This is a genomic window from Streptomyces sediminimaris, from assembly GCF_047049295.1.
Taxonomy (GTDB): domain Bacteria; phylum Actinomycetota; class Actinomycetes; order Streptomycetales; family Streptomycetaceae; genus Streptomyces; species Streptomyces sediminimaris.
In genome coordinates this window covers 7,376,727-7,598,581 of record NZ_JBJWOT010000001.1, presented here as the reverse complement: position 1 = coordinate 7,598,581, position 221,855 = coordinate 7,376,727, and the positions used below count along the sequence as shown (strand labels likewise).

Annotated in this window: 201 protein-coding genes and 2 pseudogenes (2 of these 203 cut by a window edge); 99 read left to right on the top strand and 104 right to left on the bottom strand. The window is 72.8% G+C overall.

Translation table 11 applies throughout. The annotated features are described in order from the left end of the window. Window positions 1–303 carry the beginning of a cytochrome P450 gene (locus ACJ9NR_RS34820; protein ID WP_412490684.1) on the bottom strand. It extends 897 nt beyond the left edge of the window, so only the first 303 of its 1,200 coding nucleotides appear in the window; it begins with the start codon at window positions 301–303; its stop codon lies beyond the left edge, outside the window. A 710-nt stretch (window positions 304–1,013) separates the two neighbouring features. Here ACJ9NR_RS34820 and ACJ9NR_RS34815 point away from each other — a divergent pair. After that, window positions 1,014–1,457 (top strand): nitroreductase family deazaflavin-dependent oxidoreductase, encoded by a 444-nt coding sequence (locus ACJ9NR_RS34815; RefSeq protein ID WP_412490685.1) that lies wholly within the window; start codon window positions 1,014–1,016, stop codon window positions 1,455–1,457. 68 nt (window positions 1,458–1,525) lie between these two features. On the opposite strand, the gene ACJ9NR_RS34810 is transcribed toward ACJ9NR_RS34815, so the two are convergent. After that, window positions 1,526–2,494, bottom strand: a complete 969-nt coding sequence (locus ACJ9NR_RS34810; protein WP_412490686.1) for a cation diffusion facilitator family transporter — start codon at window positions 2,492–2,494, stop codon at window positions 1,526–1,528. Between the two features lie 97 nt (window positions 2,495–2,591). On the opposite strand from ACJ9NR_RS34810, the gene ACJ9NR_RS34805 reads away from it, so the two are divergent. Together ACJ9NR_RS34805 and ACJ9NR_RS34800 are read left to right on the top strand one after the other, a co-directional pair. Beyond that, on the top strand, window positions 2,592–3,605 hold the full coding sequence (locus ACJ9NR_RS34805) for a glutathione S-transferase family protein (protein ID WP_412490687.1): 1,014 nt from the start codon (window positions 2,592–2,594) through the stop codon (window positions 3,603–3,605). A 39-nt stretch (window positions 3,606–3,644) separates the two neighbouring features. Further along, entirely contained in the window at window positions 3,645–3,929 is a 285-nt protein-coding gene (locus tag ACJ9NR_RS34800; RefSeq protein WP_412512775.1) for a DUF4235 domain-containing protein, read from the top strand. A 15-nt stretch (window positions 3,930–3,944) separates the two neighbouring features. On the opposite strand, the gene ACJ9NR_RS34795 is transcribed toward ACJ9NR_RS34800, so the two are convergent. Beyond that, complete coding sequence (locus ACJ9NR_RS34795; RefSeq protein ID WP_412490689.1) at window positions 3,945–4,337, bottom strand: VOC family protein; 393 nt, start codon at window positions 4,335–4,337, stop codon at window positions 3,945–3,947. Window positions 4,338–4,665: 328 nt separating this feature from the next. Here ACJ9NR_RS34795 and ACJ9NR_RS34790 point away from each other — a divergent pair, with 328 nt between their 5' ends. Next, window positions 4,666–5,700, top strand: a complete 1,035-nt coding sequence (locus ACJ9NR_RS34790) for a 7-epi-alpha-eudesmol synthase (protein ID WP_412490690.1) — start codon at window positions 4,666–4,668, stop codon at window positions 5,698–5,700. Window positions 5,701–6,405: 705 nt separating this feature from the next. On the opposite strand, the gene ACJ9NR_RS34785 is transcribed toward ACJ9NR_RS34790, so the two are convergent. The 6 genes from ACJ9NR_RS34785 to ACJ9NR_RS34760 form a co-directional block, all read right to left on the bottom strand. Then, window positions 6,406–7,653, bottom strand: coding sequence for a cytochrome P450 (locus ACJ9NR_RS34785; RefSeq protein ID WP_412490691.1), 1,248 nt, complete (start codon window positions 7,651–7,653; stop codon window positions 6,406–6,408). Next, a complete protein-coding gene (locus ACJ9NR_RS34780; protein ID WP_412490692.1) occupies window positions 7,650–8,255 on the bottom strand; it encodes a GTP-binding protein in 606 nt (201 codons plus the stop codon). Before ACJ9NR_RS34780 ends, ACJ9NR_RS34785 begins: the two co-directional genes overlap by 4 nt. Continuing rightward, the gene (locus tag ACJ9NR_RS34775) at window positions 8,236–8,607 is read right to left on the bottom strand and encodes a DUF742 domain-containing protein (RefSeq protein ID WP_384267462.1); all 372 of its coding nucleotides are present in this window, start codon (window positions 8,605–8,607) and stop codon (window positions 8,236–8,238) included. The genes ACJ9NR_RS34780 and ACJ9NR_RS34775 overlap by 20 nt, the downstream gene beginning before the upstream one ends. After that, window positions 8,604–9,014, bottom strand: a complete 411-nt coding sequence (locus ACJ9NR_RS34770; RefSeq protein WP_356357887.1) for a roadblock/LC7 domain-containing protein — start codon at window positions 9,012–9,014, stop codon at window positions 8,604–8,606. Before ACJ9NR_RS34770 ends, ACJ9NR_RS34775 begins: the two co-directional genes overlap by 4 nt. Next, window positions 9,011–10,786 (bottom strand): ATP-binding protein, encoded by a 1,776-nt coding sequence (locus tag ACJ9NR_RS34765; protein WP_412490693.1) that lies wholly within the window; start codon window positions 10,784–10,786, stop codon window positions 9,011–9,013. Before ACJ9NR_RS34765 ends, ACJ9NR_RS34770 begins: the two co-directional genes overlap by 4 nt. 370 nt (window positions 10,787–11,156) lie before the next feature. Beyond that, window positions 11,157–12,134 (bottom strand): GlxA family transcriptional regulator, encoded by a 978-nt coding sequence (locus ACJ9NR_RS34760; protein WP_412490694.1) that lies wholly within the window; start codon window positions 12,132–12,134, stop codon window positions 11,157–11,159. A gap of 71 nt (window positions 12,135–12,205) precedes the next feature. Between ACJ9NR_RS34760 and ACJ9NR_RS34755 the strand changes: the two genes are divergently transcribed. After that, window positions 12,206–13,156, top strand: a complete 951-nt coding sequence (locus ACJ9NR_RS34755) for an NADP-dependent oxidoreductase (RefSeq protein ID WP_412490695.1) — start codon at window positions 12,206–12,208, stop codon at window positions 13,154–13,156. Window positions 13,157–13,166: 10 nt separating this feature from the next. Here ACJ9NR_RS34755 and ACJ9NR_RS34750 read toward each other — a convergent pair whose 3' ends face one another. Beyond that, window positions 13,167–14,273 carry an NAD(P)-dependent alcohol dehydrogenase gene (locus ACJ9NR_RS34750; RefSeq protein WP_412490696.1) on the bottom strand — a complete coding sequence of 369 codons (1,107 nt, stop codon included), beginning with the start codon at window positions 14,271–14,273 and terminating at the stop codon, window positions 13,167–13,169. A gap of 91 nt (window positions 14,274–14,364) precedes the next feature. After that, complete coding sequence (locus ACJ9NR_RS34745; protein ID WP_412490697.1) at window positions 14,365–15,819, bottom strand: aldehyde dehydrogenase family protein; 1,455 nt, start codon at window positions 15,817–15,819, stop codon at window positions 14,365–14,367. A gap of 115 nt (window positions 15,820–15,934) precedes the next feature. On the opposite strand from ACJ9NR_RS34745, the gene ACJ9NR_RS34740 reads away from it, so the two are divergent. Together ACJ9NR_RS34740 and ACJ9NR_RS34735 are read left to right on the top strand one after the other, a co-directional pair. Then, the gene (locus ACJ9NR_RS34740; protein ID WP_412490698.1) at window positions 15,935–16,372 is read left to right on the top strand and encodes a MarR family winged helix-turn-helix transcriptional regulator; all 438 of its coding nucleotides are present in this window, start codon (window positions 15,935–15,937) and stop codon (window positions 16,370–16,372) included. A gap of 206 nt (window positions 16,373–16,578) precedes the next feature. After that, entirely contained in the window at window positions 16,579–16,959 is a 381-nt protein-coding gene (locus ACJ9NR_RS34735) for an anti-sigma factor antagonist (protein ID WP_412490699.1), read from the top strand. 24 nt (window positions 16,960–16,983) lie between these two features. Here ACJ9NR_RS34735 and tuf read toward each other — a convergent pair whose 3' ends face one another. After that, window positions 16,984–18,177 carry an elongation factor Tu gene (tuf, locus tag ACJ9NR_RS34730; protein WP_412490700.1) on the bottom strand — a complete coding sequence of 398 codons (1,194 nt, stop codon included), beginning with the start codon at window positions 18,175–18,177 and terminating at the stop codon, window positions 16,984–16,986. 68 nt (window positions 18,178–18,245) lie between these two features. Beyond that, the gene (locus tag ACJ9NR_RS34725) at window positions 18,246–19,199 is read right to left on the bottom strand and encodes a ribose-phosphate diphosphokinase (RefSeq protein ID WP_412490701.1); all 954 of its coding nucleotides are present in this window, start codon (window positions 19,197–19,199) and stop codon (window positions 18,246–18,248) included. Between the two features lie 342 nt (window positions 19,200–19,541). Here ACJ9NR_RS34725 and ACJ9NR_RS34720 point away from each other — a divergent pair, with 342 nt between their 5' ends. Continuing rightward, window positions 19,542–20,204 carry a DUF4230 domain-containing protein gene (locus ACJ9NR_RS34720; protein ID WP_412490702.1) on the top strand — a complete coding sequence of 221 codons (663 nt, stop codon included), beginning with the start codon at window positions 19,542–19,544 and terminating at the stop codon, window positions 20,202–20,204. 383 nt (window positions 20,205–20,587) lie between these two features. Beyond that, entirely contained in the window at window positions 20,588–21,199 is a 612-nt protein-coding gene (locus ACJ9NR_RS34715; protein WP_412491826.1) for a VanZ family protein, read from the top strand. A 127-nt stretch (window positions 21,200–21,326) separates the two neighbouring features. Here the strand turns inward: ACJ9NR_RS34715 and ACJ9NR_RS34710 are convergent, their stop codons facing one another. Beyond that, on the bottom strand, window positions 21,327–21,563 hold the full coding sequence (locus tag ACJ9NR_RS34710; RefSeq protein ID WP_412490703.1) for a hypothetical protein: 237 nt from the start codon (window positions 21,561–21,563) through the stop codon (window positions 21,327–21,329). A gap of 109 nt (window positions 21,564–21,672) precedes the next feature. On the opposite strand from ACJ9NR_RS34710, the gene ACJ9NR_RS34705 reads away from it, so the two are divergent. From ACJ9NR_RS34705 to ACJ9NR_RS34695, 3 genes are all read left to right on the top strand, one after another. After that, complete coding sequence (locus ACJ9NR_RS34705) at window positions 21,673–22,710, top strand: PHP domain-containing protein (protein ID WP_412491827.1); 1,038 nt, start codon at window positions 21,673–21,675, stop codon at window positions 22,708–22,710. A 37-nt stretch (window positions 22,711–22,747) separates the two neighbouring features. Beyond that, window positions 22,748–23,410 (top strand): HAD family hydrolase, encoded by a 663-nt coding sequence (locus ACJ9NR_RS34700; RefSeq protein ID WP_412490704.1) that lies wholly within the window; start codon window positions 22,748–22,750, stop codon window positions 23,408–23,410. Between the two features lie 298 nt (window positions 23,411–23,708). Then, on the top strand, window positions 23,709–24,674 hold the full coding sequence (locus ACJ9NR_RS34695; RefSeq protein WP_412490705.1) for an SDR family NAD(P)-dependent oxidoreductase: 966 nt from the start codon (window positions 23,709–23,711) through the stop codon (window positions 24,672–24,674). A 99-nt stretch (window positions 24,675–24,773) separates the two neighbouring features. On the opposite strand, the gene ACJ9NR_RS34690 is transcribed toward ACJ9NR_RS34695, so the two are convergent. Continuing rightward, window positions 24,774–25,430: a M15 family metallopeptidase gene (locus ACJ9NR_RS34690; RefSeq protein WP_412490706.1), complete on the bottom strand. Its 657-nt coding sequence runs from the start codon at window positions 25,428–25,430 to the stop codon at window positions 24,774–24,776. Between the two features lie 124 nt (window positions 25,431–25,554). On the opposite strand from ACJ9NR_RS34690, the gene ACJ9NR_RS34685 reads away from it, so the two are divergent. Beyond that, window positions 25,555–26,583, top strand: a complete 1,029-nt coding sequence (locus ACJ9NR_RS34685; protein ID WP_412490707.1) for an SDR family oxidoreductase — start codon at window positions 25,555–25,557, stop codon at window positions 26,581–26,583. Between the two features lie 42 nt (window positions 26,584–26,625). Here ACJ9NR_RS34685 and ACJ9NR_RS34680 read toward each other — a convergent pair whose 3' ends face one another. The 4 genes from ACJ9NR_RS34680 to ACJ9NR_RS34665 form a co-directional block, all read right to left on the bottom strand. Further along, window positions 26,626–26,859 (bottom strand): hypothetical protein, encoded by a 234-nt coding sequence (locus tag ACJ9NR_RS34680; RefSeq protein ID WP_412490708.1) that lies wholly within the window; start codon window positions 26,857–26,859, stop codon window positions 26,626–26,628. A gap of 319 nt (window positions 26,860–27,178) precedes the next feature. Beyond that, the gene (locus ACJ9NR_RS34675; RefSeq protein WP_412490709.1) at window positions 27,179–28,471 is read right to left on the bottom strand and encodes an ROK family transcriptional regulator; all 1,293 of its coding nucleotides are present in this window, start codon (window positions 28,469–28,471) and stop codon (window positions 27,179–27,181) included. Between the two features lie 179 nt (window positions 28,472–28,650). After that, entirely contained in the window at window positions 28,651–29,628 is a 978-nt protein-coding gene (locus ACJ9NR_RS34670) for a phosphotransferase family protein (RefSeq protein ID WP_412490710.1), read from the bottom strand. A gap of 144 nt (window positions 29,629–29,772) precedes the next feature. Continuing rightward, entirely contained in the window at window positions 29,773–30,867 is a 1,095-nt protein-coding gene (locus ACJ9NR_RS34665; RefSeq protein ID WP_412490711.1) for a LacI family DNA-binding transcriptional regulator, read from the bottom strand. Window positions 30,868–31,172: 305 nt separating this feature from the next. Between ACJ9NR_RS34665 and ACJ9NR_RS34660 the strand changes: the two genes are divergently transcribed. Then, a complete protein-coding gene (locus ACJ9NR_RS34660; protein ID WP_412490712.1) occupies window positions 31,173–32,819 on the top strand; it encodes a glycoside hydrolase family 13 protein in 1,647 nt (548 codons plus the stop codon). Between the two features lie 364 nt (window positions 32,820–33,183). Next, a complete protein-coding gene (locus ACJ9NR_RS34655) occupies window positions 33,184–34,455 on the top strand; it encodes an FUSC family protein (RefSeq protein WP_412490713.1) in 1,272 nt (423 codons plus the stop codon). A 166-nt stretch (window positions 34,456–34,621) separates the two neighbouring features. Here the strand turns inward: ACJ9NR_RS34655 and ACJ9NR_RS34650 are convergent. Both ACJ9NR_RS34650 and ACJ9NR_RS34645 read right to left on the bottom strand, forming a co-directional pair. Beyond that, a pseudogene (locus tag ACJ9NR_RS34650) lies at window positions 34,622–34,786 on the bottom strand (DUF2470 domain-containing protein); the annotation flags it as partial. Beyond that, window positions 34,785–35,396, bottom strand: a complete 612-nt coding sequence (locus tag ACJ9NR_RS34645) for a TetR/AcrR family transcriptional regulator (RefSeq protein ID WP_412490714.1) — start codon at window positions 35,394–35,396, stop codon at window positions 34,785–34,787. The pseudogene ACJ9NR_RS34650 and the gene ACJ9NR_RS34645, both read right to left, overlap by 2 nt. Before the next feature lie 117 nt (window positions 35,397–35,513). On the opposite strand from ACJ9NR_RS34645, the gene ACJ9NR_RS34640 reads away from it, so the two are divergent. Continuing rightward, window positions 35,514–37,058 carry a cytochrome P450 gene (locus ACJ9NR_RS34640; RefSeq protein WP_412490715.1) on the top strand — a complete coding sequence of 515 codons (1,545 nt, stop codon included), beginning with the start codon at window positions 35,514–35,516 and terminating at the stop codon, window positions 37,056–37,058. On the opposite strand, the gene ACJ9NR_RS34635 is transcribed toward ACJ9NR_RS34640, so the two are convergent. The 12 genes from ACJ9NR_RS34635 to ACJ9NR_RS34580 form a co-directional block, all read right to left on the bottom strand. Continuing rightward, window positions 37,020–37,850 carry a pentapeptide repeat-containing protein gene (locus ACJ9NR_RS34635; RefSeq protein WP_412490716.1) on the bottom strand — a complete coding sequence of 277 codons (831 nt, stop codon included), beginning with the start codon at window positions 37,848–37,850 and terminating at the stop codon, window positions 37,020–37,022. The genes ACJ9NR_RS34640 and ACJ9NR_RS34635 overlap by 39 nt on opposite strands. Before the next feature lie 42 nt (window positions 37,851–37,892). Next, the gene (locus ACJ9NR_RS34630; RefSeq protein ID WP_412490717.1) at window positions 37,893–38,420 is read right to left on the bottom strand and encodes a GIY-YIG nuclease family protein; all 528 of its coding nucleotides are present in this window, start codon (window positions 38,418–38,420) and stop codon (window positions 37,893–37,895) included. Window positions 38,421–38,599: 179 nt separating this feature from the next. Further along, entirely contained in the window at window positions 38,600–39,226 is a 627-nt protein-coding gene (locus tag ACJ9NR_RS34625; RefSeq protein WP_412490718.1) for an FxLYD domain-containing protein, read from the bottom strand. Between the two features lie 120 nt (window positions 39,227–39,346). Continuing rightward, window positions 39,347–40,090: a PIG-L deacetylase family protein gene (locus ACJ9NR_RS34620; protein WP_412490719.1), complete on the bottom strand. Its 744-nt coding sequence runs from the start codon at window positions 40,088–40,090 to the stop codon at window positions 39,347–39,349. Window positions 40,091–40,140: 50 nt separating this feature from the next. Beyond that, window positions 40,141–41,442, bottom strand: coding sequence for an alpha/beta fold hydrolase (locus ACJ9NR_RS34615; protein WP_412490720.1), 1,302 nt, complete (start codon window positions 41,440–41,442; stop codon window positions 40,141–40,143). Between the two features lie 101 nt (window positions 41,443–41,543). After that, a complete protein-coding gene (locus ACJ9NR_RS34610) occupies window positions 41,544–42,569 on the bottom strand; it encodes a LacI family DNA-binding transcriptional regulator (protein WP_412490721.1) in 1,026 nt (341 codons plus the stop codon). A gap of 79 nt (window positions 42,570–42,648) precedes the next feature. Then, window positions 42,649–44,010, bottom strand: coding sequence for a BNR repeat-containing protein (locus ACJ9NR_RS34605; RefSeq protein ID WP_412490722.1), 1,362 nt, complete (start codon window positions 44,008–44,010; stop codon window positions 42,649–42,651). Continuing rightward, window positions 44,007–44,327 carry an L-rhamnose mutarotase gene (locus ACJ9NR_RS34600; RefSeq protein WP_412490723.1) on the bottom strand — a complete coding sequence of 107 codons (321 nt, stop codon included), beginning with the start codon at window positions 44,325–44,327 and terminating at the stop codon, window positions 44,007–44,009. The genes ACJ9NR_RS34605 and ACJ9NR_RS34600 overlap by 4 nt, the downstream gene beginning before the upstream one ends. 40 nt (window positions 44,328–44,367) lie before the next feature. Further along, entirely contained in the window at window positions 44,368–45,447 is a 1,080-nt protein-coding gene (gene rhaS / locus ACJ9NR_RS34595; RefSeq protein ID WP_412490724.1) for a rhamnose ABC transporter substrate-binding protein, read from the bottom strand. Window positions 45,448–45,572: 125 nt separating this feature from the next. Next, a complete protein-coding gene (locus tag ACJ9NR_RS34590; protein ID WP_412490725.1) occupies window positions 45,573–46,547 on the bottom strand; it encodes an ABC transporter permease in 975 nt (324 codons plus the stop codon). Continuing rightward, window positions 46,540–47,580: an ABC transporter permease gene (locus ACJ9NR_RS34585; protein WP_412490726.1), complete on the bottom strand. Its 1,041-nt coding sequence runs from the start codon at window positions 47,578–47,580 to the stop codon at window positions 46,540–46,542. The genes ACJ9NR_RS34590 and ACJ9NR_RS34585 overlap by 8 nt, the downstream gene beginning before the upstream one ends. After that, window positions 47,577–49,094: a sugar ABC transporter ATP-binding protein gene (locus tag ACJ9NR_RS34580; RefSeq protein ID WP_412490727.1), complete on the bottom strand. Its 1,518-nt coding sequence runs from the start codon at window positions 49,092–49,094 to the stop codon at window positions 47,577–47,579. Before ACJ9NR_RS34580 ends, ACJ9NR_RS34585 begins: the two co-directional genes overlap by 4 nt. 271 nt (window positions 49,095–49,365) lie before the next feature. Here ACJ9NR_RS34580 and rhaI point away from each other — a divergent pair, with 271 nt between their 5' ends. From rhaI to ACJ9NR_RS34550, 6 genes are all read left to right on the top strand, one after another. Then, window positions 49,366–50,526, top strand: coding sequence for an L-rhamnose isomerase (gene rhaI / locus ACJ9NR_RS34575; protein ID WP_412490728.1), 1,161 nt, complete (start codon window positions 49,366–49,368; stop codon window positions 50,524–50,526). Between the two features lie 132 nt (window positions 50,527–50,658). Further along, window positions 50,659–52,698, top strand: a complete 2,040-nt coding sequence (locus ACJ9NR_RS34570) for a bifunctional aldolase/short-chain dehydrogenase (RefSeq protein ID WP_412490729.1) — start codon at window positions 50,659–50,661, stop codon at window positions 52,696–52,698. Continuing rightward, entirely contained in the window at window positions 52,695–54,143 is a 1,449-nt protein-coding gene (locus tag ACJ9NR_RS34565; protein WP_412490730.1) for a rhamnulokinase, read from the top strand. The genes ACJ9NR_RS34570 and ACJ9NR_RS34565 overlap by 4 nt, the downstream gene beginning before the upstream one ends. A gap of 72 nt (window positions 54,144–54,215) precedes the next feature. Next, window positions 54,216–54,971, top strand: coding sequence for a (Fe-S)-binding protein (locus ACJ9NR_RS34560; RefSeq protein WP_412490731.1), 756 nt, complete (start codon window positions 54,216–54,218; stop codon window positions 54,969–54,971). After that, on the top strand, window positions 54,968–56,470 hold the full coding sequence (locus ACJ9NR_RS34555) for a LutB/LldF family L-lactate oxidation iron-sulfur protein (RefSeq protein ID WP_412490732.1): 1,503 nt from the start codon (window positions 54,968–54,970) through the stop codon (window positions 56,468–56,470). The genes ACJ9NR_RS34560 and ACJ9NR_RS34555 overlap by 4 nt, the downstream gene beginning before the upstream one ends. After that, window positions 56,467–57,135: a LutC/YkgG family protein gene (locus ACJ9NR_RS34550; RefSeq protein WP_412490733.1), complete on the top strand. Its 669-nt coding sequence runs from the start codon at window positions 56,467–56,469 to the stop codon at window positions 57,133–57,135. The genes ACJ9NR_RS34555 and ACJ9NR_RS34550 overlap by 4 nt, the downstream gene beginning before the upstream one ends. Before the next feature lie 247 nt (window positions 57,136–57,382). Here ACJ9NR_RS34550 and ACJ9NR_RS34545 read toward each other — a convergent pair whose 3' ends face one another. Beyond that, window positions 57,383–57,955, bottom strand: coding sequence for a TetR/AcrR family transcriptional regulator (locus ACJ9NR_RS34545; protein ID WP_412490734.1), 573 nt, complete (start codon window positions 57,953–57,955; stop codon window positions 57,383–57,385). Window positions 57,956–58,096: 141 nt separating this feature from the next. Between ACJ9NR_RS34545 and ACJ9NR_RS34540 the strand changes: the two genes are divergently transcribed. Together ACJ9NR_RS34540 and ACJ9NR_RS34535 are read left to right on the top strand one after the other, a co-directional pair. Continuing rightward, entirely contained in the window at window positions 58,097–58,954 is an 858-nt protein-coding gene (locus ACJ9NR_RS34540; protein ID WP_412491828.1) for an AAA family ATPase, read from the top strand. Then, complete coding sequence (locus ACJ9NR_RS34535) at window positions 58,951–60,306, top strand: VWA domain-containing protein (RefSeq protein ID WP_491074827.1); 1,356 nt, start codon at window positions 58,951–58,953, stop codon at window positions 60,304–60,306. The genes ACJ9NR_RS34540 and ACJ9NR_RS34535 overlap by 4 nt, the downstream gene beginning before the upstream one ends. 9 nt (window positions 60,307–60,315) lie before the next feature. Here the strand turns inward: ACJ9NR_RS34535 and ACJ9NR_RS34530 are convergent, their stop codons facing one another. From ACJ9NR_RS34530 to ACJ9NR_RS34510, 5 genes are all read right to left on the bottom strand, one after another. Further along, the gene (locus tag ACJ9NR_RS34530) at window positions 60,316–60,672 is read right to left on the bottom strand and encodes a cupin domain-containing protein (RefSeq protein ID WP_412490735.1); all 357 of its coding nucleotides are present in this window, start codon (window positions 60,670–60,672) and stop codon (window positions 60,316–60,318) included. A 112-nt stretch (window positions 60,673–60,784) separates the two neighbouring features. Continuing rightward, complete coding sequence (locus ACJ9NR_RS34525) at window positions 60,785–61,768, bottom strand: threo-3-hydroxy-L-aspartate ammonia-lyase (RefSeq protein ID WP_412490736.1); 984 nt, start codon at window positions 61,766–61,768, stop codon at window positions 60,785–60,787. After that, complete coding sequence (locus ACJ9NR_RS34520) at window positions 61,765–62,454, bottom strand: helix-turn-helix transcriptional regulator (protein ID WP_412490737.1); 690 nt, start codon at window positions 62,452–62,454, stop codon at window positions 61,765–61,767. The genes ACJ9NR_RS34525 and ACJ9NR_RS34520 overlap by 4 nt, the downstream gene beginning before the upstream one ends. 164 nt (window positions 62,455–62,618) lie before the next feature. Further along, window positions 62,619–63,932, bottom strand: coding sequence for a competence protein CoiA family protein (locus ACJ9NR_RS34515; protein ID WP_412490738.1), 1,314 nt, complete (start codon window positions 63,930–63,932; stop codon window positions 62,619–62,621). Window positions 63,933–64,094: 162 nt separating this feature from the next. Then, window positions 64,095–65,060, bottom strand: coding sequence for a pirin family protein (locus tag ACJ9NR_RS34510; RefSeq protein ID WP_412490739.1), 966 nt, complete (start codon window positions 65,058–65,060; stop codon window positions 64,095–64,097). Window positions 65,061–65,168: 108 nt separating this feature from the next. On the opposite strand from ACJ9NR_RS34510, the pseudogene ACJ9NR_RS34505 reads away from it, so the two are divergent. From ACJ9NR_RS34505 to ACJ9NR_RS34490, 4 genes and pseudogenes are all read left to right on the top strand, one after another. Continuing rightward, window positions 65,169–65,624 (top strand): annotated as a pseudogene (locus ACJ9NR_RS34505) (MarR family winged helix-turn-helix transcriptional regulator); the annotation flags it as partial. 167 nt (window positions 65,625–65,791) lie between these two features. Continuing rightward, on the top strand, window positions 65,792–66,253 hold the full coding sequence (locus ACJ9NR_RS34500) for a MarR family transcriptional regulator (RefSeq protein WP_412490740.1): 462 nt from the start codon (window positions 65,792–65,794) through the stop codon (window positions 66,251–66,253). A 70-nt stretch (window positions 66,254–66,323) separates the two neighbouring features. Further along, window positions 66,324–66,671: a tetratricopeptide repeat protein gene (locus ACJ9NR_RS34495; RefSeq protein WP_412490741.1), complete on the top strand. Its 348-nt coding sequence runs from the start codon at window positions 66,324–66,326 to the stop codon at window positions 66,669–66,671. A 262-nt stretch (window positions 66,672–66,933) separates the two neighbouring features. Next, window positions 66,934–67,578, top strand: a complete 645-nt coding sequence (locus ACJ9NR_RS34490; protein WP_412490742.1) for a peptide deformylase — start codon at window positions 66,934–66,936, stop codon at window positions 67,576–67,578. A gap of 71 nt (window positions 67,579–67,649) precedes the next feature. Here ACJ9NR_RS34490 and ACJ9NR_RS34485 read toward each other — a convergent pair whose 3' ends face one another. Beyond that, window positions 67,650–69,083, bottom strand: a complete 1,434-nt coding sequence (locus tag ACJ9NR_RS34485) for a dihydrolipoyl dehydrogenase family protein (protein WP_412490743.1) — start codon at window positions 69,081–69,083, stop codon at window positions 67,650–67,652. Window positions 69,084–69,203: 120 nt separating this feature from the next. Between ACJ9NR_RS34485 and trxA the strand changes: the two genes are divergently transcribed. Then, window positions 69,204–69,590: a thioredoxin gene (gene trxA, locus ACJ9NR_RS34480; protein WP_412490744.1), complete on the top strand. Its 387-nt coding sequence runs from the start codon at window positions 69,204–69,206 to the stop codon at window positions 69,588–69,590. A 57-nt stretch (window positions 69,591–69,647) separates the two neighbouring features. Here the strand turns inward: trxA and ACJ9NR_RS34475 are convergent, their stop codons facing one another. From ACJ9NR_RS34475 to ACJ9NR_RS34465, 3 genes are read right to left on the bottom strand one after another with little or no spacing between them, the layout of a single operon-like run. After that, complete coding sequence (locus ACJ9NR_RS34475) at window positions 69,648–71,084, bottom strand: aldehyde dehydrogenase family protein (protein ID WP_412491830.1); 1,437 nt, start codon at window positions 71,082–71,084, stop codon at window positions 69,648–69,650. A 27-nt stretch (window positions 71,085–71,111) separates the two neighbouring features. Further along, complete coding sequence (locus ACJ9NR_RS34470; protein WP_412490745.1) at window positions 71,112–72,290, bottom strand: 4-hydroxybenzoate 3-monooxygenase; 1,179 nt, start codon at window positions 72,288–72,290, stop codon at window positions 71,112–71,114. A gap of 15 nt (window positions 72,291–72,305) precedes the next feature. Then, complete coding sequence (locus ACJ9NR_RS34465) at window positions 72,306–73,355, bottom strand: LacI family DNA-binding transcriptional regulator (RefSeq protein ID WP_412490746.1); 1,050 nt, start codon at window positions 73,353–73,355, stop codon at window positions 72,306–72,308. A gap of 95 nt (window positions 73,356–73,450) precedes the next feature. Here ACJ9NR_RS34465 and ACJ9NR_RS34460 point away from each other — a divergent pair, with 95 nt between their 5' ends. Together ACJ9NR_RS34460 and ACJ9NR_RS34455 are read left to right on the top strand one after the other, a co-directional pair. Then, the gene (locus ACJ9NR_RS34460; RefSeq protein ID WP_412490747.1) at window positions 73,451–74,128 is read left to right on the top strand and encodes a TetR/AcrR family transcriptional regulator; all 678 of its coding nucleotides are present in this window, start codon (window positions 73,451–73,453) and stop codon (window positions 74,126–74,128) included. A 16-nt stretch (window positions 74,129–74,144) separates the two neighbouring features. Continuing rightward, window positions 74,145–75,278 (top strand): FAD-dependent oxidoreductase, encoded by a 1,134-nt coding sequence (locus ACJ9NR_RS34455; RefSeq protein WP_412490748.1) that lies wholly within the window; start codon window positions 74,145–74,147, stop codon window positions 75,276–75,278. 46 nt (window positions 75,279–75,324) lie between these two features. Here ACJ9NR_RS34455 and ACJ9NR_RS34450 read toward each other — a convergent pair whose 3' ends face one another. Continuing rightward, the gene (locus tag ACJ9NR_RS34450; protein WP_412490749.1) at window positions 75,325–76,002 is read right to left on the bottom strand and encodes a TetR/AcrR family transcriptional regulator; all 678 of its coding nucleotides are present in this window, start codon (window positions 76,000–76,002) and stop codon (window positions 75,325–75,327) included. A 117-nt stretch (window positions 76,003–76,119) separates the two neighbouring features. Between ACJ9NR_RS34450 and ACJ9NR_RS34445 the strand changes: the two genes are divergently transcribed. Beyond that, window positions 76,120–76,683, top strand: a complete 564-nt coding sequence (locus ACJ9NR_RS34445; protein ID WP_412490750.1) for an NAD(P)H-dependent oxidoreductase — start codon at window positions 76,120–76,122, stop codon at window positions 76,681–76,683. A gap of 118 nt (window positions 76,684–76,801) precedes the next feature. Here the strand turns inward: ACJ9NR_RS34445 and ACJ9NR_RS34440 are convergent, their stop codons facing one another. Beyond that, window positions 76,802–77,701: a LysR family transcriptional regulator gene (locus ACJ9NR_RS34440; RefSeq protein ID WP_412490751.1), complete on the bottom strand. Its 900-nt coding sequence runs from the start codon at window positions 77,699–77,701 to the stop codon at window positions 76,802–76,804. Window positions 77,702–77,815: 114 nt separating this feature from the next. On the opposite strand from ACJ9NR_RS34440, the gene ACJ9NR_RS34435 reads away from it, so the two are divergent. Further along, window positions 77,816–78,031, top strand: coding sequence for a hypothetical protein (locus ACJ9NR_RS34435; protein WP_412490752.1), 216 nt, complete (start codon window positions 77,816–77,818; stop codon window positions 78,029–78,031). A 375-nt stretch (window positions 78,032–78,406) separates the two neighbouring features. Here ACJ9NR_RS34435 and ACJ9NR_RS34430 read toward each other — a convergent pair whose 3' ends face one another. Further along, on the bottom strand, window positions 78,407–78,940 hold the full coding sequence (locus tag ACJ9NR_RS34430; RefSeq protein WP_412490753.1) for a 2'-5' RNA ligase family protein: 534 nt from the start codon (window positions 78,938–78,940) through the stop codon (window positions 78,407–78,409). A 136-nt stretch (window positions 78,941–79,076) separates the two neighbouring features. Between ACJ9NR_RS34430 and ACJ9NR_RS34425 the strand changes: the two genes are divergently transcribed. Next, a complete protein-coding gene (locus tag ACJ9NR_RS34425) occupies window positions 79,077–79,535 on the top strand; it encodes a MarR family winged helix-turn-helix transcriptional regulator (RefSeq protein ID WP_412490754.1) in 459 nt (152 codons plus the stop codon). Between the two features lie 181 nt (window positions 79,536–79,716). Beyond that, window positions 79,717–80,928, top strand: a complete 1,212-nt coding sequence (locus ACJ9NR_RS34420; RefSeq protein ID WP_412490755.1) for an MFS transporter — start codon at window positions 79,717–79,719, stop codon at window positions 80,926–80,928. A gap of 195 nt (window positions 80,929–81,123) precedes the next feature. Here the strand turns inward: ACJ9NR_RS34420 and ACJ9NR_RS34415 are convergent, their stop codons facing one another. Beyond that, window positions 81,124–82,044, bottom strand: coding sequence for a LysR family transcriptional regulator (locus tag ACJ9NR_RS34415; protein WP_412490756.1), 921 nt, complete (start codon window positions 82,042–82,044; stop codon window positions 81,124–81,126). A gap of 165 nt (window positions 82,045–82,209) precedes the next feature. Here ACJ9NR_RS34415 and ACJ9NR_RS34410 point away from each other — a divergent pair, with 165 nt between their 5' ends. The 4 genes from ACJ9NR_RS34410 to ACJ9NR_RS34395 all read left to right on the top strand — a co-directional run bounded on the left by ACJ9NR_RS34410 (window position 82,210) and on the right by ACJ9NR_RS34395 (window position 86,537). Next, a complete protein-coding gene (locus tag ACJ9NR_RS34410) occupies window positions 82,210–83,451 on the top strand; it encodes an MFS transporter (protein ID WP_412490758.1) in 1,242 nt (413 codons plus the stop codon). Window positions 83,452–83,692: 241 nt separating this feature from the next. Next, a complete protein-coding gene (locus ACJ9NR_RS34405; RefSeq protein ID WP_412490759.1) occupies window positions 83,693–84,016 on the top strand; it encodes a hypothetical protein in 324 nt (107 codons plus the stop codon). A 161-nt stretch (window positions 84,017–84,177) separates the two neighbouring features. Further along, a complete protein-coding gene (locus tag ACJ9NR_RS34400) occupies window positions 84,178–85,368 on the top strand; it encodes a CaiB/BaiF CoA transferase family protein (protein ID WP_412491831.1) in 1,191 nt (396 codons plus the stop codon). Between the two features lie 269 nt (window positions 85,369–85,637). Next, window positions 85,638–86,537: an aldo/keto reductase gene (locus ACJ9NR_RS34395; protein ID WP_412490760.1), complete on the top strand. Its 900-nt coding sequence runs from the start codon at window positions 85,638–85,640 to the stop codon at window positions 86,535–86,537. 41 nt (window positions 86,538–86,578) lie between these two features. Here the strand turns inward: ACJ9NR_RS34395 and ACJ9NR_RS34390 are convergent, their stop codons facing one another. Beyond that, window positions 86,579–87,286 carry an SDR family oxidoreductase gene (locus ACJ9NR_RS34390; protein ID WP_412490761.1) on the bottom strand — a complete coding sequence of 236 codons (708 nt, stop codon included), beginning with the start codon at window positions 87,284–87,286 and terminating at the stop codon, window positions 86,579–86,581. Between the two features lie 102 nt (window positions 87,287–87,388). Between ACJ9NR_RS34390 and ACJ9NR_RS34385 the strand changes: the two genes are divergently transcribed. Next, complete coding sequence (locus ACJ9NR_RS34385; protein WP_412490762.1) at window positions 87,389–88,234, top strand: helix-turn-helix transcriptional regulator; 846 nt, start codon at window positions 87,389–87,391, stop codon at window positions 88,232–88,234. Window positions 88,235–88,264: 30 nt separating this feature from the next. Here the strand turns inward: ACJ9NR_RS34385 and ACJ9NR_RS34380 are convergent, their stop codons facing one another. Together ACJ9NR_RS34380 and ACJ9NR_RS34375 are read right to left on the bottom strand one after the other, a co-directional pair. Further along, window positions 88,265–89,194, bottom strand: coding sequence for a class I SAM-dependent methyltransferase (locus ACJ9NR_RS34380; RefSeq protein ID WP_412490763.1), 930 nt, complete (start codon window positions 89,192–89,194; stop codon window positions 88,265–88,267). A 298-nt stretch (window positions 89,195–89,492) separates the two neighbouring features. Further along, entirely contained in the window at window positions 89,493–90,515 is a 1,023-nt protein-coding gene (locus ACJ9NR_RS34375; protein ID WP_412490764.1) for a LacI family DNA-binding transcriptional regulator, read from the bottom strand. A gap of 300 nt (window positions 90,516–90,815) precedes the next feature. On the opposite strand from ACJ9NR_RS34375, the gene ACJ9NR_RS34370 reads away from it, so the two are divergent. The 5 genes from ACJ9NR_RS34370 to ACJ9NR_RS34350 all read left to right on the top strand — a co-directional run bounded on the left by ACJ9NR_RS34370 (window position 90,816) and on the right by ACJ9NR_RS34350 (window position 97,757). Further along, entirely contained in the window at window positions 90,816–92,810 is a 1,995-nt protein-coding gene (locus ACJ9NR_RS34370) for a glycoside hydrolase family 127 protein (protein ID WP_412490765.1), read from the top strand. Between the two features lie 38 nt (window positions 92,811–92,848). Beyond that, the gene (locus ACJ9NR_RS34365; protein ID WP_412490766.1) at window positions 92,849–94,096 is read left to right on the top strand and encodes a sugar ABC transporter substrate-binding protein; all 1,248 of its coding nucleotides are present in this window, start codon (window positions 92,849–92,851) and stop codon (window positions 94,094–94,096) included. 8 nt (window positions 94,097–94,104) lie between these two features. Then, complete coding sequence (locus ACJ9NR_RS34360) at window positions 94,105–95,073, top strand: carbohydrate ABC transporter permease (protein WP_412490767.1); 969 nt, start codon at window positions 94,105–94,107, stop codon at window positions 95,071–95,073. After that, window positions 95,070–95,891, top strand: a complete 822-nt coding sequence (locus ACJ9NR_RS34355; protein WP_412490768.1) for a carbohydrate ABC transporter permease — start codon at window positions 95,070–95,072, stop codon at window positions 95,889–95,891. The genes ACJ9NR_RS34360 and ACJ9NR_RS34355 overlap by 4 nt, the downstream gene beginning before the upstream one ends. Window positions 95,892–96,014: 123 nt before the next feature. Beyond that, the gene (locus tag ACJ9NR_RS34350; RefSeq protein ID WP_412490769.1) at window positions 96,015–97,757 is read left to right on the top strand and encodes an RICIN domain-containing protein; all 1,743 of its coding nucleotides are present in this window, start codon (window positions 96,015–96,017) and stop codon (window positions 97,755–97,757) included. A 236-nt stretch (window positions 97,758–97,993) separates the two neighbouring features. Here the strand turns inward: ACJ9NR_RS34350 and ACJ9NR_RS34345 are convergent, their stop codons facing one another. Further along, window positions 97,994–98,815 (bottom strand): fructosamine kinase family protein, encoded by an 822-nt coding sequence (locus ACJ9NR_RS34345; RefSeq protein WP_412491832.1) that lies wholly within the window; start codon window positions 98,813–98,815, stop codon window positions 97,994–97,996. Window positions 98,816–99,047: 232 nt separating this feature from the next. Then, window positions 99,048–100,181 carry a hypothetical protein gene (locus tag ACJ9NR_RS34340; protein ID WP_412490770.1) on the bottom strand — a complete coding sequence of 378 codons (1,134 nt, stop codon included), beginning with the start codon at window positions 100,179–100,181 and terminating at the stop codon, window positions 99,048–99,050. A 177-nt stretch (window positions 100,182–100,358) separates the two neighbouring features. Between ACJ9NR_RS34340 and argG the strand changes: the two genes are divergently transcribed. Beyond that, window positions 100,359–101,813, top strand: a complete 1,455-nt coding sequence (gene argG, locus ACJ9NR_RS34335) for an argininosuccinate synthase (protein WP_412490771.1) — start codon at window positions 100,359–100,361, stop codon at window positions 101,811–101,813. A gap of 120 nt (window positions 101,814–101,933) precedes the next feature. Here argG and ACJ9NR_RS34330 read toward each other — a convergent pair whose 3' ends face one another. Then, a complete protein-coding gene (locus tag ACJ9NR_RS34330) occupies window positions 101,934–102,584 on the bottom strand; it encodes a phosphoribosyltransferase (RefSeq protein ID WP_412490772.1) in 651 nt (216 codons plus the stop codon). A 656-nt stretch (window positions 102,585–103,240) separates the two neighbouring features. On the opposite strand from ACJ9NR_RS34330, the gene ACJ9NR_RS34325 reads away from it, so the two are divergent. Next, window positions 103,241–103,690: an ATP-binding protein gene (locus ACJ9NR_RS34325; RefSeq protein ID WP_412490773.1), complete on the top strand. Its 450-nt coding sequence runs from the start codon at window positions 103,241–103,243 to the stop codon at window positions 103,688–103,690. Window positions 103,691–103,880: 190 nt separating this feature from the next. Here the strand turns inward: ACJ9NR_RS34325 and ACJ9NR_RS34320 are convergent, their stop codons facing one another. From ACJ9NR_RS34320 to ACJ9NR_RS34295, 6 genes are all read right to left on the bottom strand, one after another. Next, window positions 103,881–104,582 carry an SDR family oxidoreductase gene (locus ACJ9NR_RS34320; RefSeq protein WP_412490774.1) on the bottom strand — a complete coding sequence of 234 codons (702 nt, stop codon included), beginning with the start codon at window positions 104,580–104,582 and terminating at the stop codon, window positions 103,881–103,883. A gap of 95 nt (window positions 104,583–104,677) precedes the next feature. Further along, window positions 104,678–105,268, bottom strand: coding sequence for a PadR family transcriptional regulator (locus tag ACJ9NR_RS34315; RefSeq protein ID WP_412490775.1), 591 nt, complete (start codon window positions 105,266–105,268; stop codon window positions 104,678–104,680). A gap of 50 nt (window positions 105,269–105,318) precedes the next feature. After that, complete coding sequence (locus tag ACJ9NR_RS34310) at window positions 105,319–106,116, bottom strand: SGNH/GDSL hydrolase family protein (RefSeq protein WP_412490776.1); 798 nt, start codon at window positions 106,114–106,116, stop codon at window positions 105,319–105,321. A gap of 176 nt (window positions 106,117–106,292) precedes the next feature. Continuing rightward, window positions 106,293–107,072: an SDR family NAD(P)-dependent oxidoreductase gene (locus tag ACJ9NR_RS34305; RefSeq protein WP_412490777.1), complete on the bottom strand. Its 780-nt coding sequence runs from the start codon at window positions 107,070–107,072 to the stop codon at window positions 106,293–106,295. A 60-nt stretch (window positions 107,073–107,132) separates the two neighbouring features. Continuing rightward, on the bottom strand, window positions 107,133–108,239 hold the full coding sequence (locus ACJ9NR_RS34300) for an NAD(P)/FAD-dependent oxidoreductase (RefSeq protein ID WP_412490778.1): 1,107 nt from the start codon (window positions 108,237–108,239) through the stop codon (window positions 107,133–107,135). A 173-nt stretch (window positions 108,240–108,412) separates the two neighbouring features. Then, window positions 108,413–109,327 (bottom strand): LysR family transcriptional regulator, encoded by a 915-nt coding sequence (locus ACJ9NR_RS34295; protein WP_412491833.1) that lies wholly within the window; start codon window positions 109,325–109,327, stop codon window positions 108,413–108,415. Window positions 109,328–109,524: 197 nt separating this feature from the next. Between ACJ9NR_RS34295 and ACJ9NR_RS34290 the strand changes: the two genes are divergently transcribed. Continuing rightward, complete coding sequence (locus tag ACJ9NR_RS34290) at window positions 109,525–111,828, top strand: FdhF/YdeP family oxidoreductase (RefSeq protein ID WP_412490779.1); 2,304 nt, start codon at window positions 109,525–109,527, stop codon at window positions 111,826–111,828. 273 nt (window positions 111,829–112,101) lie between these two features. Here ACJ9NR_RS34290 and ACJ9NR_RS34285 read toward each other — a convergent pair whose 3' ends face one another. Then, a complete protein-coding gene (locus ACJ9NR_RS34285; RefSeq protein WP_412490780.1) occupies window positions 112,102–112,767 on the bottom strand; it encodes an SDR family NAD(P)-dependent oxidoreductase in 666 nt (221 codons plus the stop codon). A gap of 339 nt (window positions 112,768–113,106) precedes the next feature. On the opposite strand from ACJ9NR_RS34285, the gene ACJ9NR_RS34280 reads away from it, so the two are divergent. Beyond that, window positions 113,107–113,583, top strand: a complete 477-nt coding sequence (locus tag ACJ9NR_RS34280) for a signal peptide protein (protein ID WP_412490781.1) — start codon at window positions 113,107–113,109, stop codon at window positions 113,581–113,583. A 154-nt stretch (window positions 113,584–113,737) separates the two neighbouring features. Here ACJ9NR_RS34280 and ACJ9NR_RS34275 read toward each other — a convergent pair whose 3' ends face one another. Together ACJ9NR_RS34275 and ACJ9NR_RS34270 are read right to left on the bottom strand one after the other, a co-directional pair. After that, window positions 113,738–114,283: a YciI family protein gene (locus ACJ9NR_RS34275; protein ID WP_412490782.1), complete on the bottom strand. Its 546-nt coding sequence runs from the start codon at window positions 114,281–114,283 to the stop codon at window positions 113,738–113,740. Between the two features lie 48 nt (window positions 114,284–114,331). Continuing rightward, window positions 114,332–115,318, bottom strand: coding sequence for an alpha/beta fold hydrolase (locus ACJ9NR_RS34270; RefSeq protein ID WP_412490783.1), 987 nt, complete (start codon window positions 115,316–115,318; stop codon window positions 114,332–114,334). A 385-nt stretch (window positions 115,319–115,703) separates the two neighbouring features. Here ACJ9NR_RS34270 and ACJ9NR_RS34265 point away from each other — a divergent pair, with 385 nt between their 5' ends. Next, window positions 115,704–116,915, top strand: a complete 1,212-nt coding sequence (locus ACJ9NR_RS34265) for an ANTAR domain-containing protein (protein ID WP_412490784.1) — start codon at window positions 115,704–115,706, stop codon at window positions 116,913–116,915. Window positions 116,916–117,484: 569 nt separating this feature from the next. Here the strand turns inward: ACJ9NR_RS34265 and ACJ9NR_RS34260 are convergent. Both ACJ9NR_RS34260 and ACJ9NR_RS34255 read right to left on the bottom strand, forming a co-directional pair. Further along, window positions 117,485–118,366, bottom strand: a complete 882-nt coding sequence (locus ACJ9NR_RS34260; RefSeq protein ID WP_412490785.1) for an LLM class flavin-dependent oxidoreductase — start codon at window positions 118,364–118,366, stop codon at window positions 117,485–117,487. A gap of 79 nt (window positions 118,367–118,445) precedes the next feature. Beyond that, window positions 118,446–119,465 carry an aldo/keto reductase gene (locus ACJ9NR_RS34255; protein WP_412490786.1) on the bottom strand — a complete coding sequence of 340 codons (1,020 nt, stop codon included), beginning with the start codon at window positions 119,463–119,465 and terminating at the stop codon, window positions 118,446–118,448. Between the two features lie 139 nt (window positions 119,466–119,604). Here ACJ9NR_RS34255 and ACJ9NR_RS34250 point away from each other — a divergent pair, with 139 nt between their 5' ends. Then, window positions 119,605–120,195, top strand: coding sequence for a TetR/AcrR family transcriptional regulator (locus ACJ9NR_RS34250; RefSeq protein ID WP_412490787.1), 591 nt, complete (start codon window positions 119,605–119,607; stop codon window positions 120,193–120,195). Between the two features lie 278 nt (window positions 120,196–120,473). Further along, entirely contained in the window at window positions 120,474–122,651 is a 2,178-nt protein-coding gene (gene helR, locus ACJ9NR_RS34245) for an RNA polymerase recycling motor ATPase HelR (RefSeq protein ID WP_412490788.1), read from the top strand. Window positions 122,652–122,955: 304 nt separating this feature from the next. Here the strand turns inward: helR and ACJ9NR_RS34240 are convergent, their stop codons facing one another. After that, entirely contained in the window at window positions 122,956–123,531 is a 576-nt protein-coding gene (locus ACJ9NR_RS34240; RefSeq protein WP_412490789.1) for a TetR/AcrR family transcriptional regulator, read from the bottom strand. An 86-nt stretch (window positions 123,532–123,617) separates the two neighbouring features. On the opposite strand from ACJ9NR_RS34240, the gene ACJ9NR_RS34235 reads away from it, so the two are divergent. From ACJ9NR_RS34235 to ACJ9NR_RS34225, 3 genes are all read left to right on the top strand, one after another. Beyond that, window positions 123,618–124,529 carry an SDR family oxidoreductase gene (locus ACJ9NR_RS34235; RefSeq protein ID WP_412490790.1) on the top strand — a complete coding sequence of 304 codons (912 nt, stop codon included), beginning with the start codon at window positions 123,618–123,620 and terminating at the stop codon, window positions 124,527–124,529. Between the two features lie 420 nt (window positions 124,530–124,949). Beyond that, a complete protein-coding gene (locus ACJ9NR_RS34230) occupies window positions 124,950–125,945 on the top strand; it encodes an esterase/lipase family protein (RefSeq protein ID WP_412490791.1) in 996 nt (331 codons plus the stop codon). Window positions 125,946–126,156: 211 nt separating this feature from the next. Next, entirely contained in the window at window positions 126,157–127,296 is a 1,140-nt protein-coding gene (locus ACJ9NR_RS34225; protein WP_412490792.1) for a ferritin-like domain-containing protein, read from the top strand. Between the two features lie 78 nt (window positions 127,297–127,374). On the opposite strand, the gene ACJ9NR_RS34220 is transcribed toward ACJ9NR_RS34225, so the two are convergent. Next, window positions 127,375–128,016, bottom strand: coding sequence for a methyltransferase family protein (locus ACJ9NR_RS34220; protein ID WP_412490793.1), 642 nt, complete (start codon window positions 128,014–128,016; stop codon window positions 127,375–127,377). 492 nt (window positions 128,017–128,508) lie between these two features. Between ACJ9NR_RS34220 and ACJ9NR_RS34215 the strand changes: the two genes are divergently transcribed. The 4 genes from ACJ9NR_RS34215 to ACJ9NR_RS34200 all read left to right on the top strand — a co-directional run bounded on the left by ACJ9NR_RS34215 (window position 128,509) and on the right by ACJ9NR_RS34200 (window position 133,251). After that, window positions 128,509–129,699, top strand: coding sequence for an alpha/beta hydrolase family protein (locus tag ACJ9NR_RS34215; protein ID WP_412512774.1), 1,191 nt, complete (start codon window positions 128,509–128,511; stop codon window positions 129,697–129,699). A gap of 212 nt (window positions 129,700–129,911) precedes the next feature. Further along, window positions 129,912–130,115 carry a cold-shock protein gene (locus tag ACJ9NR_RS34210; protein WP_190139285.1) on the top strand — a complete coding sequence of 68 codons (204 nt, stop codon included), beginning with the start codon at window positions 129,912–129,914 and terminating at the stop codon, window positions 130,113–130,115. Window positions 130,116–130,202: 87 nt separating this feature from the next. Next, on the top strand, window positions 130,203–131,930 hold the full coding sequence (locus ACJ9NR_RS34205; protein WP_412490795.1) for a DEAD/DEAH box helicase: 1,728 nt from the start codon (window positions 130,203–130,205) through the stop codon (window positions 131,928–131,930). A gap of 496 nt (window positions 131,931–132,426) precedes the next feature. Next, the gene (locus ACJ9NR_RS34200; RefSeq protein ID WP_412490796.1) at window positions 132,427–133,251 is read left to right on the top strand and encodes an SAM-dependent methyltransferase; all 825 of its coding nucleotides are present in this window, start codon (window positions 132,427–132,429) and stop codon (window positions 133,249–133,251) included. A 26-nt stretch (window positions 133,252–133,277) separates the two neighbouring features. Here ACJ9NR_RS34200 and gap read toward each other — a convergent pair whose 3' ends face one another. The 4 genes from gap to ACJ9NR_RS34180 all read right to left on the bottom strand — a co-directional run bounded on the left by gap (window position 133,278) and on the right by ACJ9NR_RS34180 (window position 137,498). Next, on the bottom strand, window positions 133,278–134,276 hold the full coding sequence (gap, locus tag ACJ9NR_RS34195) for a type I glyceraldehyde-3-phosphate dehydrogenase (protein ID WP_412490797.1): 999 nt from the start codon (window positions 134,274–134,276) through the stop codon (window positions 133,278–133,280). A 128-nt stretch (window positions 134,277–134,404) separates the two neighbouring features. Further along, complete coding sequence (locus ACJ9NR_RS34190) at window positions 134,405–135,361, bottom strand: GlxA family transcriptional regulator (RefSeq protein ID WP_412490798.1); 957 nt, start codon at window positions 135,359–135,361, stop codon at window positions 134,405–134,407. 276 nt (window positions 135,362–135,637) lie between these two features. Beyond that, window positions 135,638–137,059, bottom strand: coding sequence for an MFS transporter (locus ACJ9NR_RS34185; protein ID WP_412490799.1), 1,422 nt, complete (start codon window positions 137,057–137,059; stop codon window positions 135,638–135,640). Continuing rightward, entirely contained in the window at window positions 137,052–137,498 is a 447-nt protein-coding gene (locus ACJ9NR_RS34180) for a MarR family winged helix-turn-helix transcriptional regulator (RefSeq protein WP_412490800.1), read from the bottom strand. Before ACJ9NR_RS34180 ends, ACJ9NR_RS34185 begins: the two co-directional genes overlap by 8 nt. Window positions 137,499–137,691: 193 nt before the next feature. Between ACJ9NR_RS34180 and ACJ9NR_RS34175 the strand changes: the two genes are divergently transcribed. After that, window positions 137,692–139,446: a hypothetical protein gene (locus ACJ9NR_RS34175; RefSeq protein ID WP_412490801.1), complete on the top strand. Its 1,755-nt coding sequence runs from the start codon at window positions 137,692–137,694 to the stop codon at window positions 139,444–139,446. Window positions 139,447–139,647: 201 nt separating this feature from the next. Here ACJ9NR_RS34175 and ACJ9NR_RS34170 read toward each other — a convergent pair whose 3' ends face one another. From ACJ9NR_RS34170 to ACJ9NR_RS34155, 4 genes are all read right to left on the bottom strand, one after another. After that, a complete protein-coding gene (locus tag ACJ9NR_RS34170) occupies window positions 139,648–140,316 on the bottom strand; it encodes a response regulator (protein ID WP_412490802.1) in 669 nt (222 codons plus the stop codon). Then, window positions 140,313–141,590, bottom strand: coding sequence for a sensor histidine kinase (locus ACJ9NR_RS34165; protein WP_412490803.1), 1,278 nt, complete (start codon window positions 141,588–141,590; stop codon window positions 140,313–140,315). Before ACJ9NR_RS34165 ends, ACJ9NR_RS34170 begins: the two co-directional genes overlap by 4 nt. 321 nt (window positions 141,591–141,911) lie before the next feature. Then, window positions 141,912–142,751 carry an ABC transporter permease gene (locus ACJ9NR_RS34160; RefSeq protein WP_412490804.1) on the bottom strand — a complete coding sequence of 280 codons (840 nt, stop codon included), beginning with the start codon at window positions 142,749–142,751 and terminating at the stop codon, window positions 141,912–141,914. After that, entirely contained in the window at window positions 142,748–143,686 is a 939-nt protein-coding gene (locus ACJ9NR_RS34155; protein ID WP_412490805.1) for an ABC transporter ATP-binding protein, read from the bottom strand. The genes ACJ9NR_RS34160 and ACJ9NR_RS34155 overlap by 4 nt, the downstream gene beginning before the upstream one ends. 786 nt (window positions 143,687–144,472) lie before the next feature. Between ACJ9NR_RS34155 and ACJ9NR_RS34150 the strand changes: the two genes are divergently transcribed. From ACJ9NR_RS34150 to ACJ9NR_RS34130, 5 genes are all read left to right on the top strand, one after another. Next, window positions 144,473–146,293: a phosphatidylglycerol lysyltransferase domain-containing protein gene (locus tag ACJ9NR_RS34150; RefSeq protein ID WP_412490806.1), complete on the top strand. Its 1,821-nt coding sequence runs from the start codon at window positions 144,473–144,475 to the stop codon at window positions 146,291–146,293. A gap of 9 nt (window positions 146,294–146,302) precedes the next feature. Further along, window positions 146,303–146,683 (top strand): BlaI/MecI/CopY family transcriptional regulator, encoded by a 381-nt coding sequence (locus ACJ9NR_RS34145; protein ID WP_412490807.1) that lies wholly within the window; start codon window positions 146,303–146,305, stop codon window positions 146,681–146,683. A 208-nt stretch (window positions 146,684–146,891) separates the two neighbouring features. Continuing rightward, window positions 146,892–147,197 carry a hypothetical protein gene (locus ACJ9NR_RS34140; protein WP_412490808.1) on the top strand — a complete coding sequence of 102 codons (306 nt, stop codon included), beginning with the start codon at window positions 146,892–146,894 and terminating at the stop codon, window positions 147,195–147,197. Continuing rightward, the gene (locus tag ACJ9NR_RS34135) at window positions 147,172–147,729 is read left to right on the top strand and encodes a GtrA family protein (protein WP_412490809.1); all 558 of its coding nucleotides are present in this window, start codon (window positions 147,172–147,174) and stop codon (window positions 147,727–147,729) included. Before ACJ9NR_RS34140 ends, ACJ9NR_RS34135 begins: the two co-directional genes overlap by 26 nt. Before the next feature lie 118 nt (window positions 147,730–147,847). Continuing rightward, on the top strand, window positions 147,848–148,744 hold the full coding sequence (locus ACJ9NR_RS34130) for an RNA polymerase sigma-70 factor (RefSeq protein WP_412490810.1): 897 nt from the start codon (window positions 147,848–147,850) through the stop codon (window positions 148,742–148,744). Window positions 148,745–148,845: 101 nt separating this feature from the next. On the opposite strand, the gene ACJ9NR_RS34125 is transcribed toward ACJ9NR_RS34130, so the two are convergent. After that, on the bottom strand, window positions 148,846–149,490 hold the full coding sequence (locus ACJ9NR_RS34125; RefSeq protein WP_412490811.1) for a chemotaxis protein CheB: 645 nt from the start codon (window positions 149,488–149,490) through the stop codon (window positions 148,846–148,848). A gap of 280 nt (window positions 149,491–149,770) precedes the next feature. On the opposite strand from ACJ9NR_RS34125, the gene ACJ9NR_RS34120 reads away from it, so the two are divergent. From ACJ9NR_RS34120 to ACJ9NR_RS34105, 4 genes are all read left to right on the top strand, one after another. Further along, window positions 149,771–150,517 (top strand): SDR family oxidoreductase, encoded by a 747-nt coding sequence (locus tag ACJ9NR_RS34120; protein ID WP_412490812.1) that lies wholly within the window; start codon window positions 149,771–149,773, stop codon window positions 150,515–150,517. Window positions 150,518–150,913: 396 nt separating this feature from the next. Continuing rightward, window positions 150,914–151,408: an ATP-binding protein gene (locus tag ACJ9NR_RS34115; RefSeq protein WP_412490813.1), complete on the top strand. Its 495-nt coding sequence runs from the start codon at window positions 150,914–150,916 to the stop codon at window positions 151,406–151,408. Further along, window positions 151,405–152,001 carry a DUF6624 domain-containing protein gene (locus tag ACJ9NR_RS34110; RefSeq protein WP_412490814.1) on the top strand — a complete coding sequence of 199 codons (597 nt, stop codon included), beginning with the start codon at window positions 151,405–151,407 and terminating at the stop codon, window positions 151,999–152,001. Before ACJ9NR_RS34115 ends, ACJ9NR_RS34110 begins: the two co-directional genes overlap by 4 nt. 93 nt (window positions 152,002–152,094) lie before the next feature. Next, entirely contained in the window at window positions 152,095–152,592 is a 498-nt protein-coding gene (locus ACJ9NR_RS34105) for a peptidylprolyl isomerase (protein ID WP_412490815.1), read from the top strand. A 139-nt stretch (window positions 152,593–152,731) separates the two neighbouring features. On the opposite strand, the gene treS is transcribed toward ACJ9NR_RS34105, so the two are convergent. Both treS and ACJ9NR_RS34095 read right to left on the bottom strand, forming a co-directional pair. Continuing rightward, window positions 152,732–154,945 carry a maltose alpha-D-glucosyltransferase gene (gene treS, locus ACJ9NR_RS34100; RefSeq protein ID WP_412490816.1) on the bottom strand — a complete coding sequence of 738 codons (2,214 nt, stop codon included), beginning with the start codon at window positions 154,943–154,945 and terminating at the stop codon, window positions 152,732–152,734. A 212-nt stretch (window positions 154,946–155,157) separates the two neighbouring features. Then, window positions 155,158–155,886 carry a GbsR/MarR family transcriptional regulator gene (locus ACJ9NR_RS34095; protein WP_412490817.1) on the bottom strand — a complete coding sequence of 243 codons (729 nt, stop codon included), beginning with the start codon at window positions 155,884–155,886 and terminating at the stop codon, window positions 155,158–155,160. 247 nt (window positions 155,887–156,133) lie between these two features. Here ACJ9NR_RS34095 and ACJ9NR_RS34090 point away from each other — a divergent pair, with 247 nt between their 5' ends. The 3 genes from ACJ9NR_RS34090 (at window position 156,134) to ACJ9NR_RS34080 (ending at window position 158,076) form a co-directional block, all read left to right on the top strand. Beyond that, window positions 156,134–156,799, top strand: coding sequence for a DUF4097 family beta strand repeat-containing protein (locus ACJ9NR_RS34090; protein WP_412490818.1), 666 nt, complete (start codon window positions 156,134–156,136; stop codon window positions 156,797–156,799). A gap of 77 nt (window positions 156,800–156,876) precedes the next feature. Beyond that, window positions 156,877–157,722: an alpha/beta fold hydrolase gene (locus ACJ9NR_RS34085; protein WP_412490819.1), complete on the top strand. Its 846-nt coding sequence runs from the start codon at window positions 156,877–156,879 to the stop codon at window positions 157,720–157,722. A 78-nt stretch (window positions 157,723–157,800) separates the two neighbouring features. Next, window positions 157,801–158,076: a hypothetical protein gene (locus ACJ9NR_RS34080; RefSeq protein ID WP_412490820.1), complete on the top strand. Its 276-nt coding sequence runs from the start codon at window positions 157,801–157,803 to the stop codon at window positions 158,074–158,076. A 112-nt stretch (window positions 158,077–158,188) separates the two neighbouring features. Here the strand turns inward: ACJ9NR_RS34080 and ACJ9NR_RS34075 are convergent, their stop codons facing one another. Then, the gene (locus ACJ9NR_RS34075) at window positions 158,189–158,521 is read right to left on the bottom strand and encodes an ANTAR domain-containing protein (RefSeq protein WP_412490821.1); all 333 of its coding nucleotides are present in this window, start codon (window positions 158,519–158,521) and stop codon (window positions 158,189–158,191) included. 817 nt (window positions 158,522–159,338) lie between these two features. On the opposite strand from ACJ9NR_RS34075, the gene ACJ9NR_RS34070 reads away from it, so the two are divergent. Further along, the gene (locus tag ACJ9NR_RS34070) at window positions 159,339–160,763 is read left to right on the top strand and encodes a serine/threonine-protein kinase (protein WP_412490822.1); all 1,425 of its coding nucleotides are present in this window, start codon (window positions 159,339–159,341) and stop codon (window positions 160,761–160,763) included. A gap of 188 nt (window positions 160,764–160,951) precedes the next feature. Then, complete coding sequence (locus ACJ9NR_RS34065) at window positions 160,952–162,034, top strand: DNA polymerase III subunit beta family protein (RefSeq protein ID WP_412490823.1); 1,083 nt, start codon at window positions 160,952–160,954, stop codon at window positions 162,032–162,034. 109 nt (window positions 162,035–162,143) lie between these two features. Here the strand turns inward: ACJ9NR_RS34065 and ACJ9NR_RS34060 are convergent, their stop codons facing one another. Together ACJ9NR_RS34060 and ACJ9NR_RS34055 are read right to left on the bottom strand one after the other, a co-directional pair. Next, a complete protein-coding gene (locus tag ACJ9NR_RS34060; protein ID WP_412490824.1) occupies window positions 162,144–162,854 on the bottom strand; it encodes a ZIP family metal transporter in 711 nt (236 codons plus the stop codon). Window positions 162,855–163,043: 189 nt separating this feature from the next. Continuing rightward, the gene (locus tag ACJ9NR_RS34055; RefSeq protein ID WP_412490825.1) at window positions 163,044–163,862 is read right to left on the bottom strand and encodes an SDR family NAD(P)-dependent oxidoreductase; all 819 of its coding nucleotides are present in this window, start codon (window positions 163,860–163,862) and stop codon (window positions 163,044–163,046) included. Window positions 163,863–164,006: 144 nt separating this feature from the next. Between ACJ9NR_RS34055 and ACJ9NR_RS34050 the strand changes: the two genes are divergently transcribed. Together ACJ9NR_RS34050 and ACJ9NR_RS34045 are read left to right on the top strand one after the other, a co-directional pair. Next, window positions 164,007–164,525 (top strand): hypothetical protein, encoded by a 519-nt coding sequence (locus tag ACJ9NR_RS34050; RefSeq protein ID WP_412490826.1) that lies wholly within the window; start codon window positions 164,007–164,009, stop codon window positions 164,523–164,525. A 132-nt stretch (window positions 164,526–164,657) separates the two neighbouring features. Further along, the gene (locus ACJ9NR_RS34045; RefSeq protein ID WP_412490827.1) at window positions 164,658–166,460 is read left to right on the top strand and encodes a copper resistance CopC/CopD family protein; all 1,803 of its coding nucleotides are present in this window, start codon (window positions 164,658–164,660) and stop codon (window positions 166,458–166,460) included. Window positions 166,461–166,497: 37 nt separating this feature from the next. Here ACJ9NR_RS34045 and ACJ9NR_RS34040 read toward each other — a convergent pair whose 3' ends face one another. Both ACJ9NR_RS34040 and ACJ9NR_RS34035 read right to left on the bottom strand, forming a co-directional pair. Further along, on the bottom strand, window positions 166,498–166,926 hold the full coding sequence (locus tag ACJ9NR_RS34040) for a nuclear transport factor 2 family protein (protein WP_412490828.1): 429 nt from the start codon (window positions 166,924–166,926) through the stop codon (window positions 166,498–166,500). Between the two features lie 87 nt (window positions 166,927–167,013). Beyond that, entirely contained in the window at window positions 167,014–168,210 is a 1,197-nt protein-coding gene (locus tag ACJ9NR_RS34035) for an FAD-dependent monooxygenase (protein WP_412490829.1), read from the bottom strand. 438 nt (window positions 168,211–168,648) lie between these two features. Between ACJ9NR_RS34035 and ACJ9NR_RS34030 the strand changes: the two genes are divergently transcribed. The 3 genes from ACJ9NR_RS34030 (at window position 168,649) to ACJ9NR_RS34020 (ending at window position 171,692) form a co-directional block, all read left to right on the top strand. After that, entirely contained in the window at window positions 168,649–170,328 is a 1,680-nt protein-coding gene (locus ACJ9NR_RS34030) for a chloride channel protein (protein ID WP_412491834.1), read from the top strand. Between the two features lie 97 nt (window positions 170,329–170,425). Further along, window positions 170,426–170,677 carry a hypothetical protein gene (locus ACJ9NR_RS34025; RefSeq protein WP_412490830.1) on the top strand — a complete coding sequence of 84 codons (252 nt, stop codon included), beginning with the start codon at window positions 170,426–170,428 and terminating at the stop codon, window positions 170,675–170,677. Between the two features lie 226 nt (window positions 170,678–170,903). Further along, window positions 170,904–171,692 carry a DUF4142 domain-containing protein gene (locus ACJ9NR_RS34020; RefSeq protein ID WP_412490831.1) on the top strand — a complete coding sequence of 263 codons (789 nt, stop codon included), beginning with the start codon at window positions 170,904–170,906 and terminating at the stop codon, window positions 171,690–171,692. A 96-nt stretch (window positions 171,693–171,788) separates the two neighbouring features. Here the strand turns inward: ACJ9NR_RS34020 and ACJ9NR_RS34015 are convergent, their stop codons facing one another. From ACJ9NR_RS34015 to ACJ9NR_RS34005, 3 genes are all read right to left on the bottom strand, one after another. After that, the gene (locus ACJ9NR_RS34015; RefSeq protein ID WP_412490832.1) at window positions 171,789–172,514 is read right to left on the bottom strand and encodes a hypothetical protein; all 726 of its coding nucleotides are present in this window, start codon (window positions 172,512–172,514) and stop codon (window positions 171,789–171,791) included. Window positions 172,515–172,698: 184 nt separating this feature from the next. Continuing rightward, window positions 172,699–173,235: a MarR family winged helix-turn-helix transcriptional regulator gene (locus tag ACJ9NR_RS34010; RefSeq protein WP_412490833.1), complete on the bottom strand. Its 537-nt coding sequence runs from the start codon at window positions 173,233–173,235 to the stop codon at window positions 172,699–172,701. A gap of 34 nt (window positions 173,236–173,269) precedes the next feature. Next, window positions 173,270–174,358, bottom strand: coding sequence for a PP2C family protein-serine/threonine phosphatase (locus tag ACJ9NR_RS34005; protein WP_412490834.1), 1,089 nt, complete (start codon window positions 174,356–174,358; stop codon window positions 173,270–173,272). 168 nt (window positions 174,359–174,526) lie between these two features. On the opposite strand from ACJ9NR_RS34005, the gene ACJ9NR_RS34000 reads away from it, so the two are divergent. Both ACJ9NR_RS34000 and ACJ9NR_RS33995 read left to right on the top strand, forming a co-directional pair. Then, window positions 174,527–175,033, top strand: coding sequence for a nitroreductase family deazaflavin-dependent oxidoreductase (locus ACJ9NR_RS34000; protein ID WP_412491835.1), 507 nt, complete (start codon window positions 174,527–174,529; stop codon window positions 175,031–175,033). 297 nt (window positions 175,034–175,330) lie between these two features. Continuing rightward, the gene (locus tag ACJ9NR_RS33995; RefSeq protein WP_412490835.1) at window positions 175,331–175,867 is read left to right on the top strand and encodes a hypothetical protein; all 537 of its coding nucleotides are present in this window, start codon (window positions 175,331–175,333) and stop codon (window positions 175,865–175,867) included. 84 nt (window positions 175,868–175,951) lie between these two features. On the opposite strand, the gene glxA is transcribed toward ACJ9NR_RS33995, so the two are convergent. Beyond that, window positions 175,952–177,904: a radical copper oxidase GlxA gene (gene glxA, locus ACJ9NR_RS33990; RefSeq protein WP_412490836.1), complete on the bottom strand. Its 1,953-nt coding sequence runs from the start codon at window positions 177,902–177,904 to the stop codon at window positions 175,952–175,954. A 258-nt stretch (window positions 177,905–178,162) separates the two neighbouring features. Between glxA and ACJ9NR_RS33985 the strand changes: the two genes are divergently transcribed. Next, entirely contained in the window at window positions 178,163–178,531 is a 369-nt protein-coding gene (locus ACJ9NR_RS33985; RefSeq protein ID WP_412490837.1) for a hypothetical protein, read from the top strand. Window positions 178,532–178,567: 36 nt separating this feature from the next. Here the strand turns inward: ACJ9NR_RS33985 and ACJ9NR_RS33980 are convergent, their stop codons facing one another. Together ACJ9NR_RS33980 and ACJ9NR_RS33975 are read right to left on the bottom strand one after the other, a co-directional pair. Further along, window positions 178,568–180,226, bottom strand: a complete 1,659-nt coding sequence (locus ACJ9NR_RS33980; RefSeq protein WP_412490838.1) for a penicillin-binding transpeptidase domain-containing protein — start codon at window positions 180,224–180,226, stop codon at window positions 178,568–178,570. A gap of 187 nt (window positions 180,227–180,413) precedes the next feature. Continuing rightward, window positions 180,414–180,638, bottom strand: a complete 225-nt coding sequence (locus ACJ9NR_RS33975; RefSeq protein ID WP_412490839.1) for a hypothetical protein — start codon at window positions 180,636–180,638, stop codon at window positions 180,414–180,416. Between the two features lie 173 nt (window positions 180,639–180,811). Here ACJ9NR_RS33975 and ACJ9NR_RS33970 point away from each other — a divergent pair, with 173 nt between their 5' ends. The 3 genes from ACJ9NR_RS33970 (at window position 180,812) to ACJ9NR_RS33960 (ending at window position 183,566) form a co-directional block, all read left to right on the top strand. Next, window positions 180,812–181,507, top strand: coding sequence for a response regulator transcription factor (locus tag ACJ9NR_RS33970; RefSeq protein ID WP_412490840.1), 696 nt, complete (start codon window positions 180,812–180,814; stop codon window positions 181,505–181,507). Then, window positions 181,497–183,110 (top strand): sensor histidine kinase, encoded by a 1,614-nt coding sequence (locus ACJ9NR_RS33965; protein ID WP_412490841.1) that lies wholly within the window; start codon window positions 181,497–181,499, stop codon window positions 183,108–183,110. Before ACJ9NR_RS33970 ends, ACJ9NR_RS33965 begins: the two co-directional genes overlap by 11 nt. A 165-nt stretch (window positions 183,111–183,275) precedes the next feature. Next, a complete protein-coding gene (locus tag ACJ9NR_RS33960; RefSeq protein WP_412490842.1) occupies window positions 183,276–183,566 on the top strand; it encodes a hypothetical protein in 291 nt (96 codons plus the stop codon). 57 nt (window positions 183,567–183,623) lie between these two features. Here ACJ9NR_RS33960 and ACJ9NR_RS33955 read toward each other — a convergent pair whose 3' ends face one another. From ACJ9NR_RS33955 to ACJ9NR_RS33925, 7 genes are all read right to left on the bottom strand, one after another. After that, window positions 183,624–184,262, bottom strand: a complete 639-nt coding sequence (locus ACJ9NR_RS33955) for a nucleotidyltransferase domain-containing protein (RefSeq protein ID WP_412490843.1) — start codon at window positions 184,260–184,262, stop codon at window positions 183,624–183,626. An 88-nt stretch (window positions 184,263–184,350) separates the two neighbouring features. Continuing rightward, window positions 184,351–187,647, bottom strand: a complete 3,297-nt coding sequence (locus ACJ9NR_RS33950) for a TIM-barrel domain-containing protein (protein WP_412512749.1) — start codon at window positions 187,645–187,647, stop codon at window positions 184,351–184,353. After that, window positions 187,644–188,675, bottom strand: a complete 1,032-nt coding sequence (locus ACJ9NR_RS33945; RefSeq protein WP_412490844.1) for an ABC transporter permease — start codon at window positions 188,673–188,675, stop codon at window positions 187,644–187,646. Before ACJ9NR_RS33945 ends, ACJ9NR_RS33950 begins: the two co-directional genes overlap by 4 nt. Further along, complete coding sequence (locus ACJ9NR_RS33940; RefSeq protein ID WP_412490845.1) at window positions 188,672–189,634, bottom strand: ABC transporter permease; 963 nt, start codon at window positions 189,632–189,634, stop codon at window positions 188,672–188,674. The genes ACJ9NR_RS33945 and ACJ9NR_RS33940 overlap by 4 nt, the downstream gene beginning before the upstream one ends. Continuing rightward, entirely contained in the window at window positions 189,627–191,144 is a 1,518-nt protein-coding gene (locus ACJ9NR_RS33935; protein WP_412490846.1) for a sugar ABC transporter ATP-binding protein, read from the bottom strand. Before ACJ9NR_RS33935 ends, ACJ9NR_RS33940 begins: the two co-directional genes overlap by 8 nt. Window position 191,145: 1 nt before the next feature. Then, on the bottom strand, window positions 191,146–192,243 hold the full coding sequence (locus tag ACJ9NR_RS33930; protein ID WP_412490847.1) for an ABC transporter substrate-binding protein: 1,098 nt from the start codon (window positions 192,241–192,243) through the stop codon (window positions 191,146–191,148). 143 nt (window positions 192,244–192,386) lie between these two features. Next, a complete protein-coding gene (locus ACJ9NR_RS33925; RefSeq protein ID WP_412490848.1) occupies window positions 192,387–193,400 on the bottom strand; it encodes a LacI family DNA-binding transcriptional regulator in 1,014 nt (337 codons plus the stop codon). A 156-nt stretch (window positions 193,401–193,556) separates the two neighbouring features. Between ACJ9NR_RS33925 and ACJ9NR_RS33920 the strand changes: the two genes are divergently transcribed. The 3 genes from ACJ9NR_RS33920 (at window position 193,557) to ACJ9NR_RS33910 (ending at window position 197,923) form a co-directional block, all read left to right on the top strand. Then, window positions 193,557–196,160, top strand: coding sequence for a PA14 domain-containing protein (locus tag ACJ9NR_RS33920; protein WP_412490849.1), 2,604 nt, complete (start codon window positions 193,557–193,559; stop codon window positions 196,158–196,160). A gap of 325 nt (window positions 196,161–196,485) precedes the next feature. Then, window positions 196,486–197,154 carry a GntR family transcriptional regulator gene (locus ACJ9NR_RS33915; protein ID WP_412490850.1) on the top strand — a complete coding sequence of 223 codons (669 nt, stop codon included), beginning with the start codon at window positions 196,486–196,488 and terminating at the stop codon, window positions 197,152–197,154. Between the two features lie 61 nt (window positions 197,155–197,215). After that, on the top strand, window positions 197,216–197,923 hold the full coding sequence (locus tag ACJ9NR_RS33910; protein WP_412490851.1) for an HpcH/HpaI aldolase family protein: 708 nt from the start codon (window positions 197,216–197,218) through the stop codon (window positions 197,921–197,923). Window positions 197,924–198,196: 273 nt separating this feature from the next. Here the strand turns inward: ACJ9NR_RS33910 and ACJ9NR_RS33905 are convergent, their stop codons facing one another. Further along, a complete protein-coding gene (locus ACJ9NR_RS33905) occupies window positions 198,197–199,147 on the bottom strand; it encodes a GNAT family N-acetyltransferase (protein ID WP_412490852.1) in 951 nt (316 codons plus the stop codon). Window positions 199,148–199,467: 320 nt separating this feature from the next. On the opposite strand from ACJ9NR_RS33905, the gene ACJ9NR_RS33900 reads away from it, so the two are divergent. The 9 genes from ACJ9NR_RS33900 to ACJ9NR_RS33860 all read left to right on the top strand — a co-directional run bounded on the left by ACJ9NR_RS33900 (window position 199,468) and on the right by ACJ9NR_RS33860 (window position 209,079). Next, window positions 199,468–200,085 carry an acyltransferase gene (locus ACJ9NR_RS33900; protein WP_412490853.1) on the top strand — a complete coding sequence of 206 codons (618 nt, stop codon included), beginning with the start codon at window positions 199,468–199,470 and terminating at the stop codon, window positions 200,083–200,085. A gap of 278 nt (window positions 200,086–200,363) precedes the next feature. Next, complete coding sequence (locus ACJ9NR_RS33895; RefSeq protein WP_412490854.1) at window positions 200,364–201,530, top strand: hypothetical protein; 1,167 nt, start codon at window positions 200,364–200,366, stop codon at window positions 201,528–201,530. Continuing rightward, a complete protein-coding gene (locus ACJ9NR_RS33890; RefSeq protein WP_412490855.1) occupies window positions 201,527–202,297 on the top strand; it encodes a WecB/TagA/CpsF family glycosyltransferase in 771 nt (256 codons plus the stop codon). Before ACJ9NR_RS33895 ends, ACJ9NR_RS33890 begins: the two co-directional genes overlap by 4 nt. Continuing rightward, window positions 202,297–203,556 (top strand): nucleotide sugar dehydrogenase, encoded by a 1,260-nt coding sequence (locus ACJ9NR_RS33885; protein WP_412490856.1) that lies wholly within the window; start codon window positions 202,297–202,299, stop codon window positions 203,554–203,556. The genes ACJ9NR_RS33890 and ACJ9NR_RS33885 overlap by 1 nt, the downstream gene beginning before the upstream one ends. Window positions 203,557–203,560: 4 nt before the next feature. Next, window positions 203,561–204,790, top strand: a complete 1,230-nt coding sequence (wecB, locus tag ACJ9NR_RS33880; RefSeq protein ID WP_412490857.1) for a non-hydrolyzing UDP-N-acetylglucosamine 2-epimerase — start codon at window positions 203,561–203,563, stop codon at window positions 204,788–204,790. A 51-nt stretch (window positions 204,791–204,841) separates the two neighbouring features. Then, on the top strand, window positions 204,842–205,702 hold the full coding sequence (locus ACJ9NR_RS33875; protein WP_412490858.1) for a YveK family protein: 861 nt from the start codon (window positions 204,842–204,844) through the stop codon (window positions 205,700–205,702). Beyond that, on the top strand, window positions 205,665–207,239 hold the full coding sequence (locus ACJ9NR_RS33870; protein ID WP_412490859.1) for an oligosaccharide flippase family protein: 1,575 nt from the start codon (window positions 205,665–205,667) through the stop codon (window positions 207,237–207,239). The genes ACJ9NR_RS33875 and ACJ9NR_RS33870 overlap by 38 nt, the downstream gene beginning before the upstream one ends. Beyond that, window positions 207,236–208,282: a hypothetical protein gene (locus ACJ9NR_RS33865; protein WP_412490860.1), complete on the top strand. Its 1,047-nt coding sequence runs from the start codon at window positions 207,236–207,238 to the stop codon at window positions 208,280–208,282. The genes ACJ9NR_RS33870 and ACJ9NR_RS33865 overlap by 4 nt, the downstream gene beginning before the upstream one ends. Before the next feature lie 11 nt (window positions 208,283–208,293). After that, the gene (locus ACJ9NR_RS33860; RefSeq protein WP_412490861.1) at window positions 208,294–209,079 is read left to right on the top strand and encodes a glycosyltransferase family 2 protein; all 786 of its coding nucleotides are present in this window, start codon (window positions 208,294–208,296) and stop codon (window positions 209,077–209,079) included. A 279-nt stretch (window positions 209,080–209,358) separates the two neighbouring features. On the opposite strand, the gene ACJ9NR_RS33855 is transcribed toward ACJ9NR_RS33860, so the two are convergent. Continuing rightward, complete coding sequence (locus ACJ9NR_RS33855) at window positions 209,359–210,585, bottom strand: ANTAR domain-containing protein (RefSeq protein ID WP_412490862.1); 1,227 nt, start codon at window positions 210,583–210,585, stop codon at window positions 209,359–209,361. 511 nt (window positions 210,586–211,096) lie between these two features. After that, window positions 211,097–211,498: an STAS domain-containing protein gene (locus ACJ9NR_RS33850; protein WP_412490863.1), complete on the bottom strand. Its 402-nt coding sequence runs from the start codon at window positions 211,496–211,498 to the stop codon at window positions 211,097–211,099. A 106-nt stretch (window positions 211,499–211,604) separates the two neighbouring features. Here ACJ9NR_RS33850 and ACJ9NR_RS33845 point away from each other — a divergent pair, with 106 nt between their 5' ends. Further along, window positions 211,605–211,973 (top strand): helix-turn-helix transcriptional regulator, encoded by a 369-nt coding sequence (locus ACJ9NR_RS33845; RefSeq protein WP_412490864.1) that lies wholly within the window; start codon window positions 211,605–211,607, stop codon window positions 211,971–211,973. Here the strand turns inward: ACJ9NR_RS33845 and ACJ9NR_RS33840 are convergent. Next, window positions 211,957–212,859 (bottom strand): glycosyltransferase family 2 protein, encoded by a 903-nt coding sequence (locus tag ACJ9NR_RS33840; protein WP_412490865.1) that lies wholly within the window; start codon window positions 212,857–212,859, stop codon window positions 211,957–211,959. The genes ACJ9NR_RS33845 and ACJ9NR_RS33840 overlap by 17 nt on opposite strands. After that, window positions 212,856–214,820, bottom strand: a complete 1,965-nt coding sequence (locus tag ACJ9NR_RS33835; protein WP_412490866.1) for an O-antigen ligase family protein — start codon at window positions 214,818–214,820, stop codon at window positions 212,856–212,858. The genes ACJ9NR_RS33840 and ACJ9NR_RS33835 overlap by 4 nt, the downstream gene beginning before the upstream one ends. Before the next feature lie 119 nt (window positions 214,821–214,939). Between ACJ9NR_RS33835 and ACJ9NR_RS33830 the strand changes: the two genes are divergently transcribed. Then, entirely contained in the window at window positions 214,940–215,602 is a 663-nt protein-coding gene (locus ACJ9NR_RS33830; RefSeq protein ID WP_412490867.1) for a hypothetical protein, read from the top strand. Window positions 215,603–215,631: 29 nt separating this feature from the next. On the opposite strand, the gene ACJ9NR_RS33825 is transcribed toward ACJ9NR_RS33830, so the two are convergent. The 4 genes from ACJ9NR_RS33825 to ACJ9NR_RS33810 form a co-directional block, all read right to left on the bottom strand. Then, window positions 215,632–216,678 carry a glycosyltransferase gene (locus ACJ9NR_RS33825; RefSeq protein WP_412490868.1) on the bottom strand — a complete coding sequence of 349 codons (1,047 nt, stop codon included), beginning with the start codon at window positions 216,676–216,678 and terminating at the stop codon, window positions 215,632–215,634. A gap of 67 nt (window positions 216,679–216,745) precedes the next feature. Further along, a complete protein-coding gene (locus tag ACJ9NR_RS33820; protein WP_412490869.1) occupies window positions 216,746–220,279 on the bottom strand; it encodes a DUF4082 domain-containing protein in 3,534 nt (1,177 codons plus the stop codon). A 138-nt stretch (window positions 220,280–220,417) separates the two neighbouring features. Then, window positions 220,418–221,536, bottom strand: coding sequence for a DegT/DnrJ/EryC1/StrS family aminotransferase (locus ACJ9NR_RS33815; protein ID WP_412490870.1), 1,119 nt, complete (start codon window positions 221,534–221,536; stop codon window positions 220,418–220,420). Next, a protein-coding gene (locus tag ACJ9NR_RS33810; protein WP_412490871.1) for a NeuD/PglB/VioB family sugar acetyltransferase crosses the window boundary here: on the bottom strand, window positions 221,533–221,855 show its final stretch. 391 nt of this gene lie beyond the right edge of the window; only the last 323 of its 714 coding nucleotides appear in the window; its start codon lies off the right edge, out of view; the stop codon is at window positions 221,533–221,535. The genes ACJ9NR_RS33815 and ACJ9NR_RS33810 overlap by 4 nt, the downstream gene beginning before the upstream one ends.

The following is a 221,855-nucleotide window of genomic DNA, read 5'->3' as shown; positions in this document are numbered from 1 at the left end:
CATCCGCCGCTGGACGCGGTGCTTGGGATCGTCGACGCCGAGCAGCGCCAGCCTGCGCCGCTTGACCGCGGCGAACCGCTCGGTGGGCGCGGGGAATTCGGGATGGGTGCGGTCGGTCGACAGCCGCTGATCGGCGAGCAGGTCGCGGGCGAGCGCGTGCCCCGTCACCAACCAGGCAGGACGTCCGTCGTAGAGCGTGACCCGGCTCAGCGGGCGGTCGGCACGCAGAGGCTCGTATGCGGTGGGGGGGTGGTAGGGGCAGGACCGGTCCTGGGGGAAGGCCACAGGTTCCGTTTCCGGCATGGAAGACCTCGCAGACGAAGAGTGCGTCGTGCAGATCTTCATTAGATGCCCCAGGCATCTATGGGGCGACGTGAAGTTCGGCCAGATCGGGGGTGGGCGCTTTCTGGCCGGGGATGCTCGCTCAGACATCGCATTCCGGTCATGGCGGCCGGCGGTCGCCTCCCCGCCGGTCCGGGCACGGGCCGCGGCGCTCCCTTGCCCGCCGGCCGGCCGCGGCACGCCTCGCCCCGCCGTCCCCCGTCCCGCCGGCGCCCGCACGCCCCCGTGGGTCCGCGACCGCGCCGCGCCGGGCACGCCGCCACCGCCGACGCTCGCGCTCACCGCGCCCGGTCCGCCGTACGCGGCGGGTCCGGGCACGGCACGGCTGCGCGCCCCGCCCGGCCCGCAGGCGCCACCGCCCGCGCCCCGCGCGAGGCCTCCCCACGCACCGCGGGCCCGCCCCGGCCCGCTCGGCGAGCCGCCCCACGCGCCACAGCCCGGCCTCCCCGCTCACCGCGCCCCCGGCCGGCTGCCTCCGCCGCGTCCGCGGGCCGGCCGGCGACGCTCGCGGAGCGGGGCCGGTCCCGCTCCCGAGTGGCGTGATCACGGCGCCGGCCCTACAGATGGTGGTGGCCCGATCAGGACCACCGGCGCGGATGAATCGCGGCCGCACCGGTGTTGAACGACGATGTCAGTCAGCGAGAACTCGACGATACGACGGGACGGAAGCCATGCCTTTGGAGGGCGAGTACGAACCCAGCCCGGAGCAGTGGGTACGCGACCAGGTGGCGCTGTACGAGAGCTCCGGCGGCACGGAGGGCACGACGCTGATGGACACCGGCCTGCCGGTGATCGTGCTCACCAGCCGCGGCGCCCGGAGCGGCAAGATCCGCAAGACCCCGCTGATGCGCGTCGAGCACGAGGGGCGCTACGCCGTGGTCGCCTCCCAGGGCGGCGCGCCCAAGCATCCCGTCTGGTACCACAACCTCAAGGCGGACCCCCGTGCGGAGCTCCAGGACGGGCCGTCGAAGTGGGACATGACGGCCCGCGAGGTCACCGGTGCGGAGCGGGACGAGTGGTGGGAGCGCGCGGTGGCGGCGTATCCGCCGTATGCCGACTACCAGAAGCAGACCGACCGCCGGATCCCGGTGTTCGTCCTCGAACGGGCCGGGTAGCCGGAGCGGTCCGGGAAAAAATCTTCGTTCGCGTGCGCATGAAGCCGATGGCCCGGGGCACGCGTGCGTCAGGCCCCGCCGCGTTCCCCCGTCGCGGCGGGGCTTTCCCGTGCCTCAGCGGCCGGACGGTCGGTGATGTCCAGGAAGATCTGGTCAGCCTGGGAGACGTGCTCGGCCAGGGACCGCTTGATCCGTACGGCGACCTCCTCGACCCGTTCGCTGTCCAGTCCGGGCACCAGGTCGACACGGGCGGCGACCAGGGCGGTGTCCAGGCCCGTCTTCATCGTGAACAGCGCCTCCACGCTGTCGATCTCGGGCTGGTCGGCCAGCAGGGAGCGGATCCGGTCCGCGGTCTCGGGGTCGGTGGACTCCCCGATCAGCTGGTCGCGTGCCTCCCGGCCCAGGTGGTAGGCGACGAAGATGAGCAGACCGCCGATCGCGAACGACGCCGACGCCTCGTACGCCACCTGCCCGGTGACCATGTGCAGCACCATGCCGACGGCGGCCAGCGTCACGCCGAGCACCGCCGTGCCGTCCTCGGCGACCACCGTACGCAGCGCGGGGTCGCGCAGGCTGCTGCGGCCGCCCTGGCGGCGCGCCTGGTGCACGGCACGCAGCAACGAGGCGCCCTCCGCGAGGAAGGCGACACCGAGCACGATCAGGCCCGCCACATAGCCGCTGAGCTTTTCGTCGGCGCCGTTCTTCAGGGCCTGGGCGCCCTCGAAGACCGAGAAGCAGCCACCCATGACGAAGATCCCGACGGCCGCGAGGAGCGACCAGAAGAACCGCTCCTTGCCGTAGCCGAAGGGATGCCGCTTGTCGGCCGGGCGCCGGCTGCGGCGCAGCGACGCCAGCAGGAAGACTTCGTTGAGGCTGTCCGCCACGGAGTGCGCCGCCTCCGACAGCAGGGCGGGCGAGGCGGCCAGCAGGCCGCCGACGGCCTTGGCCGCGGCGATCAGCAGGTTGGCGGTGAGCGCCACCAGCACGGTGACGCGCGTCCTGCGGTCCGGCTTGGAGTTCGAGGATGTCCCACTCACCTTCGCCGGATGCCCCTGTCCTGCGGGATCACACCGTGCGGGAGGCGCAAATCGGGGAACGCGTAGCTCACGGGGTCATGCGACGCAGGGAGGAATCATGGGAGGCGGGGGCAACAGTTCCTACGGCCACGAGTCGTTCAGGCGGTCCCGGAGCCACTTCACGGACCGGGTCACGGCGGACGGCCGGGACGGGTGGCCGGTGGAGCCGGGCCGTTACCGGCTGGTGGTCAGCCGCGCCTGTCCGTGGGCGAGCCGGGCACTGGTCTCGCGCCGTCTGCTCGGTCTGGAGGACGCCCTGTCCCTCGCCGTCGCCGACCCGGTCCAGGACGACCGCAGCTGGCGCTTCACCCTGGATGCCGGCGGCCGCGACCCGGTCCTCGGCATCCGTTTCCTCAGCGAGGCCTACGACCGGCGGGAGACCGGCTGTCCCGGGGGTGTGAGCGTGCCCGCGCTCGTCGACGTCCCCAGCGGGAAACTGGTCACCAACGACTACCAGCAGCTCACCCTCGACCTCGCCACCGAATGGACCGCCCTGCACCGCGAGGGGGCGCCCGACCTGTACCCCCGAGACCGGCGCGAGGAGATCGACGCGGTGATGGCGGAGGTCTACGAGGACGTCAACAACGGCGTCTACCGGGCCGGTTTCGCCACCGGCCAGAAGGAGTACGAGGACGCCTGCACGCGTGTCTTCCGGCGGCTCGAACTGCTGACGCGACGGCTGGAGGAACAGCGCTACCTCGTGGGCGACACGATCACCGAGGCGGACATCCGGCTGTTCACCACCCTCGTCCGCTTCGACGCGGTCTACCACGGCCACTTCAAGTGCAACCGCTGGAAACTGACGGAGAACCCGATCCTGTGGGCGTACGTCCGCGATCTCTACCAGACGCCCGGCTTCGGTGACACCGTCGACTTCGATCACATCAAACAGCACTACTACCAGGTCCACAGCGGCATCAACCCGACCGGGATCGTCCCTGTCGGACCGGAGCTGTCCGGCTGGCTCGCGCCCCACTTCCGGGAGGAGCTGGGCGGGCGTCCGTTCGGCGACGGGACCGCGCCGGGGCCCGTGCCCGCGGGCGAGGAGATCGGGGCCGTGGGACGGCCCTGACCGATGAAGGAGAAAGACGTGGCGAAGACGAAGAAGAAGATGAAGCTGCCGCTGGCCTACAAGCCACTCGGCTTCGTCCTCGGCTGGACCAGCGGAGCCCTCGCCGGGGTGGTCTTCCGCAAGACGTGGATGGCGCTGCGGCACGAGGAGGACGCGCCCGACGCCCTGGACCAGGACCGCGGCTGGGGCGAGATACTGCTCGCGGCGGCGGTCCAGGGTGCGCTGTTCGCGGTGGTGCGCAGTGCGGTGGACCGCACGGGCGCGAAGGCCATCGAGCGCTCGACCGGCGTGTGGCCGGCCACCGACCAGGGTGGCCGGGACTGACACCGGTGTGAGGTCTCAGCCCTGCTTGGGCGCCCTCGGCGTGGCGCGGCGCAGGGAGAAGGAGTGGCCGGCCGGGTCGGAGTACCCGCGGGTCTCGAACGGCCCGGCCGCGTCCTTCGTCTCCAGCGGGCGCCCGCCGAGTTCCACCACCCTGCGCTCGGCCGCGTCCAAGTCCTGCACGACGAAGTCCAGGTGGACCTGGAGGGAGTTCTCGGGCCGCGGCCAGCTCGGCGGGGTCGCGTTCATGTCGCGGCGGAAGGCCAGCCGGGTGCCGTCGGCGCCCCTGATCTCCACACGGTTGGCGGCCGAGTCCGTCTCCTCGCCCTCCAGCAGCTCCTTGTAGAACAACGCGAGCTTCTCGGGCTCGGCGCAGTCGAGCACCACGAAACCCGCTTCCACCAGTGGCATGTCTCCTCCGTACGGTTCGGGCGCGGGGCGTCGTGCTCCGCCGCTCAGTACCTTGGCGGATATCCCGGTCCGGCCGTTTCAGTCGCCGCCGGCCCTTCCCGGCCGCTGTGTGGAAGGGGAGGCAGTGTACGCGGCTCCTGAGGCGTGAGCAGTAACGGATATCACGGCCAGGTCACGGTGTAGATCATTTACGCTCTGGGCAGCCTCGTAGCGCTTCTCGGGTCAACTTTCGGCCATAGAAGCTGAGTTCGAGTGTCAGGACGGTCACCGCGACCGGCCGTTCGCAGGGCGGGGGGACTCTGCAGCTCCGTCTCCCGGAAGGAAGCGCATGCCTCAGGACGTCAGGTTCGACCTCCCCTTCGACACCCCCGTCAGCGACCATCTCGAGCACGCCCGCGCCCGTCACCTGCGCTGGATCTGGGACATGGGGCTGGTGCGCAGCCAGGCCGGTTTCGAGGAGTACACGTCCTGGGACCTGCCCCAGGCCGCCGCGCGCACGTATCCGCACGCCTCGGCCGACGACATGGTCGTCCTGATGAACTGGTTCTCCCTCGCCTTTCTCTTCGACGACCAGTTCGACGCGAGCCGGCCCGACCGCGCCGACCGGATCGCCGAGGTCGCGCGTGAGCTGATCGTGACGCCGCTGCGGCCGGCGGGCAGCCGGCCGCGGGTGGTCTGTCCCATCACGCTGGCCTGGGCCGAGGTCTGGAATCACCTTTCGGCTGGCATGTCCCTGACCTGGCAGACGCGGTTCGCCGCGTCCTGGGGGCGGTTCCTCGTCGCGCACTGCGAGGAGGTCGACCTGGCCGCCCGGGGCCTCGCGGGCACGCTGGGACTCGAGGAGTACGCGCTGTTCCGCCGCCGTACGGTCGGCATCCACCACAGCATCGACGCCGGTGAGCGCAGCCGCGGCTTCGAGGTGCCGGCGCAGGCGATGGCGCATCCGCTGATGGAACGGATGCGCGATCTGGCCGCCGACACCATAGGGTTCATGAACGACATCCACTCCTTCGAGCGCGAGAAACGGCGTGGCGACGGCCACAACCTGATAGCCGTGCTGCACCGCGAGCGCCGGGACTGCTCGTGGGAGGAGGCGGCGGAGGAGGCGTACCGCATGACGTCGGACTGCCTCGACGAGTACCTGGAGCTGGAGGCCGGCGTCCCGCGCATGTGCGAGGAGCTCCGCCTCGACGAGGACGAGCGCGACCGCGTCCGGATGGGCGTCGAGGCCATCCAGCACTGGATCAACGGCAACTACGAGTGGGCCCTGGTCACCGGCCGCTACTCCGCCGCCAAGGACGGCCCGGTCGCCACGGCCGAACTGGCCGGCCGGGGTTCGGTGGACGACCTGCTGGCCGTGTGACGCGACGCCGCTGCCCGGCCGGGGGGTCGGCCGGGCAGTGAGGGTTCTCGCTCGGGTGGTCCGGGACGGGACCGGCCGGAACGGGTCCGGTGGACGGTACGGGACGGAACCGGCGGTCCGGGACGAGACCGGCCGACGGGACGAGAGGGAACCGGCGGTCCGAGAGCAGACCGGCCAGAGACACGGGACCGGCCGACGGCGCGAGACGGGACCGGCCGTCCGAGACGGGACCGGCCGACGCTTACGGGACCGGCCGACGCTACGCACCGGCCGACCGACCGGAACCAGACCGGTCAGCGGTAGAGGACGGAACCGGCGCTCCGAGACCAGACCGGCCGACGCTACGCACCGGCCGACCGACCGGAACCAGACCGGTCAGCGGTAGAGGACGGAACCGGCGCTCCGAGACCAGACCGGCCGACGCTACGCACCGGCCGACCGCCCGGAACCAGACCGGTCAGCGGTAGAGGACGGAACCGGCGCTCCGAGACCAGACCGGCCGACGCTACGCACCGGCCGACCGCCCGGAACCAGACCGGTCAGCGGTGCAGGACGGACCGGCGCTCCGAGACCAGACCGGTCGGCGCTACGGACCGGCCGGCGGTGCGGCGAGGCGTCGTCGTTCACTCCGATCGGGGTCCGGTCGGTGGGCCCGTCCGCTGACGGCGCCGCCCGGCCGGGGTGCGGCCGGGCGGTGGTGACGGGTCAGACCGGGAACTCGACCGGCAGCGCGTCCAGTCGGGACTCCCACGTGGAGGCCGTGTCCGTGAGTTCTTCCGGTGGCACGGCCAGGCGCAGGCCCGGCAGCCGGTGCAGCAGCACGTCCACCGCGACCTCGATGATGGAGTGGCCGGTGTTCTGGCCGGGGCACTCGTGCGGCCCGGCGCTGAAGGCCAGGTGGGACTGGTTGCCCTGGACGGAGACCCCGGCGTCCGGCCGGATCTCCGGGTCGGCGTTGCCGGCCGCCAGACCCAGTACCAGCAGGTCGCCCTCCTTGATCTGGCAGCCGCCCAGCTCCAGGTCGGCGGTGGCGAAACGACCCGGCAGCACGATCAGCGGTGGCGTGTTCCACATGACCTCCTCCACGACCGCGGAGATGTTCAGCTGGCCGCTGACGAGGCCGGAGAGCCGGGACTCGTCGGTGAGAACCACCTGCAGCACCCGCGCGAGCAGGTTGCTGGTCATGTTGTGGGCGGTGATCAGCACCAGACGGAGATGACTGACGATCTCGTCCATGTCGAGGCCCGCGCGGTGGTCGATGAGCCCGGAGGTGAAGTCCGAGCCCGGCTCCGCGCGCTTGCGGGCGGCGAGTTCGGCGAGGATGGCCATCACCCGCTCGTTGTGTTCGAGGGCTTCCTCGCCACCGTTGAGGACCAGCTTGCAGGACTCCGCCAGGTTGCGGCTCTCCTGCTCGGCCAGCCCGAAGACCCGGCACAGCACCAGCATCGACAGGTACTCCGCGAAGTCGGCCACCAGGTCGGCCCGGCCCTCGTCGGCGAACGCGTCGATCAACTTGTTGGCGTAGTGCGCGACATGGCGCCGGATGCCGCGGCCGGTCATGGCCTGCAGGTTGTCCGTCACCGCCGCCCGCAGCCTGCGGTGCGGCTCGCCGTCCTGCGAGACGGCGTCCGGGCGCCAGCCCAGGACCTGGATCAGCGGCGAGGTCTCGTCGACCCGGCCCTCGTTCCAGTCCCGCCAGATCCGCGAATCCCGGGCGAACTGCAGGGGGTTGTCCAGCACCCGCCGGTTCTCCCGGTAACCGAGCACCAGCCAGGCGGCGACGTCTCCGTCGAGCAGGACCGGTGCCACCGCTCCGTACTCCTTGCGCAGCCTGGCGTAGACACCGTGCGGGTCGGTCGCCGCACCGGGCCCGTACAGCCGGGTGAAGCCCTCGCCGTGGGCGACGGGGCAGCCGCCCGGGGTGTCGGGTCCGTTTAAGGGCTGGGCGTTCATCGGGACTCCAGTGCGACGGCCGATCGGTCCTTCAGGTGGTGGATCAGCGCGACGAGTACGTCACGGCTGGAGGCCCGGTCGCGGGCGTCGCAGGCCACGACCGGGATGTGTTCGGGGATGTCGAGGGCGTCGCGGATCTCCTCGACCGGATAGTCCTTGGAGTCGGGGAAGACGTTCAGCGCGACGACGAACGGCACGTTCTGCCGCTCCATCTCCTCGATCGCCCGGAAACTGGAGGCCAGGCGCCGGGTGTCGACGAGGACCACCGCGCCGAGCGCGCCCTTGAACAGGCCGTTCCACAGGAACCAGAAGCGTTCCTGGCCCGGTGTCCCGAACAGGTACAGCATCAGGGTGTCGTTGAGGCTGATCTTGCCGAAGTCCAGGCTGACGGTGGTCTCCGTCTTGTCCGCGACGCCGATGAGATGGTCGACGTCGGCGCTGGCCTGGGTGAGCGTCTCCTCGGTGGTCAGCGGCTTGATGTCGCTGACCGAGCGGACCATGGTGGTCTTCCCCGTGCCGAAGCCGCCGGCGATCATCACCTTCACCGAGCGGGTTCCCCCGGCGGCCGGGCGGCCGGGATGGTCAAAGCCGTTCAAGTCCACTGAGTACCTCCTCAAGGAGCGCGAGGTCGGGCCCGCGACCGGCGTCGTGCGCCGGGATGGGATCACGGGCTTCGACGCGGCCTGCCTCGAGCAGATCCGCCAGCAGCACCGCGAGAATGTTGAAGGGCAATCCGAGGTGGGCGCCGAGTTCGGCCACCGACAGCGGATCGCGGCAGCGCCGGACTATCTCCTCGTGCTCGTGCTGCATGCCCGGCGCGGGGGCGGTCGCGGAGACGATGAGGGTCGCGACGTCGAGGCTCGACGCCGAACCGCCCGGTCCGCTGCGTCCGCCCGTGAGGACGTAGTACCGCTCGAGACCGGACGGGTCCGTGGGCCGGCGGGGAGCACTCATCCAGAGTGCTCCTCCAGGCGCGGAGTGGTGCCGAGGAGCTCACCCATCCTGCGGGCCAGATCCCTCATCTGGTGTCCGAGCAGCCCCTGGTCGAGGCCTTCCCGGGCGAGGACGCCGAGATAGGTCTCCACACCGGCGCGTACGACGAAGAGGTGGCCGCCGTCGACCTCGATCATGGCCAGCCTGAGCTGCCCCGCGTACTTGGGGAACTGCTCGGCCACCGGCTGGGCCAGGGCCTGCAGTCCCGCCACCACGGCCGCGAACCGGTCCACGTCGTCCGGGTCCTCGGCGCCGAAGGAGGTGATGGCCTTGCCGTCACTGGAGGCCACGAGTGCGAAGAGGATCTCGGGGATGGACTCGACCAGATCGCGGAGCGCCCAGCTCACGTCGGTTCCCTGTTGCGTCATGAGGACTCGTCGCTCTCTTCAGTGCGGTGCTCGGTGGACTCGGGCCCGGCGGGCGCCTCCTCCTCCGTGATGGTCTCCGTGGCGGCTTCGGTGCCGGCCTCCGCGCCGGGCCTACGGCCGGCGGTGGCGAAGGCGGCGAGGCCGGTGAACGAGGCGTCCGGCGGGACGGCGGAGACGGCGGTCTCCCCGGTCGCTCCGGTGGCTCCGGTCGCTCCGGAGCGCTCGGCCGGCTGGTGCCGCGCCGGTTCGTTCCGCCTGCTGCGGCGCCGGGGCAGTCCGCCCGGCGTGGTCTCCACCGATTCGGAGGCTTCGGTCACCGGCTCGGCGGCAGCCGCCGTGACCACCGGCACGGCCGCGGCGGGCTGGGCCGCCGGGGTCGCCGCGGTGGCCGGAGCGGCCGCGGGCAGCGGGCTGAAGTACTTGTGCGGGACCACGATCACCACCGAGGTGCCGAGCCAGGGCGAGTCGGCGAACGTGACACGGATGCCGTAGCGGCGAGCGAGTGCGCCGACGACGCGCAGGCCGATGTTGGCGTCCTCGGAGATGCCACCGATACCCGGCCCGGCGGCGCTGCCGGTGAGGGCCTCCTCGGCCTCACGCTTCTTCTCCTCGCTCAGCCCCTTGCCGGAGTCCTGGATCTCGATGCCGACGCCGTTGGGCACCTCCTTGCCGGAGACGAGCACCGGCTCGCTGGGCGGCGAGTAGCGGGCCGCGTTGTCCAGCAGCTGCGCGAAGATCAGTGTCAGGTGGTCCACCAGGCCGCCGTCGACGCCGAGTTCGGGCAGGTGGCGTACCTCGATGCGGTGGAAGTCCTTGATCCGGCCGATGCCGCCGCGGACCACGCTCAGCAGGCGCTGCGGCTCCTGCCACTGCCGTCCCGGCCGGTCGGAGCCGCCGAGCACGCCGATGCTCGCGGCGAGCGAGTCGGCGGGGCCGAGCTCCTGGTCGAGCTCCATCAGGCCCTGCGCGACGGCCGGCAGCCGGCCGTGCTCGCCCTGCATCTCGTGCAGCCGGCCGCGAAGCTTGCTGGTCAGGACGTGGATGCGGTTGCCGATGCTGATGACGGCCTGTTCGGCGGAGGTCGAGCGGTTGAACTCCTCCTCCACACCGATCAGGGCGGTGCGCAGCACCTTGCGCAGGTCGGCCTGCAGGTCGGCACCGACCTTGGCGCACTGGTCGGGGGCGGGCAGCAGGTCGTCGACGGCGTCACCGGCGCGCAGCCGCTTCAGCGCCTCGGGCAGCTGCTCGTCGGCGAGGCGGGTCACGGCCTCCCGCTGGTGGGTCAGTTGCTGCTGCCAGTCCTCGGCCCGCTGGGCCAGCTGCGCCTCGTGGGACCGGGCCTGCTCCGCGAGCCGCTCCTCGAACGTCCTTCCCTGCTCCGCGAGTTGAGCCTCGTACGACGAGGTGTGCTCGGCGAGGCGGGCCTCGTAGGCGTCGGACTGCTCGGTGAGCTGGGCCTCCAGGGAGCCGCGCTCGGCGGTGAACTTCCGTTCCAGGGTGGCGACATGCTGCTGCCACTGCTGGGCGTGCTCGGCCTGGGTGGAGCGGAAGGAGCCCTCGGCTCGGCCGAGCTGGGTTCGGGTGCGGATCAGCAGCCGTACGCACACGGCGCTCGCGGCGGTGGCCGCGACGCCCGCGACGCCGGCGGTTATTCGCTCGGAGCTCATGAACGTCGCGGCAACCGTCCCGCCTCCTAAGGCCAGTGGCATCAACCACCAGCTGTACCAGGCGACAGGGGCCCGCGCCGCCGGCGGCGGAGTGGCGAGTTCCATCTGCATCCTTACAAGCGACACGTTCGAACAAGGTGGGTGTGCGAGGGGGGAAGCGCACAGGACGCGTGCGCACGGCGAGACGAGGGATCACGGTCGCGTCAACTCGCAGCGCCGAAGGGGAGCTTATCGGGTTTGACGTCGAAAGGATCAACCTCGGGCATGGTGCGGAAGTGAGGGTTCCGTCACTCTCGGCCAACGGCCCGCACATCGACAAATGCCTTTGCTGACCCGAGGGACCTGTCGCCGGATGACAGGAACCGCATCCATGCCTGTCCGCCGCCGAAGGACTCTGACGGAGAAGTGACCGGTTCCGTCGCCCGCGGCACGCCCGCCCGCCCGGACCGCCTGGCTCACGGCCGCGCCGTACCGTTCAGCGTGCGGCCGCCTGGAACGTGCGCCGGTACGCCTGCGGTGTCACACCGATGGCGGCGTGCAGGTGCTGACGCAGCGAGGCGCCGGTCGCGAAGCCGACCTGGCCGGCGATCTGGTCGACGGACAGGTCGCTGGACTCCAGCAGGTGGCGGGCCCGGGCGACACGCTGCTGGACGAGCCAGCGGCCGGGACTGAGGCCGACCTCCTCGTTGAAGCGGCGGGCGAAGGTGCGCAGGCTCATCCGGGCGTGGCCGGCCAGTTCGGCCAGCGAGAGCGGCTGGTCCAGGCGCTCCAGGGCCCAGGCCCGGGTGGCGGCCGTGCTCGCCGCCCCGCTCTGCGGGACCGGCTGCTCGATGTACTGCGCCTGGCCGCCGTCCCGGAAGGGGGGTACGACGCAGCGGCGGGCCACCGAGTTGGCCAGCTCGCTGCCGTGGTCGGTGCGCACGATGTGCAGGCAGACGTCGACGCCGGAGGCCGCACCGGCCGAGGTGAGGATCCGGCCGTCCTGGACGAAGAGGACGTCGGGGTCGACGTCGACGTGCGGATGGAGGCGCCGGAACCAGTCCGTCACCTGCCAGTGGGTGGTGGCCCTGCGGCCCTCCAGCAGGCCCGCCGCCGCGAGGACGAAGGCTGCCGTGCAGATGGACACGATCCGGGCGTCCGGCCGGATCCGGGCCAGCGCGGCGGCGACCTCGGCGGGCAGTTCGGCGGGGATGCACGAGGGCGTCATGGAGGCGACCACCACCGTGTCGGCCGTGTCCAGGATCTCGGGGCCGTGCTCGACCCCGATCGTGAAGTCGGCGCAGCTGCGCACCGGTCGGCCGTCCACGGAGCAGGTCAGCACCTCGTAGCGGTCGTCGGCTGCACCGAAGATCCTGCTGGGGATGCCGAGCTCGAAGGGGTAGACGCCGTCCAGGGCCAGCACGACGACCCGCTCCATCCGCCGTGCGCCTTCCACCTGCCGTTCACCACACATGGCACGATCTTATCGAAGGTTGGCAATCGTGCCATTTCCTTGGCGGGCGCGCCCCGGCAGGCTGGTCCACCATGAGCACTGTGAACACGATGCGAGCCATCAGCCAGGACGTCCTCGGCGGTCCCGAGGTCCTCAGGGAAGTGGAGCTGCCCCGCCCCGAGCCGCGCACCAACGAGGTACTGGTCCGGATCCGCGCCGCCGGCGTCAACCCGACCGACTGGAAGCACCGCGCGACCGGCGGCTTCCTGGGCGAGCCGCCCTTCGTGCTGGGCTGGGACGTCTCGGGCGTGGTCGAGGCGGTCGGCATCGGCGTCGCCCGCTTCCGGCCCGGTGACGAGGTCTACGGCATGCTGTCGTACCCCTTCGGCCACGGTTCGCACGCCGAGTACGTCGCCGCCCCGGCGCGCTGGTTCGCGCACAAGCCGGCCTCGCTCGACCACACCCGTGCCGGCGCCCTGCCGCTGGTCTCGCTGACCGCCTGGCAGGCCCTGGTCGAGTACGCCGATGTGCGGCCGGGACAGCGGGTGCTGGTGCACGCGGCGGCGGGCGGCGTCGGCCATGTGGCCGTACAGATCGCCAAGGCGCGGGGCGCTCACGTGATCGGCACCGCGAGCGCGGGCAAGCACGAGTTCCTGCGCGGGATCGGCGTGGACGAGGCGGTCGACTACCGGGAGACGGACTTCGCCGAGACCGTCAAGGACGTCGACGTGGTCCTGGACACGATCGGCGGCGACACCGGCCTGCGCTCGCTGCGGGTGCTGCGTCCGGGCGGGATCGTCGTCTCGATCATCCCCATGGGCTCCGACGACTTCCCCGAGGAGGCGGGGCGGCTCGGCGTCCGGGCCCTGCGCATGCTGGTCGACGCCTCGCACAGCGACCTGGAGGCGATCACGGAGCTGGTGGAGACCGGGAAGCTGCGCCCCGAGATCGCTGGTACCTTCCCGCTGGCCGAGGCCGCCGAGGCGCACCGGCTCGGCGAGACCGGCCGCACCGCCGGGAAGCTGGTCCTGCGGATGGACTGAGTCGGCGCGCTCAGAACGTGAGCACGGGCTTGATCGCCTTGCCCGCGCTCATGTCCCGCACCGCCCGGCCGATCTCCGCGAACGGATAGGTGCTGATCAGGCGGTGCAGCGGCAGCCGTCCGTCCCTCACCAGGCGCACCAGGGCCGGGACGAGGGTCTGTGTCTCGGCGTCGCCGAGGGTGAGGCCGACGATCCGCTTGCCGCCCAGCAGGCCGTTGACGTCCAGGGCGACCTCGGTGCCGAAGGGCGGGGCGCCGACGACGACCAGTGTGCCGCGCGCGGCGAGCGCGTCGACGCCCTGGCGCAGTACGGCGGGGCTGCCGGTCGTCTCCACGACACCGTCGGCGCCCTGCCCGCCGGTGATCTCCGCGAGCGCCTCACCGAGGTCGGCGCCTGCCGTGCTGACGGTGTGGGTGGCGCCCAGCTCCTCGGCCAGGGACAGCCGTTCTGCCACCCGGTCGACGGCGACGACACGTGTCGCCGGGGTCAGGGCGGCGGCCATCACGGCGGACAGGCCGACCGCGCCGGCGCCGAGGACGACGACGGTGCTGCCCGCGGCCGGCCTCAGCACGTTCCAGAGGGCGCCCACTCCGGTCTGCACCCCGCAGCCGAGCGGGGCGACCGTCTCCAGCGGCACGTCCGCGTCGACCTTGACGAGGCTGCGCTCGTCCACCAGCGCCCGCTCGGCGAAGGAGGACTGGCCGAAGAAGTGGCCGCCGAGCGGGGCGCCGTCCCGGCGCAGGGTGCTGCTGCCGTCGGCGCGGCGGCCGCCGATGAGGTTCAGCGGGAGCCAGGTCGCGCAGTAGGCGGGGTGGCCGGCGCGGCAGTTGCGGCACTCCCCGCAGGAGGTGAAGGAGAGCACGACGTGGTCGCCCGGGGCGACGCCGGACACCGCCGGGCCGACGGCCTCCACCACACCGGCGCCCTCATGGCCGAGCACACCCGGCAGCGGGAAGGGGAGCCCGCCGCCGGCGACGGTGAGGTCGGTGTGGCACAGCCCGGCGGCCACCATGCGGACCACGGCCTCGTGGGGTCCGGGCGCGTCGAGTTCGACGTCGGCGAGGGTGAAGGGCGCCCCGCCGGACTCGACGACCGCGGCGCGGGTGATGGGTGACATGGTACGAACTCCCTTGTTTCTACGGCGGGTTCCGCGTTCTCGGTGCTGTCGGTGCTCTAGGTGCTGGGTGCTCTCGGTGCTTCGGCCGGGCTCAGGCGAGCGAGACGACGACGGACTTGACCCTGGTGTACGCGGCGAGCGCCTCGGGTCCGTACTCGCGGCCGAAGCCGGAGTCCTTGACGCCGCCGAAGGGCACCGCCGGGTCGAGCAGCGCCCAGTCGTTGATCCAGACGATGCCTGCCCGAAGGCGTTCGGCGACGCGGTGGGCGCGGGCGAGGTTCTGGGTCTGGAGGCCCGAAGCCAGGCCGTACGGCGTGGAGTTGGCGAGCTCGACCGCCTCGTCCTCGGTGTCGAAGGGCTGCACGGTCAGGACGGGGCCGAAGATCTCCTCCTGGACGACGCGGGAGTCGTTCGGCAGGCCGGCGACGACCGTGGGCCGGTAGTAGTAGCCGCCGTCGAGGTCGAGCCGTTCGCCGCCGCAGACGATACGGCCGCCCTCCTCGCGGGCGAGGGCGACGTACTCCTCGACCTTCTCCAGGTGCCGCAGGCCAGCCATCGGCCCGACGACGGTCTCGGGCCGCCGCGGGTCACCGACCGGGACGCCGGGCACCGCGTCGGCGAGGATGCCGAGCAGGGTGTCGTGGACCGGGCGGGCGACGAGCAGCCGCGGGCCGCCCATGCAGAACTGGCCGGTGTTGAAGACGAAGGCCTTGATGACCGCGCCGACGGCCTTCTCCAGGTCGGCGTCCTCGAAGACGATGTGGGCGGCGTTGCCGCCCAGTTCCATGGTGACTGGCTTCAGCGCCTCCCCGGCCACGCTCGCCACGTGGCGGCCGGTCGCGGTGGAGCCGGTGAAGGCGACCTTGTCGATGCCGCGGTGGCGCAGCAGCGCCTCGCCGGTCACCGGGCCGCTCCCGGTGACCACGTTGACGACCCCGTCCGGGACGCCCGCCTGCTGCAGCAGCCGGGCCATGCGCAGGGCGCTGAGCGGCGTCTCGTCGGCCGGCTTGTGCACCACGGTGTTGCCGGCGGCGAGCGCGGGCCCGATCTTCGAGCCGGCGAGGATCAACGGGAAGTTGAAGGGGGTGATCGCGGCGACCACGCCGAGCGGTTCGCGCCTGGTGTACGCGAGGGCGTTCATGGGCGTGTCGCGGACGGAGCCGTCGAGGGAGTGGGCGAGGGCGGCGAAGTGCTCGTAGTCCTCGGCCGCGTTGGCCACGTCGACGGCCCGGCACAGCGAGAGGGGCTTGCCGACGTCCAGGCTCTCCAGGCGGGCGAGTTCGTCGGCGTTCTCGCGGATCAGCTCGGCGATCCGGTGCAGGACGCGGCCGCGCTCACGGCCGCTCAGGCCGGACCAGGCACCGCCGTCGAAGGCCGCGCGTGCGGCACGCACGGCCGCGTCCACGTCGGCGGCGCCGGCCTCGGCGACGGTGGTGACGACCACGCCCCGGGACGGATCGACCACCTCGGTACGCGCTCCGTCGGCGGCCTCGCGCCACTGTCCTGCGACGAAGAGCCGCCCTGGTTCGGTCTCGAAGCTGGTCATCGCCGCTCCTCAGCGTCGTAGCAAAGCTTTCAAGTAACAGGATTCCTGTTGGTTCGGACTCTGCTGTGCAGTCTCGATACGGACAGGATTCCTGTCAATGCTCTAGGCTGAAGTCATGCTCGAAGCACAGGCGGCCAAGACGTCCCCGTCCCTGCTCTACATGGTCAAGCAGGTGGAGCTGGTGGTGCGCGCCCATCTGGACGACCTGGTCAGGCCGTCCGGGATCACCGCGCTGCAGTACACCGCGCTCACGGTCCTGGAGCGGCACGACGGCCTCTCCGCGGCGCAGCTCGCCCGCGACTCGTTCGTCACGGCCCAGTCCATCGCCGATCTCGTGCGCTCCCTGGAGAACCGCGGACTGGTGCGCCGGGAGCGCAACCCGCACAACCGCCGCGAGTTGCTGATCCTGCTGACCGACGCCGGGCGGCGGCTCCTGGCGCGCTACGCGGGGCCGGTCCGGCAGCTCGAGGAGCGGATGGTGCGCAATCTCACGGCGCGTCAGACCGAGCAGTTCCGCCAGGCACTTTCCAAGGCCTGGCACGCACTGTCGTAAGGGTTCCGCGCAATTCGCAGACATATGTCAACCGAACATGCTCAAATTCACTCCAACGAGGGTAACTTGCTGGGCGGAAAACAAATTTGCGCTCGCTGGGGGCCCGGGGGCTCGCCCACGCTCGTTACGCTCGCCGCACGATGTCACCCCGGCCCCCGGTGACCCGCAACAGCGCAGCAACGGGCCAGGTTGGAGGCGATGTCGTAGTGCACCAGGAGCCTGCGCCGCTCCCCCGGCATCTGCGTGTCCATCAGGACCGGGGGCATACGGTGCTCGAACTCCGCGGCGAGATCGACATCGCCGCCGCCCTGGAGATCGCCCCCCACCTGGACCGGGTGACGGCGCGGCCGGGTGTCCGTCTGGTGCTGGACCTGACCCGGGTCGACTTCTTCGACTGCTCCGGGCTGCGCCTGGTCTACCGGGCGCGCACCCGCCTCCTCGACCAGGACGGTGAGCTGCGGCTGGTCTGCACCCATCCGCTGACCCTGCGCATCATGCGGGTGACGGGGCTGTCCCGGCTGCTGCCGGCGCACGCGACCCTGGACGCTGCCCTGGGCCAGCCCGAGGCCACGTCCGGATCGCTGTGACCGCCACCGGCCCCCGGCCGGCGGCTACTTGAGGATCTTCGTCACCTGTCCCGCGCCGACCGTACGGCCGCCCTCGCGGATGGCGAACTTCAGGCCCTCCTCCATGGCGATGGGCTGGATCAGCTGCACGTGCATGCTGGTGTTGTCGCCCGGCATGACCATCTCGGTGCCCTTGGGGAGCGTCACCACACCGGTCACGTCCGTGGTGCGGAAGTAGAACTGCGGCCGGTAGTTCTCGAAGAACGGCGTGTGCCGGCCGCCCTCGTCCTTGGACAGGATGTACGCCTGCCCCTCGAACTCCGTGTGCGGCGTGACCGTCCCGGGCTTGATGACGACCTGCCCGCGCTCCACCTCCTCACGCTTGACGCCGCGCAGCAGCAGTCCGACGTTCTCGCCCGCCCGGCCCTCGTCGAGCAGCTTGCGGAACATCTCGATGCCGGTGACGGTCGTCCTCGTCTTCTGCTCGTGGATGCCGATGATCTCGACCTCGTGGTTGACGTGCAGCACACCGCGCTCGATCCGGCCGGTGACGACGGTTCCGCGGCCGGTGATGGTGAAGACGTCCTCGATCGGCATGAGGAACGGCTTGTCCACGTCGCGCTGCGGCTCCGGGACCGCCGAGTCGACGGCGTCCAGCAGGTCGATGATCGACTGGGTCCACTGCGGATCACCGTCGAGCGCCTTGAGTGCGGAGACCCTGACGACCGGCACGTCGTCGCCGGGGAACTCGTACTCCGTGAGCAGCTCGCGCACCTCCAGCTCGACGAGTTCCAGGATCTCCTCGTCGTCGACCATGTCGGTCTTGTTGAGGGCGACGACGATGTACGGCACGCCCACCTGCCGGGCCAGCAGCACATGCTCCTTGGTCTGCGGCATCGGTCCGTCCGTGGCCGCGACGACCAGGATCGCGCCGTCCATCTGCGCCGCGCCCGTGATCATGTTCTTGATGTAGTCCGCGTGTCCGGGACAGTCGACGTGCGCGTAGTGCCGGTGCTCGGTCTGGTACTCGACATGGGCGATCGAGATCGTGATACCGCGCTGGCGCTCCTCGGGCGCCTTGTCGATCTGGTCGAACGGCGTGAACGGGTTGAGGTCGGGGAACCTGTCGTGCAGCACCTTCGTGATGGCCGCCGTGAGCGTCGTCTTGCCGTGGTCGATGTGACCGATGGTGCCGATGTTCACGTGCGGCTTGGTCCGCTCGAACTTCGCCTTCGCCACTGCAAGCCCTCCTGGTCACCTGAGTGAGGCGTCACGGGGAACGCCTCAGCCCTGCTCCTCCCTCATGTCTATTCGTTTCGCGACGCGTCGAACAGGGCACTGACGGACTCGCCGTTGTGGATGCGGCGGACCGCCTCGGCGAGGGCGGGGGCGATGGACAGCACCCGCAGCTTCTCGGTGCGCTCCTCCGCGGGGACCGGCACGGTGTTGGTGCACACGATCTCCAGTATGTCCGGCTGCTCGCCGATCCGCTTGAGCGCACCGGCCGCGAACAGTCCGTGGGTGCACGCGACCCGGATGGAACGGGGCCCCAACTCCCGCAGTCGATCGAGCAGTTCGAGCACGGTGCTGCCCTTGGCGATCTCGTCGTCCAGCACGATGACGTCCCGGTCGGTGACCTCGCCGATCACCGAGCCGATGGCGACCCGGTCGTCGGCGAACCGCTGCTTGGCGCCGGCGGCCACCTGCGCGCCGATCATCCGGGCGAAGGCGGCCGCCTCCTTGGCGTTGCCGAGGTCCGGCGAGACGACGGTCGTACGGGAGAGGTCGTACTGCCGGAAGTGCGCGGCCAGTTCGCGCCGGGCGTGCAGATGGTCGACCGGCACCGAGAAGAAGCCGTGCACCTGCGGCGCGTGCAGGGTCATGGTCAGCACCCGGCCGGCGCCCGCCGCCACCATCAGGTCCGCGACCAGCCGGCCGCCGAGCGAGATGCGGGGCGCGTCCTTCTTGTCGGACCGGGCGTAGGAGTAGTGCGGCATGACCACGGTGATCCGCGCCGCCGAGGCACCGCGGGCCGCGTCGCACATCAGCAGCAGCTCGACGAGGTGCTCCTGGACGGGCCGGACCAGCGGCTGGATCAGGAAGACGTCGCGCTCGCGGCAGTTGGACTGGAGCTGCACCTCCAGGCAGTCGTTGGCGAACCGGCTGAGCCGGGTGGGGCTGAGCGGCACACCGAGGTGGGCGCAGACCTCCGCGGCGAGACCGGGGTGGGCGCTGCCGCTGAAGACGGAGATGTCTCGCACGATCCGCTCCTCGCATGATCATGTCGGGGACCCCATGCTACTGACCGCGGGAAACCCGGTTGCGCTCCGGTGCCGCCGCCCGCACGCCGTCGCGGGGCCGCAGACGTTCCTCACCCCAGAAGACCCCGTGCGCCGGCTCCGGACTCCACCGGCTCCCCCACCGGCCCACCGTTCACATGGACCGGCTTCGGCGTGCGGGCCGCGCCCCGGGACGGAGACTGCCTCGAGTTCTTCGCGCCAGCGCGCCCCGTGTGCCCCCGTCGAGGCCACCGTTCGGCCAACAGCGCGGTCTGACAAGGACTTTGGCGGGCATCCGGAACAGTAGGAAGGAGGGCCGTCGCCATGACGACTCCCATCAGGCGCGTGTCCAGGCGCATGCCCGGCTGGGCGAAGGCGGTGAGCGCCGTCGTACTGGTGCTCGTGGTGTTCTTCGCCGGGATCCGGCTCAGTGTGCTGCCCGGCCTCAAAGACCTGTTCGGCACCCACACGCACGACCGCTCGGGACCCGCACTCCTGCAGTCGATCCAGGACATGAGCCGTTACGACGCCGCCTCCGGCAACTTCCAGGTCGTCGTGGACCTGGAAAAGGACACCAAGTTCCTGCCCGACGCGATCCGCGGCTCCCGCACGCTCTACATCGGGGCGGGCACCGTCGACGCCTATGTCGACCTGGGCAAGGTCGGCAAGGACGACGTGACGGTCAACGGCGACCGTACGTCCGCCACACTCCGGCTGCCGCACGCGGCACTCGGCAAGCCCGCTCTCGATCCCGACCGCTCCTACGCCGTCTCCAAGCAGCGCGGTCTCCTGGACCGCCTCGGCGACCTGTTCTCGGACAACCCCAACAGCGAACAGGCCGTACAGAAGCTCGCGGTGAAGCACATCGGTGAAGCCGCCAAGGACAGCGGCCTCACCCGCCGCGCCGAGACCAACACCACCGACATGCTCCAGGGCCTGCTCCGCTCCCTCGGCTTCAAGGAGGTGCACGTCACGTACGGCGGCTGACCGTCTGCGGCAGCCTCGGGCGGGCCCGGCGGCACGGGGAACACCGGCCGCCGGGAACCGCCGCGGCGATCCCGGCGCCGGGGAGCCCCGCAGCAGCAGGAGACACCGCGGCGACATCCGGCCAGAGCTGTATGGCGGACCGCATTCTCGTCCGCCGAGCGGGTAACCGCGTTGCAACGCTGGGAAGTTGAAGACTGGAGGACCAGATGGCCCGGGCAGCCGCGGGACCACGTTCGGCATCACGTCTGCGCATGACCAAGTCCGACAGGACCGCTGAACCCGGCAGGACCGCGAAACCCGGCAGGTCCGGCAGGGCGGGCAGGGCGGCCGGGGCGGGAAAGGCCGCCGGGACACCCGGGACCGGCGGGACCCGCAGGACGGGCCTGTTCGGCGCGTTCGGGAAATCGAGCAAGGCCGCAGGCGGGGCGAGGGCGGGCCGGACGAGCAAGGCGGCAGGCAGGGCCGGTAAGGCGAGCAGGGCGGGAAGGTCCGGCAGGGCGGGCGGGAGCGGGCCGGAACCCGCCCCGCGCGAACGGCATGTCCTGGCCTTCCCGATCCGTCTGCTCGCGATGACGTGCGCCTTCGGGTTCATGGTGGCGTTCGCCGTGGTGCTGGCCCGGCTGACACTCGAGCCCTCCCCCGCGTCGGCGGCGCTCGCCCACACCAATCTGCATCCGGGCCGCTCGCTGCGCGCGTATCTGGATCAGCCGGCGCTGCGGGACGCCGTCAAGCAGATCGGCGGGAACATCCTGCTGGGCGTCCCGTTCGGGATCCTCGTCCCGGTCGTCGCCCCGCGCGCCCGCGGAGTGCTGCGGGTGCTGCTGCTGACCGCCCTGGTGATGCTGCTGGTGGAGTTCGCGCAGGGTGCGCTGATCACCGGGCGCGCCTTCGACATCGACGACGTCATCCTCAACACCACCGGCGCGCTGATCGGCTACGTGCTGCTGGGCCGCCGGATGAGCCGTGCGGTGCACGCGCGGGAACGCCGGGACTGAGGACCCGCCGCCGCCGTGCAACCTCTGCGGCGGGCTGACGCGTCCAGCGCACACCCGGCGGCACGCGGTCGGTGCCGCCCGGCCCCGGCGGCACACCCGCGGCGCCCGGTGACGCGCCCGCCGGCTCTCAGTGCCGCGTCCAGGTGAACTTGTCCCCGCCCACCCAGCGCACCACGTCAGGGTCGTCCAGGTCGTGGACCGTGATGCCGAACGCGGCAGCCACCGAGAGGACGTCGGTGACGGACCTGGCCTCGCCGACCACTTCGCCGTCGATCTCGACGATCCGGAACGGCGGCGTACAGGGCTGGACCCCCAGCACCAAGATGCGCGGTCTGGAGACATGCGGGCCCAAAATGTCACTCATGCAAGAGAGCGTAGGCCGCATTCCGGTCGAAAGCCTCGCGGCCGGCCGATCGATCGGCCACGCGGTGCGCCCCGCCCGCCGCTGGGGAACCCTGGTGGTGGAGGTCACCATGGATCCCCTCGAGGCACTGGACCGGATCGCCTTCCTGCTGGAGCGGTCCCTGGCGCCGGGCTACCGCGTCCGCGCCTTCCGCACGGCGTCCCGCGTGCTGGCCTCGCTGCCCGCCGGCGCGGTGCGCGGGCGGGCGGCCGACGGGTCGCTGGAGTCGCTCAAGGGTGTCGGCCCGAAGACCGCGCAGGTGGTGCGGGAGGCGCTGGCCGGACAGACGCCCGGCTATCTTCGGAAACTGGAGGACGAGGCCGCCGAGCCGTACACCGGGGCCGGTGCGCGGCTGCGCGCGCTGCTGCGCGGGGACTGCCATCTGCACTCGGACTGGTCGGACGGGGGCAGCCCCGTCGAGGAGATGGGCCGGGCCGCGGCGGCACTCGGGCACGAGTGGGCGGTGCTGACCGACCACTCCCCGCGGCTGACGGTCGCACGCGGTCTGTCGCCCGAGCGGCTGCGCGAGCAGCTGGAGGTGGTGGCGGAGCTGAACGCGGCATGGGCGCCGTTCCGGCTGCTGACCGGCATCGAGTGCGACATCCTCGACGACGGCTCGCTCGACCAGGAACCCGGGCTGCTGGAGCGGCTGGACGTCGTGGTGGTGTCCGTGCACTCCAAGCTGCGCATGGACGCCCGCTCGATGACCCGCCGCATGGTGGCCGCCGTACGCAGTCCGCACTCCGACGTCCTCGGTCACTGCACCGGACGGCTGGTGACCGGGCGGGGACGGCCGGAGTCGGAGTTCGACGCCGACGAGGTCTTCGCCGCCTGCGCCGAGACCGGCACGGCCCTGGAGATCAACAGCCGTCCCGAACGGCTCGACCCGCCGCGGCGGCTGCTGCGCCGTGCGGTGGACGCCGGGGTGCTGTTCTCGATCGACACGGACGCGCACGCGCCCGGCCAGCTGGACTGGCAGATCAACGGCTGTGCCCGGGCGGAGGAGTGCGGGGTGCCCGCCGAGCGCGTGGTGACCACGTGGTCCCTGGACGACCTGCTCGCCTGGACCCGCGAACGCCGCACTCCCGCGGGCGTGGCACGCCCCTGACGTGGTACCCGGGCGAGGAGCGAGCGAAGGAGCGTGCATGGAACGGGCGGCCGTCTTCGATGTCGACGGGACTCTCGTCGACACCAATCACCTGCACGTGGTGACCTGGTGGGAGGCCTTCCGCCAGGCGGGCCACACGGTACCGATGCACTCCATCCACCGGGCCGTCGGACTCGGCTCCGAGGACCTCGTCGCCCGGCTGCTCGGCGAGGGGCGCAAGAAGGAGCAGGACGCCGAACTCAGCGCCGCGCACAAGACGTTGTACGGCCAGTACTTCGACCGACTGCCCGCGCTCCGGGACGCCGGACGGCTGCTGCGGCGCCTGGACCACGAGGGCTGGACGGTGGTCCTCGCGACCTCCGCGAGCGGTCCCGAGCTCTCCGCCCTGCGCCGCGCCATCTCCGCCGAGGACGCCATCACCGCCACCGCGAGCGCCGAGGACGTCCAGCAGGGCAAGCCGGCACCGGAGCCCGTCGAGCAGGCCCTGGAGCTGGCCGGGGTGCCGCCTGAGCGCGCGGTCCTCGTCGGGGACACCGTGTGGGACATGAAGGCGGGCAGCCGGGCGGGGGTGCGCTGCGTGGGGGTGCTGTGCGGCGGGATCCCGCGGGCGGACCTGGAGGAGGCGGGAGCCACGGCCGTGTACGACGACCCGGCCCATCTCCTCGCGTGCCTGGCGGACAGTCCCTTCGGGACGCGGTGACGCACATCACCCCGGGAAGCGGCGCGGGAAGGAACACCTCGGAGAGGTTGCCCGTTGAACGACACGTGGGTGCGGATGGGACAGTGTCCCCGGGCCTCACCATTCGCCCACAGGGACGATCGTTCGGCTGAAGCCCTGTGGAGCCTTTCGCCGAGAGGCGACCGCCATCCGTGCCCGCCCTCGAACGGCCCCGACCGGCCTCCCCCGTCCGGTCGGGGCTTTCGTCTGGGAGTCGGGTCCCCGGCGCCCGCGGGTCGCGCTTGACTTCGAGAGCACTCGAATTCGTAGCGTTCCCGGCATGAGCACTGCACAGCACAAGATCGGATCCGGCTTCGGCGCCACCAGCACCGCCGACGACGTCCTGGCGGGCATCGGCCTCAGCGGCAAGCTCGCGATCGTCACCGGCGGCTACTCGGGTCTCGGCCTGGAGACCACCCGTGCGCTCACCGGGGCGGGCGCCCGCGTGGTGGTGCCGGCCCGCCGCCGCGCCACCGCCGAGGAGGCGCTGGCCGACGTGAGCGGCGTCGAGGTCGACGAGATGGACCTCGGCGACCAGGAGAGCGTGCGCGGCTTCGCCGAGCGGTTCCTCGCCTCCGGGCGGACCGTCGACATCATGATCGACAGCGCCGGGATCATGGCCTGCCCCGAGACACGGGTGGGGCCCGGCTGGGAGGCCCAGTTCGCCACCAACCACCTCGGCCACTTCGCCCTGGTCAACCGCCTGTGGCCGGCCATCGCGCCGGGCGGCGCCCGGATCGTCTCCGTCTCCTCCCGCGCCCACCACTTCTCGGGCATGCGCTGGGACGACGTCCAGTGGACGCGGGACTACGACAAGTGGGGGGCCTACGGTCAGGCCAAGACCGCGAACGTCCTGTTCGCCGTCCACCTCGACAAACTCGGCCGCGACGCCGGCGTGCGCGCCTTCTCCCTCCACCCCGGCGGCATCCTCACGCCGCTCCAGCGGCACATCCCCAGGGAGGAGATGATCGAGCGCGGCTGGATCGACGAGGCCGGCAACGTGCTCAACCCCCAGGGCTTCAAGACGCCGGAGCAGGGCGCCGCCACCCAGGTGTGGGCGGCCACCTCGCCCCAGCTGGACGGCCTCGGCGGCGTCTACCTCGAGGACTGCGACATCGCCGAGCCGGCGGTGGACGGCGACCAGAGCTCCGGCGTCAAGGCCTGGGCGACCGACCCCGAGCAGGCGGCCCGCCTGTGGGAGCTGTCGGCGGAACTCACCGGCGTCAACGCCTTCGGCGCCGCCTGAGCCCTCCGCCTCCGGCGCCGCGGCACGCCGGCCCCGGCACCGCCGTGGCCGTTCGCCCGACTGCCCCACTCCCCGAGCGCGCTGCCCTGCCCGACCCGCTCAGTGCTTGTCCGGCTCCGCGGGCCCGTACAGGGCGGCCGCCGCGCCCGTCATGAGGGCCCAGTAACGGTCGCCGTACGACCAGTGCCACCACTCGGTCGGGTAGTTGACGAGACCGGCCGCGCCGAGCGCCCGTCCCAGCAGCCCGCGACGGGCGCGGGCCTCGGCGGAGATGTTCGCCGCGCCCGTGCAGCAGGCCCCGTCACTCTGCTCGGGGTCGGCGTTCATCGGAGTGCCCAGGTCGAGCTCGCGGCCGTCGGAGTCGGCGAGGGTGAGGTCGACGGCAGCGCCGGCGCTGTGCGGCGCGATCTCGGGCGGAGAGACATAGCGGCTGGCTGCGGCACGGATGCGGTCCGCCGGCCACCGCGGGTGCCCGGCGCGCAGCTTCGCGGCGTACTTCTCGAAGTACGAGCGCTGCAGGGCCGGTGGCCGGTACCCCTCGACGAACAGCAGGCGCAGGCCGTCCGGCAGGTGCGCCTGCGCGGTGACGAGGCGGTCCAGGACACCCTGGCGCAGGTAGACCCCCGCCCCTTGGGAGTCCTCGTGCTTGCGGTCGTCGACCAGCAGCGCCTCTCGTACGTCGACCAGGCGCTCACCGCTCTCCCGCACCGGTATCGCGGCCACGCGGGCGTCGGACATCAGGATGATCTCGCTCATGGCCCGATGATCTCGCGCCCGCCGCCGAGCGGTCCGCGTGTCTCCCCTCCGGCCGGGTACTCGGTCGGCTCGCTTCCGGCGGGAGGGCCGGAGCGTGGAACCGGGCGGCCGGAAGGAGCCGAAGGTGAGCAGTACGACGGGCAGCAGGATCGTGGTCACGGGCGCCACCGGCAATGTGGGCACCAGCGTGGTGCGGCAGCTATCCGAGGATCCCCGGGTCGGGTCGGTGCTGGGCCTGGCGCGGCGGATTCCCGACTGGTCGCCCGCGAAGACGGAGTGGTCCGCGGTGGACCTGGCGTCCGAGCGGTCGGACCTGGCCGACATGTTCGCGGGCGCCGACGCGGTCGTCCATCTGGCGTGGGCGTTCCAGCCGACGCACGACCCGGCGACGACCTGGCGCACGAACGTGCTCGGGAGCATCCGGGTGTTCGAGGCGGTGGCGGCGGCGCGGGTGCCGGCACTGGTGCACGCCTCGTCGGTCGGCGCGTACTCGCCGGGGCCGAAGGACCACGCGGTGGACGAGTCCTGGCCCACGCACGGCTGGCCGGACGCCGCGTACTGCCGGGAGAAGGCCTATCTGGAGCGTGCTCTCGACACGTTCGAACGTGAGCACTCCGAGGTGCGGGTGGTCCGGATGCGGCCCGCCTTCCTCTTCAAGCGGGAGTCGGCGAGCGAGCAGCGCCGGATCTTCGGCGGCCGTTTCCTGCCGGGCCCGCTGGCCCGCCCGGAGCTGCTTCCCTTCCTCCCCGACATCCCCGGTCTGCGCGTCCAGGCGCTGCACACCGACGACGCGGCCAAGGCGTACGTCCTCGCGGTGGGCTCCGAGGCGCGCGGCGCCTTCAACCTGGCGGCCGAACCTCCCGTGGACGTGGAACTGCTCGGCGAGATGCTGGGCACGCGCCCGGTACGGCTGCCCCGCGCCGCGGCCCGCTCGGCGATCGCCGCGGCTTGGGGCCTGCACCTGCTGCCCGCCTCACCGCACCTGTTCGACGCGGTGCTGCGGCTGCCCCTGATGGACTGCACGCGCGCACGCGTCGAGCTGGGCTGGCGCCCGGAGCGCTCGGCGACCGAGGTGCTGGAGGAGTTCCTGCAGGGCCTGCAGCGGGGCGAGGGAGCCCCTACGGAGCCGATGAAGGGCCGCAAGGTGGGCTGACCCGCGACCGCCGGGGTCCGGCGGCGGGGCCTGCCGCCGGGGTCAGGCGGGGGACTCGTCCGGGGAGGGGTGCTCGGGATGGACCGTGGCCGAACGCGGCCCGTCCTGACGCCCCGCTCCGGCCTCGTCGGTGTCGGGCACCTCCCCGCCCGCCTCGTCCTCCTCCCCGGGCGGCAGCGGGATGTCCAGCGGGTCCTCGCCCTCGCGAACCTGCTGATCGGGCAGGTCCCGCGGCACGGGCTCGCCGTCCCGGCCAAGGTCGCGCCTGTCGGCCACGGCGTTCTCCCTTCATGTGGTGGAGGGCATCTTCATGTGGTGGAGGGCATCGCGAGTACCTCCGCCGCCCTGACCGAAACGTGCCGCCGTCCGCCTGCCGCCGTCCGCGAGCCGCGGCCACCGCGGCACCCCCGAGGGCCCGCGGGAAACCGCACGACCGGCCGGGGGCGCACGCACACCGCCGACCAGCCAGGGCGCACCAGCACCGCCGACCGGCTGATGACGCACCCACCCCCGCCGACCGGCTGATGACGCACTCGCCCCCGCCGGGCGGCGCACACGGCGCCCGCCGGGCGCCCAGCTGCTCGAAGCCCAGCGCCTAGTGCGGTGCCCGCTCCTGCAGCGCCGTCCGCCACGCCGGCGCCGGGCCCTCGGGCGGGGGCTCCGGCCGGCGCCCGCCCCGGGCGAAGAAGCCGGCCAGGGGCAGAATCGCCGCGCCGACCGTCACCGCGTCGGGCCCCAGCCGCCCGAGCTCGACGGTCACCTTCTCCGCCGGATGCCGCAGGGCGTAGGACGCCGCGTACCGCCGCACCGCCGGCAGGAACCGCGCCCCCAGCTGAAGCCCGGCCCACCCGCCGATGAGGATGCGCTCGGGCTGGAAGAGGTTGATCAGATCGGACAGGCCGGCACCGAGGTACTCCGCGGTCTCCTCCAGTACCGCCAGGGCGACCGGGTCCGCCTCCGCACCCGCCGGGGGGTACGCCGCGGCCAGCATCGCGGTCAGCGCCGTCTCCTCGTCGACCCCCTCGGGCGGCCGTCCGCCCTCCTCCCGCCAGCGCTCCAGCAGGGACTCCGCGCCCGCGTACGCCTCCAGGCAGCCGAGGGCGCCGCACCGGCAGCGGCGCCCCCTGACCCGTACGGTCAGATGCCCCCACTCGACCGCCCGGCCGTGCTCCACCTCGGGGGTGACGAGACAGGCGCCCACGCCGGAGCCGAACAGCACGACGACCGCGTTGCGCGCGCCGCGCCCGCCGCCGAACCACATCTCGGCCTGGCCGAGGGTCTTGGCGCCGTTGTCGATGAAGTACGGGACCGCGTCGGGCAGTTGCGAGGTGGAGCGCAGCAGGTGCTCCAGCGGGACCGCGTCCCAGCCGATGGTCTGGCCATGGACGACGGCACCGCGGTCGGGGGTGCGCTCCACGATGCCCGGGACGCCGATGCCGACGCCGAGCAGCCGCTCGGGGGCGATGCCGGCCTCGGCGAGCACCTCGGCGACGCCGTCGCGGATGTGGCCGACGATGACCTCGACCTCGTAGCGCTGCTGCTCCAGGGGCCGCTCGGCGCGGGCGAGTTCGGTGAGGGTCAGGTCGAACAGCTCGATCCGCACCCGGGTCTCGCCGACGTCGACGCCGATCATGTGGCCGCTGGCGGGTGCCACGCGCAGCAGCGTGCGCGGACGGCCGCCGTCGGAGTCGACGCTGCCGGCCTCCTCCACCAGTCCGTCCGCCACCAGGTCCGCGACGACGTTGCTGACCGAGCCGGAGCTGAGTCCGGTCGCCGGGCCGAGCTCGAAGCGGCTGAGGGGCCCGTCGAAGTAGAGCCGCTGCAGCACGACCGTGCGGTTGGCCCGCCTGAGGTCGCGTACCGTGCGTCCGTTCCGCCCCGCAGCCATGTGGCTCCCTTCGCACCCTGTTCGACCTGCAACATACCTCCGGGTGCGGGCGCGGCGCGACTTCCTCCTACCCTTAGTTCATGCTGTGAGCTAAGACGGGGCCGCGACGCGCCCGCTTCGGACACGGCCGGTTCCTCCTCCGGACGGGTCCGGTGCGTCGTCCGGAGGCGGCCGGTGCCTCATCCGGACGCGGCCAGTGCCTCGATCTCGTCGAGGGCCGCCACGAGTTCGGGAGCCACCAGCTTCTGGACCCAGCGGTCGTGCTCGGCGCCGGCCTCCCGCGGGACCGTCTCGGTGAGCATGATCAGGTAGAGGTAGACGCGGTAGAGCGCGAGGCGCAGAAGCGCCGGGATGTCGAACTCGGCCCGTCCGCCGGCCTCCCGGTATCCCGCGAGGAACGCCTCGTCCTTCCTGATGTCCCCCAGCAGCGCCAGCGAGACGAAGTCGGCCAGCGGGTCACCCCAGAACATGCGCTCGCCGTCGATGAGTCCGCCGATCCGGGGCTCGCCCGCCGAGCGGTCGACGAGGATGTTGCCCGGCCACAGGTCGAAGTGGACGAGGCTCGGTGTCGTGACCTCCTCGAGCGCGGGATACGCGGCGCGAGCGGTACGGGCCACCTCGTCGGCGGAGCGGGGCAGCCGGGCCCGGTAGTGGCGGGCGTCGTCGAGGACGGCGTCCAGCATGCCGGTGAAGGCGCTGCGCCAGTGGCGCGACAGGGGGCCGAGCGCACCGGACGGGTAGCCGAAGGCCGGTCCGGTGACCCGGTGCAGCCGGGCCACCTGCCTCCCCAACTCCGCGCGAAGCACGGCCTGCTGGGCATCGGTGAGCCAGGATCCCCAGGCCTCGCCCGGACACGCCGTCATCAGCAGGTGACGTCCGGCGGCGTCGCCCCCGAGGGACATCAGGCGCGGCGCCGGCACGCCGGTGGCGGCGGCGCAGCGGTAGAACTCGGCCTCGGAGACCAGCAGTCGCTTCTCGTAACTCAGCCCGGGGGTGTCCGGCGCGAGCTTCAGTACGTAGCGGCTGCCGTCGGTGAGCCGGAGCTCCTCGACCGTGTTGTAGGTGCCGCCGTCGAGGGGGCGCACGTGGACGAGGCGGTCGGGAGGGATCTTCGAGCCCTCCAGAATGCGCCGGGCGCGTTCCCAGGAGTCCACCACCGTCCGCCCACCCCTCCCCTGCGCTCGGCGGGCCGCGTCCGCGTCCTCGCCGTACCGCCGTCCGGGGCCGGCGTGTCCGGCCGCTCACCGGCGGCCGCGGCGTCCCGGTCCGGCACGCGGTCCGGCACGCGGTCCCGGTACAGCCTACGGAACGCGTCCCGCGTTCCGGGCGGCATTCGCTTCACCCCGCCCCGGGCTCGCGCCGTCCGCGCCGGGCCCGGGGGCCGGGGCGGTGGTGGCGCGCGGGATCAGACGGGTCGGCAGGACCACGTGCCGTCTGGGGTCGGCGTCCGGGTCGTCGAGCAGTGCCAGGACCAGGTCGCCGGCCACCCGGCCCATGTCGGAGGGCGACTGGGCCACGGTGGACAGGTCGAACCACTCGGCCACCGGCTGGTCGTCGAAGCCGAGGACGGACATCCGCTCGGGCACCTCGATCCTGGACCGGCGCAGGGTGCGGACGAGTGAGGCGGCGAGCTCGTCCTGTTCGGCGAAGACGGCGGTGGGCGGCTCGCGCAGGCTCAGCAGCCGGCCGATCGCCTCCACGACGGCCCGCTTGTCCTCGGGCGGCGCGGCCACGACGAGCGAGTCGTCCCGGGGGACGCCCGCCTCGGCCAGCGCCTGCCGGTAGCCGAGCAGCCGCCCGTGCGAGCTGAAGGAGAAGCCGGTGGCGCCCTGGGCCTGCACGAAGGCGATCCGGCGGTGTCCCAGGTTGAGCAGGTGCCGGGTGCCGTCACGGGCCCCGGCCACGTCGTCGACGTAGACACTGGGCCGGCCGCCGGCGTGCTGGCTGACGTAGACCACCGGCATGCCCAGGTCGTCGAGCCGGGCGCACTCCTCGTCGGTGAGGTCGAAGCAGAAGACCAGCAGTGCGTCGGCGTTGCGGCGGGCCGGGAGCCGCTCGAAGAACGAGGCGCGCTCGGCCAGGTCGGGTATGACGTAGACGGCGAGCTCCAGGTCCGCCGCCCGCAGCATCGGGCCGAGGCTGGAGAGGGCCGAGCCCATGAACCACGAGTTGAGCGTGGGCACGAGCACCGCCACGACGCCGGTCCTGCCGGTCACCAGGCTCGAGGCGTGCCGGGACACCGCGAAGTTCAGCTCCCGCGCGGCCGCCTCGACGCGGGCCCGGACGCCCGGCGACACGTTCGACAGCCCGCGCAGGGTGCGCGACACGGTCGATGCGGAGACCCCGGCGCGTTCGGCGACATCGGTCATCGTGGGGTGCCGTTGAGCTGCTGGCATGGGCGGACGTTAGCACAAACGTGCACGTACCCACAGGCCCGGATGACAGCGCTGCCAGCCACTTACCGGCGCGTAACGCATTGACGCGCCGCCCGCTGCTCTCCTAGCGTGCAAACGTTGTCCCACAAAGGTCATGGATGTCCTGGACGGACACGAAGACGCAAGGGAACACCGACCCTCGGACGCCGCCGACCTGTACGAACACTCCTGCCGCGGTCGTGACAGCGCAGCCACCGCACCTCCGGGCGGCCGGTGCCGCCGAGTGACCCCGCCGTCCCGCTGATCCACGAGGAGAGCGCCCCGACATGCCGACCAGCACCGAGCCCTGGTGGCGCGACGCCGTCATCTACCAGGTCTACGTCCGCAGTTTCGCCGACGGCAACGGTGACGGCGTCGGCGACATCGCCGGCATCCGCTCCCGGCTGCCGTATCTCAGCCGGCTCGGCGTGGACGCGATCTGGATCAACCCCTGGTACAAGTCCCCGATGGCCGACCACGGTTACGACGTCGCCGACTTCCGGGAGATCGACCCGCTGTTCGGCACGGTCGCCGAGGCGGAGCAGCTCATCGAGGAGGCGCACCGCCACGGGATCCGGGTCATCCCCGACATCGTGCCCAACCACACCTCCGACCGGCACGCCTGGTTCCGGGCCGCGCTTGCGGCCGGGCCGGGCAGCCCCGAGCGGGAGCGCTACGTCTTCCGGTCCGGCCGGGGGCCCGGCGGCGCCGAGCCGCCCAACGACTGGATGTCGTGCTTCGGCGGCCCGGCCTGGACCCGGCTGCCCGACGGCGAGTGGTACCTGCACCTCTTCGCCCCCGAGCAGCCGGACCTCAACTGGGAGAACCCGGAAGTGCGGGCGGAGTTCGAGTCGATCCTGCGCTTCTGGTTCGGCAAGGGCGTGGACGGCTTCCGCATCGACGTCGCGCACGGGCTGATCAAGCATCCGGAACTGCCCGACCTGCCGCCCCGGCCGCAGGCACCGGCCGAGGGCGGCAGGCCCGGGCACTTCGACCATCCGCACTGGGACCGCGACGAGGTGCACGACATCTACCGCGCCTGGCGGCGGGTGGCCGACGAGTTCCCGGGTGACCGCTCGTTCGTCGCCGAGGCCTGGGCGGACACCCCGGAGCGGCTCGCCGCGTACGTCCGCCGGGACGGACTGCACACGGCGTTCAACTTCGACTTCCTGATGTCGAGCTGGGACGCCAAGGAACTGCGGGCCGTCATCGACGACTCGCTCGCGATGCTCGGCGCGGTGGGCGCGCCGGCCACCTGGGTGCTCTCCAACCACGACGTCGTGCGCCACCCCAGCCGCTACGGCCGCAGGGTCGTCAAACGGTGGGTGGCCAACGAGACCTACCGGCCCGAGGGCCCGCTGGACCTCGAACTGGGCACCCGGCGGGCCCGCGCGGCCGCCCTGCTGATGCTGGCGCTGCCCGGTGGCGCCTACGTCTACCAGGGGGAGGAGCTCGGGCTGCCGGAGGTCGAGGACCTGCCGGAGAGCGTCCTGCAGGACCCGGTCTGGGAGCGGTCCGGACACACCGACCGGGGGCGTGACGGCTGCCGGGTGCCGATCCCGTGGTCGGGGCGCAGCGCGCCGTACGGCTTCAGTCCGCAGGACGCCTCGGCCGAACCCTGGCTGCCGCAGCCGGAGTTGTGGGGGGACCTCAGCGTGGCCGCGCAGAGCGGTGACGAGCACTCGATGCTGGAGCTGTACCGCGGCGCCCTGCGTCTGCGCCGCGAGCACCCCGCCCTCGGCGACGGGTCGCTCACCTGGCTGGACGCGCCGGCCGGCGTCCTCTTCTTCCGCCGCGACCCGGGCTTCCGGTGCGTGGTGAACCTCTCCCCCGGGCCGTACCGGCTGCCCGGGGACGGCTCGGTCCTGCTGGCGAGCGGACCGGTGCGCGACGGCATGCTCGCACCCGACCACGCGGCCTGGCTGTCGGCGTGAGCACACCGCGGTGAACCCGCCGCGGGCGGGCCCGCCCACCGGGCCTCCCGCCCGGGGTCGCCCGACGAGCCGCGGCGCCGTCGGCCGGGCCCCCGCGCGCCGGGACAGCGGCCGGTCCCGCCCCGCCACGACCGCCACGCCCGGGGCGCGCATGCCCGCGTCCGCCCGCCGGCGCGGCGAGCGGCGGGGAGGCGAGTCCCCGGGCCGGCGGGTCGCCCGCGCAGGCGTCCGCCGGTGATCGCGACACCCGCGCCTCCTTCGACGCGATGGCCGTGCGCGGGCGTGAGAACCTCGAGACGGCTGGTGCCCTGGGTACTCGCCCGGTGCGATGTGCCCATGGATACGGAAGGAGCACGGCCCGAGGATGCGACAAGTACGTGAGTGGACCGCGTCCCTCGTCCGGTTCGTGAGGCGCCGCCGGGACCCCGTGGTCGTGCAGACGCTGCGTTCGGCGGCCGCCGCGACCATCGCGTACGTCGTCGCGCTGCGGCTCAGCCCCGAGCCGGCGCCCCTGACCGCCCCGCTGACCGCGCTGCTGGTCGTCCAGGTGACCCTCTACGCCACGCTCACCAACGGCGTCCGCCGGGTGAACTCGGTGGTGACCGGGGTCCTGGTCGCCATCGCCTTCAGCCTGCTGGTCGGTCTGACCTGGTGGAGCCTGGCCCTGCTGATCGTGGCCTCGCTGGCGGTCGGGCATCTGGTACGGGTCGACGAGTACGTGCCCGAAGTGGCGATCAGCGCGATGCTGGTCCTCGGCGTCACGACCGTGGGGGACACGGCCTGGGCACGGGTGGTGGAGACGCTGATCGGCGCGGTCGTCGGGCTCGGCTGCAACCTCCTGCTCCCACCGCCCGTATGGGTGGACGCGGCGGGCGAGTCGGTCGAAGGGCTGGCCCGCCGGGTGCGGCAGCTGATGCTGCGCATGGGCGAGGAGGCCGCGGGCCGCACCCCCGTCGAGCGGGCGACGCAGCGGCTGTACGAGGCGCGCCGGCTCGATCACGACATCGTCGAGGTGGACGCGGCCCTGCGGCAGGCCGAGGACAGCCTGCGGCTCAACCCGCGCGTGCGGGAGGGGCTGCTGCACCGGGTGGTGCTGCGGACCGGGCTGGACACGCTGGAGATCTGCACGGTCGTGCTGCGGGTGCTGGCGCGCACCTTCACCGACCTGACCAAGGAACGCGAGCCCGAGCCGCTGTTCGCGCCCGCGACGGGCGCCGCCGTGGAGCAGTTGCTGTCGGAGATCGCCGACGCGGTGGTGAGCTTCGCGGTGCTGGTGACCAGCCACGTCAGCGCGAGTGCCGAGTCCGCGGAGTCCCGGCTGGCCGCCGAGCTGCGGCAGGCGGCGACCACCCGCGACAAGCTGGCCCAGCTGCTTCTCGAGGAGGTCCAGCGCGACGCCCGTTCCTGGCAGCTCTACGGCGCCGTGCTGACCGAGGTGAACCGCATCATCGACGAGATGGACACCGAGCACCGCTCGCGCCGGCTCTTCGAGGAGCTGGACCGCAACGCCCGTGACCAGCGCGAGCGGATGCCGCGGCTGACCAGGCTGCGGGAGAGCCTGCACGACTCGGAGCTGCTGCGGGTACCGGAGGTGCTGCGGCGCAACCGTCCCGGCACCGCCCGCCGCGCCAGGTGACACCGGCGTCCCCTCCCGCCTTGGGCGCCGGAGGCACGCACCGGTCCGGTGGGCCGCCATGGCCCTGCGCGCGACCCGGGTCCCCGGTGTTGCGGGCAGTCCGCCGCTCGTCTTCCACGTGGTCGGCGGCAGCGGTGCGCTGCGGCTCGCGGGCGAGCCGTTCGCCTCACCCGTCGCCGTCTGCGCGCTGCCGCTGCAGGGCGCGCGGGCAGGATGCGGCGCCGGCCTGTGCGAGCTGGACGCGCAGGCGCTCCGTGAGCTGCGCTCCTTCGCGCGCCCGTGGTGGGCGCACGCCCCGGGCGCGGCCGAGTCGGGTGAGCCTTGTCCGGTCACGGAGGTGCGATGACTCCCAGCAGCGCCCGGGCGCACAGGTCCCGCACCTGCTCCCGGGTCAGGTCCGAGCGCCGTAGCCACTCCAGGCAGACGGCCGTGGTGAAGGCCAGCCAGCCGCGGACGGCCAGCCGGAGGTCGGGGCGCCGCCGGGCCTCCTCGCCCAGTTCCGGGTCGGCGGCGATGGTCGCCAGGATCTGCCGCTCCTGCGCGGCGAGCGCCCGCTGGTAGATCCGGCGGATGGTCCGGTCCCCCGCGGCGTCCGCGCGGTGGAAGGCGCGGAAGCCGTGCGCGTGGGCGTGGGCGTACTCCAGGAACGTGTCGAGTCCGGCGGCCAGTTGCTCGCGCGCCGGCACCCCGGGCACGGCCGCCGTCATGCGCAGCATCCGCTCGCTCTCGCGCTCGACGACCGCCGCGAAGAAGTCACGCTTGGTCGGGAAGTAGTGGTAGAGCAGCCCGCGCGAGACGCCCGCGATCTCGGCGACCTGCTCGATCCAGACCTCGTCGTACGGGCTCTCCGAGAACAGCCGCGCCCCCACCGAGAGCAGCTGCTCCCTGCGCTCCTCGGTGCTGAGCCGGCGGCGGGTGCGCCCGCCCTGGTTCGCGGCCATGCCCGCACCTTACTTGACGCCGGTTCAACGGCAGGACCAGACTGAGCCCCGTTATTGAACTCACGTACAACGACGCACGACAGCTCGACCTGCCGCTGATTCAAGGGAGATCGCGTCATGGCGGAGACGACGACGGAAGCCGGACCGCAGGAACGTGCCCCGCTGCCGAAGGGCTTCAGGAGCGCCGAACAGGGCTGGCCCGAACTCCACCGCATCCCGCGTCCCCCGCGCCGCGTCCCCCTGCTCGGCGACATCATCGGCGCCGACCGGCGCACCCCCGTCCAGGACTCGATGCGCTACGGCCGGCAGCTGGGGCCGATCTTCCGGCGCAAGGCGTTCGGCAAGGAGTTCGTGTTCGTGTGGGGAGCCGCCCTGGCGGCCGACCTGGCGGACGAGGCGCGCTTCGCCAAGCACGTGGGTCTCGGGGTCGCCAACCTGCGGCCGGTCGTCGGGGACGCGCTCTTCACGGCGTACAACCACGAGCCGAACTGGCAGCTGGCGCACGACGTCCTGGCACCGGGCTTCAACCGGGAGGCCATGCAGGGCTACCACCCGATGATGCTGGCGGTGGCCGAGCAGCTCACCGGCCACTGGGACCGCGAGCTGGCGGCGGGCCGGGCGGTGGACGTGCCGGGTGACATGACCAAGCTGACGCTGGAGACGATAGCCCGCACCGGCTTCGGGCACGACTTCGGCTCCTTCGGGCGCTCCCGCCCGCATCCCTTCGTGTCCGCGATGGTCGGCACGCTGTCCTACGCCCAGCGGCTGAACACCGTTCCCGCGCCGCTGGCCCCGTATCTGCTGCGCCGGGCCTCGCGGCGCAACGAGGCGGACATGGCCCACCTCAACCGCACGGTCGACGACCTGGTCCGGGCCCGGCGGGCGGGGGACGGCGGCGGCAGCGGGGACCTGCTGGACCGGATGCTGGAGACGGCCCACCCGCGGACCGGGGAACGGCTGTCCGCCGAGAACGTCCGCCGCCAGGTCATCACCTTCCTGGTGGCCGGCCACGAGACGACGTCGGGCGCGCTCTCCTTCGCCCTGCACCACCTCTCCCGCCATCCCGAGGTCGCCGCCCGCGCCAGGGCCGAGGTGGACGCCGTGTGGGGCGACGCCGAGCTGCCCGGCTACGACCAGGTGGCCAGGCTGCGGTACGTGCGCCGGGTGCTGGACGAGTCGCTGCGGCTGTGGCCGACGGCGCCCGCCTTCGCGCGGGAGGCCCGCGAGGACACGCTGCTGGCCGGCGAGCATCCGATGCGGCGCGGCGCCTGGGCGCTGGTGCTGACCATGATGCTGCACCGCGACCCCGCGGTGTGGGGCGCCGACGCGGAGCGGTTCGACCCCGACCGGTTCGACCCCGGGGCCGTACGGGCCCGCGCCCCGCACACCTTCAAACCGTTCGGGACGGGGGCGCGGGCGTGCATCGGGCGGCAGTTCGCGCTGCACGAGGCCACGCTGGTGCTCGGCCTGCTGCTGCGCCGCTACGACCTGCGCCCCGATCCCGGCTACCGGCTGCGGGTCACCGAGCGGCTGACGCTGATGCCGGAAGGGCTCCGGCTGCACCTGGAGCGGCGCCCGGCGAGGGCCGGGGCGGCCGCTGCCCCGGCCCTCGGCGAGGCGCCGTCAGACGCCCGCTGTCCAGTGCGCGGGGCGGGTGACTGAGGCCGGCAGCCGCGTGCCGGCGCTGCCGCGGGCCGCGTCCACCTGCGGCTGGGTGAGGAAGAAGGCGCCGGTCAGATCGGCGTCGGTGAGGTCGGCGTCGCGCAGATCGGCGCCGAGCAGGTCCGCGCCCCGCAGGTCGGCCCGGGTCAGGTCGGCGGCGATGAGACAGGCGCCGCGCAGGTGCGCACCGCGCAGACCGGCGCCCCTGAGCCGGGCTCCCATCAGGTCGGCCCCCCGGCGGTCCTTCCCCCGGCCGCCCGTGCCTGCCCGCACCGACTCGCTCACCTTCAGCAGGAGGTGGCCGACCTCCTGCCGGTGCGCGGCCACGTCCAGCGCGGCCAGCTGCTCGGGGGTCCGGCGGGTGAGCTCCTCGGTCGCCGTGAGCACGCGCCGCAGCTCGTCCCCGAGCGGTCGCGCCGCCGGCAGGGTCAGCGCCTCGTTCAGGTACCAGAGCAGCTCATGCAACTGCCGCACCACGGGGAACACTTCGAACATGCGCCGCGCCCGCTCGGCCGGCCCGGCACGCCAGTCCTGCCCGCCGAAGGTCACCTGCGAGACCTTCTGCCCCGCGCCGAAGCAGTCGTAGACGGTGCAGCCGCTGAACCCCTCGTCCCGCAGCCGCGTGTGAATGCCGCACCGGTGGTCCTCCCGCAGGTTCGGACACGCCTGGCCGGCCCGCTTGTCGATCGCGAAGTCGGCGGAGGCGGCGAAGGGCAGGGCGACACAGCACAGCCCGAAACAGCGCGCGCAGTCACCACGCAGGTCGCCCCGGCCGGCCATCTGATCTGACATACCGCCAAGGATATCCGGGGTGGGGCGGTGACCTGCGCCTTCCTACGAGTCGTGCCGCCGCGGACCGGAGCGGCCGGCCCCGGCGGCCCGGGCGGCGGCCTCCGCCTCCCCGATCGCCTGGACCAGTTCGGCGATCTTCGCCTTCTTCGACCGGATGCCGCGCTCCAGGAGGCGCAGGTGGGCCGACGACTCGGGGACCGCGGACTCGAACTCCGCCAGACGGCGGCGCTCCACGGTCAGTTCGGTTCTGAGGCGGGACGCGGGGTCGGGGGGCGGGGGCGGGTCCGAGCCGTTGAAGACGACGTTGTGTCTGGGGCGTTCGGTGAAGACGGCTTCCCTTTCGGCGGCCTCGGCGTCCGCCGGGTAGTCGATCCGTACGCCGATGACGCCGGGTCCCCAGGGCTGCTCCCGCAGGTGGGTGCGCACCCGTGTGAGCGGACAGACCGATATGCCCACGTAGAGCAGGCCCTCGAGGCCGTACAGGCGGTACAGCGCCGTCCTGCCGCCGCCGTGCAGGCTGCCCTCCTCGTCGAACAGGCCGCGCAGGAACCGCGCGTCGACCTCGCTCATGCCGCCGTCCCCCTTCCCTCCCGCTTCCCTCCCGTCTGTCCTCACGGTCGCACGGGGGTCTGACATCGGCCGCGGCGCGAGCGGACCTCACCGATGACTTCCGGGCCCGGACGACGGGGGACTGCTCCCGGGCGCCGACGGGCCCCCCGGAGGGGCGCTTCCCCGAACGCTCCCACGCCTCAGTACCGTTGCGCCTTGACCAGTTTCGGGGTCAACACCGGCTGGGGCGGCTTGCGGCTGACGGCGACCGGCTGGGCCTTCTCGCCGGGGGCCAGGTCCTCGGCGCCGACATAGCGGGTCTCCACGGCCTTGCCGGAGGAGTCGAGGAAGTCGACCTGGACGGCGTAGGACGCCTTCTTGCCGGACTTGTTGGTGATCGTCACCACCACGGCGAGCAGCCCGCCGGTCTGTGCGCGCGGTTTGCCGGTCATGGTGACCTCGGACATCGCGTTGCCCGGCGCCTTGACGTCCTTCAGTTCGCTCTGGGCTGCCCTGTTGGCGCGCTCGGTCTCGGCCGACACGGACGCCTCGAAGGAGGAGGCGGCCGCTGAGGCGGACGCCGCCCTCGAGGAGGCCGCGGCGCGCGCCGATGCCTCCGCCGAGGACATGGCGGAGGGCGGTGTGCCGGAGAAGGAGGCGGTGTCCGGCGCGGTGGGCCGTTCGGTGGACGGCGTGCTCGGACCGCCGCCGCCGTTGTCCGAGCCGCACGACACCAGGGTCATGGTGCAAGCGGCGACCAGGGCCAGCGTGCCGGCCACCGGCCGGGACCGGCCCGCTCGCGCCCGGGGGGAAGCCCCTGCCCTCATCCTCGACGTCCTCTCCCGCGACCATGGAAATACGGCGAGATGAACCTTATGCCGGAATATGTCGCGGGGCATGTCGTCGGGCGGGCCCCGGCCGGTCATCGCGGCCGGAGTCCGGCCCGGTCACCGGCTGAACAGCTCGAAGGCCACGGCCGGCCTGCCGCCGAACCGGTCCGCCATCCGCTCGGCGTTGCCGGTGAGGAATCCGCGGACGTACGTCTCCGGGTCCTCGTCGGTCAGCACCTCGATGTAGGTGCGGTGCTCCAGCAGTGAGCGCACCGCCCGTTCGAGTCCGGGCGAGGCGTCCACCGCGTGCGTGGGAGAGGCGGTGCCGGCGACGGCCACCCACCGCACGCCGTTCCAGGGCTCCAGGCCCTGCTCGGCCAGTTCGGGGAAGATCCAGCGGTTGCCGGCGTCGCCCGCCGCGTCGAGCGCGGCCCGGCCGACGGCGACGTGGTCCGGGGTGTTCCAAGCGACGCCGCCCCAGGTGTCCCGGTGGTTGAGGGTGATCACCAGCTCGGGCCGGTGCCGGCGGATCGCGGCGGCGAGGTCGCGGCGCAGGGCCGTGCCGTACTCGATCACCCCGTCCCTGTGGTCGAGGAACTCCACCCGCGACACCCCGACGACGGCCGCGCTCGCCCGCTGCTCACGCTCGCGCAGCGGGCCGCACTCGGCGGGGTCGAGGGTGTCGATGCCCGCCTCTCCCCGGCTCGCCAGCACATAGGCGACCTCACGGCCCTCGTCGGTCCAGGCCGCGACGGCGGCCGAGCACCCGTACTCGAGGTCGTCCGGGTGCGCCACGACCGCGAGGGCGCGCTGCCAGTCGGCGGGCATGGGCTTCAGCTGGGCGGGCTGCGGCTCGGTCATGCTCCGCAGACTAGTACCGCGACAGGCCCCGTCCGCCCGTGGCGGCGCCGTCAGGCCTCGTCACGGGTGAGGGCGAGCAGCCGGTCCAGGACCCGGGGGCCGCCGGCCCGTACGCCGTCGTGCTCGAACTCGTCGGTCACCCAGGTGCGCAGACCCCGGATCGTGCGGGCGGTCCGCAGGGCGTGGCCGGTGTCGACGTACATGTCGTCGTGGTAGACGGCGGCCGCGGCGGGGACCTCGTTGGCGGTGAGGCGGGCGGTGTCGTAGAGCGGCTGCCAGTCGGTGCGGGCGGCGAGGAGTCCGGCCGTCTCGCGCAGCGGGCGCAGCGCCGGGTCGCACTCGAACATCCACGGGTGGACCGACTCGCCGGTGAACAGCAGCGGTCCGTCGCCGGCCAGCGTCTTGGCCGCGTCGAACTGCGGGAACTCGGCGCGGACCCGTTCGGCCGACCAGGCGGTGGGGCGCTCGTCCTGTCCGTAGATGGCCTCGTGCACCAGGGCGTACAGCGGGTGGCTCGCGTACGACAGCAGGGACTGGGCCGCCTCCTGGAACGCGTCGGAGAGCTCGGGGCCGCGCGGTGTGCGGACGAAGGCGTCCTCCAGGAGGTAGTGCAGGCGGTGGCTGCCCTCGCTGCCGCCGAGCATGATGCCGAGGGACTGGAACGCCTCGACGGTGAGGCGGTAGCCGTTCGGCAGGCTCACGTCGTGGGTGAGGAGGTGGTCGGCGATGCGGCGGGCGCGTTCGACGTCCTGGGGGTAACGGGCGTAGTGCGCGGCGACCTTGCGCTCGATGCGGGGGTAGGCGGCGCGGTAGACGTCGTCGGCGTGCGCGTCGAGGGAGGGCAGACCCCCTGTGATCAGGGCGGCGGCGAGGCCCTCGGGCGCACTGGAGAGGTAGTGCACGGTGCAGAACCCGCCGAAGCTCTGGCCGAGGACGCTCCAGCGGGCGCCGCCGGTGACCTGGCCGCGGATCGCCTCGCAGTCGCGGACGATGGCGTCGGCCCGGAAGTGGGCGAGGTAGTCGGCCTGTTCGGCGGGGCCGCCGCGCAGCGCGAGGGTCTGGCGGTTGGCGGGGGTGGAGTGCCCGGTGCCGCGCTGGTCGAGGAGCAGCACCCGGTGGTCCTTCAGGGCGCGGCCGAGCCAGGACTGGCGGCCGACGAAACGGTTCGCCCCGAAGCCGGGGCCGCCCTGCAGGTAGACCAGCCACGGCAGGTCCGCCTGTGCCCTGTCGCTCGCGACGACCTCGCGGGCGTAGAGCTCGATGGTCTCGCCCGCCGGGTCGTCGTGGTCGAGGGGCACGGTGAAGCGGCGGTCGGTGAGGACGACGCCGGGCTGACGGTACGAGGCGGTCAACGGGTCTCCAGGGACGGACGGATGTCGGGCCGCGTCCCACTTCATCACATCTCCGTCCGGCGGCCGAGCCCTGGGATCATGAAAAGCTACTGAACTGGTGGTCAGCGGACGGCCAGACTCGAACGCCGTACGACCAGCTCCGGCTGGAGCACGACGCGCCGGTGCTCGTGACGCCTGGCGCCGGTCTCGGCCTCCGTCTCCTCCAGCAGCAGTCCGGCGGCGAGGGCGCCCATGGTGACGGCGGGCTGGCGGACGGAGGTGAGCGGGACGGCCGCCGCGGCGGCGAACTCGATGTCGTCGTAGCCGACGATGGCCAGGTCGTCGGGGACGCGCACGCCGGCCGCGTACATGGCCTGCAGCACGCCGAGGGCGAGCAGGTCGTTGGCGCAGAAGACGGCGGTGGGACGGTCGGCGAGGCCGAGCAGGCGGGCGCCGGCGTCGCGGCCCGCGGCCACGTCGAGGCGCTCGGTGGGCAGTTCGCGCAGGCTCCCGGGGCCGAGGCCCGCCTCGGCGAGCGCGCTCAGGGCGCCGGTGCGGCGGTCGCGCACCTGGTTCAGGCCGGGGGGACCGCTGACGTACGCGATGCTCCGGTGCCCGGCGTCCACGAGGTGCCGCACGGCGAGCGCACCGCCCGCCACGTCGTCGACGGAGACGGAGCACTCGGTGGTGGAGTCGCCGACCCGGTCGACCAGCACGAAGGGGATGTTGTGCCGCCGGAACGTCTCGATGTTGCGGCCGGAGGCGTCGGTCGGGGTGAGCAGGACACCGCGTACCCGCTGCTCGGCGAAGAGCGAGAGGTACTCGGCCTCCTCGCCCGCGCTCTGGGCGCTGTTGCAGACCATGACGCCGAGGCCGGCGTCGCGGGCGGCGCGTTCGGCACCGCGGGCGACGTCGACGAAGAACGGATTGCCCATGTCCAGGACGAGCAGGCCCATGATCCGGCTGCGGCCGGCACGCAGCTGGCGCGCCGACTCGCTGCGCACGTAGCCGAGCCGGTCTATGGCGGACTGCACCCGGGCCCGGGTCTCCGAGGCGACCGTGTCCGGACGGTTGATCACGTTCGACACCGTGCCGACCGAGACTCCGGCGGCGCGGGCGACGTCCTTGATACCCACCGACTGGGACATCAGGCAGGGACCTCCTGGGGGACGCGGGACGGCCGGAAGGCCATCACATTACCGTCATGGACCGGCGTGTCCTGGCCGGTCACGCGGGCAGTCCGAAGTCGACGACGTGGAGCGGGGAGGGCGTCGTACCGCTCGACTTCTCCTGGTACATGAACGACAGGACGTTGCCCTCGCGCACCCGCGTCTCGTCGATGACGACCTCGCCGAAGGCGTCGAGCCCGGCGCCGTCGTACAGCAGCGTCCAGTCGGTGTACCCGGAGGCCCTGGAGGCGCCGGCGATCCGGCCGTGGGGGAGGACCGCGTAGGCGTTGTCGTACCGGTCCAGGACCAGCTTGGTGCGCTGGCTGGAACCGAGGGCGACCGGGATCTCGGTCTTGTGCCAGCCGCCGGAGGCGGTCTTGCGCAGGTGGAAGGCGCGGCCGTGGGCGGTGCGGTCGGCCACGTAATCGGTGGTGCACCGGCGGAAGCGGCCGGGGACGTAGCTGACGACCGCGTGCGGCAGGCCGGCGGAATCGGTCCACTGGCTCTCCTGGTTCATCAGCGAGTGGTCCGGGCCGAGGGGGTCGACGACCAGTCCGCCGCCGGTGACGGCCACGGTGTCCGGACCGCCGGTGGTGGCCACGACGGCGCCGGCGTCGTTGCGCCAGGTGCGGCCGCGGTCGGTCGAGTACACATAGCCGGTGTCGTGGTTGGCGATGCCGCCGCTGTCGCACATCACGGCCGCGTTCTGCTCGCGCCAGGTGAAGAAGGCGTGCAGCCGGCCGCTCGTGTCGTAGTCGATGCCGTGCAGATACATGTTGCGGGCGGTCGAGGAGCCGTGGGCGGTGGTGTACGTGCCCGTCGAGCTGGTCCACTCCCCCAGTGCCGTCCACGTCGAACCGTCGTACTCGGCCAGGGCGTTGCGGCCGTCGCCGGAGACCCCGACGCGGTAGGCGAGCTGCAGCCGGCCCTCGGGGGTGGCGATGAACTGCGGATAGGTGAACTCGCCGGTGAGGGCCAGGCCGTCGAGCGTGGTCAGCACCGGACCGAAGGCGGACGGGGTCCACGGCGTGGCCGCCGGATCGTCGAGGAGCCCAGCGACCGACCTGACGTAGAAGAAGCCGTCGCTGTGCGAGTCCAGGTTGAGGTGGAGACGGCCGTCGGCCCTGGAGAAGCCCATGCAGACGACGTTGTGCGAGTCGTCGCTCTTGAGCCGGTGCGCAAGGGTCACCGCCGACCAGGTCCGCCCCGCCTGCTCCCGGCGGGCGACCACGGCCTCACGGGAGGCCGTGTACCAGGCGGCGTACTGGTGGCCGCGGTAGGTGAACAGCCCGTGCTTCTGGAACGCGTTGTTGTTGACGAGGCCGTCGTAGGAGACGAAGTAGAGCGCTCCGGCGTCGAGTCGGGTGCGGTCGAGGAGGGTGACCTCGGGGGCGGGGAGCCCGCTTGTGGCGGCGGTCATGCGAGGTGGAACACCTCCGTCAGGGGTTTCATGGCCTCGTCGGGGCGGGCGCCGTCCAGCGACTCGAAGAACGGCGCCATCTCCGCCTGCCAGCGGGCGTTGACCTCGGTGGCCTCCATGCCGGCCTGCGCGGCCTGGAAGTCCTCGGTCTCCAGGTAGCCGACGAGCAGGCCGTCGTCGCGCAGGAAGAGCGAGTAGTTGTGCCAGCCGGTGGCCGAGAGAGCGTCGAGCATCTCCGGCCACACGGCGGCATGGCGTTCGCGGTACTCGGCGAGCCGGTCCTCGCGGACCTTGAGGAGGAAACAGACGCGCTGCATGAGGTACCGCTCCTGGGTCGGAAGGTGAACCGGCCGGTGATCAGAAGTTGAACTGGTCGATGTTCTGGGCGTTGAACACGGTGGGCTTGCCGAGGTTGATCACTCCGTCCTTGCCGATCGTGTACGTCGTCGAGCCGGCCTTGAAGGTCTCGCCCTCCTTGCCGGTGATCTGCCCGGAGGACAGGGCGACGGCGGTGCGGGCGGCGAGGTCGCCGAGCTTGGCCGGGTCCCACAGCTCGAAGGCCTCGACCGTGCCGTTCTTGACGTACTTGCGCATGTCGTTGGGGGTGCCCAGGCCGGTCAGCCTGACCTTGCCCTTGTACTTGGAACCGGACAGGTACTGGGCGGCCGCCTTGATGCCGACGGTGGTCGGGGAGATGATCCCCTTCAGGTCCGGGTACTGCTGGAGCAGGCCCTGGGTCTGCTGGAAGGAGGCCTGCGCGTCGTCGTTGCCGTAGGCGATCTTGACCAGCTTGACGTTCTTGTACTTCGGGTCCTTCAGCTCGTCCTTCATGAACCCGATCCAGGTGTTCTGGTTCGTGGCGGTCTGGGCGGCGGACAGGATCGCGATCTGGCCCTTGTAGCCGATCTGCTTCGCCAGCAGCTGCACCTCGGTGCGGCCGAGGTCCTCGGCGGACGCCTGGGAGACGAAGGCGTTGCGGCAGTCGGTCTTGGTGTCGGAGTCGTAGGTGACGACCTTGATGCCGTTCTTCATGGCCTGCTTCAGCGCCGTGCACAGTGCGCCCGGGTCCTGCGCGGAGACGGCCATCGCGTCGACCTGCTGCTGGGTGAGGGTGTTGACGTAACTCACCTGGCCCGCGGTGTCGGTGGCACTGGAGGGGCCGACCTCCTTGTACTTGCTGCCCAGTTCGGTCAGCGCCTTCTCGCCGCCCTTGTCCGCCGAGGTGAAGTAGGGGTTGTTGACCTGCTTGGGCAGGAAGCCGACGGTCAGGCCCTTCTTCAGGGCGGCGTTCGGGTCGGCCTTGGCGGTCGATGCGGCCGCGGCCCCGTCGCTCTTGGAGTTGTTCTTGGTCGTGCCGCCGCAGGCGGTCGCGGCGAGAGCGAGCGAGGTGACGGCGGCGAGGGCCGCGCAGGTACGGCGGACGGATGACTTGCGCATGGTGTGCGGTCCTTTGTTACGGGGGTGGGCGAGACGCCTTCGAGGGGCGCGGGGCTGGGTGTGGTGCTGCGGCTGCCGCGGCGTGGGCGCGAGCCGCCGCGGCGGGCCGAGGGCCGGCCGACGGCCTAACCGGCCGAGCGTGCCGCCCTGGCGACGGCGATCTGGCGTGCGACCCGGGGGCCGAGTACGGAGATGACGAGCAGGACGCCGGTGACGACGATCTGCGACTGGGCGGAGACGTTGAGCAGGCTCATCACGTTGTGCAGCGCCCCGAGCAGGAACACGCCGGCGATCGCGCCGCCGAGTGTGCCCCTGCCGCCGTCGAAGTCGATGCCGCCGAGCAGCACGGCCGCGACGACGGACAGTTCGAGGCCGGTGGCGTTGTCGTAGCGGGCGCTGGCGTAGTGCAGTGCCCAGAAGACGCCGGTCAGCGCCGACATCAGGCCGGTCACCGTGAACAGGATCAGCTTGTGGCGCTTGACGCGCACGCCGGCGAACCGGGCGGCCTCCTCGTTCGCGCCGATCGCGAAGAGCGAGCGTCCGAACGGGGTGGCGTGCAGGACGACGGCGGCGATCGCGAGCAGGACCAGGAAGGGCAGGAAGGCCTGCGGCAGGAAGGTGTCGCCGACGCGCCCGGCGGCGAAGTCCAGGTACTGGCCGGGGAAGTCGGTCACCGCGTTCGAGCCGAGCACGATCTGTGCGATGCCCCGGTAGGCGGCGAGGGTGCCGATGGTGACGGCGAGGGAGGGCAGTCCGAGGCGGGTGACGAGCAGGCCGTTGACCAGTCCGCACACCACCCCGAGCAGCAGGCACAGCGGGATGATCGTCTCGATTGCCATGCCCTGGTTCCAGAGCTTGCCCATCACCGCGCCCGACAGGCCGGCCGTGGAGGCGACGGACAGGTCGATCTCGCCGGAGACGACCAGGAGGGTCATCGGCAGCGCGATCAGGGCGATGGGCAGGGTGTTGCCGATCAGGAAGGACAGGTTGAGGGCGTTGCCGAAGCCGTCGACCGTGGCGAACGACAGCAGCAACAGCACGACCAGGAGCGCTCCGACGACCGTGTCCCAGCGGACGGCGCGCGTCAGGGAGTCAGGCATGGCGGGCGTTCCTCTTCTTCAGGGCGGTCGCCACCCGCAGCGCGACGATCCGGTCGACCGCGATGGCGAGGATGAGCAGGATGCCGTTGATGGCGAGCACCCAGACGGAGCTGACACCGAGGGCGGGCAGCACGCTGTTGATCGACGTCAGCAGCAGGGCGCCGAGGGCGGCGCCGTAGACGCTGCCGGAGCCGCCGGTGAAGACGACACCGCCGACCACCACCGCGCTGACGACGGTGAGTTCGTAGCCGGTGCCGGTGCCGGAGTCGACGTTGCCGAAGCGCGCGAGGTACATGGCGCCCGCGAGGCCCGCAAGGCCGCCGCAGAAGGTGTACGCGGCCAGGATCCGCTTGCGGACCGGGATGCCGGCCAGGCGGGCGGCCTCCGGGTTGGAGCCGAGCGCGTACAGCTCGCGCCCGCTGCCGAAGTGCTTGAGGTAGTACGCCGTGGCCACCAGCACCGCCAGCGCGATCAGTGCCAGCCAGGGCACCGCCCAGATGCCGCCGGAGCCGAAGTCCACGAATCCGCCGGGCAGGTCGGCCGCGGTGATCTGCCGGGAGCCGACCCAGATGGAGTCGATGCCGCGGATGATGTACAGGGTGCCGAGGGTGACGACCAGCGCGGGCACCTGGCCGAGGCTGACGAGCAGGCCGTTGAGCAGCCCGAAGCCGATGCCCAGGAGCACCGCCAGGAGGATGGCGACCACCGGGTCGCCGCCGCCGTGCAGATAGTCGCCGGCTGCGAAGGCGCAGATGCCGAGGGTGGAGCCGACCGAGAGGTCGACGTTCCTGGTGATCACCACCAGGGACTGGCCGGTGGCGACCAGGACCAGGATGGTGGCGTTCAGGAGCAGGTCCTTGATGCCCTGCTGGGACAGGAACTCGCTGTTGCCCGCCTGGGTGACGGCGATCATCACCAGGAAGACGATCAGGATGGCGAGTTCGCGCATCTTGAAGACGCGGTCGACGAGGCGGGTGCCGCCGGACCTGGGCACCTCGGCGACGGGGGTCTCGTCGGAAGCGGTCACCGTCATGCGGCGGCCCTCCCGGTTGCTGCGGCCATCACGGTTTCCTCGGTGGCTTCGGCGCGGGGGATCTCGGCGGTCAGCCGGCCCTCGTGCATGACGAGCACGCGGTCGGCCATGCCGAGGATCTCGGGCAGGTCGGAGGAGATCATCAGGACGGCCACGCCGTCCGCGGCCAGTTCGCTGAGCAGCCGGTGCACCTCGGCCTTGGTGCCGACGTCGATGCCGCGGGTCGGCTCGTCGACGATCAGCACCTTGGGGCCGGTGGCGAGCCACTTGGCGAGCACGACCTTCTGCTGGTTGCCGCCGGACAGGGTGGAGACGGCGTCGGCGATCCGGGCGTACTTGACGTGGAGTCTGACGGCCCAGTCGAGGGAGCGGCTGCGTTCCGCGCCGCGGTCCATCAGTCCGGCGCGCACCGTCGTGCGCAGTCCGGTCAGGCCGATGTTGCGCTCGATGGACATGCCCATCACCAGGCCCTGGGCCCGGCGGTCCTCGGGGACGAGGGCGAGGCCGGCGGACATGGCGGTGGAGGGCGCGCCGTTGGTGAGCCTGCGGCCCTCGACCTCGACCTCGCCGGCGTCCCAGCGGTCGATGCCGAAGACGGCCCGCGCGACCTCGGTGCGGCCGGCGCCCACGAGTCCGGCGAGACCGACGATCTCGCCGTGCCGCACCTCGAAGGAGACGTCGGTGAAGACGCCCTCGCGGGTCAACCGCCTGACGCGCAGGGCGACTTCGCCCGCCTGGACGTCCTGCTTGGGATACAGCTCGTCGAGGTCGCGGCCGACCATGCGCCGCACGAGGTCGTCCTCCGTCATGCCCTCGACCGGCTCGCTGGCGATCCAGGCGCCGTCGCGCAGGGTGGTGACCCGCCGGCAGATCTCGAAGATCTCCTCCAGCCGGTGGGAGATGAACAGCACCGCGGCGCCCTGTTCGCGCAGGGCCCGTACGACGCCGAAGAGCCGGGCCACCTCGCTGCCGGTGAGGGCGGCGGTCGGCTCGTCCATGATCAGGACGCGCGCCTCGAAGGACAGGGCCTTGGCGATCTCGACGATCTGCTGGTCGGCGATGGACAGGCCGCGGGCCGGGCGGTCGGGGTCGAGCTCGACGCCGAGCCGCCGCATCAGGGCCAGGGTCGCGGCGTGGGTGGCCTTGTGGTCGATGCGGCCGAGGGCGCGCCGCGGCTGGCGGCCCATGAAGATGTTCTCGGCGATCGACAGGTCGGGGAAGAGCGTGGGCTCCTGGTAGATGACGGCGATACCGGCGTCACGGGCGTCACCGGGGCCGTGGAAGACGACGGGCTCACCGTCGAGCAGCACCCGGCCGGCGTCCGGCCGGTGCACACCGGCGAGCGTCTTGATCAGGGTCGACTTGCCCGCGCCGTTCTCGCCGGCGAGTGCGTGCACCTCACCGGGGAACAGCTCCAGGGAGACGTCCCGCAGGGCGCGCACCGCGCCGAAGGACTTCGAGATGTCCTCGAGCGCCAGCACCGGGGCCGGGCCCGTGTCGGACGGGTGGGTCATGAAGGGCTCCTCGACGACGTCGACCAGTGGCTCAGGACGTCGTGAAAGGTTTCAACTTGGTTGCCGGGACGTTAGGCGCGCTCCGCATGTCCCGTCAATGGGTCCGTGTCGAAAAAGTTCCGAGAGCCCTCCCTGAGCCGAAGGTCACGGTCGGGCAACGGGCAACAAGGAGTGCGGGAACGCTTGACACCCCTGCTGACGCGCCTAAGCTTCACGTTCTGAATCGATTCATACGGAAGCCGTTCCGGCCCGACGTCACAGGAGCCCTGAAGTGACCGAGCTCGCCGCGGTGAAGACCGCGCTGAAGACCCAGGCAGTCGAGACGCCGTCATGGGCGTACGGGAACTCGGGGACCCGGTTCAAGGTGTTCGCCCAGCGAGGCGTCCCCCGCACCCCGCAGGAGAAGCTGGCCGACGCCGCCCAGGTGCACGCGTTCACCGGCGTGGCCCCGACCGTCGCCCTGCACATCCCGTGGGACAAGGTCGACGACTACGGCGCGCTGGCGAAGTACGCCGAGGACCACGGCCTGAAGCTGGGGGCGATCAACTCCAACACCTTCCAGGACGACGACTACCGGCTCGGCAGCGTCTGCCACCCGGACGCGGCCGTACGCCGCAAGGCCGTCGACCATCTCCTCGAATGCGTCGACATCATGGACGCCACGGGATCCAGGGACCTGAAGCTGTGGTTCGCCGACGGCACCAACTACCCCGGCCAGGACGACATCCGCGCACGCCAGGACCGGCTCGCGGAAAGCCTCGCCGAGGTCTACCGGCGGCTCGGCGACGAGCAGCGCATGCTGCTGGAGTACAAGTTCTTCGAACCCGCCTTCTACACCACCGACGTGCCCGACTGGGGCACCGCCTACGCCCACTGCCTCAAACTGGGCGAGAAGGCCCAGGTCGTCGTCGACACCGGACACCACGCACCCGGCACCAACATCGAGTTCATCGTCGCGACGCTGCTGCGGGAGGGAAAGCTCGGCGGGTTCGACTTCAACTCCCGCTTCTACGCCGACGACGACCTCATGGTGGGCGCGGCGGACCCCTTCCAGTTGTTCCGCATCATGTACGAGGTCGTCCGCGGCGGCGGACTCACCTCGGACGTGGCTTTCATGCTCGACCAGTGCCACAACATCGAGGCCAAGATCCCCGCCATCATCCGATCCGTGATGAACGTGCAGGAAGCCACCGCGAAAGCGTTGCTGGTCGACCGGGACGCGCTCGCCACCGCCCAGCGCGAGGGCGACGTGCTCGGTGCGAACGCCGTCCTCATGGACGCCTACAACACCGACGTACGGCCGCTCCTCGCCGAGGTGCGCGAGGAGTCGGGGCTGGACGCCGACCCGGTCGCCGCCTACCGCCGCTCGGGGTGGCAGGAGCGCATCACCGCCGAACGCGTCGGCGGCACCCAGGCCGGCTGGGGCGCCTGACCCTCCGCCGCCCGGCACCGCCGCCGCCCTGGCACCGGCCGTCCTCGCACCCGCAGTCGCCGCACCCGCCGTCGCCGCACCCGCCGTCCTCGCACCCGCACTGTCCCTACGCAGCAAGGAAGAGACCCGATCATGGCACCGCATCCCGAAGCCGCCGCTCTTCTCGCCCGTTCGCACCGGCTCGGTTCGGACCCGCGCAACACCAACTACGCCGGCGGGAACGCCTCGGCGAAGGGCACCGCCACCGACCCCGTCACCGGCGGCGACGTCGAGCTGATGTGGGTCAAGGGCTCCGGCGGCGACCTCGGCACGCTCACCGAGAACGGACTCGCCGTGCTCCGGCTGGACCGGATGCGGGCGCTGGCCGACGTCTACCCGGGTGTCGAGCGGGAGGACGAGATGGTCGCCGCCTTCGACTACTGCCTGCACGGCAGGGGCGGCGCGGCGCCCTCCATCGACACGGCCATGCACGGGCTCGTCGGGGCCCCGCATGTCGACCATCTGCATCCCGACTCCGGGATCGCGCTGGCGTGTGCCGCCGACGGGGAGAAGCTGACCGCCGAGTGCTTCGGCGACTCGGTGGTGTGGGTGCCCTGGCGGCGCCCCGGCTTCCAGCTCGGGCTGGACATCGCGGCGGTCAAGGAGGCCAACCCCCAGGCCGTCGGCTGCGTCCTGGGCGGGCACGGGATCACGGCGTGGGGTGCCACCTCCGAGGAGTGCGAGCGCAACTCGCTGCACATCATCCGCACCGCGGAGGCGTTCCTGACGGAGAAGGGCAGGCCGGAGCCGTTCGGACCCGTTCTGGAGGGATACGCGCCTCTGGAAGCCGCGGAGCGGCGTGAACGGGCGGCTGCCCTCGTCCCGTACGTCCGGGCCCTCGCCTCCCAGGACAAGCCGCAGGTCGGGCACTTCACCGACGCCGACGTGGTGCTCGACTTCCTGGCCCGCGCCGAGCACCCGAGGCTCGCCGCGCTGGGCACCTCCTGCCCCGACCACTTCCTGCGCACCAAGGTCCGCCCGCTCGTCCTGGACCTGCCGCCGACCGCTCCGCCGGAGGAGGCGATCGCCCGGCTGAAGGAGCTGCACACCGCCTACCGCGAGGAGTACGCCGGCTACTACCGGCGGCACGCGGCTCCCGACTCCCCCGCGATGCGCGGCGCCGACCCGGCGATCGTACTCGTCCCGGGCGTCGGCATGTTCTCCTTCGGCAAGGACAAGCAGACCGCGCGCGTGGCCGGGGAGTTCTACGTCAACGCCATCAACGTGATGCGCGGCGCCGAGGCCGTCTCCACGTACGCGCCCATCGAGGAGTCGGAGAAGTTCCGCATCGAGTACTGGGCGCTGGAGGAGGCCAAGCTCCGGCGCATGCCCAGGCCCAAGCCGCTGGCCACCCGGGTGGCACTGGTGACCGGGGCGGGCAGCGGGATCGGCAGGGCCATCGCGCGGCGGCTGGCCGGTGAGGGCGCCTGTGTCGTCGTCGCCGACCTGGACGCGGACAACGCGGTCGCCGTCGCCGAGGAGCTGGGCGGGCCGGACACGGCCGTCGCGGTGACCGTGGACGTCACCTCGGAGGAGCAGATCGCGGCGGCGTTCAAGGCGGCCGTGCTCGCCTTCGGCGGGGTCGACCTGGTCGTGAACAACGCCGGCATCTCCGTCTCCAAGCCGCTGCTGGAGACGTCGGCGCGCGACTGGGACCTCCAGCACGACATCATGGCCCGCGGTTCCTTCCTCGTCTCGCGGGAGGCGGCCCGGGTGATGACCGCGCAGGGCCTGGGCGGCGACATCGTCTACATCGCCTCCAAGAACGCCGTCTTCGCCGGGCCCAACAACATCGCCTACTCCGCCACCAAGGCCGACCAGGCCCATCAGGTGCGGCTGCTGGCGGCCGAGCTGGGTGAGCACGGCATCCGCGTCAACGGCGTCAACCCGGACGGCGTGGTGCGCGGCTCCGGGATCTTCGCCGGGGGCTGGGGTGCCCAGCGGGCGGCCGTGTACGGCGTGCCGGAGGAGAAGCTGGGCGAGTTCTACGCCCAGCGCACCATCCTGAAGCGGGAGGTGCTGCCGGAGCACGTCGCGAACGCCGTCTTCGCGCTCACCGGCGGGGAGCTGACGCACACCACCGGGCTGCACATCCCGGTCGACGCCGGCGTCGCGGCCGCCTTCCTTCGATGAGCGCAACCGTGAAGGCGTACGCCGCGGTCGACCTGGGCGCCTCCAGCGGGCGCGTCATGGTCGGCCGGGTGGGCCCCGGCAGCCTGGAGCTGACCGAGGCGCACCGGTTCGCGAACCGGCCGGTGCGTGTGCCGGAGGGACTGCGCTGGGACGTCCTCGCGCTGTACGGGGGTGTCCTGGACGGGCTGCGGGCCGCCGGCCGGGTGGACTCCGTCGGTATCGACAGCTGGGCCGTGGACTACGGCCTGCTGGACCGCGACGGGGCGCTGCTCGGCAACCCCGTGCACTACCGGGACCCCCGCACCGAGGGCGTCGCGGAGAAGGTGTGGGCGACGCTGCCGGCCGAACGGCTGTACGCGGCGACCGGGCTGCAGTACGCGCCCTTCAACACGCTGTACCAGCTGGTGGCGGCCCGGGGCTCGGCGCAACTGGCCGCCGCCGGGCGGCTGTTGCTCATTCCGGATCTGCTGTCCTACTGGCTGACCGGTGAACAGGGCACCGAGCTGACCAACGCCTCGACGACCCAGCTGATCGACCCCCGCACCCGGGACTGGTCCCACGACGTCGCCTCCCGGCTCGGGGTGGACCTCGGCCTGTTCGCGCCGCTGCGCCGGCCGGGCGATCCGGCGGGTGCGCTGCGGCCGGAGGTGCTGGCGGAGACCGGGCTGCGCGGTCCGGTGCCGGTGACCACGGTCGGCTCGCACGACACGGCGTCGGCCGTGGTCGCCGTGCCGGCCGGCGGCGAGCGGTTCGCCTACATCTGCACCGGGACCTGGTCGCTGGCCGGTCTGGAGCTGGGCGCGCCCGTGCTGACCGAGGCGAGCCGGGCCGCGAACTTCACCAATGAGCTGGGGCTGGACGGCACCGTCCGCTACCTGCGCAACATCATGGGGCTGTGGCTGCTCCAGGAGTGCCTGCGGGCCTGGGGCGAGCCGGAGCTGGGCGGCCTGCTGCGCGCGGCGGCCGAGGTGCCGGCGCTGCGGTCGGTGGTGGACGCGGGGGACGCGGCGTTCCTGGCGCCGGGCCGGATGCCGGAGCGGATCGCCGAGGCGTGCCGCGCCTCGGGGCAACCGGTGCCCGCCTCGCCCGCCGGGACCACCCGGTGCATCCTCGACTCGCTCGCCCTCGCCCACCGCAGGGCCGTCGAGGACGCCCAGCGGCTGGCGGACCATCCGGTGGACGTGGTGCACGTCGTCGGCGGCGGTACCCGCAACGGCCTGCTGTGCCAGCTGACCGCCGACGCCTGCGGGCTGCCCGTGGTGGCCGGCCCGACGGAGGCCGCCGCGCTGGGCAACGTGCTGGTGCAGGCCCGGGCCCACGGGCTCGTCGGCGACCTGGCGGGCGGGCGGCGCCTGCTCACCCGCTCCCAGCCGCTCACCCGTTACGAGCCGCGGGGCGACACCGCGCGCTGGCGTGCGGCACAGGCCCGGCTCGCCGGGGGGTGAGCGGGGTCTCCCCCGCACCCCCGTGCCCGGACTACCCTGCACTCATCCGATGATCGACATCAAGGAGCCGCGATGCGTGTCGCCCTGTTCCTGACCTGCGTCAACGACACGCTCTATCCGGACACCGGGCGCGCCGTGGTGAAACTGCTGACCAGGCTGGGCGTCGAGGTCGACTTCCCGATGGCCCAGACGTGCTGCGGGCAGGCGCACTACAACACCGGGTACCGTCATGAGGCCGAGCCGCTCGCCCGGCATTTCTCCGACGTCTTCGCGGAGTACGAGGCGATCGTCACGCCGTCCGGGTCGTGCGGGGCGATGGTGCGGGAGCTGTATCCGCGGATGGGCGAGCGGGCCCGGGCCGAGGGACGCGGGGACACCCTCGCGGTGACGCTGGAGCGGGTGGCTCCGAAGACGTACGAACTCACGGAGTTCCTGGTGGACGTGCTGGGGGTGACCGACGTCGGTGCCTGGTACCCGCACCGGGTGACCTACCATCCGACCTGCCACGGGCTGCGCGGCCTCGGACTGGGGGACCGGCCGCGGCGCCTCCTGGAGGCCGTGCGGGGTCTGGAACTGGTCGACCTGCCGGGGGCGGAGGAGTGCTGCGGCTTCGGCGGCACCTTCGCCGTGAAGAACGCCGACGTCTCGGCGGCGATGGGCACGGACAAGGTGCGGGGCGCCGAGTCGACGGGCGCGCAGGTGCTGTGCGCGGCCGACAACTCCTGCCTGATGCACATCGGCGGCACCATGGCGCGGCTGGACAGCCGTCTGCGGCCGGTGCACATCGCGGAGATCCTGGCGAGCACCGAGGAGGAGCCGGCCGTATGAGCGGGACGTATCTGGGGATGCCGGCCTTTCCCGAGGCCGCGCACGCGGCGGTGCGCGACGAGACGCTGCGGGGCAACCTGCGGCACGCGACGCACACCATCCGCGCCAAGCGGGCCAAGGCCGTCGCGGAGGTGTCCGACTGGGCGGCGCTGCGGGAGGCCGGCAAGCGGATCAAGGACCATACGCTGCGCCATCTCGACCGGTACCTGGAGCAGTTGGAGGAGTCGGTCACGGCGGCCGGCGGCACCGTGCACTGGGCCGCCGACGCCGACGAGGCCAACCGGATCGTGGCGGACCTGGTCAAGGCGACCGGGGAGTCGGAGGTCGTCAAGGTCAAGTCGATGGCGACGCAGGAGATCGGCCTCAACGAGGCACTGGAGGCGGAGGGCATCCGCGCCTACGAGACCGATCTCGCCGAGCTGATCGTGCAGCTGGGCAGGGACCGGCCCTCGCACATCCTGGTCCCCGCCATCCACCGCAACCGCGGTGAGATCCGGGACATCTTCCGCGCCGAGATGGGCGGGTGGGGCCGGCCGGCACCCGAGGGCCTGACCGACACCCCGGCCGAACTGGCCGAGGCCGCCCGCCTGCACCTGCGCGAGAAGTTCCTGCGTGCCAAGGTCGGCATCTCCGGTGCCAACTTCATGGTCGCCGACACCGGCACGCTGGTGGTCGTGGAGTCCGAGGGCAACGGGCGGATGTGCCTGACCCTGCCCGAGACCCTGATCTCGGTCGTCGGCATCGAGAAGATCGTGCCCACCTGGCGGGACCTGGAGGTGTTCCTGCAGACCCTGCCCCGCTCCTCGACCGCCGAGCGGATGAATCCCTACACCTCGATGTGGACCGGCACCGGGGGCGGCCGCGCCGGGGAGGACGACGGGCCGCGAGCCTTCCACCTGGTGCTGCTGGACAACGGCCGTACGGACACCCTCGCCGACGAGGTCGGCCGCCAGGCCCTGCGCTGCATCCGCTGCTCGGCCTGCCTCAACGTCTGCCCGGTGTACGAGCGGGCCGGCGGCCACGCCTACGGCTCGGTCTATCCCGGCCCGATCGGTGCCATCCTCAGTCCCCAGCTGCGCGGCACGCAGAGCGAGATCGACGCCTCCCTGCCCTTCGCCTCCTCGCTGTGCGGGGCGTGCTACGAGGTCTGTCCGGTCGCGATCGACATTCCCGAAGTCCTCGTCCACCTGCGCGAGCGGGTCGTCGAGGGCGGGCAGGTGATCCGTGGGGGCAACAAGGTGACCTTGCGGCCCGCCAGGGGACACGCCGCCGAACGTGCCGCGATGCGGGCCGCCCGCTGGGCCTTCGCCCACCCCGGCGCCCTGCGCGCCGGCCAGCGCCTCGCCTCCCGCACCCGCCGCCTCCACCCGCGGACGCTGCCGGGACCGGGCCGGGCGTGGAGCGGCAGCCGGGACCTGCCGGCCGTACCCCCGGAACCGTTCCGTGACTGGTGGCAGCGCACGCACGGCGAGGACGGCGGCAAGGGGGCGGCGAAGTGAGCAGCAGGGAACGGATCCTGGGCCGGGTGCGGCGTGCGCTCGCCGACGTGCCGAGCGACGACCCGCCGTACGAACAGGCGGTGCGGCGCGAGTATCTGCGCGAGCACGGCAACCGCGATGTCGCGCGGACGGTGGAACTGCTCGCCGAGAACCTGGCCGACTACCGGGCCGTCGTGCACCGCTGCGAGGCGGGCGAGCTGGCCTCGCTGATCGGCCGGTTGCTGGCCGAGCGGGGCTCGCGGACGGTCCTGGTACCCCCCGGCCTGGACGAGGCGTGGCTCGACGGCACGGACGCCGAGCGGATCCCGGACCGTGCCGGGAGCACCCCGCACGAACTGGACCGGGTCGACAGCGTGGTCACCGGCTGCGCGGTGGCGATCGCCGAGACCGGCACGATCGTGCTGGACGGCGGCCCCGACCAGGGCCGCCGTCGCATCACGCTCGTCCCCGACCACCACGTCTGCGTCGTCCGGGTCCCCGAACAGGTCGTCTCCGCCGTTCCCCAGGCCCTCGAACGGCTCGACCCCGCCCACCCGTTGACGTGGATCTCCGGTCCGTCGGCGACCAGCGACATCGAGCTGGACCGGGTCGAGGGGGTGCACGGTCCGCGCACCCTGGAAGTGGTGCTGATGAGCGGCCGCCCGAGCACCGGGACCTCGTCGTAGGACCGTCCGCAGGGGGCAGGCTGCTCGGGCGGCGGGCGGCTCGGGCGAAGCCCCCGCGGCCCGGCAGCGCCCTGCAGCGGCGCGGGGAACCGCGACCGGCCACGACGGCGCGGCAGGCGCCGGACGCCGAGGCACGACAGCCCGACCGCCCGACAGCCCGACAGCAGAGGGCACGCGGCACATCGCGGCGGCACCGGTGGGGCGCTACCGGTGGGATGTTCCGCGTCGCCGTGCGCCGCCCCTTCCGCTACGCCACGCCCGCCGCGTCCAGCAGCGTCGTCACCGTGGCCGTGGTCAGGCCGGCCAGCGTCTCGATCCGGGCGCCGGCCCGGGCGCTCGCGCCGTCGAAGACGAGCATCAGCTGGCGGGCGAGGAGCTGCGGGTCCCGCGCGCCGCCCAGCTCCGCCTGCGCTCGGAATCCCTCCTGCAGCCGCTCCTTGGCCCGGCGGGCCACCACGCTCGCCGGGTGCTCGGGGTCCTTCAGCTCGACCAGCGCGGCGAGGAAGGGGCAGCCCTGGTAGCCGGGGTCGGCCGAGAGCTTCTCCGCCTGCTCGAAGACGTAGAGGATGCGTTCGCGCGGTGTGAGGGTGCCCTCATCGCGCGGCGTGAGCCGCGCCGCGTATCCGGGGGCGCGGCGCTCCAGGCTCGCCGCGAGGACCTCGTCCTTGCCGGCGAAGAGCTGGTACATCGAACGCTTGGAGACACCGGCCGTCCTGCACAATGCCTCGACGCCGATGGAGACGCCGTCGCGGTAGAAGAGTTCGGCCGCCGCGTCCAGCAGCCGTTCCTTCGTGGACGCCTTGTCCGTCGTCGTGGTCATACGGCGAGGTTACCTCCGCCGCGCACAGCAAGGAAACCGATCGGTCTACCGGCGCCTCCGGGGTCGCGACCCCGTGACACAGGGGGTGAACAAGCGCTTAGATAGTAGCTTCCGACCCGTGCCGCGCTGGAGGCCCCGTTGCTGTTCACATCCGTCGACGACGTCTCCGCGCGCCTGGCCGCCACCGGGTACCTCGCCTCGCCCGCGGTCGCCACGACCGTCTTCCTCGCCGACCGGCTGGGCAAGCCGCTGCTGGTCGAGGGTCCCGCCGGGGTCGGCAAGACGGAACTCGCCAAGGCCGTGGCCGAGGTGGCCCGGGCGCGGCTGGTCCGGCTGCAGTGCTACGAGGGCGTCGACGAGTCCCGCGCGCTGTACGAGTGGAACCACGCCAAGCAGCTGCTGCGCATCAGCGCGGGCCGCGACGAGACGTGGGACGAGACCCGCACGGACATCTTCAGCGAGGAGTACCTGCTCACCCGCCCCCTGCTCACCGCGATCCGCGGCGACGACGCCAAGGTGCTGCTGATCGACGAGACCGACAAGGCGGACGTCGAGGTGGAGGGCCTGCTCCTGGAGGTGCTCAGCGACTTCCAGGTCACCGTCCCGGAGCTGGGCACGATCACCGCGACGCGCCGCCCCTTCGTCGTCCTCACCTCGAACGCGAGCCGTGAACTGTCCGAGGCCCTGCGCCGCCGCTGCCTGTTCCTGCACATCGGCTTCCCCGACGAGGAACTGGAGCGCCGCATCGTCCGGCTGAAGGTGCCCGGCCTGGACGAGGCGCTGGCCTCCTCTGTGGTCCGCGTGGTCGGGGCGCTGCGCGCCATGGACCTGCGCAAGGTGCCCTCGGTCGCCGAGACCATCGACTGGGCGCGCACCCTGCTCGCGCTCGGGGCCGGCACCCTGGACGAGACCGTCGTACGCGACAGTCTGGGCGTCCTGCTCAAGCACCAGGACGACGTGCTGAAGGCGGCGGCCAAGCTCGACCTGGACGCCGTGTGACCGCCCCCGGGGTGGCCGAGCGCCTGACGTCCCTCGTCGGGGCCTTGCGGGCGCACGGCATGCGGATCGGCACCGGCGAGACCGTGGACGCCGCGCGGGCGGTGGCGGCGCTGGGCCTCACCGACCGTGAGCTGCTGCGGGAGGGACTGGCCTCGGCACTGCTGCACGACACGGTCCAGCGCCGGGTGTTCGACCCGGTCTTCGACCTGTACTTCCCGCGCGGCGTCGGCGCGCCCGACGGCGGGTCCGCGGACCGGGACGATCTGCGCGACCGGCTCGCGCGGGCGCTGGCGGCGGGCGACGAGGCGCTGACGGCGCGGCTGGCGGCCGAGGCGGTGGACGGCTTCGGCGGATACGGCTCCTCCGCCGCCGCGGACGGCTGGTCCGCGCAGCAGACCCTCGACCGGATCCGCCCGCAGACGCTGTTGGCCCGCGTCCGCGACACCCTCCGGGCACAGGACGGCACGTCCGGCTTCACCGACCGGCTGCTGGAGGACGAGATACGGCGGCGGATCGAGGTCTTCCGCCGGCAGGTGGCCGCGGAGGCACGGCGCCGGGTCGCCGAGCGGCGCGACCGCGACGAACTCGCCCGGCGCGCGGTGGCCACGACGCCCGACCGGGTCGACTTCCTCTACGCCGGCAAGCTCCAGCTGGCCGAGCTGCGCCGGACGGTGCAGCCGCTGGCCCGCAGGCTCGCCACCCGGCTCGCGGCCCGCCGGCGCCGCGCCGCCCGCGGCGGCATCGACCTGCGCCGCACCCTGCGCGGGTCGCTGTCGACGGGCGGTGTGCCGGTGAAGCCGGTGCTGCGCAGGCGCCGTCCGGTGCGGCCGGAACTGGTGCTGCTGTGCGATGTGTCGGGGTCGGTGTCCGGGTTCTCGGACTTCACGATGCTGCTGGTGCAGGCGCTGCACGACCAGTTCAGCAAGGTGCGGGTGTTCGCCTTCGTCAACCGGCTCGACGAGGTGACCCCGCTCCTCGAGCACGGCGCGGCCGACCCGCAGGGGCTGGGCGCCCGCATCCGGGCGGAGGCGACGCTCACCGGCTGGCACGGCAGCAGCGACTACGGCGTCGCACTCGGCGAGTTCGCCGAGCGCTACGGCGACGCGGTCGGGCCGCGCACGACGGTGTTCGTACTCGGCGACGCCCGTACGAACATGAGCGACCCGAACCTGGCGGCGGTCCGGCACATCGGTGAACGGGCCCGCCGCGTCCACTGGCTCAACCCCGAGCCGCGCGCCCTGTGGGGCACGGGCGACTCGGCCGCGCCCGAGTACGCCGAGCTGGTGGAGATGCGTGAATGCCGCAACGCCCGCCAGCTCGGCGCCCTGATCACCCGCCTGCTTCTGGTGTGACTCCCTCTCTCACGCCTTGGCGTAGTCGGTCGCCATGGTGCCCGCGAAGTCGTACACCACGCAGGGTTCGTCGCCGACGACCCAGGCGTCGTGTCCGGGGCTGATGACGAAGACGTCGCCCGGTCCGACCTCGCGTTCACCGCCGCCGTCCATGCGGATCTGCATGCGCCCCGAGACGCAGTACCCGTTGTGGTGGACCTGGCAGCTCGGTGTCCCGGCGATCGGTGCCACGCACTCCGACCAGCGCCAGCCCGGCTCGAACGTGCCCACGGCGAAGTCGAGTCCGGTCAGATGGACGGCCTCGAGATGGCCGCGCGGGAAATCGCGCCGCTCGTCGGGTTTGTCGACGGCCTTGACCTCGATCATGACGGCTCCCTCCAGCTCCGTTTCGGGTCCCGCCCACCACACCATCGTCCGCCTGTCCAGTCGGCGCCGCCATTCAGGAGCCCGCACCGGGACGGCTGGACAGGCGGTCCGCTCACGAACGCGTCGCCCGGCCGCACAGCTGGGCGAACCGCTCCGCGTCCACGTTGCCGCCGGAGATGACGACACCGACCCGCGGCGGCAGCGCGTCCACCCGCCCGGCGAGCAGCGCGGCCAGCGGGGTGGCCCCGCTCGGCTCGATGACGATCTTCAGCCGCTCGAACGCGAACCGCATGGCGTCCCGGATCTCGTCGTCGGAGACGAGCGCGATGCCGTCGACGAGCCTGCGGTTGACCGAGAAGGTCAGCTCACCGGGTGTCTCGGCCGCCTGCCCGTCGGCGATGGTGCGCGGCACGGGGATGGTGACGCGCCGCCCCGCCTCCAGGGACCGCCTGGTGTCGTCCCCGGCCTCCGGCTCGACGCCGAGCACCCGGATCCCGGGGTGCAGTCCCTTGGCGGCCGTGGCGGTGCCCGCGATCAGTCCCCCGCCGCCGACGGGCACCACCAGCGCGTCCAGCTCGCCGGTCTCCTCGAGGAGTTCCAGGGCCGCGGTGCCCTGTCCCGCCAGTACGTGCGGGTGCTCGTACGGCGGGATGAGGGCGAGGCCGCGCTCGGCGGCCAGGGCCTCGCCGACCGCGACGCGGTCCTCGGTGTAGCGGTCGTAGGTGACGACCTCGGCGCCGTAGCCGAGGGTGGCCTCGCGCTTGGATCGCGGGGTGTCCTCGGGCATGACGATGACCGCGGTGGTGCCGAGTTCACGGGCGGACAGGGCGACGGCCTGGGCGTGGTTGCCGGAGGAGTAGGCAGCGATGCCCCGGGACAGCTGCTCGGGGCTGAGCCGGGAGGCGGCGTTGTAGGCGCCGCGGAACTTGAAGGCACCCACGCGCTGGAAGTTCTCGCACTTGAGGAAGACCTTAGCGCCGACGAGCGCGTCGAGGGTCCGCGAGTGCAGCACCGGGGTGCGGTGTGCGATGCCCTTGAGCCTGGCGGCGGCGTCGCGGACGGAGTCGAGGGTGACCGGTGAGGTGGTGGTCGTCACGCGTGTCCTTCGTTGGTGGTCGGGTCGGTGGCGGCGCGGGCCTGGGAGAGATAGCTGTAGGCGGAGGCACGGGAGATGCCGAGCCGGGCGGCGACCTGCTCGACCGCGCGGCGCACGGCGAACACGCCGTGCTCGTCGAGGCTGCGGAACAGCTCCAGGCGCTCGGTGCGGCCGAGTCCGGCCCAGGTCTGGGTCTGCCCGAGCCGGTGGGCGTCGAGGATGGCGTCCACGACGGAGTCGATGTCGTTGCCGAAGGCGGTGACCGGCGGTTCGGCGGAGGCGGGCGGAGGGCCGGCCAGCGCGCCGAGCAGTGCCTCGGCCTGGTTCACCGCGGTGACGTCGACGTTGACGCACAGAGCGCCGAAGACCGCCCCGGCGGAGTCGCGCAGCACCATCGTGGACGACTTGACCAGCTGTCCGGACCCGGTGCGGGTGACGTAGTTCAGGTCGTCGGCGGCTTCGTCGCCGCGGGCGAGGACGCGCATGCCGATCTCGCTCATCGCCCCGCCCACGGCCCGCCCCGTCACCGAACCGGCCACGGCGACCACCGACTTCTCCGGCCGCCGGTAGTCGTGCAGGACGACCTCGCACATCGCCCCGAACGTCGCCACGATCCCGTCGACGACAGGGCGCAGCGCGGACAGGATCGCGTCGCGCTCGGTGTCCTGGGATCGCTCGGCAGCCATGCCGCTCAGACTACACGTCCAGCCTCTGGACACATGGTCCAGATCGAAAGCCCGGACGGCCCGGAAACCCGCACGGCCCGAAAGTCCGGACGGACAGCGAGACGAGAGCCCGGACGGACACCGAAAGCCGGGAGGACCCCATGGCCCGGTCGGTACGTCCGGGCCTAGAAGGCGGAGTCACGGGCCTGGAAGGCGGAGTCATGACTGGCCGCGTACGTCAGCGCCTCCCGTGCCGCGTGCCGGTCACCGACCGTCTCCCACCAGGGGTGGGTGTGCATCTCCTCGGCCAGCCGCCGGCAGCGCTCGCGCGCGTCCGCCAGGCGCTCCCGCTGCTCGCCGGAGATCTCGGTGCGGCCCGCCGCGATGTCGGCGCCGCTGGGCAGGCGGGCGGCGATGTCCTCGCAGTGCTCCAGTGCCCGCGTGAAGGTCCGCCGCGCCGCCACGAGGTCTCCCGGGATGACGAACTCCCCCACCGTGAAGGGCCGGGAGAACGCCGAGGGGCCCGGCTCGGTGTGCCACAGCGAGGCGTCGATGGGCCGCTCGTCGTCGCGCGCCCGGGTGAGCTCGGTCCGCACGCCCGCCGCCGGGCCGTCCGGGCCGGGCCCGGGCGCCGTCGACCCGCCCGGCACGGGTTCGGGGCGGCCCCCGAGGAACTCCGCCTTGTCCGCCGGGGTGACCCACATGTGCCAGCCGCGGCGGCCCGCCGGGCGGGGCAGGTAGAGGGAGACGAGCTCGCCGGTGGCCGTACGGCGGATGACGTCGTCGTAGTACAGCCCCCGCACCGGCTCCCACAGCGCGTGCCTGCCGCCGCAGCGGCCGGCGCCCTGCTGCGGGCACGGGACCGGGTTGCCCCAGTCGCAGCGGGACATGTGCAGGTGCTTGACCCCGCCGCGCACCGGGAGGGCCGCCCGGTCGGTGACGTCGCGCCAGCTCTGCACGTTCAGCCGGGCCCAGGGCGCCCGGTCGATGGGAATCGCGTTCTCGTTGTTGACGAGCCACAGCGGGGTGAGTCCCGCGCGGCGGGCGGTGCGGGTGCGCTCGTCCACGGAGCCGCCGGCTATCGCCGCGAGCTGTATTTCATAAGCGAGCCGCTGTTCGTCGGCGCCTTCCACCGTCACGTCCGTGCGCCGTTTTCCATGTTCGCCCTCCTCCGTCCGCGTCACACGGAAACCCTCTCCCGAGGCGACCTCGGCGGTGTAATCCCGCAGCGCCTTGTGGAGATCGCTCTCGGCCTTTGTCTCGGGCCGTTCCCCTTTTGCCACATGCATCGCGTGCGGCCTTCCGTTGACCTTGCGGATGGCCATGAAGCCGGGGCAGACGAGCCCTTCGTCCTCATGGGCCTCGAGGCAGTAGAGAAGGTCGGGCTGGTAATTGCCGTAGATCTCGTCGAGCAGCCGCGGGTATTCGGGGTGCCCGAGATCCGCCTCGGTCAGATCGAGCGTGATGCCGAGGCCCCTGTGCCAGACGCTGTAGGTCATATGGCGAGAGTAGGACGCACCACTGACAATCGGCGTTTCCTTGATCGCCGAAGTGCGTTCCGGACCGCATTTCCGCGATCACGAACGGCTCGTGGACTCCCGTGGACGAAGACCGCTCACGAACAGCGCGCGGAAAGAAAGACCGTTGGATTCACGCGGGCGTCAACGCACCCTTCCCCGCGGCCGCAACGGCACCGGCGGCAGTTCCGGCGCCGGCAGCGGAGCGCCGTCGTAGCCCTTCACCTCGCCGAAGCGGGTGCCCGTCATCCAGTCCGTGCGCGCCTGCTCGATCTCCTGCTGGGTGCGGCCGATCCAGTTCCAGAACATGATCAGTTCCTCCTCGAACGGCTCACCGCCCAGGAGCATCAGCGCGGCGTCCGACTCGGCGCGCAGCGGGAGTCCGGTGCGGCCGCAGCCGAGGTAGAGCATCGAGCCCGGCAGCATCGGCACGCCGTCGACGTGGGCCTCGCCGGACATCGACAGCACGGCGTACTCGAAGTCCCGCTCCAGCGGCAGCCGTACGTCCGCCCCGCTCGCCAGGGCCAGGTCGGCGCCGACGATCGGGGTGTAGGCGGTGCCGGGCGACCGCGCGCCGTCCAGGTCGCCGAGGATCAGCGTGCCCGCGAGGCCGGGGGCCGTGATGACTGGCAGTTCGGCGTGGTGCTCGAAGTGCGGGTCGGTGTGCCGGTGGCCGTCCGGGAGGGCGACCCAGAGCTGGGCGCCGTGCAGGAAGCGGGCGTGCGGCCGGGGGCTCTCCTCGGAGTGGCTGATGGCCCGGCCGGAGGTCATGAGGCCCAGCTCGCGGGGGCGGATGGTCTGCAGGCTGCCGGTGGAGTCGCGGTGCAGCACCTCGCCCTCGTGCAGCCAGCTCACCGTCTGCAGGCCCATGTGCGGGTGCGGCGGCACCTGCATGCCGGGCTCGTCGGCGATGTCGTCGGGACCGTAGTGATCGACGAAGCACCAGGCACCGACCATGCGGCGGCCCAGGTTGGGCAGCAGCCTGCGGACTTCGGTGGACTCGCCGAGCTTGACGCGGCGAGGGCTGAGGAGTTCACGCACGGGCTCCGCCACCACGAACCCGCGGCCTCCGCACAGGGCGGGAACCGCCTCGCGATCAAGATTGCTCATGGCGCCAACCTAGCCCCGCCAGGGGGGTCGCGTCAGTCCGTCGCACGGGCGGTGTCCTCCGCCGAAAAACAGTAGCCATGACTATCATAGCCATGTACTGTATCCGTCATGAGTCAAGGGCCCGAGAAGGCGACACCCGGCTTCCTGGTGTGGCGGCTGTCGATGAAGTGGCGGGTGGCCGTCGACCGGGCGGTGGCCCCGCTCGGCCTCACGCACGCGCAGTACTCGCTGCTGGCCTCGCTGTACGGCATGCGGCGCACCGGTGAGCGCCCCAGTCAGCGCCGCCTCGCCGACCACACCGGCCTCGAACCGCTCTACGTCTCCAAACTGGCCCGCGCCCTGGAGACGGCCGGCCTGCTGGAGCGCGCCCGGGACCCCCGGGACCCCCGCGCCGTGCAGCTGGCCCTCACCGAGCGGGGACACGAGGTCACCGGGCGCGCCATCGAGATCGTCCAGGGCCTGCTGCGGCAGCTGCTCGCGCCCCTCGGCGGCCCGGACAGCGCGCGGGCACAGGACTTCACCCGCGACCTGGCGGCCCTGCTCGAGGCACCGCTCGACCCCTCCGGCACCGGCGCGGCACCGGATCCGCCCGGCCACCGCGGCCCGGACGGCAACCACGACCCGGACGGCAGCCGTGGCCCGGACGGCAGCCGTGGCCCGGGCGGCAACCACGACCCGGACGACCGGGAAGACCCGGATCACCCGGACGACCCGGACGACAAGGAGCAGTCATGAGCAGCACCGCACCCGCCGCCGACGCCCGCGCGCTCGGCCTGGCCCACTACGCCGCCCGGGCGGCCCTGGAGAGCGTCCTGGCCCGGCACGGCGTCACCTTCCAGCAGCAGATCACCCTCCGGCTCGTCGCCGTCGCCGAGGCGCCGTTGGAGCGCGAGGCACTCGTCGAGCAGGTCACCGGCTCGCTCAAGGCCGACCCGGCCGAGGTGCGGGGCGTCGTGGCGGAACTGATCTCCAAGGGGCTCCTCACGGCCGGGGGATCCGGGGGATGCGAGGCATCCGAGGTCCGGATCACGGACGCCGGCCGGGAGTTCCACACCGCGGTGAGCGGCGAGAGCGCGGAGATCTCGGCCCGGATCTGGGGCGGGATCCCGGCCGAGGACCTGGCGGCCACCGGCCGCGTGCTGGCCCTGGTGACCGAGCGGGCCAACGCCGAACTGGCCGCGAAGGCCGCCTGACCCTCCCCTCCCGCATTTGGTGGAATGTTCAACCACTGCTCATGGTTGCAGACACCGAAGGAGGTCACGAGTGGACACGACGTACTACGACCACGGGACACCGGCGGAGCGCTGGGAGCGCGCGCGGATGTTCTTCGACGCCAAGGACTACGCCGCCGCGGCGCGCGTGCTGAGCGGGCTGGTCGAGGAGGTGCCGGAGCGGACAGGACCGCGGCTGCTGCTGGCGCGCGCCTACTACCACTCGGCCCAACTGCGCCGAGCGGAGAGCGAGTTGCGCGTGATCGTGGAGCGTGACCCGGTGGAGCACTACGCCCGGCTGATGCTCGGCCGCACCCTCGAGCGGCAGGGGCGGCAGGAGGAGGCCGATTCGCACCTGCGCGTCGCCTCGGCGCTCGCGGGTGACTTCGCGCAGGGCTGAGCGACGTCCGCAGACGTCCGGACGAGCCCCGGCGGCAGCGTACGGCGACACGGCCGGGCCCGGTTCCACCACGGAACCCGGGCCCGGCCCCGGTCGTACCGCCGAGGCCCCGGCCGGCCGCCTGCCCGGCCCGGCAGCACTCCGTAACTCCCTACCTCCGTACCTCCCCGCCGCCCCGCCGGAAGGCGCCGCCTACCCGGCCGCTTGCGGCCCGTGTCGTACGGTGCGACGCCCGTCCGGGAGGCCGTGGCATCCTGGGCCGATGGCAACTCCCCGTGACCGAGCGCCCCTTGCCGAGCGGATCGAGGAACTCCTCGCCGTCGACGGCCCGCTGCCCATCGTCGCCGCGGGCCACCCGGTGCTGCGGCAGGGCACCGAGCGCTTCGACGGCCAGCTCGACGCGGCGCTGCTGGCCCGCTTCGTCGACGCCCTGCGCGTCACCATGCGCGCCGCTCCCGGCGTGGGTCTCGCCGCGCCACAGGTCGGTGTGGAGCTGCGGATCGCGGTGATCGAGGACCCGGCGCCGGTGCCGGAGGAGGTACGGCTGGCCCGCGGCCGGGTGCCGCAGCCGTTCCGGGTGCTGGTCAACCCGTCGTACGAGCCCGTCGGCGCGCGGCGGGCGGCCTTCTTCGAGGGCTGCCTGAGCGTGCCGGGCTGGCAGGCGGTGGTGGCCCGGCCCGCCGAGGTGCGGCTGACCGGCCAGGACGAGCACGGCCGCGCGCTGGACGAGGTGTTCGCCGGCTGGCCCGCGCGGATCGTCCAGCACGAGACGGACCACCTCGACGGGACGCTGTACCTGGACCGTGCGGAGCCGCGCTCGCTGGCCTCGAACGAGGCGGTGGCCGAGCGGTGGACGCAGCCGACGCCGCGGGAGGCGGCGCGGGCGCTCGGGTTCCCGCTGCCCTGAGCGGCCCGGGGCGGGCGCACCCCGGCACGGTCGCCCGTGCCGGGGTGCGCTGAACTCCCCTGACAGGTAGGTCAGTTGTCGCGGTAGGACTCCAGCAGCCGCAGCCACACCTCACTGATCGTCGGGAACGACGGGACCGCGTGCCACAGCCGGCTGATCGGGACCTGGCCGGCGACCGCGACGGTCGCGGAGTGGATGAGCTCCCCGACGCCCGGGCCGACGAAGGTGACGCCGCGCAGGATCTCCTCGTTCAGGTCCACGATCATGCGGGCGCGGCCGCGGTAGCCGTCGGCGTACAGGCCCGCGCCGGACGCGGAGGTCATGTCGACGTCCACGGCGCGCACCCGGTGGCCGGCCTGTTCCGCCTCCGCGAGGGAGAGGCCCACGGCCGCCGCCTCCGGGTCGGTGAAGACGACCTGGGGGACGGCGTGGTGGTCGGCGGTGGCCGCGTGGGCGCCCCAGGGGTCCGACTCCAGGATCGGCACGCCGGAGGCCCGGGCGGCGATGGCGGCGCCGGCGATACGGGCCTGGTACTTGCCCTGGTGGGTCAGGAGCGCGCGGTGGTTGACGTCACCGCACGCGTACAGCCAGTCCTCGCCGCTCACCCGGAGGCTGTCGTCGACCGCGAGCCAGCTGCCCGGTTCCAGGCCGACGGTGTCCAGGCCGATGTCGCCGGTGCGCGGCTTGCGGCCGGTGGCGAAGAGGATCTCGTCGGCCTCGATGCGCTCGCCCTGGTCGGTGACGACCACGACGGTGCCGTTCTCGCGGGTGACCGACTCCACCGACGTGCCGGTGCGCACGTCCGCGCCGGCCTCGGTGAGCGCCTCGGCGACCAGTTCTCCGGCGAACGGCTCCATGCGGTTCAGCAGGCCCTTGCCGCGGACCAGGACGGTGACCTGCGAACCGAGGGCCTGCCAGGCGGTGGCCATCTCGGTGGCGACCACTCCCCCGCCGACCACCACGAGACGGCCGGGCACCTCCTGCGCGCTGGTGGCGTCCCGGCTGGTCCACGGCTTGACGTCGGCGAGGCCCGGCAGGTCGGGCAGCACGGCGTCGGTGCCGGTGCACACGGCGACCGCGTGCCGCGCGGTGAGCACCTTGCGGCCGCCGTCCCGGCCGGTGACGGTCACGGTGCGGGCGCCGTCCAGTCGGCCGTGGCCGCGGTACAGGTCGGCGCCGATGCCGTCCAGCCACCCGGCCGCGCCCTCGTCGTGCCAGTCGGATGTGTAGTAGTTGCGGTGGGCGAGGACCGCGGCGGCGTCGAGGGGGCCCTGTACCGACTGGCGCAGGCCGGGTACCCGCCTGGCGTCCGCTCGGGCGATGACCGGGCGCAGCAGGGCTTTGCTGGGGATGCAGGCCCAGTACGAGCACTCGCCGCCGACCAGTTCGCTCTCCACGACCGCGGTGGACAGGCCGGCCGCACGGGTGCGGTCGGCCACGTTCTCCCCCACGGGCCCGGCCCCGAGCACCACGACGTCGTACGCGAAGGTTTCCGTTTCCGTCATGGGGTCAGTCTGGTGGGTGGTGTGCGCTCAGGCCACACGGGTAGGGGCGCGGAATACGTGACAGGTCGGCCGCGTTGTGCCGACGGCTTCGCCCCGACAGCAGGAAGAGGGAATCGCGCAATGAGCAGCACCGTGGAGCTCACCAAGGAGAACTTCGACCAGACGGTCACGGACAACGAGTTCGTCCTGATCGACTTCTGGGCGTCCTGGTGCGGGCCGTGCCGCCAGTTCGCGCCGGTGTACGAGAAGGCGGCCGAGGAGAACCCCGACCTGGTGTTCGGAAAGATCGACACCGAGGCGCAGCCGGAGCTGGCCGCGGCCTTCGGTATCCAATCGATCCCGACGCTGATGATCGTCCGTGACCAGGTCGCCGTGTTCGCGCAGCCGGGCGCGCTGCCCGAGGCCGCCCTGGCGGACGTCATCGGGCAGGCCCGCAAGCTGGACATGGACGAGGTCCGCAAGGCCGTGGCGGACCAGCAGGCCCAGGCCGAGCAGAACGGCCAGTGACCCCGGAGGGAACCGGGTGACTCCCGGAAAGGGACCCGGCCCGGAAGGGGACGGGACCTAGAAGGGGTACTGCGCCACGTCCCCGCGCACCGTCGTCCAGCGCACGTCGGTGAAGGCCTCCAGGTTGGCCTCACCGCCGAAGCGGGCGCCGGTGCCCGACGCCGCGACGCCGCCGAAGGGAGCCACGGCCTCGTCGTTGACCGTCTGGTCGTTGATGTGGACGATGCCGGTCGGGATGCGCTCGGCGAGGTCGAGTCCGCGGGCCGTGTCACGGGTGACGATGCCGAGCGAGAGGCCGTACTCGCCGTGTGCCGCCAGGGCCGCCGCCTCGTCCGCGGTGCCGAAGGGACGGACGGGCGCGACCGGGCCGAAGACCTCCTCGGCGTAGGCGGGGCTGGAGTCGTCGGCGCCGGCGACGACCGTGGGCCGGTAGAACAGCTTGTCGTGGGTGCCGCCCGCGGCCACCCGGGCGCCGTGGGACGCGCTGGCCCGTACCAGACCGTCGATCTTGGTGAGCTGGGCCTCGTCGATGATGGGGCCCAGGTGGACCTGTTCGCGGTGCGGGTCGCCCACCGCGAGCGAGTCGGCCTTGGCCGCGAGGCGCTCGACGTACTCCTCGTAGATCGACCGGTGGACCAGGTGGCGGCCGGTCGTCATGCAGATCTGGCCCTGGTGGAAGAACGAGCCCCAGGCGGCCGTCGAGATCACCGCGTCGAGGTCGGCGTCCTCCAGGACCACGAGGGCGGAGTTGCCGCCGAGTTCCAGGTGGACGCGCTTGAGGTGGCGGCCGCCCGCCTCGCCGACCGCGCGGCCCGCGGCGGTGGAACCGGTGAAGGAGATGACGGGCACCCGCGGGTCGGCGACCAGCGCCTGCCCGACGTCCGCGCCGCCGGGCAGCACCCGCAGCAGGTCCTCGGGCAGGCCGGCCTCGGCGAAGACCGCGGCGAGGGAGAGTCCGCCGCAGACCGCGGTGCGCGGGTCCGGCTTGAGGACGACGGCGTTGCCGAGGGCGAGGGCCGGGGCGACCGAGCGGATCGAGAGGATCAGCGGGGCGTTGAACGGGGCGATGACGCCCACCACGCCCACCGGGACCCTGCGGGTGTACGACAGCCTCGGCGCCTCGGTGGGCAGGACCTGACCGGCCGGGCGGGAGGCGAGGGCGGCGGCCTCGTAGCACTCCTGGGCGGCGACGTGCAGTTCGAAGTCGGCCTTGCCCGGGATGGAGCCCGACTCGCGCACGATCCACTCCCGCAGTTCGCCGGCGTGTGCCGCGAACAGGTCGCCGGCCTTGCGCAGGACCCCGGCGCGGACGAAGTGCGGCACGCGCGCCCACTCGGACTGGGCGGCGCCGGCGGCCTCGGCCGCGGTGCCGACGTCCTCGGCGGAGGCGAGGCCGACGGTGGCGAGCGTGTCCCCGGTGGCGGGCTCGGTGACGGCGTACTCGGGCCCCGACAGGGGACGGGGTTGCCAGGTCTTCGGGTCGAGCAGCGGCATGACGGCTCTCCGTTTCGTCACCGGGACTCACACCATGAGCGGAAGTCCCGTGTAGTTCGCGGCCAGTTCGGCGGCCGCGTGGCGGGACGCGGCGATCCGGCGCAGGCGTGCGAGCTGCAGACGGTCCTCGAACGCGTCCCCATCTGGTTGAGCATGCAACATCTTAGTCATGTCGTAGGAGAAGCGGGTCGCCTGCCACACGCGCGCCAGGCAGATGTCCGAGTAGGCGTCCAGGAGCCGCTCCGACCCGGTGCGGTGCAGTTCGGCGAAGGCGCGGGCGAGGACGCGGACGTCGGAGACGGCGAGGTTGAGGCCCTTCGCGCCGGTCGGCGGCACGATGTGGGCCGCGTCGCCGGCCAGCAGCAGCCGGCCGTGGCGCATCGGTTCGTGGACGAAACTGCGCATCGGGGTCACGGACTTGGCGGTGATCGGGCCGCGGCGCAGGGTCCAGTCGGCGTCGATGGCGAAGCGGGCGGCGAGCTCGTCCCAGATGCGGTCCTCGCTCCAGTCGTCGGCGTCGGTGCCGTTGGGGACCTGCAGATAGAGGCGGGAGACGTGCGGGGAGCGCATGCTGTGCAGGGCGAAGCCGCCCTCCCCGCGCGCGTAGATCAGTTCCTCGCCGGAGGGCGCCACGTCGGCGAGCACGCCGAGCCAGGAGTAGGGGTAGTCGCGTTCGTACGTCCGGCCGAGGCGTTCGGGGAAGGTGTCGCGGGCGATCCCGTGGAAGCCGTCGCAGCCCACCACCCAGTCGCAGGCGAGGGCCTGCTCGCGGCCCTCGTGCCGGAAGCGGACGACGGGTGAGCCGCGGTCCGGCTTCTCGACCGCCATGGCCTCGGCCTCGAACAACAGCGGTGGCCCGTCGGCCAGTTGGAGCGCGACGAGGTCCTTCACGATCTCGGTCTGGGCGTAGACGGTGACGGTACGGCCGCCGGTGAGGGCGGGAAAGTCGATGTGGTGGCGTTCCCGGTCGAAGCGCAGCTCGATGCCCTGGTGGACCAGGCCCTCGGCGGTCAGCCGCTCGGCGGCGCCGGCCTCGTGCAGGGCGTCGACCGTGCCCTGTTCGAGCATTCCGGCGCGCTGGCGCCGCTCGACGTACTCCCGGGTCCGGGCCTCCAGCACCACGCAGTCCATGCCGGTACGGTGCAGCAGCCGCGCCAGGAGCAGCCCGGCGGGGCCGCCTCCGATGATGGCGACCGTCGTGCGCATGCGCGCCTCCTCGGTTCAGCTGGAGTCGCGGTGGATCACCGTGGCTCCCAGCACCTTGTGCGTCTCCGGCGCGGCGCCGGGGTCGCGCACCGCGCGGTCGACCAGTTCGGCGAGGTCGCGGCCGGACGGCAGCTCGATGTGGACCGTGCTCAGCCGGGGCCGCAGCAGCCGGCCGAGCATGAGGTCGTCGGCGCCGATGAGGGCCACGTCCTCCGGGATGCGTACGCCGGCGTCCTGCAGCGCCCGCATCAGCAGCATCGCGTACTCGTCGTTGTACGCGAACACGGCGTCCAGGTCGAGGGCGGGCCAGCGGGCGGCGAGCCGTGCGGCGGACTCCTCCTCGTAGGCCAGGGGCAGTTCGGTGACGGTGGCGTCGGTGCCCCGCAGGGCCCGGCGCACGCCTTCCAGGCGGGGCAGGGCGAAGGACTCCAGGCCGTTCTCCCGGGGCGCGACGGCCCCGATGCGGCGCCGGCCACGGTCGAAGAGGTGCCCGGCGGCGCAGTGGCCGACGGTCTCGTGGTCCATGAGCAGGGCGTGGGCGCCGTCGACCGACTCGGCGCCGAGGGTGACGACGGCGCGGGCCCCCGAGCGCTTGAGCACGGTGACGCCCTGCGGGCTGAGGTGGCCCGCGCCGGGCACCAGGACGGCGACCGGCCGCAGTTCGGCCCAGGCACGGGCGGCCTCGTCGCCGTGCAGGCCGACGGAGCCGTACTGCACGACGGTGTAGTCGAGCCGGCCGAGCGCCCATTGCAGCTCGCTGATGAACTGGCTGTAGAGGGGGCCGACCGGGAAGCTGGGGGCGGGCATCAGGACCATGCGGCTGTGCCCGGCGCGCAGGCTGCGGGCGGCGGCGTGCGGCACGTAGCCGAGTTCCTCGGCGGCCTCTTGGACCCGGCGGCGTGTGGGCTCGCTGATCCGTACGGCGCTGGTGTTGTTCAGTACGTAGGAGACGGTCGCGCGCGAGACGCCGGCCAGGCGGGCCACATCCGCGCTGGTGGGCACGGAGCGCGCCGTGGACGAGGAGTGCGCGGGCGTTTTCGGTATCTGCACCATGACGTACGGCATCTTCGCAGAGCCTGTGTCAGGGGCCACACCCGGGCGAGGGCGAACATGTTCGTCACGAACTTGTTCGCAACGAACATGTTCGCTACGCTCGGGGCATGACAGACCGCACCGACTCCCCCCGCAGCCGCCGTGAGCGTCCGGCCAAGCCCGCCCTGAGCAGGGAGGGCATCGTCACCGCGGCCGTCGCGGTCCTGCGCGCCGAGGGCCTGCCGAAGGTGACCATGCGGCGCCTGGCGCAGGAGCTCGACACCGGCCCCGCCTCGCTGTACGTCTACGTGCGCAACACCGCGGAGCTGCACGCGGCCGTCCTGGACGAGCTGCTCGGGACGATCGGGCCGGCCCCGGCCGACGGCTCGTGGCGGGAGCGTCTGGAGCGGCTGCTGACCGCGTACACCGCCATGCTCTTCGAGTACCCGGGCCTGGCCCGCTCCGCGCTGACGGCCCGGCCGAGCGGACCGCACTACCTGAACCTGATCGAGTCGCTACTGGCCCTGCTCGACGAGGGCGGCGTCCCGCCCGCGCAGGCCGCGTGGGGCGTGGACCTGCTGCTGCAGCACACCACCGCGACCGCCGCCGAACACGCGGACGGCGAGGCGGCGTCCGAGGAGGACTGGGACGCCCTGCGCGGCGCGCTGCACGGCGCGTCCGCGCGCACCCACCCGCGCATCGCCGCACTCGGCGACGCCCTGCTCGCGGGGGCGCCGCAGGAGCGCCTGTCCTGGGCGCTGCGGACGCTGATCACCGGCATCGAGCACGCCCCCGCACCCGACTGACCCCAAGGAGTACGACATGACCACGCACCACGCCATCACCATCGTCGGCGCCGGCCTCGGCGGCCTCACCCTCGCCCGTGTGCTGCACGTGCACGGCATCCGGGCCGCCGTCTACGACCTGGACCCCTCCCCCGCCACCCGAACCCAGGGCGGCATGCTCGACATCCACCACGACTCCGGCCAGGTGGCCCTGCGCGCCGCGGAGCTGCACGAGGGGTTCCGGGCCCTCGTCCATCCCGGCGGCGATGCCACCCGCGTGCTGGACAAGGACGCCGTGGTCCGCCTGGAGCGGACCCACGGCGACCGGGGCGAGCGCCCCGAGATCGACCGCGGCGACCTGCGCGGTCTGCTGCTGGACTCGCTGCCCGAGGGCACCGTGCGCTGGGGTGCCAAGGTCACCGGCGCGCGTCCGCTGGGCGGCGGCCGGCACGAGGTGACGCTCGCCGACGGCACCGTCCTGACCACGGACCTGCTGGTGGGCGCCGACGGCGCCTGGTCGCGGATCCGCCCCCTGGTCTCGGACGCCCGCCCGGCCTACACCGGCGTCTCGTTCGTGGAGGCAGACCTCCAGGACGCGGACCTGCGCCACCCGGTGAGCGCCGAGGTGGTCGGCGGCGGCATGCTGTTCGCGCTGGGCGCGGGCCGCGGCTTCCTCGCCCATCGCGAGACCGACGGCAGCCTGCACGTCTACGCCGCCGTCGAGGCGCCCGAGGAGTGGCTGGACGGCATCGACTTCACCGACACCGAGACGGCCAGGGCGCGGGTCCTGGAGCACTTCGCCGGCTGGGACAAGAGCCTGCGGGCGCTGGTCGCCGACGCCGACGGCGCGCTCGTGCCGCGGCGCATCCACGCGCTGCCGGTGGGCCACCGCTGGGAGCGGGTGCCGGGGGTGACGCTGCTCGGCGACGCCGCGCACCTGATGTCGCCGTTCGCGGGCGAGGGCGCCAATCTGGCGCTGCTGGACGGGGCGGAGCTGGGCCTCGCCCTGGCCGCGCACCCCGGGGACACCGAGGCCGCGCTGAGCGCCTACGAGCGGAAGATGTTCCCGCGCGCCGAGCGCTCCGCGGCCGACTCGGCCGACAACGGGGCCATGCTGCTGCGATCCGATGCGCCGCAGGGCCTGCTGGACATGTTCGCGCAGCACGCCTGAGCCGGGCCGCCTCCCGGCCGGGCGCGAGAGGCCCGGGCCGGGCGGGTCAGCGGGGCGGCCCGGTGCCCGTGAGCCGGGCGACGAGGTCGATCCAGCCGGACTCCAGCCGCCGCATGGGCATGCCGCGCTGCCTGGTCAGATGGTGGATCACGGCGGGGTCGAGGTAGCCCATCAGGGTCTGTGCCAGCAGCTCGCAGTCGGCGTCCGGCACGATCTGCCGCAGCAGCATCGTGGCGTGCATGGCGAGGGCCCCGGCCGAGGGGTGGACGAAGCGGCGGGCGGGGTCCGGCTGGGCGGCCAGTTGCAGGTCCAGTTGCTCGGCCGACCGGTAGAGCACGGCCACGCCGAACGCCCGCAGCCGCTCCAGGGGCGGCGCCCCGGGGCCCAGCGGCGGCGGCCCGCCCAGGAAGTCGGCCTGCAGCGTGCGGGCCGAGTGGTCCAGCAGCGCCATCAGCAGGCCCGTGCGGTCGCCGAAGCGGCGGAAGACGGTCCCCTTGCCCACGTCGGCCGCGGCGGCCACCGCCTCCATCGTGACCCCGGCCGCGCCGTGCTCCGCGATCAGCCGGGCGGCGGCCTCCAGCAGCCGGGCCCGGTTGCGCGCGGCGTCGGCGCGCAGGCACGGCCCGTCGGCGGCGCTGAGCTGCAGCAACTCGGGCTCGCCGACCGGCTCCTGGGGCCGGGGGAAGGGCGGCAGGGCGGCGGACATGAAGACAGCGTAAAGCATGGGGAACAAAACTGGACCGAGGTCCGGTTAAGGTGCTACACAATAAACGGACCTCGGTCCGGATTGTTTCGGCAATATCTCAGTCCCTGTCCCAGCCCCCCATACCTGGAGTTCCCCATGTCTGTTCGCATCCTCGCGCTCGTCGGCAGTCTTCGCGCCGGTTCGCACAACCGCCAGCTCGCCGAGGCGGCCGTCCGGTTCGCGCCCGAGGGCGCGGACGTCGAGATCTTCGAGGGCCTGGCCGAGATCCCCTTCTACAACGAGGACATCGACGTCGAGGGCGCCGTCCCGGCCCCCGCGGCCAAGCTGCGTGAGGCCGCCCAGGCCGCCGACGCCTTCCTGTTCTTCTCCCCCGAGTACAACGGCACCATCCCGGCCGTCCTGAAGAACGCCATCGACTGGCTGTCCCGCCCGTTCGGCGCCGGCGCCTTCGGCGGCAAGCCCGTCGCCGTGGTCGGCACCGCCTTCGGGCAGTACGGCGGCGTGTGGGCGCAGGACGAGACCCGCAAGGCCGTGGGCATCGCCGGCGGCAAGGTGCTCGAGGACGTCAAGCTCTCCATCCCCGGCTCGGTGACGCGCTTCGCCGGGATCCACCCGGCCGACGACGCCGAGGTCGCCGCGCAGCTGACCGAGGTGGTCGCGCGCCTGCACGGCCACGCGGGCGAGGCCGTCGCCGCCTGATCCACGACCGCACAGGTCCCCAGGGGGCCGGGCCGACGGGCCCCGGCCCCCTTTCGCGTCGCCTTCGCGCTCCCGCTCACCGCTCGCCGTCGACGGTTCGCGGTTCACGGTTCGCGGTTCACGCCACGGCCGTGGGCGCCAGCTCGCTCAGTTCCGCCAGCGCGGCGGCGACCGCGGGCCGCTCCCGGCCGCCCCGGCGGGTGCAGGTGAGCAGCGTGCGGTGCGGGTTGCCGGTGCAGCGGACCCGGGTGATCGGCAGGTGCGGGGTCAGCTGGGCCAGCCGCGGGATCAGCGCGACGCCGAGCCGGTTGGCGACCAGGTGGGCGGTGACGTTCCAGTCCAGGGCGTGATGGACGATGCCCGGGCTGAAGCCGGCCTCACCGCACGCCGACATCACATGCGTGCGGCAGGGGTCCGCGACCGGCGCGATCCAGTCCTCGCGGGCCGCGTCGGACAGACCGATCCGCTCGCACCCGGCCAGCGTGTGGCCCTCGGGGACGACGAGGTCGAACGGGTCGTCCAGGAGCGGCCGCTGGTCGAAGCGGACGTCGCCGAGCGGCGGGTTGTGGGGGCTGGCCTCGACGACGGCCAGGTCGGTCTCCCCCTCGAAGAGCAGGTCGAAGGCCTCGGACGGTCCGCCCTCCCGGATACGGACGGACAGCCGGGGGTACCGCTCCCGCAGCCGTACCGCCATCGGGGCCAGCAGCACCGATACGGCCGTGGAGGGCCCGCTCACCCGTAGCGGCCCGGCCGGGGCGCCCTCGGCGCGCAGATCCAGCTCGGCCTGTTCCCAGCGGGCCTGGATGGCGTCCGCGTGCGCGAGCAGACTCTCGGCGGCCGGAGTGAGCCGCACCCCCCGGCCCTGCGGTTCCAGGAGGTCGACGCCGAGGTCACGGGCGAGCTGACGGATCTGCTGGGAGGCCGCCGAGGTGGTGAAGTGCAGCGCGCGGGCGGCCGCCGTGACCGTGCCGTAGTGGGCCACGGCCCGCAGGACGTGCAGTCGGCGCAGGTCGATCATGAAGTCCAGGCTTCAGGGTCAGGTCCATAAAGTCAACCTGGACGTGTACGGACACCGGGCCGCACCCTGGCTGTGTCGCGACGGCCCATTCGTCAGCAGCCACGAGGAGTTGCCATGATCAGCACGTCCGTCGACTGCCCGCACTGCGGCCGCCCCGACTGCGCCGGGCCCTTCGAAGTGGTGTCGCGGCACAGCACCGCGAGGGGCCGCACGGTGTGGGCCCGCTGCCGCTGCGGCTCACTGCAGGTCCGGGTGGAGGACGGCCGCGGCACGCGGGTCGTCTCACGCGGCCGGCCCCCGGAGCGCCGGCCGAGCCCGGCCGGCCGCTGACCGACGCGCCGGGGCCGCGAACCTCCGGCCCGCCCCGCGGGCCCGCCGGGACGCGGCACCGGGACCGGGACCGGGTCCGGGACCGGGACCGGGACGCCGAAACCGGGTCCGGCGCGGCAGTCACCCGGCCCCGGTCGACCTGCTCGGACCTGCCCGGGAGGCCCGCTCGGCGAAGACGTCGGCCGGTACGCGGAGGCAGGGCGGGCAGGGCACCTGGGTGGCGGCGGCGTGAGCCGAGGCGCTCAGCCGGTGTCCCACGAGGTGCCCGGCCCGGGGCGTGAGGACGTGATCGGCGCGACCCCACCCGCGCACACCGGCCGGGGCACGAAGAACCCCTTGTGCCGCCGGGCGATCACGGTCCCGGGGCGCGCCCGGCTACCGCAGCGCGAAGGACGCCCGGTGGCGCCACTCCGTACCGGTGTGGACCACGAGGTCGACAGTGGGGACGCGTGCCGTGAAGGGGAGGCTGGGGCGCAGGCCGGACTCGATCTCGTCCAGTACGGCCTCCTCCTGCCCCTGAGCGACCGTCAGGTGGGGATGGGGGGCGTACTTGCCGCCGTACGGCGGGGCCTCGGGCCACCGTTCGACGACCGCCTGGGTGAGCCGGCGGAACGGGGTGTCCGGCACGGGTACGAGGTAGAGCACGCCGGGAAACCGTCCGCACTCCCCGAACCGCGCGTCGAAGGACGGGTGGCGGGCGACGATCTCGTCCAGGGCGGCGCAGGTCGCGGCGTCGACGAGGGAGGCGTGCAGGAAGGGGAAGACCACGGTGACATGGGCCGGGACACCGGCCCGGGCCGCGGGGTCGAAACGCTTGCGCCAGGTCCGGACCGAGGCTTCTGCCTCCGGTACGGGGATCACGAGCGCCGTCTGTCCCGCGGCGAAGCGCCCGGATTCGTCGTCTGCCATGCCTCGGGTCTATCAGCCGGACCCGGGTGACCGCGACACGACACAGCTTGCACGCGCGCGATACTTGCATCCGCTGGCAATTTCACCGTTGGCCTATCCTGGAGGGCACACCCTTCGCGACGGAGGACTCGGACCCATGACCGCGACCGACCCGGCACCCACCGCCCTCGCCCAGGGCTGGTGCGCCCTGTCACTGCTGCACGGCAGGATCGAGGCGCACATCGAGCGCGCCCTGCAGTCCGGGCACGGTCTGAGCGTGCGCGAGTACTCGCTGCTCGACGTGCTGAGCAGGCAGCACGACGGAGAGGGCGGGCACCTGCAGATGAAGCAGGTCGCCGACGCGGTCGTGCTCAGCCAGAGCGCCACGACCCGGCTGGTCACACGCCTGGAGGACCGCGGGCTGCTGAGCAGGTACCTGTGCCCCACCGACCGGCGCGGCATCTACACCGATGTCTCCGAGGTCGGCCTCACGCTCCTGGAGGAGGCCCGCCCGACGAACGAAGCGGCCCTGCGCGAGGCCCTGGACGAGGCGGCACGCGACCCCGGGCTCGCCCCGCTGGTGAGGGCGGTCGAGACGCTGCGTACGCCCTGCTGAGCCCGGGAGCCCCACCCGGCATCCAGCCCGCGGGCATCGCCGCGGGGGCTTACGTACGGCCGGATACTTGCAAGCGCCCGATACCCGCTCAAGGGATTGTCTGCACTTGCATTTATCCGGCGTACGCAATTATTGTCTACGCTTGTAAAGCTCGCACGCAACTGCCTGAAAGGTACCTCCCATGCCTCTCGCCCTCCTGGCCCTGGCCATCGGGGCCTTCGGGATCGGCACCACGGAATTCGTGATCATGGGCGTGCTGCCCGAGGTCGCGGGCGACTTCGGGGTCTCCATCCCCACCGCCGGCCGGCTCGTCTCCGGCTACGCCCTCGGCGTCGTCCTCGGCGCACCCCTGCTGACGGTCCTGGGCACCAAGGTCTCCCGCAAGAAGATGCTCACGTTCCTCATGGGCCTGTTCGTGGTGGGCAACGCGCTGTCCGCGCTCGCCCCCGTCTTCGGCGTCATGCTCATCGGCCGGATCGTCGCCTCCCTCGCGCACGGTGCGTTCTTCGGCATCGGATCCGTGGTCGCCGCCCAACTGGTCGCGCCCGAGAAGAAGGCCTCCGCGATCTCCCTGATGTTCACCGGCCTGACCGTCGCGAACATCGTGGGCGTCCCGCTGGGCACCTACATCGGCCAGGCCGCCGGCTGGCGGGTCACCTTCGCCGGTGTCGCCGCGCTCGGCGTCGTGGGGCTGCTCGGCGTGGCGAGGCTCGTGCCCGGGACGGGCAGGCCCGAGTCCGCCGACATCCGCGTCGAGTTCGCCGCCTTCCGCAACGTCCAGGTCTGGCTGGCGATGGCCATGACCGTCCTCGGCTACGGCGGTGTCTTCGCGGCGATCACCTACATCACGCCGATGATGACCGAGGTCGCGGGCTACTCGGCCGGTGCGGTGACCTGGCTGCTGGTGCTGTTCGGAGCCGGGATGTTCCTGGGCAACCTGGTGGGCGGCCGGTTCGCCGACCGGGCCCTGATGCCCATGCTGTTCACCACGCTCGGGGCGCTGTCCCTCACGCTGCTGCTGTTCACGGCGACCGCCCACAGCAAGGCGCTCGCCGCGATCACGCTGACGCTGGTCGGTGCGCTGGGCTTCGCCACCGTTCCCCCGCTGCAGAAGTGGGTGCTCGACCAGGCCTCGGCCGCGCCCACCCTGGCGTCCGCCGCCAACATCGGAGCCTTCAACCTCGGCAACGCCCTGGCCGCCTGGCTGGGCGGCGTCGTCATCGCGGCCGGGTTCGGCTACACGTCACCGAACTGGATCGGCGCGCTGCTGTCCGGCGCCGCGCTGCTCCTGTCCTTCCTGGCGGCCTTCCTCGACCGCCGCACCCGGCCGACCGGGCGGATCGTGGCGGAGTCCGCCCCGGCCGGACAGCTGCCCGCACCCGTACAGCACTGATCCCCCGACCCGCACGGCCGGCCGGCACCCATGCCTCCGCCGTCCCGTCTCCGCCGTCCCCGCCTCCTCCGTCCCCCGCCGCCGTGAGCGCGGCCCTCGAGGCCGGCCACCGCGGCATCGACACCGCGGCCGTCCACGGCAACCGCCTGGACCCCGGGGGTACGGGGCGCGGTGCCGGCCGGGTCGGCGCCGTCCTCACTGCGCCCACTTCGGGGTCCAGACGTCCCGGTCCCCGTCCGGGGAGCCGAGGTGGGTGCGCAGGGCGCTCAGCGCCGGGTGCGGGTTGTCGCTCCGCCAGATCAGCGAGTGCGGGTAGACCGGCGTCGGGGCGTGCACGGGGATGCGGCGCAGGTCGTGGTCGGCGGGCCAGAGCACCCTGGTCTGCTCCCCGACGAAGGTCGCCAGCAGCGGGGAGTCGGCGATGGTGTCCAGGAGCGGTTCGGTGCCGAAATCGGGGCCGGTCACCTCGATGACGATGCCGAACTCGGCCGCGAGGTCGTCGTAGAAGGCCGCCCACTCCGTGCCGGCGACGTTGCCGGGCATCCAGATCCGGTGTCCGGCCAGCTGCTCCGGGGCGACCGTACGGGCGCCCGCCAGCGGGTGCCGCGGTCCGGTGAGCAGCTCGACGGGCTCGTCGTGGACGCGGGCGGCCTCGACGCCCTCGGGGAGCCGTCGGGCGGGCAGGGTCAGGGCCCGGAAGGAGGCGTCGATGGTCCCGGAGCGCACGGCGCCGATGGCCGCGTCGGCGTCGAAGAGGGTCACCACGTCCAGGACGACCTCGGGATGAGCGTGGTGGAAACCCCGTACCAGATCGGCCGGCGCGAGGCGCCGGCCGATGACGTCCACGCGCAGCGCGCGCCGGCCGGGCCGCACGGAGGCGGCGGCCCGCTCCTCGGCCCGCAGGAGGTCGCGCGCGTGCGGCAGGAAGACCTGCCCGTCGACGGTGAGCAGGGCGCCACGCGCCGTGCGGGTGAACAGGCGCACCCCGAGCTGCTTCTCCAGGGCGGCGACCCGTTTGGAGACGGCCTGCTGGGTGACGGCGAGGGTGAGGGCGGCCTCCCGGAACTGCCCGGCGTCGGCGACGGTCACGAAGGTGCGTACGGCGTCGAGGTCCACGGACACATTCTGACGCCGCGATCCGGGTGCCCGTGCGCCGGGAGACGGTCACCGCACCCACAACGCCCGGTTGTCGGGCGTCGCGCGAGTCGGTTGTTTGCCCCGCTGTCCCGGGACCCGCTTGGATGTCGCCGGTCGGCTTTCCAGGGCGGCGGAGAGGTGGGTATGCGCGGCAGACGGCCGCTCGGGCGGCGGTTCGGATGGCTGTGGGCGGCGTACGCCGTGAGCACGGCCGGCACATGGCTCGCCTTCGACGCGTTTCCCTTGATCGCGGTGCTCGTCCTGCACGCAGGCGCGACCGAGGTGGCGGCCCTGGCGGCCGCGGGCCTCGCGGTGGGGGCGGCCGTGGCGATGCCGCTCGGGCCGTGGGTGGAGTTCCGCCGCAAGCGGCCGGTGATGGTCGGCATGGACCTGGTCCGGTTCGCGGCACTGATGACCGTCCCGGCGGCCTACGCGCTGGGCCGGCTCAGCTTGGTACAACTGCTGGTTGTGTCGGTCGTGGTCGCGGCGGCCGACATCGGTTTCACCGCGGCCAGTGGCTCCTTCCTCAAGTCGCTGGTGCCGCCGGAGGACCTGCTCGTGGCGAACGCGCGGTTCGAGACGACCACCTGGACCGCCACCGTGCTCGGACCTCCGCTCGGCGGGGCCTCGATCGGCCTGTTCGGACCGGTGATGACGGTGGTCGCCAACGCGGTCAGCTTCCTGCTGTCGGCCCTCGGGATCCGCGCGATCGGCGGCGAGGAGCGGCCTCCGGTACGGAAGGAGCCGGCGTCGGCCGGCGGTCTGCTCGACGGGTGGCGCCACATCCTGGCCCATCAGGGGCTGCGCCTGCTGTTCTGCAACACGGTGGCCTTCAACGCGCTGCTCATCGCGGTCTCGCCACTGCTCGCCGTCCTGATGGTCGGCGACCTCGGGTTCGCGCCCTGGCAGTACGGCCTGGCCTTCGCGCTCCCCTCGCTCGGTGGCCTGGTCGGCTCACGGCTGGCGCGTCCGCTCGCCTCGCGGTTCGGGCGGCACCGGGTCCTGCTCACCAGCGGGATGCTGCGGGCCTGCTGGCCGATCGGGCTGGCCTTCGTCCGTCCTGGCGCTCCGGGGCTGGTGCTCGTCATGGCCGTGGAGTTCGGCCTGATCACCTGCTGCGGCGTGTTCGGTCCGCTGTACGCCACCTACCGGCTGGAGCACACCAGGGCCGACCGGGTCGCCCGCACCCTCTCCGCGTGGTCGGTCACCGGCAAGTGGTCGACCGCGGCCCTGACGGCGCTGTGGGGCGTACTGGCCGACCTGGCCGGCACACGCACCGCGATCGCGCTCGCCGGTCTCCTCATCCTGGCCACCCCGCTCGCCCTGCCCCGCCGCGACGGGGCACCCCGGCCCGCCCCGGAACCCGCGCCCGCCTCCACGCTGTAGGTCTGCCGTGGGTCTGCCGTGGATCTGCCTCAGGTCTGCCGTAGACCTGCCGGAGGGCATGCGTTGCCGCCCGGCCGCCTGGGCACTGTGTTGAAGGACCCACTGCGACCCGCAGCGACCCGCAGCGACCCGCAGCGACCCGCAGCGACCCGCTGCGACCTACTGCGACCTACTGCGACCTACTGCGACGAGGACGGCGCGAGCCGCGATCCGGCTTCCGCCGTCGAAACGGAGATCCTTCGTGACGACGTACGACGCGGACGGACGGACCACGCACCACGCGGCCGCACCGACGGCGGAGCTGTCGCTCGACCGGCTCGGCCGGCTGGAACGCCTCGACGACGAGATCATCGCGCTCCTCGCCCGCCGCCGCGCCATGGCCCGGGAACTCCCCGCCCCGGCCCGCGCCCGTGCCGCCGATCCGGACTTCGCGGAGACCGTCCGCGGAACGACGGGCCGCTACCGCAGGGAACTCGGCGGTGCGGGCGAACTCGTCGCCCGCGCGGTCATGGTGCTGTGCGACCCCCGCCGGGAACCCTCGGCCGTCCCGGCCCCGGAGTCCTGAGCACCGCGCCTCGATGGAAAACGGCAGCTGGCAAGGGTACGCGGGTCATCGCCCAGGACGGACGGTCCGGCTGGACGGACCGTCCTGTGGACGCATGGTCCTGTGCCAGGATTTGTACGGCCACGCGGGAAAGGCCTGTCGCCATACGAAGGCCAGGAGGCATCACGGTGCACGAACTCCCCCTGTCGGGCATCACGGTGGTCAGCCTGGAACAGGCCGTGGCCGCCCCCTACGCCACCCGGCAGCTCGCCGATCTCGGCGCCCGTGTCATCAAGGTGGAACGGCCCGGCGAGGGGGACTTCGCGCGCCGCTACGACACGACCGTGCACGGCCACTCCAGCTATTTCGTCTGGCTCAACCGGTCCAAGGAGTCGCTCACCCTGGACGTCAAGGAGCCGCGCGGCAAGGAGGTGCTGCGCCGGCTCCTCGACGGCGCCGACGTGTTCGTACAGAATCTCGCGCCGGGGGCCGCCGACCGCCTGGGCCTCGGCGCCGACGCGCTCGCCGAGCGCCACCCCCGGCTGATCCCGTGCACCGTCTCCGGGTACGGCACGACCGGTCCGTGGGCGGACCGCAAGGCCTACGACCTGCTGGTGCAGTGCCAGACCGGTCTGGTCTCGCTGACCGGCACCCCGGAGGAGACCGCCCGGGTCGGGATCTCGGTCGCCGACATCGCGGCCGGTATGTACGCCTACACGGGCGTCCTGACCGCCCTGTACACGCGGGCCACCACCGGCCGGGTCCACCCCGTCGAGGTGTCCCTGTTCGAGGCGCTGGCGGAGTGGATGGGCCAGCCCGCCAACTACACGCGCTACGGCGGCAGTCAGCCGCCCCGGATCGGCACCCAGCACGCGACCATCGCACCGTACGGCGCCTTCACGACGGCCGACGGCAAGCAGGTGCTCCTCTCCGTCCAGAACGAGCGCGAGTGGGCCGCCCTGTGCGCGGACTTCCTGCGCCGGCCGGCGCTGGTGGACGATCCCCGCTTCGCCACCGGCCCCGACCGGGTCGCGCACCGTGACGCGCTCAACGCGATCGTCGCCGAGTGTTTCGCGCGCGCGGACGCCGATGAGGTCCTCGAGGACCTGGAGGCGATCGGCATCGCCTGCGCCGGGGTCAACGACGTCGCCGCGTTCCTGGACCACCCGGTGCTGGCCGCCCGCGAGCGCTGGCAGGAGGTGGCCGTACCGGGCGCGACCGTCCGCGCGCTGCGCCCGCCCGCCGATCTCGCGGGCCTGCCCGCCCGGATGGATCCGGTGCCGGACGTGGGCGAGCACACGGACGCGATCCTCACCGGTCTGGGCCTGTCGGCGGGCGAGATCGCGGCGCTGCGCGCCGACGCCGTCGTCTGACGTCCCGACGACGGTCACCGACCCCTGACGGCCATGTGTCCCCTGACGGCCATGTGCCGCTGACAGCCGTGTGCCGTTGACGGTCATGCGCCCCTGACAGCCGTGTACCGCTGACGGCCATGTGCCCCTGACGGTCACGTATCCCTGACGGTCACGTATCCCTGACGCGGTTGTTCTCGTATGCGGGGCAAGATGCGGAGGCATTCCTCCGATCGGATGGTAGCCTCCGTATCGACCGATCTCCTTCGCCCCGACGGGAGCATGCTCTGATGACGGCACCCCAGCCCCCCGTGGACCCGCCCACCGGCCCGCCCGGCGGCACCGCCGAACTGGCCGGACGCACCGTCGCCCGGGTCGGCTTCGGTGTGATGCAGCTGCATTACACGACGGCAGGGCGCGACGCCGTCCTCGGCCTGCTGCGCGAAGCGGTGGACCTCGGCGTCAACCACCTGGACACCGCGCACTTCTACGGTCCCTGCAACGAGTTCATCCACGCCGCGCTGGCCCCCTACCCCGACGACCTGGTGCTGGTCGGCAAGGTGGGGGCCGACGACTCCGGCGGCCGGCTGGCCGCCGCCCAGCGTCCCGAACAGCTCCGCGCCCAGGTCGAGGCCAATCTCTCGGTGCTCGGCGTGGAGCGGTTGGACGTGGTGAACCTGCGGCGCGCCGACGCGCCGCCCGGCCTGATCGCCGAGGGGGACCAGAAGGTCGACCTCGACAGCCAGCTCGCCGAGCTGTCCGCACTGCGCGACGCCGGCAAGATCGGCGGCATCGGGCTGAGCAACGTCTCCGCCGACCAGCTCCGGCAGGCCCTGCCGGCCGGCGTCGTGTGCGTGCAGAACGACTACGGCGTGCTGGAGCGGGCCGCCGAGCCGGTGCTCGCGCTGTGCCGGGAGCACGACATCGCGTGGGTGCCGTTCTGCCCGCTCGGTTCACGCTTCCCCGGCCGGCCGAAGGCGACCGGTCATCCCGAAGTCGTGGCGGTGGCCGAGGAGCTGGGCCGCACACCGGCCCAGGTCGCGCTCGCCTGGCTGCTGGCGGTCTACGACCGCACCCTGCTGATCGCGGGGACCGCCGACCCGGCCCATCTGCGGGAGAACGTCGCCGCGGGAAGCCTCCGGCTGTCCGCGCGGAACGTCGCCCGGCTGGACCGGGTCCGGCCGGTCTGACCGTCCCGGCGGTGCCGGCCGTGGTTCAGCGGTTCAGCCCCTCACCAGGGCAGCGGGCCGTTGATGTCGAAGTAGCCGCCGGTCGGCCCGTCGGGACCGATCTGCGCCATGCGCACGATGATCTCGGCGCCCTCCTCGACGGTCTGGATGCCCGTGTTGCCGTTCAGGTCCGTCTTGGTGAAGCCGGGCTCGACGGCGTTGATCCGCATGGCCGGGAACGCCTTCGCGTACTGCACGGTGAGCATGTTGACCGCGGTCTTGGACGTCGGGTACGCGATGCCCGGGTAGAAGTGCGCGGGGTGACCGGGGTCGGAGAGGTTGGTCAGGGAGGCCAGGCCGCTGCTGACGTTGACCACGACCGGGGCGGCCGAGCGCCGCAGCAGGGGCAGGAAGGCGTGCAGGACGCGGACGACGCCGAAGACGTTCGTCTCGAAGGTGTTGCGCATCTGGTCGGCGGTCACGGTCTCTGCGGTGGGAACGGCGTTGCCCTCCAGCCGGGTCTCGATGCCGGCGTTGTTGACGAGCACGTCGAGTCCGCCGTCGGCCTCGATGGTCTTGGCGGCCGCGTCGACCGTGGCGTCGTCGGTGACGTCGAGCAGGACGAACCGCGCGCCCAGCTCCTCGGCGGCGCGGCGTCCGCGCTCCGCGTCGCGGGCGCCGACGTAGACGGTGTGGCCCGCCGCGACGAGCCGGCGGGCGGTCTCGCGGCCGATGCCCTTGTTCGCTCCTGTGATCAGTGTTGTCGTCATGCGTCCAGCCTGCGGCGCGGCGGCCCGGTCAGCCAGGAGACCCCTCTTCCTGGGACTGCGGGTACCAGGCACGGGCACCGGCGCGCGGTGTTCACTGGGGGCATGACGGCTACGGAACTCGGCAGGGCGCTGCGGCGCTGGCGCGACCGGATCCCCCCGCAGGCGGCGGGGCTGGCCGCGGGCGGTCACCGGCGCGCGGCCGGGCTGCGGCGCGAGGAGCTGGCCCTGCTGGCCGGGATCTCGGTCGACTACATCACGCGCCTGGAGCAGGGCCGGGCGGCCAACCCCTCCGGGCAGGTCGTCGAGGCGCTGGCACGGGCGCTGCGGCTGTCGGGGGACGAGCGGGCGTATCTCTACGGGCTGGCGGAGCTGGTGCCACCGGGTCCCGAAGTGGTGCCGCAGTACATCACGCCCAGTGTGCAGCGGCTGCTGGACCGGCTGGTGGACACGCCCGTCGCGGTCTCCGACGCGGCCATGACGCTGCTGCTGGCCAACCCCATGTACGCGGCGCTGATGGGCGACGTCTCCGGCCTGCGCGGCTTCGAGCGCAACGGTGTGTGGCGCAACTTCCTCGACCGGCCGACCCGGGTGCGGCACAGCCCGGAGGAACGCCGTGCGTTCCTGGCCGGCCTGGTCGCCGAACTGCGCGCGACCGCGGTCCGCTACCCGGCCGACCACCAGCTGCGGCGCATGATCGCGGAGTTGCGGGCGCGGAGCGGGAACTTCGCCGAGCTGTGGGACGCGGGCGTCGTGGGCCGGCTCGACGCCTCCCACAAGACCGTCGAGCACCCGCAGGTGGGGCTGGTGACGCTCGACTGCGACCTGCTGCGGGTGGAGGAGAACGACCTGCACATCCTCGTCTACTCGGCCGAACCGGGTACCGAGGCCGCCGAGAAGCTCCGGCTGATCTCGGTCCTCGGCACCCAGAACCTGGCCGGCCGGAACTGAACGGGCGGCGCGGGACCGGCGGCCCGGCCCTCAGGTCCGGCCCTGGCCGCCGCCGGCACCGCGGGCGCGGGTGCGGCGCAGTGCGCGGGTGACGATCGGGGGCAGGATGTCCGCGCCGATCCGGCGGGCCCGGGAACGGGGACGCGGCCGGGGGCGGGCCGGTGCGGGCGCGACGGGCCGGGACGGCTCGGGCACGGGGCGGTGGCGCGAGCGCGGGAAGGACGGCGGCTGCATTCCCTTCTGCGCGCGGGTGCGGACCAGGCGGTGTCCGGCGGCGTCCTGGACGCTCAGGCCGCAGTCGGAGCGCTCCCTGAGCATCGCCAGCAGCTCCTGCTGGACCTCCTCGGGATCGTCCCAGGTGCCGTAGAGCTTCTGGGTGCTCAGGCATATCGGGCGCAGGCCGCGGTTGAGGACGGCCTCCCAGGTGGCGACCGAGACACCGGGTGTGTGCTCGGAGCGGAAGTCGTCGAGGACGACGATGCCGCCCGGGAGGAGGAGCTCGCGGGCGGCGCCTATGTCGTCGCGGACGTGCTCGTACAGATGGGAGGCGTCGATGTGGACGAAGCGGCAGCTGTCCGGCTCGACCTCCTGGGAGATCACGGAGGTGGGGGCCTGTATGACCACGGGCAGGCTGTCGTGGAAGGCCAGGTAGTTGCGCTCGAAGGTCTGCCGGGTGAGCGAGGAGTACGACTTGGCGGTCTCGGCCGCGTTGGCCCCGTCCGGCGCCTCGCCGCCGAAGAGGTCGCAGACCGTGAGCTTCTCACCGTCCTGGAGGTGCCGGCCGAGGAGGATCGCGCTCTTGCCCATGTACGCGCCGAGTTCGACGAGGTCGCCTCCGAAGCCCCGGGTCTCCTGCCGCTCCAGGAACCAGGTGAAGAGCAGTTGGTCCAGCGGCGGAAACCAGCCGGGGACGTCCTTGAGCTCGCCGGGGCCGCTGTCCGTTGCCTGTGCAGTCGCCATGGAACGAGTGTGCTCACTGGGAGCCGCGGGAACTGTCGCCGGGCTGAACGTCCTGTGAACACCTCGGCCCACCCCGCCCCCCGCGCGGTTACACCGGCAGGTCACACGGCGGATCGGCCGTCCGAGCGGGGTCCCGGGTTCCCGGCCCCGGGGGTCTCGAGGTCTCGGGGTCTCGGAGGTCCCGGGCCTCGGGGGTCCCGGAGGTCCCGGGCCTCGGGGGTCCCGGAGGTCCCGGGTCTCGGAGGTCCTGCTGCGGGCCCCGTGGACGTGCCGGGGCGGTGCGCGGTGACTCGCGCCGTCAGGTGGACTCGCGGACCACCAGCCGGCACGGCACCGTGTGCACGCCCGGCACCGGCTCGGCGTCGATGGCCTCCAGCAGCTTCAGGGCCGCTATCCGGCCGATCTCGGCCAGGTCCATGTCGATCGTGGTGAGCGGCGGGCGGCTGGCCAGCGCCATGGTGTCCCAGTTGTCGTAGCCGACGACGGCGATCTCGCCGGGGACGTCCCGGCCGCGCTCGCGCAGCGCGTCGGTCACACCGCGGGCGATCTGGTCATTGCCGCAGAAGAAGGCGTCGGTGTCGGGGGCCGTGCGCAGCACGGCGTCGGCGGCGCGGCGGCCCCATGCCTCGCTCCACTCGCCGAAGTGGACGCGCCCGGAGGCGGGTTCGGCTCCGGACCGCGCCAGCAGCTCGACGGCGTGGCGGGCCCGGTCGCGGGCGGCCGCGTGGTGTCCGGGGCCGGTGACGTGGGCGATCCGGGTGCGTCCCGTGGCCAGCAGGTGCTCGACGGCGAGGAGTGCGCCGCCCCGGTCGTCGGAGACCACCGAGGTGTCGGCCGGGTCGGTGGACGGGGACAGCGCGTAGACGATCGGTATGCCCTCGACGCCCTTCAGCGGCGGGCGCGGGTCGGTGCGGCGGCCGGTGACGATGATGCCGTCCACCCTGCGGTCCATGAGATTGCGCAGGTGGTGCTGCTCACGGATGGTGTCGCCCCGGGTGTCGCACAGCAGGACGGAGATCTTGCCCGCACCGAGCGCGTCCTCGGCGCCCAGCAGCACGGGCGTGCTGAAGCGGCCGATGCCGTCCGTGGTCATCAGGCCCACGGTCCAGCTGCGGCCGCCGTGCAGGCTCTGCGCGTGCTGGTTGGGCCGGAAGCCGAGCGTCCGGACGGCGTCCAGCACCCGCTGGCGGGTCTCCGGGCGCATCCGGCCGCTGCCGCTCAGGGCCTTCGAGGCGGTGCCCACGCTGACGCCGGCGAGGGCCGCGACGTCGGTGAGCCTGGCCCGGCCGCCGGAGGACGTTCGCGGAGCGGCTTCGGTCACGGGCAATCCTTTTCTCGCTGGTCGTGCCTGGTGGATGCGGCCCGGCCCATGGTGGCAGGCGGCCGGGTGGAGGACCAGCCCTTGAGCAACCTGAGAAAGCCAGTGCAGAGCCCTTGACCGCAATTCCCTGGCTGCACTCTACTCTTCGGCTAGGAAAACGATTGCTCACGGTTGCTCAACGGACGGCCCAGCCGTCGTCCATGTCTCCTCCGTCCACGCTTCTTCCGTCGTCCACGCTTCCTCCTCCGTCCACGCTTCCTCCGTTGTCCACGCTTCTGGCCGCCCGTCCTCCGGAGAACCATGCCCCGCACCCGCTCCACCCAGCCCGCCGCCCCGTCCCGCGCCACGCCGTCCCGCGCCACCCCGCCTTCCGGCGCCCCGTCCCCCGCGGGTCCGGTCCGTCCGGGACCCGGTGCCCGCGCCGCCCTGCGCCCGGCCGTCGCCGAGGTGGAGGACGGCTTCTGGCACACCCGGCGCGAGGTGAACGCGCGCACCTCCATCCCGCAGGGCCCCGGGTTGCTGGAGTCCGCGGGCAACCTGCACAACCTGCGGCTCGCGGCGCGCGCGGAGTCGGACACGGCCGCCGAGGGCACCTTCCAGGGCGCCTACCCGTTCATGGACTCGGACGTCTACAAGTGGCTGGAGGCCGCGGCCTGGCAACTCGCCCAGGGCCCCTCGGCGCGGCTGGCGGCCGACGTCGAGCGGATCATCGCTCTGGTCGCCGCCGCCCAGCGGCCGGACGGCTACCTCAACACCTGGTTCCAGCTGGTGCGCAGCGGCGAGCGCTACCAGGACCTGCGCTGGGGCCACGAGCTGTACTGCGCGGGCCACCTGATGCAGGCGGCCGTCGCCCACCACCGGGCCACCGGGCGTCGCGAACTCCTCGACGTGGCAAGGAAGTTCGCCGACCACATCGACTCCGTCTTCGGGCCGCCCGGCAGCGGCCGGCGGATCGACGGCATCGACGGCCACCCCGAGGTCGAGACCGCCCTGGTCGAGCTGTACCGGGAGACCGGCGAGCGCCGCTACCTCGACCTCGCCGGCTACTTCGTCGACCGGCACGGACACGGCCTGCTCGGCGGCGAGGCCTACTGCCAGGACCGCGTCCCGGTGCGCGAGGCGACCGACGTCGAGGGCCACGCCGTACGGCAGTTGTATCTGCTGGCCGCCGCCGCGGACCTCGCCACCGAGACGGGTGAGGAGGAACTGCGGGCCGCCGGAGAGCGGTTGTGGCGGGCCATGACCACCACCAAGACCCATCTCACCGGCGGTCTGGGAGCCCACCACGACCAGGAGGACTTCGGCGACCCGTACGAACTGCCCAACGAGCGCGCCTACTGCGAGACCTGCGCCGCCATCGCCTCCGTGCAGTGGAGCTGGCGCATGGCCCTGCTCACCGGCGAGGCCCGCTACGCCGACCTGATCGAACGCACCCTCTTCAACGGCTTCCTGGCCGGTGTCTCCCTGGACGGCGAGCGCTGGCTGTACGTCAATCCGCTCCAGGTCCGCGACGGCCACACCGACCACGGCGGCGACCAGTCGGCCCGCCGCACCCGCTGGTTCCGCTGCGCCTGCTGCCCGCCGAACGTGATGCGGCTGCTGGCCTCCCTGGAGCACTACCTCGCCACCGGCGACGACGACGGCCTGCAGATCCACCAGTACGTCACCGGGCGCTACACCTCCGGCCCGATCGCGGTGCGCGCCGATACGGACTACCCCTGGCACGGCACCATCGTCCTCACCGTCGAGGAGACCCCCACCGACCGCCCCTGGACCCTCTCGCTGCGCGTCCCGCAGTGGTGCCGCGCATTCCGGCTGCGCGCGGGCGAGTCGGCCCACGACCAGACCGACGCTCCGGTCGAGGCGGGCTGGCTGCGGCTGGAGCGGACCTGGACGCCGGGCGAACGGATCGTGCTGGAACTGGACCTGGAGCCGCGGCTCACGGCGGCCGATCCGCGCGTGGACGCGGTGCGCGGCTGTGTGGCGATCGAGCGCGGGCCGCTCGTGTACTGCCTGGAGCAGGTCGACCAGCCCGGCGGCGGACTGGACGACGTCGTCCTGGACACCACCCGCCCACTCGCCGTCAAGCACCGCCCGGACCTGCTCGGCGGGGTCACCACGGTCGTCGCGGCCGGGCGGCGGCGCGACCTGCCCGGGGCGGGCTGGTGGCCGTACCGGCCGGCCGGCGACGGCTCCCCCGCGGCCGGCGAGCCGGTCGAGCTCACCGCGATCCCCTACTACGCCTGGGCCAACCGGCAGGACGGCGCCATGCGCGTCTGGCTGCCCGTCTCCTGACACCCCCTCACTTCGCCCTACGACAACGAGGTCACCCCGTGATACCCACCCGCCGCACTCTCCTGGCCGCACTCGCCGCCGTCGGCACGCTCGCCTCCCTCACCGCGTGCGGAGGCGGCTCCGACTCCTCGGGCTCCTCCTCCGGCGCGTCCTCGGGCACGTACACCTTCTGGGACCCCTATCCGCAGTTCGACGCCTCCTCGGCCTGGGGCCGGCTGGTGACCTCCTGCGGCACGAAGGCCGGGGTGAAGCTCAAGCGCACCGCCTACGACACCACCGACCTGGGCAACAAGGCGCTGCTGGCCGCGCAGCAGGGCAACGCGCCCGATGTGATGCTGGTGGACAACCCGGTGGTCTCCACGCTGGTGGAGGCGGGAATCCTCAACAAGACCGGCGATCTCGGTCTGGACACGAAGTCGATCCAGAAGAACATCATCGGCGCGGGCACCATCGACGGCGCGTCGTACGGGGTGCCGATCGGCGCCAACACCCTCGCCCTCTACTACAACAAGAAGGTCCTGTCCGCCGCGCACGTCGACCCGGCCTCGGTCCGGGACTGGAACTCGCTCACGGCGGCCCTGCGCAAGGTCAGGGCGGCGGGCAAGAAGGGCATCACCTTCTCGGCCATCAACACCGAGGAGGGCAGTTTCCAGTTCCTGCCCTGGTTCTGGGGCGCGGGCGGCGATCTGACGAAGCTCGACAGCGCCGAGGGAGTCGCGGCCCTGTCGCTGTGGCAGCAGTGGGTCAAGGACGGCTACGCGCCCAAGGACGTCCTGCAGAACACGCAGACCACCGCCTGGCAGGAGTTCGCCACCGGCGACTACGCGTTCGGCGAGAACGGCACCTGGCAGCTGGGCAACGCCGACAAGGCCGGCTTCGGCTACGGCGTCATCAACATCCCCGGGCGCAGGGGCGGTTCGGCTCCGGTGCCGACGGGCGGCGAGTTCGTGACCGTGCCCGTGCAGAAGGACACCGCGCGCTACGACGTCAGCAAGAAGATCGTCACGTGTCTGACCAGCGACACGAATCTGCTGCCCACCGACACGACCCTGATGTACGTCGCCCCCACGGCCGCCGTGCAGGCCGAGCAGGTGCGGCAGAACCCGAGGCTCAAGCCCTGGGTGGACGCGGTGGCCTCGGCGCGTGGCCGCACCAGCGGTGGTCTGGGCACCAGGTACCCGACCATCTCACAGCCGATGTGGACGGCCGTGCAGGCCGCGCTGTCGGGCAGCAAGACTCCCCAGGAGGCCCTGAAGACGGCCCAGTCGAGCGCACGGAAGGGCTAGGACCGGCCATGACCACCGCCCGGGTCGACCGTCCGCGGCGAGCTCCGGCGGCCGCGCCGGCGAGCGGCGGCGACACCCCGGCCCCGCGCCGCCGTCACCGGCGCGGGGCCAGGCTGACCGCGCTCGCCTTCGTGACCCCCCTGCTGGCCTATCTCGCCGCCTTCTACCTCTATCCGCTCTACCGCAACCTCGACCTCAGCCTGCGCGACTACACCGTCCGCTCCTTCGTGGCCGGGAACGCGCCGTTCACCGGCTGGGACAACTTCCGCAGAGTCCTCGACGATCCGACGTTCGGCCCGGCGATGCGGCACACGATGGTCTTCACCTTCGTGTCGATCGCCTTCCAGTACGCCATCGGGCTGGCCCTCGCGGTCTTCTTCAACCGCCGCTTCAGGCTGTCGACCGTACTGCGGGCACTGTTCCTGATCCCGTGGCTGCTGCCGCTGATCGTGTCGGCGTCCACCTGGTCGTGGATGTTCAACAGCGAGTCGGGAGTGGTGAACTACTTCCTGCACCTCCTCGGTGCCGACCCGGTCGGCTGGCTGACCTCGCCGGACTGGGCGCTGACATCGGTGATCGTGGCCAACATCTGGATCGGCATCCCGTTCAACCTGGTCATCCTGCACAGCGGCCTGCAGAACATCCCGGCCGAGCTGTACGAGGCGGCTGCCCTGGACGGGGCGAGCGCCTGGCAGCAGTTCCGCCGCATCACCTTCCCGCTGCTGCGCCCGGTGTCGGCGATCACCCTGCTGCTCGGCCTGGTCTACACCCTCAAGGTCTTCGACCTGATCTGGATCATGACCAAGGGCGGTCCCGGGGACGCCTCGTCCACCCTGGCGACCTGGTCCTACCAGCTCGGCTTCGGCACGCTGCTGCCCAGGTTCGGCCCGGGGGCCGCCGTCGGCAACATCCTCATCCTGATCGCGCTCGTCTTCGGGCTGGCGTACATCCGCGTCCAGAGGAGGCAGGAGACGTGAAGTCCCGTACGCGCGCACGCCGTCACACGGTCATCGGGATCGTCCTCACCGCGCTGATGCTGTTCCCGGTGTACTGGATGCTGAACGTCTCCCTCACCCCGCAGCAGGACATGCGCAAGGACCCGCCGGACCTGTTCCCGCTGCACCCCACCTTCGAGGGCTACCGGGCCGTCCTGGACGACCAGTTGCCCTACCTCGGCACCAGCCTGCTCATCGGCCTGGGCACGGTCGCCCTCACGCTCGTCCTGGCAGCCCCGGCCGGCTACTCCCTGGCCAAGCTGCGCCCGAGGGGCGGCGGCGCGCTCGGTCTGGCGCTGCTGATCGCGCAGATGATCCCGGGAATCGTCATGGCGATGGGCTTCTACGGCATCTTCCTGGACCTCGGGCTGCTCAACTCCTGGTGGGGCCTGATCGTCGCGGACTCCACCATCGCCGTGCCCTTCGGCGTGATGATCTTCTCGGCGTTCATGTCGGGCATCCCCGGCGAGCTCGTCGCCGCCGCCCGCATCGACGGTGCGGGCACCTTCCGCGCCTTCTGGTCGGTCGTGCTGCCGGTGAGCCGCAACGCCGTGGTCACCGTCTCGCTCTTCAGCTTCCTGTGGGCCTGGTCCGACTTCGTCTTCGCCAACACCCTCGACGGCGGCGGCGACCTGAGGCCGATCACCCTCGGCATCTACAAGTACATCGGCAACAACAACCAGGAGTGGAACGCGATCATGGCCACCGCCGTGGTCGCGTCCGTCCCGGCCGCGGTGCTGCTCGTGCTCGCACAGCGGTATGTGGCGGCCGGGGTCACGGCAGGCGCCGTCAAGGACTAGGGCCGAAGCAGGCACCAGGCGGTCCGCCGCCGTACGTCCGCAGCGCCGTGACGGCCGGTCGTCGCGCAGTTCCCCGCGCCCCGGTGGGGGCGCTTCCCCCAACCACCTCCGTAAGGACCCCCCATGAGCCGGACAAGACCCCTGACACCCGCACGCCTGACCGTCGTTCTCAGCGCTGTCGGCCTCACTGCCGCGCTTGCCGTCCTGCCCGCGCAGGCCGCCCCCACCGCCGCGACCACACTGGTCGTGCACGCGGACCGGACGCTCCGCCCCGTCACCCATGTGGCGACCGGCAGCCTCTACGGCCTCGCCGACGCGAGCACCCCGGCCGACAGCCTGGTCGCCCCGCTCAAGCCGAACACCTTCGTGCAGATGGCCCCGGGCGGCTCCCAGCTGCCCAACGGCGAGCCCGAGCCGGCCGGTGACGCCCTCGTGGTGGCGCCCGAGGCGGCCCGGGCGGGCGCCGGGGTGGTCGTCCGGATGCCGGACTGGTATCCCGACTTCCCCTACAAGTGGGCCGGTTGGAGCGACTGGCTGTCCGCGGTGGACACGCAGGTCGCCTCCGTGCGGTCCTCGGGCGCTTCGAACATCGCCGCCTACGAGCTGTGGAACGAGCCCGACTGGACGTGGGACACCGCCCACGCCGGCGCCTTCGACGCGGGATGGACGCGCACGTACGAGGAGGTGCGGGCCAAGGACAGCAAGACGCCGATCCAAGGCCCCAGTCACTCCGTGTGGAACCGGTCCTGGATGAGCACGTTCCTCACCGACGCCAAGGCCGCCGGCACCGTCCCGGACATCGTCTCCTGGCACGAGCTTCAGGGCAGCAAGGACATCGCCGCGCACGTCTCGGCGTACCGTGCGCTGGAGAGGAGCCTCGGGATCAGCCCGCGTCCGATCGCCATCGAGGAGTACGGCACCCCGAGCGAGGTCGGCGTGCCCGGATCGCTGGTCGGCTACGTCGCCAAGTTCGAGCGGGCGGGCGTGCACGACGCCGAGCTGGCCTTCTGGAACCACTACGGCACCCTCGGCGACACCCTGACCGACACCGGCGGCTCACCGAACGGCTCGTACTGGCTCTACCGGTGGTACGGCGACATGTCCGGGAACATGCTGGTCACCACTCCCCCGGCGCAGACGGGCATCGACGGCGCGGCCTCGCTGACCGGTGACGGCAGGCGGCTCAGCGTGATCTTCGGCGGTGGTGCCGGCTCGAGCGCCGTACAGGTCGAGGGACTCGCGTCACTCCCGGCGTTCGGCTCGACCGTGCACGTGAAGCTGGAGTACACCCCGTCCAAGGGCCGTACGACCGCGGTGTCCGGGCCGGTCACCATCTCGGAGGCCGACTACGCCGTCTCCGGCGGCTCGGTCACCGTGCCGGTGGCGACGAACGCCTCCGACGGCTACCACCTGGTGATCACCCCGAGCGGCTCGTCGGCCCCGCTGACGGGAACCTACCGGATCACCAACAAGAACAGCGGGCTGGCACTGGACACCCGGGGAGCGGGGACGGCGCAGGGCACGGCGGTCGTGCAGGCGACGCCGGGCACCGGCACGAGCCAGTCGTGGACGCTGACTCCGGCCGGCTCGGGCCTCTACAAGATCACGAACCGGGCCGGCGGGCTGCTGCTCGGCATCGACGGCATGAGCACGGCGGACGGCGGCACGGCCCTGGTCTGGGGCGACAACGGCACCGCCGACCACCTCTGGCAGCTCATCCCGTCGGGCGACGGCTACTACAAGATCGCCAACTACAACAGCGGACTGCTGCTCGGGGTGGACGGCATGAGCACCTCCGCCGGTGCCCGGGTCCTGCAGTGGGACGACAACGGCACGGCCGACCATCTCTGGAGGCTGACTCCGTGACGGCGGGGTGACACCGGGGCCCCGGGCCCGCCCTCCGGGCGGCTCGGGGCCGGTCGGCTCCACGCCGCGACCACCACCGGCATCGCGCGAGCGGCCGCCCGGCCCGGGGCCGAGGACGACTGTGTCCTCGCCCGCGGAGCGGCGGGGGCCTCCCTCCGGCCCGCACCCGCCCCGTCCCTGCCCTCACCCTCGCTCTCACACTCGACTGTCGCCGAGCGGGGCCCCTGACACGTCCCTCACGCCAGGGCCTTTCGCGCCGCTGTGAGGGCCTGTTCGGCGTAGCCGCGGCCGAACAGCACGGCGTGCACCAGCAGCGGGAAGAGCTGATGCAGCGCGATCCGGTCCGCCCAGCCGTCCGCGAGCGGGGCCGTCTGCCGGTAGCCGTCGAGGATCCCGTCCAGGTGCGGGCAGCCGAACAGGTGGAGCATCGCGAGGTCGGTCTCCCGGTGTCCGCCGTGTGCGGCCGGGTCGATCAGCCAGACGTGCCCGTCGGCGCCCCACAGCACGTTGCCGTTCCACAGGTCGCCGTGCAGCCGGGCGGGCGGCTCGGCCGGGCCGGCCAGTCCGGGCAGCCGCTCGCAGACCCGCTCGAACACGGCCGTTTCGGCCGGGCGGATCGTGCCCCGGTCGACCGCGGCCCGCAGGTACGGCAGCACGCGGTGCTCGGCGTACCAGACGGGCCAGTCGGTGCCGGGGACGTTGCGCATGGGGGCGAGTCCGATGTACGCCTCGACGGGGCCGCCGGGCGGTGCCGCCCCGAAGGCTGCAGCGCCCGCGGCGTGCAGCGCGGCCAGCGCGCGGCCGAACTCCCGTGCCGCCCCGGCCGACGGCCGCCCCCGCGGGACCGCGTCGCTCACCAGCCAACGCGCGTCATGGCCGTGCACACTGGGGACACGGACGGCGCCGGCCCCGGCCAGCCAGCGCAGCCCCGCCGCCTCGGCCCGTGCCGCCCCGGGCTCGTCGCCGCGCTTGACCATCACCGACCGCCCGCCGTCGAGGCCCACTTCGGCGAGCGTCCGGGACAACCGGCGCTCGCCGCGCACCGCGCGGCCGGTGATCCGGGCGGCGGCCGCGGCCGGCCCGTCAGCGTCGCCGTGGTCGTCGCCGTGGTGCTCGGCGTGACCGGCGCCGGAGTTGTCGCCGGGAAGGGAGCCGTCGGAGGGAAAGCCGCTGTGCACGGGCACCAGCCTAGGGCCACCCGGGCAACCGACCACGGTCTGCCGGTGCGCTCCCGGTCGCCGCCGCAGAACTCGCCCGTGCCCGCGCCGTCCGAGTCCGTACCCTCGGTCCCTAGTCCGTACCCTCGCCGTCCTCGTGCCCTTCGGCGCCCTCGTCGTCCTCGTCGTCCCGGTCGTCCTCGCTGTCGTCGTGCGCGGCGTACGGATGCACGTACCGCTCGTCGCCGAAGGGCACGAACCAGTCCCGGACGTGGCCCTTGGCTGCGCCGTCCGCGGCCGGAGCGTAGAGCCACTCGTGGTCCATGTCCTCGCCCACGCCGTCGGCGAAGACCTGCAACGCCGTCTCGACCTCGTCGGTCAGCAGCTCATAGAGGTCGGCCGTCGCCTCCGCCTGGCCGACGAGGAACTTCAGCAGCAGTTCCTCGGCCACACAGCTCAGCCCCCCGAAGTGCGGCTGGGTGAGGCGGCCGGTCAGGGCGACGGCCGTGACCGTCAGCCGCCGGGCGAACAGGACGGAGTACTGCTGGGCGAACTGCCGGGGCAGTTCGTCGAGGATCATGAACGGCGCGTCGGTGTCCGCGACAGTGGGCCCTTCTTCCTCCAGACCCGCCAGGTCCGTGAAGAGTTCGTCGACCAGGAGGTCGATGGCGTAGACGACGGCGCCGGCCGCGATCTCCGCCGCCTCGCGGCTGACGATCCGTTTCTCCTCGTCGTCGTAGTGGCCGAAGGACGAGAGCGGGAAGGCCTGCAGTCCGGGCGCGAGGGAGCGGAGCTTGCGCCGCATGTCCGCGACGTCGGTGTCGTCCCGGCGGCCGGAGTCGGCGGCGGACCTTCCCGCCGCGTGCCGGCGCGCGCGTTCGGCGGGGTCGGCCGGCGGTGCGTCGGGCCCGTCGGCCGCGTCGAGGCTCTCCTGGAGCACCTCGGGGGCGAGCTCGACACCGCAGCGGATGATCTCCCAGGCGGCGAGCGGTTCGGTGCGCTCCAGCAGCTCCGCGACGACCTCGCGTGCGGCGTCCTCGGCGAATTCCAGGGCCGGGGCGTCGACGTAGAGCTTGAGCCCGGCCCCTCGGGAATGGACGGTGATGACGTCGTCCACCAGGTCGACCTCCATCCCGTCGGGCCCCTCGATCGCCGCGATCGAGTCGAGGCCCTTGCGCAGCAGGAAGACCACGCCCTCCCGCTGGAGGACGTCGAGCTCCGGGGCCCCTCGGGGAAGCTCCACATCCACAGTCACCGCGTATGTCACACGATCATGGTGCCTGAGGGCGGACGCCTCAGGGGAGGGAACCGGCAGGAACCCGCCCTTCGGGGCGGAAGCGCGGAACCCGCCGTGATTCCCCTCGGGGCAGGCGCCGGGGCACCGTCCTGAAAGGCTCCAGCACACTCCTTTGCATGACCATGCGAGATGATGCATACTCTTCCTATGTCCAAGGTCCTCACCTCCCTTCCCGCCGGCGAGCGCGTCGGCATCGCCTTCTCGGGCGGCCTCGACACGTCCGTCGCGGTCGCGTGGATGCGCGACAAGGGCGCCGTCCCGTGCACCTACACCGCCGACATCGGCCAGTACGACGAGCCCGACATCGCCTCGGTGCCCGGCCGTGCGCACACCTACGGCGCCGAGATCGCGCGCCTGGTCGACTGCCGGGCGGCGCTGGTCGAGGAGGGCCTGGCCGCGCTCACCTGCGGCGCGTTCCACATCCGCTCGGGCGGGCGGGCGTACTTCAACACCACGCCCCTCGGCCGGGCCGTGACCGGCACCCTGCTGGTACGGGCGATGCTCGAGGACGACGTGCAGATCTGGGGCGACGGCTCGACGTTCAAGGGCAACGACATCGAGCGGTTCTACCGCTACGGGCTGCTCGCCAACCCGCACCTGCGGATCTACAAGCCCTGGCTGGACGCGGACTTCGTGACCGAGCTCGGCGGCCGCAAGGAGATGTCGGAGTGGCTGGTCGCCCACGGCCTGCCCTACCGCGACAGCACGGAGAAGGCGTACTCCACCGACGCCAACATCTGGGGCGCCACCCACGAGGCCAAGACGCTGGAGCACCTGGACACCGGCGTCGAGACCGTGGAGCCCATCATGGGCGTGCGGTTCTGGGACCCGGAGACCGACATCGCCGCGGAGGACGTGACGATCGGCTTCGACCAGGGCCGCCCGGTGACGGTCAACGGCAAGGAGTTCGCCTCCGCGGTCGATCTGGTCATGGAGGCCAACGCCATCGGCGGCCGGCACGGCCTGGGCATGTCCGACCAGATCGAGAACCGCATCATCGAGGCCAAGAGCCGCGGCATCTACGAGGCCCCGGGCATGGCCCTGCTGCACGCCGCCTACGAGCGCCTCGTCAACGCGATCCACAACGAGGACACCCTCGCCCAGTACCACAACGAGGGACGGCGGCTGGGCCGGCTGATGTACGAGGGCCGCTGGCTGGACCCGCAGGCGCTGATGATCCGCGAGTCGCTGCAGCGCTGGGTCGGCGCGGCCGTCACGGGCGAGGTGACGCTGCGGCTGCGGCGGGGTGAGGACTACTCGATCCTCGACACCACGGGCCCGGCGTTCAGCTACCACCCGGACAAGCTGTCGATGGAGCGCACCGAGGACTCCGCGTTCAGCCCGGTGGACCGGATCGGCCAGCTCACCATGCGCAACCTGGACATCGCCGACTCCCGCGCCAAGCTGGAGCAGTACGTCGGACTCGGCCTGATCGGCACCGGCAGCCCCACCGTCGGCGCATCCCAGGCGGCCGCGACCGGGCTGATCCGCACCATGCCGGCGCTGCCGGAGGGCGGTGCCGAGGCCATCGCCTCCCGCGGCGAGGTCTCCGAGGAGGACGCGCTGCTGGACCGGGCGGCGATGGAGTCCGGCACGGACTGACCCCGCAACCGGAGACGCGTGAGCGGAAGAGGCCGGCTCGACGGCCCCCGGGTCGTCGAGCCAGCCTCTCGCGTCGTCGAGCCGGCCTCTCGCGTCGTCCGCAGCGCTCGCGCGTCACCCTCAGCGCTCGGCCGCCGTGTGCAGCGCCCTCAGCACGTCGTCGTCCGTGAGCTGCTCGAACTCCTCGTAGAAGGCGCCCACGGCCATGAAGTCGGACGGCCGGTGCGGGCAGAGCACCTCGTCGGCCTCGGCCCGCAGGCGGTCCGCCGTCTGCGGTGAGCCGACCGGTACGGCCAGAACGAGGCGGCCGGGCCGCCGGCGCCGCACGAATCGCAGGGCGGCGCGGGCCGTCGAGCCGGTGGCGAGCCCGTCGTCCACGACGATCACCGTCCGGCCCCTGACCTCGGGTGCGGGGCGCCCCTCCCGGTAGAGCCGTTCCCGGCGGCGGAGCTCCTCCCGTTCCCGCTCGACCACGGGAGCGAGTTCGGCGTCACCGAGGCCCAGCTGGTCCAGGGACCGCTGGTCATAGAGCGGCTCGTCGTCGCCGACGATCGCGCCGACGCCGAGTTCCTCCTCGTACGGGACACCGATCTTCCGTACGACCAGGACGTCGAGCGGGGCTCCGAGCGCCGACGCCACTTCCCGGGCCACGGTGACGCCACCGCGCGGGAGGGCGAGGACGAGGGGATCGGGCAGCATGCCCTTCTCCTGCTCGATCCGCAGCCGCGCGGCCAGTTCGCGCCCGGCCTGCTCACGGTCATGGAACTGCATCCGGATCGCCGCCCCTTTCCCGCTCTTCCCGTTCTTCCCGTTCTTTCTGCTCTTCCCGTTCTTCCTGCTCTTCCTGCTCTTTCTGGTATTGCCGTTCTTTCCCGTTCGTCTGCTCCGCGGCACTCTTCTCGGCCCGCTCGGGCAGGTACCCCTACGAAGTGAAGTACCTCTGCAGAAGATTTCAAGACTTCGCGGAGATGAACGATGCCGGCGGGCGCCGGGTGAGGGTCCTCGCCCGTGACCAGGTCACCGATGCCGAGCGGGTCGGCCGGGGCCGCCACGGGCGGCGGCGTCCATGGCCGAAACCCGTGCCCGGCGGGAGTGCGCGGCGGGGCTCCGCGGTTCACGGGCGGCCGGCCTGGACAGAGATCAACCTCGGCGGGCGTGCGGGCGGACGGTTCACCCGGCGGAACGGATGGTCCTGTTCCGCGGCCCGGGATCACGGTCCGCCGCAGGAGGGGACCGCACGGAGCGGCGGCGTCCGGGTATGGCCGGATTCAGCAGCGCATCGTGTGCGGGGTGACATTGTTCGATCGCTGGGCGCTTCTACCAGTGTCGAGCATTTTCGACGGCATTCGGGAGGGATGCGTGTGCGGCATTCGGCAGGGGTGCGTGTGCGCGATTCGGCAGGGGTCCGTGATTCCGGAGGGGTGTGCGTGCTGAGGCGCAAGACGTTGCGGCTTCCCCGGCATCCGGCCTCGGTCGGTGTGGCCCGCTACCGGGTGCGGCAGCATCTGGCCGACTGGGGGCACTCCACGGGGGAGGAGATCACGGAGCGGGTCGTCCTGCTGGCCTCGGAGCTGGCGGCGAACGTCGTACGGCACGGGCCGATCATGGAGCGCGAGTTCGCGATGGCGGTGACGGCGCGGGCCGACGGCTCCTGCTTCATAGCGGTATCCGACGAGAGCCCCGCCAACCCGGTCCTGCACGCGACGCCCACCGGGGAGGACGAGCGCGGGAGGGGCCTGCACCTCGTCGACCAACTGGCGCAGGACTGGGGCGTGCGGCACCTGGGGCGGCACGGCAAGACGGTGTGGGCGGTGGTGCGTCACCCGCGTTCGGCGGTGCCGTCGGCTCAGTCGCCGCAGAAGCGACGGTGCAGATAGGGAACCCCTCGGCCGTTCGCGGTGAGCGACCACACCTGATCAGCCGGCCCCCGTGCCAACAGGCGCAGTCGCTGCCGCACGGCGCCGCCCCGGGGCGGCGGTCGTCCGACCTCTGACCGGGGGCGGCCGTCCGGCGTCTGACCGGCAACGGTCGTCCGGCCTCCGACCGGCGGTGCCCCGCGGTCGGGCGCTACCGGTTCAGCTGCGGGTACAGCGCCGCCAGATCCCCGGCCAGTCCCGCCTTCACCTGGCGCGACACGTCGTCGGCCAGCACCTCGTGGGCTCCGGCCTCGAGGCCGTCGAGGGCGAGCGCGGCGACGGCGCGGGGCTCGGACTTGGGGGCGTCGACCCGGGTGGTCAGGTCGGTGTCCACGTAGCCGACGTGCAGACCGGTGACCGCGATGCCGCGCGGCTGCAGCTCCAGGCGCAGGGAGTTGGTCTGCTGCCACAGGGCCGCCTTCGAGGCGCTGTAGGAACCGGCGTTGCCCAGCCAGGACAGCACCGAGTGGACGTTGAGGACGTGGCCGCCGCCGTTGCGCTCGATGACGGGGGCGAAGGCACGCGTGACCAGCAGCGGCCCGTAGAAGTTGATGTCGAACTCGCGGCGCACGTCCTCCACGGGGGTGTCGAGGAAGGGCCCGCCGACCGATGCTCCGGCGTTGTTGATCAGCACGGTGACGTCCTGCGCCCGCTCGGCGGCGGCGGTCACCGAGGCCGGGTCGGTGACCTCCAGCGCCAGCGGAACGGCGTCGGGGTGGGTCACCGTCCGCGGGTCGCGCGCGGTGGCGTACACCTTGCCCGCGCCGCGCGCGTACAGCTCTTCCACCAGCGCCTTGCCGATGCCCCGGCTGCCGCCGGTGACGAGGACGACGGCGCCCTTGACAGTGGTCATGACAGACTCCTCCACACACGGGAAACCGATCGGTTTCACCCTCATGGTAAACCGATCGGTTTCCTGCGTTCAAGGCGTCTTCGTCCGTCCCGTCGTCAGCCGCCGCCCGATCGGCCGGCCGCCGCGGCCCGCTCGCCGAGCCTCCTGAGGGCCGTCTCGCTCCAGCGGAGGTTGGCCCGTTCGTAGGCGATCCCGCCCTGCAGGGTGAGGTACGGGCCGATGCGCTCGGCGCCGGCGAGGTACTCCTCCTCGCTGCGTCCGCCGAGCATGCGTTCCTGCATGCGCAGGTAGCGGGCGAGTTTGGCGGTCGCGCGCTCGTGGCGCTCGGCGACCGCGGCCCGTACGGCGTCGAACTCCTCGCCCTGCACGATGTCGACGCACTGCACCTTGACCATCAGCTCGTCCCGCATGGCCGGGGGCCGGTCCGGAGCCCTGCCGACGTAGTCGCGCAGGACCTCGAGGCCGGCCTCGGTGAGCGAGAAGAGCCGTTTGTTGGGCCGGCGTTCCTGCTGCACGACCCGGGCGGAGACCAGCCCCTCCCGCTCCATCCGCTCCAGCTCCCGGTAGAGCTGCTGGGGCGTGGCCATCCAGAAGTTGGCCACCGAGGCCTCGAAGCCCTTCGCGAGGTCGTATCCGGACGCCTCGCCCTCCAGAAGCGCGGCCATCACCGCGTTGCGCAGAGCCATTGACCCAACGTATCAGCGCGTTGATTAATCAACAGATCGACTACGACGGTTCACGAGGACGTCCCGGCGAGCGTGCCCACCGGGAGCAGCGCGGGCCTCTTGGCCTGTCGTCCGTCGCCGGACGAGCGGCCGCGGACCCGGCGCACGAGCCAGGGGCCCAGGAAGGTGCCCGCCCAGCGCAGTTCGGCACCGAGGGCCCGCAGACCCGTCCGCGCCGCCGGGTCCGGAGGCAGCGGCCGGGTCCAGCCGTCGTCGCTGCCCGGCACCTCAAGGGCATGGGCGACCGCGGCCGCGATACGGGCGTGACCGCTCGGGCCGGCGTGCAGCCGGTCCGCGCTCCACAGCCGGCGGTCGGTCACCGCCGGGTACGGCGCCGAGTCGGCCACCACGACGCCGTGCCGCGAAGCCGCTTGGCGGATACGGGCGTTGAGCGCGAGCACGCGCGGCGCGAGCGGCCTGGCCAGCGGGGCGATCCGGCCGATGTCGGGGAAGGTGAGTGTCGCCACGCGGGCGCCCTGTCCGGTGAGCGCGGCGAACATGGCCTCCAGGTGGCCGGCCACCTCGTCCGGGTCGAACCGGGGCCGCAGCACGTCGTTGACCCCGGCGACGACCGTGGCCAGGTCGGGCCGCAACTCCAGCGCGGGCGCCAGCTGTTCGGCGCGCACCTGCCCGGCGAGCCGGCCCCGCACGGCGAGGTTCGCGTACAGCAGCCCCGGGCTGTCCTGGGCGAGCCGCTCGGCGAGCCGGTCCGCCCACCCCCGCAGGCCCCGCTCCTCGTCGCCGTCGCCGAGCCCCTCCGTCTGGCTGTCGCCCAGGGCGACATAGCGCAGATATCCACCGCCGGCCATGGACCGACCGCTTTCCGACGTCATCGTCACCCCTGCCGTCGCGGGCCAGCTGCCCTACGCGTCACCTATTCACATTGTTGACTATACATCGCGGTGACCCCTACGGCACCGGACCGGGGCCGGCGCCTGCGCCGGGTCAGTTACGGCACCGGGCGGGGGCCGGCGTCTGCGCCGGGTCAGTGGACGGACAGCCCTCCGTCGACGAAGACGGCCTGACCCGTGACATAGCCGGAGGAGCGGCTCGCCAGGAACACGGCGGCGCCCGCGAAGTCCTCGGCCAGTCCGTTGCGGCCGACCATCGTGCGGGCGGCCAGATCCGCCACCTTCCCGGGGTCGGAGGACAGCCGCGCGTTGAGCGGTGTCAGCACGAAGCCGGGCACGAGTGTGTTGCAGGTGACGCCGTACGGCGACCATGCCTCGGCCTGCGAGCGGGCCAGCGACTCCAGCGCCCCCTTGGACACCCCGTAGGCCCCGCTCTGCACGAACGCCCGGTGCGCCTGTTGGGAGGTGACGTGGATGATCCGCCCGAAGCCGCGCCCGGCCATGCCGGGTCCGAACCGCTGTCCCAGCAGGAAGGGCGCTTCCAGGTTCACCGCCATCGTGGCGTCCCAGACGTCCTCGCCCAACTCGCCCATCGGCGGACGCAGGTTGACGCCGGCGCTGTTGACGAGGATGTCCGGCTCCCCGAAGACCTCCACCGCCCGCTCCGCCGCCCCGCGCACACCCTCGCGACTGCCCAGGTCCCCGCCCACCCAGGCCGCCTCGCAGCCGTCGGCGGTCAACTCCCCGACGGTTTCGGCCAGTTGTCTCTCCCCACGGGCCACCACCACGACGCGCGCCCCGGCGCGCGCGAGGGCGCCCGCGATGGCGCGGCCGATGCCGGAACTTCCGCCGGTCACCAGGGCGACCCGCCCGTCCAGCGAGAACAACCGGGAGAGATACGTCTGCGAGGTCATGCCGGCACCCTAGACGGGCCGGCCGGGCCGGCCCGGTGGCGGGACGCGCGCGCGGGGCTGTCAGGTGGCGGTGTAGCCGAGTTGGCGCCTCATGTACGGGGTCATGAGCGTCCTGGCCTTGGCCAGCACGGACGTACGGCCGCCGAGGACCGCGCTCTCGCCGCCCGGCACGGGCAGCAGGGTCAGCCCGTCCGCCGAGCCGAACGGCACGATGAGCGGGGCTCGGTGCGTCGCCCGGTAGCGGCGCAGCTGTTTGCGGTGCCTGCCCGAACTGGTCAGATGGGCGCGGATGTTCCAGGCGGCGAGATCCGCCTGGGCGAGCGCGACGGGGGTGATCTTGAGTTCCGCGGCGTCGTTGACGTCCCCGACGGCGAACACGTCCGGCCGCCCCTCGACCCGCAGTGTGCGGTCGACCTTGACGTGCCCGGTCTCGTTCAGCCAGGCGCCGTGTCCGCCGAGCCGCAGCCAGAGGGTGTTGGGCGTGGTGCCGGTGGCCCAGAAGGACAGGTCCGCCTCGATGACGTTGCCCCGCCTGTCGCGGTAGGTGCCGAACTCGTGGCCGGGCGACATGAACGAGTCCAGCCGTACGTCGACGTCGTGGGACTCCAGCCAGTCCAGCGCCCTGCGGCCGGCCCGCTCGACGCCCGTCCCGTGCAGCAGCGCCGGGCCCGCGTGCGCCAGGGTGACCCGGGCGTCGGGCCGGGCGAGCCGTATCTCCGCGGCCAGTTCGACGCCGGAGGGGCCCCCGCCGACGACGAGGATGTGTCCGGCCGTGGCGATCTTCTGCTGGTGCCCGGCGAAGGCCTTCACCGCCTCGTCGGTGGTGGCGCCGGTGAAGCGGGCCGGCTCCGGGTAGTCGGCACCGCTCGCGATCACCACCACGTCGTACGGCAGCCGCTCCCCGGTCGCCAGCACGACCCGGCGCTCGGCGGTGTCGACGCGGACCGCCTTGCCCACGAGCACACGGCCGTTGTGCAGCAGCCGGTCGTAGGGGATGAAGGGTGTCACCGACCACTCGGGGCGCACGCCCGCGCGCAGCGACGCGATGCGGTGGAAGAAGACCTCCTTGCGGTCCACCAGCGTCACCCGCGCGACCGGGTCCAGCCGCCGGGCCAGCCGGACACCCGCGTAGCCACCGCCGATCACCACTACGTCGCCGTCGTGCACCTCGGGTCTCCTGTGCCTGCGGGGGGGGAACGACACGAGGTGTGCTCACTCGGCCGCCGGACTGTGCCGCCGAGCGTAGCGCCTGAAACAAGAGTTCACCTGGAGGTGTGTGCGCATTCTGTGAAGCATGGGCCACGGGGTCGGCGCGCGGCACGCTCCGTGCGCGACAGACCCTAGTCCGGCAGCCGTTCCAACGTCGCCGCGATGCCCGCCTGCCCCACCGCGTCGATGAGGGCCTGCCCCGTCACCGAGACCGGTTCGCGGGCCGGGAGGACCAGGCCGATGCGTTCCGTGCGGACCGGGCGGACCAGGGGGACGGCGTGCATGCCGGCGGGGACGCCGAACACGTGCAGCCAGGCATGCGGCACGATGCTGGCCCATTGCCCGGACCTGACCTGGGCGAACAGGGAGGCGATGGAGTCGGTCTCCACCCGCGGGGTCACCGAGACGCCTACCGCTTCGAACGCGGACTCCAGGACCTGGCGTCCCTGCATGCCGGGATGCAGCAGGCAGAGGGGGTACCGGGCCGCGTCCTGCCAGGAGATCTCGGCGGGGCGGTCCTCGTGGCCGGAACGCCGGATCAGCAGGACGTAGCGCTCCCGGTACAGCGGGACGAACCTGAAGCCGGTGTCCACGACGGTGCTGTGGTACGTGACGGCGGCGTCGAGTTCGTAGCTCCTGAGCCGGTCGACGATGTCCACGGACTGCAGGTCCGCGAAGACCTGGACCGTGGCCAGCGGGTTGGCGGCGCAGAACGGCTGGGTCAGCAGCGCGACCGCCGTGGCCGCGGTCGGCACGGTCCCGATGCGCAGCCGGCCGCTGAGCCCGGAGCGCAGCGCCTGGATCTCGTCCCGCATCGCGTCGCGGTCGGCGAGGATGCGCTGCGCCCACAGCACGACGCGCTCGCCCTCGGGGGTGAAGCCCTCGAACCTGCGGCCCCGCTGGACGAGGGGGACGCCGAGTTCCTCCTCCAGTTTCCGGATGCCCTCGGACAGGGCCGGCTGGGAGACGTAGCAGGACTGCGCCGCCTTCGCGAAGTGACGGGCGCGGGCCAGGGCGACGAGGTACTCGAGTTGGCGGAGCAGCACCCTCCAATGATCCACCGCGGCGGCCGGTCCGGCACCGGTGTCGTCGCTCACGCAGCAGTCATCGGTACCGCTTGTCGGACGATCGGAACTTCCGCTTTGACCTGGCCCGACGCGTCGGCGAAGAGTGTGCCGCGGCGAACGGCGAGCCGGGCGGCCCGGCACGGAGGCGGCCCGGCGCGGAGAGGACGTGGTACTCGATGCGGGACTTCGACGAACCGGACGAGGGCGAACTGTCGGTCTCGGCCCCCAGGACGTGGGCCACCGGCGCGCCCGCGATCGGTCACGCCCTGGCCTACGCGCTGGGCCAGACCTCGCCGAAGCGGACCGCGCTGACCCTGCTCAACGCCAACCAGGCGAAGGGCTTCGACTGCCCCGGCTGCGCCTGGCCCGACCCCGCTCCGGATCGCCGGCACCGCAACGAGTACTGCGAGAACGGCGCGAAGCACATCAGTGACGAGGCCACCTCCCGCCAGGTGACCGCGGAGTTCTTCCGGCGGCACTCGGTGGACGAGCTGAGCCGCAGGTCGGACCACTGGCTCAACCAGCAGGGCCGGCTGACCGAGCCGATGGTGCTGCGCGAGGGCGCGACCCACTACGAGCCGATCGGCTGGGACCAGGCCCTGGACCTGCTCGCCGGTGAACTGCGCGCCCTGGACCACCCGGACCAGGCCCTGTTCTACACCTCCGGACGGCTGGCCAACGAACCCGCCTTCCTGCTCCAGCTGTTCGCGCGCGCCTTCGGCACCAACAACCTGCCGGACTGCTCCAACCTGTGCCACGAGTCGAGTGGTTCGGCCCTCGGCGAGACCCTGGGCGTCGGCAAGGGCAGCGTCGGCCTCGACGACCTGTACGAGGCCGACCTGGTCTTCGTCGTCGGGCAGAACCCCGGCACCAACCATCCGCGCATGCTGTCCGCGCTGGAGGAGACCAAGCGCCGCGGCGGGCAGGTCGTCGCCGTCAACCCGCTGCCCGAGGCGGGGCTGCTGCGCTTCAAGCACCCGCAGAAGGCGCGCGGCGTCATCGGCCGCGGCACGGAGATCGCCGATCAGTTCCTGCAGATCCGACCCGGTGGCGACCTCGCCCTGTTCCAGGCCCTGAACCTGCTGCTGCTGGAGTCCGAGGACAAGGAGCCGGGCACCGTCCTGGACCGGGAGTTCATCGAGGCGCACACCACCGGCTACGACGCCTTCGCCGAGCGGCTGCGCGCCACGACCTCCTGGGACGCGGTCCTGCGGGCCACCGGACTGAGCCGTGCGGAGATCGAACGGGTGCACGAACGCGTGCTGAACAGCCGCGGCGTCATCGTCTGCTGGGCGATGGGCCTGACCCAGCACAAGCACGGCGTGCCGACCATCCGCGAGGTCGTCAACTTCCTTCTGCTGCGCGGCAACATCGGACGTCCGGGCGCGGGCGTGTGCCCGGTCCGCGGGCACAGCAACGTCCAGGGTGACCGCACCATGGGCATCTGGGAGCGCATGCCGCAGGCGTTCCTGGACCGGCTCGGCGAGGAGTTCGGCTTCACCGCGCCGATCCGCCACGGCCTGGACGCGGTCGACTCCATCCGGGCCATGCGCGACGGCCGGGCCCGGCTCTTCGTCGGCGTCGCCGGCAATTTCGTGCGGGCCACGCCCGACAGCGACGCCACCGAGCGCGCTCTGCGCAACTGCCGCCTGACCGCGCACATCTCGACCAAACTCAACCGCTCGCACACGGTGTGCGGGCGCACCGCGCTGATCCTGCCCACGCTCGGCCGCAGCGACCGGGACGTCCAGGCGGGTGGCGAGCAGTTCATGACGGTCGAGGACTCCATGAGCGAGGTGCACGCCACGCGCGGCCGTCTCGCGCCCGCCTCGGAGCACCTGTTGAGCGAGGTCTCCATCATCACCCGCCTCGCCCGCCGGGTCCTGGGCCGTGAACCGGACATCCCCTGGGCGGAGTTCGAGGCCGACTACGACCTGATCCGCGACCGCATCGCCCACGTCGTCGAGGGTTTCGAGGAGTTCAACGAGCGGATACGGCGTCCGGGCGGCTTCCGGCTGCCCAACCCGGTCAACGAGCGGGTGTTCCGCACCCCGGGCGGCAGGGCCGTCTTCACCGTCAACGACTTCACGATGCTCGAGACGCCCGCGGGCCACCTCGTGCTGCAGACGCTGCGCTCGCACGACCAGTGGAACACCGTCCCGTACGCGATGGACGACCGATACCGCGGCATCAAGGGCGGCCGGCGTGTCGTCCTGGTCAACCCGGCCGACCTCGACGGCCTCGGTCTCACGGACGGCGGGCTCGTCGACCTGGTCAGCGTCTGGTCCGACGGTTCCGAGCGCCGCGCGGAGGGCTTCCGCCTGGTCGGCTACCCCACTCCCCCGGGCTCGGCCGCCGCGTACTACCCGGAGACCAACGTCCTCGTCCCGCTCGACAGCGTCGCCGACATCAGCAACACCCCGACGTCGAAGGCCGTCATCGTGCGCCTGGAGCGGGCGGCGGAGCGGACCACGGCCTGACGCGAGCGGACGGGCGGGCGCGGACCGGCGCGAGCGGACCGGCGGGCACGGACCGGCGGGCACGGACCGGCGGGCACGGACCGGCGGGCACGGACCGGCGGGCACGGACCGGCGGGCACGGACCGGCGGGCACGGACCGGCGGGCACGGACCGGCGGGCACGGACCGGCGGGCACGGACCGGCGGGCACGGACCGGCGGGCACGGTCCGCCGGTCTCCGGCTCCAGCTCCGGCTCGGGCTCCGGCTCCGGCTCGCGGACCGGGCCGTCGTCCGTCAGGAGTCGAGGTCGTCGGCGTAGTGCCGGTAGCCGTGGCGGGTCCGGTGCATGTCCCACAGGGTGTCCGCGAGCACGGCCGGGTCCTTCCGGGGGTGTCCGGGGACGATCGCTCCGGGGATGACCAGCTGCGCGACGTGGATGCCCTCGCCGGCGAGCGCGTCGTGCAGCAGATGCCCGTAGGCGCTCTCGGCGGCGAAGGCGATGGAGGTGCCGGCCCGGTCGGGGTGCGGGACGGCGGCGGTGCCGCCGTTGACGAACAGGACGGTGCCGCGGCCCAGGGCGCGCATGCCGGGCAGCACCTGCCGCACGGCGGCGACCGGGCCGTAGACGGAGAACTCGACCGGTCCGACGAGGTCGTTGTGCGTGGTCTCCAGCACCGGCAGCATGAACTCCGGCTGCGGGACGGGGCTGTACTGCAGGACCTCGATCGGGCCGAGCTTCGCCTGCGCCGTGTCGAGTGCGGCGGCCAGGGCCTCAGGATCGCGTACGTCGGCGGCGAAGCCACGGGCGGTGACGCCCGCGTCGGCCAGGTCCGCGGCGAGGGCCCCGGTCCGTTCCCGGCTGCGGGAGACGAGTGCCACGTCGAATCCCTCACGGCCGAAGCGGCGGGCGACGGCGGCACCGAGGCCCGGTCCGGCTCCGATGACGGCGATGGTGGTCATGGTGGCTCTTCCTTCGTCCGGGCGGTCACTGATTCGGGCCGGGCCGGGGGCGCCCGGGGCCCACCCGTCCAGCACACCACTCGCGGCACCGGCCCGCTCCCCCGCCACGCCATCCGGCACCGGCACCGGCACCAACTCCGATGCCTATGCCTATGCCGTCAACAGCGGTCCCCGTCAGCCATTCGGCCGACACGCCCGCCCCGCGGCGCCCCCTAGGCTGCGCCGGGTGACGTCGATGACGTCCGGCCGACAGCCTTACGGGGCGGGCCAGTTCACCCCGGCGAAACCGAAGGATCAGCGAACGTGCCGTCGAACAACAGTCGTCTCATGCTTGCCTCCGTGGCCCTTGCCGTAGCGGCCTCCGGCCTGACCACGGCGGGACCCGCCATGGCGGTGACGCGGCGGGCGGCCCCGGGACCCACCGCCTCGCCGCGGCCGCGGCCGCCCGCCGCACCCAGCCACTACCTGGACGAACCCGCCGGTCCCCTCCGGGCCGACGGCGAGCGGCACGAGTTCACGGTCACGTACCGCGACGACACGGCCGGGGACCAGACGGTCGCCCCGCAGCTTCTGGTGGTGTCGCCGGACGGGGGCCCCTACCTCACGCCGTCGGACGTCATGCTGGAGCGCCGCACGGCGGACGGCTGCTGGGAACCCGTCCGGGTCGGCACCCGGACCGGCACCCTCTACACCGGCCTCCCCGGCGCCCGGCGCACCCTGCACCCGGGCGAGCGGCTCACCGAGATCTACCGCCTCACCGTCCTCGAACCGCAGGCCGAGGGCACGGTGCGGCCGAGGGTGGCCTTCTACGACTGACTTCCCCCACGTCCCCCCGCGTCCGCGCCCCGCGGTGACGGGCCGCAGCGGAAGGTCCGGCACGGCACGTGAGAGGACGCCACGGGACACGAGAGGACGCGAGGGGACGCCACGGGACACGAGGGGGCACGAGGGTACGCGCTCGCTGCACGTTCTACGGCCGACCGCCGAACCGCCAGTCGTGTACCTCGACCTGCGCGTACCGGTCCGCGGTCAGTACGGTGCGCGCCGTGTGCGCGTCCGGCGCCCGCAGCAGCGCCGCCGTGCCGAGCCAGGTGACGCCGTCGTCCGACAACAGGGGCCCGTAGGCGATCAGTTCGTCCGTGTCGCGCGGTACCGCGGGACCGGTGCCCGCTCCCGGGCCGAGCCCGAGCACGAGGTACCGGTTGCCGCCCTCGCGGCCGCCGGGGAAGTCCCACATGGTGCGCCCCAGGAGGTTGTGCCACCGGCGCAGCAGCACGTCGCGGTAGACGCCGGCCTGGTAATTGGGCTCGTCGAAGGCGAACGCGCGGGCGGCGGCGGGGCCGGGCAGATCGAGGATGTGCACGCTGCCGCTGAGGGTGCCGCCGTCGGTGAAGGTCGGGCCCCGGGCGATCATCTCCGCCGCGTACTGGTCCATGTAGGCCCAGTGGTCCGCCAGCAGTTCCTCGCGCAGCGGCAGTGATCCGGCCCGGTCACGGTGGTAGCAGAAGTACTCCATGACCACGGACCTTCCCCGACGAAGGGCGGCGTCTCAACCGGGTTGTGCTCAGTGGGTGCCGGAGAGCTCGGCGAGCCAGTCGATGAGGAGACGGTTGACCTCGTCCGGGCGTTCCTGCTGGATCCAGTGGCCGCAGCCGTCCAGGAGGTGCGAGGAGACCAGGCCGGGCAGCGTGACGGGGTACGCCTCGATCGCGTCGGACAGCCAGGTCGTGGAGGCGTCGAGGGTGCCGCCGATGAACAGCGACGGCTGGGTGACGGGGGCACCGTCGTAGGCGGCGAGGTCCTCCCAGTCGCGGTCCATGTTCCGGTAGCGGTTGAGGGCCCCGGTGAGCCCGGTGCGCTCGAACTCCCCGGCGTAGACGTCGAGTTCCTGCTCGCTGAGCCACCCGGGCAGCGGGCCGGCGGGGAACCGGTCGCGCAGCGTCCCGGCCGGGCCGACGAAGTGCGGGTCGGGGGCGCCGGGTGCGGGCATGGTGTCGGCGGAGAGCGCGGCGTAGAAGCCCGCGAGCCAGCCGCGGACGTCGGGCTCGATCTCGGCCTCGGCGCGGCCCGGTTCCTGGAAGTAGGAGACGTAGAACTCCTCGTCCCCGCCCATGCGGGCGAAGACGTCGCTGGGGCGGGGGCCGCCACGCGGGGTGTAGGGGACGCTCAGCAGACCCACCGCGCGGAAGACCTCGGGCCTGAGCAGGGCGGAGTTCGCGGCGATGGTCGCGCCCCAGTCGTGACCGACGATCACGGCCGACTCCTCGCCCAGGGCCCGCACCACCGCGGCGTTGTCCGCCACCAGTTCGCGCATGCGGTACGCGTCCGTCGCGGCCGGTTTGGAGGAGCGCCCGTAGCCGCGCACGTCGACGGCGACGGCGCGGTATCCCGCCGCGGCCAGGGCGGGCAGCTGCCGGCGCCAGGAGTACCAGGACTCCGGGAAGCCGTGGACGAGCAGTACCAGGGGCCCGGCGCCCTGTTCCGCGAGGTGGACCCGGCCTGCCGGGGAAGGGACCGACCGGTGCGTGATCTCGGAAACTCGCCGCGTCATGCGCTTCCCTCCAGGGACGTTCTGCTGCGGACGTACGTCGATCATGCGTGGGGCCGGGCACGGAGGAGGAGCGCGTTTGCCGATCCGGCAAAGGAGCGGAGGAAGGCCGGGCCGAGGCGTCCAGCGGCTCTGTCGGCCGACCGGGCCGCTGCTGCGCGATGCGGAGGCCGGCGGGCGTGCGACCCGGTCGGACACCGGCTGCAGAGTCGCGGCACGCGCCTCACCGGCAGGGATTCAGCCACGGCGGTGTGGACGACCGATGCCCTCCGCCTTCCGGGGTGACCGGGCGTGGGGTGGGAGTCACCGGTTGTCACCACACGCGTGATCGGGCGAATCTGGAACAGACGAATGGAAAGGGGAGCAGTACGGCGGAAGGACCCACCGCATGACACAGGAGCAAGCGGCGCCACCGCACGGTGACACGGCGTGCGGCGCCACCCTCGGCGTGCAGCCGACGGCCGGCCGGGTGGAGATCCTCTGCCTCACGGGCGTCCTCGACGCCGACGGCGCCACCGCACTGGGACGGGAGCTGCCCCGCCACGTCGACAAGGCGTCCCGTGCGGGGCAGCGCCTCGTACTGGATCTGACCGGCGTCCGGAGCGTCAGCGCGGCAGCCGCCCGGCGCCTCGACAGCCACACGCGTCACTTGGCGGAGGATCCCCTCCTGGTGATCGCCACTGCGCCGGTACGGGCACTGTTCTCCCCGCCGCCCGCGGGGCTGCGGGTGTACCCCTCCCTCGGTGCGGTGCTGTCCGCGGTCGGCTCCCCGCCCCGCCGGGCGGTGGCGCCGATCGGGCGTGACAGCCTTCAGGCCGAGCTGTTCGGCCTGAAGGCCAAGATCCGCACCGGCCCGCTGATCGGCATGGCGCAGGGCGTCCTGCTCGAGCGCTACGCCCTGGCCGACTCGGTCGCGGCCTTCGACCTGCTGAAGCAGGCGTCCCAGCGGCACAACGTGCCGATGCGGGTCCTGGCCTCGGCCCTGGTGACCGCTCCGCCGCCGAACGAGTCCTCGCCCGCGTGGTTCCCCGGCCGTCTGCGTACTCCGCCACCCCCGCTGGAACTGCTCGGCGGCCGGGGCTTCCAGGCCGGCGACCGCAAGCACGTCCTGCGCACCCTCGTCTACGAGGCCGTGACGCTCGCGGACGCGGACGGCGCGGAGGTGCACCTGAGCGACCGTGCACTGGAGAACTCCCTGGTACTGGAGGCGCAGACCGGGCTGGACAGCGCCCACCGCGACCGCCTCGCGCTGGTCAGCGGCCCGCCGGCCGTGTCCGCACGGGCCCGGGAGCTGGGCAGGCCGGTCTTCGTCGCGGACATCGCCGCCGACCCCGAGCTCGCCGGTGCCGAGGAAGGGGCGACCGCGCTCGCCGCCGGCAGCCGTGCGCTGTACGCGGTGCCCGCCCTGACCGAGACCGGCGAGTGCGCCGGCGTGATCTGTGTCCACCGGATGTGGCCCGGACGCTGGATGACGACCGCGCAGCACACGGCTCTGGCCACCCTCGCGGACGACCTGGTCGCCTGGCACTCCTGGTACCGGCGCGCCGTCGTCCTCGAGGCCCTGGAGCACGTGCACTCCCACGCCCCGCACCGCGGCTGACGCCTCCGGGACCAGTCGGAACCGACCCCGCGATCGGGTGTGTGACTCACCCGCGAAGGGGCTACCCGAGGCGTCGAGGGGTTGGGAGCACAGCCCCTCTGGTTCTCCGGGGCCACCTGCCCCGGAGAGCCGCCTTCCCGCCGGATGGTCCCGTGCGAACCATTCGGCGGCCCGAAGGCGTCACCCGCCGCAGGCGGCCGCCCACCCCGCGGCCCTGCCTTCGGCTCGCCCGGGTCCCCGCCTTCGCTCCCGCCCGGGGTCCCTGCCTTCGCCCCCGCCTCGGCCCCCGCCCTGCGACACGGCCCGCTGCCGCCGGGCCCCGGTCGAAACTCCCCTGTCCCCTGTCCGCTGTCCCCTGTCCGCTGTCCGCTGTCCGCTGTTTCCTGTCCCCTGTCCCCTGTCCCCTGTCCCCATCAGAGCACTCACGCCCCGATCGAAGCACCCGCCTCCCGATCGGAGTTCCCGCGTCACCGCCCGCCCGACGGTCGTGGCGAGCGCGGGCAGGGCTCCTACGACGTCATCGTCCTCCGGGCCGGGAGGCTGTCGGCGCCGGCATCGCCGCGTCCGCCTCATCGGGGCCCCGGGTCGCCGATGAGCTCGTCGGCCACCCAGTGTGCGACCCCGGCCGGGTACGGCGAGGGCAGACCGAGGACGATGTGCCGGAAGCCGGCGTCGACGGCTTCGGCGATCGCGTCACGGGTGGCTCCCGGCCGCTCGTAGTCGACGGCGAGGTGGATGGAACGGGTGACAGCGGCGGGATCGCGCCCGATCTCGGCGCAGTAGCGGTCGAGGAGCGCGCTGCGGCGGACGGCGTCGTCGATGTCGCCACCCGGGATGTTCCACAGGTCGGCGTGCTCGGCGACCACACGCAGGGTCGCGGACGAGCGTCCGCCGATCAGGATCGGCGGGTGGGGGCGCTGGGCCGGCTTGGGGTTGCCGAAGGCTCCGGTGAGCTGGACGTACTCGCCGTGGAAGTCGAACGGCTCCGGTTCGGTCCACAACCGCCGTATCACCGTGCAGGCCTCGGCGAGGCTCCCCACGGCGTGGGCCGTGTCCTGGAAGGGCAGGCCATGGGCGGCGTACTCGCGCCGGGCCTGCGGATGGCCGGGACGGGAGCCCACACCGATGCCGAAGTCCAGCCGCCCGCCGGAGACGACGTCGACCGTGGTGGCGATCTTGGCGAGCATCGCGGGCGGCCGGAACCGGTTGCTGGTCACCATCACACCGAGCCGCAGCCGCCGGGTCCGGGCGGCCAGGGCCGAGAGCAGCGTCCAGCCCTCGTACGCCGGCCCGCCGGGGTCACCGCCGATCGGCATGAGGTGATCGAACAGCCACGCGTGCTCGATCCGGGGGATGGTGTCCGCCTCGCGCCAGACCCGCAGGAGGTCGGCGTAGTCGACCTGTTGGGGAGCGGTCATGATGCCGAAACGAGGTCGGGCCGTGAACTGCATGGAGATCTTCGTCCTTTCGGCAGGCGCGACGCCGACGTGCCTTCTCGGCAGTGGCGTTCGCCGCTCTCCCTGTGACCGGTCAGCGGCGCCGGAGTGACGGGTCGAGCAGCGCGGGCGGGGTGTCGAACTTCTCGTGCGCGGCGAGGTCGGTGCCGGGAGCGACGATCGCGTCGACGGCGTCGAGTACGTCGGCGGAGAGCACGGTGTCCGCGGCCGCGAGGTGGGAGCGCAGGTGGTCCAGGGTGCGGGGGCCGATGAGTGCGCTGGTGACGGCGGGATGCGCGGTGACGAAGCCGAGCGCGAGCTGGATCAGCGTCAGGCCGGCCTCGTCGGCGACGGCGGCCAGCCGCTCGACGGCGTCGAGCCTGGCCCGGTTGGCCGGGACGGAGGTGTCGAAGCGCTGCGGCATGAGGGCCGCGCGGTTGCCGGTGATCTCCCGGCCCTCGCGGATCGCGCCCGACAGCCAGCCCGAGGCCAGCGGGCTCCACACCAGCACGCCGAGCCCGTACTCCTCGGCCACGGGCAGGACGTGGGACTCGACCCCGCGCTGCAGGATCGAGTAGCTGGGCTGCTCGGTGACGTAACGGCTCAGGTGGTGTTCGCGGGCGGCCCACTGGGCCTGCACGATCCGGTAGGCCGGGAAGGTCGAGGAACCGAAGTAACGGATCTTTCCCGCCCGCTGCAGATCGGTCAGGGCCGACAGCGTCTCCTCGTCTCCGGTCCTGGGGTCCCATCGGTGGATCTGGTAGAGATCGACGTGGTCGACGCCGAGCCGGCGCAGACTGTTGTCCAGTTCGGTGACCAGCCAACGGCGTGAACTGCCCTGGTGGTTGCGCTCGTCGCCCATCGGCATGCCCGCCTTCGTGGCGAGCACGATGTCGTCGCGGCGGCCGGCGATGGCCTTGCCGACCATCTCCTCCGACTCGCCGTCGCCGTACATGTCGGCGGTGTCGATGACGTTGATGCCGGCTTCGAGGGCGGCGTCGACGACGGCGGTGGCCTCGTCCTGGGTGGTTCGCCCGATCCGGCCGAAGTTCATGGCGCCGAGCGCCAGGGAGCTGACCTGCACACCGGTGCGGCCCAAGGTGCGGTATCGCATGACCGTCTTCCTTCGTCTAGACATGGCTTGGTGGCCGGGCTCCGGCTCTGACATCATGAGCAAGCGGAACCTCGTTCCGGAACGAACGATACGGAACTCGGTTCCGTTTTGGCAAGGCGGACAGCGCGGGAGCGACAGGGTGAACGACAACGGCGAGAGCAAGGGGCAGGCGGCCCGGTCCGAGCGGGCGGACGCCCGGCGCAACAAGGAGACACTGCTCAGCGCGGCGGCCGAGGTCTTCGTTGCCTCGGGCGTGGAGGCACCGGTGCGCGACATCGCGGCCAAGGCCGGAGTCGGCGTCGGCACGATCTACCGCCACTTCCCGACGCGGGCGGACCTGATCGTCGCCGTCTACCGGCACCAGGTCGAGGCCTGCGCCGAGGCCGGACCGGCCCTGCTGGAGAGCAGCCCGACCCCCTACGCCGCCCTGCGGGACTGGATCAGCCTGTTCGTGGACTTCCTCGTCACCAAGCACGGCCTCGCCGCGGTGCTCCACTCCCACAGCACCGGATTCGACACGCTGCACGCCTACTTCCTCGACCGGCTCGTACCCGTGTGCACCCGGCTCCTGGACGCGGCGGCGGAGTCGGGCGAGATCCGTTCCGGCATGGAGGCCTACGAGCTGATGCGCGGCGTGGGCAACCTCTGTGCCGGCGCGGACAGCGATCCCCGCTACGACGCCCGCCGGCTGGTCGATCTGCTCATCACGGGGCTGCGCCGGCCTCGGTGAGAGACGAGAGACCAGGAGACCAGAGGGCGGGAAACACAGCGGAGGAGACGCACAGAGCGGAAAACACGAAAGGCAAGGAGGTCATCCACTCCTTGCCACTCTCAACTTATAGCGCACCGGGGGGCTTGCGGCAAGACCGGGGGTATGCCGCAGAATCGCAGGCCGAAGCCAGGATCTGCGGAAATGGGGGATTCCCGAGGTGTGTGTGCATATGTCGGCCTATGCGGTGCGACTTGTCCTCGTAGCGATGGCGGCGGTCGGCGACCGGAGGCGATGACATGGACTCCGACTCCCTGACGGCCGACGCCTTCGATCTTCCCGATCGTCTCTCCGCCAAGGCCGACCCGGCGCTGATAGCCCGCGACGAGCGGCACTTCGCGGCCATCGCCCGGTGCCTGGAGCAGACGATCGCCGAACTGTCCGACCGGCTCGCCGCCGAGCTCAGGGCGCCGGGCGGCCCGGGCCGGCACGCGATGGACCGGGATGCCGAGGTGCACCGGCTGAACAGCCGGCTGCGGACCCTGCGCCGCTTCGGCCTGGACCTGTGCCTCGGGCACATCGTCGCCGCGGACGACCCCGAGCCGCTGTACATCGGGCGCCTGGGCCTCACCGACGCCGAGGGGCGCAGGCTGCTGGTCGACTGGCGCTCCCCCGCGGCCGAGCCGTTCTTCGCGGCGACGCACGCCGACCCGATGGGCCTGGCGAGCCGCCGCAGGTACCGCTGGACCGGCGGCCGGATCAGCGACTACTGGGACGAGGTGTTCACCGCCGACGGGCTCGAGGGGCACGCCGCGCTCGACGACCAGTCCGCCTTCATCGCCGGCCTGGGCGGCAGCCGGTCGGACCGGATGCGCGACGTGCTGGCCACCATCCAGGCCGACCAGGACGCCATCATCCGGGCCGGGTCCCGCGGCGCCCTGGTCGTCGACGGCGGCCCCGGTACGGGCAAGACCGTCGTCGCCCTGCACCGCACCGCCCACCTGCTGTACTCCGACCCGCGGCTCGGCCACCGCCGGGGCGGCGTGCTGTTCGTCGGCCCGCACCAGCCCTACCTGGCCTACGTCTCCGACGTGCTGCCCAGCCTCGGCGAGGAGGGCGTGCGGACCTGCACGGTGCGCGACCTCGTCGCCGAGGGAGCGTCGGCGGCGGCCGAGGCCGACCCGGACGTGGCCGCCCTGAAGTCGTCCGCGGACATGGTCAGGGCGATCGAGAAGGCCGTCCGGTTCTACGAGGAGCCGCCCGCCGAGGGGATGACGGTCACGGTCGGCTGGACCGAGCTCCCGCTGACCGCCGAGGACTGGGCCGAGGCGTTCGACGCCCCGGAGCCCGGCACCGCGCACAACGAGGCGCGCGAGCAGATCTGGGAGAGGCTCGCTTCGCTCCTGATGGACAGGTACGCCGGCGACGATGTCCCGCCCGAGCAGTTCCTCAGGGCGCTGCGGCAGCACAAGGAGCTGGTGAGCGCCCTCAACGGCGCCTGGCCGCTGCTCGACGCGGCCGACCTCGTGGGCGACCTGTGGTCCGTGCCCGCCTATCTGCGCATGTGCGCGCCCTGGCTCGGCCGCGACGAGGCCGAGAGGCTGCGGCGCGCGGACGCCCACGCCTGGACCGTGTCCGACCTGCCGCTCCTGGACGCGGCCCGGCAGCGGCTCGGCGACCCGGGGGCGGCCCGGCGGCAGCGGCGGCGCGCGGCCGCTCTCGCCGCACAGCGGGAGCGGATGACACAGGTCGTCGACAACCTGATCGACGCGGCGTCCGTCTCCGGTGCGGACACCGACGACGGCGAGGGCCTGGTGATGATGCTGCGCGGCCAGGACGCCCGGGTCAGCCTGGTCGACGAGTCAGAGCTGCCCGCCGGCGAATCAGACCCGCTCGCCGGCCCCTTCGCGCACGTCGTCGTGGACGAGGCCCAGGAACTGACCGACGCGGAGTGGCAGATGCTGCTGTCGCGGTGTCCGTCCCGGAGCTTCACCATCGTCGGGGACCGCGCCCAGGCCAGGCACGGCTTCACCGAGTCGTGGCGGGAACGGCTCGCACGGATCGGACTCGACCGGATCGAGGTGGCCTCGCTGAGCATCAACTACCGCACGCCCGAGGAGGTGATGGCGGAGGCCGAACCGGTCATCCGGAGCGTGCTCCCGGACGCCAACGTGCCGACCTCCGTCCGCAGCGGCGGCGTCCCGGTCGTCCACGGACCCGTCGCCGAGCTGGACGCGGTCCTCGACACCTGGCTCGCCGCCCACGACGAGGGGATCGCCTGCGTCATCGGCGCTCCCGCGTTCCGGGCGACGCCACGCGTGCGCTCACTGCCGCCGGAGCTGTCGAAGGGTCTCGAGTTCGACCTGGTCGTGCTCGTCGATCCGCAGACCTTCGGCGAGGGCGTCGAAGGGGCGGTCGACCGCTATGTGGCGATGACCCGTGCGACCCAGCGGCTGGTCATCCTCACCAGTCCCTGACGCGGGCCGAGTGGAGCACGGGGACGGCCGGGAACGGCCGGGAACGGCCGGGAACGGCCGGGGACAGTCGGGGACGGCGGGGACGGCCGGGGACAGTCGGGGACGGCGGGGACGGCCGGGGACAGTCGGGGACGGCGGGGACGGCCGGGGACAGTCGGGGACGGCGGGGACGGCGGGGACAGTCGGGGACGGCGGGGACGGCGGGGAACGGCCAGGAACGGCCGGGGACGGCCTCCGACGGACCGGCCGACGCGGACCGGGCCGACCCACGCGGCTCCCCCGGTCCCCCCAGCTCCCTAGCTCCCTAGCTCACCCGGCTCCCCGCGGTCACGGCTTTGAGCTGCGCCAGGGACTCCCGCATCAGCTCCCCCATCGCGCGGTCCTGGCCTTCCTCGAGCCAGCGCTCGAAGCCGACCTTGAAGACGGCGATGCCCGCCTCCGCGGTCAGGCTCGCGGCCGGATCCGCGATGCCACGGCGGCGCAGCGCGTCGGCGAGCGCCGCGGACAGCGAGGCGAGCTTGATCAGTTCACGTTCCCGCAGTTCCGCGTTGGTCGCGATCACGGCCTGGCGCTTGCGCGCGAAGGGGCGTCGGTCGACGAACATCGCGGAGACCGCCTCCAGCCCGGCCGCCACCATGTCGATCGGCGCCGCGGACTGCGGGGCCCCGGCGACGCCCTGGACGAACAGCTCCTGCAACGCGCCCGAGCCGTCGAAGAGCACCTCGCGCTTGTCGGCGTAGTGCCGGAAGAAGGTCCGCTCGGTCAGCCCTGCCTGCTTGGCGATCTCCGCCACGGTGGTGCGTTCGTAGCCGCGCTCGCTGTAGAGCTCCAAGGCCGCCGCGGCCAGGCGTTCGCGTGCGTTCGGCTCCCATCTCACCATGGGCCAGATCCTACGTGATGGCAGTGACTGACATCAGGTGCTAGCGTTGATGACAGTCACTGACATCGACAGTTTGGGGCTTTCCCATGCGTTTCTTCGTGACCGGCGCGTCCGGCTGGATCGGCTCCGCGCTCGTTCCCGAACTCCTGGGCGCGGGCCACCAGGTCACCGGCCTCGCCCGCTCCGACTCCTCCGCCGCCGCCCTCACCGCCGCCGGGGCGGACGTGGTGCGCGGCAGCGTCGACGACCTCGATGTGCTGGCCCGCGCGGCCGCCGAGGCGGACGGTGTGGTCCACCTGGCCTTCAAGCACGACATCGCCTTCTCCGGCGACTTCCAGGGCGCCGCCGAGGCCGACCGCCGTGCCGTCGACGCCCTCGCCGAGCCGCTGGCCGGCACCGACCGCCCGTTCGTCCTGGCCTCGGGTCTCGCCGGCCTCAAGCCGGGGCAGGTGGCGAACGAGCGCGACATGCCCGGGATCGACGGCTCGGCGATGTCCGTCCGGGCGGCCACGTCCCTGGCGGTGCTCGCGCTCGCCGAGCACGGCGTGCGCTCCTCGGTGGTACGGCTCTCCCCCACCTGCCACGGCGAGGGGGACAACGGGTTCATGGCCTTCCTGGTCGCCATCGCCCGGGACAAGGGCGTCTCCGGCTACATCGGCGACGGCACCAACCGCTGGCCGGCCGTCCACCGCCTCGACGCCGCACGCCTTTTCCGGCTGGCGGCGGAGAAGGCACCCGCCGGGTCGGTGCTGCACGGTGCCGCGGAGGAGGGCGTCGCGATCCGCGACGTGGCCGAGGTGATCGGCCGGCACCTCGATGTGCCGGTGACCTCCGTGGCGCCCGAGGCCGCCCCCGGGCACTTCACCTGGCTGAGCGGCTTCCTCGGCACCGACATCCCGGCGTCGAGCACCCTCACCCGCGACCTGCTGAACTGGCAGCCGGCCCAGCCCGGCCTCCTGGAGGACCTCGACAAGGGCCACTACTTCCACACCTCCTGACCACCACGTGCGAGACCGAGGCCGATGCCCGCTCCCCCGCCGGCCGGCGTTCAGCCCGGCCGAGGGCGAGCACGGACCCGGCCGCGGCCGGTGGCCGGCCCGGCCACCGGCGGAAAGCCGTTCGGCCGACGGGCGGCTGCCGGCTGCCGGCACAGCCGACGGCCGGTGTCGGTCCGCCTGCCGGCCGCGGCGCGCCGAGCACGGGCCCCGTGGTGAGCGTTGATGCGGCGCTCAGCCCTTCCGGTCCACAGCCCTGTCGCGCACCGGCACCGACCGACGGCCGTCCGCCCGCGCGGCTGATCAGCGTGCGCCATTCGGGCGTGCGTGGCGCGCCGCGTCCGGGCGGGGCGGGACGGGATGTCGAAGCTGGGGCCGCTCCGAGCCCCCACCGACGCCCGTCACCAGGAGGTGCGCACCTTGATGCGCCGCATCCTCAAGGCCGCAGGAACCGCCCTGGCGGCGGCGGTCTGCCTGACCGCCGCCGCCCCCGCCGCTTCGGCCGCCCCGCTCAGACCGCGGCCGGTCGCCGTCCCGGCCCCGACCACCGTGTCCGCCAACCACTTCGGATACCTGGGAGCGGTCAGCACCGGCCTGGCCGCGCTCGCCTCACTGCCGGACCCCGACCGTTCCCCGGCCGGGGCCGACGACTTCGGCTGCAAGCCCTCGGCGGCCCACCCCCGCCCGGTGGTGCTTCTCCACGGCACCTTCGCCAACGCCTACGACAGCTGGAGCGGGCTCGCGCCGGTGCTGAAGAACGCCGGTTACTGCGTCTTCGCCCTCAACTACGGCGAGAGCAAGCCCCACGCCCTGATGAAGGCGACCGCGCACGTGCCCGACTCGGCCCGGCAGCTGGCCTCCTACGTCGACAGGGTGCTGGCCGCCACGGGCGCGTCGAAGGTCGACCTCGTGGGCCACTCCCAGGGCGGCGGAGTGATGCCCGAGTGGTATCTGCGCTTCGACGGCGGCGCCGCGAAGGTGCACCAGCTCGTGGGCATCAACCCCAGCAACCACGGCACCGACGCGGCCGGCCTGGCGCACCTCCTCGAGGCGGTGCTGGACGTGGCGGGGCGGGCCGGCAAGCCGCTCGGCCTGGACAGCCCCGCGGCCAGGGACCAGACGACCGGCTCCCCGGTGCTCCAGCGCCTCTACGCCGAGGGGGACACCGAGCCCGGCGTCACCTACACCACCCTCGTCAGCCGTACCGACCTGGTGGTGACCCCGTACACCCACCAGTTCCTGAAGGCCGGACCCGGTGCGACCGTGCACAACATCCTGCTGCAGGACAGGTGCCCGCTGGACCTCACCGGTCATGTGGGCGGCGTCTACGACCCGAACATCAACCGACTGGTGCTCAACGCCCTCGACCCCGCCCACGCCGAACCGGTGCGCTGCGCCCTCATGCCGGTTCCGCTGTAGGCCCGGCGGCGCCTCCGGAGACCTCGTCCGGTGCTCCGGAGGCGCACCCCCGGCCCGGGCACCGGCCCCGTTGGACTGACAGGGTGGTGGACACGTCGCCCGGACCCGTGCGCCCCGGGAACCGCGGTGCCGGCTGCTAGCTTCCAGAGCTGTCGGAGGGTCCCGTCCATCTCGCGCGGAGACGGGGCCGTTGCTATGAGCTGAGGCGAAATTGACTGGTACGACAGAAGATTCGGACAGCCCGGCAGTCGCCCCCTTCAAGCGCAGGAGTTTCCTGGCGACCGCCGCCCTGGCGGCCGGCGCTCCGGTCGCGGCCACCGGTGCGGCGCAGGCCGCCGCACGGCCGGCGAGCGCACCGCCCGCCGCGGCGGGCCACCACTCCGTGGCGCGTCTGCTGGCCGTGCCCGAGGACGGCCGCGGAATGAGCTGGCTCCGTGACGCCCTCCAGGTGGCAGTGGCACTCGAACTCGCCACCATTCCCCCTTACTTGTGCGGTTGGTGGTCCATCAGGGACCGCGGCAGCGAGGCCGCGCGGCTGATCCGGCGCATCGTCGGCGACGAGATGTTCCATCTCGGCGTGGTCTGCAATCTCCTGGTGTCCGTGGGCGGACGGCCGCGGATCAAGGAGGCGGCGTCCGTCTACCCGGGCCCCCTGCCCGGTGGGGTGCGCCCCGGGGTCACCGTCTATCTGTCCGGCCTGACCAGGTCCCTGGTGCACGACGTCATGATGGCCGTCGAAGCCCCCGACCGACCGCTCGCCCGCGGCCTCGAGGCCGAACCCAGCGTCGGCACCTTCTACGGCGACATCCTGCGGGCCTTCCGCAATGTGGCACCGGACCTGCGGGTGCGGGGTCAGCTGTCCGCCCGCATCGGCTCCGACGTGCTGGAGCCGGTGAGGACCCCGGACGACGTCATGACCGCAATCGAGATCATCAAGGAGCAGGGCGAGGGCACCACCAGCTCCGCGGCCACGGCCTTCGACGACGACTACCCCGCGCACTACTACGCCTTCGGCGAGATCTACCACGGCCGGCGGCTGCGCGAGAGCGACGGCGACTGGGAATTCTCCGGCTCGCCGGTGCCCTTCCCCGACGCCCGCCCCATGGCCCCGGTCCCGGCCGGCGGCTGGCCCGACCCGCCCGGCGACGTACGCCGTCTCCTGGACAGCTTCGACGCGACCTATCACGCCGTCCTGCAGCACCTGGAGACGGCCTGGGCCGGCGGCGGCCACCGCACCCTGCACACCGCCATCCACACGATGCGCAACCTGGAACACCCCGCCGTGGAGCTGATGGAGCGCTCGATCCCCGACGCACCGGGCAACTACGGCCCCCAGTTCCGTCCCTTCTGACCTTCTGACCTTCTGACCGATCCGGGCCGGCCGGCGCCGCCCGGCCCGGTCCTGGTCGCTCCGCTCGCCCCGGCCCGGTCAGTGCTGCTCGCCGCCGACACGGCGTGGGCCGACCGGGGCGGGGCGCAGCCGTGGCAGCAGCGCGGGGACGCGGGCGCGGTAGGCGTCGTAGGAGGCGCCGAACTGATCGGCCATCAGCCCGTCCTCGGTGCGCACGCGGCGCAGCAGCCACGGCACGGCGACCGCCACGCACGCCGTCCACACGCCGAACCCGCAGGCCAGCATGGCGCCGACGACGAGACCGAGGAGACCGGTGTATATGGGGTGGCGGACCAGACGGTAGGGGCCGTCGGTACGCAGTTCGTGGTGCTCCTGGACCATGGGGACGCTGGCCCACATCGTGCCCAGCACCCAGCGCGCCCACAGCAGCAGTGCGGTGGAGGCTGTCGCCAACAGGGCGCCGGTGAGCGCGAGTTCGGGCTGCCAGTACTGCAGGTGGCGCCAGAAGCCCTGCGAGTGTCTGATCAGCGTGGCAAAGATCCAGACGCCTGCGATCAGCAGGATCCGGCGAGGCAGCGTGCGACGCAGCCCGCGCATCCAGCCGCGCGGGCCGTCCTGGCTCTTCACGCCGAAATAGACGGCGCCCACGAGCCAGGCCACGACGAAGACCACGAAGCAGACGCCGATCAGAACGACGAGTGCAGAGTGCAGAGAACCCATGTCCCAAGGGTGCTCCGAGCGGTGGGCCGATCACCACCACCCACAGGTCGATGGACACCTCTCCACCCAGGGATGGAGGAAAACCCCCAAACGCAGCGGCGGGCCCGCCGGATGGTGGCCATCCGGCCGAGCCGGGACCCTGTACGTGATCGCACCACACGACGTGCCCGAAAGAAGCGACGTGCCCGGCGAAGCGGCGCGATCGGCGAATCGGCGAATCGGCTGCACCACGCGGTCGGCGGCACGACGCGAGCGACAGACCGACGTGACCCGTGACCCGTGACCCGTGACCACCGAACACGTACTGGCAGCTGCACACCGAATGGACAGCTGCACTCGTATCGACCAAGGGGACCAGTCATGCAGACCCGCCGTGCCGTCCTGATGTCGGCCGCCGCCACCCTCGCCGTGCCCGTCTTCTCGGCACGCGCCGCGTACGCCGCACCCGCGTCCTCGGCGTCTTCCCCCTCTTCGGGGCCTCCGCTGCCTTCGGTGCCTTCCAGGTCATCAGCGCCTGCCGGGTCATCCGCGTCGCGTGAGCACGGGCCGGTTCGGCTGACGTTGCCCGGACTGAGCGGGCCGTACCCGGTGGGGACGGTCTCGCTGCGCCTCGTGGACGGTTCCCGCCCCGATCCCTGGGTCACGTCGCGGCCGTACCGGGAGCTCATGGTCGATGTCCGCTACCCGGCCCGGACGGCCGCCGGGTACCGGCGCGCGCCGCAGATGCTCCCCGGAGCGGCCGCCGGGTTCACCGCGCTGAACAGCCTCTCCGGGGTGCCCGCCGACCGGGTCGACTGGGCGGCCACCCGCACCCATGCTCGCGAAGGCGCCCCGGCGGAGCGGCGCAGCGGCCCGTTCCCGGTCCTCCTCTACTCGCCGGGTGCCGGCGACCCCCGCACCCTGGGCACGACGCTCTGCGACGACCTCGCTTCGCGCGGCTATGTGGTGGTGGCCGTGGACCACACCTACGACGCCTCGGCCGTGGAGTTCCCCGGCGGCCGCGTCGAGAGTTCCGTCCTGCCCGCCGAGTACGACAGGGCGTACCCGGACCCCGGGCGCATCACGGCGCTGCTGCGCAAGGCGATCACCGTCCGGGTGGCCGACACACGCTTCGTCCTCGATCGGCTGCCCCGCGCGCTCCCCCGGGCCCTGTGCGACACGCCGGACTTCGACCGCCTCGGCATGTTCGGCCAGTCGGCGGGCGGCTTCACCGCCATGCAGACGATGCACGACGACCCGCGCATCGCCGCCGCGGCCGACCTGGACGGCCTGCTCGCCCACCAGCAGGAGGACCGCACTCCGGGCAACCTCTCCACCGTGGCAGCCGACGGCGTCGACCGCCCCTTCCTGCTGATCGGCAAGGACGGCAACGACCTGCGCACGGTGCCGTCCTGGCAGGCCGTCTGGCAGCACAGCCACGGCTGGCACCGGGGCCTGAGCCTGCGCGGCGCCGAACACGCCACGTACACCGACGCCGTGGCCCTCGTCCCGCAGATCGCCCGCCGGCTGCGCCTGCCCCGCAGCACCGTCGTGAACAACATCGGGACGATCGCACCGAGGCACGCGATCGACGCCGAACGCGCCTACGTCGCCGCCTTCTTCGACCGCTGGCTGCGCGGCCGGGACGACCACGGGCTGCTGGAGGGGCCATCCCGTCGTCACCCGGAGGCGCGCTTCTTCTGAACCCCGGGGCGCGCCCCTGTGAAACCTCGGGCGCGCCCGCTCCCGAACGCCTCGCTGTTCGGCCACCGGCCACGGGGGTGTGTTAGGGTTCAGGAGTTGCAGTTGTGGTACCCATGAACCTATGTGCGCCTGACGGGAATGTTTATCCTTCAGGCGCACTATTTGTTTCCGGCATCTCCGGATGGGCCCTCTGCCTACAGAAGGAGAAAGTCATGGCACAGGGAACCGTCAAGTGGTTCAACGCCGAAAAGGGTTTCGGCTTCATCGAGCAGGACGGCGGCGGCCCCGACGTCTTCGCCCACTACTCGAACATCGCGGCCCAGGGCTTCCGTGAGCTCCACGACGGCCAGCGGGTCTCGTTCGACGTCACGCAGGGCCAGAAGGGCCCGCAGGCGGAGAACATCGTCCCCGCCTGATCGCAGGACGCGTATCCGCTCACCGGGGTCCGCACCTTCGTGGTGCGGACCCCGGTTTGTGCTGTTCCCAGGAAGGCAGACCACCGAATGTCCCGCAGATCCCAGAAGCCGAACCGGCGCGCCTCGTCCTCCCCGCCGTCCGCGTCGCCGCCGCGGGAATTCCGGCTGCCCGAGAACACGACCCCCGCGCTCGCCCCGGTGGAGGACTTCGCCGGTATGGGGATGCCCGCGGGGCTGCTGAAGACCCTCGCCGCGCAGGGCGTGACCACCCCCTTCCCCATCCAGGCCGCCACCCTGCCCAATGCGCTGGCCGGTCGTGACCTGCTGGGCCGGGGACGCACGGGGTCCGGCAAGACCCTCGCCTTCGGGCTGGCTCTGCTTGCCCGCACGGCGGGGCTGCGTGCGCGGCCCAAAGCGCCTCTCGCGCTGGTGCTGGTGCCCACCCGGGAGCTGGCCCAGCAGGTGACGGACGCGCTGACGCCCTACGCGGCGGCCGTGGACCTGCGGCTGGCCACCGTGGTCGGCGGGCTCTCCGTCACCAAGCAGGCCGGTGCGCTTCAGCGCGGCGCGGAGGTGGTCGTGGCGAGTCCCGGCCGGCTCAACGACCTCGTGGAACGCGGGGACTGCGTGCTCGACCAGGTGGGCATCACGGTGCTGGACGAGGCCGACCAGATGACCGACATCGGCTTCCTGCCGCAGATCACGAAGCTGATGCGGCAGGTACGGCCCGACGGGCAGCGCATGCTCTTCTCGGCCACCCTGGACCGCAACATCGACCGCCTGGTGAAGGAGTTCCTGACCGACCCCGTGGTGCACTCCGTGGACCCGTCCGCGGGGGCGGTGACCACCATGGAGCACCACGTGCTCCACGTCCAGGACGAGACCGACAAGAAGGCGGTCACCACGCGCATCGCGGCCCGCGACGGCCGGGTCATCCTCTTCCTCGACACCAAGAGGTCCGCCGACCGGCTCGCCAAGCGGCTGCTGGCCGTCGGTGTCCGCGCCGCGGCACTGCACGGCGGCCGCTCCCAGCCGCAGCGCAGCCGCACCCTGGAACAGTTCAAGAACGGCCAGGTCACCGCGCTGGTGGCGACGAACGTCGCGGCCCGGGGCATCCACATCGACGACCTGGACCTCGTCGTGAACGTCGATCCCCCCACCGACCACAAGGACTACCTCCACCGGGGTGGCCGCACGGCCCGGGCGGGCGGCTCCGGCAGCGTGGTCACCCTCGTCCTGCCCGACCAGAGACGGGACGTCACCCGGCTCATATCGGACGCGAACGTCCGCCCCCACACCGCGCGCGTCACGTCGGGCGACGCGGAACTTGCCGCCATCACCGGCGCCCGCGAGCCCTCCGGGGTGGCGGTCGCCATCGAGGTCCCGCCGCCCGCGACGCCGCCGAAGGCGAGCCGCCCGGAGCGCAGGACGGGCAGCGCGGCAGGCAGGCGGTCCGGGCGCCGCCGAAACGGCAACGGGACCGCGACCGGTGCCGCCGCCGGTACGGAGGGCCGGGTATCGGGCCGGCGCGCCGCACCCGGGGCGAAGGTCGCCGGCGACACCTCGGCGCCCGGCAAGCGCGGCTCTGCCCGCCGGGCGAACTCCGGCGGGGCCAAGGGCAACACCGCCGCGGCGGGCGGCCGCGGCCCCGACCGTCAGTCCGCGGCGGGCACGGCGGCCGGCGGCGCCTCCGGCAAAGCGGTCCGCGGATCCGGCCGACGGCCGTCGGCCGGCGGAAGCGCGAGCGCCGCCGGCAAGGCGGGCGGCCGCGGCTCCGACCGCCGGGGCGGCGGCCGCCGTACCTCTGCCACCTAAGTGCCGCGGCAGGCAACGTTTGCCCGTCGAGGAGCGGCGTCCGGTGCGTGCTCTCGGTGTGCCGGCCGGAAGCCCTCGTACTGGACGTACTCGGGGTTTCGGCCGGTGCGGCGAGAGTGCGTGCCGGGCGTCGCGACGGGGCGATCGTTGCCTGTTGCGGCACTAGGGTCTGGCGCGGAAGAGGCGCCCGCCCGTGCGACAGCCGGCACGCCCTACGGCCGCCCTTCGGGCAACGACGCCGCTTTCGCAACAGGCCCCGGTTACGCGTCGTCTGGCGCCGGGCCGCACCGTCACCGCGGCAGAGGCGGCGCCCCGCCCGGCCGGCGCGGTGGTGGCGGACGCCGGTGCCCGGCCGGTGTCCCGGGACCCGCTCGAACGCCCGCCAAGATCAGCGAATTGCTGGCCCGAACCGACGGCCGCCCGCTACGTTGTCGTGTGCCACAAGCGCGGAGGACCGGTGGTCGAGGGGGCTGCCGGTCGGAACGAGGAGCGTGCCATGCCCGAGCAACCGGCCGACGACGATCGCGAGGCCGTGCTGGCGCGGCTCGATCTCAACACCCCGCATTCGGCGCGGGTGTGGAACTACTGGCTGGGCGGCAAGGACAACTACGGCCCCGACCGCGCCATGGGCGATCAGGTCCTGCAGTACTTCCCGGAGATCGTCGACGCCGCCCGGGCCGACCGGGCCTTCCTCGGGCGGGCGGTGCGTCATCTGGTCGGCGACGCCGGCATACGCCAGTTCCTCGACCTGGGCACCGGCCTGCCCACCGCGAACAACACGCACGAGGTCGCCCAGCGGCTCGCCCCCGACGCGCGGATCGTCTACGTGGACAACGACCCGCTGGTCCTCGTCCACGCCCAGGCCCTGCTCACCAGCAGCCCCGAGGGCGTCACGGACTACCTCGACGGAGACGTCCACGACCCCGGCACGATCCTCGAAGGCGCCGCCCGCACCCTGGACTTCGAGCAGCCGATCGCGCTCATGCTGCTGGGCATCATGCAGTTCGTGAACGACGACGAGGAGTCGTACGAGATCGTGGACCGGCTGGTCGCCGCCCTGCCGTCCGGCAGTTACCTGGCCCTCGCCCACCCCACCGCGGAAGTGCACACCGAGGCCATGACGGCGGCGGTCGCCAGCTGGAACGAGCAGGGCTCGGCCCCGATGAAGCTGCGCAGCCGCGAGCAACTGCTGCGCTTCTTCGAGGGGTTGGAGCTGCTCGAGCCCGGTGTGGTCTCCTGTTCCCGTTGGCGTGCGGACCAGCCGGAGATCGGCGAGATCGTCGACGTGACGCAGTTCTGCGGGGTGGCCCGCAAGCCCTGACGTCCTGCCGGGCGGCGGTGCCCGGATCAGCGCGCGGCGAGCAGTTCCAGCGTGTCGATGACCCGGTTGGAGAAGCCCCACTCGTTGTCGTACCAGGCGACCACCTTGATGTGCCGGCCGTCGACACGGGTGAGCGCCGAGTCGAAGACGGACGAGGCCGGGTTGCCGGTGATGTCGGAGGAGACCAGGGGGTCCTCGGAGTACTCGAGGACCCCGGCCAGCGGGCCCTCCGCCGCGGTACGGTAGGCCGCCAGGACCTCGTCGCGGGTCACGTCGCGGGCGACGGTCGTGTTGAGTTCGACGATCGAGCCCACCGGGACCGGTACGCGGATCGAGTCACCGGACAGCTTCCCGGCCAGGCCGGGCAGGACCAGACCGATCGCCTTGGCGGCGCCGGTCGTGGTCGGCACGATGTTCACGCCGGCGGCGCGGGCGCGGCGGGCGTCGCGGTGCGGGCCGTCCTGGAGGTTCTGCTCCTGCGTGTAGGCGTGCACGGTGGTCATGAACCCGTGCTCGATGCCCGCGAGTTCGTCCAGGACGGCGGCGAGCGGGGCGAGCGCGTTGGTCGTGCACGAGGCGTTGGAGACGACCGTGTGCAGCTCGGCGTCGTAGTCGTCCGTGTTGACGCCGTAGGCGAGCGTGACGTCGGCGCCGTCGGACGGCGCGCTGACGAGGACCTTGCGTGCGCCCGCGTCGAGGTGGGCGCGCGCGGCCTTGGCCGAGGTGAATCGGCCGGTGGACTCCAGAGCGATGTCGACGCCGAGTTCGGCCCAGGGCAGCTGTGCCGGGTCGCGCTCGGCGAGCACCTTGATGCGGCGGCCGTCGACCACGAGGGTGTCGCCGTCGACGCTCACCGGACGGCCGAGGCGGCCCGCGGTGGAGTCGTAGGCCAGGAGGCGGGCGAGGGTGGCGGGCTCGGTCAGGTCGTTGACGGCCACGACCTCGAGGTCGCTGTCGCGCTCGAGCAGGGCGCGCAGCACATTGCGGCCGATGCGGCCGAATCCGTTGATGGCGATGCGAGTCATGGGTGTCCCTTGGTGTCCCTGTCCGTTCGGTACCCCTCAAGCCTCACGCGCGGGAGGCGGCCGCGGCCGTGGCGTGGGCGCCATGGTTCGCAAGGATCGCGCCACGGGCGGCCGGCCCGGGCGGCGGGTCACTCGCCCCGGGTGAAGGTGCGCCGGTACTCGCTGGGCGTCGTCCCGAGGATCCGCTGGAAGTGCATGCGCAGGTTGGCTCCGGTGCCGAGCCCGACGTCGTTCGCGATTCTCTCGACGCTGCGCCCGGAGCGCTCCAGCAGTTCGCGTGCCCTGTCGATGCGCGCGCGCATGACCCACTGCATCGGCGTGTATCCGGTGTCCTCGACGAAGCGCCGCGAGAAGGTGCGCGGTGAGACGGCCGCGTGCTGGGCGAGGGTTTCCAGGCTGAGCGGTTCGTCGAGCCGGTGCAGGGCCCATTCGCGGGTGGCGGCGAAGCGCTCGCCGAGCGGCTCGGGCACGCTGCGCGGCACGTACTGCGCCTGGCCGCCGCTGCGGTAGGGGGCCGCGACCAGGCGCCGGGCCGCGTGGTTGGAGGCGGCCACCCCGAGGTCGGCGCGCAGGATGTGCAGGCACAGGTCGATGCCCGAGGCGGCGCCGGCCGACGTCAGTACGCTGCCCTCGTCGACGAAGAGGACGTTCTCGTCGACCTGGACGCGCGGGTGCCTGCGGGCGAGGGCGCGGGTGTAGTGCCAGTGCGTCGTGGCGCGCCTGCCGTCGAGCAGGCCCGTCGCGGCGAGGGCGAAAGCGCCCGTGGAGATCGCGGCGAGCCGCGCGCCCCGTTCGTGCGCGGCGATCAGCGCATCGACGACGGCCCGCGGCGGGTCCTCGCGGTCCGGGAACCGGTAGCCGGGCACGAACACGATGTCCGCCCAGGTGAGCGCGTCGAGGCCGTCGGCGACGTGGTACGCCAGGCCGTCACCGCCGGTCACCAGGCCGGGCGCCGCGCCGCACACCCGCACCTCGTACGGCATGCTCCGGCGGGTCGTGAACACCTGCGCGGGGATCCCGACGTCGAGCGGCTTCGCGCCCTCGAGCACCAGGACGGCGACGCGTTGCAGGCGGGAGGACGGCACGAGGACAGGGTACGAGGCGTGCGGGGCGCCGCCGGTCGTCCGGTGCCGCGCCGGTCGTCCGGTGCCGCGCCTCGCGGCCCGGCCGTTCGAAGGCGTCCCGCGCTCGCATCGCCCGGCAGCGGCGGCCGGGCGGACTCCCGCGCCGGACGGTGCACGGCCGTCGGGATGGCCCGGACGGTGGCCGGGACGATGCCGCCGTGAGAGGACGACGCGGGACGTGGCCCTTCACCCGGGGACGGGTGCGGCAGGGGCGCGGGTGCGGCCCGGGCGGAGCGCCTACGTCCCTCGGGTGCGTCCGGCCGCGCCGGTCGGCAGGCGCCGCAGGCTTCGGTCGAAGACGGTGATGAGCAGGTAGAGGACTCCGGCGCCGAGCATCACCCAGGCGAGGTGGTGCATGCCGGAGGTGCCCGCGCGCTGCCCGAACGACGCGGCGGTGGCGGAGGAGGCGACCATCGAGCCCAGGTAGGCGAAGGTCCGCAGCAGGCCGGCGGAGGACGCGGTGCGCTGGGGATCGGACTGGAAGTACACGGAGTTCTGCAGCGCCAGGCCGTTGGCCCCCTGGGGCACGCCGAAGATCACTGCCAGGACCAGCAGCGCCCACACGGCGCTGTCCTCGGTGAGGGTCAGCATCAGCGCGCAGGCGGCGATCTGGCCGGCTCCGCCGAGCAGCAGCTTGCCGAGGACTCCGCTGGTGCGGCCGACGGTGACCGAGACGGCGATGCCCACCAGGAACATCGGTATCTGTACGAGCCCGGCGTGGAAGGGCGTGAGTCCGTAGCCCTCCTCCGTCCACTGGGTGAATCCGTAGAGGAAGGCGTAGGAGACGACGTAGGCCACCAGGGCGCGCCCGTAGGTGGCCAGCAGGGGCGGGTTGCCGGCCAGTACGCGCAGGTCGATGAAGGGTGTTTGGGCGCGCAGCTCCCTGACGGCGAAGCCGGTTCCGGCGGCGAGGGTGATCACGGGCAGGTACCAGCTGCCGGCGCGCAGGTTCATCAGGAACAGCAGGAGCGAGAACAGCATGGCCGCGAACAGGGCCATGCCCGGCAGGTCGATCTGCGCGGCCAGGCGGCCGCGGACCGCCGCGCCGGTGCCCGGCTGCCCGGGCAGGCGCAGCGCTCCGAGGGTGACCGCGACCGCGGCGAGCGGGATGTTGAGGGCGAAGGTGGAGCGCCATCCGCCCAGGCCGATCAGCAGGCCGCCGAGCAGGGGGCCGACCACGGCGATGGTCTGGTTGGCGACCGCGAGTGCGGTCAGCACGCCTGCGGGGCTGTCGCGCCCCGTCCGCTGCGCCTCGCTGCGCAGCAGGGCCATGGCGGCGGGGTAGCCGGCGCAGGTGCCGAAGCCGAGCAGGACCCGGGCCGCGATCAGGACGCCGAGGCCGGGGGCGAGGGTGCCGACGACGCCGGCCACGCCGACGAGGCCGGTGCTGAGGAGGAAGAGGCGGCGCGGGCCGAAGATGTCGATCAGGCGGCCGACGATCGGCTGCCCGAGGGCGGTGGCCAGGTACAGGGCGGAGACCAGCCAGGCGGTCTGCGCGGGAGGTGCCCCGAACGCGGTGCCGATGGGGACGAGGGCGACCGCGATGACGGTCGAGTTGACCGGGTTGAGGACCGAGCCCAGCATCATCGGGGGGATGAGCCGGCGGTCGAAGCCGGCCGTCCCGGTGTCGCCGCGCGCGGCGGCGGTCCGGTCAGTCATGGACGAGTCGCTCCAGTACGGCCATGGCCGCGATCACGGTCTGCCGCTCTTCCTCGGTGCACTTGCGCTGCAGCTGGTCGGCGAGCCATTCGCCGCGGGCCTGTCTGGCCTCTTCGGCCCGCCGGTGGCCCTCGGCGGTGAGGGCGATGAGCATGCGTCGGCCGTCAGCGGGGTCCCGGTGGCGCTCGACCAGGCCCAGCCCGTCCAGCGCGGCGACCGTGCTCGCCATCGACTGGTGGCGCATGCCCTCGACGGCGGCGAGGTCGCTGACCGTGAGTCCCTCGGTGTCCGTGAGGCGGGCCAGCACCGACGCCTGGGGGAGGCTGATGTCCCCGGTGTCCGCGGCGGCGCGGATACGGCGCCGCAGGCGTCCGACGACGGACCGCACGTCCTGTGCGGCGCGGACGGCGGAAGGCGGTGGCCCGGCGTGTGCGCTCATGACGTGCACCATAAAACTTTCAGCCCAGGCTGTCCAGTTTACCTGCGCAGTCTGCCTGCGTGATCACCGGGCCGGAACGGCGCCGGTGAACGCGGGACCACTTTCTTGTGCACCTCTCACCTCTTCTGGATGAACCGGACATGCCTCGCCTTCTCTCTACGTGCTGTAGTGGCGAGTTATGGAGAGGGCGGACATGAGCACCCATACCGTCGGCGCGGGGCAACGGCGGCGCGACGCACCCTCGTCCGCCGCCGGCCGGCCCCGGGCCGCTCCCCCCGACGACGCTCCCCGGCAGTGGCACCGGGGCATGACACTGATCGCGACGATCAGCCTGTTCATCGGCACCCGCTCCGCCTGGACGCACGCGATGCTGGACCGTCCGCCCGTCGCCGCGGTCATCAGCGCCTGCTACGCCGGGATCCTCGTGTGCGGGGTGCTGGCCCTGGCCGTGCGGGGCCGGCGGGCACTGGTCCGGGTGGACGCCGCCGTCCTGTTCCTCGCCGTCGCCCTGGTGCTCTGCGGGTACTGGCTGACGCACGGCGGCACCGACGAGGGCGTGCTGACCGCGCAGGCCGCGAACGAGATCTGGCACGGCCACCCGATCTACGGTCAGCCCTGGCCCTGGCTGTTCGGCACCCCGAGGTCCGGCCTGACCAAGACCATGTCCGGTGGAGCGGACCTGACTTACGGCTATCCGCCGCTGACCGCCCTGCTCGCCGCACCGGTCCACGCCGTGCTGCACTCCGCGGCGGCCGCCACCCTGGTCACCACGGGCGCGCTGATCGCCGGCGCGGTCACCCTGTGGCTGCTGCTGCCCGCCCCCTGGCGGTCGGCGGCCACCGCCGTGTGCCTCGGTTTCGGCATCCTGCCGGGCTACGCCCGCTCCGGCTACCCGGCCGTCGTCGCGCTGGCGCTCCTCGTCCCGGTGGTGGTCCGCTGGCCGGACACCGGCGCGGGCGGGCGGCTGGGCAGGAGCGGAGCGGCGCGGGCGGTGTGCCTGGGTGCCGCCTGCGCCGCTCAGCAACTCGCCTGGTTCCTCACCCCGTTCCTGCTCATCGGCCTGTACGCGGTCCGGCGCCCCGAACTCGGGGCCCGGTCCGCGACGGCCCTGGTGGCCCGTTTCGCCGGCGTCGCCGCCCTCACGTGGGCGGGTGTCAACGCCTACTTCGCCGCCCAGGGCTTCTCCGCCTGGCTGCACGGACTGCTGCTGCCGATCACCCAGAAGGCGATCCTGCACGGTCAGGGCCTGATGGGCATCTCCTACTACTTCACCGCCGGCAGCAGCCGCCTGGACTACTACTCCTACTCCAGCGTGCTGCTCCTGGCCGGTCTGCTCGCCGCGACGGTGCTGTTCGCCCGGCGGCTGGGCACGGCCGTCACCGTCCTGCCGTGGCTGTGCTTCTACCTGGCCACCCGCTCCCAGGACGGCTACTTCCTGATGATGACCCCGCTGTGGCTGGCGGCCGCGGCGACCGTACCGGCCTCCTCGCTGGCCCACGCCTGGCAGCCCCGGATCCCCCGCGTCACCGGCCGCCGCGCGAAGGCCGCCGTCGCCGCGGCTCTCGTCGCCCCCGCGCTGCTGTGCGCCACCGTCGCCGCCGCCAGCCCGCCGCCACTGCGCATGGAGGTGCTCCCCCGCATCAGCGGCCGGGCGCACCCGGTGGTGACCGCCGTGACGGTACGGGCCGTGAACACCAGCGGCACCGCCCTCACCCCGCACTTCGCCAGCCGGACCGGGCAGGGCGCCTCCAACTGGTGGACGATCACCAGCGGGCCCGCCACACTCGCCCCGCACAGCAGCGCGGTGTACGTCGTGCGTCCGGCCGGCGGCCACCACGCACTGCCCCACGGCCACCAGCGCATGTACCTCATCGCGGTCACCGGAAAGCCGATGACGATCAGCAACGCGCGCATCGAGACCGGCGGGCAGGGGGCCGCCGGCGGGTAACGGCCCGTCGGCGGACCCCTGCCCGCCGGCGGGTAGCGGCCCGTCGGCGGGTGGAGGCCCGTCGGCAGGTAACGGCCTCGACGGGTAACGGCCGCGGCGGACAGAGGTGCCACCGGTCGGCTCCCCGTGCCGCTCCTGGGCAGGCCGCGCGGGCCGGGCGGGCCGGGCACGGGGAGGGCTCACCCGGCGGCCGCCCGCGGCTCAGTCCGGGTTGGGCCGGGCGAGCCCGTGGTCGTAGGCGAAGATCACTGCCTGGATGCGGTCGCGGGCACCGATCTTGGCCAGGACGCGGCCGACGTGGGTCTTGACGGTGGACTCGGACAGGACGAAGCGGGTGGCGATCTCGCCGTTGGTCCAGCCCCTGCCGACGGCGACGAGGATCTCCCGCTCACGGTCGGTCAGGGAGCCGAGTCGCGGGTCCTGGCCGGAGTCCGCCCGGTGAGCGGGGACGTAGCGTGCGAACTCGTCCAGCAGGCGGCGGGTGAGGGCCGGTGCGATGACCGCGTCGCCGCCGGCGACGGCCCGGATGCCGGCGAGGAGTTCCTCGGGCCGGGCGTCCTTGAGCAGGAAGCCGCTGGCGCCCGCGCGGAGGGCCGCGTGGACGTACTCGTCGAGGTCGAAGGTGGTCAGCACCAGGACGCGTGACCGCTCGCCCGCGGCCACGATGCGGCGGGTGGCCTCGATACCGTCCATACCGGGCATGCGGACGTCCATCAGGACGACGTCGGGGCGCAGTTCGGCGGCCTTACGGACGGCCTCGGCGCCGTGGGCGGCCTCACCGACGACGTCGGTCTCGGGCACGGACTCCAGCAGCATGCGGAAGCCGTAGCGCTGCAGCGGCTGGTCGTCGACGACGAGCACGGTGGTCACCGGCCACCGCCTTGCGGGGTCAGGTCGAGGACGGCCTCGACGCCCCATCCTCCGCCGCCCGCAGGTCCCGCGCTGACGGTCCCGCCGTAGAGGGCCGCCCTCTCCCGCATGCCCACCAGGCCGTGTCCTTCCTCGTGCGACCCGGGCCGTGCGGCCGGGCCGGTGTCCCGCACCCGGATGGTCAGCCGGGTGTCCGTCTCGACGATCGCCAGATGCACGCGGGCCTCCGTGCCGGCGTGCTTGAGGGTGTTGGTGAGGGCCTCCTGGACGATGCGGTACGCCGTCAGCTGCACCCCGCTGTCCAGTGCCTCCACGTCGCCGGAGGTCCGGTAGACGACCTCCCGTCCGGCGGCGCGGACGGTGGCGCACAGCGCGTCGACGTCCGCGAGGCCGGGTTGCGGGCTCAGTTCGGGCCCGCCCGGGGCGGCGTCCGCCGGCTCGCGCAGCACACCGAGCACGCGCCGCAGCTCTCCGAGGGCCTGCCGGCCGGTGTCGCCGATGAGCCGGAGGGCTTCCTTGCCGCGTTCGGGCGCGAGGTCGGTCGCGTAGGCACCGGCGTCGGCGAGCGTGATGATGACGGAGAGGTTGTGGCCGACGATGTCGTGCATCTCGCGGGCGACACGGGTGCGTTCGGTGGCCGTGGCCAGCCTGCTGCGCTGGTCGCGTTCGATCTCCAGCCGGGCGGCACGGTCGCGCAGCCCGGCGAGCTGGGCCCGGCGGACCCGGACCATCAGGCCGAGCGCGAGGGCCGCGGTCGTGGTGCTCAGCAGGAAGAACAGCGCGTCCCACACGGACACGGTGGGGGACGCCCGCACGGCGACCAGCACCATGGCGCCCGCCGTGGTGGCGCAGGCCCACGGCAGCTGCCGCAGCCGCCCGTGCAGGGTCAGGCTGTACAGGGCTACGAAGAGGGCGACGTCCGCGCGCAGCGCGGCGCCGAGCGTCCACTGCAGGACGAACACCGCGGCGATGACGGCGAACGCCGCGAGCGGCCTGCGGCGGCGCCACAGCAGGGGCAGGACCAGACCGGCCTGCAGGGCCAGCATGCCCGTCACGGGCAGCTGGGTGAAGGCGAGCCGGAACCGGCGCGGCCCGTCACCGCCGCCTGCCCCGTCGTGCAGCAGGTCCGGCAGGCAGAACATCAGGAAGACCACGGCCACGACGGCGCTGTCCAGCACCCAGGGCCGGGCCCGGTCGGCCTGCCGCAGCCGCCGGCCGCCCCGGGCGAGCAGGGCGACCAGCGGTCCCATCCCGCTGAGGTCATCGGTGGTCACGGTCGTCACCTGTTCATGGTGCGGGTCGTTCTCGGAGCCGGTCGTGCGGGGGCCGGACCTGTCCCATGGTGCCCGGCGCGGACCTGGTGCCGGGGATGCACGGTGCGTCGGCCCGGCGTGGTCCCCGGCACACGGTCATGGTGCTGGGAATGTACGGGGTACGTCCGGCCCGGCGTGGTCCCCGGCACACGGTCATGGTGCCGAGGATGCACGCGGTACGTCCGGCCCGGCGTGGTCCCCGGCACACGGTCGTGGTGCAGGGAATGCACGGGGTACGTCCGGCCCGGCATGGTCCCCGGCACGCGCTCGTGGTGCCGGGGGTCAGACGTCGCTGCGCGCGAGCCGGTACGCCGCGCCGCCCAGGGCCAGTGCCGTCCAGCAGGCGAAGACCAGCAGTCCGGCACCCGGCGACAGGGTGGTCGAGTCGTGGGTCAGGGCGAACATCGACTCCCCGGCGTTGGAGGGCAGATAGGGGCTGATGTCGTTCTGCCAGGAGCTCGGCAGCAGCGAGATCAGGCCCGGGATCAGCATGAGGGCGGCCACCAGCACCGAGATACCGCCGGCCACCGAGCGCAGCAGCGCGCCCAGCGCGACGCCGATCACGCCCACCAGGCCGAGATACAGCCCGGCGCCCAGCAGGCTGCGCAGGACGCCCGCGTGCGAGAAGTCCATGGCCGCGGGCGTGCCCGACACGATCCCGCTGCCGAACAGGAAGGCCACGAACGCCCCCAGCGCCCCCACCACCAGGGCGACCAGCCCGAACACGGCCGCCTTGGACCACAGCACGGGCAGCCGCCGGGGCACCGCCGCGAGCGTGGAGCGGATCATGCCGGTCGAGTACTCCCCCGCCGTGATCAGCACACCGAGGACGCCCAGGGCCAGCTGCGCGAAGTTCGTGCCGAACAGCGACAGGCTCACGGCCGTCGAACGGGCGAAGTCCCGGTCCATGTGACCGGAGCCGATCCCCGACTTGTAGCGGCTGGCGGCGATCAGGCCGAAGGCGACGAGGAACAGCAGGCCGAGGCCCAGGGTGATCCAGGTCGAGCGCAGGGACCACAGCTTGGCCCACTCCGAGGACAGCACACGCCGTCCGGTCACCCGGTAGGCGGGTCGGGCGGGTACGGTCGTGGGCTCCTCGGCGGTCGCGGTGAGGGTGCTCATGCCGGCCTCCCGGCGGTCTCGATCGCGGTCGTGGTGCCGTGGTACTCCACGGCATCCCTGGTCAGCTCCATGAACGCCTCCTCCAGCGACACCGATCGCGCACTCAGTTCGAACAGCGGGATCCCGTGCTCGGCCGCCGTCAACCCGATCCGGCGGGCGGTCAGCCCGGTCACCTGGAGTTCCTCGGAGCCGATACGGCCGGTGATGTCGACGCCCGGACCGGCCAGTACCTCCCGCAACCGCGCGGGGTCCTGCGTGACCACCTTCACCGTGTCGCCGCCCGCCTCACGGACGAGGTCCCCCACGGTGGTGTCGGCGAGCAGCCGCCCCCGCCCCACGATGATCAGGTGGTCCGCCACCAGCGCCATCTCGCTCATCAGGTGCGAGGACACGAACACCGTACGGCCCTCGTCGGCGAGTGCCTTGAGCAGGTTGCGGATCCAGAGCACGCCCTCCGGGTCCAGCCCGTTGACCGGCTCGTCCAGCATCACCGTCTGCGGATCGCCCAGGAGCGCCGCCGCGATGCCCAGCCGCTGGCCCATGCCGAGGGAGAAGGCGCCGGCCCGCTTCCTCGCCACACTGCCCAGACCGGCCAGGTCGATGACCTCGTCGACCCGGCGGCGCGGAATGCCGTGGGTCAGCGCCAGGGCCCTGAGGTGGTTGTACGCCGAGCGGCCCGGGTGGACCGACTTCGCCTCCAGCAGAGCGCCGACCTCCTGCAGCGGTGCCCGGTGCTGGGCGTACCGGCGACCGTTGACGGTGACGGAGCCGCTCGTCGGGGCGTCCAGGCCGACGATCATACGCATGGTCGTCGACTTGCCCGCGCCGTTGGGCCCCAGGAAACCGGTCACCGTGCCCGGCTTCACGTCGAAGTCCAGCCCGTCGACGGCCGTCTTCTCGCCGTACCTCTTGGTCAACTGCCGTGCCTCGATCATTCGCGCCCTTCCTGTCGGCCCGCGGCGTCCGTCGCTTCGGCGCCTCGGGACCACGCTAAGAGCCGGTTCACCTGGGACGGGTGGTACCGGGAGACCGGATTGGGCCGGGCGGGTGGTACCGCGGTACTACGCGGAGGCGGGCAGGTCCGCGGGCTCGCCCCCGGCACCTCGCGGCCACGGTGCGGACCGGTCCGGCAGCCACGGTCACCGCCGCCGTCGTTCAGCGGATCCGGGCCGCACGGCGCCGGACGGCGATCGGCACCGCCGGGCGCCGACGGTGCGCGGGGTCGCCGTCTCTCCCGCCGTCCCTACAACGTGTAGTGTGGTCCTGCCCGCGCGGCGCAGGGCGGGGCGGGCGGTGAGCACACGGGAACAAGCATGGACCAAGCACCGGGTCCCGGTCACGTCCGCGGAGCCGAGGCCGACCGGCAGAGCAGCGGCCGACCGGGCGTCTCGACGCCGGGCCGCGACGCACGGCTCAGACGTCCTCCGGCCCTCCTCCACGGGTTTCGCCCCGGCCGGCCGGTACATCGCGTACGGTGAGCGGCCCCGCCCCGGCCGTCCCGGACCTTGGGACCGGCGGGTCCTGGCGTCTCGCCGCACAACGGTCCCGGTGCGCGGCGTCCGCCCTGTCCCCGGCTCCCGTCGCTCTCCCCGGTCGGCTTCCGTGGCCGGCTCCGTCCAGTTCGCGTCCCCGCCCCCGTCCGATTCCCCTTTTCCGTCCCCGTCCCCATCTCCTCCCCCCGCATCGATCGCACCACCTACTCCCCAAGGTGACCGCCAGTCATGTCCGTCCAGCAGTCAGCACTGACCCCCCGCCGGCGCACCGCTCCCGAAGCGCCGCCCACCCCGTCCCGGCTACGGGCACGGGCTGCCGCGTTCACCGTCTGGTACCTGCGGCTGATCGCCCTGCTCAACATCGCCGCGGTCATGTCGGTGCCGTTCCGGCGCGAGGTCGCCGAGCACAACACCGGACGGATCTACGCCTCCCACACCGCCCACCGCTTCCACGCACACCACGCGGGTGAGTACTTCACCCCGTACCTGGCCACCGCCGGCCTGGTCTCGGCCGCGCTCGCGATCTTCCTGTCGCTGGTGATGCGGCGCGGGAAGCGGGCCGCCTGGACGGTCAACATGGCCCTGGCCGGGCCGCTGTTCGTGCTGTACGCCGTCGCCCTCACCCAGGACCCCTACCGTACGCACCTCTTCAACTGGGTGTCCGCCCTGCTCACCGGCCTGTTCGTGGCCGCACTGGTGATCGGGCGCCGGAACTTCGACGCGGTCGGGGACCCGTCCAACCCGAAGCTGGCGCTGGCCGTCGGCGCGGGCGGCGTGCTGGTCAGCGGCACGATCGGCACCCTGCTGGTCAGCGCGACCAACACGCTGCACGGCGCCACCCTGTTCGACAAGATCGCGTACACGCTGCTGCGGGGCATCAGCGTCGGCCCGCTCGCCGACCGCGTGTCGGCCGTGCACGCGCCGCGCTGGGTGGACGTCATCGTCAACGTCATGATCGCGGCCAGCTTCTGCCTCGTCCTGTACGCCTGCTTCCGCTCGCCCCGCGGCCGCGAACTGCTCGGCGAGCAGGACGAGGAGCGGCTGCGCGCGCTGCTCGACCGGAACGGCGAGCGCGACTCCCTCGGCTACTTCGCGCTCCGCCGTGACAAGGCCGCCATCTTCTCGCCCAGCGGCAAGGCCGCCGTCACCTACCGGGTCGTCGGCGGCGTCAGCCTCGCCTCCGGCGACCCGATCGGCGATCCCGAGGCATGGCCCGGAGCCATCGACGCCTGGCTCGCCGAGGCCCGCCGGCACGCCTGGACGCCCGCCGTGATGGGCGCGAGCGAGGAGGCCGGCGTCGTCTACGGCCGGCACGGTCTGGACGCCCTGGAACTGGGTGACGAGGCCATCGTGGACGTCGCCGACTTCACCCTCGAGGGGCGCGCCATGAGGGTCGTGCGCCAAGCGCACAACCGGGTGCGGCGGGCCGGGTACACGGTGCGCATCCGCCGTCATGAGGACATCCCGGACGCCGAGATGGCCACGCTGATCGACCGGGCCGACCACTGGCGCGACGGCGCGACCGAGCGCGGCTTCTCGATGGCGCTCGGGCGCATCGGCGACCCGGGCGACGGGCGCTGCGTGATGCTGGAGTGCCGGGACGCCGAGGACCGGCCGCGGGCGCTGCTGAGCTTCGTGCCCTGGGGCGAGAACGGGCTGTCGCTGGACCTGATGCGCCGCGACCGGGCCTGCGAGAACGGCCTCATGGAGTTCATGGTCGTCGAGCTGCTGCTGCACGCCGAGCAGCTGGGTGTCCGGCGGGTCTCCCTGAACTTCGCCATGTTCCGTGCGGTCTTCGAGCGCGGCGCACGGCTCGGCGCCGGGCCGGTGCTGCGGCTGTGGCGCTCCGTCCTCACCTTCTTCTCCCGCTGGTGGCAGATCGAGTCCCTCTACCGCGCCAACGCCAAGTACCGGCCCGTGTGGGAACCCCGCTACCTGCTGTTCGCCAAGAGCGCCGACATCCCGCGCATCGGTCTGGCCAGCGCCCGCGCCGAGGGTTTCCTCACCCGGCCGCGGCTGCCCCGGCTCCGAGGCGCCGACACCCCGTAAGGTTTCGCAATGGCAGGCACATCCCCCCGTGGCCGTGGGGCACGACGCGGCGCCGGCACACTGGAGAGCGAGGTCCTCGCCGCCCTCTGGGCGACCGAGGACGCGCTGTCCCCGGCCGAGATCCAGGGCCGGCTCGGCGGCGACCTCGCGTACAACACCGTGCACACCGTCCTCAGGCGCCTGTACGACAAGGGGTTCGTCCTGCGGGACGTCGGCGGCCGGCGCGGCGCGTACCGCCCGGCGAAGAACGCCGCCGAGGTCACGGCCGAGGCCATGCGCCGGGCCCTGGACCGCGGGCCCGACCGGATCGCCGCCCTCCAGCACTTCGTGAGCGGGCTGACCCCGCAGGACGAGCAGGCACTGCGCGACCTCCTGGAGGAGGGGACGTGAGCACCGGCGTCCGCAGCATCCCCTGGCCACCGCCCGGGCGCCGGTGCGACGGCATCCTGCGGCCCGCCCCGACAGGACCTAGGGTTGTTGTCGGGAGCCGACGGCATCCCGGGCCGGCGGGAACGGCGGCGACCTCGCCGGGAGCACACAGGACGCCGGCGTCCGCGCCGGGGTGATCCCGGCACGCACTCCGAACGGGGACGGACCGATGGGAGACTCGGGACAGCAGGCGCCCCCGGTGGGACGCCGGACCGTACTGCTGGCGGCAGGTGCCCTCGCGTGCGGCGCCGCGGGGTGTTCCGCGGGCCGCCCGCACGCCACCGCCTCGGGCACCCGGCACGCAGAGGCGCCGGGACGCCCACCGCCGTCCGCCGGGACCGGCACCACGCGCACCCCGTCCGCACTGCCGCGCAACAACGTCGGCGGTCCGGTGCTGCTGGGCGGCGGTACGCCGGGGCAGTTCTTCAGCGACGCCACCCACCACGACCATGTGCACCTCGGCTTCCGCGCCTGACGGGCCGCCGGGCCGCCCGTCCCGTCGCTCGCTGACGGGCGAGATCGCGCGGTTCGGCGCGGTGGGCGGCCTCGGCGTCGTCGTGAACTTCGCGGTCTTCAACGCCTGTCACGCGCTCACGTCCCTTCCCGTGGTGCGGTGCGGCGTCATCGGCACCGGCGTGGCGCTGCTCGTCAACTACCTGGGCTTTCGCTACTTCGCCTACCGCGACCGGGACAAGCGCCGGCCGGCTCGCCAGTTCACGCTGTTCGCGGTGTTCAGCGTCATCGGCCTGGTCATCGAGAACGGCGTGCTGTACGCGGCGACGTACTGGTGCGGCTGGGACACCGCCGTGCAGAACAACCTGTTCAAGGCGCTGGGCCTCGCGCTCGCCACCGCCTTCCGTTTCGCGATGTACCGCACCTGGGTGTTCCGGCCCCGCGATCCCGGGGAAGAACACGGCCGCAGCCGGGTGGCGGGCCCCGGCGGGGCACACCCCCATGCGGTCGTACGGGCGCCGCGGCCGGGCCGGGGCGGGCGCCCCGGGCTGTGACGCCGACTCGGAAGGCCGAGGCGTTCCCGGAGGCCGAGCACGCCGCGCAGGCAGGCCCTCGAGCGCGGTGCGACGCGGATCACGGGTCGTAGCATGGTGATCCACTCCTGGAGGACACATGCGCGCCGGAGAAGAGCCGGACTCTCTCGACCGGGCAACGCGGGAGTTCACGGCCGCGCGGCCCCGGCTCTTCGGTATCGCCTACCGCGTGCTGGGCAGTGCCACCGACGCCGAGGACATCGTCCAGGAGGCGTGGCTGCGCTGGCAGCGGGCCGACCGCGCGGACGTCCTGGACCCGACCGCCTTCCTGGCCACGGTCGCCTCCCGGCTGGCGATCAACCTCGCCCAGTCCGCGTGGAAGCGGCACGAGACGTACACCGGGCCCTGGCTGCCGGAGCCGGTCGACACCAGCCGGGACCCGCAGCTGGGCGCCGAACGGGCGGAGGCGCTCGACCTGGCGGTCCTGTTCCTGCTGCAGAGGCTGAACCCCGTGGAGCGGGCGGCGTACGTGCTGCGGGAGGCCTTCGACTACCCCTACCGGCAGATCGCGGAGATGCTGGAGACGAGCGAGGCCAACACGCGCCAGCTGGTCAGCCGCGCCCGCAGACACCTGTCGGGGGAGCGCAGGGACCCGGTGAGCCCCGAGGCCCACCGGCGGCTGCTGGAGGTGTTCCTCGCCGCGGCGCAGAACGGCGACCTGTCGGTCCTGGAGGACGTGCTCACCGCGGACGTGGTCAGTTACACCGACGGCGGCGGGATCCGCGGAGCGACCAGGATCCCGGTCGTCGGACGTCTGCGTGTCGCCAAGTACCTCGCGGCGTTCGCGCCGCGCTTCTGGCCCCCGACGCAGGTCCGCCGCGTCGAGGCCAACGGCAGGCCGGCCGTCCTGGTCACGACCGGCGGCGAGGCCGTGGCCCTGCTCAGCATCGACGCGTCGGAGCGTGGCATCGAACGGGTCATGTGGGTCATGAACCCGGCGAAACTGGCGCCGTACGTCGCCTCGCTGGACGGCTGACCGGCTGCCCGGCCGCACGGCGAGCCGAGCCGGCCGGGGCGGGGTCCGGCGACGTGGCGGACCCGGCGTCGCCGGACAGGCGGGCAGCGCCGGAAGGGGGCCTACGCCCGTGGGCGATGCCCGAGCGCGGTCAGGCCGTCGCCGGTGTCTTCCCGGATCAGGCGGGTGATGGTCGAGGCGATGGCTTCGAGAGGCAGGACGAAGTCCACCTGACCTGTTCGGACGGCGGCCTTGGGCATGCCATGGAACTCGGCTGTGCCGGGGTCCTGCACGATGACCATGCCTCCCCGGCCCTTGACCGCCTCCACGCCCCGGGCGCCGTCGCTGTCCGAGCCGGTGAGCACGCAACCGATGGCTCCGGGCCCGTACGCCTGCGCCGCCGACTCGAAGAGCGGATCGGCGGCCGGGCGGGCGAAGTTGACCCGGTCCTCGCGGGTCAGGGACAGCGTCCCGTCTGCGGTCACACACAGGTGCCGGTCGGGTGGCGCGATGTAGACGGTCCCGGCCTGAGGGTCCTCGCCGTCCTCGGCGAGCTTGACCGTGAGAGCGGTGGAACGGGACAGGATGGCCACGATGCGGGTCTCGCGCGCCCGGTTCAGGTGCTGGGCCACCAGGACCGGCACGGGCATCGCGGCCGGCAGCCCGCCCAGGAGCGTACCGAGCCCCTGGATGCCACCCGCCGAGGAGGCGACCAGCACGGCCGCCCACCGGCGGTGGTCGTCGTCGTCCCGGAGACCGTTCTGCACCTTGTGAACGTTACCGCAGCACCCTGACACACGGAGTCAGGCGCGAGGCCGTTCCGGCCGCCCGGGAAGGTCTCCTCCCGGGCGGCCTGTCACACGCGAGGGGGCTGTCCGGTCTCTTCTGGTGCGAGGCGATCTGCGCGGCGGGCGCTCCACGCGGGGCGATCTGCCCAGTGCGATGTGTGCTGAGGCTTCTGTGCTGGGACATCTGTGCTGGGACGTCCGCGCTGAGGCGTCCGCGCCGAGCAAACCGTTTCTCCGAATTCTCCGAGAGGAATCCGTCATGAAGGTCGTAGTGATCGGTGGCACCGGGCTCATCGGCTCGAAGCTCGTCGGCGAGCTGAGGGAGCACGGCCACGAAGCGGTCCCCGCGGCGCCCACCACGGGTGTCGACACCCTGACGGGTGAGGGCCTGGCCGGGGTGCTGCACGGGGCGTCGGTCGTGGTCGACGTGTCCAACTCCCCCTCCTTCGCCGACGACGCGGTCATGGAGTTCTTCCGCACCTCCACCACCAACCTGCTGAAGGCGGAGGACGAGGCGGGCGTACGGCACCATGTGGCGCTGTCCGTGGTCGGCACGGACCGCCTTCAGGGCAGCGGCTACTTCCGCGCCAAGCAGGTGCAGGAAGACCTGATCAAGGCGTCCGGCCTCCCCCGCACCATCGTCCACGCCACCCAGTTCTTCGAGTTCGCGCAGGGGCTGGCCGACGGGGTCACCGAGGGCGACACCGTGCGCCTGCCCGCCGCCAGGATCCAGCCCATGGCCTCCGACGACGTGGCGGCGGCCGTCGGCCGTGCCGCGGTGGGCGCCCCGGTGGGCGGCGTGGTGGAGATCGGGGGCCCGGAGGTCTTCCAGCTCGAGGACTTCATTCGCAGGGGACTCACCGCGAGGAACGATCCCCGCAAGATCGTCACGGACCCGCGGGCACGCTTCTGGGGTGCCGAGCTGCGGGAGGACACCCTTCTGCCGGGTCCTGACGCGCGCCTGGGCGAGACCAGGTTCGCCGACTGGCTCGCCCGGCAGCGGTGAACCCTGGAGGTGGCCCCCGTCGGCAGGCGGGGGCCACCTGCGCCGTACGCGCAGGGCGAACGCGTGACCGGAAACCGTTCGCCTGTTCTGCCGCAGTGGTGATGACCGCAACAGAACGAAGCGATAGGTCTGAAATTATCGGAACGAAGGTTGCGAGCTGAGACTGCTGGACGTCATAGTGATCCGGTGACCTGTCGCACTGTGCGCTTACGTGGCGCCCAACTGCCGTTGACATCAAAGGAACTGATGTTCCGACGGGTCGGCCGCTTCACCTCACCTCCGGACCTCGGCACGGCGGCCCACCGCCGGTACCGACGGCCGCCCGGGCAGCCACCCCACAACAGGGCTGCGTACGAAGGAGGTTCGATGACGGCCTTCAGGGCATCATCGCGCCACATGCCGTCACCCCCACCGGCCCAGGACGGGGACACCGCCGTCACCCGCGTGCCGACCGCTCAACTCCGGCCCCCCAGACCCGTCGTGGGTGAACTCCTGCGCTCCACGTTCCCGGCCGACCCCGCCTGGGCCACGGCGGTGCGGCACCTGGTCACCGAGCGGCTGGCCGCGCTGATGCCGCACCCCGAGCGGCTCGACGACGCGGCGACGGCGACCGGCGAGCTCTTCGCCAACGCCGTCAGACACGCCAGCCGCGGCCCGGGCGACACGGTCACCGTGGCCGTCGAGTGCACCGAGCACACGCTGCGCGTCTTCGTCGCCGACCGCTCCCCCGAGCCGCCGCGGCCTCGGCCGGCGGACGAGGCGGCCGAGTCGGGGCGGGGGCTGGCCATCGTCTCCGCGCTGGCGGACAGCTGGGGCACGGCACCACCCGAGCCCGGGACTCCGGGCAAGCGGGTCTGGTTCGCGATCGGACGACGGGAGACGACGGCGTGAAGGGCACGGCAGGGCGAGTGGGCGGCGGCGGAAGCGGCCTCGCACCCGGTGAGGAACTCCGCGAGAGCGCGCAGCCGGGGTCCGCTGCCGTACCGCCGGCGACGGCCTCGGCGCTGGCCGCCGAACTGCTGCGCCGGGCGGAGGAGGACCGGCACCTGACACGCCGGGCACAGGCCGACCCGACCCCGCTGCGCAAGCACCGCATCGCCCAGTGCCACCGGGACAACGCCCAGGCGCTCGCGGCGATCGTCGACCGCCACGGCTGGCCGCACGCCGACCTGGTCGGAACCGACGCCTCGACCGCGGCCCTGATGATCCTGCTGCACGCCCCCCATCTCGGTTTCCGGTTGCGGTGCCGCGACCTGATCGCGCACGCCACCGCGGACGGGCACACCCCCGCCATCCATCTCGCCTACATCGCCGACCAGTGCGCCGTCGACCTGGGCCAGCCGCAGTACTACGGGACGCGGATCAACCCCAGCACGCTGCGCCCGTACCCCATCCGCCGTCCGCAGAGCGTCGACGAACGCCGCGGGGACGTCGGTCTGGGCCCCCTCCAGGAGCAGTTGCGGGCCCTGCGCATCACCGGCTGAGGCCGCCCCGGCCACGGTCTACCACTCCGGGTCGGGGCACCTCCGGGCGGGGCCTGTTCGACCTGGGCGCGCCAGTTGTGGAGAATCGGGGCCATGAGCGAGAACGTGTATTTCGAGATTTCGGCCAATGGCGAGAAGCTCGGCCGCGTCGTCTTCCGGCTGTTCGACGACGTCGTGCCGAAGACCGCGCGCAACTTCCGTGAGCTGGCGACCGGCCAGAACGGCTTCGGCTACAAGGGTGCGCCCTTCCACCGGGTCATCCCTGAGTTCATGCTGCAGGGCGGTGACTTCACCAACGGCAACGGCACCGGCGGCAAGAGCATCTACGGCGAGAAGTTCGCGGACGAGAACTTCCAGCTGAAGCACGACCGGCCGTTCCTGCTCAGCATGGCGAACGCGGGCCCCGGCACCAACGGCTCGCAGTTCTTCATCACCACCGTGGTGACGCCGTGGCTGGACGGCAAGCACGTCGTCTTCGGCGAGGTCGTCGAGGGCGAGGACGTCGTCAAGGCCGTCGAGGCCCTCGGCAGCCGCTCGGGAGCGACCGCCAAGAAGATCGTCATCGAGGACTCCGGCGTCGTCGCCGCCTAGTCCCCGGTCTCCGGACCACCCCGCTGCCCGCGTAAGGACGGCAGCCGGGTGGCGTACGGCCAGGCAGCCGGTCACGGCCCCGTCGCCCCGGGTGATCCACCTCGGGGGGCGGGGCCGTACCGCTGCTCCCCCCGGGTCTCTACTCCTCGAGGATCAGGCAGAAGCCGTCATGGCCGGGCAGCTCGACGTTCAGGGCGCGCAGGTCGTCGACCACGCCGACCTCCGTGCCGGTGAGGGCGTCCCGGGCCCGCGCGCCCGGCTGGAAGTGTTCGGAGGCCACGGACCCTGCGACCGGTGTGGAGCCGAAGTTCAGGACGGTCGCCTGGATCTGCCCGCTCTCGGGGACCCGGTGGACCATGACGAGCAGCGCGGGGTGCGGCACCGCCGGGATCTCGAGCTGGTCGGCCGTCGCGATCCCGGTCTCCTCGCGCACCTTCAGCAGGTGTTTCAGGCTGGAGGCGAAGGAGTTGGGGTCGGCGAGCTGGGCCGGGAGGCTGCCGTAGAGGCTGTGGCCCTTCGGCATGCCGGAACCGGACGCCGCCGCCCGGGGCTGGTAGTCCATGAGGTCGTAGGCGGCCCGGTGGATCCAGCGGGTGTCCCCGGTCGCCAGGAGGGCGCCCAGCTGTTCGCGGGGCAGCGTCAGCATGCCGCACAGATCCCAGCCGGAGAGCGAGAACACCCCGGGCTGGAGGGCGTTGAACATCGCCAGCAGCAGGTGTGCCCTCCTGATCTCCCGGACTTCCTGCTGGGAAAGGTTGTCCAGCGACGAGTGCCCGAGCGCCGCGGCGATGACGGTGGCCGTGGTGGAGGCGATGCCGTTCGTGGTGAAGACGGCGTTGTAGGGCGCGTCGGGGCCGGCCAGCGTCTGCACCAGTTCGGCGCGGACGTGCTCGGCGAGCTGGCCGCCGGTGACGTCGACGCCGTGGTAGGTGAAGTGGTCGTCCTTGTGCAGCGTCGCGAAGTGGACCAGCTCGTAGGTGAGTTCGTCGTGGTTCTGCAGGGCGTGGACGAGGCTGGCGGCCGCCACTCCGCTCTCCAGGGCGATGTTCAGGGTCAGCCGCAGGAACTCGGTGTCCGCCGTGGCCAGGGCATGGTGGTAGGCGGGCCGGTTGACGAAGTCGTACGACAGGTCGGCGCCCGCTTCGGAGGTGATCCTGATGTCGTCGACGGTCAGGTTGAGCTCCTGGAAGGTGAAGCCGCCCAGCTTGCGCACCATGCTGGCGATCAGCTGGTTCGCCGCCTCCGACAGCGGGTGCCCCTCCGACCAGGCCGGCAGGCCCTCGGCGCTCTTCTCGACACCGAGGAAGCCGTTGGCGTCCAGGCGCAGGGCGCCCGATCCGAGGTCGCCGATCGAGTGCAGGGCGTCGCCGATGACGAGCCGCATGCCGGCGAAGGTCGGATCCAGCCAGTTGATGGAGGGCTGTCCCGCCTTGAAGTAGTGCAGGTAGACCCAGCGCCGGGTGACGCCGTCGGGCCCGAGGACGGGGGCCGTCGCACTCCAGTTGGTGTCCTTGACGCCCGGGTCGTGGAAGATCACCCGTTGCAGGCGGCCGATGATGTAGCCCGCCTTCGCCAGCGCCTCCTCGGCCGCGGTGTCGAGGTTGGCCGAGTCGCGTCCCGGCGCCACCTCGGGCAGCAGGTGCCAGTCCTCCGGTTCGATCTGGACCATGTGGTAGATGCCGGGGTAGTCGTCGACGTTCATCTCGGCGAGGCGGAAGTCCGGTCCCTTGCCCGTGTGGCCGGGAACGATGTCGTCGATGATCGTGCCGCCGTGGTCCGCGGAGACCTGGCACATGCGCCGGAAGTCCTCCTCCGTGCCGAACGCGGCGTCTATGGCGGTGCTGACCCGGTCGAAGTGCCCGTCGACGCTCGGCGTCGGGTCCCAGCCCGAGATCCCGCCCGCGCGCTTGACGGGCCCGGTGTGCACGGCCCGGATCCCGATGTCGGCGAAGGTGCGCCACAGATCGGGGTCGGCCAGCGTGCCGAGGAAGCTGTCGCCGGGGCGGGTGATGAGAGAGATCGGGTACGCCGTGAACCACACCGGGGCGACGCTCACGGCGGCCTTCGGATTGGGCCGCGCGAACGGGTTCTGCCACATGCTGCCCTGGCCGGAGAGCTGCACCGAGAGGTCCCGGGCGTCCTGCAGCATGGAGTTGCGCCGCAGCCAGGACACGTAGTCGGGGTTGGTGCCGACCGGGTCTCCGTTGCGTTCCCGCGGCGAGGGCTGTCCCTGCGGCCTGAGCCGGGCACGCGGTCGCAGGGACCGGGGACGCGCCGGATAGAACTGCTCGGAATAGGTGATCTCTGTGGGACCGTGCTGAGCCTCGTCGTCAGCCGCCTGCTCGTCTGTCATGGATGGGCATCTCCCTGCTGTTTCAGCGCATATGAGACGGCTGCCCAGGAAGGTGCCGCGGGATGCTCACCGGTTCGGACGAGAGGGACGAGACGGACCACGCCGGGTGCGGACCGCGATGCCGTGTGCGGACCGCGATGCCGTGTGCGGACCGCGATGCCATATGCGGACCGCGGTCGGGACCCGGCGCTGGTGCCGCCGGCCGAGTCGGCTCAGGACGGCGGCCCCGGTGACGGCTTGGTGTGCAGGACCTCCCGGGCCTGCTCCGCGGAGCGGACGATGCTCTCGGAGACGAAGTCGACGAAGCGGGCGATGTTCTCCAGCCGGATCGCGGCCGGGGTGCCGGGGCCGAGGATGCCGACGCCCTGCCGGGCGGTCTCGCCGAGCCGGGCGGTACCGCGGGCGCTGGCCATCATGGACTGGTACCAGACGTCGTCGTCGACGACGTAGCGCTCGCGGCGGCGCCCGTCGCGCTCCCGGCGCACGAGGCCCTGGTCCTCGAGGAACGCGATCGCCTTGGAGACGGACGCCGGGCTGACCTGGAGGCGCCGGACGAGGTCGGCCGCGGTGAGGCTGCCCGCGTCGGTGGTGTAGAGGCAGGCCAGCACCCGGGCCATCATCCTGGGCGCGCCCGAGGCCGTGAGCACGGTGGTGAGCGTCTCCTCGTACTCCCGCACGGCCTCGGCGTCGCGCCCGTGGACCTGCGGGAGCGCCGTCGCCTCCCGGGGCACGGACCGCTTGCGGCGGTGGGCGCGGCGCGCGGTGGCGCGATGGGCCAGGTCGGCGCGGTACACCGTGGGGCCGCCGTTGCGCATGACCTCGCGCGTGACGGTCGAGGTCGGGCGGTCCAGGCGCCTGGCGATCTCCGCGTAGGCGAGGCCGTCGGCCAGTCCCAGCGCGATCTGCTGACGTTCCTGCTGGGTGAGTCTGCCTCCCGGCATCGGGGCTCCTTCGCGACGGTCCGTGATGACTCCCCAGGATAGCGTTCACCTTCAATTCATTGCAACGCCCAGGTGGCGATTCGTTGCATTAGGCGTGAGACCACCGCAACGATTTCGCCGCATCTACCTGGCATTTTGCCTTTGATACGCAACAAGCGAGTTCCCAATAGCATGAATGCAACGTAGCGTTTCCTTCATCAGAAACCGCGGGTGAAAGGCGCTCGCGGCGCGACAGAGGGAGAGCACGATGCACACGTTCGACACCCCCGCCCCCGTCTCCGCCGTCGTGAGCGTCCCCGCCGGGCGCATCCAGTTCATCGCCGCCGACCGCGCCGACACCACCGTCGAGATCCTGCCCGCCACCCCCTCGCGGAGCCGCGACGTCAAGACCGCCGAGCAGACCACGGTCGCCTACGCGGACGGGGTCCTGCGGATCAGCACCGCCGGGTCCCGGAACCCGCTCACCGGCCCGTCCGGGTCGCTGGAGGTCACCGTCCGGCTGCCCGCGGGCTCCCGCGTCGAGGCCAGGACCGCCGGCTGCGAGCTGCGCGGCGTCGGCCGTCTGGGTGACATCTCCTTCGAGGGGGCGTACCGCCGGATCAAGATCGACGAGGCGGCGGGCGTCCGCCTCACCGCGACCGACGGCGACGTGGAGATCGGGCGCCTGGCCGGCCCCTCCGAGATCAGCACCGCGCGGGGCGACATCCGGATCACCGAGGCCGTGCGCGGCAAGGTCGTGCTCCGCACCGGGTCCGGCGACATCTCGGTCGGCGCCACCGCCGGCGTCTCGGCCGCCCTGGACGCCGACACCGCCCACGGCCGCATCAGCAACGCCCTGAAGAACGACGGCGGCACCGGGCTCGACATCCGCGCCACCACCTCGCGGGGCGACATCACCGCCCGCAGCCTCTGAACGGGCCCGGCCCGAACCGACGCAACCCGACCCGACGCAACCCGACCCGACGCAACCCGACCCGCCCAGGGGATCACATGACGAAGAACAGCCCTTCCTCGACCGACGCGACATGGACCGGCATGGTGCCGGTCGACGACACGGCACTGGCCGTCACCGACACCGGCGGCCCCGGTGTCCCCGTGCTGTACCTCAACGGGCAGTTCGCCACGCAGGGGTACTGGCGGCGGGTCGTCGCCGAACTGGGCACGGGATGGCGGCACATCACCTACGACGAGCGGGCCCGCGGCCGGAAGTCGGGGCGTTCGGCGGACTACTCCTTCGAGGCGGCCGTCCGCGATGTCGATGCCGTCCTCGCGGCCAGGGGCGCGGACCGGGCGCTGGTGGTGGGCTGGTCGTACGGGGCGTTCGTCGCGGCGCACTGGGTCGCCCGGAATCCGGAGCGCGCCGTGGGCGCGGTCCTGGTCGACGGCGCGTTCCCCTACGACTGGCTGGACGAGGCCATGGAGCAGCGGATCAGGAAACAGTTCCGGCGGTGGGGCCGGTTCATGCCGCTGCTGCGCCCGACGGGCCTGACACCGCGGATGGACGCCGGACAGATGGCGGACAGCAACATCGAACTCGGCAGGGTCTCCCGCGAGAGCGAGCTGGCTCCCGTACTGGACGCCATCGGTGTCCCCGCGCGGTACGTGGTCGCGTCGGGGACGTCCCTGGGCAGCCGCGGTGACGAGCAGGAACGGATACGCACCAGTCTCGGCGCGGTGACCGCCCGCAACCCGCACATCGAGGTGAGCGCGAAGGTCGGCAGCAACCACGGCGCGGTCCTGAAGAAGGACGCCCCGGCCATCGCGGCGGCGGTACGCGAGGTCGCCGCTCTCGCCACCCTCGGCGACTCCGGCGACTCCGGCACAAATCTCTCATAAATGTACAAAAAGGATGAATGGTGCTGCCTGCACGAGGAACACGGGCACGAACACACGCCACTCGAACGGAAGACACCCATGGTCATCCAACGCATGCATGAAATGGGCATCCGAAGCGAACACGCGTACACCGCCGCCATGGCATCCGTCGGGCTCTCCGTCGTCGCCTGGATGAGCTCGCTCAAGGCAGAGTCCGGCGCCGGCGTCGCTCGCGCCGACCGGTGGGGCATCTTCGTCGGCGAATGGGCCCCCACCTTCTTCGGCCTCGGCCTCGCCCTCTCCCACTACGAGCAGCAGGACGGGACTCTCACCGCCAGCGTCCACGACCTCCGCGAACACAAGAAGGCCGGCTGAGAGGACGCCGGTGTCGATGCCGCCGGGCCGGGTAACCGGAACGGCGCAGGCCCGGGAGGGGCCGTCGTACCTGGGGAGGTCGCGGCGGCCCCTCCCCTTGCACCCCGCACCATCACGCTGTGTAACGGGTGATCGCCCGCTGCAGTTCGATCCGCTCCGGCTCCGGCATGTCCGCGCCCATCGCGAACGCCATGACGTGCTCGGCGACGGTGCGCAGCTTCGTGTTGGTGCGCTGCGACACGTCGCGCAGTGCCCTCCATGCCTCCTCCGGGGAGATCCGTCCCAGAACGACGATCGCGCCGATGGCCCGGTCGACGGTGGCGTGCGAGGCTATCGCATGCCCCAACTGGGCACATTCCGCTTCGAGACGTTCGTTCTCCATCACCAGATCGGTGGCGGACAGGAGTGTCAGGGGTCGTGAACGAGAGATCGCGAAGAAAGCCATGATGTCGCCTCAGTGCAGGGTCCAGGCAGCGCGGACAGCATGTGTCGGTTCCCCACCAGCTTGTCCCATCCTCGGTGGCCACCGCAACGACTGCGTCGGAGCACCACCGCCACCGTCACCGTCCGCCATCGCCACCGCCACCGCCACCGCCACCGCCACCGCCATCCTCCGCCCCGTCATGCCCCGCCCCGTCGTCCGCCACCGCCGGTGGTCGGATCGGGGCGGCGCGCGGTGGCCTCGGCGGTCCGGCGGCCGGAGCCGGGATCTCAGAGGCGGCCCGGCTCCGGCCCTCGTCCTCCGGCCCGGTTCGAGGAGGGGACTCGACGGCCGGCAGGACATCCCGCGCGGGGCCCGGGGGGAATGAGCCGCTCACGCGTCACGACCGCCGTCAGCGCCGACTCGGACGGTGGCCGCGCCCGTGCGCCTACCCCGATCGCCGTGCGCCATGCCGCGGTGGGTGAAGACATGAGCACGGCTGAGCCGCACGGCCGGGCCTTCGGGGGCGACCTGTGACACGGCGGCCGCCACGCGGGGTTCGACGGTGCCCTCGGTGCCCCCGGGGCCGAAGGCGGCAGGTGGTCGGTCGCCCGGCGGACACCCCTCGGCCGACGGCGAGACCCGCCGGCCGCGGAACCCGCCCGGGCGGTACGGGGCACGCGCGGCGGCGCCGGCACGTCGTGTCCGACTCGCGTGCGCGATGTCATCGCCGGATCACCGGGCCGACTTCCCCCGGATAACCCGTACGGCCTCGGGGTACCCGGCCGCGCAGCACGGCCCGTCCCCCAGTCCGGTACGCGGTGACAGCAACGGAGAACAGATGAAGGCCCGCCGATCAGCAGCTCTGCCGGCTACCGCGCCGATCTGGGCGGATCCGAAACCCCCTCACATCCTCGGCGACCGCTACCGGTTGGGCGCCAGAGTCGGCTCGGGCGGCATGGCCGACGTCTACGAGGCGGTCGACACACGCCTCGGGCGGCCCGTGGCCGTCAAGCTCTTCCGGCCGGGCTCCGACCCGGAATCCGAGGACCGCCTCGCCGCGGAGGCCGTCCTCCTCGCCCGGCTGGAACACCCCGGACTGGTCACCGTCTACGACTCCGGACGCCACGACGACCGCGCCTACCTGGTCATGCAGTTGGTCGACGGCCCCACGTTGCGCGGCCTCCTGACGAGCGGAGCGCTGTCCCAGCGACGCGTGGCCGCCCTGGGCACCGCCCTCGCACGGGCGCTCGTGCACGTCCACCGGGCCGGCATCGTGCACCGCGACATCAAACCGTCGAACGTCCTGCTCGACCGGGCAGGCGCCCCCCACCTGGCGGACTTCGGCATCGCACGGCTGGCGGACGCCACGCGGCGGACGGCACCTGACGCACTGACAGGCACCGCCGCCTATCTGGCACCCGAGCAGGTCGAGGGAGGGCACGTCGGACCGCCCACCGACGTCTACGCTCTCGGCCTGGTGCTGCTGGAGTGCGTCAAAGGAGAACTCGAGTACCAGGGCACGTTGCTGGAGGCCGCCATCGCGCGTCTGCACCGGCCGCCCACGATCCCCGCCTGGCTCGCCCCCGGCCTGGCGAACCTGCTGCTGGCCATGACGGCCCGGGACCCCGAGGCGCGCCCGGACGCCGGGCAGTGCGCGGCGGTCCTCGCCTCCCTGGACCCGGACGCCGGGAGCGATCCGGCCTCGCCGCCGTTCTCCGCGTCCGCCGCGGCGTCCGCGGCCCCTGTCACCGCCCCCGAGGCCACGCGGACCAAGGAAGCGGCCGTCCGATCGCGCCTTCCGGCCGGCGTGCGGCACAACCGCCGCCTCGCCGTCGGAACCGCCCTGGCCGCACTCTCCGTCGCCCTGGGGACGACCCTCACCGTCGCCTCGGGCACCGGCGGACAGGACGGCAACCGTGCCGACGCGTCGTCGTCCGCCGCCCACCCGCCCTCCGGCACGGCGACTCCCAGGAGCGGACCCGGTTCCACCCCGTCGACCCGGCCCCACCGCGCCTCCGGCCCGCCGGCCGGATCCCGCACGCAGCCCACCGGCACGAACCGGGGCTCCTTCGAGGAGGCGGCCCTGGTGGGCCGGGAACCCGCAGGACACCGCGGCTCCGCACCCCATGGCCCGGCCGCACACCGGCCCCCGGGCAAGGACGACTCCGCGCACCCGACGTCACAGGGCACCGCGAGGCACCCCGCGAAGCCCGGCAAGCACGGCAAGCACGGGCATGGGCCGGGGCGGCACGGCCACGGCTGAGGCGCGGCGGCGCGCTGTGCACGAGCCGGCAGCGCGCCTCGCGACACCTCCGCCCCGGCCACCCGGCCGGATGCCCGCTCCCCCACGGCACGCCTGACACCTGCGGCTCCGGCGGCGGCCGGCTCGCGGACCCGGGATTTGACCCTCGACCTTGTGCAGGGCCCAGAGTTCCGGATGTGGAGAGCGAGATGCGCAGCATTGGTGAGATGGGCCGCGCCAGCGGGCTGGGGGTGAGTGCCCTGCGGTTCTACGACCGTACCGGTGTGCTGGTCCCCGCCCGGGTGGACCCGGTGAGCGGCTACCGCTGGTACAGCCCGGCCCAGCTCCAGGAGGCGCGGCTGCTGGCCCGGTTGCGCCGGGCCGGTATGTCGCTGGCGGACATCCGACTGGTCCTGGCCGGTTGGTCCAACGCGGACAAGGACCTGGTGAGTGAGCTGCTGCAGGCGCACTTGCGCCGTCTCGAACGCGAACTGTCCGACGCTCGTACCGAGTTCTCCGCGCTCCGGGAACTACTCACACACAGGGAGAACGCCTTGGCTTCCACTCGTACCACGACCCTCCGGCTCACCGTTCCGGCTCCTGAGCTGGCCGGCGCCCTGGACGCCGTCCGTTTCGCGGTCAGTGCCGATCCGGAGCTGCCGATGCTGGGCGGCGTCCTGTTCGACGTCGAGGGGGAGGTACTTCGCGTCGTGGCCACCGACCGGTACCGGATGGCTGTCGCGCACGTCGGTGCCGGCGGATCCGGCGGATCCGCCGCGCAGGCCATCGTGCCTGCCCCGCTGGCCGACGCGATGCGGGCGCTGCTGAGCGGTGAGGAGCCCGTACGGCTCGCCGTGGACGGTGATCGGGTGACGCTGGAGACGGCGGACGGACAGGCGTCGGGCCTGCGCCTCGACCACGACTTCCCCGATCACCGCCGCCTCGTCCGGTTGCCGGCCGGGCGGCGTGCGCTTGTCGACGCGGCCGTCCTCCGCGACGCGGTGGAGAGCGGTCCCGTCCGCGCGACCGAGGTGCGCGATCCGGACGGCGCCTCCTGCGACCTCAGCGTGCTGAAGGTGACAGAGGACGGCGCCGTGGCCGTCTGTGCCGACGGCGACGACGACCCGGACCAGGTGGCCGTCAACCGCGCGTTCCTGCTGGAGGCCCTCGCGGCCGGAGGCCGGGAGGAACTGATCCTCGAGTTCGGCGTCCCGACGGCTCCCATCGCGATCCGCCGGCCGGACGACGAGGGGACGTTCTCGCTGCTGATGCCGGTGCGCCTGGAGCCTTGAACCGCTGTCGGCACGCCCCGAGGGCCGAGCTGGCGCAGGCCCGCCCGGAGCACCGCCGGCCTGACTGGGCGTCGCCGGGCCGCGGCCGGCGGCCATGTACCGGTGGCGGTCACCCGACGGCGATCCCGAGGCAGAAGAACGGCAGGAAGCCCGCGAACAGCACCGCCACCTCCACCGGCCCGGTGTCCTGCTCGTGGGCCTCCCGCAGCAGTTCCTCGAACACCAGATACATGATCACGCTGGCGCCCGCCCCCAGCACCCCGGTCGCCAGGCCCGCGGGGGCGCGCGCCACGGCCCAGCCCAGCGCGCCGCCCGCGACGATGCCGGCCCCCGTCACGGCCGCGGCCGTGACGGTGCGGGAGCGCGGCCAGTCCAGCCGCGTCGCGGCGGTGGTGCCCAGCAGGAACATCTCCGGTGCCAGGGCCAGCGCGAACAGCAGCCCGGTGCCCGGGCCCAGGGCCGCGGACAGGCCGATCAGCACACCGTCGACCAGCACGTCGGTCAGCACGGTCACCACCAGGCTGCCCGCACCCCGCCGGCCGCCCTGCGGCTCCTCGGGCGCCCACCGGCGCACGGCCAGCATGCCCGCCAGCCCCACGAGCAGCCCCAGGACGGTGAACAGCAGCTGGTCGGAGCGCCGCTCCAGCTTGGCCAGCACGTCGATGACCAGACCGGCGAACACCGTCCCGGCCGCGGCATGCTGCACCAGGCTGCGGGCCGTGGCGCCCAGCGCGCGCGAGGTGGCGTACGCGGCACCGGCCGTCACCGACACACCGCCGATGGCGGCGTAGCCGACCGAGGTGGCCAGGCCAGAACTCACGAGCCGCGCCTCTCCGGTGGGTGGGCAGCAACGACGCGGGGCCCGGAACGGGCCCACGTCCGAAGTACCGGGGTTCCCGGGCCGGGGCAGCGTCACTCCCGCCCGGCTCCGGACAGGCCCCGGCGGCCGCGACGGCCCGCACGACGGCGGATCGCGCCCGCCTCCCGGCGCGGCGACCCGGCAGCGCGGTCAGCGCGGCAGCCGGTAGGCGCCGCGGAGCAGGCGTTCGAAGAGGCGCTGCGGCAGCAGGGTCTTCGACCGGGGCACCCAGAAGCCCTCCCGGCCCGCGCCGTAGCGGCCCCTCGGCCTGCGGTCCGTGGCGGCTTTCCAGATCACCTCGGCCGCCACGCGGGGGTCCTGTCCCCTGGCCATGGCACGGTGCAGGGTGCGGTGGGCGCTCTCCCGCGGCCCGTCGTAGTCGGCGATCACCGCTCCGGCCGTTTTGGCGGCGTTCAGCACGTCCGTGGTGAACGCCCCCGGTTCCACCAGGACGACGCCGACGCCCAGGTGCCACACCTCCTGCCGGAGCGCCTCCGAATACCGCGCCAGGGCGGCTTTCGAGGCGGCGTAGAAGCCCTCACCCGGCTCCCCCACCCACGCGGCCAGTGAACCGACGTTGACGATGCGGCCGCTGCGCCTCTCGCGCATGCCCGGGAGCACCGCGTTCGTGACCCGGACCGTGCCGAAGAAGTTCGTCGCGAACGCCGTCTCCGCCTCGTCCGGCGTGGTCTCCTCGGCGAATCCCTCGAGCATGACACCGGCGTTGTTCACCAGGATGTCGATGCCGCCCGCCCGTGCCCGCACCTCCTCGACGCACTGCCGGACGGAGTCCTCACGGCGCACGTCGAGCCGCAGCATCTCCACGCCGGCGTCGTCGGGGCGGGCGCTTCGGGACGTGCCGAAGACCCGGGCGCCGCGCTCCGCGAACAACCGGGCCGCGGCCCGGCCGATCCCGGACGATGCACCCGTGACCAGGACGGTCCGTGCGCCCCGCCGCATCTCGGTCATCGATCGCCTCCCCGGCCGTCCGGAACGGTCGCCCGGCCCGTGCGCGCGGCATCCTGCCTCTCCGTGCCACGGCCCGCCCCGGGGCCCAGCCCCCGTATAGGGGCCGGAGGGCGGCCTGGGGATCGACCTTGGCATACTGCAAAGATGGCAGTCAAAGCCCCCCGTACCCGCACCCTCCTGGCGGCGTCCCTGTCCGTGGCTCTCGCCGCTCTGACGGCAGGCTGCACGAGCGGACCTTCCTCCCCTTCCGCGCCTTCCGCGTCCGCCGGCAGCCCGGCCGTCCCCGGCCGCATCCACGTGCAGGTCGCCGACGTCGACCTGACGATCACCGACGCCGTCGCGCACCTGGATCACTCGGGTGACGGCTCGCTCAGCATGGCCGTGCGCAATGACGACGGCGTTCCCGAGCACCTCGCCATGGTCTCCACCCCGGACGGCGGCCGGGGCCGGCTGACCGGCGCGAAGTCGGCCGAGGGCAACGGCTCCCTGTCCACCGCCGGGATCCTGCTGCGGGACGGCACCACCGTCACCTTCGGCGCCGGGGGACCGCGCGTCCTGCTGCACCACGTGCAGGGGGTCACCGCCAGGCACACCCTGCCGGTGGCCCTGCAGTTCGGTGTGGCCGGACTCGTCCGCTTCCAGGCACGGGTCGCCTCGTCCTGACGCCCGGCCCGGGCGCCCGGTGTCGCCGCGCCGGTGGGGACCGGCTGCCGCGGAAGGCCGGGACGGTGAGCGCCGCGGCGCACGCGTCCGTACGTATCCCTGACGCATGTACCGGGGACGCGGAGAGGCGACGTGAGACGACAGCTCGACAGCGGCAGGCGCACGGTCCACTCACTCCTGGTGGTGGTCGCCGTGCTTGCCGTCGCCCTCCTCCAGGGTGCGGCTCCCGCGTCCGCGCACGCGGTGCTGACCGGCAGCGACCCCCATGAGGGCAGCGTGCTGAAGACCGCGCCGAAGCGCGTCACCGTGACCTTCGACGAGTCGGTCTCGCTGGTCGAGGACTCCCTGCGGGTGCTCGACCCGGACAACCGCCCGGTGGCGGAAGGCGATCCGCGGCACGTGGGCGGCCGCGGGAACACCGCAGGCGTGCCGCTGGCGAGCGGCCTGAAGCACGGTACGTACACCGTGTCCTGGCGGGTGGTCTCGGCGGACAGCCACGCCGTGTCCGGCGCCTTCACCTTCTCGGTCGGCGAGCCGTCCAGGACCGTGGCCACCGCCGCTCCCCCGCCGGCCGTGGACCGCGCCGTGGGCGCGCTGTACGGCGTCGGGCGCTACGTCGCCTACGCCGGGCTGGCGCTGCTGATCGGCCTCGCCGTGTTCGTCCTGGCCTGCTGGCGCTCGCCCGTGGCCGCGCGCGTGGTGCGCGGACCGTTCCTGGTGGGCTGGTGGTCGCTGTGCGTGTCGACCCTCGCGCTGGTGCTGCTGCGCGGCCCGTACGACAGCGGCGGTGGGCTCGGCGGTGTCCTCGACCCCGGTGCGCTGCGCCACACGGCCGGCAGCCGGCCGGGGCTCGCGCTGCTGGCCCGGCTGGCGCTGCTGGTGGCGGTGGCGGCGGTGGTGCGCGGACGGCGGGCGGAGCAGGTGCGCGGCCGGCCCGCGCTCCTGGCCGGTGGCGCTCTCGCAGCCGGGCTGGCCGCCACCTGGGCGGCGGCGGAGCACGCCTCCGTCGGCATCCAGGTGCCCGTGGCGATGGCCTCCTCCATGCTGCACCTGCTGGCCATGGCGGTGTGGCTGGGCGGCCTGGCCGCGCTGCTGCTCGCCCTGTACCGGGCCCCCGCGGAGGAACCGCTGCCGCCCGCCGCCGTCGGCCGCTTCTCGCGCATCGCCCTGGCCTCGGTGGCGGTGCTGGCCGTCACCGGCGTCTACCAGTCCTGGCGCGGGCTCGGCTCCCTGGACGCGTTCGCCACGACGTACGGCAGGATCCTCGTCTTCAAGGTCTGGGCCGTGCTGGCGATGCTGGCGGCGGCCTCGTACTCCCGGCGCTGGACGGGCGCGCTGCTGAAGGCTCCGGCGCAGGAGCGGGTGCTGGTGGGCGCCGGGGCGGGCGGGGCTCCGCCCGCCGACCCCGGGGACGGCAGCGGCGCGGACGGCTCCGGGGAGCGGGCGCGGCGCCGCGGTCTGCGCCGGTCCGTGCTGGCCGAGGTGGCGGTCGGCGTGCTGGTGCTGGTCCTGACGACGGTGCTGACCGGCACCGGGACGGGCCGGGCCGCCGCGTCGGCGTCCGCCGCGCCGGTGGCCGGGCAGCCCGAGGTGTCCCTGACCCTGATCCCGTACGACACCGGCAAGAAGACCCTCTCCGGGCGCGGCAAGGTGCAGATCACCCTCGAACCGGGCCGGGTGGGCCGCAACGTGGTGGAGGCGATCGTCTACGGCGCCGACGGCAGCCCGGTCTCCGTCCCCGAACTGCGGCTGAGCTTCACCCTCGCGGGCCGGCACGTCGGCCCGCTGGACGCGCGGCTCGTCGACGAGCGCGGCTACTGGGGCAGCGACACCCTCGATCTCCCGATCGCCGGGACCTGGACGATCGGCGCCACCGTCAGGGTGTCCGAGATCGACCAGGTCACCGTGTCGAGGACGGTGCGGATCGGCCGCTGAGGGGGCGACGCCGGTGCGGGCGGCACGCCCCGGTCCCTCACCACCGGGGCCCCGCGCGGCCCGGCCCGGCCACGGCACCGGGGAAGGCGGCCTCCAGGGCCTGGGCGCGGTCTGTGTAGCCCGTGATGCGGGTGACGAGGCCGTCGGTGACGTCGAACACGTGGTACACGACGCTGTCCGGGTCGGCGGGGGGCACCGGACCGTGGACGCGCAGGCCGAGGACGACGGCCGCGGGGTAGGTGAAGGTCTCCTCCACGGTGGCCCACAGGCCGAGGGCGCGCAGCCGGGCGCAGCGGCTGAGGACGTGGGAGCGGGTGTGGCAGCCTGTGCCGCTGCCGGCCCAGGGCGGGTGCCAGCACACGTTCGGGTGCAGGACGTCGGCGAGCGAAGGACAGTCGGCGGTGTGCAGGGCCTGGCGCAGCCGAGCGGTCACGGCACCGGAACCGGGCCGGGAATCTGATCGCATCTGGGCCTCTCGAGCGTGCGGGGCTTTTCGGTGCCCCGCCGTTTCCGTCCGCGGGCTCGCGGGCGGGGCGCCGCCACGTGCCCCCTCTCAGGCGGACCGGACGGGGACGGTGGCGAGCTGTCCGAGGGACGGGCGCTGTCTCCCGGTCGGTGAGACGCCGGCGAGACGGCCGGCGCCCGGCAGCCCGGCGAACCGCAGGGCCGTGCGGCGCACTCGCAGACGCCGGGCGGTTTCCGGGACGAACCAGCGGGCCGTTCTGCGGGCGGCTCGCTGCCGGTCCCTGACGACCGGCCGCCACAGGCGTTCGTAGCCGCGCAGCGCGTCCTCGACGCGGCGGGCGCCGGCGAGCTGGTCGGCCAGTACGTAGGCACCGGCGACGGCCAGCGAGGCGCCCTGTCCGGCGAGCAGGGAGACGGCCTGGCAGGCATCGCCGACCAGCACGACCCGGCCACGGCTCCAGGACGGCAGGTCGGTCTGGGCGACCTGGTCGTAGTAGACCTGGGAGGACGGCGGACAGGCCGCCAGTGCGCGGGGGACGAGCCAGCCCAGGGAGCCGTACTCGCGACGCAGCGCGTCCCGCGGGTCCTCGGGGCGGCGGGGATCGGCGCTGCGGTGGACGGCGAAGGCGGCGACCCTGCCGTCGCGCAGGGCGTAGAGGCCCATCTGCCGGTCGACGGTGTCGGTGAGGCAGAAACGGTCGCCCAGTTCCGCGTGGACCTGCGGATCGTCGAAGGTGAACGCGGCGGTCTGGTAACCGAGGTAGCGCAGGCACCGCTGTTCCTCGCCGAAGACCATGGCCCGCACCGTGGAGTGGAGGCCGTCGGCTCCGACGAGGAGGTCGGCGTCGAGCGTGGTGCCGTCGGTGAGGGTGACGCGGATGCCGGAGGCGCCCGGGTCGACGCGTGCCGGACCGGTGCCGAAGCGGAGGCCGACGGCGAGGGAGAGCCGTTCGCGCAGGGCGAGTTCCAGGTCGGGCCGCATGATGCTCAGCAGGCGGCCGTTCAGGGGGCGGGCGAGGCGGTCGTAGGGGAGCCGGGCGCGGCACCGGCCGTGCTCGTCCAGGAAGGCCGCCTCGGAGACGGGATGGCTGAGCTCCTCCAGCCAGGGCAGCACACCCATGGCCTCGGCGGCGTCATAGCCCGGGCCGAAGAAGTCGATCATGTAGCCCTGGGTGCGGGGCCGCGGGGCCTTCTCCAGGACCACGACCTCCCAGCCGAGCACGTTGTGCAGGCGGCCGGCCAACGCCAGTCCCGCGATACCGGCCCCGCAAATCACTGCTCTCATCGGTGTCCATCGCCTCTTCCCCTCCCCGAGCGTTCCCTGCTCTATACTTTTGCACTATGCAAAGCTGAGGTGTCAAGGAGGCCCAGGACCGGCGCCGCCGCAGCTTCCTCCTTCGCCGCGAACGGTCACGGCCCGCCTCACCCCAGGAGGACCGGCGCACCTGACCGCCCGGGCCGGGCACCGCGACCCGGCGTCCCGGCGGACCGAGGACCGACCCGCACGGCGGACCACTGCCCCGGCGCGCCCCGGCGGTGCGCCGTCGAGACGGCCGGTGTGACGCCCTCTTGACTCGTTTTGCATAATGCAAACATGGAAGCGGAAGCGACGAGCGCCATGACGGCAGCGACAGACGGGAAGCAAGTGCCCAGCAGTGATACAAGCGGTTTCACCCCCACCACCCCGAGGCTCTCGGGGCTGCGCAACGCGCCATGGGGCCTGATGGCACTCGCCGTGGTGGTCGGCGCCGGGGCCGGTGCGGGGTCGGTCGTCTTCCGCTGGTGCATCAAGACCTTCACGCGCCTGCTCTCCGGTCACTCCGACTACGCCGCCTCCCCGGGTGCGGACAACCCGCACCTGCCGTGGCTCGGCCCGTACTTCGTGCTCCTCGCCCCGGTGGTCGGCGGTCTGCTCTACGGGCCGCTGGTCAGCCGGTTCGCCAAGGAGGCACGCGGCCACGGGGTGCCCGAGGTGATGCTCGCGGTCGCCCAGCGCGGCGGGCGGATCAGCCCCAAGGTCGCCGTGGTCAAGACCCTCGCCTCCGGCCTGTGCATCGGCTCCGGCGGCTCGGTGGGCCGTGAGGGCCCGATCGTGCAGATCGGCTCGGCGCTCGGCTCCACCCTCGGCCGCCTCACGAAGGTGACCGAGGGCCGGATGAAGCTGCTGGTCGCCTGTGGTGCGGCGGGCGGTATCGCGGCCACCTTCAACGCCCCGCTGGCCGGCGTCTTCTTCGCGATGGAACTGATCCTGGGCGCCTTCAGCGCGGAGGCCTTCGGCGCCGCCGTGCTGGCCAGCGTGACCGCGAGCATCATCGGACGCGCGGCCTTCGGCAACACGCCCTTCCTGACCCTGCCCGACTTCCATGTCGACCACCTCGCCCAGTACGGCCTGTTCGCGGTGCTCGGCGTCGGCGCGGCCGCGGTCGGCGTGGGCTTCTCCCGCTTCCTGTACCTGATCGAGGACGCCTGCGACTGGATCTGGCGCGGCCCTGAATGGCTGCGTCCGGCCGTCGGCGGGGTCGCCCTCGGCCTCGTGCTGCTGCTCCTGCCGGAGATGTACGGCGTCGGTTACCCGGTACTGCAGAAGGCGACCGAGGGCGGCTACGCGGTCGGTTTCCTGCTCCTGCTGCTCGTGGGCAAGATGGTGGCCACCAGCCTGACCATCGGCATCGGCGGCTCCGGCGGCGTGTTCGCGCCCAGCCTGTTCATCGGGGCGATGCTGGGCTCGGCGTACGGCATCGGCGTCCACCACATGCTCCCCCACTCCGCGGGCGCGGTGGGCGCGTACGCGCTGGTCGGCATGGGCGCGGTGTTCGCCGGCGCGGCCCGGGCGCCGATCACCGCGGTGGTGATCCTCTTCGAGCTCACCGGCGAGTACTCGATCATCCTGCCCCTGATGCTGGCCATCGTGCTGGCCACCGCGATCAGCCGTCTGCTCACCGGCGACACCATCTACACCCTCAAGCTGCGCCGCCGCGGCATCGACCTGGAGGGCGCCGCCCCCGGTGCGCGGATCGGCACGCAGCGGGTCGGCGCGGTCATGGAACCGCTGCCCTCCCCGCTGCCGGTGTCCACGACCCTCCCGGACGCCGCCGACCTGCTGAGCCTGTCCGGCCACGGCGCGCTCCCCGTGGTCGACGACGGCGGTGACTACGCCGGCGTCATCACCGCGCAGGCGGTGGCCCAGGCACTCGCCGAACAACCGGAGGACGCGCCGGCCCGAATCGGGCAGCTCGCCGAGGCCCCCGCGTCCGTCCTGGCCGACCAGCCCCTCGGCCAGGCCCTGCACACCCTGCTGTCGTCCGGGGGCACCGGCGTACCGGTGCTGGACTCGCAGGGCGGGAAGCCGGTCGGCTGGCTCAGCCACCAGAGCGCCCTGCGCGCGGTGCACACGGCGCCCTGACGGCCGCGGACCGGCAGCTCACGGACCCCCTATTTTGCACTGTGCAAGACTGGGTAGCCGAGGTCTGGACACCCGGATCGCCCGGAAGAGGTGAACCATGCAGACCGAGTACGTTCAGCGCTCCTACTCGTTCGCCTGCCTCGCCTGCGGACACGGCTGGGAGAGCACCTACGACATCGAGCTGAGGGTGGACGAGCACGCGCGCGTCACCGCGACCTACCGCCTCGGCGCCAGGCGCGTGCCGTCCCCGCTGCAGTCACCGCGCTGCCCCGCCTGCGAGGACGGCAGGATACGCATCATGCGGCCGGGGCGGGTGGCGACGGTACGGCTGCACGAGAGGTGGAGGTGACCCGCCCGGGCGCCTCCACCTCTCATGCGGCCGGAGCACCCTGTGACCACCGCCGGGCGCGGGCCCGGCACCGCCGGAGGGGCGACTCGCGCGGATCCGCCGGGAGCGGCCTGCCCGTGGGACGGGCGACCGTGTCGGCATAGTGCAATCTTTACCTGGCACAAAGGTTCTTTTTTACTTGGGGCCCGTACCTCCTTGCGTCCATGCAGTCCGCACCGGAGGACCCATGCCCATCTCGCGCAACACCATCGGCTCTCTCTTCGTCGGCGGTGCGCTGGCCGCAACCCTAGCCGCCCTGGCCTACCCGAGCATGCTCGGCGTCCAGAAGACATCCAGCAACGGGGCGCGAGTCATAGCCAACACCCAGTGGGGACCGCTCACCGAGGCCGACCGCAACTTCGTCGTCTTCGTACGCTCCGCCGGGCTGTGGGAGGGCCCGTCCGGGGACCTGGCCATGAAGAAGGGGACGAGCGCGGCCGTGCGGGAGGCTGGGCGGCACCTGGTCATCGGGCACGCCGCGCTCGACGCCAACTGCCGGAAGATCGCCCCCGAGCTGAACATCACCATCCCCAACCAGCCCACTCCGCAGCAGCAGGGCTTCCTGGACAAGTTCAAGTCGGACACGGGCAAGCAGTTCGACTCCGACTTCGCCAACATCCTGCGCGTCACCCATGGCTCGATCTTCTCCACCATCGCCAAGATCCGCGCCACCACCCAGAACACCCTCGTGCGTCAGCTGGCCGACCAGGCCAACGACGTCGTCCTGGACCACATCGGGCAGATGGAGAAGACCGGACTGGTCAACTTCAACCAGGTCAACTTCCAGGAGACGACGCCCCCGAAGCTCCCGTCCGCCCAGGTCACGCCACCCGTGCCGCAGCCGGGGGCTCCCGTGGTGGCTCTCAGCGTGCCCCCGGGGCTGCCGACCGACGGAGTGCCGACGGGCCCGGCCACGCAGCCCTCGCCGTCCGCCTCCCCGCCCGCTTCCCCGTCCGGTTCCCCCACGGTGGGATGACCTTCGTGACGCCTGCGCCCCGGCGGCGTCGACAGGCGCACACGCGGCCCGGCAGGGGGGAGCGAGGCGCGCGCTCAGGACGGCGCAGGCGCGGACTCAGGACCGCGGTGATGCGCGCTCAGGACCGGGACCGTGCGGCGGGACGGAGAGCCGGTAGGAGCGGACGACGGCGATCAGGCACGCGGCGACGAGGGCGGCGGACCAGGGGGCCAGGTCCCGCACCGGCCCCGGCACACCGGTGCCGGTCCGCACACCGCGCGGCGGCACCCGGCCCTTGGGGTCGTAGCGCACGGCGAGCGCGTCCCCGGGCCGGGTCGCCTCGCCGCAGCCGCGCCAGATGCGGACCTTGAGCGGCACCCCGTCGGCGTCCGCCACCGAGCACAGGTACCGGGAGCGCCCGCCGCCGAGTGCCCGGCCCCCCTCGACGGACGTCACCACCACGGACTGCACCTGCCCGCGTTCCGCCAGCACCGCGCCGGCCGCGGCCTGCGGAGCCTGGAACGCAAGGCACACACCGAGCAGCGCGGCGATGCCGACCAGGGCGCGACCGGCCCCGACGAAGGCGAGATACAGCGCCAGCGCCCCCGCACACACCAGGCCCGCCTCGCCGTCGGCGAGTGCGGGCCTGCCCGTCCAGGCACCGAACAGCGTCGCCGCGACGATGGCACCCGCGGTGAGGACCCCGGCCAGGATCCCCTCCCCCACCAGCCACCAGGGCGGCCGCCCGACGAACTCCGCGGGCCCCCACACCGACGCGCGCAGATGCGCCATGAGGTGCGGCTCGGAGGAGGAGTGCCGATATTTCCGGCGCACGCGTCTCACGCCCGCATCCTTCCATCCGTCGGTGACCGCTTCGAGACGCACCCCGCGACCGGACGCCTTCACGGGGCGCGCGTTGCCGGAGCACGGCCGCGCAGCCCCCATTCACGATTGCCTTGCATTATGCAAGACCTTTCCGGCCCGAAGAAGCACCGTCCGGGAATCGTGATGACCGGCTGGAACGGCCTCAGGCGTCGTGCGCCAGCACGTCGTCGACTATCCAGCCGAGCGGATGCGGCTCCGACTCGCCCGCGGCGGGGACGAGGGGTTCGGCTCCCGCCTTGTTGAACGCGCCCAGGGCCTCGACGAGTCCCAGCCGCTGCAGCGGGGAGAGCCGCTCGACGATCGCGGCGATCTCGGAGCGGCGCCGCGCGGTGACGTCCTCGACGGTGCGCCGGCCTTCTCCGGTGAGCTGCAGCAGGGTCTCGCGCCGGTTGCCGGGGTTGGTCTCCCGGTGCGCGAGCCCGGCGGCGATGAGCCGGTCGACCATCCGCATCGCCGTCGACGGCGCCACCTGGAGCAGGTCGGCCAGTTCGACCAGCTTGGTGGCACCGCGGGTGGACAGCACGACCAGCATGCGGAACTGCGGAAGCGTCACCCGGTCCTCGACCTCGGCGAGCGAGCGCGCGGACACCGCCACCAGCAGGCGGGACGCGGTCAGCACCGCACGGGTGACCGCATCGACGTCGTCCATCGCCCCGGCGGGGTTCTCACGTTCCGGCATACGTCCTTTCTACCGTGCCGAAGTCGCCGCTCACTCACCCGATGAGAACAGATTTTCCTTCCCCATGACCGTGGTAGCGCAGCAGCAGCATCGCTGCATCGTCGTGCAGCGGCCCGGCGACGTGCCGCACCAGGTCCTCCCGCAGGGCCTCCAGAGCGCGTGCCGCGTCGGGTTCCCCGAGCAGATCCCCCCGGTCACCGAGGGGGTAGAAGCCGCCGTCGGCGTCCCGCGCCTCGGTGACCCCGTCGGTGTACAGCAGCAGTTGCTCGCCGGGCGCGAAGTCCACCCGATAGGGCTTCGGCCCGTCGCCGCCGTGCGCGCCCAGCCCCAGGGGGAGGGAGTACGCGAGCGGCTGCGGAAAGTCGACGACGCCGTCCCGGCGCACCACCATCGGGGCCGGATGACCGTAGTTGAGGAAGACCACCGCGTGATCCGAACCGATCTCGGCGAGGACGGCGGTGACGAACTTCTCCCCCTCCAGTTCCCGGCCCAGGCTCCGCTCCAGCCGCTCGCCCAGCCCGACCAGGTCGGGCTCCTCGTGGGCGGCCTCCCGGAAGGCGCCCAGCACTACGGCGGCGGTCTCCACGGCGGCCAGGCCCTTGCCCTGCACGTCCCCCACGATCGCGCGGATCCCGTGCGGGGAGGCGACCATCTCGTACAGGTCACCGCCGATGCGTGCCTCCGCGACCGCCGACGTGTACGACACGGCCGCCTGCAGCGGGCCCGCGGTCCGCGGCACCGGGCGCAGCAGCACCCGCTGCGCCACCTCCGCGATCGACCGGACGCTGGCCAGCTCCGCCTCGCTGCGCGAGCGTGTCACCGCGGCCGCGATGCCCACGCCGGTGACACCCGCCACCGAGGCCATCGCCGTGAAGCCCCGCCGCTCCTCGAACAGCCCGTCGTACAGCCCGAGCGCCACGCACAGCAACAGCGCGACCGCACCGATCAGCGCCGTACGCCGCCAGCCGCCGACCAGCCCGGAGAACGCCGGGCCCAGGGAGACCAGCGGCAGGAGGCCCACGCTCGGCCCGGCGACGACGTCCGCGCCGGCCACCACGGCCATCACCGCCACCGGCATCCAGGACAGCACCGCGAAACCCGGCGCCGGCTTCTCCTCCGTCATGCGTCCTCCAGCGACGTTCCTGCGCGCGGGAGCCGGCCCCTCGTGTGTGGCACAGACACCCTCCCCGCCTTTAGACTATGCAAAGGTTCCTGTGAGGAAGAGACTCCCGGCCCAGCCCTTTACCCAATAGAAGCCGAGAGTGACATGCCCGACGTCCGAAAGGCGAAGATGCCCCCCAGACAGACCGCGGCGGACCGGCCCCGGGTTCCCGTCGGCGGGCGGCGGCTGCTCGCACGGCTGCCGGTCGTCCTCTTCCGCGCCGGACTGGGCTGGGTCTTCGGCCGGCGGCTGCTCCTGCTGCATCACACCGGCCGCGTCACCGGGCTCCACCGGCGCGTGGTCCTGGAGGCGGTGGAGTACGAGCCGGCCGACGGCAGCTGGATCGTCGCGTCCGGTTCCGGCCCGGGGGCGGACTGGTACCGCAATCTGCGCGCGGAGCCGAAGACCGTCATCGAGGTGGGCACCCGCCACCACGCCGTGACGGCCCACTTCCTGACGCCGGACGACGGCGCCGGGATCATGGCCCGCCACGCGCGGCGCCGCCCGCGCGCCGCGCGCCGGCTGTGTGCGTTCACGGGTCTGCCCGCGGACGGCACCGAGTCCGGGTACCGGGAGGCCGGCCGGGCCGTTCCCTTCGTGCGCCTGGAGGCCGGCCCCGGCTCTCGCCGGGCGTGATCGTCCGGTCGCGGATTCGGCGCCGGACACCGGGTCAAAAGATCGCAAGGAACTGGTGATCATATTTTGCACTATGCAAAGCTTGCATCTCGGGGGACCGAGTCGGCGGTCGGCGTCGCCCAGCGCCCAGGAGTGATCGGCAGAATATCGGGAGTGGGAGCGACGTGCTGACCGCCGACAGGTCTCCCGCCGTGCGGCTTCGGGCCACGCGCGCCCCGCGCCGGCCGGCCGATCCGCTCGGTCGGCCGCGGTCCGCGGAACCGGCCCGGTCGAGCGGGGACGAGGAGAGAAGGCGTCGTGGTCGCTGAAGGCCCGGGCCGGGACGGCACACCCGGCGACGGGAGCGGTGTCCCGCCCGTCCCCCACACCGTGTGGCTGCAGTTCCTCGACGACACCGAGCAGGCCATCCGGATCTCCGCGCCCCGGGAGCCCTCGGCGCGGGAGCGGGCGGCCGGGGCCCGGCCCGAGCCCGCGGGTCCGAAGAACACACGGCGCCGCCCGAACGGCCGGGCGTCCGGCGAGCCCGGAGCGGACACGGTGGGCGAGCTGTGGGAACCGCAGGACGCGTGGCCCGGCGAGGCGTGGCGGGACATGGACGGCCCGGCCAGACGGCGGCGGGTGGGCCGGGCGCTGGTCGCGGTCGTCGCGGTGCTGGTGGCCGTCGGAACACTCTCCTACGGGGCCGGCCGCTCCGGCGCCCCCGGCGGCCGGCCCGGCGACACCACCTCGCAGCAGTCCGAGGAGGTGATGCCGGACGGAGCGCCCACCGAGACCGGTCAGCCGTCCGCTCCGGCCTACGCGGGCACACCCCCACCGATGCCCGGCACGGGGTGAGACGCGCGCGGTCCCGCGCGCTGCCGCGGCCGCATCAGCGGTGCCGCCGAGCGGCCGGAGCCCCGGCCGCTCGGCGCTCACCTCTCAGGGCACCCGTACCCACAGCGCCTTGGACGGTGTGCCCTGGTCGTCGGTCACGAAGAGCATGTACCAGCCCGCCGGGACCAGGTTGCGGTTGTCCGGGACGGTGACCCGGATGCCCTTGCCGTCCCCGGTCTTCTTGAAGTCGAGGGCGATGGAGCGCTGTTCGACGTCGGTGACGTGGGTGGTGGAACTGGGGTGGATCAGCCGGGCCGTCCTGATGACGGAGGCGTACTTGGTGGTGAAGGTCGCCGTCTGTCCGAGCCGGACGGTCTTCGGGCCGCTCGTCAGGGACGGCCGGGAGTCGCGGTAGAGGTACGGGGGCGTGTAGATCTCCAGGCGCTGCTCGAAGACCCCGGGCTTGGTCTTGGCCCTGTCGGCGAAGAGGGAGTCGCCGCCGAAGGTGATGACGCGGCCGTCGGGCAGCAGGATGGAACCGGAGTGGTAGTTGCGGCCCACCTCGGGGTCGGCGACGCGGCGCATCCTGCCGGTCCTGGCGTCGTAGATACGGGCCTGGTGGATGTTCTCGGCGGCCGGGCCCCGGTAGTCCTGGGAGCCACCGGTGACCAGCACGGTGTCGTCGGGCAGGATCGACAGCTCCGGATACCGGGTGCCCTCCGTCAGCGCCGGCCCGTCGGTGAAGTGCGGCCGGGCCGCCTTGAGGTCGATGACCCGGGTCTTCTTCGAGGACTTCGTCGACTCGCCGATCCCCCCGCCGCCGACCACCATGAACTTCTCGTCCTGGGCGGGCGGCAGCAGCACCGTGCCGGAGGTCTCCATCAGGCCGGGGTCGCCCAGGCCGGGCAGTTCGGTGAACCTGTTGGTGGCGAACCGCCAGATGCCGGGGGTGCGGCCGACGGTGCTGGGCCCGTAGCCGGCGTTGGAGCCGGAGTAGAAGAAGGTCCCGTCGGGCAGCTGGAAGACGGCCGGGTAGGTGGGGAACTGGCGGACCTTGCCGCTGTAGTGCCAGGTCCTGGTCTTCGGGTCGTAGATCTCGCTCTTGCCCGGCACCACCTGCCCGATGTCGTCCAGGCCGGACAGGGCCAGTACGCGGCCGTCGGCGAGCCGGGTCAGGGTCGGGTACCAGCGGGCCTCGTTCATCGGCGCGACCTTGGTGAACTTCTCCGTGTACGGGTTGAACTCGTAGGCCTGGCGGATGCCCTGGAAGTCCTTCTTGTCCAGGCCGAGCTTGTTGGCGATGCCGTACACGTCGTGGGTGTCGGAGCCGGTGAGGCCCTGCACCCGGTAGTTCTCCTGGGCGCCGGTCTCGTACCTGGCACCGCTCTTCTGCGCCTCGACGTAGACGCGGCCCAGGCTCGCCTCGGTGCGCAGGAACTTCCCGGTCTTCCTGTCGAAGACCTTCTTCGCCGGTCTGACCGTGACGGGGTCCTTCGAGACGAAGGTCTTGTGGTTCTCCTTGCCGGTGAAGCGGGTGCCGGCGGGCAGGGTGACGGACTTGTCCGGGTTCTCGTTGTGGACGACCATCAGGCCGCCCGCCTTGGTGACGTCGCCCTTGAGCTTCTCGTAGCGCTTGGTGCCGCCCGCGAACAGCAGGTTGCCGTTGGCCAGATGGATGTGGCCGGTGCAGAACAGGTCGGCCGGGGTCTTGACCTCGTGGTAGGTGTTCTTGACCGGGTCCCACACGACGGAGCGGAAGTTCTTGGCGTCGAAGTTGTCGAGGTTGTTGCCGGAGCCGGCGACCAGGAACACCTTGCCGGTCTGCAGCAGCGCCCCGTGGATGGTGTTCTGCCGGAACCGCTTCGGCACGTCGACGACGTCCCAGTGCCCGTTCTCGGCCTTGTACTCCGGTCTGTTGATCTCGTAGTGGTGATACTTCTCGACTCCGAAACGGTACAGCCAGGGCCCGTTCATCCCGGCCAGCGCGAGCACCACCACGGTGCCGACCGCGAGGCGGCGAGCGCGCCGGCGCCCGCCGAAGTCACGTGCAGAACTCATTCCCACATCCCCCCCGGAATGGGTGCAGCAGCGGTCCACGGCCGCCCGACGAGGGTGGCCGCACAGCAAAACGCCATCTTATTTTGCACTGTGCAAAGCAGAAGCCAAACCCGTGTAACAGCCGCGACAAGGAACGCGCGGCCGGCCGGGGCACCGAGGCTCCCGCCCGCCCATTGCCGGGGTCGGCCGGCGTGAATCGTGGCACGATGCAAAGACGGCCGGTCCACCGGGCTTCGCGCCGTACGACGAGGGGGTGCCGTGTCCGCCATCACCATCGCGCTGCACAGGGCGATGCGCCTCGACGGCGCGCTCGGCGTCGCGGTCGTCGACTACGTCAGCCGCATGACGCTCGGCACCCTCGGCAGGCCGGACGGCCTGGACCTCGCCAAGGCCGCGAGCGGCGGCACGGACGTCGTGCGCGCCAAGCTCGCGGCCCTGACCCTGATGGGTTACGCGCCGGTGCGGCTGGAGGACATCCTCATCACGCTGGACACGGAGTACCACCTCATCCGGCCGCTGAACCGCCGCACGCACGAAGGGCTGTTCCTGTACGTCGTCCTGGACCGCCACCGCACGGACCTGGCCACCGTCCGCAAGGAGCTGCGGCAGATCGAGTGGCTCCTGTGACGACCCCCGCGACGACAGCCGTGACCTGACGAAGCGTCAGCTCCCGGTGAGCAGGTGCCTGACCACGTATCCGGCGGAGTTCACGCCGGACCTGCCGCCCTCGACCAGGGCGGCCACGGCGATGCGGGAGTCGTAGGCGGTCAGCCAGCCGTTGGTGTGGTCGCCCTCTTCGGCCGTACCGGTCTTGGCCCCGACGCCCGCCAGCCCGCCCAGCCGCGGTGCGGCGGTACCGCTGGTGGCCACGGTGCGCATCATCGACCGCAGATAACCGGCCGTGCGGGCGGAGATGGGCCGGGGCGCGGTGTCCTGGTGCTGGTCCGGCAGGATGATCGGCTGCTTGAAGCCGCCGCCGCGTACGGTGGCCGCCACGGACGCCATGAACAGCGGTGTGGCCGTGACCCTGCCCTGACCGATGAACTGGGCCGCCTGGTCGCCGCCCCGCGCGCCGGACGGGATGCTCGGGTCGGTGGTGGCCACCCCGCCGCCGATGGACCAGCTGCCCATGCCGAAGACGTCGACGGCCTCGTCGTGCAGGGCGGAGGCGTCACCGTCGTGCACGAGGTAGTGGAAACCGTCCTTGATGAAGGCCGTGTTGCACGACACCGTGAACGCCTGGGCGAGCGTGGAGGCGGGATTCGCCCGCACCCCGGGGTCGTTGTGGAACAGCTGGCTGTTGGCCATCAGCGAGTCCGTGCACGGGGCGGAGCTGTTCGGCGTCATGCCCACCCGGTCGAACAGGGCGGCCGAGGTGATGATCTTCATCGTGGAGCCCGGCGACTTGATGCCGTTGATGGCGATGTCGCCGTCCGCCCCCGTGTGGGCGAGGGCGAGGATGTGACCGGTCCTGAAGTCGAGCGCCACCGTCCCGGCGGGCTTGCCCTGGAGATGGGAGTCCGTCACCGCCTTCTCGGCCACGGCCTGCAACCGGGCGTCGAGGGTCGTCCTGATCACCGGGGCCCTGCCCTTGGTGAAGACCCGCAGGGTCCTGACGCCGTCGCCGTTCGCGTCGACCACGGCGACGCCCGTGCCGGTGCGGCCACCGGCGGGCTCGGCGTTCTTGCGGATCGTCGCCACGATGTCGCGCAGCGACGGGAACCGGGCGAGGTCCGTCGTGCCGTCGCTCGCCACGACCTCGGCGGTGCTCGCGCCGGCGGGGAGCCTGCCCGCGGTCAGCGACTGCCCGGCCCCCAGGCCGGGACAGAGCACCGAGTTGTTCCAGTGCACCGCCGCCCGGCCGTCGGTGCTCTGCCGCACCGCCACCGCGCCGGAATAGGTCCAGGTGCCGCCCGCGACCCGGGCCGTGACGTCGAAGGTGACCTTGGTGGCGCCCGCGGTGACCGTCGACGGACCCGCCGACGTGACGTTCTTGAAGGCCAGCGCCTTCAGGTGCAGGCCGTCCGCGTATCCCCGCAGCGCCGACACCGCGGTTGCCGAGGCGTCGGTGTCCTTCGCCGCGTCGTCGAGTTCCTGCCGGGACCAGCTGCCGAGGAAGGCCCGGGTCAGCTTGAGCGCTTCGGCGCCCGAGGGCGGCCGGCTCGACACCGCCGCCGGGTCGAAGGTGTGCGCCGCCTCGGGCCCCCCGTCGCCCGTCGTCCCGGAGGACATCGCCTGCACGACGTTGTAGGTGCCGAGTCCCCCGAGGACGAGCAGCGCCGTACCGGTACCGGCTATGCCGATCTTCACAGCTCTGTTCATGCGGTGGATCATATGTTTGTTTGCATTATGCAGCTATCGGCTCCCGTGGATCGTTACCGGACCGTCAGGCCGTCCCGCAGACGGTGCCCGAACGCCTCCGGAGGGCTCTTCGAGCCGCGGCCCACGGGCCGGTTCTCCTTCCGGACGTCCGCGCGAGCGCGTCCCGCCGGGCCGCGGTCGGGGTGCCCTACGGGGTGAGGACGGTGCAGCTCCCGTCCCGGCGGGCGTCGTGCAGGCCGTCGCCGGGCTGCCCGGTGTGGTGCTCATGGTCCGTCATCCGGTGCTGCCGCACGGTCGAGTACGGCGCCGGGGTGTCGCCGGTGCCCGCGGCCACCGGTCCGACGGCCAGCAGGCCGCCGAGGGCGAGGGCGCCCGCGGTGGCCGCCGCCGCGATCTTGGTGTTGCGCCTCATGGCGCACCTCCTCGGGTCCGCGGGAGCGTCCTCGCGCTCCCGCACCGTCACCGTCGCGCCGGGCCCTGCAGCCGCCGTGGGCGCCGTGTGGAGACGGGATGGAGACAACCGACGGGCCGATCGGGGCTGTTCGGCCCTCCCGTACGGGCATGCGGGGCGCGTAGATGTGGGGCATGGCCGCCACCGTGCTCGTCGTCGAGGACGAGAAGGAGATCCGCGAGCTGCTGCGCCGCTATCTGGAGCGCGCCGGATACGGCGTGCTCACGACCGGCTCGGGCGCCGAGGCCGTGCGACTGCTGGGCGAGGGCGATGTCGACCTGGCCCTGCTCGACCTCGGCCTGCCCGACGTGGACGGCGACGAGGTGCTGCGCGAGGCCGGGGAGCGCGGGCGGGTGCCGGTGGTGGTGCTGACCGCCCGCACGACCGTCGAGGACCGTATCCACGGGCTGCGGCTGGGCGCCGACGACTACGTGACCAAACCCTTCAGCCCCACCGAGGTGGTGCTCAGGGTGGGCGCGGTGCTGCAGCGGGCCGGGGGAACGGCTGCCGGCGCGGCCCCGGTCCTGTCGTACGGCCGGCGGCGGCTGCGGATCGACGAGGCCCGGCACGAGGCGGTGCTGGACGGGACCCCGTTGGAACTGACGCCCACCGAGTGGGGCCTGCTGACGACGCTCACATCGGTGCCGGGCCGGGTGTACTCGCGCTACGAGCTGGTCAACCGGGTGCGCGGTTACGAGTTCGCCGGGTACGAGCGGACGATCGACTCGCACGTGAAGAACCTGCGGCACAAGCTCGGCGACGCCGGCCCCGAACTGGTCGAGACCGTACTGGGCGTGGGGTACCGGCTGGGGTGGGCCCGTGACCCGTGAGCCCGGCCGGGCACGCCCCGGCACGCGGCCCTCCGGCGGACTCGGACCGCTCGGGCGGCGGCTCTTCGCCGCCTTCGCCGTGGTCGCCCTCGCGTCCGTGGCCCTGCTGACGGCCGCGGCGCTCGTCGGAGCCGGCCTCGGGCTGAACAGTGCCCACCAGGCCGACCGCCAGCGTGCCGCCTCGCGGGTGGCCACGGCCGTCGCCGACGCCTACCGGGCCGGAGCCGGCTGGTCGTCGGCCGACCTGTCGGCGGCGCGCTCCATCGCCGCCGGCGCCGGCGCGGTGCTCACGGTACGGAACGCGGACGACGAGATGATGTCCGGCTCCGGCACGGGCTCGGGCCCGGACTCCGGCTCCGGCTCCGGCTCCGGCTCCGGCTCGGACTCCCACTCGGGCTCGGGTTCGGGTTCGGGTTCGGGCTCCGGCTCCCGATCCGGGACCGGCTCAGGCTCCGGCTCCGGCGCGGAGGACGATCACGGCATGTCCGACTCGCCGCGCGGGCACCACGGGGACGGATCCGGCGGATCCGGACCCGCGACGACCGCGCCCGTGGTGGTCGACGGCCGCACCGTCGGCTCGGTGCACCTGGTCTTCTCGGCCGGCTCCGGGTCCGCCGGCCTGTCCGTCGCCTGGGGCTGGATCGCCGCGGCCGCCGCCGGAGCCCTCGTCCTGGCGCTGGCGGTGAGCTGGTTCGTCACCCGGCGGCTGACCGCACCGGTGGTCCGCGTCGCGGCCTCCGCCCGAGCGCTGGCCGCCGGCGACCGCGCCGCGCGCGCCCGGATCGACGCGCCGGGGGAACTGGGCGACCTCACCCGCGCCTTCGACGCCATGGCCGACGACGTCGCCCGGGCCGAGCGGGCCCGGCACCGGCTCGCGGCCGACGTCGCCCACGAACTGCGCACGCCACTGGCCTCGTTGCAGGCGGGGCTGGAGGAACTGCGTGACGGCTACGCCGACCCCTCGGCCGAACGCCTGGGCACGCTGCACGACCAGGCACTGCGACTGGGCCGGATCGTGGGCGATCTCGGGGAGCTGGCGGAGGCGGAGTCGGCCCGCCTGTCGCTGCACCTGACCGAGGTGGATCTGACCGCGCTGGCCGTCGCCGCCGTGACCGAACGCGGGGCCGAGCTGCGCACGGCGGGGCTCACCGTGCACACCGTCCCGGGCCCCGCTCCCCTTACGGTCCTCGCGGACGCCGACCGCCTGCATCAGGCCCTCGGCAACCTGCTGAGCAACACCGCCCGCCACTGCCGTCCCGGCGACACCGTCACCGTCGCCACGTCCGCGACGGCGTCCGAGGCGCTCGTCGAGGTCATCGACACCGGCCCCGGCATCCCCGCCGACGAGTTGCCGCACGTCTTCGACCGCCTGTGGCGCGGCACCCGCGCCCGCGCCGGGGGCGGCAGCGGCATCGGCCTCGCCGTGGTCAAGGAGCTGATCACCGCTCACGGCGGTACGGTCACCGCGGCCCCCGGACCGGACGGCGGCGGAACGCGGATGGTCCTCCGGTTGCCCAGGGCCCCGGCAGAGGGGACGTCTGTTCCGGATGCCGGCACCGAGGAGCGAGCCGCCTCCGAGGCGCACACCGGCGGGGGTGCCTGACGGCTTCCCCCGGATGAGCGGTGGCCGCGCGCGGCCTGCCGCCGACGCCTGATCCGGGGAACAAAGCGGCCTCGCACGGCGCTGTTCCTCATACCCCGCCGGGTATACGCCACAGCCGGCACCCGCCGGGACCCGACACCGCCCCGGCGAAGGAGCGTGAGAACGATGGCGACGGCAGGATGCGACCGGCCCCCCGGCAGCGAGGACGGCCGGCTCGTGACCACCTGCGGACGCAGCATCGCGGTACGGCGGCTGCGGCTCGTGCCCACGGAGCGGCCCATCACCCGTATCGCTCTCGACGTCGGCCGCGACCAGGGCGGCGAACCGGGAGTGTGGGCGGCGCTCACCCCCGGCGAGGCCCGTGACCTGGCCCGCCTGCTCCTCCTCCACGCCGACCTGGCCGAATACGGTACCGAGCCCGTCGCGCCGGGGCACGCGGCCCCTTCCGGAACCTGATCCGGCGCCCGCCCGGGGCGGTTCGCGACCGCGGCGCGGGCGCAGGACCGGCCCGTCCTACGCCGCCAGCCTCACCAGCCACGGATGCCCCGGGTGCACCCGCTCCAGCAGGCCGCCGAGCCGGTCCCGCCGTGCCCGGTCCAGCACCGGCAGCACACCGTCGAAGTCGGCCTCGTCCTTGGGGCGCGGCGCCTTCGCCTTGAACAGCAGCACCAGCTCCGGTGCGAGGTAGGGGATCTCGTCCGCCGTCCGTTCGATGATCGCGCCGTAGGGCAGGCGCAGGCCCGGATCCCTGCGGCAGATCCACACCCCCGCCTCGTGCGGCTCACGGAAGACGTCGAGCAGGAAGCGGCCGGTCGCCGGCTCCCGGAGCCAGGTCTGGTGCGTGGCCGCCAGGGCCCCGGCTCCCGCGCCGGCCCAGACCCGCCCGGAACCCACCGCGTCCCAGACGTACTCCGGGAAGCGGACCCGCACCTCCGGGAAGCCCGCCGCGGGCACGGCGATCTCCAGATCACCGTGCGGCCGCGTCTGCGCCCCGCGGAAGAGATCCAGCGCCCATCCCGCCGCGACGCACCAGGGTGCCCGGACCCCGTCCAGTCGCTCCGCGGCCTGCTCCGGCCGCCAGGCGTGCGCCCATCGGGCGTCCAGCTCGCCCGGTGCGATTACGGCGCCGCCCGGCGGCAGGGAACCGGTCATCCGGACAACCTAGGCCCTCGCCGAGGGCGCCCGGTCCCGGGCCCGCGCGGCAGCCGACGCGCGGGCCCCTGCGCACCGTGCCGGCCCGCTACCGGTACCCGATGCTCACCGCGCCGCGGACGCCGTGCGGGGGCAGGGTGATCCGCAGGACGTGGGCGTCGGCGTCCCAGTGCCACACCGACGCCGTCAACCGCCTGTGGCCCGCGGTGACCTGCTGCGGCGCCCGTTCGACTCCGAGGAAGGACACGGTCCAGGTGCGGTGCCTCGCCTGGCCCCGGAAGGTGCCCCTGGTGGGGGCGATCCGCAGCAGGTGCGCGCCCTCGTGCTCGGTGTAGCGGATGCGGGTGGTGGCCGTGTGCCGGCGGCCGGCGCCGGTGCCGTCGTCCTCGTAGAGGGAGAAGGCGCCGGACGCCCCCGAGGCGACCGAGACGCTGACGTGGTCGAGCGTGCTCTGCGCGTCGCCGGCCACGTTGTCCGACCGCGTGGTGACGATGCCGCCCGCCCGGACGAAGACCGGCATGGTGTCCAGGGTGGTCCTGATGTCGTACGTGGCGCCGCCGGCGGGGGCGGTGTAGGAGCGGCCGGTGAAGTAGTCCGTCCACCGGCCCGGCGGGAACCACACGGAGGTGGTGGTGTCGGTGCCGGGCTTCGCCACCGGGGCGACCAGCATGTCGGGGCCGTAGAGGTACTCGCTGTCAGCCCTGGCGTAGGCGGTCTCCTCCTCGGGGTACTGGAGGTACAGCGGGCGGACGATCGGGGTTCCCGTGCTGCCGGCCTGCTGCGCCAGGGTGTAGGTGTACGGCACGAGCGCCTCGCGCAGCCGGAGGAACTTCTCGGCGGACCCGCGCGCTTCGGAGCCGTACTGCCAGGGGAGCCGGTCGCTGTGGTTGCTGTGCAGCCGGTCGACGGGCTGGAAGGTGCCGAACTGCACCCATCGCGCGTACAGGTCATCGGGCAGTTTGGTGGTGCGGTGGGTCTGGCCGCCGGAGGTGTACGTCTCCGCGCCGGGGATGCCGTAGCCGTCGTTGTGGCCGCCGATGTCGTGGCTGATGGCGGCCAGGCCGGTGGCGGCGGACTCACCCGGTGTGTAGCCGATCTCGGCGCGCAGGGTGCCCCAGTTCGAGGTCGTGTCACCGGTGAAGTGCAGGGTGCTGCGCTTGTCGGCCCAGGGGCCGGTGGGCAGGCCGACGCCTCCGCTGTAGCCGCCGGCCTGCAGGGATCCGTAGGCGCGGGACAGGACGAAGCCGCGGCCGCCGGTCTCGGAGGTCAGGTCGGCGTACTTCTGGTTGATCCATGCGTCCGGGGTGATGCCCGGCTGGGAGGAACGGGAGGCGTCGCAGCACCAGTCCAGCCACCAGAAGTCGTTGCCGGCCCGGTCCATCGGGCGGTGCAGGTCGAGGTAGGCCCTGAGCTGGTCCGGGTCACCGAAGTCGAAGGTGTAGCAGTCCGAGCCCGCGCCGCCCGCGCAACCGCCCTTGCGCAGCTTGCCCTTGGCCGTGCTCTGGGCCTTCGCGAACTGCGGGTCGGTGCCGAGGATGCTCGGGTGCACGTTCAGGGTGTTGTGCAGCCCCTGGGCGGCGGACCAGTCGAAGAAGCCCTTGGGGTCGGGGAACTTGGCCGGGTCGAAGTTCCAGCCGCTCCAGGTGTTGGGCGACTTGAAGTCGGTGTCGGTGACCAGTACGTCCAGGGGTACGTCCGCGGCGCGGAACGCGGGCAGGATGGTGTTCTCGTAGTCGCTCGCGGTGCGGTCGATGTATTCGGAGTACCAGACGCCGTAGGCCCAGCGGGGCAGCAGCTGGGACGGCCCGGTCAGGGTGGCGAGGTCGGACAGGCCCTGCCGGTAGTCGTGCCCGAAGCCGAAGAGGTAGCCGTCCTGGTAGGGCCGGCCGTGGTGCGTGGGGCGCTGGGACGCCTTCTCGGTGGCGGGGTCGTAGATCGCGGAGGGGGTGTCGTCGAGCAGGTACCAGCCGTCGCGGTGCAGCAGGCCGGGGGTGGTCCAGGGAGTGGGGTCGTTGTCGCCGTTGAAGCCGTCCAGGCTGCGCCGGTAGCCGCCCAGGGCCAGGTGCGGCGCGGGGGCGGGGTCGCCCTGCCGGCTGACGGAGAGGGTGTCCACATTGACGTGGCAGCTGGTGGCATGGGGGCAGTTCAGGGTGACCTCGTCGGTTCCCGCCGTCAACCGGACGGGGACGGACGCCGACTGCCAGGTGTCCCAGTTGTCGGTGGCCGGGAGCGTGAGGGTGCGGGTGGCGCCACCGCCGGTGGCGACCTCGAGCGTACGTGACTGGTGCAGGCCGTCGCTGCCGGTGCCGTTGGCGTAGCGCAGGTTCAGCAGGTACGTGCCGTCCTCGGGTACGCCCGTGATGCGGTCCGAGACCCGCGACCCCTGGTTGAGTTCGGCGGTGAATCCGTAGCCGGCGTGGTTCCTGTGGTCGGTGGCGACGGTCGCGGAACCCGCGAGGAGGGCGTCCTCGGCCTCACAACTGGTGCCGAACGCACAGCCGTTGACCGCGCTCTGCGCCCGGGAGGGGTAGCTCGCCCCGGAGGCGAGGAGGGCGAGGCTGTCGATGTTGACGTTCCCGGAGTCGCCGGCGGCGCGGTGCAGCCGGACGGTGTGGGGGCCGGCGCCGAGCGTCAGCGGCAGCCGGGCCACGCCCCAGGTGTTCCAGTCGGAGGTCTCGGGCAGGGTGAACGTCCGGTCGGCGCCGCCGTCCACGCTGAGGCTGAGGGTGCGGGTCTCGTGGCGGCCGTCGCCGCCGACGGCGTTGGCATAGCGCACGGCGAGGTCGTAGGTGCCGGAGGCCGGCGAACTCACGTCCGCGGCGAGGGAGTTGTTGTCGACCTGGAAACCGGCGAGGAAGCCCTTGCCGGTGAACCCGCTGTGATCGGAGGCGAGGCCGGGGCCGTCGTAGCGCTGGTCCTCGGCCTCGCACAGGGTGCCGACGGCGCAGACGTCGTGCTGCCAGGGCGCCGCCAGCACCGGTGCCGGGCCCGCCTTGAGGGACGTCGTCAGGTTGCCGGCGTCGAAGGGGCCGGAGCCGACCCGGTAGCGCAGGGTCATGGCACTGGTGGTGATGGTCAGGACGCCGTCGTGGACCGACGAGGTGTAGTGGGGCGGGCTGAAGGAGTCCCGGCCGATCGCGTTGAAGGTGGGACGGTCCTCGAAGTGGCCGTCCCCGGCGTACTCGGTCCGGATCAGCGTCGGCGACAGGACCTCGAACCGGGCGTTCTGCACGGTCACCGTGGCTCTGTGGGGCTGCCGGTGCGCGGTGCCCGCCGCCGCGACGCCCGGGGTGGCGAGGCACACTGCCACCACCGCGCCGGCCGCCAGCTGGACGACGACGGGTGTGCGCAGTCTGCGCCAGGATCTTGTCAGGGAAGGTTTCACAGCACTCTCCGCCTCCGGCCCAGCCATGTCTGGGCGACGACAACCACGGCCAGAAAGGCACCGCTGACGACCTGCTGGTAGGCGGAGTCGAGCGAGCCGATCTGGTTGATCACGTTCTGGATGACCTTCAGCAGCAGCACCCCGACGAGCGAGCCGCTGATGAAGCCGAAACCGCCGCTGAGCAGGGTGCCGCCGATGACCACGGCCGAGATGGCCTCCAGCTCCATGCCGTTGCCGAGGATGGTCACGCCGGACACCAGCCAGGCCGCGTTGAGGGCGCCGGCGAGTCCGGCGCACAGGCCGGACAGGGTGTAGACGGAGATCTTCGTACGGGCCACGGGGGCGCCCATCAGGGCTCCGGCGTCCTCGTTGCCGCCGACGGCGTAGACGTACTGCCCGAAGCGGGTGCGGCGCAGCACGACGGCGCCGAGCACGAACAGCGCCACGGTGATCCACACGGGCACGCCGACGCCGAGCAGGGAGCCCTGCCCGAGGGCGGCGAAGAAGGAGTCCTTGTCGACGAGGTACGTGGTGGAGCCCTCGTCGGTGACGGCCAGCAGGATGCCGCGGGCGCCCAGCATCGCCGCGAGGGTGACGATGAACGGCGCCAGCCGGACGCGTGCGATCAGCAACCCGTTGACCAGGCCGATCAGTCCGCACACGGCCAGCGGCAGCAGCAGCGCCACCGCGGTGCCGTAGCGCGAGCCCCAGGCCGCGAGCACGCCGCCGAGGGCGAACAGGGAGCCGACGGACAGGTCGATGCCGCCGGTGACGATCACGAAGGTCATGCCGAGGGCGACCACGGCGAGGAACGCCGAGGACAGCGCCATGTTCTCGAGGTTGTCGCCGGTGAGGAAGGTGTCGAAGCTCAGCGAGGCGACGGTCATGGCGATCACGAGGGTGACCAGGGCGCCGTGCTGCTGGGCGAGGGCGCTCAGCCGTTCCGAGCGGTTCGTGCGCACGGGATCGCCGTCCCCGGCGCCGGCGGTGTCGGCCGGCAGGCCGGCCTCTTCGGTGTGCGTGGTCATCTCCTGCCTCGTTCCCGGGCCGCGTAGACGGCGAGGACGATCACCACGGCCTGGGCGATCTGGGTCCACGACGGCGGCAGATCGTGCTTGATGAGCGTGGTGGTGAGCAGCTGGATGAGGACGGCGCCCGCCACGGTGCCGCCGATGCGCACCCGTCCGCCGCTGAGCGGGGTGCCGCCGACGACCACGGCGGTGATCGCGGACAGTTCCATCAGGTTGCCGAGGGAGGTGGGGTCGCTCGCGCTGAGTCGGGCGGTGGCCAGGACGCCGGCGATCGCGGCGAGGGCGCCGGAGCAGACGTAGACGACCACCAGGACGCGGCGCACCGGGAGTCCGGCGAGCCGGGCGGCGGGGCGGCTGTCGCCGATCGCCAGCACCTGCCGTCCGAAGGTGGTGCGGCGCACCACGAACGCCACCAGCAGGGCGAGCGCCGCGGCGATCAGGACCAGGTAGGGGACGCCGAGCACGTCGCCGGAGCCGAGTGACGCAAGGCCCGGATCGCGTACGTCCTTGAGCTGGGGCAGCAGGACGAGGGCCAGTCCGCGTCCGGCGACCATCAGGGCGAGGGTGGCCACGATCGGCTGGACGCCGACGAAGGCGATGAGCGCCCCGTTCGCGGCGCCGACGACGACGCCGCCGGCGACCGCGACGAGGGCGGCGATCCAGGGGCCGTAGCCGAGGTAGAGCGAGAGCAGCGAGGTGGACAGGGCCATCACCGAGCCCACCGACAGGTCGACGCCCTCGGTGCCGATCGCCAGCGCCATGCCGAGGGCGACGATGAGGACCGGGGCGACCTGCACGGCCTGGGTGCGGAAGTTGGCCGCGGAGGCGAAGTGCGGGGTGAAGGCGAAGTTGAACAGCAGCAGCGCCACCACACCGGCGTAGACGCCGTAGTCCTGGAGCAGGCGCAGCAGCCGGTCACGGTCCAGTGAGCCGCGTGCGAGGGTGAGTTCAGCCATCCTTGCCTCCGGCGGACACGGCCGCGATGGCGCGCATCAGCTCGTCCTCGGTGACGGCGTCGCCGGTCAGCTCGCGGACGACGGCGCCGTCCTTGAGGACGACCACGCGGTCGCTGCCCTCGATCAGCTCCTCGGTGTCGGAGGAGATCAGCAGCACGGCGAGGCCGTCGTCGGCGAGTTCGTCGATGAGTGCCTGGACCTCCGCCTTGGCGCCGACGTCGATGCCCCGGGTCGGCTCGTCCAGCAGCAGCACCTTGGGGTGCAGGGCGAGCCAGCGGGCCAGCAGCACCTTCTGCTGGTTGCCGCCGGAGAGTTCGCCGACCTTCTGGTGCGGTCCGGCGGCCTTGATGCGCAGCCGCTTCATGAACGTCTCCACGATCCGGTCGACGCGGCTGTCGTCGACGAGGCCGAAGCGGGAGAGCGCGGGCAGCGCGGCGAGCGCGATGTTCTCGCGCACCGACAGTCCGGGCACGATGCCCTCGGCCTTGCGGTCCTCCGGCAGCAGGCTGATGCCGGCGCGGATGGCGGCGGCGGTCGAGCCCGCCCGCACCGGAGCGCCGGCGACGGTGACCCGGCCGGCGTCGGTGGGCAGCGCCCCGGCGATGGCCTTGGCGGTCTCGCTGCGGCCCGAGCCGAGCAGTCCGCCCAGGCCCACCACCTCGCCGGGGCGGATGGACAGCGACACCTCGCGCAGCCGGTGACCGGCCGTCAGGCCCTCGGCACGCAGCACCGGTTCGGCGGTGGTGCCGTGGGAGCCGGAGAACTTGGTCATGCCCTCGGCGCGCACCTCGCCGATCTCGCGGCCGAGCATCATGGCCACCAGCTTGAGCCGGTCGAGGCCGGCCAGCGGCCCCGAGTGCACCAGGCGTCCGTCCCGCAGGACGGTGACCGTGTCGCAGATCTCGTACAGCTCGTCCATGCGGTGGCTGACATAGACGACGGCGACGCCGCGCCCGCGCAGCATGCGGATCACCCCGAACAGGGTCCGCACCTCGCGGGGTTCGAGGGAGGAGGTCGGCTCGTCCATGATGACGACGCGGGCGTCGACGGCGACGGCGCGGGCGAGGGCGACCATCTGCTGTGCGCCGACGCCGAGTTCGCGCAGTGGCCGGCGCACGTCGACGCGGATGCCGAGTCGGCTCAGGGCCTCGTCGGCCTCGCGGTGCATGCGCCGGAAGTCGATCAGGCCCAGCCGGCCGAGGGGTTCGCGGCCCAGGAAGAGGTTGCGGGCCACGCTCATCAGCGGGACGAGGTTGACCTCCTGGTAGATGGTGGAGATGCCCGCCTGCTGGGCCTGCAGGGGGGTGCTGAAGCGGACCGGTTCGCCGTCGTACGTCACCTCGCCGGCGTCGGGCCGGTAGACGCCGGTGAGCACCTTGATGAGCGTCGACTTGCCCGCGCCGTTCTCGCCGACGAGTGCGTGCACCTCCCCGGCGCGGGCGGTGAAGTCCACGTCGGACAGCGCGCGCACGCCGGGGAAGGACTTGGACAGTCGGTTGACCGAGAGCACGTCAGTAGGCCTTGGAGAGGTCCGACCGGGCGTTGCTCTTGCTGTAGGAACTGTCCTTGATAACGATGTCCTCACCCACCTTCCCGCCCTGGGTGAAGGTGTCGAGGGTCTGGAAGGCGAGCGGCCCGAAGCGGGGGTTGGACTCGATCACGCCGTGGATCCAGCCGTCGACGATGCCCCGGACGGCGTTGCGGGTGCCGTCGATGGTCACGATCTTGACGTCGCCGGGCTTCTTGCCCGCGCCCTTGAGGGCGTTGACGGCGCCGAGGCCCATCTCGTCGTTCTCGGCGTAGATGCCGGTGATGCCGGGCTTGGACTGGATGAGGTTCTCGGTGACCGACTGGCCCTTCTCGCGGGCGAATTCACCGGTCTGCCGGAACACGATCTTCAGGCCGGGGGCCTTCTCCTTGATGCGGTCCTCGAAGCCCTTGGTGCGCTCGGTGGTGACGTTGTTGCCGGCCGCGCCGAGCAGGATGGCGATCTCGCCCTTGCCGCCGGTCGCCGCGATCATCGAGTCGGCGGCCCGCTTGCCCTGCTCGACGAAGTCGGAGCCGATGAAGCTCACATAGTCCTTGCAGGCGGTGGCGTTGATCTTGCGGTCGATGGTCACGATGGGGATGTGCCTGGCGGCCGCGGTGCGCAGCACCGGTCCCCAGCCGTCGGAGTTGAGCGGGGCGATGACCAGCAGGTCCGCGCCCTTGGCGATGAGGTCCTGGACATCGCTGATCTGCTTGGAGAACTGCGACTGGGCGTTGGCGGTGAGCAGCTTCACGCCCCGCTTCTTGGCCTCGGCCTTGATGGAGGCGGTCTCCGCGATCCGGAAGGGGTTGGCCGCCTTCTCGGACTGGGAGAAGCCGACGGTGGCGCTCTTCAGGTCGAGCTTCCGGCCGCCGTAGGCGTCGATGGTGCAGGTCGGTCCCGAGCCGGCGGCGGGCGAGGCGACCACCTGGCCGGCGTCGTCCTGCTTCGAGGCGGAGGCCTTGCTGCCCGAGTCGTCCTCGGACTTGGTGCATCCGGTCGCGAGCGCGAGGCTCGTCACGAGGCCGGCGGCGAGGAGGGTTCGTGCGGAGGTGCGACGGACAAGTGCGGTGGGCTTCATGGCTGTCCCCAAACGGCGCGGCCCCGGAGCTGAGAGCGCTCCCGGGGAGGCTGGCTCTTGCGGTCAACTCGGCGTGCACGTCGTTCCGGGGAGGTTTTTACATCGTTGGAAGGGCCGTGTAAAGCCTTCCGTCCGAAATCCCGTCACCTCCGGCCGAGAGTGCTCTCCCGTTCAACGAGCCTGAACTGCGCGGTCAGTTCGCGCCCGCCGGGCTCCTCGCGGCCCGACAGGCTGCGCAGCAGCGAGCCCACGGCCATCTTGGCGATCGCCTGTTTGTCCGGGGAGACGGTGGTCAGGGTGACGGCCCCGAAGCGCCCCTCGGCGATGTCGTCGAACCCCACCACCGCCACGTCCCAGGGCACCCGCAGGCCCCGCTCGTGCAGCACCCGCATCGCCCCGATCGCGATCAGGTCGTTGAAGGCGAAGACGGCGTCCGGGCGCACGCCGGCGTCCAGCAACTGGGCCATCGCCCGCGCCCCGTCGTCCCGGTCCCAGCCGCCGACCGGCACCACCAGGCTGTCCGGCGCGGGTACCCCGGCCGCCGCCAGCTCCTCGCGCCAGCCGTCCAGTCGCAGGTGGGCGGGCTGGTTCACGGAGTCGGTACGCGCGCCCAGGTAGGCGATCCGGGTCCGGCCGCGGCCGAGCAGATGGCGCACCGCGCACCGCGCCGCGGCGACGTTGTCGATCGCGATGTGGTCGAAGGGCAGGTCGTACTCGCGCTCACCGAGCAGCACCAGCGGTACGTCGTCCGCGCGGCCCCGCAGATCCTCGGCCTCCAGCGCCAGCGGACTGAGGATCAGCCCGTCGATCACCCGGCCGCTGAAGCCCTGGCTGACCAGGATCTCCTGTTCGCGCTCGCCGCGCGTGTGGTCGAGCAGGACGGTGAACTCGTGCTCGGCGGCCGCGTCGATCACGGCTCCGGCCAGCTCGGCGAAGTAGGGGTTGCCCAGCTCGGGAACGGCCAGCGCGATGATCCCCGTACGGCCCTTGCGCAGATGCCGCGCGGTCAGGTTCGGCCGGTACCCGAGCTCGTCGATCGCCGCCTGCACCCGGGACCGCATACCCGGCGTGACGTGCGGATAGTTGTTCACAACGTTGGACACGGTCTTGATCGAAACGCCCGCGCGTTCCGCCACGTCCTTCAGGCTGACCCGCAAGGGATCTCCTCAGCGTCGATGGATGCCCCGTCCACGGGCTTTGTCATGACCCTGGACAGGGGCCGGGAGCCGTGCTCTCATGCCAACTGCCGTTCCTTCCAACGTTGTACAGACTGAAGCAACGAGCCGCCACCCTTCCTCAGCCAAGGAGGATTCGTGCGCATCAGACCCGTCCGTCAACGCCTCGCCCTGCTGCTCGCCGCGGCACTGGGCGCCGCGGGCCTCGCCGCGGCACCCGCCGCGACCGCGGCCGACGACCCCGTGGAGGTCCACGGCCTGAAGGGCGATTACTACACCCAGTCCGCCCCGGGCGCCTTCGACTTCGACCAGCTCAAAGCCACCGGCTTCGACCCGAACCTCGACTTCGACACCCTGGAGCCGCGTCTGAGCTTCGCCACCGGCCAGTCGGACGACGTCAGCGTCCGCTGGACCGGGAAGATCGTCCCGGAGAAGACCGGGCCCACCACCTTCTCGATCATCGGCGACAACGGCTTCCGGCTGTGGGTCGGCGGGAAGATGGTCATCGACCACTGGGTCGACGACTGGGACCGCGAACAGACCGGCGCCCCCGTGGACTTGACCGCGGGCAGGGCCTACGACATCAAGGTCGAGTACTTCGAGCACTACGGAGGCTCCAACCTCCATCTGCGCTGGACCCCGCCCGGCGGCACCAAGACCGCCGTCCCGCAGTCCGCCTTCCGCCTCCCCGACGGATGGGCCTACGACGGGGCCGTCTCGACCAGCGTCCTGGCCAGTGGCCGCACCCTGAAACTCGACTTCGCGCAGCCGCTCGGCGCGCCGCCGTCCGGCATCGGCGGCCACTTCGACGCCGTGATCGGTGGCGCCACCTGGCCGCTGGGCGACGCGAAGCTGGATCCCGCCGACCCGCGTACGCTGCTGATCGCGCTGAAGGAGCCCGTCGTCGGCAACAAGACCGGCACCGCGCCCGGCCTCGCCGACGTCCGCTACGACGGCAAGGGCGGCCTGACCGGGACGGGCGGCAACGTTGTCAGCTCCTTCTGGAGCAGCGGCGCCAACAAGTCCACCTACGAGCTGCGCACCAGGTGGGCCGACGACGTCTCCGCGCGCAACGCCCATCCGGAGTACCCGCGCCCGCAGTTGACCCGGGGCGCCTGGCGGAACCTCAACGGCTCCTGGCAGTTCGCCGCCGCCACGGCGGGCGAGCGGCCTCCGGTGGGCCGGAACCTCGGCGAGAGGATCCTCGTCCCCTACCCCGTCGAGTCCCAGCTGTCGGGGATCGAACGGCACGAGGACCGCATGTGGTACCGGCGCACCTTCACCGTGCCGCGCGGCTGGAAGGTCGGCTCCGGCAAGCGGCTGCAACTGAACTTCGGCGCGGTCGACTGGAAGGCCCAGGTCTACGTCAACGGCACCGAGGTGGCCGAACACCAGGGCGGCTACGACAAGTTCAGCGCCGACATCACCGACGCGCTGAAGCCCGGCCGCACCCAGGAGCTGATCGTCGGCGTCTACGACCCCACCGACGCGGCGAACGGCGAGAACCCGCCGATCGGCAAGCAGCGCCTGGACCCCAGCGGGATCTGGTACACACCGACCTCGGGCATCTGGCAGACGGTGTGGATGGAGCCGGTCGCCGCCGACCACGTCGATCAGCTCAAGCTCACCCCCGACGTGGACGCCGGCACGCTCACCGTCGAGCCGCAGGGCGTGCGCGACAGGCTGCCGGTCACGGCGACGGCCTACGCCGGCCGGCACAAGGTGGCCACGGTCACCGGCCGCAGCGGCCGGCCCCTGACCCTGCACATCCGCGACCCGCACCTGTGGTCGCCCGACCACCCCTACCTCTACGGCCTCAAGGTCAGGGTCGGGGCCGACCGCGTCGGCAGCTACTTCGGCATGCGCTCCATCAAGGTCGAGAAGATCGACGGCGTGCCGCGCACCGTCCTCAACGGCAAGCCGGTCTTCATGATGGCCACGCTCGACCAGGGGTTCTGGCCGGACGGCCTGTACACGGCCCCGACCGACGCGGCCCTCGCCTTCGACCTGAAGATGCACAAGCGCATGGGCTTCAACTCGGTGCGCAAGCACATCAAGGTCGAGCCCGACCGCTGGTTCTACTGGGCCGACCGGCTGGGACTGATGGTGTGGCAGGACATGCCGGCGATGACGGCCGGCGTGAACCCGTCCACCGCGGCCCGCGCCGAGTACGAGCGCGAGATGAAGCAGATGATCGACGAGCACATCAGCAGCCCGGCGGTCGTCATGTGGGTCACCTTCAACGAGGGATGGGGCCAGTACGACATGGCCCGCATCGCCGACCAGGCCAAGTCCTGGGACCCGACCCGGCTGGTCAACTCCATGTCCGGGCTGAATCTCGGGGCCGACGGCGGCACCGGCGACATCATGGACGAGCACGGCTATCCCAGCCCCGCCCTGCCACCGCATCCCGACGGCCGGCGCGCCCTGGTCAGCGGCGAGTACGGCGGTCTGGGGCTCGCGGTGCCCGGCCACGCCTGGTCGGTGCAGCAGTCGTACGTGGACGTCGACCCCTCGACCTACACCGACGACTACCTGGCCAAACTCGCCGAGGTCCACGCGCTGGCCTGCAAGGGCGGCAACGGCGCGGTCTACACCCAGATCTCGGACGTCGAGGGCGAGCTCAACGGCCTGATGACGTACGACCGCAAGGTGGTCAAGCCCGACGTCGAACGGCTCAGGAAGGCCCAGCGGGCGCTGATCTCCGACGCCTCACGGGCCACTCCGGCCGGGTGCGCCTGACACCCGCCCGGACTCGGCGCACGCCTCCCCGCGCCGCGCCGAGCGTCCTGCGCTGACCCAGGAGGAAGGTGCGGTCCGCCCGTCCGCGCGACGGGCGGACCGCACCGCGGCCGGTCGGGAGGCGAAGACCCGCGAGTCCTCGGCGAACGCCTTGGGCCCGGCGTCGCCGGCCGGACCGCGCGGCGACACCGTGCACCCCGGTGCCGGGGACGAGGGTTCCTCGGTCCCGGGGGTCCCGGGCGGCACGCTCGGCGATGCCGACATCGAGAACGAGTCACATGACGAGTCACACGGTGACTCGGCGCCCATCCAGGAGGTGCAGGCGATGAACGAACGGCGTCGAGTGACCCCGGCCCGGCGCCGGGGCCTGGCCGACGAGGTCGCCGACCGCATCCGGGAGGCCGTCTTCGACGGGACCTACGCCCCCGGCGCGCAACTGCGCGAGGTGGAGCTGTCCGCCGACATGGACGTCAGCCGCGGCCCGGTGCGCGAAGCCCTTCGCCTGCTGGAACGGGAGGGCCTGGTGCACTGCGCCTGGCACCGCGGCACGACGGTGACCGCGCTGTCCGCCGACGACGTGGCCGAGTTGGACAGCCTGCGCGGTGCCCTGGAGGACCTGGCCGTCCGCGAGGTGGTCGCGCGCGCCTCGGACGAGGACCTCGCCTCCGTCGCGAAGACGGCCGGCCTGATGGAACGGGCGGGCGACGCGCACGAGATGGTGCGCTACGACATCGCCTTCCACGACGCGGTGTTCGCCGCCGCGGGCCACCGGCGCCTGGCCGACGCGTGGGACGGCGTCCGCTGCCAGGTGCACCTGTTCCTGCTGACCCGGATCGGGCGCGGCACCCGGGGCCGGCTCGACCGCGTCCCGGGTGAGCACCGGGAACTCCTCGCCGCGCTCCGCGCCCGCGACACCGGCGCCGCGCTCGCGCTCTTCGCCGCCCACCGGCGCCTCGCCGCCGACGCCGCCTCCGGTGCCGGGCGATCGAGTTGAGCGGCGTGCGGCAGAATCCGGGGGCAAGCACGGCACACGAGGAGACATCAACGTGACCCGAATGACGACGTGGACCCCGGCCTCGGGCACCGGAGTGTGGTCGCTCCTGGGCGCCGCCGCGGCGGAGGCCGTCAGCCACGGCAGCCCCGGGTGGATCGGCCTCGACGCCCAGCACGGCTTCTACGACGACCGGTCGATGCGCGACGCGCTGCACGTCGTCCCCGAGGTCGACACGCTGGTGCGGGTGTGCTCGCTCGACCCCGGCGAGATCGGCCGGGCGCTCGACGCCGGGGCCCGCGGGGTCATCGTCCCCATGATCGAGAGCGCCGGGGCGGCCGCCCGTGCGGCAGCCGCCGTGCGCTACCCGCCCGTGGGCAACCGCAGCTGGGGACCCTTCGCCCCGTACTGGGGCCGGACGGAGATCGGGGCCGAGGAGGCCAACCGCCGGGCGGTCTGCGGCGCCATGGTCGAGACGCGCACCGGACTCGACCACGTCGAGGAGATCGCCGCGACGCCCGGAGTCGACATGATCTTCGTCGGGCCCTACGACCTCGCCCTGTCCCTCGGCGTCGCGCTCGACGAACTCCTCGCGGGTGACAAGGGAGAGCTGCGGGCGATCGTGTCCGCGTGCCGGGCGAACGACGTCATCCCCGGCGTCTACGCGGGCAGCCCCGCGCGGGCCCGGCACCTGGCCGGCCTGGGGTTCGAGGTGCTGGCGGCCCGGACGGACCGGGATCTGCTGGTCGACGGGGTCGCGGCCCTGCGTTAGCTCCCCGTGCCGGCGCCCGGCGGGGGTGCGGCGGCCGCCCGCAGGCGCCGCACCTCACCCGTGCGGCGACCGGTACGCCGCCACCGCCCCCGGGCGCAGGGCGACGCTCCCCGTGCCGATCAGGCTGCGGACATCCGGGAACCGGGCCCCGACCGCCGGGCACGAGTTCGCTCGCGCGCGGGACCAGCAGGCGGGTGACGGCCTCGGCCCCGCACAGCCCGGCACACCCCTTGGGAAGTGCTGCCGCCCCGCGGCGGACGTCACCCGGTCCGCTCAGCGGTCCGCGGGTCTGATGAGCGGCACGTCCCGCGTGAACGCGCGGAATCCGACGCCGTAGTACAGCCCGCGCGCCTCCGGTCGCCCCGGCGCGCCCAGGCAGACGACCGTCATGTGACGGGCCCCGGCCGCCCGCGCCAGGTGCATCCCGTGCAGCAGCATCGCCGTGGCGAGGCCGCGCCGGCGGTGGCCGGGGTGCGTTCCGACCGGTTCGAACTGGGCGGTCGCGTTCGCCTCGTCGAGCCACATGATCGTCGACGCGGCCATCGTCCCGTCCGGGGCCTCGACCAGGACGTGCAGGTCGCCGCGGTACGGCGGGGTCCGCCGGACGCCCTCGTAGCCCTCGAGCGTGTAGGACGTGGGCGACCAGGCGTCCACGTGGGCCCGGACCGCGGCCCGCGGTCCTGTCTCGTCGGCGGTACGGAAGCGGAATCCGGGCGGCAGCACCGGCCGTTCCACGTGATCGAGGTCCCGGACGTTGAGCTGGGTCCAGGAGCCGCTGTCGCCGAGCGAGTCCGGATCGGTGCGGTAGCCGTGCGCCGCCCAGCGCTGAAGTGCCGGTTCGTCGGCGGCCTGCGGTATCACCGCGCGTTCGGTGCCGGCCGCCACGCCGTCGTACCAGTCGATCACCTCGTCCACCAGCGGGGCGTGGGCGGGATGGACCTGGTAGGTCAGGCAGGCTCCGGTGACGTCCTTCACCGACCCGTCGTCGCGCCTCACCCGGCGCGGCAGGAAGGCCCACCCCCACGCCACCAACTCGCCGCCGGAGAACCACAGTCGGCGTCGCCAGCTCTCTCCGGCGCTCGCGTTGCCCCTGCCCCAGATCCAGGCCAGCTCGCCGACCGACGCGTCGCTGTTGACCAGGTCGGGACGGAGGGCCGTGACCCGTCGCGCCAGGTCCTGCATCAGCCGTACGTCCGCCGCGGTCAGGAGCTCGGAGTCATCCATGGTGCGTCACTGTGCCAGGGCCCCCCGATGCCGTCGAACCGGTTTCCGGGGTGTGGAAGGCACCGCAGGACCCCGGCTGCCTGAGGTGGCCGAGATCAGCCCCAGCCGTGCGGAATCCTTTCACCGGTGCGTGCGGCGAACGTATGGTGATCTCGTGAAGGCACCCCCGCCGTCCGGCGGCTCGGGCATCCGTTCGCGCCCCACGGGTCACGGCCACCCCGAGGCCGTACGGGCGATCGCCGCCTTCCGCCTCCCGTCGGCCGCGGCGGAATGCGGATCCCGTCGTGAACGCCCGGAACCCAGCAGAAAGGTTCAGCCCGGTGAGCTCGAGTATTCAGCCGACCGCCCAGGTGGACGCGACGGCCGTGATCGGTGACGGGACGGCGGTGTGGGATCTGGCCCAGATCCGGGAGGACGCCCGGCTGGGCAGCGGGTGCATCGTGGGCCGGGGGGCGTACGTCGGCCCCGGTGTCCGCATCGGAGACAACGTCAAACTGCAGAACTACGCGCTGGTCTACGAGCCCGCGGTGCTCGGGGACGGGGTGTTCGTCGGCCCGGCCGCGGTCTTCACCAACGATTACTTCCCGCGCTCGGTCGACCCCGAGGGCAGGCTGAAGCGCGGCGGCGACTGGGACGCGGTGGCCGTGGTCGTGGCCGAGGGGGCGTCGGTGGGGGCCCGTTCGGTGTGCGTGGCGCCGGTGCACATCGGCCGCTGGGCGCTGGTCGCGGCGGGCGCCGTGGTGACCCGGGACGTGCCGGACTTCGCGCTCGTGGCCGGTGTCCCGGCGCGGCGCATCGGCTGGGTCGGGCGGGCCGGCGTCCGGCTGACCGAGCGCGACGGCGAGCCGGGGGTGTGGGAGTGCCCCGAGACGGGCGCGCTGTACGAGGAGAAGGGCCACGAGGACGGCGAGAGCGGCGGACTCGTCGAGCGTGCGTGACGGCCGGTTTCTCCCAAACCGCAAATCTTCGAACATCTACCGGCATAACATGTGTGCGAAGTGTGCAGAGCAAGCACAATGAGCGCACTGAACCGGTAGTGCCCAGGGGGGTTACAGGGGTGGGGACACCTGTGTCTGAAATCAGGGGCGACCACGCTCCACCGCACCACATCTGACGGCTGCGACGTCCGACGTCCGCCTCGCGCCGCGTCACCATCCGCTCCGCGGCGATCACCACGTCTGTTCACAGGACCCAGGGGGGTTGGTGTGTCCACACGATGACCACCACACGTCTGGCGGCACTCGGTCATGAGGAACCGCCGCTTCTCGCGCTCGCCCAACGACTCCTCAAGGTCGCGGAGTCGGGGCTTCCATCCATGCTGCTGCCCGGCAGCGAGGCCTTCGTCTTCACCATGGCCGGGCGGCAGCTCCCGGACGGTTCCTGGACCTTGGAGCGGCGCGGGACCAGCGCCCGCTACGGGGCCATCACCGTGCTCGGGGTCCGCTTCCTGCCGGAGGAGCGCCAGCGCGCGGCGCTCGGCGGGCGCACGGCCCAGGAGTTCGCGGGCCTGCTGGTGGAGTCGCTGCCCGCGGTGACCAACCTCGGCGACGCGGCGCTCATCGCCTGGGCCGCCGCCGAGACCGACCATCCCAAACTCTCCGACGCCCTCGCGCGGGTCCACGCGCTGGACGAGGAGGGCCGGCCGCAGTACACCGTCGAGGCGGCGTGGGTGCTGTCCGCCCTCGCGGCCGCCCGCGAGGCGGTCGACGTGGAGGACCGCTTCACCGCGGCCCGCGACCGGCTGCTGCGCGCCCGCGTCGGCGACAGCCCGCTCTTCCCGCACGCCACCGGCCCCGGCCTGGTGTCCCGGTACCGGTCCCACATCAGCTGCTTCGCCGACCAGACCTACCCGTTGCAGGCCCTGGCGCGCGCCCACGCGAGCGCCGACCAGGGCGACGCGGAGGCACTGGCCGCCGCCGATGCCTGTGCGGCACGCATCTGCGAGCTGCAGGGCGAGGGCGGGCAGTGGTGGTGGCACTACGACGCGCGCACCGGCGGCGTCGTGGAGGGCTACCCCGTCTACAGCGTCCACCAGCACGCGATGGCCCCGACCGCCCTGTTCGACCTCGCGGACGCGGGCGGCACCGACTTCGGCGCCGCGATCCGCAAGGGCCTGCGCTGGATGACGGAGGTACCCGAACTGGCGGGCTCCGACCACCGGGAGCCGCTGATCCTCGACGAGCTCGGCGCCACCTGGCGCAAGGTCCACCGGGGGGACCCGAAGAAGGCCGTGCGCGCCGCCCGCGGCCTGTCCACCCGCGTCGCGCCCGGCCTGCGGCTGAGGGCCCTGGACCGGATGTACCGCCCCCTCTCGGTGGACCGCGAGTGCCGGCCCTACGAGTTCGGCTGGATGCTCCACGCCTGGCAGGGGGGCCGGATATGACGCCGCGTCAGCAGTTGTTCGGGGTCGAGCTGGACCCTCTGACCATGGACCAGACCGTCGAGCGCTGCCTCGAGGCGGTGCGGGAGGGACGGCAGCTGGAGATCGGTGTGGTCAACGCCGCGAAGCTGGTGAACATGCGGCGCGACGACCGTCTCGCCAGGGCCGTCTCGGGCTGCGACCTCGTCCTCGCCGACGGCCAGGCCGTGGTGTGGGCGGGGCGGATCCTGCGCGCCCCGCTGCCCGAACGGGTGGCCGGCATCGACCTGTTCCTGCGCCTGCTGGCCGAGGCGGAGACCGCCGGCGTCCCGGTGTACTTCCTCGGCGCCCGGCAGGAGGTGCTGGAGCGGATGCTGCTGAAGGTGGCCGACCGCTTCCCCGCGCTGAAGGTGGCCGGCAGCCGCAACGGCTACTTCGACGACTCCGAGCAGAGGGAGATCGCCGACGGCATCGCGCGGAGCGGCGCCCAGATGCTCTTCCTTGGCATGACCTCGCCGAAGAAGGAGATCTTCACCGCCGCCTACGGCAGCCGCACCGGCGCCCGTGTGGTGCACGGGGTCGGCGGCTCCTTCGACATCCTGGCCGGGGTCACCAAGCGGGCCCCCGCCTCCTGGCAGCGGTGGGGCATGGAGTGGCTCTACCGCGCGCTGCAGGAGCCGCGCCGGCTGGGCCGGCGCTATCTGACCACCAATGCCTCCTTCCTCCTCATGACGGCGCGCGAGCTGTTCCGGCTCTCCCCGTCGGCCGCTCCCGCGAACAGGAGTCACTGATGCGTGTCGTCGTCGTGGGACAGGGTTACGTGGGCCTCCCGCTGGCCATCCGGGCCGCCGAGGTCGGACACGAGGTGGTCGGCTACGACGTCGACACCCGGCGGATCAAGAGCCTGGCCGCCGGTGAGTCCTTCGTCGAGGACGTCTCCTCCGAGCGGGTCCGGGCGGCACTGGACAACGGCACCTACCGCGCGAGCGACGCGGCCCGCGACTGCGGCGGATTCGACGTCGCGGTCGTGACCGTGCCGACCCCGCTGCACGAGGGCATGCCGGACCTGCGCTACATCAGGGAATCGGCCGTCACCCTCGCCCGCTACCTGCGCCCCGGTGCCACGGTCGTCCTGGAGTCGACCACCTACCCCGGCACCACCCAGGAGATGTTCGGCCCGATCCTGGAGGAGGGCTCGGGCCTGGCCGCGGGTGCCGACTTCCACCTCGGCTACAGCCCCGAGCGGATCGACCCCGGCAATGCCGTATGGGGTTTCAAGGAGACCCCCAAGGTCGTCTCCGGCGTCAACGAGGCGTCCCTGAAGGCGGTCGAGGGCTTCTACGGCCAACTCGTCGACACCACCGTGCCGGTGGGCTCGCCGAAGGAGGCAGAGCTGGCCAAGCTGCTGGAGAACACCTTCCGGCACGTGAACATCGCGCTGGTCAACGAGGTCGCGATGTTCGCCCACCACCTGGACATCGACATCTGGCAGGCCATCGACGCGGCCTCCACCAAGCCCTTCGGGTTCATGCGGTTCACACCCGGGCCGGGTGTCGGCGGCCACTGCCTGCCGATCGACCCCTCGTACCTGTCCTGGCGGGTGCAGCGCGAACTCGGCCAGAGCTTCCGGTTCGTGGAGCTGGCCAACGACATCAACAACCACATGCCCGAGTACGTCACACGCCGCATCACCGACCTGTTCAACGCCAGACGCCGCTCCGTCAACGGCTCGCGGATCCTGCTGCTGGGCCTGGCGTACAAGAAGAACACCGGCGACGCCCGCGAGTCGCCGGCCCTGCGCATCTCCCAGCTGCTGCTCGACATGGGCGCCCAGGTCAGGGCCGCGGATCCGCACGTCGTCGAGGGCCTGCCGGCGGACACCCGGCTGGTGCGGGTCGAGCCGACGCCGCGGGAGCTGGCGGACGCGGACGTCGTGGTGCTGCTGACCGACCACGACGGCTTCGACTACGAACTCGTCGCCGAACACGCGCCCTTCGTCCTGGACTGCCGCCGGCGGCTCCCGGCCGGGCCCACGATCGAGGTGCTCTGAATCCATGCCGCGCATCGTCTGCGTCGCCGGCGCACGCCCCAACTACATGAAGATCAAACCGGTGATGGACGCCCTGGAGGCCCGGGGCGCCGAGGTCCTCCTCGTCCACACCGGCCAGCACTACGACCCGGCCATGAACGACGTGTTCTTCGCCGACCTCGGCATCCGACCGCCCGACCGCCGGCTCGGGGTCGGCTCGGGCAGCCACGCCGAGCAGACCGGGCGCGTGATGACCGCGTTCGAGCCGCTCCTCGAGGAGGTGTCCCCCGACATCGTCGTCGTGGTCGGCGACATCAACTCCACGCTCGCCTGCGCCCTGGTCACCGCCAAGGCCGGACCGCTGCTCGCCCACGTCGAGGCCGGCCTGCGCAGCCGCGACTGGAGCATGCCGGAGGAGATCAACCGGGTCGCCACCGACCGCGTCGCCGACTACCTGCTGGCCCCCTCCCCCGACGCCGTGGACAACCTGCGCGCCGAGGGCTACCGGGAGGACCAGGTCCACCTCGTCGGCAACGTCATGATCGACACCCTGCTGGCCAACCTGGAACGGGCCCGCGCCTCGGACGTACTCGGCCGACTCGGCCTGTCCAAGGGCGAGTTCGGCCTGGTCACCCTGCACCGCCCGGCCAACGTCGACGACCCCGCGGTCCTCGCCGGGCTCCTGAAGGCGCTGGGTGAGATCGCGGGCCGCTGCCCGCTCGTGCTGCCCGTGCACCCGCGGGCGGCCGGGAAGCTGGCCGACATCGGCGTGCCGGGAGGCATCCGGCTCGTGCCGCCCGCCGGGTACCTGGACTTCATCGCGCTGCAGGACGCCGCCCGCGTCGTCCTCACCGACTCCGGCGGCGTACAGGAGGAGACGACCGCGCTGGGCGTGCCCTGCGTGACCCTGCGGGACAACACCGAGCGCCCGGTCACCGTCGAGGAGGGCACCAACGTGCTGGCCGGACGGGACCCGGAGCGCGTCGTGGCCACCGTGAACCGGGTGCTGGACGCTCCGCCCGCGCCGCGCCGGCCCGCGTTGTGGGACGGCCGGGCCGGCGACCGCATCGCCGGCGTACTGCTGGAAGGGGGCGGCGCGGCCACGCGCCCGCGGCCGACCGACCTGCCGGCACCGGCCGGCCCGCCGCCGTCGACCGGACGGCCGGGCCCCGCCGGCCACGAGCCGCCCGTCGAGTCACCGGTCGAGTCACCCGTCGACCGGACGAGACCCACGGACCGAACGTTCCCCATATGATCCGCTTGCAACATATGCTCGTCGAACGTCTGGTCGCTAGGGGGGACCACCATGGATCTCGCTGAGATCTTCCGGGTGATGCGCAGGCGCTGGTACGTCCTGCTGCCCGGGCTTGTGCTGACCGCCGGCCTGATCGCCGGCGTGCTCACCACGGTCCCGGTCACCTACCAGTCGCAGAGCACGGTGGTCCTGCTCAACTCCCAGAAGGCCACCACGGCCTACGACGGCAACCCCTTCCTCAGCACCCAGACCTCGCTGACGGGCATGGCCGACAGCCTGGCGCGCAACCTCAACTCCGACGACTCGCTGCGCGACCTCAAGGCCCGTGGCGCCAGGGGCACGTTCGACGCCAAGCTCGCGGACAACGCGCAGGGCCCGCTGATGTGGCTCACCGTCACCGGCACCGACAAGGCCGCCGTCCTCGCCTCGGACAAGATCCTGACGTCGTACGCCAAGGACCGGCTGTATCAGTTCCAGAAGGAGCAGAAGGTCGCCTCCAGGGCCATGATCCGCATGACGACGATCGTGCCGCCCCAGAACCCGGTGGCACAGACCAAGACGCGGCTCGAATACACGGTCATGGCCGGAGGTCTGGGCCTGGTGCTGAGCCTGGTCGCCGTCTTCTACGTGGAGGCGCGCCGGCGGCCGCGCACACCGGCCGCGCCGGAGGAGGCCGTACCGCCCGGGGGACCCGGGGAGCCGGTCACCGCCGCCGGATCGGCGACCGGGGAGCCGGTCGCGGAGCAGACGATCGCCCTCAGGCGTCCGCCCGCCTGGTCGCGCACCGCCGGGAACCGGGGGTCCGCACAGCCGGGGTCCGGGCGGTCCGCCACGGCCGTGGCGCCCGCCGAGCCGCTCGACGAGGAGTCGACTCATGGACAGCGTCCGCACACCCGGCAGCGAGAGATCTGAGGCGGGCGGGGCGTCTGCGACGGCATCCGCGGCGCACGCGGACCCCGCGGAGAGCCGGCCTTCCCCGGCCGGCGGACCCGCTGAGCCGGCCGGCGGCGCCCCCGCCGACGGCTCCCTCGGGAGCAAGGTCCGTTCGGCGGCCCGCTGGAGCCTGATCAACACCGTGGTCATGCGGCTGGGCAACTTCGCCACCGGCATCCTGCTGGCGCGCTTCGCCCTGGGACCGGCCGAGTGGGGTGTCTACGGCATCGCCCAGACCGTGCTGCTGGTCCTGCTCTCGGCGAACGAACTGGGCGTCAGCCTGGCCATCGTCCGCTGGGAGGGCGATCCGCGCCGGTTCGCGCCGACCGTACTGACCCTGGCGACCGCCACCAGCGGCCTCCTCTACGTCGCGCTGTTCGCCTCGGCGCCGGCGGTGGCCGGGCTGCTCGACTCGCCCCACGCCACGGGCGTGCTGCGGGTCATGTGCCTGTGCCTGGTGATCGACGGGATCGCGCAGGTGCCCGCGGGCTTCCTCACCCGGGAGTTCGCGCAGGGCAGGCGGATGGCCATCGACGCGCTCAACTTCGTCCTCAGTACCGCCGTGACGCTGCTGCTGGCCTTCGCCGGCTGGGGCGCGATGAGCTTCGCCTGGGGCGCCGTCGCGGGCAACGCCGCCGCGCTCGTCGGCTGCGCCCTCGCCGCCCCCGGCACCCTGCGCTTCGGCTGGGACCGCGAACAGGCCCGCGCACTGCTGCGGTTCGGGCTGCCGCTGGCCGGCGCGAGCCTGCTCGCGCTCGCGGTCGTCAACGTGGACACCATGGTCGTCGGCTCCACCCTCGGCGGCGTCGCCCTCGGCTTCTACGTCCTGGCGTTCAACATGTCCGGCTGGCCGGTCCGGGTCATCTCCGAGGCGGCCCGGCGTGTCTCGTTCGCCGGCTTCTCCCGCCTCGCCGACTCCCCGCGGGCCCTCGCCGAGGGCTTCAGCCGGGCCCTCGGGGTGCTGGTCACCGGCACCGTGCCGCTGTGCGTCCTGCTCGGCGGCCTCGCCGGCCCCGTCGTGCAGCTCGTCTACGGCGACACGTGGCTGCCCGCCGCCCACGCCCTGCCCTGGCTGATGGTCCTGGGCCTGATCCGCATCGGCTGCGAACTCGCCTACGACTGCCTGGTCGCCACCGGACAGCGCCGCTCCCTCGTCCTGGTCCAGGGGCTGTGGGTCGTCGCCCTGGTCCCCGTCCTGATCGCCGGTGCCCGGGTGGGCGGCATCGTCGGCGTCTCCCAGGGCCATGTCCTGGTCGGCGCCGTGCTGGTCGTGCCGGTGTTCCTGCACGCCCTCGGCCGGGCCGGGATCGGCCTCGCCCACATCGCCAGGGCCTGTGCCCGGCCCTTCCTCGGGGGAATCGTGATGACCCTGGTGCTCCTCGCCGCGAAACGGCTGCTCGGCGACGGTGTCCCCGCGCTGTTCGCCATCGGCACGCTCGCGTCGGCCGGTTACGCGGTGTGCGTCCTGCCCGGCCTCCGCCGCCTGCGCGGCGCCCGGACCCCGGAGGCGGTGTGACACGCCTCGGACGCCTGCTCGCCGGCCTGGCCCTGGTGCTGCTGACCGCCGGCTGCTCCGGGGCCGCCGGCCCCTCCCCGCTCCCGCACCCGCCGAGCACCCATGACCGGCCGCCCGCCGCGGAGACCTCCGGCGCCGCCCCTTCCGCGCCGGCCTCACCCGGTGCGAGCCCCCGCGGCTCGGCTTCCGCCGCCTCACCCGGTGCGAAGCCCTCGGCCCGCTCCACCGCCGTGACGTCCCTGGAAGCCGGGTTCCCCGACGCCCGCACCACCGGCCCACGGACCCGCCTCGAGCCGCACGCCACGGGCAACATGAGCGTCCGGACCGACGGCATGGTCATCAAGGGCTGGGACATCACCGGGTCGCTGGACGTCTACGCCGACGACGTCACCATCATCGACTCCAGGATCACCTCCGCCAACTGGTGGGGTGTCAACCTGCGCCCCGGCCACCACGGTCTGCGCATCCTGCACACCACCATCACCGCCGTGCCCGGCAAGGGTCCCGACAACGGCGGCGTGGACTACGCCGTCTCCAACATGGGCGCCGGCTCCATCGAGGTGGGCTGGTGCGACATCTCCGTCTTCGGCAACGCCCTGTCCATGGGCCAGGGCGACATCCACGACAACTACGTCCACGGCCTCGTCCCCTTCCGCAACGCCGGCGGCGAATGGCAGCACACCGACGCCGTGATCAGCGGCGGCGGCAACACCGGCAAGCTGGTCATCCGCCACAACACACTGCTCAACCCGGTCGGCGTCGACCGGGGAGCGTCCGCGAGCATCGGCCTGTTCGCCGACACCGGCCACGTCTCCAACACCGTCATCGACGGCAACCTGCTGGCGGGCGGCGCGTACGCCCTCTACGGAGGCGGTGACGGGGCCGGCGGGATCACGGTCACGGACAACGTCTTCTCCACGCGCTACCACCCCAACTCCGGCGTCTACGGCTCCGTCACGGCCTGGAACCCCGGTCCCGGCAACGTCTGGCGCGGCAACCGCTACGCCGACGGCACCCCGGTCACCCCCGAGCCGGCCGGCTGAGGAGGAGGGTCATGAGACGCCTCGCCCGCGCCCCCTGGGAACTCCTCAAGCACGCCTTCGGCTGGCTGGTGCTGTTCGAACTGCGCAACAAGGTCCTGCTCGCGCCCGCCGCGCTGAGGCTGCGCCGCCTCGAAGCGGCCGAGGCCCGCCGCCTCGCGGCCGTGACCGCGGCCGCTCCCCCTGCCCTCGTCGCGACGGTCATCGCCACGCACCGCCGTCCCGGGGAAGTGCGGGCGGCGGTGCGCTCCGCCCTGGCCCAGACGGTCCGCGACCAGGTCGTCATCGTCGTGGACGACGGCGCCGGCCTGCCCGGTCTCCCGGACGACCCACGCCTGTTCGCCGTCTCGCTGTCGCGCAACACCGGCGTGGCCGGAGTCGTACGGAACGTGGGCATCCGCCTGACCCGCTCCCGGTACGTGGCCTTCCTCGACGACGACAACCTGTGGGAACCCGACCACCTGGAACGGGCGCTGGCGGTCCTGGACGCTCCCGGCGGACCCGACGGCGTCTACACGGCCCTGCGCCGGGTCCTGCCGGACGGCACCGAGCACGACACCCTCTCCGTGCCGTTCGACCGCCACCGGGCCGCACGCGAGTCCTTCCTGGACACCAACGCGTTCGTCGCGCGCCGCGACAGCGCCCTGCGCTTCAGCCGGCTGCGCCGCACACCGAAGGTGCTTCCGCGCGAGGACTGGGAGCTGATCTACCGCTACAGCCGCGGCCACACGCTGCGCCACGTGCCGCACGCCACCGTGCGGTACCTGGTCAACCCGGCGAGTTTCTACACGACCTGGTGAGGCCGGGCGCGGCCGCGCCCGGAACCAGTGCGGCCAGTGCGGGGCACGCCCGGCGCGGAACGGGACGTCGGCGAGGGGTGCGGCGCCCGGGTGGTGGGCGTGGGTGTGCCCGGCGCGCACGAGGCGGGCCGAGGCGCTCCGCGGTTCCCCGCCGTCCGGCCGGTGCCGGCCCGCCTCCACGGTCACGGGGCGCGGGGAGGGGTGCTCGGGCGGACCGGCCGGGTGCGGCGCCGGCCTCCGCCGCACCCGGCCGGTCCGCCCGTCTCCGGCCCATGAGGCTCAGGCGCGGTCGCCGGGGCCCGGCTCCGGCCGGTGGTGCTGGTGAAGGTATTCGAGGGCATCGAGGACCGTGGTGCGCCGGTACCAGGAGCGCCAGGCCGCGATGTCGGCCATGAGCGCGCCGAGCGCGTGCTGCCGCGGGCCCGTCAGCCAGGATCCCGGCTCGGCCCGGTGCAGCGTCACGGTGCCTGTGCAGCGCCCGTCGCCCGTGAGCAGCGGCATGCTGTGGACCGCGCGGCTGTCGGTCTCCAGCAGGGCCCGGCCCGCCGGGTGAGCCGACAGACCGGGGTCCGCGGCGACGTCGGGCACCGTGACGGGCGCCCGCTCGCGCTGTGCCCGGGCGCAGACGACGGGGGGTCCGGTGACCAGGGCGACCTGGTCCCAGTAGGCGGCGCCGAGTCCGCGGTGCTGTTCGAGGAAGAGGGCGTCGTCCTGTGCCGGGTCGGTGAGGTGCACTTCGCCCGCGTCCGCGCCGGAGAGGGCGATCGCCTCGTGCAGGGCCGCGGCGAGTACGTGCCCCCGGTCCCCGGCGTCACCGCCGTACGCGGACAGGAAGGCGATGTCGGGCCGTGCGGAGTGGGTGGTGCGTCCGGGGAACCACTGGTCGTGGCTCCTGGGCGGCGGGGCCGCGACGACAGCGGAGGCGACGACCCGCAACGGCACGTTGAACTGCTGGGAGGCGCTGCGGAGCAGGGCGAAGGCGGCGGCCGGCCCGGGCAGGCCGTACCGCGTCATGAGCATGCCCTGGGCCACCCCGATGAGGCCGGTGGTACGGGCCTTGGCCCGCAGGCCAAACACCTCGTCCCGGAGACTGTCGCCCTCGGCCGAGAGGTTCCCGAGCTGCCACGCGCCCAGCGAGCTCTGCGGGGCCGGCGGCCGGGGCAGGGAGGTCAGCGCGTCGACGAGCGTGTCGTGCAGGCGGACGCCCGGCGGGCGCGCGGACTCCAGCACTCCGCGGACCGCGGGCGGCGCCGCGATCACCAGTGCCGGCTCCTGGGTGAGGTGGTCGGTCGCGAGGCGGAGCGTGCGGCAGGCCGCGGCACCGAGCGACCGGACGCCGGCCATGTCCAGCACCAGCCGCTGCCCGCGTCGCGCGGCCCGGTCCAGGTGCCGCTTGAGCTCCTGGGCCAGCTGGGTGCAGACGTCGCTGTCCAGCCGGCCCGCCAGGCAGACCACTGTCACCTGGTCGGTGGTCGACAGCACCAACAACGGAGAACGGGTCGTCATCTTGCCTCGCTCCACGGTCCGGTCCGACGCGGGCGTCGTACGGGGGCACCGGTCCCGGGGGCACCGGACCGGCACGGCCGCTGCCTGACCGTAGGTACATCCTGCCTCCCGGCGGCACGGTGAGCGCGCGCGAGTGACCATGGTTGGACGCGATATACCCGGGGCAATACCGTCCGATTACCCGACGGCCGGCGGGCGGCGTCACCGCGACCGCCCGCCCGTCGGCCACGGCCTGCCGCCTCGTCCGCCGGCCACAGCATGAAGGAGGGGAACCGGGGTAGGCGGACCGGCGCGACCACCGCCGGAGTCGGCGCTGACGGTGGCCGTGGTGTGCGTGCGGCCCGCCCTTCCGGGGCCTCACGCGCAGGATGTCCTCGCGGCCGTCGAGTCCCCTCCTCGGACAGGGCCGCAGGACGAGCGCCGGAGCCCGGGGCTCCCGAGTTCCCGGGCTCCGGCCGCCGCCGGGGCGGCCGTCCCGTCCGGGGTGACGGGCGCGGGACCGGCACCCCGCTCACGAGACGACGGCGTCGTCCACCGTCTCCCGTGTCTGCAGGACCTCGTCGAGTCCGGTGAGTTCGAAGAGCCGCCGCAGCTGCCGGCGCGGCGCGGCCACGCGCAGGGTGGCCGCCCGGTGGGTGCGGATCAGCAGATTGAGCAGCGCCGAGTCCGCGAAGGCGATGCCGGAAGCGTCCAGGACCACCTTCGCACGCTCCCTCGCGGCGGTGTCCAGGGCGGCCGTCAGCGGCGTGATCGAGTGCGTGTCGTAGGAGCCGTGAGCCGCGACGACCCGGACGCCACGCCGTTCGTAGTGGATCACCGTGGTGTCCGGGGCGTGCTCGCCGGCCCGGCCCGGGCGGCACTCCTCCTCGGTGCTGCTCCCGACCCTCGGCATGACGGCCTCATCCCAGGACACCCTCAGGCTCCTTCCGTGGCTCTTCCTCGCGAAGCATGTCAGCAGTTACCTGAAAAATATGTCATGCATCTGGGTTCCGGCAACGCCGGCCCCTAAAATGCGGGTCATGGTTGGAGTGCCCGAACCTCACACCGGATGGACGTTCATCACCAGCCACGCGCGGGTGCTGGCCGCCATCGCCGATGACCCGAACGTCCGCATCCGCGACATCGCGGCCCACTGCCGTCTGACGGAGCGCGCCGTCCAGCGGATCATCTCCGATCTCGAGCAGGACGGTTACCTCTCCCGCACCCGCGAGGGGCGCACGAACACCTACCGCGTCGAGTCGGACAAGGTGCTGCGCCACCCGGCGGAAGCCGGCCTCTCCGTCACCGCGCTGCTCTCCCTGCTCGTGCAGGACGAGACCGAACGCGTCCGGAAACCGGTGGCGGTAGCCGGCCCGGGCTCCCGCGAGCGGGTCACGGGCCCGGCGTAGCCCTCAGCGCCCCCGGCCGGAGCAGGGCCCCCGCCGCCGCCCGGCTCGCCTTCCTGCCGAGGGCCGCCCGTGACGCCTCGCGCAGGAGTACCGCACCGCGGAAGGCAGCGGTCGCCACGGCGCCGTGGCGACGCCCGTACAGCCGCACGCGGTTCAGCGTGAGCAGGGTCCAGAGCCGGGGGGAGACCTGGGAGTCTCCTCCCAGGTGCACCGCCTCGGCGGTCGGCTCCAGCCGCGTCGGGTGGCCCGCGTCCCGCGCGCGCAGGCAGTACTCCGTCTCCTCCGAGTAGAGGAAGAAGGACTCGTCCCAACGGCCGCACGCGGCGAGGCAGTCCGCCGAGACCGCCATCAGCGCGCCCGTCGCCCAGTCCGCGCGCGTGGCCCGCCGGTAGGCGGCCGGGTCGGTCACCAGCTCGCTCAGGGCCGGGAAGCGGCCGGCCCGGCGATTGCCGATGACCGCCTCGCCGAGGGCCCGCAGCACGCTCGGCTCCCGGCGCAGTGAGTGATGGGGAGTGCTCCCGCCCTCCTCGTACAGCAGGGGCACCACGATCCCCGCGTCCGCCCCGAGACCGTCGACCAGCCGTTTCGCACACCCCTGCCGCATCCGGACGTCGGGGTTGCAGATCAGGGCGGCCCGCACCGGACCGGCGGCGTCCAGCGCCGCGTTGACCCCGGCCGCGTACCCGGCGTTGCGGCCGGTCCGGACGATCGTGGCACCGGGGGCGAGGGTCCTGACGAGGTCCACGGTGCCGTCGGCGGAGTCGTTGTCGGCGACGACGAGGTGCCAGTCGAGGCCGGCCATGCCCTCGGGGAGCGCGGCGAGGAAGCCGGGGAGTACCGGGGCGCTGTTCCAGGTGACGACGATGACGGCGACGGACGTGCTCATCGGGACTCCACCAGTCGGTCGAGCTCGGCTTCCGGGGTCGTGCGGGGGCCGGGCAGGGCGGCGGCCGCATCGCGCCGGATGAAGCCCAGGTAACTGGCCCCCGCCCCCAGCGTCAGGAAGAACATCCCGGCGAACATGGGGAAGCTGAGGGAGTCGAAGGTGGCGCTGCTGACCATGGCGACCAGCGCCGAGGCGAAGAACGCCTGGCCCAGTTCGCGGTCGGCCTCGGTGCGGGCCAGCCGCCGGATCGAGCCGCCCTGGTGGATGCCGGTGACGAACAGGACGAACAGGGCGACGAATCCGAGCAGGCCCATCTCGGCCAGGCCCAGCATGTACTGGTTGTCGGTGAAGAAGTACAGGTCCGGGGTGAAGGTGCCGAAGCCCCGTCCGAACAGCGGGTGTTCCTTCAGATAGGGCACGATCGCGCTGTACTTCACGGTACGGGCCTGGGTGCTGCTGTCGGAGTTGGACAGGAACGACGCGAACAGGCCGGTGATCGTGCCGATCAGCCCGGGGACGAGCACCTTGAAGACGGCGACGGAGGCCGTCAGCACCCCGATCGCGGCCCAGCGCCGGACCGGCTTCCAGCGCGGCACCATCACCAGCGCCACCAGCAGCAGTCCGATGATCGACGTCCGTGACACCGACAGGGGCAGCGCGCCGGCCATCAGGATCACCGGACCCCAGCGGCGCAGCACGTGCAGATGGCGGCGGACCGGGTCGAAGGCCTGCTGCACGGCGAAGGGCAGCAGGATCGCCAGCATGCCCGCGAACTCGAGCGGTTGGGCCGTGGTGGCGCGCGGACGGGTGAAGGCGCCGCGGTCCATGACGCTGACCTGGGCCACGCTGGTCTGCAGACCGGGGATGTGGATGGAGTCGGCGATGTTGGTGGCGGCGAAGAAGTCGTAGAAGCCGATGGCCGCGACGACGGACGCCATGACGACCACCCGGCGCATCAGCACGTCCAGCCGGCCGCGCTCCTGCACGGCCGCCGAGGTCAGGACGACCAGCGACACCCACACCAGGTATCCGATGAGTCCGCGGTCGGCTCCGAGGACCTCCTCGTGGGAGCTTTCGCGCAGGGCGTCGGAGATGTAGGCCGCGAGGACGGCCAGTCCGAGGACGCACAGGGCGACCCGGACGAGCCGGGTGCCGGGGGCGGGCAGGATGCGGCCGCCGAGCCAGGTCGCGAGGTACCACATCAGGCCGAGCAGGGCGAAGACGTTGGCGGGGGTGCCCACGCCGCCGAGCGCGGGCAGGGCGAGGTTGGAGGGGATGAAGAAGGCGAGCACCAGGTAGACGGTGAGGATCGCGGTGGCGTCGACCCGCCGGCTGAGCACGCCCGCGCGGATCCGCCGGGGGGCGCGGGGCTTCTTCGGCCGCCTCGCCTGCCGGTAGCGGCGGCGGACCACCGAGACGCCTTCCATCAGGATCGACAGGAGGAAGGCGCTGACCACGCCCAGGATGATGACGGCCGCGACGCCCTGGTAGCGGCTCTTGGACTTGGCCACCGGGGTCTGCGGCAGCACCACGGGCGCGGTCTGCACGGCGTACGCGGGCGGGACCTTGGCGGCTTCCTGCAGCGCGTCGAGCTGCTCGCCGGCGAAGGTGGTCAGGGTGTTGGTCTCCCTCAGCACCTTCTCCCGGTCGGTGCCGGTGACGCTGAGCACCACCAGCGGGCTGTCACTCGCCGGCGCGAAGCCGGCCGTGTAGCTGTCCGTGACGCCCCGCCCGGCCAACTCCTTGGCGGCGTCCGCCGATTGCAGCGTCCTGATCAGCACGTCGGCGGTCACGATGAGGGAACCGCCCGCGTTCGAGATGGGGTTGCCGAAGGTGGGGGCCAGCCGGGCGACGGCCGAGGAGTCCAGCAGCGCGACCGAGCTGTGGGACTCGTAGGAGACCGGGACGGTCACCCACAGATACCCGCCGCCGATCAGGCTGAGCACGGTGAAGGGCACCATGAAGTACCACCGTCGGCGCAGAATTGCCCATATCTCACCAAGACTCACGATGCGTCCCTCCGTTCGGTGGCATCCCACCGTGCGCCCTGCCAGTATCGGCAGTGACGGAAGGAACTCGTATGTCGCCTGGGAACGTCGCCGACGCGCTGCTCCGCCGCTGGTACGTGGTGGTGGGCGCGCTGCTGCTGACGATGGCCGGGGCGTACTTCGTCATCCGGCCCGCCCCGCAGTACGTCGGTTCGGCGGTGGTCGTGCTCAAGCCGCCGGTGACGCGCAGCCAGCCCAACCAGTACACCAACCTGCAGCCGCCGCTGGCCGTGGTCTCCTACGGCGTCGTCCAGCAGCTGCGCTCCCCCGCCGGGGCCGCGGAACTGCGCGCGGCCGGCGTCACGGGGACCTACCATCTCGTCCCCCGCAACAGCGGCACGAGTGCGACGCCCCAGTACCTGATCCCGTCCCTGCAGGTGCAGTCGCAGGCGTCCAGCGCGGACGCCGCGGTGACGTCGGTGCGCCGCATCGTCGACGTCTACAGCAGGCACGTCGAGCAGTTGCAGACCGCCCAGCGGGTGCCGGCCGGGGCACGCATCATCCCCTCCGTGCTGACCTCCCCGAGCGCCGCGGAGGTGCGGGGCAGCAAGAGCCGGGGTCTTGCGGGCACCGCGCTGCTGGGGCTGTCGGCCGGGGTGATCGGCGCGCTGTGGCTCGACCGGTACGCGATGAGCCGCCGGAAGACCCCGCGGGGCCGCCGGCGCAGCTCCGGACCCCTTCCGGTCACCGGCTGAGCGGCCCGCCGGGCCGAACTGATCGCTCATCAGATGCCGCGGCGCTTCCAGGACTCCCACCACAGCCACTCCCGCCCGCGCTCGGCCACCGCCGACCACACCAGCGGCTGCAGACAGGGCATCACCCTCGGCCCGATCCGTCTGCGCAGCCGCAGCGCCCGGTACTCGGGCAGCGCCCGGTAGCCGGGCAGGCACCGCTCGGCGAAGGCCACGCACTCCTCGACCGGTACGACGCCGGTACGGCCCCGGTCGTATGCGCGGTAGGCACGGCGCAGGGCGAAACGGGCGAGGCGGGTGTGGACCTGCTCGGCCAGGCGGTCGGCCTCGGGCAGCCGGTCGGCGCACTTGGCGAGCACCGAGTCGAAGGCGGCCAGGCGCTGGCGCAGGTCGTCGAGCTGGCCGCCGAAGTCGACGGTCGACATGTTCCTGCCGTGCACGCGGTAGAAGGCCTGGTCGGCGCCGCGGACGTAGCCGACGTCGGCGTGCGCGGCCAGCCGCATCCACATCTCGATGTCGCCGGCGTGCGGCAGGGCCGGGTCGTAGCCGCCGACCTTCCGCTGGAGGCCGGTGCGGACGACGACCTCCGGCGAGGTGATGCAGCCGGTGCCCTCGCGGAAGCGCCGCTCCAGCCACCAGGCACCGGGGTAGACGACCGAACCGGTGCTCCGGGTGCGGGCCCTGGGCAGGGGGCCGCCGTGCTGGAAGCGCAGCGGGCGGCCGTAGGCGAAGCCCGCCTCGGGGTGGGCGTCCAGCAGCCGGGCGGCGCGGACCAGCGCGCCCGGCACCAGCCGGTCGTCGGCGGACAGCAGGGCCACGTAGTCGCCGTCGGCCCACTCCAGGAGGCCCTCGTTGTAGGTGGCGATATGGCCCTTGTTGGTCTCGTGGACGAGGACCTCGACGCGCGGGTCGGAGGCGGCGAGCTTCTGCGCGGCCGCCGCCGAGTCGTCGGGCGAGGCGTCGTCGATGATGAGTACGCGGACGTCGACGCCGTCCTGCTCGTCCAGGACGCTGCGCACGCAGTCGGCGAGGAAGTGGCCGTACTTGTAGCAGGGGATCACAACACTGACGCTGCTCATCGGTCGAAGCCAATCCCCGTCGGTGGTCCGCGCCGCGCGCGGACCACCGACGGTGCGTGCGGACGGGTCAGTTCTTCTTTTTCTTCACGACGGTCCTGCTGGTCAGGGTCCAGCTGTGGGACTTCACCAGGTGGCGGTGCCTGTCCCTCGCCGTGACCGTGACCTTGAACCGTGTGCCGTCCGGCAGGGGGGCGGAGAGGTGGACGGACGCCTTGTGGGTCGCCCGGTCGTAGGAGACGACGGCCGTCACATGCAGCTTCCTGGCGGCCTTCGAGCCCTTGACGACGGTCACGCTCGCCTTGACCGACGTCACCGCGGCCGCCTTGCCCACGGTCATGACCAGAGGGCTCGCCGAGTCGGCGGTGTGCGCCACCGAGGACGCGGTCGCCTCCGAGGCGTTGGCCGTCGCCAGGGACGCGCTCGGGTTGTCGGCGGTGAAGACCGGCCCCACCCAGTAGTTCGCGGATCCGTAGGAACCGCTGGGGAAGGCCGGATCGGCGCCGTAGCGGTAGAGCCCGTTGTGATGGTCGGTGGTGTCGGCCGTGGCCGTCAGCGGATACGACTGGTGGGCGCCCGCGAAGTAGCCGCCGTCCACCGCGTAGTTGCCGTTCGGCGCGTGGTAGGAGACGACGTACGGAGTGCCCGCGGTGACCGCCACCGGGGTGGCGAAGGTCAGGGTCTGCCAGCCGGAGGCCGTCTCGTTGGTGAAGGTCCCACTGGCCAGCAGCGTGCCGTTGTCCGACCACAGACTGCCGGTGTGGGTGCCCGTGTTGCCGGTGCCCTTGTAGAAGGTGACACCGGTGATCCAGCCGTCCGCCGAGGACGTGAACCGGGTGCCCAGCTCCACGGAGTTGGCGTCACCGGTCACATCGGTCGTGGCCGGCACCGCGGAGGAACTCCACAGGGTGCACGGGCAGGTGACCGCGGGCGGGGTGGAATCGGTGGTGAAGGACCACGTCACCGGGTCCGTCATGGCGTTGCCCCACACGTCCGACGCCTGGACGGAGGCGGTGTAGGTGGTGTGCAGCGCCAGCTGCGTCGACGGGGTGAAGGTCACCTTGTCCGCCGCGGGGAACGTCAGCGACCCCGGCACCGTGGCGCCGCCCGCGTCCTTCAGGGAGAAGGTCACGTTGTCGGTGTCGACGGCCGCGCTGAAGGTGGCCGACACCGGTGCGGTGATCGACGTGCCGCTCGCCCCGGACGTCGGGGAGGTGGCGGTGACGGTGGGCGGGGTGGTGCTGGCCGTCGAGGTGTCCAGCACCACGTCGACCCAGTAGTTGCTGCCCGAGGACTGCGAGGACGGGAAGGCGCTGGTCGAGCCGTAGTGGAAGACGCCGTTGCCGCCGTCGGTGCCCGACTTCAGCCCCGTCAGCGGGGCCAGGCCCGCGTCCTTGTCGGTGAAGTAGCCGCCGTCGAAGGAGTATCCGCCGTTGGGCGCGAAGTAGGAGGCGACGTAGGTGGTGTTGGCCTTGACCGCCACCGGGGTGGCGAAGTTCAGCTGCTGCCAGCCCGAGGCGGTCTCGCCCGTGAAGGTGCCGGTGGCCAGGCGGGTGCCGGAGGCGGTCCACAGGCTGCCGGTGTGCGTGCCGGTGTTGGCGGGCGACTTGTAGAAGCGCACCCCCGTGATCGAACCGGCCACCGTGGTACGGAACTTGACGCCCAGCTCCAGCGAGCTGCCGTCGCCGCCGTTCACGGTGCCGGGGACGGCGGAGGCCGGCCAGATGGTGCAGGGGCACGCCTGGGGGCCGACGGTGACCGGAACGGTGGTGACGGCGCCGATGTTGACGCTGTCGTCGACCGCGCGGACCTTGATGGCCGCGGTGCCCGGGCTGGTCGGGGTCCAGGTGTAGGTCCACGAGGACAGGCCCTTGGCGGCCTTCCAGGTGGCGCCGCCGTCGGTGGAGACCTCGACGCGGGCCACGACGCCGCCGCTGTCGGAGGCGGTGCCCTTGACGGTGACCGGCTTCAGCTCCGGGACGGTGGTCCCGGAGGCCGGGCTGGTCACGGTGACGGCCGGTCCGGTGGTGTCGGTGGAGGCCGTCGCGGCGACGAGGTTGCTCTGCCGGGTCAGGGGCTGGACACCCATGTCGGCGAGGATGTTCAGCGTCGCCTGCTGCATCCGGGAGTCCTCGGTGACCACCGTGTCGGCGGGGTTGTAGGTGGGGACGTCGGTCAGGCCCCACGACCACTGCACGGTTCCGGTGCCGAACACCAGGGCCCCGGAGTCCTGGTCGCGGAACTCGACCAGGCTGTGCGTCGCCGTGCCGTTGCCGTAGACGTTGCCCCAGTCCATGCGGAGCTTGCCGTCGTTGATGTCCACCGTCGTCGACGACACGTCGATCGCGCCGGCTGGCCGGGTGCTGTTGTCGAGGTCGCTGTCCCACTCGTAGCCGAGGGTGCCGGTCGGGAACGTGGCGGTCTGGCTCGATGTCAGGTCGGCGATGGAGGTGTTGCGCCAGATCCGGTTCCTGCCGTACGAGCCGGGGACGGTGATGGCGTCGCTGCGGTAGCCGTTGACGGTGAACATGGAGCCGGTGAGGATGTTCGGCGGCTGGTAGTCCTGCCCGTAGTTCTTGCTGGCGGGGTCCATCCAGGTGCCGGTCCAGATCCCGCTGGGATCGGCGATGCCGTTGTTCTGCTCCATCTTGGTCATCTTGTAGCAGACCAGGGTGCGGTCGGCGGTGTTGGTGCCGTCGATGCTCGGCGCGAGGCGGGTCTTCCAGAAGACCTCGTTGCCGCTGAAGAAGCCCTGCCTCACGCCTGCCTTCCGCGCCGCCAGGACGTTGGAGTACTGGCTCTGCGTCCAGTACTCGTCATGGCCCGAGGACAGGTACACCTTGTGCTTCTCCAGCTGGGTCGCGCCGTTCGCCGAGGACACGTCCACGCCGGAGGTGTAGCTGACGTCGTAGCCGTTGCGCTCCAGCCAGGCGAGCATCATGTACTCGGAGCCGTAGATGCCGTTGTCGCCGCCGATGTCCAGCGGCCGGTTGTAGCTGACCTCGTAGGCGCGGCCGTCCGGCGCGGGCCCGAGGCCCCCGTAGAGGTCCTGGCCGCCGTAGTCGTTGTAGGCCTGCCAGGTCTGGTCGCTGGTCTGCACGACGATGTCGGAGGTGCTGGAGTCGTTGCGCACGACGAAGGGGTACGGCATCAGGCCGTTGCCGTCGGTCTGCGACAGGTTCGCGATGTACAGGCCGGACACGGCGTCGCCGGGCACGGTCCAGCTCGCCGTCACCGGCCAGTTGCCGCAGTCGACCAGGCCGGTGTTCTTGGTCGTGCAACTGGCGGGCTTGGTGGTGTAGTTGGCCGGATACGTCACCGCCGCCTGGGCCGCGGTCGACATCTGGCGCGCGCCGTCGCCGCCGTACCAGCCCAGACGGTAGATCTGGACGTTGTACGGCGTCTTCGACTGGACCTTGAACTGCACGGTGTCACCGGCCTGGACGCTCTCCTTGGTGGAGAAGCCCTGGATGTCACCGTAGGCGTTGGGCGCGAACCAGTCGGTCTTCGGGGCGCCCGGCTTGGAGTTCTCGCACACGATCGGGTTCGAGCCCGACCCGCACGGATCGGACGCCGCCTGCGCGGACCCGGCCAGCGGGAGCACCGCCAATATCAGTGCCGCTACGACGGCGAGGCGCCCGCCTCTGATCCGTCTGCTCCAACGTTTCATGAGTACCTCTCAGCGGTGCTGTGCTGGACCGGCCCGCGGGGGCCGGTGTGGAGCCGAAACTGCGGGGGCCGGTCAGGCCGTGAGCGCGTCGGTGAGCGTGTCGGCGACGCGCTGCTGCTGGTCGGGCGTGATCTGCGGATACAGCGGCAGCGACAGGATCCGGTCCGCCGCGTGCTCCGCGTTGGGGAAGTCGCCGCGGCTGTGGCCGAGATGGCGGTACGCCGGGGTCAGGTGGACCGGGGCGGGGTAGTGCACTCCGGCGCCGATGCCCTCGGCGTTGAGCTTGCCGACCACGTCGTCGCGGTCGGCGCCGGCGACCTGGATCACATACAGGTGCCAGACGTGGACGTTGCCGGGCGCGGTGACCGGCAGGACGACCCGGCCGGCCCGGACCAGGTCGGCGAGGAGCGCGTCGTAGCGGGCGGCGGCCGCCCGGCGGGCCGCGTTGCCGTCCGCGAGCCGGGCCAGCTTGGCCCGCAGGACGACGGCCTGCAGCCCGTCCAGGCGGCTGTTGAACCCGGGCACGTCGTGGCGGTACTTGGCGACCCCGCCGTGGTTGGCGATCGCCCGCACCAGGCCGGCGCGTTCCTCGTCGTCGGTGAGGACCGCGCCCGCGTCGCCGTAGGCCCCGAGGTTCTTGCCCGGGTAGAAGCTGGTGGCCGCGACGGAGCCGCTGCCCGGGGTGCGGCCGTCGCGGCTCGCGCCCTGGCACTGGGCCGCGTCCTCCACGACCGCCACGCCGTCGGGCAGCTGACCGGTCAGGGCGGCCACGTCGGCCATCTGCCCGTAGAGATGCACGGGCACGACCGCGCGGGTGGCGGGGGTGACCGCGTCGAGTGCGGCCCGCGGGTCGAGCAGGTGGCTGCCGGGCAGGCAGTCCGCCAGGACCGGGCGGGCGCCGATCCGGGCCACCGCGCCGGCGGTGGCGATGAAGGTGTTGGCGGGCAGCACGACCTCGTCGCCGGGGCCCACCCCGCTCGCGCGCAGGGCGAGTTCGACGGCGTCGGTGCCGTTGGCGACGCCCACGCAGTGCGCGACGCCGCCGAAGCCGGCGTACTCGCGCTCGAAGTGGCGGACCTCCTCGCCGCCGACGAAGGCGGTGTTGGCGAGGACGCGGTCGAAGCCGGCCCGTACCTCGTCGGCGACCTCCTCGTGGGCCGCCTTGAGGTCCACAAGCGGAATCTGGTTCATGTGACTGGTCCCCCCAGTGCGTGGTGCGTCGCGAAGTCGTCGGTCCGCTTCGCGAGTCGGTCGAGCGCGGGCGCGTCCGCCGCGCGCAGCCGCCGGGCCGGGCTCCCCACCCAGACCTCGCCCGGCGGTACGTCGCCGAGCACGGCGCTGCCCATCCCGATCAGCGACCAGGCGCCGATCGTCGTGCCTTCCCTGATCAGCGCGCCGGAGCCCACATAGGCCCCGCGGCCGAGTCGTACGCCGCCGCCCAGGCGGACGCCGGAGGCGAGCGTGGCGCAGTCCTCGACCACGTCGTCGTGGGTGAGCACGGTCTGGGGCA

Bases quoted from the DNA above. Each gene is read 5' to 3' on its own strand.
- ACJ9NR_RS34290 (WP_412490779.1), top strand. From the start codon at position 109,525: ATGCGGGACTTCGACGAACCGGACGAGGGCGAACTGTCGGTCTCGGCC.
- ACJ9NR_RS34380 (WP_412490763.1), bottom strand. From the start codon at position 89,194: ATGGCGACTGCACAGGCAACGGACAGCGGCCCCGGCGAGCTCAAGGAC.
- ACJ9NR_RS34610 (WP_412490721.1), bottom strand. From the start codon at position 42,569: ATGTCCCAGTCGGTGGGTATCAAGGACGTCGCCCGCGCCGCCGGAGTC.
- ACJ9NR_RS34815 (WP_412490685.1), top strand. From the start codon at position 1,014: ATGCCTTTGGAGGGCGAGTACGAACCCAGCCCGGAGCAGTGGGTACGC.
- ACJ9NR_RS33910 (WP_412490851.1), top strand. From the start codon at position 197,216: ATGACGACGTGGACCCCGGCCTCGGGCACCGGAGTGTGGTCGCTCCTG.
- ACJ9NR_RS33855 (WP_412490862.1), bottom strand. From the start codon at position 210,585: ATGACGACCCGTTCTCCGTTGTTGGTGCTGTCGACCACCGACCAGGTG.
- ACJ9NR_RS34235 (WP_412490790.1), top strand. From the start codon at position 123,618: ATGCGTTTCTTCGTGACCGGCGCGTCCGGCTGGATCGGCTCCGCGCTC.
- ACJ9NR_RS34275 (WP_412490782.1), bottom strand. From the start codon at position 114,283: ATGGAGTACTTCTGCTACCACCGTGACCGGGCCGGATCACTGCCGCTG.
- ACJ9NR_RS34260 (WP_412490785.1), bottom strand. From the start codon at position 118,366: ATGCAGTTCACGGCCCGACCTCGTTTCGGCATCATGACCGCTCCCCAA.
- ACJ9NR_RS34140 (WP_412490808.1), top strand. From the start codon at position 146,892: ATGGGAGACTCGGGACAGCAGGCGCCCCCGGTGGGACGCCGGACCGTA.
- ACJ9NR_RS34095 (WP_412490817.1), bottom strand. From the start codon at position 155,886: ATGCCGGGAGGCAGACTCACCCAGCAGGAACGTCAGCAGATCGCGCTG.
- ACJ9NR_RS34740 (WP_412490698.1), top strand. From the start codon at position 15,935: ATGCTCGAAGCACAGGCGGCCAAGACGTCCCCGTCCCTGCTCTACATG.
- ACJ9NR_RS34605 (WP_412490722.1), bottom strand. From the start codon at position 44,010: ATGACCGCCGCCACAAGCGGGCTCCCCGCCCCCGAGGTCACCCTCCTC.
- ACJ9NR_RS34075 (WP_412490821.1), bottom strand. From the start codon at position 158,521: ATGGCTTTCTTCGCGATCTCTCGTTCACGACCCCTGACACTCCTGTCC.
- ACJ9NR_RS34020 (WP_412490831.1), top strand. From the start codon at position 170,904: ATGCCCATCTCGCGCAACACCATCGGCTCTCTCTTCGTCGGCGGTGCG.
- ACJ9NR_RS34470 (WP_412490745.1), bottom strand. From the start codon at position 72,290: ATGCGCACGACGGTCGCCATCATCGGAGGCGGCCCCGCCGGGCTGCTC.
- ACJ9NR_RS34475 (WP_412491830.1), bottom strand. From the start codon at position 71,084: ATGCCGCTGCTCGACCCGAAGACCTGGCAACCCCGTCCCCTGTCGGGG.
- ACJ9NR_RS33840 (WP_412490865.1), bottom strand. From the start codon at position 212,859: ATGAGCACGTCCGTCGCCGTCATCGTCGTCACCTGGAACAGCGCCCCG.
- ACJ9NR_RS34665 (WP_412490711.1), bottom strand. From the start codon at position 30,867: ATGCCAGCAGCTCAACGGCACCCCACGATGACCGATGTCGCCGAACGC.
- ACJ9NR_RS33930 (WP_412490847.1), bottom strand. From the start codon at position 192,243: ATGAAGCCCACCGCACTTGTCCGTCGCACCTCCGCACGAACCCTCCTC.
- ACJ9NR_RS34145 (WP_412490807.1), top strand. From the start codon at position 146,303: ATGGCAGGCACATCCCCCCGTGGCCGTGGGGCACGACGCGGCGCCGGC.
- trxA (WP_412490744.1), top strand. From the start codon at position 69,204: ATGAGCAGCACCGTGGAGCTCACCAAGGAGAACTTCGACCAGACGGTC.
- ACJ9NR_RS34500 (WP_412490740.1), top strand. From the start codon at position 65,792: ATGAGCAGCACCGCACCCGCCGCCGACGCCCGCGCGCTCGGCCTGGCC.
- ACJ9NR_RS34005 (WP_412490834.1), bottom strand. From the start codon at position 174,358: ATGACGGAGGAGAAGCCGGCGCCGGGTTTCGCGGTGCTGTCCTGGATG.
- ACJ9NR_RS33890 (WP_412490855.1), top strand. From the start codon at position 201,527: ATGACGCCGCGTCAGCAGTTGTTCGGGGTCGAGCTGGACCCTCTGACC.
- ACJ9NR_RS34710 (WP_412490703.1), bottom strand. From the start codon at position 21,563: ATGAGTGACATTTTGGGCCCGCATGTCTCCAGACCGCGCATCTTGGTG.
- ACJ9NR_RS34285 (WP_412490780.1), bottom strand. From the start codon at position 112,767: ATGACCACCATCGCCGTCATCGGAGCCGGACCGGGCCTCGGTGCCGCC.
- ACJ9NR_RS34695 (WP_412490705.1), top strand. From the start codon at position 23,709: ATGAGCACTGCACAGCACAAGATCGGATCCGGCTTCGGCGCCACCAGC.
- ACJ9NR_RS34155 (WP_412490805.1), bottom strand. From the start codon at position 143,686: ATGATCGAGGCACGGCAGTTGACCAAGAGGTACGGCGAGAAGACGGCC.
- ACJ9NR_RS34485 (WP_412490743.1), bottom strand. From the start codon at position 69,083: ATGACGGAAACGGAAACCTTCGCGTACGACGTCGTGGTGCTCGGGGCC.
- rhaS (WP_412490724.1), bottom strand. From the start codon at position 45,447: ATGCGCAAGTCATCCGTCCGCCGTACCTGCGCGGCCCTCGCCGCCGTC.
- ACJ9NR_RS34635 (WP_412490716.1), bottom strand. From the start codon at position 37,850: ATGTCAGATCAGATGGCCGGCCGGGGCGACCTGCGTGGTGACTGCGCG.
- ACJ9NR_RS34010 (WP_412490833.1), bottom strand. From the start codon at position 173,235: ATGCCGGAACGTGAGAACCCCGCCGGGGCGATGGACGACGTCGATGCG.
- ACJ9NR_RS33870 (WP_412490859.1), top strand. From the start codon at position 205,665: ATGGACAGCGTCCGCACACCCGGCAGCGAGAGATCTGAGGCGGGCGGG.
- ACJ9NR_RS34645 (WP_412490714.1), bottom strand. From the start codon at position 35,396: ATGGCCGCGAACCAGGGCGGGCGCACCCGCCGCCGGCTCAGCACCGAG.
- ACJ9NR_RS33905 (WP_412490852.1), bottom strand. From the start codon at position 199,147: ATGGATGACTCCGAGCTCCTGACCGCGGCGGACGTACGGCTGATGCAG.
- helR (WP_412490788.1), top strand. From the start codon at position 120,474: ATGGACTCCGACTCCCTGACGGCCGACGCCTTCGATCTTCCCGATCGT.
- ACJ9NR_RS34025 (WP_412490830.1), top strand. From the start codon at position 170,426: ATGCAGACCGAGTACGTTCAGCGCTCCTACTCGTTCGCCTGCCTCGCC.
- ACJ9NR_RS34690 (WP_412490706.1), bottom strand. From the start codon at position 25,430: ATGAGCGAGATCATCCTGATGTCCGACGCCCGCGTGGCCGCGATACCG.
- ACJ9NR_RS34360 (WP_412490767.1), top strand. From the start codon at position 94,105: ATGACCACCGCCCGGGTCGACCGTCCGCGGCGAGCTCCGGCGGCCGCG.
- ACJ9NR_RS34085 (WP_412490819.1), top strand. From the start codon at position 156,877: ATGACGAAGAACAGCCCTTCCTCGACCGACGCGACATGGACCGGCATG.
- ACJ9NR_RS34675 (WP_412490709.1), bottom strand. From the start codon at position 28,471: ATGGCTGCGGGGCGGAACGGACGCACGGTACGCGACCTCAGGCGGGCC.
- ACJ9NR_RS34070 (WP_412490822.1), top strand. From the start codon at position 159,339: ATGAAGGCCCGCCGATCAGCAGCTCTGCCGGCTACCGCGCCGATCTGG.
- ACJ9NR_RS34620 (WP_412490719.1), bottom strand. From the start codon at position 40,090: ATGACCGAGCCGCAGCCCGCCCAGCTGAAGCCCATGCCCGCCGACTGG.
- ACJ9NR_RS34390 (WP_412490761.1), bottom strand. From the start codon at position 87,286: ATGACGACAACACTGATCACAGGAGCGAACAAGGGCATCGGCCGCGAG.
- ACJ9NR_RS34770 (WP_356357887.1), bottom strand. From the start codon at position 9,014: ATGACGCAACAGGGAACCGACGTGAGCTGGGCGCTCCGCGATCTGGTC.
- ACJ9NR_RS33975 (WP_412490839.1), bottom strand. From the start codon at position 180,638: ATGAGGCGCAACACCAAGATCGCGGCGGCGGCCACCGCGGGCGCCCTC.
- ACJ9NR_RS34585 (WP_412490726.1), bottom strand. From the start codon at position 47,580: ATGACGGTGACCGCTTCCGACGAGACCCCCGTCGCCGAGGTGCCCAGG.
- ACJ9NR_RS34590 (WP_412490725.1), bottom strand. From the start codon at position 46,547: ATGCCTGACTCCCTGACGCGCGCCGTCCGCTGGGACACGGTCGTCGGA.
- ACJ9NR_RS34115 (WP_412490813.1), top strand. From the start codon at position 150,914: ATGCCGTCACCCCCACCGGCCCAGGACGGGGACACCGCCGTCACCCGC.
- ACJ9NR_RS34555 (WP_412490732.1), top strand. From the start codon at position 54,968: ATGAGCGGGACGTATCTGGGGATGCCGGCCTTTCCCGAGGCCGCGCAC.
- ACJ9NR_RS34205 (WP_412490795.1), top strand. From the start codon at position 130,203: ATGTCCCGCAGATCCCAGAAGCCGAACCGGCGCGCCTCGTCCTCCCCG.
- ACJ9NR_RS34755 (WP_412490695.1), top strand. From the start codon at position 12,206: ATGAGCACTGTGAACACGATGCGAGCCATCAGCCAGGACGTCCTCGGC.
- ACJ9NR_RS34760 (WP_412490694.1), bottom strand. From the start codon at position 12,134: ATGTGTGGTGAACGGCAGGTGGAAGGCGCACGGCGGATGGAGCGGGTC.
- ACJ9NR_RS33825 (WP_412490868.1), bottom strand. From the start codon at position 216,678: ATGAGCAGCGTCAGTGTTGTGATCCCCTGCTACAAGTACGGCCACTTC.
- ACJ9NR_RS34580 (WP_412490727.1), bottom strand. From the start codon at position 49,094: ATGACCCACCCGTCCGACACGGGCCCGGCCCCGGTGCTGGCGCTCGAG.
- ACJ9NR_RS33970 (WP_412490840.1), top strand. From the start codon at position 180,812: ATGGCCGCCACCGTGCTCGTCGTCGAGGACGAGAAGGAGATCCGCGAG.
- ACJ9NR_RS34320 (WP_412490774.1), bottom strand. From the start codon at position 104,582: ATGACCACTGTCAAGGGCGCCGTCGTCCTCGTCACCGGCGGCAGCCGG.
- ACJ9NR_RS34090 (WP_412490818.1), top strand. From the start codon at position 156,134: ATGCACACGTTCGACACCCCCGCCCCCGTCTCCGCCGTCGTGAGCGTC.
- ACJ9NR_RS34000 (WP_412491835.1), top strand. From the start codon at position 174,527: ATGCCCCCCAGACAGACCGCGGCGGACCGGCCCCGGGTTCCCGTCGGC.
- ACJ9NR_RS34240 (WP_412490789.1), bottom strand. From the start codon at position 123,531: ATGGTGAGATGGGAGCCGAACGCACGCGAACGCCTGGCCGCGGCGGCC.
- ACJ9NR_RS34220 (WP_412490793.1), bottom strand. From the start codon at position 128,016: ATGGGTTCTCTGCACTCTGCACTCGTCGTTCTGATCGGCGTCTGCTTC.
- ACJ9NR_RS34200 (WP_412490796.1), top strand. From the start codon at position 132,427: ATGCCCGAGCAACCGGCCGACGACGATCGCGAGGCCGTGCTGGCGCGG.
- ACJ9NR_RS34130 (WP_412490810.1), top strand. From the start codon at position 147,848: ATGCGCGCCGGAGAAGAGCCGGACTCTCTCGACCGGGCAACGCGGGAG.
- ACJ9NR_RS34785 (WP_412490691.1), bottom strand. From the start codon at position 7,653: ATGAACGCCCAGCCCTTAAACGGACCCGACACCCCGGGCGGCTGCCCC.
- ACJ9NR_RS34565 (WP_412490730.1), top strand. From the start codon at position 52,695: ATGAGCGCAACCGTGAAGGCGTACGCCGCGGTCGACCTGGGCGCCTCC.
- ACJ9NR_RS34370 (WP_412490765.1), top strand. From the start codon at position 90,816: ATGCCCCGCACCCGCTCCACCCAGCCCGCCGCCCCGTCCCGCGCCACG.
- ACJ9NR_RS34790 (WP_412490690.1), top strand. From the start codon at position 4,666: ATGCCTCAGGACGTCAGGTTCGACCTCCCCTTCGACACCCCCGTCAGC.
- ACJ9NR_RS34210 (WP_190139285.1), top strand. From the start codon at position 129,912: ATGGCACAGGGAACCGTCAAGTGGTTCAACGCCGAAAAGGGTTTCGGC.
- ACJ9NR_RS34520 (WP_412490737.1), bottom strand. From the start codon at position 62,454: ATGGCTGCCGAGCGATCCCAGGACACCGAGCGCGACGCGATCCTGTCC.
- ACJ9NR_RS34450 (WP_412490749.1), bottom strand. From the start codon at position 76,002: ATGCTTTACGCTGTCTTCATGTCCGCCGCCCTGCCGCCCTTCCCCCGG.
- ACJ9NR_RS33875 (WP_412490858.1), top strand. From the start codon at position 204,842: ATGGATCTCGCTGAGATCTTCCGGGTGATGCGCAGGCGCTGGTACGTC.
- wecB (WP_412490857.1), top strand. From the start codon at position 203,561: ATGCCGCGCATCGTCTGCGTCGCCGGCGCACGCCCCAACTACATGAAG.
- ACJ9NR_RS34105 (WP_412490815.1), top strand. From the start codon at position 152,095: ATGAGCGAGAACGTGTATTTCGAGATTTCGGCCAATGGCGAGAAGCTC.
- ACJ9NR_RS34765 (WP_412490693.1), bottom strand. From the start codon at position 10,786: ATGGAACTCGCCACTCCGCCGCCGGCGGCGCGGGCCCCTGTCGCCTGG.
- ACJ9NR_RS34120 (WP_412490812.1), top strand. From the start codon at position 149,771: ATGAAGGTCGTAGTGATCGGTGGCACCGGGCTCATCGGCTCGAAGCTC.
- ACJ9NR_RS34185 (WP_412490799.1), bottom strand. From the start codon at position 137,059: ATGACTGACCGGACCGCCGCCGCGCGCGGCGACACCGGGACGGCCGGC.
- ACJ9NR_RS34395 (WP_412490760.1), top strand. From the start codon at position 85,638: ATGACGGCACCCCAGCCCCCCGTGGACCCGCCCACCGGCCCGCCCGGC.
- ACJ9NR_RS34625 (WP_412490718.1), bottom strand. From the start codon at position 39,226: ATGAGGGCAGGGGCTTCCCCCCGGGCGCGAGCGGGCCGGTCCCGGCCG.
- ACJ9NR_RS34510 (WP_412490739.1), bottom strand. From the start codon at position 65,060: ATGAGCAATCTTGATCGCGAGGCGGTTCCCGCCCTGTGCGGAGGCCGC.
- ACJ9NR_RS33845 (WP_412490864.1), top strand. From the start codon at position 211,605: ATGGTTGGAGTGCCCGAACCTCACACCGGATGGACGTTCATCACCAGC.
- ACJ9NR_RS34750 (WP_412490696.1), bottom strand. From the start codon at position 14,273: ATGTCACCCATCACCCGCGCCGCGGTCGTCGAGTCCGGCGGGGCGCCC.
- ACJ9NR_RS34560 (WP_412490731.1), top strand. From the start codon at position 54,216: ATGCGTGTCGCCCTGTTCCTGACCTGCGTCAACGACACGCTCTATCCG.
- argG (WP_412490771.1), top strand. From the start codon at position 100,359: ATGTCCAAGGTCCTCACCTCCCTTCCCGCCGGCGAGCGCGTCGGCATC.
- ACJ9NR_RS34035 (WP_412490829.1), bottom strand. From the start codon at position 168,210: ATGAGAGCAGTGATTTGCGGGGCCGGTATCGCGGGACTGGCGTTGGCC.
- gap (WP_412490797.1), bottom strand. From the start codon at position 134,276: ATGACTCGCATCGCCATCAACGGATTCGGCCGCATCGGCCGCAATGTG.
- ACJ9NR_RS34805 (WP_412490687.1), top strand. From the start codon at position 2,592: ATGGGAGGCGGGGGCAACAGTTCCTACGGCCACGAGTCGTTCAGGCGG.
- ACJ9NR_RS34175 (WP_412490801.1), top strand. From the start codon at position 137,692: ATGAGCACCCATACCGTCGGCGCGGGGCAACGGCGGCGCGACGCACCC.
- ACJ9NR_RS34065 (WP_412490823.1), top strand. From the start codon at position 160,952: ATGCGCAGCATTGGTGAGATGGGCCGCGCCAGCGGGCTGGGGGTGAGT.
- ACJ9NR_RS34330 (WP_412490772.1), bottom strand. From the start codon at position 102,584: ATGCAGTTCCATGACCGTGAGCAGGCCGGGCGCGAACTGGCCGCGCGG.
- ACJ9NR_RS34655 (WP_412490713.1), top strand. From the start codon at position 33,184: ATGCGACAAGTACGTGAGTGGACCGCGTCCCTCGTCCGGTTCGTGAGG.
- ACJ9NR_RS33960 (WP_412490842.1), top strand. From the start codon at position 183,276: ATGGCGACGGCAGGATGCGACCGGCCCCCCGGCAGCGAGGACGGCCGG.
- ACJ9NR_RS34135 (WP_412490809.1), top strand. From the start codon at position 147,172: ATGTGCACCTCGGCTTCCGCGCCTGACGGGCCGCCGGGCCGCCCGTCC.
- ACJ9NR_RS34745 (WP_412490697.1), bottom strand. From the start codon at position 15,819: ATGACCAGCTTCGAGACCGAACCAGGGCGGCTCTTCGTCGCAGGACAG.
- ACJ9NR_RS33945 (WP_412490844.1), bottom strand. From the start codon at position 188,675: ATGACCACGCACACCGAAGAGGCCGGCCTGCCGGCCGACACCGCCGGC.
- ACJ9NR_RS34160 (WP_412490804.1), bottom strand. From the start codon at position 142,751: ATGAGCACCCTCACCGCGACCGCCGAGGAGCCCACGACCGTACCCGCC.
- ACJ9NR_RS34310 (WP_412490776.1), bottom strand. From the start codon at position 106,116: ATGGCCGGCGGTGGATATCTGCGCTATGTCGCCCTGGGCGACAGCCAG.
- ACJ9NR_RS34315 (WP_412490775.1), bottom strand. From the start codon at position 105,268: ATGGCTCTGCGCAACGCGGTGATGGCCGCGCTTCTGGAGGGCGAGGCG.
- ACJ9NR_RS34640 (WP_412490715.1), top strand. From the start codon at position 35,514: ATGGCGGAGACGACGACGGAAGCCGGACCGCAGGAACGTGCCCCGCTG.
- ACJ9NR_RS33835 (WP_412490866.1), bottom strand. From the start codon at position 214,820: ATGGTGCCCTTCACCGTGCTCAGCCTGATCGGCGGCGGGTATCTGTGG.
- ACJ9NR_RS34445 (WP_412490750.1), top strand. From the start codon at position 76,120: ATGTCTGTTCGCATCCTCGCGCTCGTCGGCAGTCTTCGCGCCGGTTCG.
- ACJ9NR_RS34230 (WP_412490791.1), top strand. From the start codon at position 124,950: ATGCGCCGCATCCTCAAGGCCGCAGGAACCGCCCTGGCGGCGGCGGTC.
- ACJ9NR_RS34455 (WP_412490748.1), top strand. From the start codon at position 74,145: ATGACCACGCACCACGCCATCACCATCGTCGGCGCCGGCCTCGGCGGC.
- ACJ9NR_RS34420 (WP_412490755.1), top strand. From the start codon at position 79,717: ATGCCTCTCGCCCTCCTGGCCCTGGCCATCGGGGCCTTCGGGATCGGC.
- ACJ9NR_RS33885 (WP_412490856.1), top strand. From the start codon at position 202,297: ATGCGTGTCGTCGTCGTGGGACAGGGTTACGTGGGCCTCCCGCTGGCC.
- ACJ9NR_RS34080 (WP_412490820.1), top strand. From the start codon at position 157,801: ATGGTCATCCAACGCATGCATGAAATGGGCATCCGAAGCGAACACGCG.
- ACJ9NR_RS34795 (WP_412490689.1), bottom strand. From the start codon at position 4,337: ATGCCACTGGTGGAAGCGGGTTTCGTGGTGCTCGACTGCGCCGAGCCC.
- ACJ9NR_RS34385 (WP_412490762.1), top strand. From the start codon at position 87,389: ATGACGGCTACGGAACTCGGCAGGGCGCTGCGGCGCTGGCGCGACCGG.
- glxA (WP_412490836.1), bottom strand. From the start codon at position 177,904: ATGAGTTCTGCACGTGACTTCGGCGGGCGCCGGCGCGCTCGCCGCCTC.
- ACJ9NR_RS34350 (WP_412490769.1), top strand. From the start codon at position 96,015: ATGAGCCGGACAAGACCCCTGACACCCGCACGCCTGACCGTCGTTCTC.
- ACJ9NR_RS34800 (WP_412512775.1), top strand. From the start codon at position 3,645: ATGAAGCTGCCGCTGGCCTACAAGCCACTCGGCTTCGTCCTCGGCTGG.
- ACJ9NR_RS33815 (WP_412490870.1), bottom strand. From the start codon at position 221,536: ATGAACCAGATTCCGCTTGTGGACCTCAAGGCGGCCCACGAGGAGGTC.
- ACJ9NR_RS34490 (WP_412490742.1), top strand. From the start codon at position 66,934: ATGGCAACTCCCCGTGACCGAGCGCCCCTTGCCGAGCGGATCGAGGAA.
- ACJ9NR_RS34270 (WP_412490783.1), bottom strand. From the start codon at position 115,318: ATGACGCGGCGAGTTTCCGAGATCACGCACCGGTCGGTCCCTTCCCCG.
- ACJ9NR_RS34570 (WP_412490729.1), top strand. From the start codon at position 50,659: ATGGCACCGCATCCCGAAGCCGCCGCTCTTCTCGCCCGTTCGCACCGG.
- ACJ9NR_RS34465 (WP_412490746.1), bottom strand. From the start codon at position 73,355: ATGCCGTACGTCATGGTGCAGATACCGAAAACGCCCGCGCACTCCTCG.
- ACJ9NR_RS34545 (WP_412490734.1), bottom strand. From the start codon at position 57,955: ATGACCACGACGACGGACAAGGCGTCCACGAAGGAACGGCTGCTGGAC.
- ACJ9NR_RS34305 (WP_412490777.1), bottom strand. From the start codon at position 107,072: ATGACCTCGCAGACGTATCTCTCCCGGTTGTTCTCGCTGGACGGGCGG.
- ACJ9NR_RS34180 (WP_412490800.1), bottom strand. From the start codon at position 137,498: ATGAGCGCACACGCCGGGCCACCGCCTTCCGCCGTCCGCGCCGCACAG.
- ACJ9NR_RS34775 (WP_384267462.1), bottom strand. From the start codon at position 8,607: ATGAGTGCTCCCCGCCGGCCCACGGACCCGTCCGGTCTCGAGCGGTAC.
- ACJ9NR_RS34460 (WP_412490747.1), top strand. From the start codon at position 73,451: ATGACAGACCGCACCGACTCCCCCCGCAGCCGCCGTGAGCGTCCGGCC.
- ACJ9NR_RS34720 (WP_412490702.1), top strand. From the start codon at position 19,542: ATGACGACTCCCATCAGGCGCGTGTCCAGGCGCATGCCCGGCTGGGCG.
- ACJ9NR_RS34630 (WP_412490717.1), bottom strand. From the start codon at position 38,420: ATGAGCGAGGTCGACGCGCGGTTCCTGCGCGGCCTGTTCGACGAGGAG.
- ACJ9NR_RS33895 (WP_412490854.1), top strand. From the start codon at position 200,364: ATGACCACCACACGTCTGGCGGCACTCGGTCATGAGGAACCGCCGCTT.
- ACJ9NR_RS34530 (WP_412490735.1), bottom strand. From the start codon at position 60,672: ATGATCGAGGTCAAGGCCGTCGACAAACCCGACGAGCGGCGCGATTTC.
- ACJ9NR_RS34050 (WP_412490826.1), top strand. From the start codon at position 164,007: ATGGCAGTCAAAGCCCCCCGTACCCGCACCCTCCTGGCGGCGTCCCTG.
- ACJ9NR_RS34430 (WP_412490753.1), bottom strand. From the start codon at position 78,940: ATGGCAGACGACGAATCCGGGCGCTTCGCCGCGGGACAGACGGCGCTC.
- ACJ9NR_RS34150 (WP_412490806.1), top strand. From the start codon at position 144,473: ATGTCCGTCCAGCAGTCAGCACTGACCCCCCGCCGGCGCACCGCTCCC.
- ACJ9NR_RS34515 (WP_412490738.1), bottom strand. From the start codon at position 63,932: ATGACCTACAGCGTCTGGCACAGGGGCCTCGGCATCACGCTCGATCTG.
- ACJ9NR_RS34040 (WP_412490828.1), bottom strand. From the start codon at position 166,926: ATGCGATCAGATTCCCGGCCCGGTTCCGGTGCCGTGACCGCTCGGCTG.
- ACJ9NR_RS34600 (WP_412490723.1), bottom strand. From the start codon at position 44,327: ATGCAGCGCGTCTGTTTCCTCCTCAAGGTCCGCGAGGACCGGCTCGCC.
- ACJ9NR_RS33915 (WP_412490850.1), top strand. From the start codon at position 196,486: ATGAACGAACGGCGTCGAGTGACCCCGGCCCGGCGCCGGGGCCTGGCC.
- ACJ9NR_RS34705 (WP_412491827.1), top strand. From the start codon at position 21,673: ATGGATCCCCTCGAGGCACTGGACCGGATCGCCTTCCTGCTGGAGCGG.
- ACJ9NR_RS33955 (WP_412490843.1), bottom strand. From the start codon at position 184,262: ATGACCGGTTCCCTGCCGCCGGGCGGCGCCGTAATCGCACCGGGCGAG.
- ACJ9NR_RS34440 (WP_412490751.1), bottom strand. From the start codon at position 77,701: ATGATCGACCTGCGCCGACTGCACGTCCTGCGGGCCGTGGCCCACTAC.
- ACJ9NR_RS34660 (WP_412490712.1), top strand. From the start codon at position 31,173: ATGCCGACCAGCACCGAGCCCTGGTGGCGCGACGCCGTCATCTACCAG.
- ACJ9NR_RS34435 (WP_412490752.1), top strand. From the start codon at position 77,816: ATGATCAGCACGTCCGTCGACTGCCCGCACTGCGGCCGCCCCGACTGC.
- ACJ9NR_RS34055 (WP_412490825.1), bottom strand. From the start codon at position 163,862: ATGACCGAGATGCGGCGGGGCGCACGGACCGTCCTGGTCACGGGTGCA.
- ACJ9NR_RS34410 (WP_412490758.1), top strand. From the start codon at position 82,210: ATGCGCGGCAGACGGCCGCTCGGGCGGCGGTTCGGATGGCTGTGGGCG.
- ACJ9NR_RS34425 (WP_412490754.1), top strand. From the start codon at position 79,077: ATGACCGCGACCGACCCGGCACCCACCGCCCTCGCCCAGGGCTGGTGC.
- ACJ9NR_RS33940 (WP_412490845.1), bottom strand. From the start codon at position 189,634: ATGGCTGAACTCACCCTCGCACGCGGCTCACTGGACCGTGACCGGCTG.
- ACJ9NR_RS34255 (WP_412490786.1), bottom strand. From the start codon at position 119,465: ATGCGATACCGCACCTTGGGCCGCACCGGTGTGCAGGTCAGCTCCCTG.
- ACJ9NR_RS33980 (WP_412490838.1), bottom strand. From the start codon at position 180,226: ATGAACAGAGCTGTGAAGATCGGCATAGCCGGTACCGGTACGGCGCTG.
- ACJ9NR_RS34700 (WP_412490704.1), top strand. From the start codon at position 22,748: ATGGAACGGGCGGCCGTCTTCGATGTCGACGGGACTCTCGTCGACACC.
- treS (WP_412490816.1), bottom strand. From the start codon at position 154,945: ATGACAGACGAGCAGGCGGCTGACGACGAGGCTCAGCACGGTCCCACA.
- ACJ9NR_RS34030 (WP_412491834.1), top strand. From the start codon at position 168,649: ATGGCACTCGCCGTGGTGGTCGGCGCCGGGGCCGGTGCGGGGTCGGTC.
- ACJ9NR_RS34265 (WP_412490784.1), top strand. From the start codon at position 115,704: ATGACACAGGAGCAAGCGGCGCCACCGCACGGTGACACGGCGTGCGGC.
- ACJ9NR_RS33860 (WP_412490861.1), top strand. From the start codon at position 208,294: ATGAGACGCCTCGCCCGCGCCCCCTGGGAACTCCTCAAGCACGCCTTC.
- ACJ9NR_RS33830 (WP_412490867.1), top strand. From the start codon at position 214,940: ATGTCGCCTGGGAACGTCGCCGACGCGCTGCTCCGCCGCTGGTACGTG.